Consider the following 181,138-nt stretch of genomic DNA (forward strand, 5'->3'; position numbering starts at 1 on the left):
TTCGTTTGTTGCATCGATGATAATATGCGCAACTTCGCGATATAGCGCATCGCGTTCTTCCAGCACTTCCTGAACTTCTTCGCTCAGCGGTTTCCCCGTTAAGGTTGGCCGTAAATCTTCTTCCGGTGCAGCTTGCAGTCGGTTAACCAGGACTGATACTGGCGCACACAAATAAACCACGATCCCGTTATTTTGCATAAAGTGACGATTAAATTCCGTCAGGATAATGCCGCCGCCCGTGGCGATAACGGTGGATGGCGCAGTTACCGCTTCCAACGCCGCCGTTTCTCTCGCGCGGAATCCCGCCCACTCTTCCCTTTCGACGATCTCCGCGACCGTCATATTGAGCTGTGATTGCAACCACTGGTCGGTATCGACAAATCGACGGTTAAGCGAATCGGCAAGGGCCATTCCGACCGTTGTTTTACCACAGCCCCGAGGCCCGATCAGAAAAAGAGGTTGTGTCATCGTGGGTTTTCCCCAATAGGTCGCAATGCGGCGAAAGCCGGTGTCATGAGAATAGCGATCATACCATCAAACTAGTACAATTTCGATTGTAAAGAAAAAATTCCACTTAAAGTGAAAATTTTAATACATCCCTTACTATACCAATAAATTTTCAAGAATGAAGTGTAAATAATAAATTACATTCAGCCACGACTACGTTGCACTTCCAGCCACCACTTCTCCAGCTCCGCGGCAAAGGCCTGGCGGTCACGTTGTGAAAGGCTATCTGGTCCCCCGGTCTGGATCCCACTGGCGCGTAAGGTATCCATAAAATCACGCATCGTCAGGCGCTCACGAATGGTCGCTGGTGTGTAACGTTCGCCGCGTGGATTAAGCGCCGCAGCGCCTTTCTCGATGGCTTCAGCAGCCAAAGGAATATCTGCGGTGATCACCAAATCGCCAGCTTCACACTGCCGGACAATTTCGTTATCGGCAACGTCGAAACCTGCCGCGACGCGCAGCGTTCGAATAAATCGCGAAGGCGGTACGCGTAAACTCTGGTTTGCTACCAGTACCAGCGGCATCTGCATACGTTCAGCCGCGCGATACAAAATCTCTTTAATTACATTGGGACACGCGTCGGCATCCACCCAAATTGTCATAAAGTCATCCTTTGTTGGGTAATTCTCTATTGTGTCGCGCTTTTGCCTTCCGGCATAGTTCTGTTTATGCTTCTGCCAGCGATTATCAAAACAATGAATTTCACGGCAGGAGTGAGGCAATGGAAAAGAAAATCGGTTTTATTGGCTGCGGCAATATGGGAAAAGCCATTCTCGGCGGTCTGATTGCCAGCGGTCAGGTGCTTCCAGGGCAAATCTGGGTATATACCCCCTCCCCGGATAAAGTCGCCGCCCTGCATGACCAGTTCGGCATCAACGCCGCAGAATCGGCGCAGGAAGTGGCGCAAATCGCCGACATCATTTTCGCCGCCGTTAAACCGGGCATCATGATTAAAGTGCTTAGCGAAATCACCTCCAGCCTGAATAAAGACTCTCTGGTCGTTTCTATTGCTGCGGGTGTCACGCTCGACCAGCTTGCCCGCGCGCTGGGCCATGACCGGAAAATTATCCGCGCCATGCCGAACACTCCCGCACTGGTTAATGCCGGGATGACCTCCATAACGCCAAACGCGCTGGTGACCCCAGAAGATACTGCTGATGTGCTGAATATTTTCCGCTGCTTTGGCGAAGCGGAAGTGATTGCAGAGCCGATGATCCACCCGGTGGTCGGTGTGAGCGGTTCTTCGCCAGCCTACGTCTTTATGTTTATCGAAGCGATGGCCGACGCCGCCGTGCTGGGCGGGATGCCACGCGCCCAGGCGTATAAATTTGCCGCTCAGGCGGTAATGGGTTCCGCAAAAATGGTGCTGGAAACGGGAGAACATCCGGGGGCACTGAAAGATATGGTCTGCTCACCGGGAGGCACCACCATTGAGGCGGTACGCGTACTGGAAGAGAAAGGCTTCCGTGCCGCAGTAATCGAAGCGATGACGAAGTGTATGGAAAAATCAGAAAAACTCAGCAAATCCTGATGACTTTCGCCGGACGTCAGGCCGCCACTTCGGTGCGGTTACGTCCGGCTTTCTTTGCTTTGTAGAGCGCCAAATCTGCCGATTTCAACCACTCCCGATAGTGACTCATTTGTGGATTCAGCGGCGCGACACCCACACTAATCCGTAACATCACCTGCGGTGTATTCGGCAAACGTAACGTATTTAGCCCTTCATGTACCCGTAACATGGCGGTAATGGCGCTCTCAGCTGGCGTACCGGACATGATCACCGCAAACTCATCGCCACCAAACCGACCAATCACATCGCTACCGCGCAGGGTAATTTGTAATTGTCGGGTAAGCGCAACAATGGCTTCATCGCCCACATCATGGCCCCAGGTATCGTTGATGCTCTTGAAATGGTCGATATCGATAATCAGTAATGTCGCATCGCGGTTATGCCGCCGACAGTTATCAAATTCATTGCGTAACATAGTTTCCCAATGACGTCGGTTATACACGCCCGTCATACCGTCACGGGTACTCATGACCTGCAATCGGCGTTTATGTTCCGCCAGTTTAGTCGCCGTCTGGTAGCTGACCCAGCCAAACAGCAGAGGATAAATGACGATAATGGGAAGGGAGAGCCACCATTCCAGCGGCGCACTATTGAACGACACGGTGATACCCGTCAGTTCGAGGGTGACAAGGCAGGAAACCACCATCAACACCAGACCCGCGACAAACAGACGGGGGCCGCCTGCCCCCATCAAATTCAGACACATAATCATCAACATCGCGGTGGAAGGCAGCACGTTTACGCCCATTACGCCTACCCACATTCCCGCTAATACTGCATCGGTTTTTAAGTTATAAATTTCCCGGCTAAGCGGATCGACAGCCCTACTCGCAATCTGCCAGGCTAAATGCGGCCAGACGAACGCCCAGCCGACCAACACCAGCCACCACCAGCCCGGCGGCGGGTGCGAAACCAGCGTTGAAGCAATCGGTAAGAACATGCCAGCCAGGCCAACCGCGCGGGGTAGTCTGACGCGACGGGCGAAGCGCAGCCCGGACCGCTGATGTTCGTTTTGAGGAGTTAAAGGAGGTTCCTCCCCATGCGCCGCCGCTTTTTTGAAAAAGTTTTCATCATTCATTATTTTTGGGAACATTCAGAAACAATTTTCCCAAATTATAGAGACGGGGCTAAAGGCAGAAGTATGAAATTTCGGGTGAGCCATTTTCGTAGCTCACCCGTTAGCACTATCAGGTATCAGGCGGCTTTCTTGAGGCAGGCGCTCATAAACTTATTACGATCATCACCTTTCAGAGATTGTTGCGTTGCTTGATTATTACATTCGCGCATCTTTTGCTGCTGTGGCGTCAAACTTTTTTCACCTGGCGCAGACTTGCTGTTCTTCAGGCAATCACTCATGTAGGTCTTACGAGCATCCCCTTTCAACGCCTGCGCCGTCGCCTGCTGATTACAGGAGGTCATACGCTGTTGTTGCGGGGTTAAGGTTCTCTCGGCAGCGCCGACGGTGGTTAAAAAAACCAGTCCGAAAAGCAAGGTAACCAGTAATGTTATTTTCATAGCACCATCCCTCTTCATGTTTTAACCATGAGCGTTTGCGCCCGTGATCTGCCATTAAGTCTGGTTGCTAACAGCAAAAAAACCACCCGACAGCGAAAATTCACCGCCGGGCGCGGTTTTATTTCAGCCCCAGGGCGGCTTTCATGGTGTAGAAGAGATCGGTCTGGTCGGTCAGTCCAACGACATTGGCGGCATGTGGGCCATACGCCGCAATACGCAGCTGACTACCGGTATGTTCTTGTGAATCCTCTTCGGAGTTCCCGTAACTCATCACCATCACTGCGCCATCTTTGGTATTTAGCGCCTGGGTGAGGCCCGGCGCTTTGGTGTCCGGCGCGACAATCTGGCTGGCGTGGGCGTGATCAGCGGTGACTATGACCAGCGTGTTGCCATCCTTTTTAGCGAATTCCAGCGCCCGTTGTACGGCTTCGTCGAGATCGACCGTCTCGCCAATTTGCCCACAAGGATTCGCCGCGTGATCCTGTTTATCGATTGATGCACCTTCAACTTGCAGGAAAAAGCCTTTCTCATTTTTACTCAACAATTCAATGGCTTTATCAGTCATCTGCGCCAGGGTCGGTACGCTGTCATTACGTTGCGGATTAGGCGTACAGGTAACTGCGGGCTTGTCGATATTGCCGTGGTACGTTGCTTTTGGTCCTTGCCAGCGCACTGGCATATTGCCGTCAGCAAACAGGCCAAGCAGGGGTTTTTGCTGGTTCGCTTCCGTCACCGCGTTCAGCGAGGCAGCATCGTTCACTAACTGATAACCACGCACCTGCGCCTGTTCACGCAGCGTTTTTCCCTGCCATTCACCAGCGGTTGCCGTTTCCGCAAAGGTTTTTGCGCCGCCGCCAAGCGTAACATCGGCACGGGCGTTAAGCAGCTGTTCGGTAATCGATCCTTTTCCGCCTTTTTCCAGCGCGTTACCCGGACATTTTTCACTGGTCGCGCTCGGACCGTAGCATTTGCGCGAAGTCACATGCGCCACCAACGCGGCGGGAGTGGCATCCTGCAACTCTGCGGTAGAAACGTTACCGGTCGCCAGCCCTGCGGCTTTTGCCATTTCCAGAATCGTTGGGTGATCTTTTTCATGAATATCGACACCCAATGCGCCATTATAGGTTTTGACACCGGTTGACCAGGCAGTTGCTGATGCAGCCGAGTCGGTAACGTAGTCCGGTTTGCCGGTTTTTTTATTCAGCGCATAGTGAGTGTATTGCCCGGTAAGCGGTAAGGCATCAATACCTTTAAAAAAGCCGCCCGCACCTTCGGCATAATTACGTGCGGCAGTAATTTCCGAATCCCCCATCCCATCGCCAATCAGCAAAATAATATTTTTTGCAGGCTTATCGCTAAGAGAATCACGCAGAGCGGCGCTCTGATCACCCGTTAAGCGGCGAGCACCGCCGGGTGCAGTAATATCGCCCTGAGCAGCCCGGTTTTCCAGAATAGGCATTTCTGGTGTCCGGGCTTTTGTCACAGGGGTAAACAGTAACGGTAAGAGTGCCAGTGCAATAGTGCTTTGTTTCACTTTATTTTCTCCATGTACAAATACATTAAAAAATAAAAACAAAGCGACTATAAGTCTCAGCCGTGACAGCTTTATGACAGCTGTTGAAAAGATTACCTTTTTACTGACGAGGATGCTTCAATAACTTCTTTACATAATCGCGCAGCAGCTCCGTATCGTCGTCAGGAATGCTGGCATCGGGCTTTACCTCGTAAAGTGCCCCCTCTACCTGATCAATCAACCGCTGTTGGTCATTTTGCGCCATATTACGAAGCATTGCAGTGACGATAATCTCCAGTGCTTCTACCTGCGCGCACAGTTCTTTCGACTCTTCTTCTTTTTGGGCAAGCTTAAATAACAACTCAGCAATGAGATTTTTCATGTCTGTATTTCCTTATCCAAAGTATGGAGAAGTTAACATTATGCTTCACAACTTCATAGTGTCTGGAGGTAGTATTTTTATGACGAATGAAATACTTTGCGCAAATATTTTTTCCATATTTATCAGCGAAACGTTTCTCTTATTTAAATAAGTAACCATACAAAGTATAGGTTTTTAATTATCAACCTTTATTATAAGTAAAAGTTATGAAATATATTCTCTTTGCCAACTTATAATTAAGAGAAAAAAACTCACTGCATGGCCATTTAAACCAGGAATAAATTAGCTTCCCGTTCATCATTTTTGTGATCTTGCGCACATCTTTGAGATAACGCACTTTCTTCACCAGTACGTTGCACACTTTGTCAGTAGAAGATTGCAACATTCTGTCAGAAGGCCGCGAATCCCCCGTTTTGTCGTGGTAATGTATGCACTTTGTGTTAGACGGGATAGGTTTTCAAGATGGAAAAACTGCGGGTAGGAATCGTTTTTGGTGGTAAATCAGCGGAACATGAAGTGTCTTTGCAATCGGCAAAAAACATTGTCGATGCCATTGATAAAAGTCGCTTCGACGTTGTGCTGCTGGGCATTGATAAACAAGGGCAATGGCACGTCAGCGATGCCAACAATTATCTGCTAAATGCAGACGATCCTGCCCATATTGCGTTGCGCCCTTCGGCGACCAGTCTTGCGCAGGTGCCTGGTAAACATGAGCATCAGCTTATCGACGCGCAAAACGGTCAGCCATTGCCGACGGTGGATGTCATTTTCCCGATTGTTCACGGTACGCTAGGCGAAGATGGTTCCTTGCAGGGAATGCTGCGGGTCGCCAATTTACCGTTTGTGGGTTCTGATGTTCTGGCGTCAGCAGCCTGTATGGATAAAGATGTCACCAAACGTCTGCTACGCGATGCCGGGCTGAACATTGCGCCATTTATTACCCTGACACGCACCAATCGTCAAAACATCAGTTTTGCCGAAGTGAAGTCAAAACTGGGGTTACCGCTGTTTGTAAAACCCGCTAACCAAGGCTCTTCTGTTGGTGTCAGCAAAGTAACCAGTGAAGAAGAGTACGCAATTGCCGTCGATCTGGCGTTCGAGTTCGATCATAAAGTGATCGTTGAGCAAGGGATCAAAGGTCGTGAGATCGAATGCGCGGTTCTGGGCAACGACAATCCGCAAGCCAGTACCTGTGGCGAGATCGTACTAACCAGCGATTTCTATGCCTACGACACCAAGTACATTGACGAAGATGGCGCGAAAGTGGTGGTTCCAGCAGCCATTACGCCTGAAATTAACGATAAGATCCGGGCAATTGCCGTTCAGGCTTATCAAACGTTGGGTTGCGCAGGCATGGCGCGTGTAGACGTGTTTTTAACCCCAGAGAACGAAGTGGTAATCAACGAGATCAACACACTGCCAGGCTTCACCAACATCAGTATGTATCCGAAGCTGTGGCAAGCCAGCGGTTTGGGTTACACCGACCTGATCACACGTCTGATCGAGTTGGCGCTGGAGCGTCACGCTGCGGATAACGCATTGAAAACCACAATGTAATTTTTAAATGCCCAATAACTGTTATTGGGCATTTAAGACTGTAAGATTGCCTGATGCGCTTTGCTTATCAGGCCTACAAGATAATTGCAATATACTGATTTTGTAGGCAGGATAAGGCGTTCGCGCCGCATCCGGCAAAAACAACGAGCACTTTGTCAGCCCCCAGAACGCCCAATCCTCTGTTATTGGGCGTTTTCAGTTTCTTCATCGCGACGACGAATAATCAGCCCCGCGAGCCAGAAACTAATCACCCACGTCACCAGACCAACGGCATAGGTCTGCCAACCTTTTGCTTCAAATCCCAGTAACCCCACCACGCCATTAAGAATGAATATCAGGCCAATGGCGAACGCATAGTAGTGCCAGTCACGGCGAATTTTTACAGGCAGACTCATGGCAGCTCCGTTAACGAAAAATAACATCTTCGCATAATCGATAACTTACGTCTGTGGGGTAGACAGCATTTCCCGTATCGTTAAAAAATTTAACTTAAAGTTACCGTTTTGTGACTCGTGACAAATATTCCCGCTTCGGGAATATTCCCAACATCAATTTACCATGATTCTGATATTGACAATCTTAATGACCTGTCAGACTTGCCATAAGCCGCTGGTATGACACCAGAAGAGAAGCAGATGACTTCCGGAGGTTTTTATGGCTGATTTCACCCTGTCAAAATCGCTGTTTAGCGGAAAATATCGCAATGCCTCTTCTACGCCTGGCAACATTGCCTATGCGTTGTTTGTGCTGTTTTGCTTTTGGGCTGGGGCGCAATTGCTGAACCTGTTAGTGCATGCGCCCGGCGTCTATGAGCGTTTAATGCAGGCTCAGGAAACAGGCCGCCCACGGGTGGAAATTGGTTTAGGTGTCGGTACCATTTTCGGGCTGATCCCATTTTTAATTGGCTGCTTCATTTTTGCAGTGGTGGCGCTATGGCTGCACTGGCGACATCGCCGCCAGTAAGAGTAGGTTGCCAGATGCGGCCTAAAATGCCTTATCTGGCCTGGCGTTGCCTTTTGCTTACTGTTTCATACAACGCGCCCGCCGTTCGTCTACGCGCTTCGCAAACCAGGCCGTAGTCAGATTGCGGGTAATTTTCGGGCTTTCCAGTTGGATGCCGGGCAACATTTCGCGGGGTAGTGATCTACCCGTTTTCGCTTCGGCAAGTTGATAAACTTTCTTGTACAGCGCCGTCTCCTCAAAAGAGAAGCTGTCCCCTTTCTCTAACTGACGGCGAATTTCGCTGTCGCTCATCCCCAGTTTGCCTGCCAGTTTGCGCGTTGCCAGCTCTGTTTTCCCAGGTTCTTTACTGTCGTAACGAATTAAATCACCGTCCAGCGCCAGCTTTATGCCAGTGGCCTTACTGACCGCGTTCTGAAAAGCGGCATTACGGCTGGCGTACCAGCCAGCGTTAAAATCGGCAAAACGGTATATCGGCGCGCTATAACTGGCGGGATAATTCAGTAAATGGTAAGTACCGAACCACAATCCGCCGCGGCGACTGAAGACTTCCTGACGGACTGTACCGTCCATTTTCCACGGATACCCTTTGGTATGCTGTTCGGCAAACGCAATGCTGACCTGCATCGGTCCACCGGTACGTACCGGATTAAGCGAACCAAACAGCGTCTGCCCCATTGGCACCATGCTGATCAAATCGTCAAAAATCGCGCTTAATTGCTTTTCTGTACGCACAGAATCTAACCGCTCACTATAACTTTTACCGTTTGGCGATTTGATTTTTAGCGCGGTATGAACCAGAAAAGCAGGGATGTGCATCCGTTCGGCACGACGGTCAATCTCTTGCCATGCTATCTTGCTTAAGCCCGGAACGGGCGGATCTGCCTGATAATTTGACTCCTGCTGCGCCACCGCCAGCACCGAGCAGACATTTTCCAGCGTCGGTGCCAGCCCCTGACTTTCAAACGTGGTGGCGAGATCTTTCGCCCAGGCATCGCGGTCTTTCACGCTCGCGGGCATCTTCTGCCGCACGACGCTCGCCACATCTATCGCTTTTTCGCCCTTTTTCAACGGTTGCGGAGCCTGACTACTACACCCTGCTAAAACCAGAACCGCCAACAACGAAAGCGAAGATAGATGATTGACGCGCGACATTACTTCTCCTTTTTAACTCAAGGTATGGGTTACTTCCTGAATTTTGTCACCATCCAGCTCATGTTCAAAGCTGCGCAGACGTTTGTAGATAGACATCAACTCAACCAGCGTGGTCCATGAGTTAATCAGGTACTGAAAAGCACCGCGAACCTGACCAAAAACGTTGGTAATCTGCGTCATCAGGCCGAGCGTAATCGTACCGGCAACAATCGACGGAAACAGCAAGAACAAACCGAAAACGTTATCGACCTGCAAATAGAGAATGCGGGCGATGTTGAAATACATATAGTGAAAATAGAGGCGGAAATAGTTTTTCCGCACGGCGCTAAACAGCTCGCGTACCGTAGGCGGCGTCGCGCGCGATGCATCGTCTTCACCATAAACCAACTCTTTACGGTAGGCAGCCTCTACACGCTGATTTTTAAACTCCAGTCCCGGCAGTTTGATCCCTACCACTGCCAGCAATCCGGTCCCCATCAACGACCATACGATAGCAGCAATCACCAGACCATACGGAATATGCCCGACAATCGGCAGCTCCGGCACATGCGCAGAGAGCGTTACCAGTACCGGCAGGAAGGCGATCAACGTCATGATAGCGTTGATAAAACTGACGCCCATATTCTCAAGCGTTGAAGCAAAACGCATGGTGTCTTCCTGCACACGCTGGGCGGCACCTTCGATATGACGCAGTTGTTGCCAGTTCGCCATGTAATATTCGTTCATCGCCGTACGCCAGCGGAACACGTAGTGACTGACAAAGAAGTTGTTCAGCACACTGATCACCACCGCGATCAGCGCAATCCCCAGAAAGACGCCCACTTCGCGGTAAAATTGTTCGATAGTGACTTTATGCGGCGAACTTAGCGCAGTTTGAATCAGATCATAAAACGGCGCATACCAGGCGTTGACGGCAACTCCAACTTCCACCAAAAACCAAGTGACGAAGATTATCAACGCAGTACCGAGTATTGACCAGTATTGCCAACGATGCGGGCTATAAATAAACCAGAACAGTGCAAAAAGCCCTACGCAAACAATGTAGTAAGCGTAAAAAATCAGGAAATCTAACGACCAGAAACGCGCGGCGCTAATTGGGATCTGCCCGGAAGCTCCGGTGATGCGCGCCACCCAGTCCCCCCCACCGGCTTGCCAGAAGATAACGGCAATCAATGCCCAAACAAAGGCCGAGAGAAAAAACGTTCCCGGCTTTGGGAAAAAAGACTTAAACATATGCACTCCTGCTAACTTCTTATCGTTTTAACAACTGCTGTGTATTAACCGCATGACCGCTACATAGAATCAGCCAAATGAAACCGCCCATTGTGACCCATAGCAAGGCGCATAGTTCGCCAGCCTGACCATAAGAATTGTTTCGACGGATTTCACAAACCAAAGATTATTTACATTAGCGGATTAACACGCGCAGGATCACAAATGCAGGCATTGGTGAGCAGGAAAAAGATCGTGTTTACGCGCCGTTACGTTTTTAACACTATTATTGCACTAATTCGCCCTTTGCAATCCATCAATGAGTAGTATAAATACGCTCAGTTACCTTCATTCAATCTATGGACACCACCGTTGAAACGTAGTCTGCTTTTTTCTGCCGTGCTTTGTGCGGCGTTATTGACCCCCGTCCATGCGGCGCAGCCGATCACTGAACCGGAGTTCGCCTCTGATATTGTCGATCGTTATGCCGATCATATTTTTTATGGCAGTGGTGCCACGGGGATGGCGCTGGTTGTTATCGACGGTAACCAGCGCGTCTTTCGCAGTTATGGCGAAACGCGCCCGGGTAATAACGTTCGCCCGCAGCTGGATTCGGTCGTGCGTATTGCTTCGCTTACCAAGCTAATGACCAGTGAGTTGCTGGTGAAATTGCTCGACCAGGGGACCGTGAAGTTAAACGATCCGCTAAGTAAATATGCTCCACCAGGCGCACGCGTGCCGACTTACAATGGCACGCCTATTACCCTGGTGAATCTGGCAACCCATACCAGTGCCCTGCCCCGTGAACAGCCGGGAGGTGCGGCACATCGTCCAGTGTTTGTCTGGCCAACGCGCGAGCAACGCTGGAAATACCTTTCTACGGCGAAGCTGAAAGCCGCGCCAGGCAGTCAGGCGGCATACTCTAACCTTGCGTTCGACCTGCTGGCAGATGCACTGGCGAATGCTTCCGGCAAGCCTTATACCCAGTTGTTTGAAGAGCAGATTACCCGTCCGTTGGGGATGAAAGACACGACCTACACTCCATCGCCGGATCAGTGCCGACGTTTAATGGTTGCTGAGCGCGGTGCCAGTCCATGCAATAACACGCTGGCGGCAATTGGCAGCGGCGGAGTCTATTCCACGCCTGGCGATATGATGCGCTGGATGCAGCAGTATTTGTCATCTGATTTTTATCAGCGCAGTAACCAGGCAGATCGCATGCAGACGTTGATTTATCAGCGAGCGCAGTTTACAAAAGTGATTGGCATGGATGTCCCCGGCAAAGCGGATGCGCTTGGTTTAGGCTGGGTATATATGGCCCCGAAAGAGGGTCGTCCAGGGATTATTCAGAAGACAGGTGGTGGTGGCGGTTTCATTACCTATATGGCGATGATCCCGCAGAAGAATATTGGCGCGTTTGTGGTGGTTACTCGTTCGCCGTTGACGCGCTTTAAAAATATGAGCGATGGCATCAATGACCTGGTGACCGAACTGAGCGGGAATAAACCGTTGGTCATCCCCGCGTCCTGATTAATACTCTGAAGGCAAACGGTTGATAGCAACCAGTTTGCCTTTATTCATTTCGATATAGCCGCCTTTACGTAAAGCAGCGAGAACTTCTGCGACGACAGAACGCGATATGCGTGTACGTTGATGGATATAATTCATCACGCCAATACGTGAGCGCAATTCTTCATTCCAGTCAATCATTGATAATAACGTGGCGCGGATTTGTTCGTAGGAATTATGTCCAATGAGCTGCACATCGCGTAATTCCAGAATTCTATTTTGCCAGGCTAACCAGTAAAAAGCGTCTCGCCAGAGTTGATTTTGTTCAATAAGCGTAATGGTTTGTTTGGCTGGCAGATGATATCCCGTACAATTTCCTTCTGATATTAATTTGTATGGTATATCGTTTTTCATCAATCCATCAGCCAGTCCCATAATATAAGGAGCCTGGGTAATACCGATAAGTACGTTTTCTTCTCTACGCAAAGAGATAACGCCCTCTAAAATAACGAAAGTATCTTCGCTATTGACATCACTTGAAAATATAACTTGCTTTTCATTATTAAACTCGAAGCGCGTGCCGTATCTGGACAAACATTTATCGAGCTTACCAAATTCCTGAAGAGGTTTAACTACAGATAACATTTGCGCGTCCTTTGCAGTAATGCCCGTCAAATCCTTGACGGGCATTATTTAGATTAAATTACCTATTTCTTCGGAGTGAAGAATATTACCAGGTATATTTAACACCCACATTCGCGGACCAATCTTGATCTACGTCACCACCACCGAGGTAGTTAGCATCGGTATAGGCGCTGAAGTTCTTGGTGAAGCTGAACTGAGTACCCAGACCAACACGTACCGCAGACCCTTCAGTACCGTTATCGATGGAATCACCGTTCACATCGTTATCGTTGTTAGAGTCGTCGTAGACGTAAGCCAGTTTGAAGTACGGAGTCAGAGCCTGGTCTTCGCTGTAGGTGAAGGTATAACCTGCATCTACACCCAGTTCATAACGCATGCTGTCGTAAGACTGACCGTCAACTTTCATGTCGTTGCTCAGCTGGTAGTCATCACCAGACTGGAACAGACCAGAAATGCTGCCGTAAGGAGTCACGTAACCAGCATCACCCAGTTTGAAGTCGTAACCGGCTTTCAAACCGAAGCCCCAAGCGTCAGAGTTGGTGCTACCGTCAACGTAAGTACCGTTGCTCATGGTTGCAGACAGGTCGTTGTTGAAGTGAGAGTAGCTCAAGCTACCATCAACAAAGACGTTGTTCGCGAAGTGAGCAGAAGAGTAGATGTAGGCAGTCTGGCTGTCTTGATCCACCTGACCAGAACGGTCATTCATATCACCTTTAGCGAAGCCTGCAGCCGCACCGACGATCCACTTAGCGTTGTTACCGTCAACTTTGGTATCAACACCGACCATGATGCCGTTTACATCCTGATCATAGTTAATGGTGCCGTTGTCGCCGTTGAAGTTACCACCGAAGTAGCTTACCCATGCGCCGCCGTTATCAGCCAGGCCATGACGAGAGTTGGTCAGACGAGTACCAACGGTGTCTTGTTCCAGGTTCCAGATATTGGTGTTTGCAGACGGGATGCTCAGCGCCATGTTAGCGTAGTCGGTCAGCTCCATCTGTTGCAGAACAACGGTGTTACCACGCTGCTCAGCCTGATAGGTGTATGCACCCAGGTCAGCTTTGTTAGCAGCAGAGAAGGTCGCGTTGCTGTTTTTGTCGTTAACATAGATCAGCTCGTTGCCGTTGTAGTCAGCAATAGAACCAGCACCAGTAGCGTTGTCGATACGAACTTTGTAGTTACCAGTTGCCGCTGCAACATGGTCACCGTTGTTATCAACTTCGTTCTGACCAGCTTCGATAGAAGCAGTGTTGTCGTTATCGCCGTTACCGTTAATGGTCAGGTGACCATCAGAGTTCATTGCGATTAAACCATAACCGTAGTTTGACTTGGTAGTATCGTTGGTACGGTCGTTGGTCAGGTCGGCATCAAGTACGAAGCGGTTGCTTTCGATGTTGAACACACCAGCGTGAATGTTACCACTGGTATCAGTAGTGCTGGTCAGGTTCAGAGTATCAACCTGCAGAGCATTCGCAGCAGTGTTACCTACATCCAGGATACCGTCGTTAGTCACTTTGATGTTGTTGGCATACAGAGCAGCATCACCTACAGCCCAGCCAGCAGAAACTTCATCAGAAATGGTTACGGTACTGTTGTCGATAGTCAGTGAATCAGTTGCAACATGACCATCTTCATTGATGTTCAGCGCAGAAAGACCAGTCAGAGAGATAGAGTCAGAAATCAGCGTTGAATCAGCAACATTAACAGTTGAACCACTGTTGATGCTCAGGGTGTCGATCAGAGAAGTTTTGGTGGTATCCCACTGTGAACCGGTGTTCAGGGTCACATTGAACAGACCGCTCTGGTAAACTTCGTTACCGATGATGTGATCAAATTCGCTGTATTCAGAGTCGCTGTTTTCTACACCAACAGTTGATAAAGGCCACAGGCTGTTCGCTGCGATGTCGATCAGAGTTGCAGTTGCGTCGGACCCCATCGCATAAGCATCGTAAATGCCATCCAGCGGGCTGTTTTTATCGATCTTACCATCAAGGGTATCGTTATCAACATCACCGTCGCCATCGGTATCTGTCCCCAGATCAACCTGATGCGCAGACATTGCCGCACCAACCCACTTGCTGCCATTGTTCAGGGTCAGATCCAGGCGATCAGTACCATCCCAACCGTTAGTATCTACATCACCGTCAGCATCACGATAGCTATCACGACCTTGTGGGAAGAAGTTCTCATCAAAATTACTTGAGAAGAATACATCGCCCATCAGTGTGGAATTATCGAATGTGGCAGTGGTTTGCATAGCGTTATCAGCAGCAGGATGTGCAATAACAGCTAATGCAACATCATCAGCATTCCACCCATCACCATTGTAATCACTAGCATTACCAGTATTACCAAACCAACCAGTAGTACCTTCATCAGTCCATGAACCAGAGGTCACGGTAGAATCTTTAACAGTGATGGTGTTATTAAATACTTCGCTGCTGTTTACACCAGTGCTGACAGTGTTGTCGTCGATATCTTCCCACTCATAACCCTGAGTCAGCGTAATACCAGCTACATGAGAGTTATTAGAGATGGACAGATCAACTTCCTGATCCAGAGTGATGGCAGTACCAATGTTAAATACATTTACAACATGAGTGTCAGCGGCATTATTGTAAGTGCCGTTATATGTGTAGTGTTCGTAGTTGTCATCGATCGTTGAATTATCAACGGTCAGCGCCAGACGATCATGGTAGTAGTCATCCGCACGATCAGCACAATCAGTTGTCATGCACTCGGAATAAATCATGCCGTGAATAGTGCTGTTTTTGATTGTCAGGCTATTGGCGTTGGTATTAGTAGAAATACCATCGTCCAGATAGTAGGTAGAAATCACGCCGTTAACGGTAGCGTTATTAATGACCGGATAGATATCGCCGTTGTAATAACTATCAGCGGCATAGTTATTCCAGCCTACATAACCATCATAGTAAACGTCATCAGCATAGGTGGCGTCGTTGTAGTGATGGAAAGTATTGTAAGTTTGACCAGAAATATCGTTGGTCGCTGCATTAGCCTGAGAGGTGATAGCCAGAGTGCAAGCCAATGCTAATTGTGATACTACAAGTTTCTTTTTCCAGGAGTGCATTTGTCATCCCTCCTCAGGGACGTAATAAGTTGATCCATCAATTATCAATGCATAGAAAACATATTATGTTTCGCGTTTACGATTATGCGGCGTTATAGAGGAATGGTTCAATTATTCTTTCCCCTAAGTCCGATTGCGGACATATATAAAGCACGTGAACACACATAAAGAAATAAATAACAAAAATACATTATTTCAATAGGTTAATGAAAGCGCCAATTTTAAAGCATAGACCATAAAAATATAAAACAACCAAACTAGACAAATAATGTATCAATACGCAATGAACTTTACGCTATTCACTTTTTGAAAACGTCACCAAATCCCCAAAAACAATAACCTATAGCTATAAATAAAAATTAAAAATATTTTCAATGAATATAAATTTATTGCTATTTCTATTACAAAGATGTCCTGACCTCTCATTCATTCTCTTCTTGTCAACATCGCGACAACTTTCGTAAAACATCCCCACCCTGCTTCAGGTATACTATGCCCCTCGATTCCACAAACATCAGGCAGACCATGACAGATTTAATCCAACGCCCTCGTCGCCTGCGCAAATCTCCTGCGCTGCGCGCTATGTTTGAAGAGACAACACTTAGCCTTAACGACCTGGTGTTGCCGATCTTTGTTGAAGAAGAAATTGACGACTACAAAGCCGTTGAAGCCATGCCAGGCGTGATGCGCATTCCAGAGAAACATCTGGCACGCGAAATTGAACGCATCGCCAACGCCGGTATTCGTTCCGTGATGACTTTCGGCATCTCTCACCATACCGATGAAACCGGCAGCGATGCCTGGCGGGAAGATGGTCTGGTGGCGCGTATGTCGCGCATCTGCAAGCAGACCGTGCCAGAAATGATCGTTATGTCAGACACCTGCTTCTGTGAATACACATCTCACGGTCACTGCGGTGTGCTGTGCGAGCATGGCGTGGACAACGACGCGACCCTGGAAAATTTAGGCAAGCAGGCCGTGGTTGCAGCTGCTGCAGGTGCAGACTTCATCGCCCCTTCCGCCGCAATGGATGGCCAGGTACAAGCGATTCGCCAGGCGCTGGACGCTGCGGGCTTTAAAGATACGGCGATCATGTCGTATTCGACCAAGTTCGCCTCTTCCTTTTATGGTCCGTTCCGTGAAGCTGCCGGAAGCGCATTAAAAGGCGACCGCAAAAGTTATCAGATGAACCCAATGAACCGTCGCGAGGCGATTCGTGAGTCACTGCTGGATGAAGCCCAGGGCGCAGACTGCCTGATGGTTAAACCAGCCGGAGCGTACCTCGACATCGTGCGTGAGCTGCGTGAGCGTACTGAATTGCCGATTGGTGCGTATCAGGTGAGCGGTGAGTACGCGATGATTAAGTTCGCCGCGCTGGCGGGTGCTATAGATGAAGAGAAAGTCGTGCTCGAAAGCTTAGGTTCAATTAAGCGTGCGGGTGCGGATCTGATTTTCAGCTACTTTGCGCTGGATCTGGCTGAGAAGAAGATTCTGCGTTAATGATCATTATGCCGGGTTATCCAACCCGGCATTTCCCCTTTACCCCGCCCGATAAAACGGAATCTCCCCAAGAATCGTCGCCCGATGCATAATCCGCCGCTGTGGCAGGTAATCCGCATTGGCATAGTGCTGAGTCACTCGGTTATCCCAAATCGCAATATCATTCGGTTGCCAGCGCCAACGTACCTGAAACTCCGGTTTAGTGATATGGGCAAACAAAAAACCTAACAAGGCTTCGCTCTCTTTCTCGCTGACGTCAACAATTCGCGTAGTAAAGCCTTCGTTCACAAACAGCGCCTGTTTACCGGTCACCGGATGCGTTCGCACAACCGGATGGAGTAACGGTGGATTTTTCGCGACCGCCTCGTGCCAGCGTTGATGCTCCTCCTCGGTTTTGCGGTACTTGTATTCCGGGAACGATTTACGGAAATCATGCTCCGCACGTAACCCGCTCAATAGTTGACGGAAGGGAACTGAGAGCGCCTCATAGGCCGCAATACCGCTGCTCCATAGCGTATCGCCGCCGGTCGAGGGTAACTCTTTCGCCGCCAGAATCGCCCCTGCGGGTGGCGTTTCAATAAATGTCACATCGGTGTGCCAGTTATCGTTATCCGGCGGATTATCGTTATGAGTATCCAGTACGATAATCTCGTCAACCCCTTCGGCATGAGGGTAAACAGGATGAATATGCAGTTCGCCAAAACGTTGGGCCAGCGCGCGTTGCTGCTGCGGCGTAATGGCCTGTTCACGCAGAAACACCACCTGATGACGCAGTACCGCATGGTAAAGCTGTTCAAACTGGTTATCACTTAACGGGCGCGTCAGGTCGACACCCGTAATTTGTGCGCCAATATACGGCCCCAGCGGGGTAATGCTCAGACGTTCACTCATTGTACTTCTCCATGCCAGGGCGTCAGGCGGCGCTGTAACGCGCGCAGACCCAGTTCTAAAAGAAAGGCGATAATCGCAATCACCGCGATCCCCGCCAGCACCACGTCAGTCGCGAGAAATTCACCCGCTGACTGGACCATAAAACCCAAACCGCGCGTCGCGGCAATCAACTCCGCCGCCACCAGGGTAGACCAGCCCACACCCAGACCAATGCGTAATCCGGTGAGAATTTCCGGCAGCGCGCCGGGCAAAATAACAAACCACAGCACCTGCGCACGGCTGGCACCCAGCGACTGGGCGGCACGAATGCGAACCTGCTGCGCGCTTTTCACCCCCGCCAGCGCCGACATCGCCACCGGCGCAAAAATCGCTAAATAGATCAGTAAGATCTTTGAGGTTTCACCAATACCAAACCAGATCACCATCAACGGCAAATAAGCCAGCGGCGGCACCGGACGATAAAGCTCGATTATCGGATCCAGAATGCCCCGCACCGTCGGACTTAGCCCCATGGCGATCCCAACCGGAATGCCGATTAACACTGCCGCAAGTAACGCGAACATAATGCGCGTCAGGCTGGCTGCCAGATGCTGCCACAAGGTGGCGTCCATAAATCCCTGCGGTCCTGCAATGGTGAGTAGTTTTGCCAGTACCTGTTGCGGCGGCGGCAAAAACAGCGGGCTAATCAGTTGCAGCGCCGCCACCGCCCACCATACCGTGAGTAAAACCGCTAACGTGCCAATGCTTAAGGTCACCTGACGCGAGAGCGGCCAGCGCCATTTCAGCCGATGCGAATGCAGTTTTTCATTAATGAGCACACTCATGAGAACGCCTCCCGTTGCTCAAATACGCGGCTTAAAACATATTCGCGCATGGCGATGAATTGTGGATCGGACTTGATGCTGCGGCTCGGTTCCCCGGCAACAAAGCGGCGGGCGAAGTTGAGCGGCAGCCGTTCCAACACACGGCCAGGGCCGGGTGAAAGCAGTACCAGCTCAGTCGCCATAAACACCGCTTCTTCTATATCGTGGGTAATCAACAGCACCTGCTTGCCCGTCTCCTGCCAGAGTTTCAGCAGCAGGGTTTGCATTTGGTCGCGGGTGAAGGCATCCAGCGCGCCAAATGGTTCGTCGAGTAATAACAGCTGAGGATTCGCCGCCAACGCGCGGGCAATCCCCACCCGCTGACGTTGACCGCCGGAAAGCTGCCAAATGTAGCGTTTTTCTGCGCCTTCTAGCCCCACTTTTTTCAGCATCTGGTGCGCGATTTCCAGGCGCTGTACTTTCTCTACACCTGCCAGTTGCAGGCCGAATGCCACGTTGTCTACCACATTACGCCACGGCAACAGCCCTTCATTCTGAAAAACCACGCCCCGCTCTGCGCCCGGTCCCTCAATGCACTTACCCGCCAGTTGAATGCTGCCATGCTGATAAGGCACAAAACCGGCAATCAGATTCAGCAAGGTGGTTTTGCCGCAGCCAGACGGTCCCAGAACCACCAGAAGCTCGCCGCTTTCCAGCGTCAGGTTGATATCTTCCAACGCCGGTTTGCCGCCATAATCGGCGTAAAGATGAGAGATTTGCAGCATCTGCGCCTCCTTTTATTGCACAAAGCGCGAGGTCACGTACTGGCTGTAATCATTCGCCACGGCAGGGACTTTGCCCTGATCTTTCAAAAACTGCGCGGTATCGATGATCGCTTTGTTCACCGGTCCAGTCAGTTCTGCCGTTTGTTGCTGCGGCGTCAGATAGGTATTCCCCTTCACCAGCCCCGGAACGTCACCTTCCGGCACGCCGCTTAAACGCGCCAGTTTGCTGATGTTTTCCGGCTGTTTCAGCCACGCGTCTGGGTTAGCAATGTACGGTTGCTGAGCATCGATGGCGCTTTTAGCGAACGCTTTCACTACCTCAGGATGTTTCTCGGCAAAATCTTTGCGCACCACCCAGACGTCCAGTGTCGGCGCGCCCCACTGCCCGACCTGTTCAGAATCGGTCAGCACCTTGCCGTCTTTTTCCAGGGCGTTAACCGCCGGTGCCCAGACATAAGCACCATCAATGTCTCCCCTCTGCCAGGCGGCGATAATCGCGGGCGGCTGCAGGTTCACAATCTCCACTTGTCCGGGTTTTATGCCCCAGTGTTTCAGCGCCGCCAGCAAGCTGTAATGCGTGGTGGAGATAAACGGTACGGCAATGCGTTTGCCAATGAGATCTTCGGGTTTGCTGATGGTTTTCTTCACCACCAGCGCTTCGGAGTTACCCAGTTTTGACGCCAGTAAGAAGACTTCAATCGGCACCTGTTGGCTGGCTGCCACCGCTAATGGGCTGGAACCGAGGTTACCGATTTGGACATCGCCTGAAGCCAGCGCCCGCACGATGCTGGCTCCGCTGTCAAACTTGCGCCAGTCCACCGTCGCCCCGCTCTCTTTAGCAAAGGTGTTATCAGCCTGAGCCACTTTCGCCGGTTCAGCGGAGGTTTGATAGGCCACGGTGACGTTCACCGCCTGTGCCTGAAAAGCGATGAATGCCAGTGCGGCAAGAAGTGTGTTACGCGATGAAATTGCCATGATTGTCTGCTCCCCTGTCTTGTTATGGGAGCAGTATTTCGTTGCGGGTCAGTTTGATAAAGGAATTAAAACGTCTTGTTAAGAACAAAGCGTTTTTAGAAAAAAACTGGCAATGGTTAGCGAGTTTACGCATTTTGCAGCTTGGGCGAATGTAGCATGCCGATTCACAAACCAGATCAGATGTTCGCTCTCCGGCAAATTATTGCCATTTTGTTACATCCATTCCATATCTGTCGCTGGTTGATTGCCAGCGACGCGCCGTGATGCATGATAGGAGAATGAGATAATAAGAGAAGAAAAGTATGATTAGGGTTGTGCTGGTGGATGACCATGTGGTGGTGCGCTCTGGCTTCGCACAGTTACTATCTCTGGAAGACGATCTGGAGGTCATTGGTCAGTACAGTTGTGCCGCGCAGGCATGGTCGGCATTAACTCATAATGACGTTAATGTTGCCGTCATTGATATTGCCATGCCGGACGAAAACGGCCTCAGTCTGCTTAAGCGTCTACGTGCACAAAAACCGCAATTCCGCGCCATTATTCTTAGCATTTATGACACGCCAACCTTTGTACAAAGCGCTTTGGATGCTGGTGCCAGCGGCTATTTGACCAAACGCTGTGGGCCGGAAGAGTTAGTGCAGGCGGTGCGCTCGGTCGGGATGGGCGGGCATTATCTCTGCGCCGATGCAATTCGGGCTTTACGCGGCGGCGGGCAACCCGCCCAGGCGCTGGAAATTCTCACCCCACGAGAACGTGAAGTGTTTGATTTATTAGTCAAAGGCGACAGTGTAAAAGAGATCGCCTTTAAGCTCGAACTCAGCCATAAAACGGTACATGTACATCGCGCCAACGTGCTGGGAAAACTGAACTGTCATAGCACCATTGAGCTGGTGCATTTTGCACTCAATCACCATCTGCTGGCGGGGCATTAATGTCGCGTAACCTTCGTCATTGGGTGATTTCGCTGTTTATTGTGCTGGCATGGGGAAGCGGCTGGCTGATGTTGTGGACGCTCAGCTTTTATCTGACCAATAACGGTCAACAGGCAGTGTTATTTCTGCCGCACGGAGTTTACCTCGCTCTTCTTATTTTGCTCTCTCGCCGTTACTGGCCTGCGTTGGTGCTCCCCCCTTTGCTGATGATGTTCTGGCTGCACAGCGAGCAACTGTTGAACGGCTATCTCATGCTGGCAACGCCGGTTATTAGCCTGCTTCCTGCCATCCTTGCACAAAACGTCTGGCACCGTTTTCCACTTTACTGGCAGCGTCTGACGTTGCTGTTAGCCTCAGTAACAGCAGCTTCATTGCTGAATACAGCCATGCTAACCCCTTTTATGTCAGGCCCAATAATGCTGCCCGGTCTGACCTCATTTACCGGCGGCGTATTGTTGACGCCGTTTGTCTATCTCATCTTTGAGTTTCTGCGCCAGCAGCATCGCTATCAGCTTCTGAGACTCGATACGCATAATCCCCCCTTGCGAACCTCTTTAATCATCTGGTGTAGCCTATTTTTTATTATTGGTATCGGCACCCAGATGGTGTTGTCGCCTGAAATCGAACGCCTGCTGCTGATCGTGGTATTTCTACCCAATGTGGTCATGGCCTGGAAATTTGGCTGGCAAGGTGGCGTACTCTCGGGGCTTTTGGGCAGCATGATGATCACTATTGCCCGCCAGATTGGCGTGGGCTTTAGTAACCTGGTGGAACTGGAGATTTTTCTCGCAACCCAGGCATTGCTGGGAATTGGCCTGGGCATTGCCATCAGTCGCCAGCAACATCTGGCGCTAAACCTGCATCATTACCGTCAGCGACTGGAGGCAGAACTGGCAGCACGGCGGGCATTGGCTGAAAAGCTGATCCACACCGAGGAAGACACGCGTAAAAGCCTGGCTCGCGAGCTGCACGACGAAATCGGTCAGAACATTACCGCCATTCAGATCCAGTCGCAACTGGTGACGCGGGCACGCGATCCGGCGCAAGTTCATTCCGCAGCTAGCCAAATCAACGAACTCGCCCGCCGCATTCATCTCTCCACCCGCCAGTTGCTGCGCCAGTTGCGGCCACCCGCGCTTGATGAACTGACATTCCGCGAAGCATTACTTCATCTGATTAATGAATTTGCCTTTAGTGAACGCGGCATTCATTGCCAGTTTACCTATCAACTAACCACCACGCCAGAAAACGAAACGGTTCGCTTTACACTGTATCGGTTATTGCAGGAGTTACTCAATAACGTCTGTAAACACGCCGAAGCCAGCGAAGTGACGATTATTCTGCGCCAGCAGGGAGAGATATTGCACCTGGAGGTCAGCGACAACGGTATAGGAATCGCCAGCGGGAAAATGACCGGATTTGGCATTCAGGGGATGCGTGAACGCGTCAGTGCCCTGGGCGGCGACTTAACGCTCGAAAAACATAACGGTACGCGAGTAATTGTTAACCTGCCCACATTTTTGCAACAAATCGCCGGATAACCAGGAAAAAGTCTTAGGCATCCCGGATTTTCTCTCATCCTCTTTCACTTTCATTTTCATATAGTCAGCAACATGGAGACGACCATGCACGCGCGTTCAGCGAGAGAGATTAATCAATGCTACCGGACATTACGTCCGCGATTGCTGATGTGCATGATTATTGGCTACGCCGCATTTTATCTGACGCGAAAAAGCGTGAATTACGTCCTTCCGGCGCTGCAAACCGACCTCGGACTGGATAAAGGCGACATTGGCCTGCTGGGTTCGCTGTTTTATCTCAGCTACGGATTGTCGAAATTTACCGCCGGACTGTGGCATGACAGCCACGGACAACGCGGTTTTATGGGCGTCGGCTTGTTCGCCACTGGGCTATTGAACATGGTGTTTGCCTTTGGCGAATCACTTACGCTTCTGCTTGTGGTCTGGACACTGAACGGATTTTTTCAAGGCTGGGGGTGGCCACCGTGTGCCCGCTTACTGACCCATTGGTACTCCCGTAATGAACGTGGTTTCTGGTGGGGCTGCTGGAATATGTCGATCAACATTGGCGGAGCGATTATTCCGCTGATTAGCGCCTTTGCCGCCCACTGGTGGGGCTGGCAGGCCGCGATGCTGACACCGGGGATTATCAGCATGGCATTAGGGATCTGGTTAACGCTACAACTCAAAGGCACGCCCCAGGAAGAGGGATTACCGACGGTGGGTCACTGGCGTCACGATCCGCTGGAGTTACGTCAGGAACAACAAAGTCCGCCGATGGGTCTGTGGCAAATGTTGCGCACCACAATGCTGCAAAATCCGATGATCTGGCTGCTGGGTGTCTCTTATGTACTGGTTTATGTGATCCGGATTGCGTTAAACGACTGGGGCAATATCTGGCTGACGGAAAGCCACGGCGTCAACCTAGTCAGCGCCAACGCCACGGTAATGCTGTTTGAAGTGGGCGGCTTACTCGGCGCGTTATTTGCCGGATGGGGTTCGGATTTGCTGTTTAGCGGGCAGCGAGCCCCCATGATTTTGCTGTTTACCCTTGGGTTGATGGTTTCGGTCGCTGCACTCTGGTTGGCACCGGTTCATCACTATGCCCTTCTGGCTGTGTGCTTTTTTACTGTGGGCTTTTTTGTCTTTGGCCCGCAAATGCTGATTGGACTTGCGGCAGTGGAATGTGGACACAAAGCTGCGGCGGGTTCAATTACCGGATTTCTCGGCCTGTTCGCCTATCTCGGTGCGGCGCTGGCAGGCTGGCCGTTGTCGCTGGTTATCGAACGCTACGGCTGGTCAGGAATGTTCAGTTTACTCTCGGTCGCCGCAGTACTTATGGGTTTACTGCTGATGCCGTTACTGATGGCGGGCATCACCACCACTCACGCTCGAAGGATAAAACAATGAAAATGCCCCTTACCTCTACTCTGATTGCTTCTGCCGTTGCGCTGGCAACCTTAACGGGTGCCGCACAAGCGAAAGGTCGACTGGTGGTCTATTGCAGCGCCACTAATGAAATGTGTGAGACCGAAACCAAAGCGTTTGGCGAGAAATATGATGTGAAAACCTCGTTTATCCGCAACGGCTCCGGTAGCACCCTGGCAAAAGTCGATGCTGAAAAGAAAAACCCACAGGCTGACGTCTGGTACGGCGGCACCTTAGACCCGCAGTCGCAGGCCGGCGAGATGGGCCTGTTACAGGCATATAAATCGCCTAACCTTGAACAGATCATGGAAAAATTCCGCGATCCGGCAAAAGTGAAAGGAAACCTTTCCTCCGCCGTTTATGTGGGGATCCTCGGGTTTGGCGTCAACACAGAGCGTCTGAAAGAGAAAAACCTGCCTGTGCCGAAGTGCTGGAAAGATCTCACCAAACCTGAATATAAAGGCGAAATTCAGATTGCCGATCCACAAAGTTCCGGTACCGCCTACACCGCGCTGGCTACCTTTGCGCAGCTGTGGGGGGAAGATCAGGCCTTTGATTATCTAAAACAACTTAACACCAACGTCTCCCAGTACACCAAATCAGGCATTGCCCCGGCACGTAACGCCGCCCGCGGCGAAACGGCGATTGGTATTGGTTTCCTGCATGACTACTCGCTGGAAAAAGAACAGGGCGCACCACTGGAGTTGATTTCCCCGTGTGAAGGTACGGGCTACGAAATAGGCGGCGTCAGCATTCTGAAAGGTGCGCGCAACCTCGACAACGCCAAACTGTTCGTGGACTGGGTATTATCAAAAGAAGCTCAGGAACTGGCGTGGAAGAAAGGGAAGTCTTATCAGATCCTGACCAATACCACCGCCGAAACGTCGCCAAACTCGCTGAAGCTCGACGACCTGAAATTAATCAACTACGACATGGATAAATACGGTTCAACTGATGTTCGTAAGGCATTAATTAATAAATGGGTCAGCGAAGTGAAGATGGGTAAATAAACCCGCATTGCGTGCACTTGCCGGGTGCAGCACAGACTCCTGCCCCGGCCAACCATACCGGAACTGCTATGTCACAGACACTTGCACTCCATCCCGCGAAAAAGCGGGATGCGATTTTCCTTTGGGTTTTGCTGGGCTGGCTGGCATTTATCCTGTTGCCGAGCTGGAGCCTCGATTATGGTCTGCTGGAGTCCACGAGTGATGAGATCCTCGAGGCGTACAGCTGGTCGCATTTTAATATCAGCTGGCTGTGGTATTTACTCCCGAGTTTGCTGCTGGTTCGCCCGTTTAATGAGGCCAAACGCGAGCAGCGCAGCCGTCATTATTTTGATGCCGGCTGGGCATTGCTTTGTTTAGCGTTTATGGTCATCAGTGCCACCATCGTTGGCCGCGGTCTAGGCTACGCCGCCATCGTGCTGTTTATCGAATTAAGCGCGATAATGACGCTGGCCTTAACCCGCCTCGAATGGCTGGGTGGCGACCGCTTTGTGATCGGCTCGCTGATTGCGATTGTGGCGCTGATTGGCATTTTTATCGTCTGGCCGAGCATCGCCATTTTTATCCCGATGTTCACCAACGACGCGGGAGAGTTCGCCCCACTGGCGTTTATGAATGTGCTCTCGCAGGCACATATTGTTCAGGTAATCGTCAACTCCATCGTCTTATCGATAGCGGTGGGTATTGGCTGTACTTTCTTCGGTCTGGTGCTGGCGATATATACCACGCGCATCGCTAAACGCAGCGCCGTAATCGGCCGCATCTTTTCCATTCTGCCAATTGTCACGCCACCGTTTGTGGTCGGCTTAGGCGTTACGCTCATGATGGGGCGCTCCGGCTACATAACGGAATTTATGGTGGAGTTGTTTGGGCTGACCAACACCAACTGGCTGTATGGTTTTACCGGGATCTGGCTGGCACAGGTCCTGGCATTTACGCCAATGGCTTTTATGATCCTCGATGGGGCCATTAAAACCATTCATCCCTCGCTGGAAGAAGCCTCCTATACCCTGCGCGCCAGTCGCTGGCAAACCTTTAACGGTGTGTTTGTGCCGTTGTTAAAGCCCGCGCTTGCCAATGCCTTTTTAATCGTCGTGGTGCAGTCACTGGCTGACTTCAGTAACCCGCTGGTGCTTGGCGGCAACTTCGACGTACTGGCGACGCAAATTTACTTCTACATTACCGGCTCGCAGCTGGATTATCAGGCCGCCAGCACCCTTGGCGCTTTCCTGCTGCTGTTCTCGCTACTGGTGTTCTGCGTCCAGTATATGTGGATTGGTAAACGCTCTTACGTCACGGTTTCCGGAAAGTCCTACCGCGGCGATGTCCAGCCACTACCGGTCACCCTGGTGTGGAGCGTGGTCGCCATACTTGCGATATGGATTGCCTTTAACGCCCTGCTCTATGGCAGCATTTTCTACGGCAGCTTCACCGTGAACTGGGGCGTTGACTACACCCTGACGCTGGATAACTTTATCAAGTTATTTGGTCATGGGATGAGCGACGGCGCGTGGCCTTCACTGTTGGATACCCTGCTCTACGCCGGGATTGCCGCCCCCATTACCGCTATCTTTGGCCTGCTCATCGCCTGGGTGGTGGTGCGCCAACAATTCAAAGGCAAAAAGACCATCGAGTTCACCACCATGTTGTGCTTTGCCGTACCGGGTACAGTGGCGGGTGTCTCGTATATTCTTGCCTTTAATAGCGCCCCAGTCTATCTCACCGGAACGGCGGCAATAGTGATTATCTCGATGGTGATGCGTAACGTTCCGGTGGGTATTCGCGCCGGGATTGCAGGTCTGGGGCAGATCGACAAATCGCTGGATGAAGCCTCACTCAGCCTGCGCGCGGGTTCACTGCGAACCATAACCCACATTTTACTGCCGCTGTTACGCCCAGCCATTCTCTCGGCCCTGATTTACAGTTTTGTGCGGGCTATCACGACAGTCAGCGCCATCGTCTTTCTCGTCACGCCGGACACACGCGTGGCAACCGCCTACATCCTTAACCGCGTAGAAGACGGCGAATATGGCGTAGCCATCGCCTACGGTTCGATTCTGATCGTGGTGATGCTGGCGATTATTTTCCTCTTTGACTGGCTGATCGGTGAAGCACGTATTTCCCGTTCTAAAGCCAAAAACCAGGCGTAATGGAGCGCACTATGAGTCAGAAAAATTTTGTGGAACTGCGCAACGTCACTAAACGATTCGGCAGTAATACGGTTATCGACAATATCAATCTCACCATCCCACAAGGGCAAATGGTGACGCTGCTCGGTCCTTCCGGATGCGGCAAAACCACCATTCTGCGTCTGGTTGCCGGGCTGGAAAAACCGAGCGAAGGGCAAATTTTTATAGATGGCGAAGATGTCACGCATCGTTCCATTCAGCAACGCGATATCTGCATGGTGTTTCAGTCATACGCTCTGTTCCCACATATGTCGCTGGGCGAAAACGTTGGCTATGGGTTGAAAATGCTTGGCGTGTCGCGTAGTGAAGTGAAGCAGCGGGTGAAAGATGCGCTAGCAATGGTGGATCTGGAAGGATTCGAAGACCGCTATGTCGACCAGATTTCCGGTGGTCAGCAACAGCGTGTGGCTCTGGCCCGTGCGTTGATCCTTAAGCCTAAAGTGCTGCTGTTTGATGAGCCGTTAAGTAACCTCGATGCCAACCTGCGTCGCAGCATGCGCGATAAAATCCGCGAGCTGCAAAAGCAATTTAACATCACTTCGCTCTATGTGACTCACGATCAAAGTGAAGCTTTCGCGGTGTCCGACACCGTGTTGGTGATGAATAAAGGTCACATCATGCAGATTGGTTCACCGCAGGATCTCTATCGTCAGCCCGCCTCCCGCTTTATGGCAAGTTTTATGGGCGACGCCAACCTGTTCCCGGCGAACTTTAGCGAAGAGTATGTCGATATCTACGGTTATCGCCTGCCGCGCGCGGCGCATTTCCCGGCGCAAGGTAGCGGCACCGTCGGCGTTCGCCCGGAAGCCATCACCTTAAGCAATCACGGCGAAGAGAGTCAGCGTTGTGTTATTCGCCATGTCGCCTACATGGGGCCGCAGTACGAAGTGACCGTAGAATGGCATGGTCAGGAGATTTTATTGCAAGTCAACGCCACCCGTTTACAGCCCGATATTGGTGAGCACTATTACCTCGAAATCCATCCTTACGGGATGTTTGTTTTAGCGGATGCGGCATAAAAATAGCACATAAACGGTCCCAACCTGTCTTGAGAGACCGTTCACCTGTTTAAACGTCGGACAACAATTATTCTCCGGCGTTATATACTATAGGGGGGTATGCATTGACATATGGCATACCCCCCTATAGTATATTGCGTGCAGATGATGAGGTGCGAAATGCCCAGTACTCCGGAAGAGAAGAAAAAGGTCCTTACTCGAGTTCGTCGTATTCGGGGGCAAATTGATGCTCTGGAACGGTCGCTGGAGGGTGATGCCGAATGCCGTGCCATACTCCAACAGATCGCTGCCGTTCGGGGCGCGGCTAACGGGCTGATGGCAGAAGTGCTTGAAAGCCATATCCGGGAAACGTTTGACCGAAATGACTGCTACAGCCGCGAAGTCAGCCAATCCGTTGACGACACTATTGAACTGGTTCGTGCCTATCTTAAATAGCTGAATCTATTACCATATTGAGGAAGAGCGAGAGATGAAATCACGTGCTGCCGTTGCATTTGCTCCCGGTAAACCGCTGGAAATCGTTGAAATTGACGTTGCACCACCTAAAAAAGGTGAAGTGCTGATTAAAGTCACCCATACCGGCGTTTGCCATACCGACGCATTTACCCTCTCTGGCGATGATCCGGAAGGCGTATTCCCGGTTGTTCTCGGTCACGAAGGGGCTGGTGTTGTAGTTGAAGTCGGTGAAGGTGTAACCAGCGTCAAACCTGGCGACCATGTGATCCCGCTTTACACCGCAGAGTGCGGCGAGTGTGAGTTCTGTCGTTCCGGCAAAACTAACCTCTGTGTCGCAGTTCGCGAGACTCAGGGCAAAGGCCTGATGCCAGACGGCACCACCCGTTTTTCTTACAACGGGCAGCCGCTGTATCACTACATGGGATGCTCTACATTCAGTGAATACACCGTGGTTGCGGAAGTGTCTCTGGCCAAAATTAATCCAGAAGCAAACCATGAACACGTCTGCCTGCTGGGCTGTGGCGTAACCACTGGCATTGGCGCGGTACACAACACGGCTAAAGTCCAGCCAGGTGATTCTGTTGCCGTGTTTGGTCTTGGCGCGATTGGTCTGGCAGTGGTTCAGGGGGCTCGTCAGGCGAAGGCGGGACGGATTATCGCTATCGACACTAACCCGAAGAAATTCGATCTGGCGCGTCGTTTCGGTGCTACCGACTGCATTAACCCGAATGACTACGACAAACCGATTAAAGATGTCCTGCTGGATATCAACAAATGGGGTATCGACCATACCTTTGAGTGCATCGGTAACGTCAACGTGATGCGTGCGGCGCTGGAAAGTGCTCACCGCGGCTGGGGTCAGTCGGTGATCATCGGGGTCGCGGGTTCCGGTCAGGAAATCTCCACCCGTCCATTCCAGTTGGTCACTGGTCGCGTATGGAAAGGTTCCGCGTTTGGCGGCGTGAAAGGTCGTTCCCAGTTACCGGGTATGGTTGAAGATGCGATGAAAGGTGATATCGATCTGGAACCGTTTGTGACGCATACCATGAGCCTGGATGAAATTAATGACGCCTTCGACCTGATGCATGAAGGCAAATCCATTCGAACCGTAATTCGTTACTGATTTCCCGCTGATTTCGCCCCGTCCAGTTCAGACGGGGTTCTCAATACCGTCCCCGGGCAGCCGTCCGGGGATTAACCATGAGATAATGACTGATGGAACTCATTGAAAAACATGCCAGCTTTGGCGGCTGGCAAAATGTGTATCGGCATTATTCCCAATCACTGAAATGTGAAATGAATGTCGGCGTCTATCTCCCACCAAAAGCCGGGAATGAAAAATTGCCGGTACTGTACTGGCTTTCGGGCCTGACCTGTAACGAGCAGAATTTCATTACTAAATCGGGGATGCAACGTTACGCGGCTGAGCACAACATTATTGTTGTTGCGCCAGACACCAGTCCGCGAGGCAGTCATGTCGCAGATGCCGACCGTTACGATCTCGGGCAAGGTGCCGGGTTTTACCTGAACGCAACGCAAGCGCCGTGGAATGAACATTACAAAATGTATGATTATATCCACAACGAGTTGCCGGATTTAGTGATGCAACATTTTCCGGCAACGACCAGAAAGTCTATCTCAGGTCATTCTATGGGCGGGCTGGGCGCGCTGGTGCTGGCGTTACGTAACCCAGATGAATATGTCAGCGTCTCGGCGTTTTCGCCCATTGTCTCCCCATCGCAAGTACCGTGGGGACAGCAAGCCTTTGCCGCATATCTTGGTGAAAATAAAGATGCCTGGTTGGATTACGATCCGGTGAGCCTTATTTCACAAGGTCAACGCGTTGCGGAAATCATGGTTGATCAAGGATTGAGTGATGATTTTTACGCAGAACAGCTGCGGACTCCAAATCTTGAAAAGATCTGCCAGGAGATGAATATCAAAACGTTAATCCGTTATCACGAGGGTTATGATCACAGCTATTATTTTGTCTCCAGTTTTATTGGCGAGCATATTGCCTACCACGCCAATAAATTGAATATGGGTTGATCATCTGCGCACAGCTGCCGGATGCGGCGTGAACGCCTTATCCGCCTACATTTCGCCCATAAACCGTAGGCATGATAAGACGCGCATAGCGTCGCATCAGGCATCTGCGCACAACTGCCGGATGTGGCGTGAACGCCTTATCCGGCCTACATTTCGCCCATGAGCCGTAGGTATGATAAGACGCGTCAGCGTCGCATCAGGCATCTGCGCACGACTTATCTATGTTTACCACATCAAATCATCAGGCACTTTAAAGTCGGCATACGGATCGTCTTCATCCTGCTCTTCGGCGCTGAGCGCGCTGTGCAACACAATACTGCTGGCGTCACGCTGAGCAATTTTATCGGCAACGCTGGCGGGAATAATGGCGTATTCACCTTCGCTATTGTTATCGATCTGCAAACGTGCAATCGCCAGACGACCATTAATCAACTGCGTTTGCGTGAGCTTATCGACAAAAATCTTCTTAATCAGATTGCCATCGGTAAAGTTAAAACCGATATCGCCATTGGCAATGGTGATCCGGTTCATTTCAATAAGCTGCTTCACCTGAGCTTTATATTCTTTCGCCAGTGCCGCTTGTTTTTGCTGCTCGCTAAGCTGTTTATCACGCTCAAGCTGTGCCTTTTTATTTTCTTCTACCGCCGCCCGAGCCTCACGCGCCTGAACGCGCGATTTTTTCGCCGTTCTCTCGACCTTCGCCGCTTTTTTGCTGGTGACTAATCCTGCTTTGAGCAACTGCTCTTGTAAGGTAAGTTTTGCCATCTTTGTTTCCAAACCCGCTGAATAATTTTTAGCGAGTATACCTGTAAACGCCGTAGGTGTATTGGGGGCAAGTCCCTTTCGCCCCTACCTAATAAGGCGCGTCAGGCATCGGCGCACGGCTGCATTCGTGATCTCCGGCTCATCAAAATAAACACTGCCAGGCCAGCAACAAAAATACCCGGCGCTGAAGCGGCCATTACGCCAACCGTGCCAGTACCTAATGCCAGCATTTTCCCGGCCAGTAACGGACCGCTCATAGCCCCCAGACGCCCTACCGCCACGGCGGTTCCCACGCCGGTTGCGCGGATCTGCGAACTGTAAAACAACGGAGCCAATGCATACAAAACGCTTTGCCCACCTGTTGCAAACAACCCTGCGACAAATCCCGCCAGCAACATACCGTTAAATGATGACACTGTTCCCAGCGCTAACAGCGAAGCTAACATACCGCTATAAATCAGTAGCGACATGATCATTGGACGCAGTTTATCCATCAGTGCGCCCAATATTAACGTCCCGCTTGCCGCCCCCATTTGTAGTGCAAACATCACCCCTGCCGCCTGCGATGGCTGGAATCCTTGTTCCACTAAAAGCAGCGGTAGCCAGTTGATCAACATGTAGACCACCAGCAAAGTGAAGAAATAACACAACCACAGCAGCAGCGTTGCGGTTGCCGTGTCGGGCGCAAATAACGCACGCAGCGGCGGCGCAGCCTGTTTTTCTCCAGCGAACACCATCGACTCCGGCAGCCAGCGCATTAATAGCGGCACCAGAATCAACGGCACCACACCACCTACCCAAAACACCGTTTGCCAGGCTAAGTTTGCCCCTGCAAAACCCAGTGTCGCCGCCAGCGCCGCGCCAATGGGAACCCCGCAATACATCAGGCTCACCGCCGTTCCACGAAAACGTGGCCCCGCCGCTTCAGACGTCAGGGCGATAAGATTCGGCAACGCCGCCCCCAGCCCGACACCGGTCATTAGCCGCGCAAAGACCAGTGAGGGGAAATCCCAGGCAATAGCCGTTGCCAGCGAGAACAAACCAAACAGCGCAACTGAACCAATCAAAATGCGTTTACGACCATAACGGTCCGCCAGCATTCCGCCAACCAGCGCGCCGGGTAGCAAACCGAGTATTCCGGCACTGAATATCCAGCCCATTTGCATTTTATCGAGTGCAAAAGCCTGGGCGATGCCACCCGCCGCAATGCCAGCCGCCTGAAGATCCAGTCCTTCCATCAGAGCGACTAAAAAACAAAGCCCGATGGTCAGCGTCAGGCGGGATGAAGATGATGAAGGGGTACGAGTCGACATAAGATGAACCTCGTTGCGAATGCAGGTGAATCGCGGCTGATACATTGCCAGCCGCGTAATCAAAACCATTTAATGACTGCCTACGGACGAAAGTAGGCCGGATAAGGCGTTTATGCCGCATCCGGCTGTCGTGCGCCATTGCCTGATTCGACGCTGACGCGTCTTATCATGCCTACAAATTCCCGCGCCATCCGTAGGCCGGATAAGGCGTTTATGCCGCATCCGGCAGTCGTGCACCATTGCCTGATGCGACGCTGACGCGTCTTATCAGGCCTGGGATGGGTATACAAAATGCACGTTGTCAGCAGTCAACATTATTTTTTGTTACGCAGATCCAACGCCACGTCGACGATCATATCCTCCTGACCGCCAACCATCCGGCGTTTGCCCAACTCAACGAGAATATCCACCGCGCTTAAGCCATAACGCGCCGCCGCCGTTTCACAGTGACGCAGGAAGCTCGAGTAAACACCGGCGTATCCCAGCGCCAGCGTTTCGCGGTCGACACGTACCGGACGATCCTGCAACGGACGCACCAGGTCGTCAGCGGCATCCATTAACGCATAGAGATCGGTCCCATGCTGCCAGCCCAGTTTATCCGCGGCGGCAATAAACACTTCCAGCGGTGCGTTACCTGCACCCGCGCCCATCCCCGCGAGGCTAGCGTCGATGCGGTCACAGCCCTCTTCCACCGCCGCGATAGAGTTCGCCACACCAAGACTCAGGTTATGGTGAGCATGCATGCCAGTTTGCGTTTCCGGTTTCAGCACCGCTTTCAGGGCGCGGAAACGGTCGCGGATATCGCTCATGTTCATCGCACCGCCAGAATCCACCACATAAATACAGGTCGCACCGTAGCCTTCCATCAGCTTTGCCTGCTTTGCGAGATTCTCTGGCGTGGTCATGTGGCTCATCATCAGAAAGCCAACGGTATCCATTCCGAGTTCGCGGGCATACTGAATATGCTGAGCGGAAACATCAGCTTCGGTGCAGTGCGTAGCCACACGAACCACCCGCGCGCCAGCCTGCCAGGCATTTTTCAGATCGTGAATAGTGCCAATTCCTGGCAGCAATAACGTCGCGATTTTGGCGTGCTTCACCACATCCGCCGCAGCTTCAATCCATTCAAGGTCGCTATGCGCACCGAAACCATAGTTAAAGCTGGAACCCTGCAAACCATCGCCGTGGGCCACTTCAATCGAATCCACGCGGGCATCATCCAGTGCTTTGGCAATCTGGCGGACATTTTCAAGTGAATACTGATGACGAATGGCGTGCATACCGTCACGCAACGTGACGTCTGAAATATAAAGTTTTTTACCGTTCATGCCGCTTCTCCTGCCTTGCGCGCCAGTGACTGGGCCATTTTTTCTGCTGTCGCCAGCGCACTGGAAGTCATAATGTCGAGGTTGCCTGCGTAGGCAGGCAGATAATGCGCTGCGCCTTCGACCTCCAGCCAGACCGCCGTTTTCAGCCCAGAGAACTGACCAATGCCCGGTAAATTAACCGGTTTATCCTGCGGGATAACTTCAAACTGCACGCGCTGTTTCAGGCGATATCCCGGTACGTAAGCCTGCACCGCCTCAGCCATTTCATTGATTGAGGCTTCGATATCATCTTGTGAAGCTTCATCGCTCAATACATACACCGTGTCGCGCATCATCAACGGCGGCTCTGCCGGATTAAGCACAATAATCGCCTTCCCTTTTGCCGCGCCGCCTACGACTTCAATGGCTCGCGAGGTGGTTTCCGTAAATTCATCGATATTGGCACGCGTGCCAGGGCCAGCAGATTTACTGGCGATAGAAGCGATGATTTCGGCGTAATGAACACGCGCCACGCGTGAAACCGCCGCTACCATCGGAATGGTGGCCTGGCCGCCGCAGGTGACCATGTTGACGTTCAATTGATCGACGTTTGCGTCGAGATTAACGACCGGCACGCAGTAAGGGCCGATGGCAGCTGGCGTCAGGTCGATTAAGCGAATATCCGGTTTCGCTTCGCGCAAAGCGGCATCGTTTTTCACATGTGCGCCCGCGCTGGTCGCATCAAACACTATATCGATATCAGCAAATTCAGGCATGTTCATCAGCCCAATCACCCCTTCATGGGTGGTAGCGACGCCCATACGTCTGGCACGCGCCAGACCGTCGGACTGAGGATCAATGCCGACCATCACCGCCATCTCCAGATGCTGACCGTGACGCAAAATTTTAATCATCAGGTCGGTGCCAATGTTGCCAGAACCGATAATGGCGACTTTACGCTTACTCATGACAGACTTCCTTTTAGGGCTGCGTTTGAAAATGTCGCAGCAACTGAACCTATGCCTTCAATATGGGCTTCAAAACGATCGCCCGCATTCACCGCCACCATCGGACCTAATGCCCCGGTAAGAATGATATCTCCGGCGCGCAGCGGTTCACCCAGGCTGGCCATTTTGCGTGCCAGCCAGACGGCGGCATTAAGTGGATGCCCCAGACATTCGCTGCCGCGCCCGCTGGAAACCTCTTCGTTATTACGCGTCATCGTCATAGTGCAGTTTTTCAGATCTAACCCTGCCGGACGTTGCGCCGGACCACCGATGACATATACCCCACAGGAGGCGTTATCTGCCACGGTATCGACAAACTGAATCGACCAGTCGCGAATACGGCTGCCCACCACTTCCAGCGCCGGAAGCACCCATTCAATGGCGTTATACAGTTCGTCGAAGGTAATATCCGTTGCGGGTAAATCGCGGTTTAGCACCAGTGCGATCTCTGCTTCAATACGAGGTTGCAGAACACGGGAAAAAGGAATGGTTTCGTTATCGCCATAACACATGTCGGCAAATAATGTTCCGAAATCCGGTTGATCAACCCCCAGTTGTTGCTGCACTTTCGGATGCGTCAGTCCCACTTTACGCCCCACAACGCGACGCCCCAGCGCGACGTCATGTTGCACATTTATGTGCTGAATGCTGTAGGCCGCTTCAGCGTTATCGATACCAATCAGATCGCGTAGCGGTGCAATCGCTTCGCCCTGTTCTGCGGCGCGGCGTAAATCCGCCGCCAGTTGCTCAAGAGTATGCTTCGTCATGACCGTTCCTTAAGGACGTGCGAGGAAATTCAGCACCAGTTGATTGAAAGCGTCGGCATGTTCCCACTGAGCCCAGTGACCACAGTCGCGGAAGATATGCAGCTCAGAACCGGCGATGCCAGAAAGCAGACGCAGCCCTGCATCCATCGGCACAAAACGGTCGTTACGCCCCCAGACAATCAGAGTTTGCGCTTTGATTTCCGTCAGACGTGGGCCAAAATCCGGGAACTGTTTCGGATTGGCTTCCAGGCTCTTAACGAAGTTTTCCAGGTGATCGCGGCGCGACAGCATATTATTCAGGCGCGCTTCAAACAGGGCGTCGGTCAAATCGCTGGTATCGAAAACGAAGATATCCATCATCAGCTTCAGATTTTCGATAGTCGGCTGGCGATAAAGCTGATTCAGTCGCTTAATGCCTTCAGTTGGCATCGGCGTAAACAAACTCATGCCACCTGTACCGCCGCCCATCAGCACCAGTTTGCCGACGCGCTCCGGCCAGTTAAGGGTGAACGCCACAGAACTGTGGCCGCCCATCGAGTTGCCCAGCAGGTGGATTTTGGCGATATCCAGTTGATCCACCACGCTTTTCAGGATGCGCGCATTGAGATCCGATCGCGAACCACTGTTAACGATCGAATCGCTCTTACCCCAACCAGGACAATCCAGCAGGATCACCCGATAACCAGCTTCTACCAGCGGATCGATATTGCGGCTGAAGTTCGCCCAGCCCGTAGCCCCCGGGCCGGAGCCGTGCAGCAGGACAACGGTTTCGTCGCCTTGACCGCAGTCATTAAAATGGATGCGCAGCGTTTTACCCGCTTCTTCTACATTCAGAAAACGGCTGGTGGCGGCTTCGGTTTGTGGCTGATAACTCATCATCTTCTCCTGCATATTCAGTTCTCTGTTCTGGCGCTTAACGAGCCAAATCCGGCAATCCACTCCGGGATCGGGCGGTAATAACGCCCTTCGCTACGCCAGTTGCCAAACGCAGAAATAGCGGCAAAAGCAGCGACCCAGGTTTTGATTTCATGTGTCGACTTTCCTGCAATGGCGGAAAGCTCTTCGTTACTGACGGCATCCAGTTCCTGTATGCGTCCCTGCTCCAGCAAAGACATGAACTGGTTATCCCAAATCGGGTTGAGCGGATGCAGAGTTCTCTGATCCTCAACAAACCTCTCAGCGGCGCTAATCACCCGTTGCTGGCGCATTTCGCGCTCATTGGCGGGCAAATCTTTCCCGCTACCCAACAGACGATCGCGCATATGGGCATCCGCTTTCGCCAGTTCTGGCACCGGCGGCTGATGGGAAAGCCCACCGGAACCCAGGAACAGCACGCGCTTATTCAGCGTGCTGGTGAAACGTCCAATGGCTTCACCCAACATGCGGGTACGCTGAAAACCAGGTAGCGGCGTGGCGACACCGTTGATGAATACAGGCAGGACCGGCACCTTATCCAGCCCACCGAGCAAGAACTCCAGCGGCTGGGCGAACCCATGATCCACCTGCATACAGTAAGAAACGGCAAGATCAATCCCGCTCTTCATGACGGCATGCGCACAAGCCTCCGCCAACTCCACAGGCACAGGAAGCTCTCCTGCCGCACTGCCGAAATCGCCAATTGCCGTCGCCCCAACGCCTAAACAGAAGGGTGGCATCACGTCATAGAAAAAACCGTTGTAATGATCTGGCGCAAACAGCACCACCAGTTCAGGGGAGAAGGCCGCAATACGCTCGCGGGCACTGGCAATCACGCCATTGACCTCATCGAGTATCTCTTGCGCCGGGTCGACATACCCTACCAGCGGCGAGTGGGAAAGACAGTGAAGATAAGCGTGCATATCAGGCTACCTTTTCGACAGAAACGTCGACATCAGGGCGGTTGAGTGTCATCACGGACGCCAGTTTATTCAGCGTATTACCCAGAGTTTGCGGAATGGCGATGGCGGCAACAAAGCGATCCGGGCGCATCACCACTAGCGAAGCATTATGTTGTGCGAACCAACTACGCAGGCGACCTTGCGTATCGCCCACGCGCAGCACGCCGTCGTAGTTATCCTGCGCGGTATGAATTTGCACATCCGGCACCACCTGAATGAAGCGAGTACCCAGCGCGCGCCATTGCTGGATTTGCTCATCGCTCATCCCCCACAGTGGATTGCATCCCCAGCCAATTACCGCGAAGTTCGCACCGATCGCGTTATCGAGCAGCGTCACGTCGCCGTTTTCCAGCGTGACTTTCGGCTGAATAAACATCTTGCCGACCGGAGAGTGCTTCGCTTCGCCTTCACGCACCAGCGCACCGGCGTAATATTGCGGCATCGGCTTGAAGCGCATTTCGAGAAAGTAGCGTTTTACTGGCGGCAGATAATTCAGCAGCCAGGAAACACCGTCACGTAACGTACCCTGCCAGCGTTTCGGCGGAGCCAGTACGTTGCCCGCCGTCACCGACAGATCAATCATCGCTTTGGCGTGATCGCGACGTTCTTGTTGATAGGTATCGAGCAGCGCATCGCGAGCTTTCCCCTGGATAACCAACGCCAGTTTCCAGGCGAGGTTAAAGGCGTCGCGCATACCACTGTTATAGCCCTGCCCCTGCCACACCGGCATGATATGTGCGGCATCGCCCGCCAGCAGTACGCGGTCAATACGAAAACGTTGTGCCAGTCGCGCGTTGTGGGTGTAGACACGCTGGCGAATCAACTCGACGTTGTCCGGATTAGGCAGCACTTTGCTTAACAGCTTGCGCATATTTTGCGGCTCGCGGAGCTGTTCTTCGGTTTCGCCCGGCATCACCATAAATTCAAAGCGACGTACCGCATGAGGCAGAGCCGCAGAAACATACGGGCGCACCGGATCGCAACACAAATAGATATGCGGCGTACTTAACGGATCGTTGGCGATATCCACCACAATCCACTGATTTGGTGCGGTTTTACCTTCAAACGGCACATTCAGGGTGCGCCGGACAAAACTTGATCCACCGTCACAGGCTACCAGCCACTGGGCTTTGACCGTTTCCCGCTGCCCTTCTGCCGTTTTCAGATACAAGGTCACTTCGTCATCTTGCTGGCTGAAGGCCTCCAGCTCGCGGGAAAACAGGCAGCGCACATTCGGAAACCGCGACAACCCTTCCAGCATCACCGCATCGACCTGCGGCTGAATAAAGGCGTTACGACGCGGCCAGCCAAATTCATCGGTCATTGGCTGAATATCAGCAAAACAGCGGCCTTTTGGGGTAAGAAAACGCATCGCATGCCACGGCGTAGTGTGCGGCAGAACATTATCGACAAGGTCAACCGACTGCATGGTGCGCAGCGCCTCGTCATCAATTCCAATCGCGCGTGGATAGTCGATCAACTTATCGAGTTTCTCCACCACCAGCACGTCAATGCCCATCTGGCCGAGATAGTTCGCCATCATCAGCCCGACCGGACCGGCACCAGCGATCGCCACCTGAACGCAATGGTTAACAGCAGGCTGGATGTCAGGGTGTTGTATTGCCATTTCAGTACCTCACGACTCGGACAAAATGCCGTTGCGCGCACAGTTCAACGCAACTTATTTTGTTAAAAACATGTAAATGATTTTTTATTGTGCGCTCAGTATAGGAAGGGTGTTTTCGGCTACAATCAAAACATGCCTGAGTGTGCACCAAGTGCACAACGTTGTTTTAACTATAGAAATGTCAATTAATATGCAGAAAGATGTGCAGACGGAATACAAAACCGTGCGCGGCTTAACCCGCGGTCTAATGTTATTAAATATGTTAAATAAACTCGATGGCGGTGCCAGCGTCGGGCTGCTGGCGGAGCTCAGCGGCCTGCATCGCACCACTGTGCGGCGACTGCTGGAAACGCTGCAGGAAGAGGGATATGTCCGGCGCAGTACCTCCGATGACAGTTTTCGTCTGACCATCAAAGTGCGGCAATTAAGCGAAGGATTTCGTGACGAACAATGGATTTCTGCACTGGCAGCCCCGCTACTGGGCGATCTGTTGCGCGAAGTGGTATGGCCGACAGATGTGTCCACGCTGGATGTTGATGCAATGGTGGTACGCGAAACCACCCACCGTTTCAGCCGTTTATCTTTTCACCGGGCAATGGTCGGACGGCGTTTACCGCTCCTGAAAACCGCCTCGGGACTGACCTGGCTGGCCTTTTGCCCGGAACAAGAACGCAAGGAGTTAATCGAAATGTTAGCCGCCCGCCCCGGTGATGACTATCAACTGGCACGGGAACCGTTAAAGCTGGAAGCCATTCTGGCGCGCGCACGCAAAGAGGGTTACGGACAGAACTACCGTGGCTGGGATCAGGAAGAGAAGATCGCCTCCATTGCCGTGCCCCTACGCAGTGAACAACGGGTGATTGGCTGTCTGAATCTGGTGTATATGGCAAGCGCAATGACCATCGAACAGGCAGCGGAAAAGCATCTTCCGGCGCTACAACGGGTAGCAAAACAGATCGAAGAAGGGGTTGAATCGCAGGCTATTCTGGTGGCCGGACGGCGAAGCGGCGTGCATTTACGCTAGTTGCGCCAATGTGTAATTTGGCCCATTTTCATCGTTATTCGCCCATTTGCCCACATGCACAGTACGGGCTGCACGCTACGCTAATGCCATCAATACTGTGATGTGGAGCAAATCATGAAAATTACTCAAATTCGTAATGCCACCCAAATTATCCAATACGCTGGCAAAACATTTCTTATTGACCCGTTACTCGCGCCTAAAGGAAGTTATCCGGGTTTTGCCGGAACGGCACGCGCAGAAATCCGCAATCCAACGGTAGAATTACCGTGTGATTTAACAACGTTACTCAACGTTGACGCCCTAATAGTGACCCATTTGCATGAAGATCACTGGGACGAAACAGCCTCCCGCGTCGTCCCCAAAGATAAACAGATTTATGTGCAAAATGAGCAAGATGCTGAATCACTGCATAAACAAGGATTTACGCATCTTACCGTACTTGCCGACGAGACTAAATTTGGCGATATTACTCTGCATAAAACGACAGGGCAGCACGGCTCCGATCGCACCTATGCAGACCCGGCTATGGCGAAGCGTTTAGGCGCAGCCTGCGGCGTTGTTTTCCAGCACCCGACAGAGAAAACGCTCTATCTGGCTGGCGATACCCTCTGGCGTGATGACGTCGAGGCTACAATGCTAACTTTCCAACCAGAAGTGGTGGTGTTGAATGCCGGATTTGCGCATGTTCTGGGGCATGGCGCGATAATTATGGGAGCTGAAGATATTCTCAAAACACATTTTACCCTGCCAGAAGCGCAAATTGTCGCGACACATATGGAGGCCGTAAACCACTGTTTGCTGACGCGTGATGCTCTCAAGGAATACGCCAGAGATAATCAAATTATCGAATTTGTGAACGTACCAGAAGATGGTGAAACGTTGACATTCTAATTCGGAGATAAAGAGTGTTATGCGCCCGCTAACTGTTGCCATTATCGCCGTTGCCGGTTTTAGTCCTTTTCACCTTTCCGTACCGTTTATCGTGTTTAGCGAAAAAATGGCGGAGAAAAAACGCTTTCATGTAATTATCTGCGCTGAAAAGCCGGGAAATGTGGACTCTGCCGATGGGTTTTCCGTAACCGCCACCCATGACTATACGGCAGTCATCCAGGCGGATATTGTGATAATTCCTTACTGGGGAACAATTACACAAAAACCGCCACAAAAACTGCTGGAAGCCTTAACGACCGCACGAGATAACGGGGCACAGATTGTCGGGCTTTGCCTGGGCACGTTTGTGCTCGGCTATGCAGGTTTACTGAACAATAAGCGTGCTGCCACGCACTGGGAGTTCGAGCGTGAATTTCAGGCACGTTTTCCACAAACACATCTGGATATTAACGCGTTGTATGTAGACGATGATGGCATTATTACCTCTGCCGGTACTGCCGCGGCGCTGGATTGCTGTTTGTATATTGTTCGGCAACATTTTGGCAGCGACTATGCTAACCATATTGCCCGACGGATGGTCGTACCGCCATATCGCACCGGCGGTCAGGCGCAGTTTATAGAGCAACCGGTGCCGAAAAATACCCATGATGAACGCATTAACCTCCTGCTGGATTACCTGCGGCAAAACATTGCGCAACAGCATGATCTCGACTCGCTGGCTCAGCGAGTAATGATGAGTCGCCGCACACTAACCCGTCATTTTATGAAAGCGACCGGTTCGAGTATCGCCGAATGGCTCATCACTGAACGCTTACGCCGTAGCCAGGAACTGTTGGGATCCAGTCAGTTGCCCGTTGAGCGGATAGCGGCTGAGGTGGGTTTTCTCTCACCTGTGACCTGGCGTCAGCATTTTAAATCTCACTTCGGCGTCAGCCCCGCAGAATGGCGCAAAACCTTTCGTGGTATGGCATGATAGCGCCCGGAAGAAAGTCAATTCAGGGTGGTGAATGTGAAACCAGTAACGCTATACGATGTCGCGGAGTATGCCGGTGTCTCTTATCAGACCGTTTCCCGCGTGGTGAATCAGGCCAGCCACGTTTCAGCGAAAACGCGGGAAAAAGTGGAAGCGGCGATGGCGGAGCTAAATTACATTCCCAACCGCGTAGCACAACAGTTAGCGGGCAAACAGTCGTTGCTGATTGGCGTTGCCACCTCCAGTCTGGCCCTGCACGCACCGTCGCAAATTGTCGCGGCGATTAAATCTCGCGCCGATCAACTGGGTGCCAGCGTGGTGGTGTCTATGGTAGAAAGAAGCGGTGTCGAAGCCTGTAAAGCGGCAGTACACAATCTTCTCGCGCAACGCGTAAGTGGTCTGATCATCAACTATCCGCTGGATGACCAGGATGCCATTGCTGTGGAGGCAGCCTGCGCTAATGTTCCGGCGCTATTTCTTGATGTCTCTGACCAGACTCCCATCAACAGTATTATTTTTTCCCATGAAGACGGTACGCGGCTGGGCGTAGAGCATTTGGTCGCATTGGGTCACCAGCAAATCGCGCTGTTAGCGGGCCCATTAAGTTCTGTCTCGGCGCGTCTGCGTCTGGCGGGCTGGTATAAATATCTTAAACACAATCAAATTCAACCGATAGCGGAACGGGAAGGCGACTGGAGCGCCATGTCCGGTTTTCATCAAACCATGCAGATGCTGAATGAGGGCATCATTCCTACTGCGATGCTGGTTGCCAACGATCAGATGGCGCTGGGTGCAATGCGCGCCATTACCGAGTTCGGGCTGCGCGTCGGCGCGGATATCTCGGTAGTGGGATACGACGATACCGAAGACAGCTCGTGTTATATCCCGCCATTAACGACCATCAAACAGGATTTTCGCCTGCTTGGGCAAACCAGCGTGGACCGCTTGCTGCAACTCTCTCAGGGCCAGGCGGTGAAGGGCAATCAGCTGTTGCCCGTCTCACTGGTGAAACGAAAAACCACCCTGCCACCCAATACGCAAACCGCTTCTCCCCAGGCGTTGGCTGATTCCTTAATGCAGCTGGCGCGACAAATTTCCCGACTGGAAAGCGAGCAGTGAGCGCAACGCAATTAATGTGAGTCAGCTCACTCATTAGGCACCCCAGGCTTTACACCTGATGTGTCCGACTCGTATGTTGTATGAAATTGTGAGCGGATAACAATTTCACACAGGATACAGCTATGACCATGATTACGGATTCACTGGCCGTCGTATTACAACGTCGTGACTGGGAAAACCCTGGCGTTACCCAACTCAACCGCCTTGCGGCGCATCCTCCTTTCGCCAGCTGGCGAAATAGTGAAGAGGCCCGCAATAATCGCCCTTCCCGGCAGTTACGCAGCCTGAATGGTGAGTGGCAATTTGCCTGGTTCCCGTCCCCAGAAGCGGTGCCGGAAAGTTGGCTGGAGCGCGATCTTCCTGACGCCGATACTGTCGTCGTCCCCTCAAACTGGCAGATGCTCGGTTACGATGCGCCTATCTACACCAATGTGACCTATCCCATTGCAGTCAATCCACCGTTTGTTCCCACGGAGAATCCGACAGGTTGTTACTCGCTCACATTTAATGTTGATGAAAGCTGGTTACAGGAAGGCCAGACGCGAATTATTTTTGATAGCATTAACTCGGCGTTTCATTTGTGGTGCAACGGGCGCTGGGTCGGTTACGGACAGGACAGCCGTTTGCCGTCTGAATTTGACCTCAGCGCATTTTTACGCGCCGGAGATAACCGCCTCGCGGTGATGGTGCTGCGCTGGAGTGACGGTAGCTATCTGGAAGATCAGGATATGTGGCGAATGAGCGGCATTTTCCGTGACGTCTCGTTGCTGCATAAACCGACCACACAAATCAGCGATTTCCATGTTGTTACTCACTTTAATGATGATTTCAGCCGCGCTGTTCTGGAAACAGAAATTCAGATGTGCGGTGAACTGCGCGATGCGTTGAGGGTGACGGTTTCTTTGTGGCAGGGTGAAATGCAGGTCGCCAGCGGTACCGCGCCTTTCGGCGGCGAAATTATCGATGAACGTGGTGGTTATGCCGATCGCGTCACGCTACGCCTGAACGTTGAAAACCCGGCGCTGTGGAGCGCCGAACTCCCGAATCTCTATCGTGCAGTTATTGAACTGCACACCGCCGACGGCACGCTAATTGAAGCGGAAGCCTGTGATGTCGGTTTCCGCGAGGTGCGGATTGAAAATGGTCTGCTGCTGTTGAACGGCAAGCCGTTGCTGATTCGCGGCGTTAACCGTCACGAGCATCATCCTCTGCATGGTCAGGTCATGGATGAGCAAACGATGGTGCAGGATATCCTGCTGATGAAGCAGAACAACTTTAACGCCGTGCGCTGTTCGCATTATCCGAACCACCCGCTGTGGTACACGCTGTGCGACCGCTACGGCCTGTATGTGGTGGATGAAGCCAATATTGAAACCCACGGCATGGTGCCAATGAATCGACTGACCGATGATCCACGCTGGCTACCGGCCATGAGTGAACGCGTAACGCGGATGGTGCAGCGCGATCGAAATCACCCGAGCGTAATTATCTGGTCGCTGGGTAATGAATCGGGCCACGGTGCCAATCACGACGCACTCTATCGCTGGATTAAATCTGTCGATCCTTCCCGCCCGGTGCAGTATGAAGGCGGCGGAGCCGACACTTCTGCAACCGATATTATTTGCCCGATGTACGCGCGCGTGGATGAAGACCAGCCCTTCCCGGCTGTGCCGAAATGGTCCATTAAAAAATGGCTTTCGCTGCCTGGAGAGACGCGCCCGCTGATCCTTTGCGAATACGCCCACGCAATGGGTAACAGTCTTGGCGGCTTCGCGAAATACTGGCAGGCGTTTCGTCAGTACCCCCGTTTACAGGGTGGATTCGTCTGGGACTGGGTGGATCAGTCGCTGATTAAATATGATGAAAACGGCAACCCATGGTCGGCTTACGGTGGTGACTTTGGCGATACGCCGAACGATCGCCAGTTCTGCATGAACGGTCTGGTCTTTGCCGACCGCACGCCACATCCGGCAATGACAGAAGCAAAACACCAACAGCAGTTTTTCCAGTTCCGTTTATCCGGGCGAACCATCGAAGTGACCAGCGAATACCTGTTTCGTCATAGCGATAACGAGCTCCTGCACTGGTCGGTGGCGCTGGATGGCAAGCCGCTGGCAAGCGGTGAAGTGCCTCTGACTGTCGCTCCACAAGGTAAACAGTTGATTGAACTGCCTGAACTGCCGCGGCCGGAGAGCGCCGGACAACTCTGGCTTACGGTACACGTAGTGCAACCTAACGCGACCGCCTGGTCAGAAGCCGGACACATCAGCGCCTGGCAACAATGGCGACTGGCGGAAAACCTCAGTGTGGCACTCCCCTCCACGTCCCATGCCATCCCGCAACTGACCACCAGCGAAACGGATTTTTGCATCGCGCTGGGTAATAAGCGTTGGCAATTTAACCGCCAGTCAGGCTTTCTTTCACAGATGTGGATTGGCGATGAAAAACAACTGCTGACGCCGCTGCGCGATCAGTTCACCCGTGCCCCGCTGGATAACGACATTGGCGTCAGTGAAGCGACCCGCATTGACCCGAATGCCTGGGTAGAACGCTGGAAGGCGGCGGGCCATTACCAGGCCGAAGCCGCGTTGTTGCAGTGCACGGCAGATACGCTTGCCGACGCGGTGCTGATTACCACTGTCCACGCCTGGCAGCATCAGGGGAAAACCTTATTTATCAGCCGGAAAACCTACCGTATCGATGGGCGCGGTGAGATGGTCGTCAGTGTGGGTGTTGAAGTAGCGAGCGACACACCGCATCCAGCGCGGATTGGCCTGACCTGCGAGCTCGCACATGTCGCAGAGCGGGTAAACTGGCTCGGATTAGGGCCGCAAGAAAACTATCCCGACCGTCTGACTGCGGCCTGTTTTGACCGCTGGGACTTGCCATTGTCAGACATGTATACCCCGTACGTCTTCCCGAGCGAAAACGGTCTGCGCTGCGGGACGCGCGAATTGAATTATGGACCACACCAGTGGCGCGGCGACTTCCAGTTCAACATCAGCCGCTACAGCCAACAACAACTGATGGAAACCAGCCATCGCCATCTGCTGCGCGCGGAAGAAGGCACATGGCTAAATATCGACGGTTTCCATATGGGAATTGGTGGCGACGACTCCTGGAGCCCGTCAGTGTCGGCGGAATTCCAGCTGAGCGCCGGTCGCTACCATTACCAGTTGGTCTGGTGTCAAAAATAATAATAACCGGGCAGGCCATGTCTGCCCGTATTTCGCGTAAGGAAATCCATTATGTACTATTTAAAAAACACAAACTTTTGGATGTTCGGTTTTTTCTTTTTCTTTTATTTTTTTATCATGGGAGCCTACTTCCCGTTTTTCCCCATTTGGCTACATGACATCAACCATATCAGCAAAAGTGATACGGGTATTATTTTTGCCGCTATTTCTCTGTTCTCGCTATTATTCCAACCGCTGTTTGGTCTGCTTTCTGACAAACTCGGGCTGCGCAAATACCTGCTGTGGATGATTACCGGCATGTTAGTAATGTTTGCGCCGTTCTTTATTTTTATCTTCGGGCCACTGTTACAATACAACATTCTTGTAGGCTCGATTGTTGGTGGCATTTATCTTGGCTTTTGTTTTAACGCCGGAGCGCCAGCAGTAGAAGCATTTATCGAGAAAGTCAGCCGTCGCAGTAATTTCGAATTTGGTCGCGCGCGGATGTTTGGCTGTGTTGGCTGGGCGCTGTGTGCCTCGATTGTCGGCATCATGTTCACCATCAATAATCAGTTTGTTTTCTGGCTGGGTTCTGGCTGTGCACTCATCCTCGCCGTTTTGCTCTTTTTCGCCAAAACGGATGCGCCCTCTTCCGCCACAGTTGCCAATGCGGTAGGTGCCAACCATTCGGCATTTAGCCTTAAGCTGGCGCTGGAACTGTTCAGACAGCCAAAACTGTGGTTTTTGTCACTGTATGTTATTGGCGTTTCCTGCACCTACGATGTTTTTGACCAACAGTTTGCTAATTTCTTTACTTCGTTCTTTGCCACCGGTGAACAGGGTACGCGGGTATTTGGCTACGTAACGACAATGGGCGAATTACTTAACGCCTCGATTATGTTCTTTGCGCCACTGATCATTAATCGCATCGGTGGGAAAAACGCCCTGCTGCTGGCTGGCACTATTATGTCTGTACGTATTATTGGCTCATCATTCGCCACCTCAGCGCTGGAAGTGGTTATTCTGAAAACGCTGCATATGTTTGAAGTACCGTTCCTGCTGGTGGGCTGCTTTAAATATATTACCAGCCAGTTTGAAGTGCGTTTTTCAGCGACGATTTATCTGGTCTGTTTCTGCTTCTTTAAGCAACTGGCGATGATTTTTATGTCTGTACTGGCGGGCAATATGTATGAAAGCATCGGTTTCCAGGGCGCTTATCTGGTGCTGGGTCTGGTGGCGCTGGGCTTCACCTTAATTTCCGTGTTCACGCTTAGCGGCCCCGGCCCGCTTTCCCTGCTGCGTCGTCAGGTGAATGAAGTCGCTTAAGTAATCAATGTCGGATGCGGCGCGAGCGCCTTATCCGACCAACATATCAGGACGGAATGATCGCAATGAACATGCCAATGACAGAAAGAATAAAAGCAGGCAAGCTATTTACCGATATGTGCGAAGGCTTACCGGAAAAAAGACTTCGTGGGAAAACGTTAATGTATGAGTTTAATCACTCGCATCCATCAGAAGTTGAAAAAAGGGAAAGCCTGCTTAAAGAAATGTTTGCCACGGTAGGGGAAAACGCCTGGGTAGAACCACCCGTCTATTTCTCTTACGGCTCCAACATCCATATAGGCCGCAATTTTTATGCAAATTTCAATTTAACCATTGTCGATGACTACACGGTAACGATCGGTGATAACGTACTGATTGCCCCCAACGTTACCATTTCCGTTACGGGACACCCTGTACACCATGAATTAAGAAAAAACGGAGAGATGTACTCTTTTGCGATAACGATTGGTAATAACGTCTGGATCGGCAGCCATGTGGTTATTAATCCAGGCGTCACCATCGGGGATAATTCTGTTATTGGCGCGGGTAGTGTCGTCACAAAAGACATTCCACCAAACGTCGTGGCGGCTGGCGTTCCTTGTCGGGTTATTCGCGAAATAAACGACCGGGATAAGCAATATTATTTCAGAGATTATAAAGTTGAGTCTTCAGTTTAAATTAGCAAAATTGCCTGATGCGCTTCGCTTATCAGGCATACAAATTCAGTGATCTACGTAGGCCGCATCCGGCATGAACAAAGCGCAGGAACAAGCGTCGCATCATGCCTCTTTGACCCACAGCTGCGGAAAACGTGCTGGTGCAAAACGCAGGGTTATGATCATCAGCCCAACGACGCACAGCGCATGAAACGCCCAGTCCATCAGGTAATTGCCACTGATACTACGCAGCACACCAGAAAACCACGGAGCAAGCCCGGCAATGATAAAACCGATCCCCTGCATAAACGCCACCAGTTTGCCAGCAATAGCCGGTTGCGCAGAGTGATCGAGCGCCAGCAGCAAACAGAGCGGAAATGCGCCACCCAGACCTAACCCACACACCATTGCCCACAATACCGGCAATTGCAGCGGCAGCCAGATAAAGCCGCAGAAACCCACCAGTTGTAACGCCAGTGCCAGCATTAATAGTTTGCGCCGATCCTGATGGCGAGCCATAGCTGGCATCAGCAAAGCTCCTGCGGCTTGCCCAAGCGTCATCAATGCCAGCAAGGAACCGCTGTACTGCGCGCTGGCACCAATCTCAATATAGAAGGCGGGTAACCAGGCAATCAGACTGGCGTAACCCCCGTTAATCAGACCGAAGTAAACACCCAGCGTCCAGGCGCGGGGAGTGAAGACTACGCGAACCGGAGTGGTTGTTGTCTTGTGGGAAGATACGACCTCGCGGGAGCTTTGCCACCACCAGGCAAAGAGCGCAATAATGGCAGGCAGCGCCCACCAGGCGAGAGTCTGGAACCAAATCTCGCTGTGTTGAACTAACCAGGGCGTCAGGGCGGCACCAAGTCCACCGCCGCCCATCAGAGCCGCAGACCACAGCCCCATCACCAGTGGCGTGCGCTGCTGAAACCGACGTTTAATCACCGAAGGCATCACCGCCTGAATGATGCCGATCCCCACTCCACCGAGCAGTGCGCTGCTAAGCAGCAGCACACTTTGAGGGTAAAGCTCACGCATCAATGCACCGACGGCAATCAGCAACAAACTGATGGCGACGCTGCGACGTTCGCTGACATGCTGATGAAGCCAGCTTCCGGCCAGCGCCAGCCCGCCCATGGTGACCACCGGCAGAGCCGTCAACAGGGCAGCCACGCTAAAGCTCATTCCGCTCGCCTGGCGCAATTGCGGTAGCAGTGGCCCGACGGAGGTGAGCAGTGGTCGCATATTAAGACCAATCAGCACCAGAACCAGCAGTATCGTGAACGTCTTTTGATGGTCGCGCATGGTTGTCAGAACGGTTTGGTCGGCAGATATTTGCCATCTAAGGTGATGACCGCGCGTTCGCCACCTTCCGGATCCGCCACTTTCTTAACGTCGAGTTTGAAGTTAATCGCGCTGATAATGCCATCGCCAAACTTCTCATGAACCAACGCTTTCAGGGTTGTGCCGTACACCTGCAACATTTCATAGAAACGGTACATCGTTGGGTCGGTTGGAACACGGTCATCAATGCAGCCACGCAGTGGAATCATCTGCAACAGTAAAATGGCGTCTTCGTCGAGCTCCAGCTTCTCCCCGACCAGGCGGGCAGCGTCGGCAGGAAGCGCCTGCTGCCCCAGCAAAGCCGCGGTCACAAAGGCTTCTGCCAGACCGGTGCCGTCGGCAATCTCGGCAAATGAGAGATCTTTTTTAGCTTTGCTGAGCAAAATGGCATCGGCAAGATCAAGACGAATATTGCGGTTAATTTGCGACTGAATCATGGTGAATCTCCTGATGGTTTAAAAATAAGGTTACGCTGCGGTCGGCTGGCGTAGCGGTATGGCACAAACGCAAGGATTAGCTGCCAGTGACACAAACTGGCGGGTTGCGCCGTCAAAGGCTGCGATACTGCCGCTTTCAATGTCGTAGACCCAGCCGTGCAGGGCGATCCGCCCCTCTTCGAGCGCCAGGCGCACCGATGGATGAGTTTGCAAATTAGCCAACTGAGCAATGACGTTTTCACGTACCATCGCCGCAGCTTTTGACGCTAAATCGGAATGCGGGCGCGCCTCATTAACGACGCGGGCTGAATCGGCATAACGCAGCCAGTGGGAAACAGCAGGCATATGGTCCATGCACTGACAGCTGGCAATGGCAGTCATCGCGCCACAGTTGGAATGACCGCAAATCACAATGTCAGATACCCGAAGCGCAGCGACGGCATACTCCACCGAAGCAGAAACGCCACCAGGTTCCGGTCCGTAGGAAGGGACGATATTGCCCGCGTTGCGAATCACGAACAGATCGCCAGGTTCGCGTTGCGTCACCAGCTCAGGGACCAGACGGCTGTCGGAGCAGGAGATAAAAAGTGTGCGCGGGCTTTGCTGTGTCGCCAGCTGTTTAAACAAGGCTTCCCGCTCAGGAAATGCCTCGCGCTGGAATTTAAGGAATCCATCAATAATCTCTTTCACCGTTAACCTCTGTCTGTCTCTGGAATGAGAGGCAGACTACTCGCCGATTGCCATAAGGTTAAAGACTCATTTATGATGAGTTCTATTGGATTTACTTATAGGTTGGCGAATGCTCTCTCGACATATCAATTACTTTCTTGCCGTGGCTGAACATGGCAGCTTCACCCGTGCCGCCAGTGCGTTGCATATCTCCCAACCTGCGCTTTCCCAGCAGATTCGCCAGTTAGAAGAGAGTTTGGGCGTACCGCTGTTTGACCGTAGCGGGCGAACGATTCGTCTCACCGATGCGGGAGAAGTCTGGCGACAGTACGCCAGCCGTGCGTTACAGGAACTGGGGGCGGGTAAACGGGCGATTCATGATGTTGCCGATTTGACGCGAGGATCGCTGCGCATCGCCGTCACCCCCACCTTCACGAGCTACTTTATCGGCCCTTTAATGGCGGATTTCTATGCGCGTTATCCCGGCATCACGCTCCAGCTACAGGAAATGTCACAGGAGAAAATCGAAGATCTGCTTTGCCGCGACGAGCTGGATGTTGGGATTGCCTTCGCGCCGGTGCATTCGCCGGAACTGGAGGCAATACCTTTACTGACAGAAAGTTTAGCGTTAGTCGTGGCGCAACATCATCCACTGGTAGCCCATGAACAGGTGGCGTTGAGTCGCTTGCATGATGAAAAACTGGTACTGCTCAGCGCGGAATTTGCCACCAGAGAGCAAATTGACCACTACTGCGAGAAAGCGGGGCTACATCCACAGGTGGTGATAGAGGCGAACTCAATTAGCGCAGTTCTGGCACTGATTCGCCGCACTTCCCTTTCCACATTGTTGCCAGCAGCGATTGCCACACAACATGACGGGCTTAAAGCTATATCCCTTGCCCCACAGTTACTGGAGAGAACGGCGGTTTTGTTGCGGCGGAAAAATAGCGGGCAGACAGCCGCCGCAAAGGCATTTTTGCAAATGGCGTTGGATGAATGTGCGGTTGTTGGCGGGAATGAATCACGGTAGCCGCTGACACAGGTCAGCGGCTGGAATTGCCTGATGCGCGACGCTTATCAGGCCTACGAGTTCAGTGCAAGGCGTTCACGCCGCATCCGGCATAAACTACGCTCGCTGCAACCCAGCCGATTACCGTTTGTAATCGATGGCTTCCGGCTGCTCCAGATACACGGTGGTTTGTGCCGGTTGCGTGGTGGCAATCACCTTGCCGCCACGTACCGAATAACGTACCGGAACCTGACGGCGCAGCGCATCAAATCCATTTTCAGCCGGCAGGATAATCAGGTTGGCGCTGTTTCCGGCGGCAATGCCGTAATCCTGCAAATTCAACGTCCTGGCGCTATGGTGGGTGATTAAATTCAGGCCGTCGTTAATCTGCCCGTAGCCCATCAACTGACAAACATGCAGCCCCATATGCAGCACTTGCAGCATATTCGCCGTTCCCAGCGGATACCACGGATCGAAGACATCATCGTGACCAAAACAGACGTTAATGCCGGACTCCAGCATCTCTTTAACACGCGTAATACCGCGACGTTTTGGATACGTATCGAAACGCCCTTGTAGATGAATATTGACCAGCGGGTTGGCGACAAAGTTAATACCGGACATTTTCAGCAAACGGAACAGGCGCGAGGTATACGCCCCGTTATAGGAGTGCATTGCCGTGGTGTGGCTGGCGGTGACTCGCGCGCCCATGCCTTCACGGTGAGCCAGGGCGGCAACGGTTTCGACAAAGCGCGACTGTTCGTCATCGATCTCATCACAGTGAACATCGATGAGACGGTCGTATTTTTGCGCCAGGGCGAAGGTTTTATGCAGCGACTCCACGCCATATTCACGGGTAAATTCAAAATGCGGAATCGCCCCCACTACGTCAGCCCCTAAGCGTAACGCCTCTTCCAGTAACGCTTCACCGTTGGGATACGACAAAATCCCTTCCTGCGGGAAGGCGACGATTTGCAGATCAATCCACGGTGCGACTTCCTGCTTCACTTCCAGCATCGCTTTTAGCGCAGTCAGGGTTGCATCCGAAACATCGACATGGGTACGCACATGCTGAATACCGTTGGCAATCTGCCATTTCAGCGTTTGCCAGGCGCGTTGTTTCACATCGTCATGGGTTAATAACGCTTTGCGTTCGGCCCAGCGTTCAATGCCTTCAAACAGCGTGCCGGACTGATTCCAGTTCGGTTGCCCGGCGGTTTGCGTGGTATCCAGGTGAATATGCGGCTCCACAAACGGCGGTAAAACTAAACCTTGCTCGGCATCCAGGCTGTTTTCTGTTACGGGCATCACGCCGGATTGCGCATCAATGGCGCTGATTTTTCCGTCCTGCAGATGAATCTGCCATAGCCCCTCTTTGCCGGGTAACCGGGCGTTAATAATTGTCTGTAAAGCGTTATTCGACACTGTTAGCCTCCACATGCGTCATTGCAGCTGTCGTTTTGCGATTCAAAATCGGGTTAAGGATCAGATAGCTCAGCGCGCCACCTAATACCGCGTTGACCGGAACAATACCCGGTAACCAGTGGCCTGCGGCAATCCCCAGTGCGACCGCCAGAATCGCCACCCAATTGACACTCATCATACGCGTGGTCGCAAAGTGCTCATAGCGGCGACGGTTCATCAGATAGTCGGCGATGATCACGCCACCCACCGGAGGAATAGCAGCCGAAAGGAAGGTTAGCCAGCCGACAAAATTGTTATACAGCCATAGTGCGCAGACCGTGCCGATAACACCGTTGATTACTGAAAGAGTTTTGCTCGACATACCGGTAATATTGGCGAAACCTAAACCCGACGCATAGAGCGCGTTATCGTTGGTGGTCCAGATATTCAACCCCAGCACCACAATCGCGGGCAGCAGCAGGCCCTGAGCAATCATCACATCAGAGATATCCGCCATCCCCAGTGCCGCCGCGCCCGCTGCACCGAAAATAAACATCAACGAGTTGCCGAGGAAAAAGGCCACCATCGCCACCAGCACCGCCAGTTTGGCATTACGACCAAACCGGACAAAGTCAGCGGTGAGCGTGCCCGCACTGATAAATGACCCCACAACCAGCGCCAGTGCGACATTGAAATCTAGCGGTTGTGCGGGAACGACCGCTTTTAATGCCTCCAGGCCGCCCATGCCGTTAACGGCCAGCCATACGGAATAACCGCCAAGGCAGGCAATCGCCGGAACCGCAATCACCGAAAGTACCGTCAGCGCCGAAATGCCAAAGAAGACGGTGACGGTCATCAGTAAACCGGAAACGGCAATCAGCAAATTAATATCCAGCCCGGTTGCCTTGCCCACCGGAATAGCAAACATCGCCACGCCAACACCGAACCAGCCGACCTGAGTGCCGCCCAGCAGCAGTGAAGGCAGCCATGAGCCTTTAACACCAAACGAGAAGCGAGCAAGAAGATGGGTGGTCAGGCCGGTTTTTGCGCCAATGTAACCAAGAAATGAAGTGTAAATACCGAGGAGAAGATTACCGATGAGGACTGCGAGGAAGAAATCATGATAGCTAAGACCGGTTCCGAGAGTGCCGCCGGTCCACATACTGGCGGAAAAGAAGGTTAATCCCAGCATGACGAACGTCAATGCCAATACCCCTTTCCGCGCCGACTGCGGGACTGGCCCCTGGCTAAAGTTGTTATCTTGCGACACGAAATTCCCCCTTTTTGCTGTTTGAAACCCAAAAAATCCGCCGCATTCTATTCATCTGAAGATAAAAAGCAATCGTTTTCGTGGAGGGGATATATTTTTTATATGGATGAATGCGGAAAAGTGGATAAAAACTTATTTGAGAAAAAATGGGTACGCATGATAAGACACGCCTGCCTCGCATCAGGCATCTGCGCACAGTGTCGGATGCGGCGCGTGCGCCTTATCCGACCTACGGTTCAGGCCTGTAGGCATGATAAGACGCGTCAGCGTCGCATCAGGCATCTGCGCACGGTGTCGGATGCGCCGCGTGCGCCTTATCCGACCTACGGTTCAGGCCTGTAGGCATGATAAGACGCGCCTGCGTTGCATCAGGCATCTACGCATAGCTGTCGGATGCGCCGCGTGCGCCTTATCCGACCTGCGGTTCAGGCCTGTAGGCATGATAAGACGCGTCAGCGTCGCATCAGGCATCTGCGCACGGTGTCGGACGCGCCACACGACACATCCGACAATACCTTACTCTTCCATCGCCTGGCGGATCTGATCCAACGACGCAGGATCATCAATGGTCGTCAGATCTCCCGGATCGCGTCCTTCACAAATCGCCTGGATCGTGCGGCGCAGCATTTTTCCGGATCGCGTTTTTGGCAATTGCGAGACAAACCAGACGTGCGCCGGGCGGCCAAAGTTGCCAATCTGGCTGTCCACCAGCGCCATAATCGCCTTCTCTTGCGAATGCGCCACATCACGATCTTCCAGACTGTCGCTCTCTTTCGGAATGACAAACGCCACTGCCACCTGCCCTTTCAGCGCATCTTTCACCCCAACCACCGCCACTTCAGCAACGCCCGGATGACTGGAGATACTCTCTTCAATCTCGCGTGTGCCAAGCCGATGCCCGGCAACATTAATCACATCGTCAGTGCGCCCGAGAATAAAGTGATAACCGTCAGCATCGCGGATGCCCCAGTCAAAGGTGGCGTACACCGGACGGGAAAACAGCGACCAGTACGTCTTCACAAAACGGTCGTCGTCGCCCCAGATGGTTTGAATACACCCCGGCGGCAATGGCCCTTCCACCACCAGCATCCCTTTCTCGTTGACGCCGCACGGTTCGCCGGTGACTTCATTGAGCAACTGCACGTTGTAGCCATACATCGGCACGCCGGGGCTTCCCAGACGTGTCGGCCTGTCGTCCAGACCACGAGCAATCGCCATAATCGGCCAGCCGGATTCAGTCTGCCAGTAGTTGTCGATGACCGGCACATCCAGCGTATTGCTCACCCAACTGGCAGTCGGCTCATCCAGCGGTTCTCCCGCCAGATAGAGCACTTCCAGCGACGAGAGATCGTGTTTGCGAATTTCAGCGGTAGGGAATTTTTTCAGCACGCGAATGGCGGTTGGCGCTGAGAACATCCGGCTAACCTGATATTTCTCGACGATTTTCCACCACACACCGCAGTCAGGATAAGTCGGCAATCCTTCGTAAACGATAGTCGCCATCCCCGCCAGCAGCGGCGCGTAGACGATATACGAATGCCCAACTACCCAGCCGATATCCGACGCACAGAAGAACACACCGCCCGCTTTGCCACCAAAAATGGTGTCCATTGAGGTCGCCAGCGCCACCGCATAACCGCCGACGTCACGCTGTACACCTTTTGGTTTGCCGGTCGTGCCGGAGGTGTAGAGAATGCAGGAGGTTTCGTTGGATTCCAGCCACGCCACCGGCACCCGCGCGCCGATGTGCTGATGGCGCAATGACGCGAAATCGACATCCCGTCCGGTAACGCGCGCCATTTTCGCCAGCCCGCGATCCACCAGCAAAACGTGGCGCGGCTGATGCTGCGCCTGACTTATCGCATCGTCGAGCAATTTTTTATAAGGAATGATTTTGCCACCGCGCGCTCCGGCATCTGCCGAGACAACCAGCACCGGTTTAGCGTCATCAATCCGCGCAGCCACGCTGTGCGAGGCAAATCCACCAAACACTACCGAGTGAATAGCGCCAATGCGCGCGCAGGCCAGCAGGGTAATATGCGCTTCGGCAATCATCGGCATATACACCAGCACCCGATCGCCACGCCGTACGCCCAGCGAGCGCAGCATTGACGCCACCGCGTTCACTTCGTCATGCAACTGGCGAAAGGTAAAGGTGCGCTCTTCTTCTGTTTCCGAAGAGACGGCAATTAATGCCAGCGCCTCTGGCTGTTTCTCCAGCCAGCGGTCGATGGCGTTATGACACAAATTGGTTCGGCCTTCACAAAACCAACGGGCAAACGGCGGATTGCTGTGATCGAGCGTTTGCGTAAAGGGCGTCTGCCAGTCAATACGCCGGGCCTGCTCGGCCCAGAATTGCTCCGGTTCGTTAATCGAACGCTGATAAAATTCGCTAAAAGACATAATGCTCTCCTGTTGAACTTACGCCTTACCGCCGTTTACTTAAATGACGTACAGGTCGAGATACTCATTGACCGGCATCTGTTCCAGGCGAGCTCTGTCGAGAGAAACGTCCAGAATGCGCTGCTGCTGTCGAGTCGGGAACTGGCGCGCGAGATTGATTTTGAATTTATCCACCAGCTTCGGAATGCCATCCTGACGGCGGCGAGCATGACCAATTGGGTACTCCACCACCACTTCTTCAAATCGCGTACCGTCGGTAAACTCAAGGGTAATGGCATTGGCGATGGCGCGTTTTTCCGGGTCGTGGTAGTCAGCGGTAAATGCCGGATCTTCAAAGCAATTGATCTTCTCGCGCAGGGCGTCGATGCGTTTATCTTGCGCGACGTTGTCTTCGTAATCTGCTGCCGTTAAGCGCCCGAACAGCAGTGGGATCGCCACCATATACTGAATGCAGTGGTCGCGGTCAGCCGGGTTATTGAGCGGCCCTTTTTTGTCGATGATGCGAATACAGGCTTCGTGGGTGCGAATGGTCACTTTTTCGATATCTGCCGCCGTTTTGCCTGCTGCCTGCATCTGTTCATAGAGCGTCATCGCCGCTTCAACTGCCGTCTGGGAGTGGAACTCCGCCGGGAAGGAGATTTTGAACAGCACATTCTCCATGACGTAAGAACCGTACGGACGCTGGAAGCGGAACGATTCACCTTTAAAGGAGACGTCGTAGAAGCCCCATACCGGCGCGGTCAGGGCTGACGGGTAACCCATTTCGCCCGTTTTCGCCATCAGTGCCAGACGTACCGCGCGGGAAGTGGCATCGCCCGCCGCCCAGGATTTACGCGTGCCGGTGTTCGGCGCATGGCGATAGGTGCGCAGCGACTGTCCGTCTACCCATGCCAGCGAAATGGCGTTGAGAATTTCCTCGCGGGTCAGGCCAAGCATTTCGGCGACCACGGCGGTGGAAGCCACTTTCACTAACAGAACGTGGTCAAGGCCGACGCGATTAAAGGAGTTTTCCAGCGCGATGCAGCCCTGAATTTCATGGGCTTTAATCATTGCGGTCAGCACCTGTTTCATGGTCAACGGCGCTTTGCCGCTGGCGACCGCGTTGCGTGAAAGCCAGTCTGCCGTTGCCAGAATGCCGCCGAGGTTGTCGGAAGGATGGCCCCACTCCGCCGCCAGCCAGGTATCGTTGAAATCGAGCCAGCGAATCATCGCGCCGATGTTAAATGCCGCCTGGACGGGATCGAGCTGGAACTGGGTTCCGGGGACGCGTACGCCGTTAGGTACGACGGTGCCGGGGACAATTGGCCCCAGCAGTTTTTTACAGGCCGGGTATTCGAGAGCTTCCAGACCGCAGCCAAGGGTGTCGAGCAGGCAGTAATGGGCGGTGTCGTAGGCCACTCTGGAGCTGATTTCGTAGTTCATGACGTAATCGACAATATCAATAATTTCGCGGTCGAATTCCGGGCGGATGTTGTTGATTTGAGCTGACATTGGGTACGTTTCCTTCTTGTTATTCGTAGAGGTTTACTGGCGCTTATCCAGCGCGACAAACTGGCGGTCTTCAGGGCCAACATAATTGGCGGAAGGACGGATAATTTTGTTGTCCTGACGTTGTTCGATAATGTGCGCCGCCCAGCCGGTGACGCGGGCGATAACAAACAGTGGCGTGAACATCTCGGTGGGAACGCCCATCATGTTGTAGGAAACAGCGGAGAACCAGTCGAGATTGGGGAACATCTTTTTGCTCTCCCACATCACCGTTTCCAGACGATCGGCGATGTTGTACATCTTCAGCGAGCCGCCTTCCTGCGAGAGCTGCTTCGCCACACGTTTGATCACCTGATGACGCGGGTCGGCGATGGTATAAACCGGATGCCCAAAACCAATGACCACTTCTTTGTTTTCAACCCGCTTGCGGATATCGGCTTCGGCTTCGTCCGGCGTTTCGTAGCGTTGCTGGATCTCCAGCGACACTTCATTCGCCCCGCCGTGTTTCGGCCCGCGCAGTGCGCCAATCGCGCCGATAATCGCTGAATACATGTCAGAGCCGGTGCCCGCAATCACCCGGCTGGTAAAGGTGGAGGCGTTAAACTCGTGTTCGGCGTACAGCACCAGCGAAATATGCATCGCCTTTTCCCAGCTTTGCGACGGCTTTTCGCCGTGCAGCAAATGCAGGAAGTGACCGCCGATGGAATCGTCATCGGTTTCCGGCTGGATGCGTTCGCCGTTGTGGCTGTAGTGATACCAGTAGAGAAGAATCGAGCTCAGCGACGCTAATAATTTGTCGGCAATATCCCGCGCGCCAGAGACGGTATGCCCCTCTTTTTCTGGCAGCGTGCAGCCGAGCGCGGAAACGCCGGTGCGCATAACATCCATCGGGTGTGACGCCGCCGGTAAGGCTTCCAGCACGGTACGCACGTTAGCCGGTAAACCGCGCAGGGCTTTCAGTTTTGTTTTGTAGGCGGCGAGTTCGTCACGGGTCGGCAGTTTGCCGTGGATCAGCAGATGCGCCACTTCTTCAAATTCGCAATGTTCCGCCAGATCAAGAATATCGTAGCCACGGTAATGCAGGTCATTGCCACTTTTACCCACGGTGCAGAGCGCCGTATTGCCCGCAGGAACGCCAGAAAGTGCCACAGATTTTTTCGGTTTAATGACATGGGTACTGTTTTGCAGGATCGTTGTGTCGCTCATGTTGTCCTCGTCATTGTTATCATTTGTAGGGTCGAGAATGTTGTCGGATGCGACGCTATGCGTCTTATCCGACCTACAGTTCAGTTCATCCCGTAGGCCTGATAAGCCGCGTCAGCGACGCATCAGGCATCGGTTGTCGGATGCGACGTCATGCGTCTTATCCGACCTACAGTTCAGTGCACCCCGTAGGCCTGATAAGTCGCGTCAGCGGCGCATCAGGCATCGGTTGTCGAATACAACCAAAGGGCGTTTTTTATTTCGTCTGGCTACGGGCAAACAGGTCGTCGAGCTTTTCTTCGTACTGGTAGTAGTTAATGCTTTCATACAGCTCGTTGCGGGTCTGCATGGTGTCGATGACGCTTTTCTGCGTGCCTTCCTGGCGCAGGACGTTGTAGACATGTTCAGCGGCGCGGTTCATTGCGCGGAAAGCAGAAAGGGGATACAGCGCCATTGCGACATGGGCGCTGCGTAATTCGTCGGTGGTAAACAGCGGCGTGGCACCAAATTCAGTAATGTTGGCAAGGATCGGCACCTGCACCGCATCGGCAAACTGGCGGTACATGGCGAGTTCGGTAATTGCTTCCGGGAACAACATCTCGGCACCCGCTTCAACATAGGCCTGCGCACGCTCGATCGCCGCATCCAGCCCTTCAACCGCCAGCGCATCGGTGCGCGCCATGATCACAAAATCAGGATCGGTTTTCGCATCCACCGCCGCGCGGATCCGATCCACCATTTCTTCTTTTGAAACGATCGCTTTGTTCGGACGATGTCCGCAGCGTTTTGCTCCAACCTGATCTTCAATATGTAAGCCCGCCGCACCGGCTTTAATCATCGATTTCACGGTGCGGGCAACGTTAAAGGCCGAAGAGCCAAAACCGATATCCGCATCCACCAGCAGCGGCAGCGAGCAGACGTCAGTGATACGACGAATATCAGTCAGCACATCATCAAGAGTAGAAATACCGAGATCCGGCAACCCCAGCGAACCTGCCGCCACACCACCGCCGGAGAGATAAATCGCCTGATATCCGGCACGCTGCGCCAGCAGCGCATGGTTGGCGTTAATGGTGCCGACAATCTGCAATGGATTTTCTTTAGACAGTGCAGCGCGAAACGCTTTACCTGGAGAGTGTAGAGACATAGCCCATCCTTTGTTATCAACTTGTTATCTGCGTTGATAAACACAAAGCAAGGGGTGTGCCACAATTACTTGGATGAAATTAAATGTTTTATTTCAATTTGTTATAGATAAAGCCATGAAGTAATCCGCAAATATGCGTTTCAGTTAACGTTTCAGGCAATGTTTCACTGCGTTTCATTGCAACAATTATGAAACAAGACTAAACCCAATATTCGGTTTCTTAACTTTGCGGTGCGCTATGGCACATCCACCACGGCTGAATGACGACAAACCGGTTATCTGGACGGTATCTGTAACGCGGCTGTTCGAGCTATTTCGCGATATCAGCCTCGAGTTTGATCACCTGGCAAACATTACTCCTATCCAGCTTGGCTTTGAAAAAGCAGTGACCTACATCCGCAAAAAACTGGCCAGCGAACGCTGCGACGCCATCATTGCCGCTGGCTCTAACGGTGCGTACCTGAAAAGCCGCCTGTCGGTACCGGTGATTCTGATAAAACCGAGTGGCTACGATGTGTTACAGGCACTGGCAAAAGCCGGAAAACTCACCTCTTCTATCGGCGTTATCACCTATCAGGAAACCATTCCGGCACTGATAGCGTTTCAAAAAACCTTTAATTTGCGCCTCGACCAACGTAGCTACATTACCGAAGAAGACGCACGTGGGCAGATTAACGAGCTAAAAGCCAACGGCACCGAAGCGGTGGTCGGCGCGGGGCTGATTACCGATCTGGCGGAAGAAGCCGGAATGACCGGAATTTTTATCTATTCTGCCGCCACCGTGCGCCAGGCATTTAGCGATGCGCTGGATATGACGCGCATGTCGTTACGCCATAATACTCACGATGCCACCCGCAACGCCCTGCGTACTCGTTACGTGCTGGGCGATATGCTCGGTCAATCACCACAGATGGAACAGGTACGGCAGACTATTTTGCTGTATGCCCGCTCCAGTGCGGCGGTGTTGATTGAAGGGGAAACGGGGACGGGCAAAGAGCTGGCGGCCCAGGCGATTCATCGGGAATACTTTGCCCGCCACGATGCACGACGGGGCAAAAAGTCACATCCGTTTGTTGCCGTCAACTGTGGGGCGATTGCCGAATCGCTGCTGGAGGCGGAACTGTTTGGCTATGAGGAAGGGGCGTTTACCGGCTCGCGACGCGGAGGCCGCGCCGGGCTGTTCGAAATTGCCCACGGCGGTACGCTGTTTCTGGACGAGATTGGTGAAATGCCGCTGCCGTTGCAGACCCGGCTACTGCGGGTGCTGGAAGAAAAAGAGGTCACCCGCGTCGGCGGGCATCAGCCTGTTCCGGTGGATGTGCGGGTTATTAGCGCCACTCACTGCAATCTGGAAGAAGATATGCGGCAAGGGCAGTTTCGCCGTGACCTGTTTTATCGGCTGAGCATTTTACGCCTGCAACTGCCACCACTGCGTGAGCGGGTGGCAGATATTCTGCCGCTGGCGGAAAGCTTTTTGAAAGTGTCACTGGCGGCACTTACTGCGCCGTTTTCTTCCGTGTTACGTCAGGGATTACAGGCAAGTGAAACTGTGCTGTTGCGCTACGACTGGCCGGGAAATATTCGTGAACTGCGCAATATGATGGAACGACTGGCGCTATTTTTAAGTGTGGAACCGACGCCGGATTTAACGCCGCAATTTTTGCAGTTGCTACTGCCGGAACTGGCGCGCGAGTCGGCGGAAACTCCCGCTCCACGCTTACTGACGCCACAACAGGCACTGGAGAAATTTAATGGCGATAAAACTGCCGCGGCCAATTATTTAGGTATCAGCCGAACGACATTCTGGCGGCGGCTGAAAAACTGAAATGCCGAATGCAGCGCTAACGCTTTATCCGGCATAAATTTCAATAGATGATCACCGATATACTTACGCATCGGGCATGTTTACATGGGGTGCAGAATTATTTCTTCTTATAAATATTTGCCGTGCCGTGGATCTTATTGTCAGTTTGACCAGAGGTCAGCACCAACACATCTGCCCCTTTTTCATCCGCTTTTTTGATCAGATCTTCTTTCGCATCTGCAGTCGACATTTCATTACTGGTTGAAATATCACCTATTTTTTCATATTGCGATGCAACTTTTTCAAATTCCGCTTTGGTCATTAATTCTGCGGCATAAACGTTGGTAACGGCAAACGCTAACGCACCGATTAACATTTTAGAGATTATTTTCATATTACGGCTCCAGAGTTGTTATCAAACTATCACCCACCCATATTATTGGGTTGATTAATAATTAGTTCAGTCAGGGCATAAACGCCAGTAACCGGAAATAAGACACTTTGTGATCTCTCTCGCATCCGATTACTTTTTGTAGAAATATGATGAAGTTACTTCACTTATTTATGGATGAAATCACATGGATCCCTTGCACGCCGTTTACCTGACCGTAGGACTGTTCGTGATGACTTTTTTTAATCCGGGAGCCAATCTTTTTGTGGTGGTGCAAACCAGCCTGGCTTCCGGTCGACGCGCAGGAGTGCTGACCGGGTTGGGCGTGGCGCTGGGCGATGCGTTTTATTCCGGGTTGGGTTTGTATGGTCTTGCGACACTCATTACGCAGTGTGAGGAGATTTTTTCGCTTATTAGAATCGTCGGCGGCGCTTATCTCTTATGGTTTGCGTGGTGCAGCATGCGCCGCCAGTCAACACCGCAAATAAGCACACTACAACAACCGATTAGCGCCCCCTGGTATGTCTTTTTTCGCCGTGGATTAATTACCGATCTCTCTAATCCACAGACCGTTTTATTTTTTATCAGTATTTTCTCAGTAACGTTAAATGCTGAAACACCAACTTGGGCACGTTTAATGGCCTGGGCGGGAATTGTGTTCGCATCAATTATCTGGCGAGTCTTTCTTAGTCAGGCGTTTTCTTTGCCCGCTGTGCGTCGTGCTTATGGGCGTATGCAACGCGTTGCCAGTCGGGTTATTGGTGCAATTATTGGTGTATTCGCGCTACGCCTGATTTACGAAGGAGTAACGCAGCGGTGAGCAGATAATTTACTCTCTACGTAATCAACCTGATTTGCCGAATCCCGCTCATCGGCGATGATATCCCCCGTAATGCGTGGTCCTTATTTCCGATAAGTTTACTTGAGTCTTTAGCTTCCCATTTCAGCCCACTCTCCCCTGTGTGGGCTTTTTTCATTTGTCTGCTTCAGTGAGTAGCTGGCAATGCTCCATCCACTCTGCAAGGATGATAATAAGAGGATCTGATTCAGAAGAGTTTTGAAAAATTGGACCGCCATCGAGGCCTCGAACCCCGTACCATACAACAATCCTGGTTGTCGTCTGCTCTTCCTGATGAGCTAATGGCGGTTTGTGATATAAGCCTTACAGCATATTGTCTGTCAGGCTTGAGTGCGATGCGTAAGATACAGAAAAGACCCCACACAAACATGATGGAATTATGATTTTTTTCATATGAATGTCAACCAACACATTCATAAAACACTCGCACAAGTTCACTTTTTAAGCAACATGACGCCGATCACAACAAAATATCGGCGAAAAAGGAGGGTAAATGCCATTTGACGTAGAGATAAGCAGATGAAATGATTACCCGCTTTGCGATTCACTCTCTGATGGAATAACAAATTGGAGATGGAAAAGTTTCTAAACTAAAGAGTGTAGCGTATTTTAACGTGCTTATTTACAGGATAATATTTGTCACCTAATTCCTGCACTCTATTAGATACCCATTGATTTAATCGTGCATCATCTCTGTATGTTTTCACGTTCAGAACGGAGAGCAATAACATCACTAGCGATTCAGGAAAAACAGGGTAAATATTTTTTAAGTGCAATAATAATTCATACGCAAGCGCCTGCTTAATAGGTGCGTCTGCATCCGGAATGCGCGACATTTCGCGAAGCCATTTTTCTACATGCTCACATTCTTTCCCTTCACGGAAAAGTCTCAACAAAGGCATATGGTGCTCAAGAAGAATGCATTTGCAATCTGTTCGTACTGAATCGATAAACTGCACTAATTTCTTAAGTCCGGTGAAGCGTCCGGCATGGATATTCTCTTTAATATCAAGAAACACGTCATCCTGATCATATACCCAAACGGTCCCTTTTTGATTTTCAAGTATCCGAAAAACAAACTTAATCGGGTAATCAGGGTAATCCACCCAGTCATAAACTCCAGGGAAATCATTAAACTGCACATTTATGGTAAGCGCATTGTCGGCTGCCCACTCGCAATCTCGTACGGCAGCCATGAGATAAATGAGTTTATCATCATCGACTAAATCATCACGACAATCATAAGGATAATCATAGTATTGTTTAATCAAAACCTTGAATATATCGACACAAGAAACCAGTGTACTTCTGATATCTTCAGGTAACTGATTGTTTTTAAACGTATTGTGTACGCTTTGTTTCGTATATAGCAACAAATTATTGTGCGGCGCTTTTAATGGTATCATTGCGATCTCTCTTAAATAAAAATAAACGTCGCAGATAATAAAGCCCTGATTAAACCAGGCACTATCAGAAATCGCTCATAACTAATATATGCAGCATTGTGTACTGGAGGGAATTAATTTAACAATTTGAATTTACGTTATAGATTTTACTGCTACTTTGATAGTATTTCGCCCTTCTTAACTAAAAAGTTAAGTGGAGGGCGAAATTAATATGTTAAATCATAGAGCATTTATTAATTTTTTCAGTCTGTTAGTGTGCGATTATCGATAACAAAACGATATTTCACATCACCACGTAGCATTCGCTCATAGGCTTCATTAATTTGATCGGCCCGAATCATCTCTATATCAGCCACGATGCCATGTTCGGCGCAAAAATCGAGCATCTCCTGAGTTTCTGGAATGCCGCCAATCATAGAACCGGCTATCGCACGGCGTTTCATGATCAGGTTGAAAACTTCCGGCGATTTATGCGGTGTCGCAGGCGCACCAACCAGGGTCATGGTGCCATCGCGCTTCAGCAAGGTGGTAAAATCATCGAGATTATGTGGCGCAGCTACGGTATTCAAAATGAAATCGAAACTCTTCACATGAGCCGCCATCTCATCGGCATTGCGCGAGTTAACAACTTCATCGGCCCCAAGGGCTTTTGCCGCTTCGCGTTTTGACTCAGACGTGGTAAACGCCACTACATGCGCCCCCATCGCGTGGGCCAGCTTTATCCCCATATGCCCCAGACCGCCAATGCCGACCACTCCCACTTTTTTACCCGGCCCGGCCTGCCAGTGACGCAGCGGCGAGTACGTGGTGATCCCTGCACACAATAAAGGCGCCACCGCCGCCAGTTGCGCTTGCGGGTGACGAATACGCAGAACATATCGCTCGTGAACGACAATCTGTTGTGAGTAGCCGCCCAGCGTATGGCCCGGTTCATCCGGCGTCGGCGAGTTATAGGTGCCGGTCATGTGATCACAGTAGTTTTCCAGCCCGTCTTCACACTCTTCGCAATGTTTACAACTGTCGACAATGCAGCCGACACCGACCAGATCGCCCGGCGCATATTTTTCTACCTGTTCACCAACGGCTACCACGCGCCCCACAATTTCATGACCCGGCACGCAGGGGTAAACCGTCCCCGCCCACTCGGAACGCACCTGGTGAATATCGGAATGGCACACGCCACAGTAAGCGATTTCAATTTTGACATCATGCGGTCCCGGTTCACGCCGGGTAATATCCATCGGTTCCAGCGGTTGTTTAGCGGAATATGCACCAACAGCTTTGATCTTCATTGTGTTTACTCCTGATTAGCTATGTGTATTTGGCGATGCCTGATATGTCATCGCGGCAAAACGCGTCCATTGAATATAGCCAATATTTAAACCACCCGATCCAGCCCCAACATGCCGCGAGCCTGAATGAAACAGAGCAGCAACGTTCCCCATAAGGCCATCGTCAGGTAGGGGCTTATACCGAGAATATTGAAACCGCTTTCAATAATTTGCAGAAGAAATAGTGCCAGCACCATGCCGATTATCCGCCCGCTGCCACCGTCCGGATTAACCCCGCCGAGTACTGCCGCGAGGATTGACACCAGCAAGTATGATTCGCCATAAGAGGCCTTAGCCGAGTTGAGTTTCGACATCATCAAAAATGCCGCTACCGCACAAAGCAAGGCGGAAATGACATACACCCATATCAGCACCCGACGCGTGTTAATACCGGAGTAAAGTGTTGCTCGTTCGTTAGAACCAATCAGATAAATGGATTTACCGAGCGGCGTTTTCTCCAGCAATATCCACAGCCCCAGCGCCACTGCGGTAAACAACCACATCGGTAGCGGAATACCGAACCACTGTGCATGATTCAACCACAGCACCCATGAGGGATAATTGGCAATGGCGCTACCGCCTGTCACCAGAATATTTACCCCTTTGAGCAACGTCATCATCCCAAGCGTTGCAAGAATTGGCGACACTCGAATACCAGCAATCAATACGCCGTTACATAAACCGATTATCACCGCCGCGCCAGCGCCCGCCAGCAGCGTAGCGACAACCGTAGCAATACCCGGTGGATACTGAGTCGCCACCCACGCCATCACCAGTGAACAGGCGTTAGCAGTGGCAATAATTGACAAGTTAATGCCACCGCAAAGCATGGTCACCGCCATAGCCAACGCCAGAATGCCCAGCACGGGCATTTGCGAAGCGACGGACTGGAAATTACTTATCGACCAGAAAATCTCCGGCATAGTAATGCTGAAGGCGGCAACAGTTAGCACCAGCAGGCCGATCAAGTAAAGCTCAACGTTATTACGCCACGATTTTTTCATAGCAGACTCCGGTTCTGATGCTGACTCCACGCCGTGGCGCTAATGCTGGCAACGATGATGATGCCTGTGATCAATGTTTGCCAGTAAGACGAGACTCCCAATAAATTTAGCCCGTTTTGCATCACTGCCAACAACACCACGCCGAGCAAAGTACCGGTTAACGTACCGCGCCCGCCGAGCAAACTAGTGCCGCCAAGCACCACCGCAGCCAGTACTGTCAGCTCATAACCCAGAAGAGAATCGGGGGCGACAGTCATCACCGTCCACGACTGCACTACACCCGCAGCACCAGACATCAATCCCATATAGCCGTAAACGAAAAGTTGCAGTTTCAGCACGCTAAAGCCGATGCGACTGGCTGATTCACGGTTCCCACCAAGGGCATAGATTTTGCGCCCCACACTGGTGAAATTCATGATAAACGCTGTCAGCAGCACCACCGTAATCATGGCGATCAGCGGCAGACCAAGGCCATAGTCATAGCCGTCAACATCGGTGTACTTGAACAACATTACCCCCTGCTCAAACCACGGCGGAAAGTCGTACAGCCACACACCTTTACTCAACCATAACAGCAGGCCATAGAAAATATTCAGCGTCGAAATGGTGATGATGATAGAAGGCACCCGTAGGCGATTAACCAGTAAGGCGTTTATTAAGCCAAGTAAAATGCCGATGCCGCCCGCCAGGGCAAACGCGACAGCAAAGTTGCCACCCATTTTTTGTAGCAACAGCACCATGCCGTATTGCGCAATGATGGTCATTGCTGGAAACGAAATATCAATTCCACCGGAAATTAACACCACAAACAAACCACAGGCGAGAATAGTCAACATGGCATAGTTATTGGCGAGATCGTACAAATTACCGAATGTCAGAAACTCGTCGCTGCGCCAGGCAAGGCCAACAAACAGCACTATAATCAGTAATGCCAGCCAGAATTCATGGCGTTTTTTCAGTTCAGCCATTTACCACCTCCGCAATCCTGGCCTGAGAACTGCTGTCAGGCAGGAAGCTATGGGTGAGCTGACCTTTTTGCATTACCAAAATCCGGTGGCTTTGATACCACGCTTCTTCAATTTCATCGCAGATCATCAATACCGCAATGCCATGAGCCGCCAGATCGCTGATAATGCCGTATATTCCTGCTTTGTTGGCGATATCAACACCGACAGTCGGGCTATCGAGAATCAACAGTCGTGGCCCAATCGCCAGCCATTTGGCGATCGATACTCGCTGCGCGTTACCCCCGGAAAGCGTATTCACCGGGAGATGTGGGTCAGAGACTTTGATGGTCAATGCCTTAATTAGCCTGTCCACCAGGTCACGCACTTTAGCTTCACTCAGAAAGCCGAAGCGATCTTTTACCTTGTGAAAAACAGTGCTAATGATGTTGTCTTCAATAGATTGCGCCATCACCAAACCGCGCGACATGCGATCTTCCGAAACATAACCAATACCGTGGCGGATGGCGTCCTGGTTACTATGCAGTGTAACCGGCTGACCGTTGATGAGGATCTCACCAGCATCCGGTCGGGTCATACCAAACAGACTCAGACATAATTCCGTGCGCCCCGCACCAAGCAGGCCAACAATCGACACCACTTCGCCCGCTTCCACCCGCAAGTTAATATTTTGATATTCCCCATGACGACTTAAATTACGCACCTCCAGCACTGGGGTGCTGGATTTTCCCTGCCACAACTCTCGCACCTGATATTCAAACTCCTGGCCGGTCATCAGGAAACCGAGTTGTTTTGTGGTCATCTCTGCAGCCGGAAAGGTCCCGACCAGCTCACCATCTTTCAACACTGAAATACGGTCGGAAACTTCCATCACCTCTTCCAGACGATGACTGACGAAGACCACGCAGATCCCGCGTTCCCGCAATTGATGCACCACCTGTAATAACCCTTGCACTTCCTGATGGGTCAGCGAAGCGGTTGGTTCATCCATCACGATTAAACGTGCATCCTGCGCCAGTGCACGGCAAATTGCCACCAGCTGACAGCGGGCAATTGAAAGCTCAGAAACGAGCGTATCCAGTGGCAATGTGACGTTAATACTGGTCATTGCCGCCTGCGCCACCTCACGCAGACGACGTCGGTTAACAAACAGTCCGTGGTGATAGTGATTCACGGCGATATTCTCCCAGACACTCAGGTTAGGAAATAAAGAGAGGTCCTGATAAATCACCTGAATCCCCTGCGCCACCGAAGCGGCGGGTGTCAGCTTTGACCAGTTTTTCCCACCAAGCGTAATTTCCGCCCCCTCATCCGGGCGATAAACACCGGACATAATTTTAATCAACGTCGATTTACCACAGCCGTTTTGCCCGGCAAGGCAGTGCACCTCACCCGACATAAAGTCGAGAGAAACATCGCGCAGCGCTCGCGTGGCATGAAACGTTTTGTTGATATGACGAAGGGAAAGGAAGGTTTCCATAGCATCCCCTGGCAATAAGAATCGGGGCTTTCGCCCCGAAGAAATGGATTAATAAAGTGAGTCAATATTGTCTTTGTTGACCAGTAATACCTTATGGAAACGGATAATTCGCTTATCCATATCTACGTCGGCCTTACCGAGATTCTCCATTTCTAATCCAGGTTTGATCTCTTCACCCTTCAGCAACGTGCTGGCGACGGCCGCGAGTGCGTAACCTGCAGAGGCCGGATCGTAAGTAATCCCTTCGGTGATATCACCACTTTTAATCAGTGATGCCGCCTGTGAAGGGATCATCATGCCATAGACTGCGACTTTATTTTTCGCCCGTTTCTCTTTCACCGCACGTCCCGCGCCAATCGGACCGTTTGAACCAAAGGAGACAACCGCTTTCAAGTCAGGATAGGTTTTCATCAGGTCCAGTGTGGTACGACGTGAGTCATCCACACTCTCGGCAACCGGCATGCGGCGGGTAACTTCATGCATATCCGGGTAATGCTCTTTCTGGTATTTCACCAGCAAGTCAGCCCATAAGTTATGCTGCGGCACGGTCAAACTACCCACGTAAATCACATAGCCGCCCTTGCCACCCATGCGTTTCGCCATATGTTCAACATATTCAGCGGCAAATTTTTCGTTATCAATGATTTCGATATCCCAGTTAGCACTTGGCTGACCGGGGGATTCGTTGGTCAGAACCACAATTCCGGCATCTCGCGCTTTTTTGAATACCGGTTCCAGCACGTTGGCATCGTTTGGCACGATAGTAATTGCGTTAACCTTACGGGCGATTAAATCCTCAATGATTTTAACCTGTTGCGGAGCATCAGTACTTGAAGGCCCCACCTGTGACGCATTAACACCAAAGGCTTTACCCGCCTCGACCACACCTTCGCCCATGCGATTAAACCACGGCATACCATCGACTTTAGAGATATTCACCACGACTTTTTCCGCGGCCTGGAGCGGCGCAGAAATTAGCGCAGCGCCTAATAACAGCGAAGACACCATATTGATAACAAAACGTTTATTCATCATTTCAGCCTCATTGCAGGGTAGTCAGGAAGTGTTCGCCCAAATTAGCGCGCTGGAGAGAATAAGAATTTTCGAATATTTTTATGCAGAATAAACAGCCCTATTTCAGGCAGCTATTAAAAATTTGGTTATAAATATGGACAAAACGGGCAGTAACAATAAGTGTGACAATCATCACGTAAAAAATAGCAAAATAAACAAAATTAGCGATACTTTATGTTTGTGAGCTTATTTCGCGTAGAAAAATAGTTATCTACACAATGTCAATAAGGGCATATTCTTCAAAGATAACATCCATTTCGGGTGAATAGCATCCTTCTGCCTGGAAAAAACGACGGTGTTCATTGCGCCAATATTCAAGACTGAGGTCACCTTCACCTTCCTTACGGGCAAGCTCCGCGGTGACATCAGAAAAGCGCAGTAAATGCAGGCCAATAACTCTGATAACACATACAGGCTCACCACGGCTATTTTCTACAATCTTATACTCACCAATCATCGGAAATGCGTTGTCTTCAATACATCCCGCCAGCGAACCACAGGAAGCTGTTTTAACACCAGTCGCAATCAACGTTGCGAGGTGATCGGCCAACGCTGCTGAATCGCCAAAAGTACAAAAGGAAGCATGGGGATATTTTTGTGAGATTTTTTCTTTTATGGTCATGAGAATATTTTCGCGATTACGGAAAAAAATCACATCTTAATTACTGTTGATAACCATCAGCAAGAGGATCATTGGTTTTTCTATGTTTAATCTTTTTTATCCGAAGCAGGTCACATTTATGGCTTGATAAATACCTTTGTTAAAACTCACTTTTGTGTATTTCTCTCAAATAATCCCCTGGAAATTATGCCGGGAGATTATAAAGTTCAGGATCATTCATTAACAAACCATTCCCGCCCCACTCCCTGGGGCTTAAATCTCTTACTATTCACCGTTGCAGGCGTTTCAAATTCGTATCAACCTGCCACACTCCCCCACACCAGTTGCCCTTTATGGAACGTTGCGGTTCTCGGCGAGATACGCGCCACCGCCTCGGCGGAACAGGAGGCGTCCACCAGCACAAAGCTGGCGTCATCCTGCGCTTTAGGCCAGACGCGCTCGCCTTTTTCGTTGAGCGGCAATACATCACCAGTGGCTAAAAACAGCGAGCGGGACAAATTCTGTTCGTTAGGACGAATATAGAGCTGCGCGTACAGATTGGCTTTTTCCAGCATGTCGCCCAGGCCGTAAGGCGACCAGTGGTCGATAACGCTGTCGGTGCCGGTCATCACTTTTACGCCTTTGTCGTGCAGCTGTTTGAGCGGCATATGCAACGTGCCAATCGGCACCGTCGAGGCGATCGAGATTTGCTGCGCCGCCATCCGGTTCGCCAGTTCATCTACTTGTTGCTCGTTGAGGGTAGCCAGCGCAAAGGCGTGGCTGATGGTCAGCTTGCCTTTTAGCTGCGGCGTTTTCTCCACTGTTTCAACCATATAATTGATGGCTGCCACGCCCGCCGGAGTGGTTTCGTGCAGATGAATATCGACGCCTTTGTCGTAGTCCAGCGCAATCTGGAACATGGTGTCGAGGGATTTTTCCATCGCGCCATCAACACTGGTCGGGTCCAGCCCGCCGACGTAATGCGCGCCTGCCTGCATTGCTTCACGCATCAAGGGTTCCGATTTCGACAGCAGCAAACCGTGCTGCGGGAAGGCGACGATTTCACACTCGAAGCCCGCCTGACGTCGCGCCAGCACCGCCTGCAAATTTTGCAGATTTTTCAGGCCGGAAACCGGTTCGATATTGCAGTGGCTGCGGGCAATGGTGGTGCCTTTCGACTGCAATAAATCGATCAGTTTTTCTGCCCGCTCCTGAGTGTACGGTTGTAACTCCGGCAGCATTTTCTGCTCGAGTTTGATCATGTCCTGGATGGTGGTGCCTGCCGGGCGATTGAGCGAGCGCCACGGTCCGCCGTAAAAGGTTTTGTCGAGATGAATATGCATGTCGCGAGTAGTGGGCAGCATCAGCTTACCGCCAGCGTCATATTGCGGCAGCGTGGCGTCCGGATGCTGCTTGTTCTCATGTAGCGCAACAATTTTACCGTCCTGAATCTCCACGGTCTGGCGCGCCGTGCGGGTCTGCACCGCCACACCGTTTTCGTAGTCAAAACCGGTTTCCAGCAGCACGTTATCAAGATAGTAATGCGGGTCAGTGATTTTCATGGTGTTATTCGCGTCGCAGTGGGTTGTGCCAGAGACCTCCGCATGGGCGAATGGCACAGAGGTACCAAACAGCGCGGCGGCGGTGACCATCTTACCGCTCTGGCTCAGAAATTCACGGCGGCTATTGTTTTTTTTCATCTTACGTCCTTACGTTTTAATAATATGAGTGCCCGTTTCGCCACGCAGCGCCGCGGGCAGGCATTCCGGCGTGGTGATAATCACTTCTTTACCGCCCTGTTCCAGGAACGTCAGGCTGGCGATGATTTTTGGCAACATGCTGCCTGGCGGGAAATGCCCTTCCTGCATATAGCGGGTCATGGTGGCAATATCCACCCGATCCAGCGCCTGCTGCTGCGGTTTGCCAAAATGAATACACACTTTTTCGACGCCAGTGGTGATCACCAGAATGTCGGCGTGAATTTCACGGGCCAATAGCGCGGTAGAGAGATCTTTGTCGATAACCGCGTCCACGCTTTGGTAATCCCCCGCTTCACTGCACACCACCGGAATTCCACCGCCGCCCGCGCCAATTACCACAAAGCCTTGTTGGATCAGCGCCTTAATGGCAGGTGCTTCGACAATACGTTTCGGTTCCGGCGAGGCGACCACGCGGCGATAGCCGCGTCCGGCATCTTCAACAAAACGCCAGTCAGGGTTAGTCTTTTGTAATTCGTCACGCTGGCTGTCACTAAAGAATGCGCCGATGGGCTTGGTGGGATGGGCAAACCCCGGATCGTTTTTATCCACTTCCACCTGAGTCACCACAGTGACGGCTTTTTTCTCGCCGTGGCGCGCCAGCCGATTGTTCAGCGCCTGTTGGATCAAGTAGCCAATGCCGCCTTGCGTATCTGCCACACAGTTCGCCAGCGGCGTTAAGGGCAGCCCTTCGCGCTCGTGGGCAATCTCCGCACGGCGTAGATCCAGCCCAACCTGCGGCCCGTTGCCGTGGGTCAGCACAATGTCGTAATCGGAAGCCAGCATTTCCAGCACCGTATCGGCGACGGCCTTCACCGCCTCCGCCTGATGCTCAATCGACTGGCTGGTGTTATCTTTGATAATGCTGTTGCCACCAATGGCAACGACCACAAGCTCTTTCATATTGTTATGTCCGCTACAGAGGGTGATGAGGTTATGACCAACGCCAAATTGCCTGATGCGCTACGCTTATCAGGCCTACAGATTCTTGCGCCACTCGTAGGCCGGATAAGGCGTTCACGCCGCATCCGGCAGAGACAACGCGCACTTTGCAGGTCAGACGCCGTAACGTTCGCACCAGCCAAGAATGGCTTTTTCGAAGCAGGCGAATGGTGGATGCACAATGCCCGCGCCAATCATGCCGACGCCTGCATCTTTATGGGCAATGGCGGTGTTGATCACCGGCAGAATGCCACTGCTACCCACGCGGGTGATGTCGATTGCCGTCGGCACACCCATAAAACCGAGCAGCGGAATGGTCACGTTGGGGTTTTCGCCGAGAGTGATTTCGCACATCTGACGGGAGAAATCGATAGCCTCTTCCACCGTACCGCCCACCAGCGCGACGATTGCAGGCGCGGTCGCCATAGCAAATCCACCAATGCCGTAGGTTTCGGTGATGGCGCTGTCGCCAATATCCAACCCAGAATCTTCCGGCTTATAACCGGCAAACATCGGGCCGATGACCTGCTGCGCCGGGCCGGTAAACCACTGCCCCGGTAATCCGCTGACTCGCAGGCCGAACTCGACACCGTTACGCGCCATGGTGGTCACCACGGTGCTGTATTCAATGCCGTGCGCCGCATCCATCGCTGCTTTACACATTGCCATCCACGTCGGGCCGGAGAAGTAATCGCTGCTGGCGACAAACTCAAACACTTCGCGCTGTTGCTCGACAGAATAGCCCGCCTGAATAATCCCCGGCGTCAGCGCCTGAATCAGCAGCGTCGTCCCGGCGTTATTGCGGTTATGACACTCATCGCCCATATGCAGCGCCTGCGCCAGCATCAAACGCAGATCAATCTCACCGAGAATTTTCATCGCGTCACGCAGCATTGGCCCCTGCACATCGCGCATCCAGTTCAGGCGGTCAATCACGCTCTGATCGTTGGCACCCATACGCAAAATCTTCGCCATCTGCTCGCTCATATTGGTGTAAGCGATGTTGCCGTAGGTTTTGTTTTTCACGATGTGCATAAACATCGAGGCAGAGGTAACACCCGCCATCGAACCCACGCAGTCATGCTCGTGGCAAGGCGAGAAGGTGATCTCCCCGGAAGCCGCCAGTTCGGCCGCCTCGTCGAGATCTTTCGCCAGCCCTTCGAACACCAGCGCCCCGGTGACCGCGCCTTTCATAGCGCCGCACATTTTTTCCCAGGTCACTGGTGGCCCGGCGTGAAGAATGGTTTTCGCCGTCATGCCTGGCACCACGTTAATCGCCTGATCAAAACCAATCAGCACCGGATGCGACTGGATAATGCGTTCCAGCGCCTGCTGGTTAGCGGCGGCGATTTTGTCTGCCAGCGGCGAATCGGCAATGTTGTCCAGCGCCTGCACCACCTGCATATTGCCCTGCCCCGGCGGCGTCCAGTCGAGTTGGGTCACTTCTACATGCTGCTTTTTCAGGTCATCGCTAAACATGGCGATGCCGACGTTAATAACGTTCAACGGTTGGCTAAACAGTGACGGACTCATCAGGCTTCCTCCCCTTTGCAAATAAATTCACGCGCCAGCAATCCGGTATTGGTGCTGCTGCTGGCCAGAATCACCCCGGCATCAAGCAGCATCTGGCTTTGTTGTGCTAACGATGGCGTATCGAGATCGGTACCCAGCACATAGGCGAGAATGATCAACTCGCGGCCTTCGGCAGCGGCGATCGCTTTCGCCTCTTTGATCGCCTCGATGGTGGAACCGACCGGATCTTCATGCGATCCAAATCCGAGCACAAAATCCATCACGATCACCGCCACTTCTGGATCACGCGCTTCTTCGATCAACCGGCTGATGCGATTGGTGGGGTCAATCATTGGATGCGGCTTGCCGTTGGTGAAGTCGTCATCACCAAAGTCGAGGAAGGTGTGTTTGATGCTGCGGTTGATATCTTGCAGGCGGAATTCAGGATCGGGCTGGATGTTGCTGTAGACATCGCCGTGTTTTTCCATCACCGCGAACATGGTTTCGTCACACAGCGTGCCGCCGCAGAACAGGCCACGAATGTATTTCTGCTGCGGTTGCAGGCGAGCGCGCACGTCAGCAATCAACGGCTGGTTCAGCGTATGCAGCTCGAGATGTTCCTGTTTCACGCCGGAGAGCATCACCGCTTTCAATGCCGCCTCTTTACTGCCGCGGGCAAACTGTAGCCCCTGCTCATCCACTGGCGTTTCGCCACGACCGAGGAAGCAGACTACCACCGGCTTGCGGCAGGCACGTGCGCGTTCCAGCACTTTGCGGGCCACCGCAGGCGCAGGCGGTTTGGAGATAAGCACAATGATTTCAGTTTGCGGATCGTTTTCCAGCATCCCGATGGCGTCGAGCATCATCAGGCCGCCGATTTTCTCGCTCAGGTCGCGCCCGCCGGTACCAATCAGTTGCGAAACGCCGCCGCCAAATTCATGAATACGGACGCTCAGTTCCTGGCTACCGGTGCCGGATGCGCCAACAATACCGATGTTGCCGCGACGCACAGCGTTACCAAAGCAGAGCGCCGCGCCGTTGATAATCGCCGTGCCGCAGTCTGGCCCCATCATCAGCAGCCCTTTTTCGTGGGCCAGTTGCTTGAGCGCCAGTTCATCTTCAACTGAGACATTATCGGAAAACAGCATCACGTTAAGATCGTTTTGCAGCGCCTGACGCGCTTCGCGAGCGGCAAACAGACCGTTAACCGAAATCACTGCCAGGTTACTTTCCGGGATATGCTTTTTGGCGCTGGCAATAGTGGCGTAACGCGCTTCATGCGAGCCGCTTTGCGCTTTGCTGTTGAACAGTTCTTCAATCTCCACCAGCAACTGCTCGTTGTCTGCGCCCGCTTTGCCGTTGATGACAATCATCAGGTCGCCGTTTTTCGCCTGCTCCAGCTCCGGCGTCAGCAGCCCTAAATTCTTCAGAACGCCTTTGTTCATTTCGGTCGCCATCGCCACAAATGCCTGCTCGACGCCGTCGAGTTTATTTGCACGCGTGGAGATAGACATCAGCGAGACAGAATCAAAATAGGTATTCGGTTTAATGACTATTTTAACTGACATAATTCCCTCCGTAGGTTTGGCTCAGCACACAACCATCGGCCATGCCATACAGCATGTCGCAGCCGGAACTGGAGCCAATATGTTTAATTTTTTCTATTGCCTGAGTTGCGTTCCCAGGTATGTCATAAATAATGTTATGAATAAAACGATGAATATTTTCCCGGCAGCGTTGTTGTAATGCGGCTTCCAGCGTTATGGCACTTAATAACGTGGTATTATTTCTGCCGCGTTGCAGACCGAGATAAAATTCCTCTTTGTATTTTTCCGCCGGATGCCCGGGAATAAATAAAATAAGCGCCAGACCTGTTAAATAATCGTCGGCTGATGGCGTAAGGCCAATCCCTAACCCCATCATATTAGCAATCGCCAAAGCGATATTTTCTTTATCGTTTACTGCCTGAATAACTGCCCGTCGTTTAATATGTAATTCTTTATTTAACGCCTGATAAAACGGATTATCGCCGCGATAATTAAACAGGGTTTCATTTTCCCCCAGGTGCTGATGAATAATGTCATGCCACTGTTGCCAGGCGATAAGGTGAAAATTCACAGCGGTCATTTGCAAGGTTGGGGACAGCCAACGCTGGCAATGACTCATCTCTATATGAAGATGTTGACCAACCGTAATACCTTGATCATCAAACTGAACCTTATCACCATGACGGAACAGACCATCAAAGTGAGTGAGTGCCAACCGACAACTGTTTGGCGCATTGTCGTACTCTTCACAAAGCAGTGTCAGCAACTGCTGGCGAGCCGGGATTGCGATATTTACCGCTCTGGCAAAGACCTGTTCAACTTGTCCTTGCCCCCGCTGCGCCAGAAAATCAGCATCCGCAGTTAGCGCCCACACACACCGTCTTTCTGGTGTGTTGATAGCAAACCTCCCGGTTTATGCGCCTGCGGCAATCAGCAACTGAGCAATCTCTTCAAAGCCCCGTTCCCGCGCCAGTTCCAGCGGCGTTTTGCCATATTTGTCGGTCAGATGCGGGCTGGCACCGTGCTCCAGCAATAACTGGACAATCGCCTGCTGTTTAATCCCGCCATCGTTAAGCACAATCGCTTCCAGTAGCGGCGTCCAGCCAACATGGTTGGTCTGGTTAACGTTAATATCCGTATGCGCCAAAAGCTCTTTTACAATACTTAAATGGCCTTTTTCACAGGCAGGCGTCAGGCCGACACCGCCGAAACGGGTTACACAATTAAGGTCTGGTTTAGCCGGTAAAATAATTCGTAGTAGCGTTAAATCACCGTTCAGGCAGCTCATTAAAAAAGGATTTAAACAGGTCTGGTCTTGTTTATTAATATCCGCACCGGCATCAATTAACGCCTGAACGCAAGCATATTGCTGATATAAACTTGCCAGCGTAATTGCCGTTTTCCCCTGGCGATCGCAGGTATTTATATCTACCCCCAGAGCAAGGCAGGTTTTTACTTTATCGATATCACCCTGTTGTGCAGCCAATAAATAATCGGCAGGTAGATTTTTTATACTCATTAACATTCCCCTGTTTTTTGTGGCTGTTTTCGATGAATTGAGAATAGCAACGATAATCTGATAAAAGAACCCGCTTAAATTTAATTCGCCGTATTTCGCCTTTTTGTTGAATGATGTTCAACAATCTTTTCGCAGTGTGCGGTAGTGCAATATTTGTTTCTTTGACCCGATACCCTTTCACTCAATCAGGTTTTATTTCTCTATAGTCTGCACATGTAAGAGTAGCTTTCGTCCATGTCTAACCAGAGGGGAACAAGATGAACGGACTCACGGCAACGGGTATAACCGTCGGTATTTGTGCAGGGCTTTGGCAGTTAGTGTCTTCACATGTCGGGCTCTCTCAGGGATGGGAATTATTAGGAACCATTGGCTTCGTCGCCTTTTGCAGTTTTTATGCCGCAGGCGGCGGTAAATCGGGGTTTATCAGAAGCCTGGCGGTTAATTATTCCGGGATGGTGTGGGCGTTTTTCGCCGCGCTGGCTTCCGGTTGGCTGGCCTCGGTGAGTGGGCTTTCCGTGTTCTGGGCAAGCGTGATGACTACCGTGCCTTTCTCAGCTGTAGTGGTCTGGCAAGGGCGTTTCTGGTTACTGTCATTCATTCCCGGAGGCTTTCTCGGCATGACGCTGTTTTTTGCCAGCGGGATGAACTGGACGGTGACATTACTGGGTTTTCTGGCGGGTAACTGCGTGGGAATAATTTCAGAATATGGCGGACAAAAATTAAGCGAAGCGACGACTAAACGCGACGGGTATTAAAAGTTATTCAAAAATGATTATCTATCTTTAACCGATACCTCTACAGTCATAGCTGGAGAAATTCATAGTAGATAATGGCGGGAATGGTTTAATGAACTCAATTTTTACCGAAGAGAATCTGTTGGCATTTACTACCGCTGCGCGTTTTAGCAGCTTCAGTAAAGCGGCAGACGAGTTGGGTTTAACCACTTCCGCCATTAGCTACACCATCAAGCGAATGGAAACAGGGCTGGATGTGGTGCTGTTCACTCGCAGTACCCGCAGCATTGAGTTAACGGAGTCCGGGCGTTATTTTTTCCGCAAAGCTACCGACCTGCTGAATGATTTTCACGCCATCAAACGCAGCATCGATACTATTTCGCAGGGCATAGAAGCGCGTGTGCGTATTTGTATTAATCAGCTGCTTTATACGCCCAAACACACCGCACGCTTATTACAGGTACTGAAAAAGCAATTTCCAACCTGCCAGATTACCGTCACCACCGAAGTGTATAATGGCGTCTGGGATGCGATTATTAATAATCAGGCGAATATCGCTATCGGCGCACCCGACACGCTGCTGGACGGCGGCGGCATTGATTACACGGAGATTGGCGCGATTCGCTGGGCTTTTGCTATCGCCCCGGATCACCCGTTAGCCTTTGTGCCGGAACCCATCGCCGAAAGCCAACTGCGTCTCTATCCTAATATCATGGTGGAAGACACCGCGCATACGATTAATAAAAAAGTGGGCTGGTTGCTGCATGGGCAGGAGTCGATTCTGGTGCCAGATTTCAACACCAAATGTCAGTGCCAGATTTTAGGCGAAGGAATTGGTTTTTTGCCGGATTACATGGTCCGTGAGGCGATGGCGCAATCCCTGCTGGTTACCCGACAAATCCATAATCCGCGCCAGGATTCACGCATGTTACTGGCGACCCAGCACTCTGCCACCGGTCAGGTGACGCAGTGGATTAAAAAACAATTTTCGCCAAATGGCATATTAACGGGGATCTATCAGGATTTACTGCATCGGGAGAATTAATCGCTGCCAACCTCCCGATGCGCTGTGAATAGCGGTTTACATCAACCACCTGCTTTCATTACCCATTCAGAGATAAATTTATTACCCGGTACTGGCGGAGAGTACAAATAGCCCTGCAAAAAGTGAACGCCTTTGCCGATCATTAAATCCGCCTGCTCCTGGGTTTCTACCCCTTCCGCCACGATACTCAGACCAGGCTTACGCGCCAGTTCGACAATATTGTCCACAATATGACCGGAGATTTCGTCGACACTCGCCATTTGCACAAACGACTTGTCAATTTTAATAAAATCGACCGGAAACGCCTGCAAATAACGATAGGTCGCATAACCCGTACCAAAGTCATCCAGCGCAAAGGTAATGTTATGCTGATGAAGGCTGTCAAATATCGCTCTGGCTTCTGGCGTTACCGGAATGGGGTTGCGTTCCGTTAGCTCAAGAACCAGCTTGATTTTATCGTTACCTAATTTCTTGACCAGGTTCAGACACTCTTTTTCAAATCCTGCGGCCAAAAAACATCCTGCCGAGACGTTGATTCCAATATGGAAATTATCCGGCAGCAAATGTTTTACTGGCATCAGAATATCCGCAGTCTGTTTCATCAGCTGGCGAGTCATTATGACAATAAGACCGGATGACTCCGCCAGAGGAATAAACTGATCCGGTGGGATAATTCCCGTTTGCGGATGTTCCCAGCGAACAAGCACTTCACAGCCCGTCAGTACCCCTGTCTGCGCGCAGAAAACCGGTTGGATCCACGGTTTGAATTCGTGATTTTCCAACGCCAGACTGATGGCTTCAGGCGTGACGATATGGTGATAGTGATTATCATTAATATATTTGTGACTATTATTACCCGTGGCGGATATGATCTCCGGATTGTACTGAAAGAAAATATCCCTCCAGAAAGTAATATCGCTCTGAATCCCCAGTTTCTCAAAGAGCTGTTTCTTTTGATGTGAAATGGTCTTTGCACTGCGATTTCTGTACTGTGATATTTCTGTTACAGACATTCCCTGCATCAGCAGCTTGAGTAGCAGTCGTTCTTTCTCGGATACGCTACCAGGCAATGACAAATGAACCGTTGTACCGAACTCTTGCAGAAAAACACGAAAATCACATGAATTCATGAACACACCTTTTATCTTTTATCGCTGTTCAGTATGAGTGATTACCTGTGGATTCCTGAGCACACATAAGGGGTAACCATAAACATTAGCGATGCCATACGTATAACATCCCACATCACTATCAAGAAGATTATCTTTACCTCTGATGCTCGCTCAAAAACAGTTACGCTAAATACCTTAAAAAGGTAATCACAAGTCAAACTCAGGAGATAATCACGCAAGAATGCAATATTAAAATTCAGATACTCATTTTTGGTAATAAAGAAGTAGTTGGACTATTTCGATATTTATAATTTCCCACTACGTATTGACGCCCATTCATGAGTAAAGGCGCATTATATGAATTTAACAATCCAGATCAACTGAAAATACCTCAACCTCATAAACACATAGCGTCAACATTCAATGACATATTGAGTAAAGATGTTGGTTATGCATACACGTCATTACTCTATGCCAATCCCTTAACAACCTGCCTTTTAAGACTGAATCCATTCAGCAATAGATAGCCAACATTATAACAATGACAATAAAAACAATATTTAAAACAATCAATAAAATATCAGACACAGACAATTAAACCTTAAACAACAAACAGTTACATTGATTTTAGTTGATTTGCGCTACGCGTTCCCCATGAATAAAGCGTCATTTCAAATTAGCACCAATATTTACATTAAATAAGACTAAGCTTATTGAACATTCACAACAGTCCAAACGTAGTGTTTGGGCTTCAATAGTTCTTTTCTTTTTTATTATCTGTTGCCTGGCAATCATCAATCGATACTAAGGGCTTAACTGTACAGATATAACGTATCAAGAGGTAAGAGAAACCGCGCCATATGCAGACATGGCGCGGTTTTATGCAATAACAATCACGCGTCCGGGAACATCACGCTATGGCCCGGCGCTTCACGATGGAGATGGATAAAGTTAAGGTGCCGCTCGTACTGATCGAGAATATCGGTGATCACCTGCTCTTTGCTGTAGTCCATCAGGTCGTTGCCCTGGCTGCCTTCTAACAGGAAGGTTTCCAGCCGGTAGTAGGTCGATTTACCGCTACGTGCGCGGTAGGTAAAGCCCGGCACCGAATATTGCTGCGGCCAAATCTGATAGACAAAGTTTTGCTCTTCGCCCATATGCACCAACAAATCCAGATGCCCCAACTGTTGTCCCTCTTCCGGCGGCAGGCTTTTTAGCTCCACGTACGCGCCGCGCAACCGCAGCTCCTGCGCCACTTCTTCCATTGCCGGATAACAGACGGTTTCCATCATCTGTTTGGTGTAACGCGTTCCTGGGTAGTTCATCAGGCGCGAGAGACGCTTTTTCCAGCTCAGGCGATCCTGAAGCCCCAGCGGTCGCGGTGCGGTATCACGGTTGGCACTTTCACGGCGGTAATCTTCTACCTTCAGAGATTTATACAATCCCGCCATCACGAAGAAAATCACAAAGCTGAACGGCAGCCCCATGATTACCGTGGTGTTTTGCAGCGCGGATATCCCGTTGGTCATCAGCATGCCAAGCGTCAGCAGACCAATCGCCACCGACCAGAAGACGCGCAGCCAGCCGGGGGCGTCGCTGTTGATATCTTTAAGCTGCGAGGTGAAATTCCCCAGCACCAGCGCGCCGGAGTCCGCCGAGGTCACATAAAACAGCAGGCCAGTAATGGTGGCGACGGAGGCGCTAAAGGTAAACGCCGGATACTGCGCCAGCAGGCTGTAGAAGCCGCGCTCCGGATGGACCATCGCTTCCTCGGCAAATGCCGCGCCGCCGTGGATGATTTCATACAGCGCGCTATTGCCGAATACCGAGAGCCATAACAGCGTGAAGGTAAACGGAATAATCAACGTGCCCAGCACGAACTGGCGAATGGTACGCCCGCGCGAGATACGCGCCAGGAACAGGCCGACAAACGGCGACCAGGCTACCCACCATGCCCAGAAAAAGAGCGTCCAGTTATTCATCCACTCAACCGGGCGGTCAAAGGCGAAACTGTTGAGCGTCATGCCCATAAAGCGATTCACATAGTCGCCGACGTTCAGCACCAGCGCATTGAGCAGGAACGAGGTGTCGCCCATAAACAGCACGAACAGAATCAGCCCCAGCGCCAGTGCGACGTTGAGTTCAGACAATACGCGAATGCCTTTGTCGACACCGGATGTCACCGAGATAGTCGCGATGATTACCGACAGCGCGATCAGCGCCGCTTTCGCCGCCATTGAATCCGGGATATCAAACAGTACGCTCAGGCCATAGTTAAGCTGCACCACGCCAATGCCGAGCGTGGTGGCAATACCGAAGATGGTGCCGATCACCGCTGCAATATCCACCGAGTGACCAATCGGCCCGTTAATCCGTTTACCGAAGATCGGGTACAGCGCCGAGCGGATGGTGAGCGGCAAATTATAACGATAGCTAAAGTATCCGAGCGCCATGCCCATCAGCGCATACATCGACCAGCCGGTTAAGCCGTAGTGAAACAGCGTCCAGACCATCGCCTGACGCGCGGCCTCAATTGTCTGTCCCGCGCCTTCCGGCGGCTGCATATACTGCGTGACCGGCTCAGCAACGGAGAAGAACATCAGATCAATACCAATCCCGGCAGCGAACAGCATCGCCGCCCAGCTCAGTAGACTGAATTCCGGTTTGGATTGTTCAGGCCCGAGCTTCACCGAACCAAAACGCGAACAAGCGATGCAGACCACAAAGACAATATAGAGCGTTGCCGCCAGCAGATAGTACCAACCGAAGGTTTTAGAAACCCAGTCCAGCGTGCGGCCAATCCACAGGGCCGAGAAGTCGCGAAACAGGATCGTTGTCAGGGAAAACAACAAAATCAGTCCGGCGGAAGTATAAAACACCACCGGATTGATTTTGTCCTTTTCCCTGCTGTGCGAAAGGTCTGTCATCCAGTATCCCCACTGTTATTGTTACCATTTAAAATCAAATTAGTAACAATTAAGACACATTTTATATTGAACGTCCAATCAATAACGGCTTTAATAGATTAACAACGCTGATGAATGGAGTGGCAAAAATGCCCAAATTGGGGATGCAGTCGATCCGGCGCAGACAACTGATCGACGCCACGCTGGAAGCAATAAATGAAGTAGGTATGCACGATGCGACGATCGCACAGATCGCCCGCCGGGCGGGCGTTTCCACCGGGATCATTAGCCACTATTTCAAAGACAAAAATGGTCTGCTGGAAGCAACCATGCGTGATATCACCAGCCAGCTGCGTGACGCGGTCTTGAACCGCTTACACGCGCTACCGGATGGCAGCCCTGAGCAGCGATTACAGGCGATTGTTGACGGGAATTTCGATGAGACGCAGGTCAGTAATGCTGCGATGAAAGCCTGGTTGGCGTTTTGGGCCAGCAGTATGCATCAGCCGATGCTTTACCGTTTGCAGCAGGTGAGCAGCCGCCGCTTGTTGTCGAATCTGGTGAGCGAATTTCACCGCGAGTTACCGCGCCAACAGGCGCAGGAAGCGGGCTACGGACTTGCCGCGCTGATTGACGGATTATGGCTGCGCGCGGCACTGAGCGGCAAACCGCTGGATAAACCTCTCGCACACTCGCTGACCCGTCACTTTATTACTCAGCATTTACCCACCGATTAACCGAGGAGACGTGATGTCCCGAATGGCAGAACAGCAGCTTTATATACATGGTGGTTATACCTCCGCCACCAGCGGTCGCACCTTCGAGACCATTAACCCGGCCAACGGTAACGTGCTGGCAACCGTGCAGGCCGCCGGGCGCGAAGATGTCGATCGCGCCGTGAAGAGTGCCCAACAAGGGCAAAAAATCTGGGCGGCGATGACCGCCATGGAACGCTCGCGCATTCTGCGTCGGGCCGTTGATATTCTGCGCGAACGCAATGACGAACTCGCTAAACTGGAAACCCTCGACACCGGAAAAGCGTATTCGGAAACATCAACCGTCGATATCGTTACCGGCGCGGACGTGCTCGAGTACTACGCCGGGCTGATCCCGTCGCTGGAAGGCAGCCAGATCCCATTGCGTGAGACGTCATTTGTTTATACCCGCCGCGAACCGCTGGGCGTAGTGGCAGGGATTGGCGCATGGAACTACCCGATTCAGATTGCTTTGTGGAAATCCGCTCCGGCACTGGCCGCAGGCAACGCGATGATTTTCAAACCGAGCGAAGTCACCCCGCTTACCGCGTTAAAGCTGGCCGAAATTTACAGCGAAGCGGGCCTGCCGGACGGCGTATTTAACGTGCTGCCGGGCGTAGGTGCGGAAACCGGGCAGTATCTGACCGAGCATCCGGGCATTGCCAAAGTGTCATTTACCGGCGGTGTCGCCAGCGGCAAAAAAGTGATGGCTAACTCGGCGGCTTCCTCCCTGAAAGAAGTGACCATGGAGCTGGGCGGTAAATCACCGCTGATCGTTTTCGACGATGCGGATCTCGATCTCGCTGCCGATATCGCCATGATGGCGAACTTCTTTAGCTCCGGTCAGGTGTGTACCAATGGCACCCGTGTGTTTATTCCGGCGAAATGCAAAGCCGCATTTGAACAAAAGATTCTGGCGCGCGTTGAGCGCATTCGCGCGGGCGACGTTTTCGATCCGCAAACCAATTTTGGCCCGCTGGTCAGCTTCCCGCATCGCGATAACGTGCTGCGTTACATCGCCAAAGGCAAAGAGGAAGGCGCGCGCGTACTGTGCGGCGGCGATGTATTGAAAGGCGATGGCTTCGATAACGGCGCATGGGTTGCACCAACCGTGTTCACCGATTGCCGCGACGAAATGAGCATCGTGCGCGAAGAGATCTTCGGTCCGGTGATGTCGCTTCTCACTTATGAATCTGAGGACGAAGTGATTCGCCGCGCCAATGATACCGACTACGGTCTGGCGGCGGGTATCGTCACGGCGGATCTGAACCGCGCGCATCGCGTCATTCATCAGCTAGAAGCCGGCATTTGCTGGATCAACACCTGGGGAGAATCCCCGGCGGAGATGCCCGTTGGCGGTTACAAACACTCCGGCATTGGCCGCGAGAACGGCGTGATGACGCTCCAGAGTTATACCCAGGTGAAGTCCATCCAGGTTGAGATGGCTAAATTCCAGTCCATATTCTAACCAGGAGGTTTATTTGCAATTTGACTACATCATTATTGGTGCCGGCTCTGCCGGCAACGTCCTCGCGACACGTCTGACTGAAGATCCGAACACTACCGTGCTGCTGCTTGAAGCGGGCGGCCCGGACTATCGCTTTGACTTCCGTACCCAAATGCCCGCTGCGCTGGCGTTCCCGCTACAGGGTAAACGCTATAACTGGGCCTATGAGACGGAACCCGAACCGTTTATGAACAACCGTCGCATGGAGTGCGGACGCGGCAAAGGGCTTGGTGGATCATCACTGATCAACGGCATGTGTTACATCCGTGGTAACGCACTGGATCTCGATAACTGGGCGAAAGAACCCGGTCTGGAGAACTGGAGCTACCTCGACTGCCTGCCCTACTACCGCAAGGCCGAGACGCGCGATGTGGGCGAGAACGACTACCACGGCGGTGATGGCCCGGTAAGCGTGACCACCTCAAAACCTGGTGTCAATCCGCTGTTTGAAGCAATGATTGAGGCGGGCGTGCAGGCCGGTTATCCGCGCACGGACGACCTTAACGGGTATCAGCAGGAAGGTTTCGGCCCGATGGACCGCACCGTCACGCCACAGGGCCGTCGCGCCAGCACCGCGCGGGGTTATCTCGATCAGGCCAAATCGCGCCCGAACCTGACTATTCGAACTCACGCCATGACCGATCACATCATTTTTGACGGCAAACGCGCGGTGGGCGTCGAGTGGCTGGAAGGCGACAGCACCATTCCGACCCGCGCGGCGGCGAAAAAAGAAGTGCTGTTATGTGCAGGCGCGATTGCTTCACCGCAGATCCTGCAACGCTCCGGCGTCGGCAACGCTGGACTGCTGGCGGAGTTTGATATTCCGCTGGTGCATGAATTACCTGGCGTCGGCGAAAATCTTCAGGATCACCTGGAGATGTATCTGCAATATGAGTGCAAAGAACCGGTTTCCCTCTACCCTGCCCTGCAGTGGTGGAATCAGCCGAAAATCGGTGCGGAGTGGCTGTTTGGCGGCACCGGCGTGGGTGCCAGCAACCACTTTGAAGCAGGCGGATTTATTCGCAGCCGTGAGGAATTTGCGTGGCCGAATATTCAGTACCATTTCCTGCCAGTGGCGATTAACTATAACGGCTCGAATGCAGTGAAAGAGCACGGCTTCCAGTGCCACGTCGGATCGATGCGCTCGCCAAGCCGTGGGCATGTGCGGATTAAATCCCGCGACCCGCACCAGCATCCGGCGATTTTGTTTAACTACATGTCGCACGAACAGGACTGGCAGGAGTTCCGCGACGCGATTCGCATCACCCGCGAGATCATGCATCAACCGGCGCTGGATCAATACCGTGGCCGCGAAATTAGCCCCGGCGCGGAATGTCAGACAGATGAGCAGCTCGATGAGTTCGTGCGTAATCACGCCGAAACCGCCTTCCACCCATGCGGTACGTGCAAAATGGGGTACGACGAGATGTCCGTTGTGGATGGCGAAGGCCGCGTGCACGGGCTGGAAGGATTACGCGTAGTCGATGCGTCAATTATGCCGCAGATTATCACCGGCAATCTGAACGCCACGACCATTATGATTGGCGAGAAAATGGCGGATATGATTCGCGGACGAGAAGCGTTGCCGAGGAGCACGGCAAGATATTTTGTGGCAAATGGGATGCCGGTGAGAGCGAAAAAAATGAGTCGTGATTTGAACTAACGCAGGAACTTACAAGATTGAGAGTTACCGTTCTACGATGAGGACCGAATCCTTATATAAAAAACATAGGTAACTCTCATGCTTCATATCCAGTATTCATGATGCTGGTTTTTTGCTGATGTTTTTACCAGAATATTCCTGATACAGACTATTAATTCAAGCTTATCTGCGACAGATTTCATTTTCCGGATATATTATGAGTGACAAATCAAACAGGATATCGATCTGATTGAAATTTTATTTTATCTGAAGAAAAAGATTCGTGTTATTCTGTTTATTATAGCTGTTTGTATGACAATGGTGCTATTATTTCTGTACATCAATAAAGACAATATAAAGCTGAGTTACAGCCTAAAAATAAACCACACAACATTAGGCATACTTGTAAGCTGTGATAGCAATAATAACTTTGCCTGTCAGACCACAATGACTGAAGATGTTATTCAGCGAATTACGAGTTTTTTAGACCAGTACTAATGCTAAAAATTGCCTTGTCAAAAAAATGGTAGATGAATACCAACAAAACTCTGGGCAGTAATAAACAGCATTCTGATAGAGAGTGCCTGTATAAAGCTGAAGTGACAATGACCGGGAAGGGAGCCCGTCTTCAGGAATGGATTCCTGTCTTTTTCACTGTAAATATCCTGGCATTATTAATGTCAGGATATTTACAGAAGAGCAGCATAACCATGACGGAACGGGGTTAAGTCAGGTTGTCCTTAACGCTATTCACAACCTCGTATACCGCCTTCAGGTTTATGTCCAGACTTCATATCTCTCTCAGCAATCCTCAATAATCAGATACACCGCTTTCACCGGACCATGAACCCCGACGACTTTGATAAGCTCAATGTCCGCCGTTGAACTAGGACCACTGATGATGTTAATACATGACGGCATTCGTTCACCGGCCTGCGCTTTCTGATGCAATTTTTCTGCGAGTTGCGCTACACGCGGCAGGATTGTGCTTTTACGCAGGATAAAAAGAGAAGATTCCGGGAGCAGGCTCAATGAACGCCCGCGCCCGGCGGCGGAAAAAAGAACCACGCCACCCGATTCGGTTAAACCATATTCAGCATATACGACGCCCACTTTAGCCTGCTCTGCTTGTGATATGTTCTCAATACCTTTCGCCGGATCCCAAACAACGGCATTGCATTCCTGCTGCAAACGTTCGCTAATCCCCAATTCCTCCAGTCTCGCGTCACCGCTAATCACGACCGACTGCTCTCCCAGCTCTTTACACAGACATATTGCAGCTTCTGCGGCCTGCGCCTCGCTGGTCAGTTCACAGCGCGTCAACATAACATCGCGGGCAAACTGGATAAACGCGTCACAGCGCTGCTGTTGGTTAAGTTCGGTAAGCCGCTCGTTAGCATAGTTGTTAAGCGGCGCATCTTCTGCTTGCGGTTCAAGTCGCTGCGGGCGACCCAGTGCCTGAGCAACGTTATTCAAAAATTCGCTCCGATTATCCATTCTTTTTCTCCTGCGCCTGATGTTTCTTAAACCAACTACGGAAACTCTCTCCGTCAGCTTCAGGAAGATCGCGTGCTTCCATCCAGTCGCTAATCGCGCCAAATTTGAGTGGTGTTTTGCCGCCATTGATAAACCAGCTTGCCGCATGAGCACCAGCCATCATCCCGACTTTCCACAATCCTGGATGACTATTGGCATAAGCGAACATTTTTATCGCCCGTTGCTCTGCTTTTGCGGTGATCCCTTTTTCAGCCATCACCCGACGATGACGCAAAATCAGTTTTGACAGCGGAATACGCACCGGACACACGCTGTCACAAGCTGTGCATAAAGAGCAGGCGTAGGGTAAATCTTTAAAATCTTTATAGCCGCCAAGTAACGGGGAAATCACCGCACCAATTGGCCCTGGATAAATAGAGCCATATCCATGACCGCCAATATGGCGATATGCCGGACAAGTATTCATACAAGCCCCGCAGCGAATACAGCGCAGCACATCCCGAAATTCAGAAGCCAGCACCTCAGAACGCCCGTTATCGACAATAACCAGATGAAACTCTTCAGGACCATCAACGTGCCCCGCTTCGCGCGGTCCTGTCAGCCAGGTGTTGTATCCCGTCAAACGTGCACCAACGGCACTGCGCGCCAGCATGGTGATCAATACATCTACCTCGGCAAACGTGGGGGCAATACGCTCCATTCCCATCACTGCAATATGCGTTTTAGGCAGCGTGGTACACATTCGCGCATTACCTTCATTGGTCACCAGGCATACCGAACCGGTCTCTGCCACCGCGAAATTACAGCCGGTAATACCTATTTCAGCACTGAGGAAATCTTCGCGGATTTTTTGCCGAATGAATAAGGTCATCGCTTCAGGCGTTTCCGGCCCCTCATAACCCAGACGTTCGTGTAGCACTCGACGGATCTGATGGCGATCTTTATGAATTGCCGGGACCACAACATGAGAGGGCGGATCTTGATCCAGCTGGAGAATGTATTCACCCAGATCGGTTTCAATCACCTGAATACCAGCATCCTGCAACACATGATTGACACCAATCTCTTCGGTCACCATCGATTTAGATTTCACCACCTTCCGGGCATTTTTGCGTTGGGCGACCTGTAAAATGTAGCGGGTGGCGTCTTCTTTGGTTTTTGCAAAATAGACGTGACCGCCGTTTTGCGTCACTTTTTCAGAGAGCTGGTACAGATAAGCGTCGAGATTACTCAGAACATGATCACGTATCTGGGCGGCCCGGTCGCGCCACTCCTCCCAGTGCCCTAATTCATCGACCATTTTTTGCCGATTTGCCCCAATACGCTGCTGCGCGTTTGCCACCGCTTTGCGCATGATCGGATCTTCAATTTGCTGACGGATGCGTGTCTTAAAATCTGTATTACTGGTTTTGATCGACATCTTTATATCCTCAGCGGCTCATCAGCACTTCAGCAATATGCATCACTTTGACTTTCTGCCCTTCCCGTTGTAATCGTCCACTGATGTTCAGCAGGCAACTCACGTCAGCACCAATTAAATACTCAGGGCGGACTTCCATCAGGTGCACAACCTTTTCTTTCACCATCTCGCCGGATATTTCGGCCATTTTGACCGAGAACGTGCCGCCAAATCCGCAGCAGGTATCCTGTTCAGCAAAGGTCAACAGCTCCAGTCCACGCACATTTTTCAGCAGCGTAAGTGGCTCGTCCTTCACCCCCAGCTTACGGGCCAGGCTACAAGATGGGTGATACACCGCTCTCCCTTGCAAACTGGCACCTACATCGACTACCCCTAATGTATTAACAATAAAAGAGGTGAGATCCTGCATACGCGCGGCAACCTTTTCGGCACGTGATGCCCATTCAGGCTCATCCGCCAGATACGTTGGGTAACTTTTTACGGCATAGGTACAGGAGCCAGCCGGTGAAATAATGGGATCGTCGTTATCCTCCAGTGCGGCGATCAGATTTTTCATCCCTGGAATCGCTTCTTTGATATAACCACTATTGATCGCAGGCTGACCGCAGCATCCCTGTTTCTCCGGGAAATTTACGCGACAGCCGAGTTTTTCCAGTAGCAGCACGGAGTCTCGTGCCATTCTTGATTTCAGGGCGTCACCAATACAGGTGACAAAGAAATTGACATTCACAACTAATACTCCATTACTTCATGCCCATTTATGCCCGATGGTTCCCCCCACCAGAGGATCAATCATCAATAAATATGGCGTTCTTTTTTAATTGGCTAGCAACATACCACCCCTCATTTGTATGACAAATGATAATCTTTCATCCAAACGTCAAATGCAATAACTAATTTTATTTCTTTCGGCATCGCTCACATTTTATAGGGAAATCGACGATCATTTTTGGCATAAGAAATTCATTTAAAAAGGCCACATCCCTTATACCTATTCAGAGCTACTTATTCAGGGGTTGTTGAGATATACAATGATGGTGTACTAACAAAATCACCGGCAATAATCAGGTATCAAGTAATAGTCGGCATTTTATTTAATTAAAGCAATTTAGTTTGCGTTTTTATTTACATACTGGGCCAGCATTCTTCAAAAAAACATATAAAACACAGTTGGAAATATAAATAGCTGAAAGGCTCACAACTCCCGGAATGCGGATTATCTTTGCCCTGATTTCTGGCTGTTTTATTCAGGGTGCAAGCTGTCTCACCCTTTCCCGATATTCTCCCGGAGTACAACCAAACTCGCGGACAAACGCCTTGTGAAAAGATGATTCGCTGGCATAGCCTACTGACTCAGCGATCACCACAACAGGGAGCATTTCCCGGGAAAACATCTGGGCCGCTATTTGTAGACGCAACTTTGTTAATACAGCCAGCGGCGTGGTTCCGGAAACATCACGGAAAAGCTGGGCAAAACTTGCCCGGGACATGTGGGCGATGCTGGCCAGCGATTCGACGGTCCAGGCGTGTCCTGGCATTTCCAGCATTTGCTGTATTACCGCACCAAGACGTGGATGCAGAAGCAAACTGAGAATGTTTTTCTCAGTATTAACCTGTGCAATCCACTCACGCACCGCGAGGGTAAAGAATGTAGCGCAGATCTGGCTACACAGTGCATCCACTCCCGGCATTGCCGATTTGGACTCCTGTTGTAAAAACGGGATCGCCTCCCTCAGCCAGTTATATTCCACGCTGTGGTTAACCGGTGCTAAAAACAGCGTTTCCGGCAAAGACGTTAAAAAATAACGCGCCGAATGTTGCAGTCGAAGAGTGCCGCAGACAATACAGGTCGATTCATTATCGACATGACTCAGGCGATGAGCTGAATTTTGTGGTAGCAGGACCACATTTCCCGGGCGTAATGTAAAAATCTCCCCCGTCGGCATTTCCAGCTTCGCCGCTCCTTGCGTTAACGCATGCCAACGAATAACCGATAATTCCCCGGCACCATGTGGAAGCTGCCAGTCACTTCCTAACACGCAATTCTTATCGATCGTTCCTTGTGGAGCGTTAAGCATCAACAAACGGCTAAGGGCATCCATATCAGACTCCTGAGTGGTTTTTGATTACAAACACCAACAATCTTAGACAATAATTAATCTAATACCATCAAATGGTTAATCATGATTTTTGTTTTGTGATTCTGATTAAGAAAAAGAAAATACCAGACGATAAGACAAAATATCAAGCGTTGTGAAGAAATGTTATTTACTCTTTTGCGTCTATAGTCATGATGTCAAATGAACGCGTTTCGACAGGAAATCATCATGAATAAATATCAGGCAGTTATTATTGGTTTTGGCAAGGCTGGAAAAACATTAGCCGTCACGCTGGCAAAAGCAGGTTGGCGTGTGGCTCTCATCGAACAATCAAATGCAATGTATGGCGGGACCTGTATTAATATCGGCTGTATCCCAACCAAAACATTGGTTCATGACGCACAGCAGCACACAGATTTTGTCCATGCCATACAGCGTAAAAATGAAGTGGTTAATTTTTTACGTAATAAGAATTTTCATAATCTTGCGGATATGCCCAATATCGACGTGATCGACGGCCAGGCGGAGTTTATCAATAATCATAGCCTGCGTGTTCATCGGCCTGGGGGAAATCTGGAGATTCATGGCGAGAAAATTTTTATTAATACCGGTGCACAAGCCGTAGTTCCGCCAATTCCTGGAATTACCACCACGCCTGGTGTATATGACAGCACTGGATTACTTAATCTAAAAGAATTACCAGGGCATTTAGGTATTTTGGGCGGCGGATATATTGGCGTTGAGTTCGCCTCTATGTTCGCTAATTTTGGCAGCAAAGTAACCATTTTAGAGGCAGCTTCGCTGTTTTTGCCTCGGGAAGATCGGGATATTGCTGATAATATCGCGACGATTTTACGCGATCAGGGCGTCGATATAATCCTCAATGCCCATGTGGAGCGAATCAGTCACCATGAAAATCAAGTGCAAGTGCATAGCGAGCACGCCCAACTGGCGGTGGATGCACTGTTAATAGCTTCCGGTCGTCAACCGGCTACCGCTTCGTTACATCCAGAAAATGCCGGTATCGCAGTAAACGAGCGCGGGGCAATTGTCGTTGACAAGCGATTACATACCACCGCAGACAATATTTGGGCGATGGGAGATGTTACCGGCGGGCTGCAATTTACTTACATTTCACTGGATGATTACCGCATTGTGCGTGATGAGTTACTGGGTGAAGGCAGACGTAGTACTGATGATCGGAAAAATGTGCCTTATTCCGTATTTATGACACCGCCCCTGTCCAGGGTTGGTATGACAGAAGAGCAAGCCAGAGAGAGTGGTGCTGATATTCAGGTGGTGACATTGCCTGTAGCTGCAATTCCGCGCGCCAGAGTGATGAACGATACCCGTGGGGTATTAAAAGCGATTGTTGATAATAAAACCCAACGTATATTAGGGGCATCACTGCTGTGTGTTGACTCCCACGAGATGATTAATATAGTGAAAATGGTGATGGATGCCGGGCTGCCTTATAGCATATTACGCGATCAGATATTTACTCATCCGTCGATGAGCGAATCACTCAATGATCTATTTTCATTAGTCAAATAAACTCAAAATCAGACGCCAGGACAAATATTCTGGCGTCTCAGAGAAAAGAATCTTATTAATTCCTTGTTATTATATAACTTCTTAATCACTTCATTGATGGTATTTTATATGTTTAAAAAACCTGTTTTATTTGCAACACTATTATCTGGCGTTATGGCATTTTCCACCAATGCAGATGATAAAATAATTCTGAAACATATCAGCGTCTCGTCAGTATCAGCATCACCGACAGTTCTGGAGGATGCCATTGCTGATATAGCCAGAAAATATAATGCTTCATCCTGGAAAGTCACATCGATGCGAATTGATAATAATTCAACCGCAACAGCAGTATTGTATAAATAAGGATGTTCACAATGGAAAAATACCTGCACCTGTTAAGTCGGGGAGATAAAATTGGCCTGACATTGATTCGTCTGAGTATTGCGATTGTTTTTATGTGGATTGGGTTATTAAAGTTTGTCCCTTACGAGGCAGACAGCATTACACCATTCGTCGCAAACAGTCCACTAATGTCGTTCTTTTATGAACACCCGGAAGACTATAAACAGTATCTGACTCACGAAGGCGAATACAAACCAGAAGCAAGAGCATGGCAATCGGCCAATAATACCTATGGTTTTTCCAACGGTCTTGGCGTCGTGGAGGTGATTATTGCTCTGCTGGTTTTGGCTAATCCTGTCAATCGCTGGTTAGGTTTATTGGGAGGGCTGATGGCATTTACCACACCGTTGGTAACACTCTCATTTTTAATCACCACCCCGGAGGCATGGGTACCCGCATTGGGTGACGCTCATCATGGTTTCCCTTATTTATCTGGTGCTGGTCGCCTGGTATTGAAAGATACTCTGATGCTGGCAGGTGCTGTCATGATAATGGCAGATTCGGCGCGGGATATTCTTAAACAACGCAGTAATGAATCCAGTTCAACGTTAAAAACTGAATATTGATAATCCGAACACTGTCTGTTGTTCACTTTTTCAGGCGTCAGGCTCCCTTTCTGATGATGAAGCCTGACGCCATATTACCGGAGATATGACAGAGTGAAGATCAATATCACTCCCCTGTTAAAAGATTCTTGTCGTCTCAGGTAAAATAAGTGATTAATATCAATCATGTATTTTTACAGCAAGACAACCACGAACAAACTCAGGATTAAAATGTTTTACCGATTCCCCAACATAACCCAAATCAAGCGAACTAATTTGCGCCATTTCTTTCTCTGTCAGTGAGAAATCCCAGATAGCAAAATTTTCTTCGATACGCTGTTGATGTGTCGATTTCGGAATAACGACCACTCCTCGTTGAATATTCCAACGCAGAATGACCTGAGAAATCGATTTTTGATGGGCATCTGCAATATTCTGAAGCAGACTATTTTCAAAGGGTTTATGTCTTCCACCGCCTAACGGAGCCCATGCTTCAGGCTGCACGTTATAATACTTCATGGTTGCCAGCGCCTCTGGTTGGGCAAAATAGGGATGCAACTCGACCTGGTTGACCATCGGTTTAACTCTTACCGTTTCACAAAAGTTCGCCAGAACATGAGGGTAGAAATTGGAAACCCCAATCGCTTTTAATTTGCCCTCTTCATAGGCATCTTCGAGTGCACGCCACGCACTAAAATAATCGCGCATGGCCTGGTGCAATAAATAGAGATCGAAGTATTCTAGTCCCGATTTTTTTAATGATGCTTCAATACCTGCTGCTGCTGCAATATCCTGATTCAACATATCCTGCACCCACAATTTAGACGTTATAAATAACTCTTCTCGGGTACATAAACCTTCAGATATGGCTTCACGAACGGCTTCACCGACGGCATCTTCATTACCGTATACCGCTGCAGTGTCGATGAGTCGATAACCCGTGCGGATAGCATTCAACACTGACTGTTTGCACACGTCTTTATCGGTAACCTGAAAAACACCAAATCCCATCATCGGCATTTTCAGATTGTTACTTAATACGGAAAATTCCACTGTCAGTCCCTCCATTAGGTATGAACAATGAGTCTACGTTAAAACGTAACCTCAAATTAGTATGTGGATTTTGATATCACTTATGCAAAAAATTCATTAATAATGTAGGACTGAAACCTCTCTATTTTCGGGGACAACGAAGCAGACGCTACCAGTGCTTTTGCCTTCGCCCTTGCTGTTTTTGATACACTTAGGGCCCAGGGCATAACGAAAATGTGCGATATGACAAAGAATTAACGGAGAATGTGATGATCAGGCAGAAGATTCTACAGCAGCTCCTGGAGTGGATTGAGTGCAATCTTGAGCACCCTATTTCAATCGAAGATATCGCACAGAAATCTGGCTACAGCAGGCGCAACATCCAGCTTCTGTTCCGAAATTTCATGCATGTGCCTTTAGGAGAATACATTCGCAAACGAAGGCTTTGTCGTGCCGCCATTCTTGTCCGACTCACCGCGAAATCTATGCTTGATATTGCACTATCTTTGCATTTTGATTCACAGCAGTCATTCAGCCGCGAATTTAAAAAGTTATTCGGCTGCTCTCCCCGTGAATACCGCCACCGTGATTATTGGGATCTCGCAAATATCTTCCCTTCTTTTTTAATACGTCAACAGCAAAAGACGGAGTGTAGATTAGTCAACTTTCCTGAGACACCTATTTTTGGCAATTCATTTAAATATGATATTGAAGTGTCGAATAAATCACCGGATGAAGAAGTCAAACTGCGACGTCATCATTTAGCCAGATGTATGAAGAATTTTAAGACGAATATCTATTTCGTCTCCACGTTAGAACCGTCAACAAAATCGGTCGATTTGCTCACAGTTGAAACTTTTGCCGGTACGGTATGCAAACAAACCGATTCAGAGATGTCGAAAGAGTGGACAATTAACCGAGGACTGTATGCCTCTTTCCGCTATGAAGGTGAGTGGGAGCACTACCCTGAATGGGCGCGAAACCTCTATCTGATGGAATTACCTGCCAGGGGGTTAGCCAGAGTGAACGGCAGTGATATTGAGCGGTTTTATTACAATGAAAACTTCGTCGAAATCGATAGCAATAACATTGTTTGCGAAATATTTATCCCTGTTCGTCCGGTTTAGTTATCGCTATGTCTAAATGAATTTATAACAAGACTACTGTCAGGCAATTCAATAAATAATGGCGTTGAAGATGTCAACGCCATTATTGTTTATTAGAATGTTACTTTCATACTCTTAATATTATTTCATCGCCTCCTCGCCCGTTGCCGTATTGGCATCCACCGCGGTAATGGTCACCGTCACTGGCTTCATTTCGTACCCGCCATAGGTCAGGGCGTTAAATGTGAACGTATAGACACCAGGCTTGCTGGTACTAAATGTACGCGTGATTTTTCCGCTCACGAAATGGTCATTTTTCGACGGCAGGAACTGATAATCCTTCTCCGTCACCCCTTCCGGCGTCTGAATGTCAACCCACATATTCCCCCCAACAGGGTTGTTTGCCGACATCAGGGTAACCTTCAGCGTTGCGGTCGATTCCCCATCTGCCACCAGAGATTCCATATCAGATGATGCGGTGAGTACCGCATTTTTATCATCCGCCACGAAACTGGATTCAGCCGTTTTCGTTGATACCTGACCGTTGTCCTGACTCACTTGCGCCGTAAGTGTATATTTCGCTGCAACAGTCGTGGTGGCGGTGAAAATAGCCTGCCCTTGCTCATTCGTTGTCGCTGTGCCATTCGGTTCCAGGTTTAACGAAGCCGGGCTGGCGGTCAGCGTCACTTCGCTATCTTTCAACAAATTGTTATTGGCATCAGTCACCGTAACTTTATACGTCTGTTTGGCTTTGCCATCCGCCACTGCACGGTTGCCAATCACCTCAATACTGGAGATGGTCGCCGTAGTCTTATCCGCCACAAACGTAATGCTCTTCGCGTCTGAAGGCTGGTTATTTCCTGCTGAAGCCGTGATCTCATACGTTCCGGCAGTCACTGAAACCACCTGCAACTCTGCTTTCCCTTCATCGTTGGCTTTCACCCAGACATTATCACCTGTAAGTGGCTTGACGCCCCGAGGCAGATTAAAGGTCACCAGAGTTCCTGGAACAGGGTTACCGTTTTTATCCTCAACGGTCGCCGTCAGCGTAAAGGCATCTTTGCCGTTTGCCACTTTTTGAGCGGCAGTGTCAACCTGCAGGTTTGCCTGACCGGTGCTGGCGTCTGCGTTGAATTTCACCGTGACCGTCTTCTGAGCATTATTCACTGAGGCCGTGATACTGTGTTCCCCAGCAACGGTTGCTATCAACTCAATGTCCGCTTTACCTGCGGCATTGGTTGTTATTGTATTCCCCGTCTTGCTGGTCACACCCTGCGGTAAAGTCAGCGTAACTTCTTGCCCCTGCAACGGGTTACCATAGCTGTCCACGACGGTCAGGGTTACCTGGTTAGCAGACTGTCCATTTGCCAGTTGGTTATTCACCTTCACCGCCATATCATTGATCACTGCCCGGGAAGCGTCGCCTGCAACATTCAGCACCAGTGGCTGAGCAACGGCATTTTGGCCGTTCACGCGTGGCATGACAGACAACTGACCTGCAGCCGATCCCAGCGTTAAGGTCGCCACGTAGACCCCATTACTTTGCTCTGTCCAGCTTCCAACTGAAGGTCGCTCTGATCCCGTGCTGGCGGCACCGCTAAACACTGGTGCATCTGGCTTCAGCCCGGTGACCGGGTTCCCGTACGCATCCTTCACGGTGAAGGTGAGTTCCGTCGTCGTTTTAACCGTTGGAGTCTTATTGTCCGCAACAAGCGTAGAGTTCGCTGATGACATCTCCCCGGCGATGACCGTCAACTGCGCGGCTTCGGTGGCTGCTGGCTGGCCGTTGAAGAGCGGCATGACACGAAGCTCGCCCGTCTTTCCGCCTGTGGTCAACGTAGCAACATAGGAACCGTCACCTTTTTCGGTCCAACTGGAAATAGTCGCCCCTTCAGAGGCGGTCCCCGTCAAACTTGCCGACAACGAAAGACCACTGATAGCGTTGCCATGCGCATCTTTCGCCACCAGCGTCACGGTTGTGCTTTCGCCTGCTTTTACGTGATCTGCGGCTACAGACACTGTCGACTGGCCTGAAGATAACGCATCAGCCACCACGGTTACTTTTGCCGCGTTTGCTGCCGCATCCTGTCCATTTAGCTTCGGCATAACTTCTAATTCACCCGCCGTAGAGCCGAGAGTAATCTGCGCAGTCCACGTCCCATCACCATTATTTGTCCAGCCAGATGCCGTAGAACCAGCAGCTGCTGCGCCCGATAATGACGGTGCATCCGGATTGAGGCCTGTTACAGGGTTGTCATTGGCATCTTTTGCCGTCCAGATTGCCGTAAGCGTACCGCCGACCACCGGTTTATCCGGATTCAGGGTGATGGACGAATGTGCTGCATCAAGCGGCCCGGCAACGAACTTCAGCGTTTGTTGTAATGTGCCCAGCTGATACTGCTCGCTGAAGGCACGCACAACAACGTTTCCGGCACGGGTCGAAGAAACCGTGGCGCTGTAAACCCCTGGTTTTATTTCCGAAATGGCACCAACGGTAACACCATTAGTGTCTTGCGGAACAAGTCGCAGGCGGCTGGCTTCTCCCGTCACCGGATTACCCTCGGAGTCCACCGCAGTCAGCGTCAGCGTGTAGGCTTGCTGACCATCAGCAACCACGTCACCTGACGGCTCGTTAGCGCTCAGGGTGGAGTTTGCCACATCCATCATCGTGGCCCGCAGTTCTGCAGTGACGGTTTTGCTCATGCCATCAACGCTAACAGTAATCGTTGCCTCACCTGACTGCGTTCCGGTCGTAAAGACAGACTGGTACACCCCTGCTTCAGTTTCGGTGAACTCACCCAGTGTTGGCTTTGCCTGTGATTTAGTGGCCTTCAGGGTACGAGTCACAATATTTCCAGCCGGTTTGAAGGTTAGTTCAGTCTTGATCTGATCTTTCATGCCCGTGACTGGCTGGCCCTCGGCGTCGCGCAGAGACAGCACCAGCGGCTTTTGCTCATTACCGTTAGCAAGCATTTGAATACGGCTCTGACCGTCAAGCGTTAACGCCGTACGATCGGCGCTCATACCAGCTCCGCTAATAACCACTTCTGTCTGCACACGTTTCGAGGCATTGCCTTTGTTATCGTAGGCAACTGCTGAAATCGCATAATAATTGTCTTTGCCTGGACGATAAGCCGGGAGCGTTACTTGCCACTGACTACCCTGACCGGTAATTTTGCCACCTTCAGCCAGTAATGACGGCGCTTCCCACTGCACATTTTTCAGTCCGTGAGTTGCTTTGCTGACCACAAGCCCCAGGGAAACCGTCTGACCGCCCTTGCCTTCAATACGCTCAGGCAGAGCAATACGGATCACTTCAGATTTGCGGTACTCAAGAACGATGTTGTTATTACGCTCAACCAGGTCATAGCGGCTGCCTGCCAGCATTCGACGCTCGCGAATGCTGTCTGTATCGAGTTGTTTTTGCAGAGGTTCGCCAATCCGATAATTAACTTCCAGGCCAAAGCGAGTGTCATTCTCACCACTCTTGCCCTGCTTATGCCCGGCACTCAGGGTCAGAAGAGGCACTGGCGTGTAATTCACTTCAGCGGTAATCGCATGTGGATCTTTCTGGCGTTTATCTTTGCCAAACAGCCCGACTTCATCGCCATAATACTGCTCATACATCAGGCTTGCGCCAAGCTGCGGCCAGGCGGGTAAATAGCCCTCAGCACGAATATCCCAGCCATTCGCCGGGCGTTCCTGATAATCCTCAACATCCGGCGATTTTTTCCAGCCAGAAGCCCGGATATAACCATTGGCGCTCAATTTCAAATAATCACGCCAGTATTCCGCACCAACACCAATGCGGGTATGACTACGGGATAAATCATGATCGATAAAAGTATTCACCCCCGCCATCCAGTCATTTCCTGAAAAATGACGCCAGCCAAAACCAATATTTGACTGAGTACGATCGTCGGTACGATGTATTGCCCCCTGAGTGAACAACATATTTGTCGGCGTGTCATAAATCGGATAAAGCATTTCCAGCGAAGAGTCCTTCAGCGAGAAATCTTTATCGACATTCAGTTTGACGCGCGCAGTACCATATTTCCCGAGCCACTCCTGTATTTCCTGGTTAGCTTTAGCGGTGGCCATTCCGGTAATAAAATTACGTGTCGCATCGCTATCTGGCTGACTGCTTAAAAATGTCCCGGCATTTGCGGCAAACGACGCGACATTTTTCTCCACGTTATTATCAGCAGTTACCGTAGTATTTCCCATGCTCAACCGTGGCTGAACCGCATGCTGCGCACGTGCCGCCATTACTGGGGTAAAGGTGACAGCGAGTGGGAAAAGAACCTGAACAGAGATATTTGCCCACGCCACGCAGCGGGCCAGAACTGAATAACGAAATCGTGGTTGTTTATGACCTGTTTTATAACGTGACATTGAGATAATTTCCTGATGAACGAATTAACGAACATAGGCAGACACAAATAATGGCGTCTGCTTGTCAGAAAAACCGGGATTTCCCGGTTTCCTTTTCCGCAGAAAAGGAAATACCTTTATGTAAGAAAGTACACCGCCACCTAATATATCCAGTGCCTGTAGCCACTCATCAGGTGGTTGGGCGCGGGATTATATTTTTATTTATGGGTGAGAATTTAGCTTTTTGTGCAAACCATTAAATAGATACCTAAGTTATCTTTCTTACTCTGCGGATAGTGAATAATTCATTATTCAGAGTGAATAATAATGACCTGCTTTTAATTTACCACGATTGGAAATACGTCGAAGTAGGTATATACGCCAGGATAAACCGATATATTTTTTATGGATATTCATTTTCCTTCATCGGGCTGTAAATTGCGGGGATATCGAACTTGCACTACTCAGCGCAACCCTCAAACAGATTTATGAATTTTGTTCATAACCCCTGACAAATCCTGCCGTCTAATCGAGCTCTTCCCTTTACGTTATGCTTCTCATGAACGATAACGGAAGGATAACACCATGCAAAAAGTAAAACTGTACAACGGTATTGAAATGCCCCTGTTGGGCTTTGGTGTATTTCAGATGACCGATGCCGCCGAATGCGAAAGAGCGGTCATTGACGCTATTAACAGCGGTTATCGACTGATTGACACCGCCGCCTCGTATCAGAATGAAACCCAGGTCGGGAACGCACTGAAACAAAGCGGTATCGCCCGTAACGAACTCTTTGTCACCACGAAACTCTGGTTGCAGGATACCAGTTACGAAGGGGCCAAAGCCCAGTTCGAACGCTCTCTGAATCGACTGCAACTTGATTACGTTGACCTGTACTTGATTCACCAGCCATATGGCGATGTCCACGGAGCCTGGCGTGCCATGGAAGAGCTGCAACAGGCCGGTAAAATTCGCGCTAATGGCGTCAGTAACTTCCATACTGACCGACTGGCAGACCTTATCGCTTTTAATAACGTCGTTCCGGCGGTAAACCAGGTTGAAGTTAACCCTTTCAATCAGCAGCTGCAGGCCGTTCCCTGGATGCAAAGTCGTGGCATTCAGCCAGAAGCCTGGGCACCGTTTGCGGTTACAGGGCGGTAAGCGATTATGCATCTACCTATTTACGTCGGTCACTCAGTCAGAGTCTTGCCCATATTCAATGAGGTTCAACACCGCAGCCAATGAAAAGTAGGCCATGCGGGGATTAATAGCATTACTCATTAACCAATCGCTCTTTTCATTTACGTGCTCTTTATGTAACGTATTGCTTTTATTGATCTTCCTGGAGTTTGCATGAATAAGAATCTCATCCTCGCATTTGCATTATTTTCCTTACCTGTATTTGCAGAAGAAGATCTGGGGCCAGGCAAATATGTTTGTGACATTAGGATTTCCAGCCTGGATACCGCTACTCAAATTCTGTCAAAATCCGCAACAGTTCTCGATAATGGAAACAATTTCATCGTTCAAATGCCAAATGGAGATCAATTGTACTCTCCAGATCTGGAAAATGTTGATGATGGTATAAAACAAAAAGCAACAATAGGTGGAGTGACATTTATTCGTCGTCCAACTTTTAACGATCGCTTCATCGTGGAAGATGGAAATACAGGATTCTTCTATAAGATGCGAAACTGCGAGAAGAAATAAAGGAAGTTTGATAGCGATATCCTCCTGATTTTCAGGCTTTGTACCTGTTCAAGACTTACAACTACAAGCCGCTACGTGTTAACGCCTCCCAAAATAACCACCGTTAACCGTAGCGGCCATAGATACTATTATTTTAGCCACATTACTGGTGATAATGATAATTGATATTATGGCCGTATAGAAAATAAGTATTAATTATCAGAAAGTTTATTATGTAAACGCGTCCTAATGATTACGTTATTCCTCTTACCGATATTCGCCCAGAGCAACCATCAATTACACATATCATCAATTTTCGAGTTTTACTCTTTTCTCCACCATAAAATCAATAAAAGCACGAACTTTAGAGGGCATTCTCACCCGTGATGAAACATAAATATAAAATCCAGGAAATGAAACAGCCCAATCCTCAAGAATCGGCTGTAACTTGCCCGCATTGATATGTTCAGCGATTGCAAAATCCAGATGTTGAATGATACCCGTTCCATTCAGCGCCATTCGTATCATGCTTTCGTCATCATTAGAAATATACTTACCTGAAACCTCTATTTCGAACTCTTCATTCCCCCCCACAACATTAGAAAACTCCCATGCAGAGAGTGCACCGCTACTTTTATGCCGCAACCGAAGGCAATTATGGTTACTCAGTTCCTGAGGCGTTTCAGGAATACCGTGTTCTTTTAAATAATCTGGCGATGCCACAGTAACCAGTTTAATAAGCGGAGAAACAGGAACGGCAGTCATATGCTCATCCAGTCCTTGCTCAAGACGTATGCCCACATCACAGCCGTCCGCAATAATGTTAGATAAACCGTCATCCATAATGAGTTCTATCTTTGTTTTGGGGTAACGAGTAAGAAACTCGCCAATATGAGGCTCAACAAGCATCCGTGCTGCAACACGGGAGGAATTTATTCTCAACAGGCCTGTAGGTTCAAGTTGGGTATCACCAACATCTTTCAAAGCATCATCAATTTGCCCCAAAGCCGACACCAGCACTTCATACAGACGCTGTCCTTCCTCAGTAAGCGACATATTGCGGGTCGTACGGTATATCAGCTTGGTGTTAAGACGTTCCTCAAGAGATTTTAAATTCTGGGACAATGCGGCCCGTGTAATACCCATTTCAGAAGCGGCTCTGGAAAAACTGCCGGCACGAACAATCAGCGCAAACCAGGCAAGAGAAGGCAAAATTGAAGGCTCTATTTTCATCATTGTAAACCTTAACTTAACACTGTGATAGATATTAGACCATTGATGATAACCAATACAAGTCATACTATTACGCCGTTCTCGATATGAACACAAATGCCAGTTGCGGATAATAGAAATGATATTTAAATCTGTTTAGGCAAATCCCCGGAGCTTGAAATGAAAACTGTTTCGATAAAACACACTTACTGGGATATAGCTGCTGATATCTATTTCCCTGACGATTTTAATAGTGAAAAAAAGTATCCTGCCATTATCAGTGCCCATCCAATTGGAAGCTGCAAAGAACAGACATCGGGTAGTGTGTATGGTGCCGCCCTGGCAAAAGCTGGCTTTATCGTCATTGCTTTTGATGCCAGTTTTCAGGGAAGCAGCGGTGGAGAACCGCGTTATCTGGAAGATCCAACAATGCGAGTAAAAGACTTCAGCATTGTCGTTGATTACCTTACCACCTTACCTTACGTTGATGCCGGGCGTATTGGTGTACTGGGTATTTGTGGTGGAGGTGGATATGCCATTAATGCCGCAATGACAGAACGTCGGATTAAAGCCATTGGTACTGTCACGGGTGCTAACTACGGGCGTCTTATGCGTGAGGGATTTACAGCGTTTAATCCTATCGGAGCACTCGAAGCAATGGCGCAACAAAGAACAGACGAAGCTAACGGCGCAAAACTTCGCGTAGATGATTTGCTCCCTTCTTCTCCGGAAGCAGCTCTTGAAGCGGGATTAACAGAAATAGACCTTTTTGAAGCAACAGAATATTATCGTTCGCCACGAGGCTGTGCGCCTAATGGGGTAAATCGTTCGCTATTTTCACATCAGACTGTTGCCGTGGGCTGGGATGCTTTTCATCTTGCAGAAGTCCTGTTAACTCAACCACTAATGGTTGTAGTGGGCGATAGAGTGGGCGCTTTTGGTGCCTATCGTGACGGCTGCGAAATTATTGGTCGTGCAGCCTCAAAACATAAAGAGTTGGTCGTGGTTGAAGGTTATTCACATTACGACCTGTATGATAAGCCAGAACCTGTGAAACAGGCGCTCGATAAATTAATTCCTTTTTACAAAACACATTTGTAATAACCTTGCAGGGAGATTCATTATCTCCCTGACATTTATCCTTTATTGACTACACAACAATAATGAAATTACTCAAAAAGAAATTTCATTAAAGAAACAAAAAAGCAGTAACTCAATCATTAAGATTATTAGAAACCCTTTGAAGGGATTATAAATAAAGCCAGAAATCTTGGTTCCAAAGCTGGCAACAACTAACCAGTTAAAACATACGCATCAAAATCAGATAAACATTTGAGGTATTGTTATGACAAATAAACACCCATCATTGTTTTCTCCTTTTATGCTGACAGAAAAAATAAAGCTACGTAATCGTATCGTTATGGCTCCTATGACAACCTGGTCAGCTAATCCTGATGGAACCATCTCTGAGCAAGAACTCGAATTTTATAAACGTCGCTCACAAAATGTTGGTTTAGTAATAACAGGATGCACCTATGTCACGCCAAGCGGCATTGGGTTTACTCATGAATTTGCCGCGTATGACGACCGTTTCATTAACAGCCTTGAAAAGTTAGCTGCTGCAGCCAAAAGTGGCGGTGCTCCGGCTATTTTGCAGATTTTCCACGCCGGTAATAAAGCCATCCCGGAGCTTGTGCCAAATTACGATGTTATTAGTGCCAGCGCATCAAGCGTAAAATCTGGTGACTTTATGAAGAGAGTGGTACAAAGCAGGGAAATGACTGAAAACGAAATTCAGGAAACCATTAGAGCATTCGGAGATGTCACAAAAAGGGCGATTAAAGCAGGTTTTGATGGCGTTGAACTTCATGGTGCGCACGGATTCCTTCTGCAGAATTTCTTCTCCCCTCTATTTAACCAGCGTAATGACCGATGGGGAGGAGATCTTGAAGGACGTATGCGCTTCCCGCTGGCCGTATTACAGGAAGTAAAAAATGTAGTCTATGAATATGCGACAAAGCCCTTTGCCATCGGTTACAGAATATCTCCTGAAGAATCTGCAACAGGGGGGCTGCGGATAGAGGATACTTATAAACTCCTTGATCGGCTCATTTCATCCGGTATTTCGTATATACATACCTCGCTGGTCAGTATTAACGATAGCTACCCTGTTGAGTCGCCAAATGGCCCCCGAACTATTGAATTGATTTTAAATCATATTGCAGGCAGAGTGCCGGTAATCGCTGCAGGTAAAATACGCACACCGTCTCAGGCTCAAGAAGCAATTTCCGCTGGCCTGCCACTTGTTGCGATCGGTAAAGGGCTGGTGATAAATCCAGAATGGGTGACTTTAGCTGAATCAGGTAGAAGTCATGAAATTCAAACAGCCCTTAATCCACAACGCGTTCCTGAATTAACCATTCCGGATAAACTATGGGATCAAATTCAGGCATCGAAAGGAACTGGCTGGTTTCCGTTAATGGATTAAATATCTATTACTCTCCCGAGAGTAAAACTATCAAACCAATGAGTATCCGATACAGCCTCGCAAATTCTTTCAGATAATTAACCCGTCACTGCGGCACGTTCTCTCATAAAGCGTGCCTGCTGTGTAATCCAGTATGTATCCGGCATACTTGACGGTTTAATAGAACTCAATTCCTTTCCCAGGTTACCAACAACGATATCTTATATAACACCCCAGGAGATACGACATTATGATGAGATGAGGTATGCTCCTCAGCGCCAATCAACGCCAGGGCTGGGCCAGTTTTGAGATCAGACTCATTCCCGGACTGACTTCAGGCGACATATATCAATGACTTTGGGGCAATAAAAGATAGCCGATGTAATACATCCATTCAAATTTGTGATACATGTCAAAAAATTGGTTGACCAAACTCGTTATTTATATAAGGGCACTTACGAAGTGCACTCTTTTTTAAAGCGAGGAAGTACCAATGAAAGAGAATAAAGTACAGCAAATCAGTCATAAACTGATTAATATCGTTGTTTTGGTAGCAATTGTAGAATACGCCTATTTATTCCTCCATTTCTATTAATAACGGCAATAAACTGTTCATTTCAGCAATATTCAAAAGATGCATCCTCTCCCTTTTTTTTAAGTAATTATTATATCCGTGGGAGAGGAATACACGCTGTCAGGTAATCAATCAAACTGCGATAAATCATCGGCCAGTAAAGTGGAGATAGCCTCCATTCTCGAAAAATTCATACTCTCAGCGAAACCATCATCAATCACTCATCCAGGCGTTTATGGGAGCGTCGCCAATGGCTGCTAACAATGCCAGACTTCCCCGTTGCCGAAATTCCACATACCACAAATGGTCACAGGGATTGGGTGTTGAAATGATCCGGATGAGCATGTATCTTTATGGTTATGTTATAACATAACAGGTAAAAATGATGAAACCCAATATCCATCCTGAGTATCGTACTGTGGTATTCCATGACACCAGTGTTGATGAGTACTTTAAAATCGGCTCGACTATCAAAACAGACCGTGAGATTGAGCTGGATGGCGTAACGTATCCGTACGTGACAATTGATGTCTCTTCGAAATCGCACCCGTTCTATACAGGGAAGCTGAGAACAGTGGCATCAGAAGGAAATGTTGCACGGTTCACCCAACGTTTTGGTCGTTTTGTTAGCTCGAAAAAGGGGGCGTGATGAAAGTTCTTAACTCTCTGCGTACCGCAAAAGAACGCCATCCAGACTGTCAGATTGTGAAGCGAAAAGGACGGCTGTATGTGATTTGTAAATCTAATCCACGTTTTAAGGCCGTTCAGGGGCGTAAGAAAAAGCGTTGATTCAAAATCCGACGGATTAACGATATTTGTCTGATTAATAATCAGACCGGATTAATGTTGGTGTATTGATTACACCAACATTAATTTTCCTGGAAATATATTCTTTAAGTTCATTTAAGGCCAACTGCCTGACGTTTCTCTCTGAATATTCCATTATATTCATGTTGATTTGTTGACCAACTTCTCCCCTGTATGCTGGTATCAACTCTCTTTTAGACTGAACAAGCCACTCCGCCCCCTCCCTTTGCGGAGCAGCCTGCATTTACACTCAAACTGTTAAGATGATAAATGTGGTAAATCTGTTGGTACTAACATAAAAACGTTTACGCCACAGGAACAGCCTGATCCACCAGTAACCCCATCGCCGACGTTCGAGTGCCAGTTAGAGTAACGCGCACAGATGACTGCACGCAGTGCCCTGTCAAAGAGGCCATCGTTCCTGTGACAGCTGGCAGCCTTCGTTTAACTTCACTTAATTTGGCTCTTGGGGGGCTTACCGAACAGATGACGTACTTACACCCGTTCAATTTTCCATCACTTATTGGAATGAACACTTATAACCATTTTGTGCGGCATGTTAATCCATTAAAATATCTTACTGATTGGCAAATCTTCTTTAATGATGGCCAATAATAGTTTTATGTTCTATTTATTATCATTAAAACTTGTTTTTTTACTAGTCGAGCACAAAACGCATTAAGACTATTCCTAACACCTCAGGGCAAAGTTCCTGGCTAATATAAAATGCAAGTAAGAATTGAACGTTATATTGCCAATAACCTTATGAAACTGAATGTCTTTTTCTTCTTATCAAAAAAGCAATATTTTCATTTTTAGTAAATATTGACTTAACCATGGAATTCCTTTTCTGTTCACATATTGACACTCATCAGGAAAAAAACATAAATTTAAGCCCAATCGAAAATAATTAAAACTTAATCTCGTATAACCTATATTGATATGTGCTACGTATCTTATTTACTTCCGATTTACTAACAACACTGAATGTACCTGTAAAAATTACAGGTTTGGAAAGTAGTGACATGGCAAAATGATTACAGCAGGGACTATGAGGTTAAAAACCATATGGAATATCAAAACCGTTCTGATAAATACATCTGGTCTCCCCATGACGCCTACTTCTATAAAGGACTCTCTGAACTGATTGTGGATATCGACAGATTAATTTATCTATCGCTGGAGAAAATTAGAAAAGATTTCGTGTTTATCAATCTCAATACGGATTCTTTAACTGAGTTTATAAACCGTGATAACGAATGGTTATCCGCGGTAAAGGGGAAACAGGTCGTATTGATTGCGGCCAGAAAGTCAGAAGCCTTAGCAAATTATTGGTATTACAACAGCAATATTAGGGGCGTGGTATACGCTGGGCTGAGTCATGATATTAGAAACGAATTGGCCTATGTGATTAATGGCAGGTTTCTCAAAAAAGATATTAAGAAAGATAAAATCACTGACCGGGAAATGGAAATTATCCGCATGACGGCCCAGGGAATGCTGCCTAAATCGATTGCCAGAATTGAAAATTGTAGTGTGAAGACAGTGTATACCCATCGGCGTAATGCTGAGGCCAAGCTGTACTCAAAAATATATAAGTTGGTTCCGTAAACTCCAGGCAAGTTAGTTTTAAAAAATGACTCACAGGGACATCATGTCCTCAATTTAACTCGGGAAGAAAAGCAATGAAAAAAAAGGTTCTGGCAATAGCTCTGGTAACGGCGTTTACCGGCATGGGTGTAGTGCAGGCTGCTGACGTAACAGCTCAGGCTGTAGCGACCTGGTCGGCAACAGCCAAAAAAGACACAACCAGTAAGCTGGTTGTGACGCCGCTCGGTAGTCTGGCGTTCCAGTATGCCGAAGGCATTAAAGGTTTTAACTCACAGAAAGGTCTATTTGACGTGGCTATTGAGGGTGACTCAACGGCTACCGCCTTTAAACTGACCTCACGTCTTATCACCAACACCTTAACCCAGTTGGATACCTCAGGTTCCACACTGAATGTGGGCGTGGATTATAACGGCGCGGCAGTCGAAAAAACTGGCGATACCGTGATGATCGATACCGCTAACGGCGTACTGGGAGGCAACCTTAGCCCGCTGGCTAACGGCTACAATGCCAGCAATCGTACCACCGCACAGGATGGTTTCACCTTCTCCATCATCAGCGGTACCACCAATGGTACCACCGCAGTAACCGATTACAGCACTCTACCGGAAGGCATCTGGAGCGGCGACGTTAGCGTACAGTTCGACGCTACCTGGACCAGTTGATCTCTTTGATGTACCAGCAGGGGTAGCCCCCTGCTTTATTCCTGGACGGAATTGTTATGAAAAAGCACCTTCTGCCTCTCGCTCTGCTGTTTGCCGGAATATCTCCGGCCCAGGCGCTGGATGTCGGCGATATATCATCGTTTATGAACAGTGACAGCAGCACGCTGAGCAAAACAATCAAAAACAGTACCGACAGTGGTCGCCTCATCAATATCCGTCTCGAACGGCTCTCTTCACCGCTTGACGACGGGCAGGTTATCGCAATGGACAAGCCGGATGAGTTGCTACTCACTCCCGCCAGCTTGCTGCTACCCGCCCAAGCCAGCGAAGTGATCCGCTTCTTCTATAAGGGACCAGTAGATGAAAAAGAGCGCTACTACCGCATTGTCTGGTTTGATCAGGCCCTCAGTGATGCGCAGCGCGATAATGCCAACCGCAGCGCTGTAGCCACTGCTTCCGCCCGCATCGGCACCATTCTGGTCGTCGCCCCCCGCCAGGCGAACTACCGCTTTCAGTACGCCAACGGCTCCCTGACAAATACAGGAAATGCGACGCTGCGGATCCTCGCCTATGGCCCCTGCCTGAAAGCCGCCAATGGTAAGGAGTGTAAAGAGAACTACTACCTGATGCCGGGCAAGTCGCGTCGTTTTACCCGCGTGGACACGGCGGATAACAAAGGACGGGTTGCACTTTGGCAGGGTGATAAGTTCATTCCCGTGAAATAGATAGCTGTGCAGATGGATAACGACAATGCCTTTACGACGGTTCTCCCCAGGACTGAAAGCCCAGTTTGCCTTCGGCATGGTCTTTTTGTTCGTTCAACCCGATGCCAGCGCTGCTGACATAAGCGCGCAGCAAATAGGTGGGGTGATTATTCCGCAGGCCTTCAGTCAGGCGCTTCAGGACGGCATGAGCGTCCCGCTCTATATTCATCTTGCCGGTAGCCAGGGTCGCCAGGACGATCAGCGAATCGGCAGCGCTTTTATCTGGTTGGATGATGGACAGTTACGCATCCGGAAAATACAGCTGGAAGAGAGTGAAGATAACGCCAGTGTCAGCGAACAAACTCGACAGCAGCTGATGGCTCTGGCGAACACCCCGTTCAATGAGGCCCTTACCATCCCCCTGACTGACAACGCGCAGTTGGATCTCAGCTTGCGCCAACTGCTGCTGCAGCTGGTGGTCAAGCGCGAAGCACTGGGCACCGTACTACGCTCACGTAGCGAAGACATCGGGCAATCCAGTGTTAACACCCTCAGCAGTAACCTGAGCTATAACTTCGGCATCTATAACAACCAGTTGCGTAACGGCGGGAACAATACATCCAGCTATCTGTCGCTAAATAACGTGACAGCACTGCGCGAACATCATGTGGTACTCGACGGCTCGCTGTATGGGATCGGTAGCGGTCAACAGGACAGTGAATTATATAAAGCGATGTATGAACGCGATTTTGCTGGTCACCGATTTGCCGGTGGAATGCTCGACACCTGGAACTTGCAGTCCTTAGGGCCGATGACCGCCATTTCAGCAGGGAAGATTTACGGCCTTTCCTGGGGAAACCAGGCCAGCTCCACCATCTTCGACAGCAGCCAGTCGGCCACGCCAGTGATCGCCTTTTTACCTGCAGCGGGCGAAGTACATCTCACCCGTGATGGGCGGTTACTGAGCGTTCAGAACTTCACCATGGGCAATCATGAAGTGGATACCCGGGGTCTACCGTACGGTATTTACGATGTGGAAGTTGAGGTCATCGTTAACGGTCGCGTGATTAGCAAACGCACCCAGCGGGTCAATAAGCTGTTTAGCCGGGGGCGCGGCGTCGGTGCGCCACTGGCGTGGCAAATATGGGGCGGTAACTTTCATATGGATCGCTGGTCGGAAAACGGGAAAAAGACGCGACCAGCTAAAGATAGCTGGCTAGCAGGTGCCTCGAGCTCCGGCTCACTGAGTACGCTTAGCTGGGCGGCAACGGGATATGGGTACGATAATCAGGCAGTGGGTGAAACCCGTCTGACGCTGCCGCTTGGGGGAGCAATCAACGTTAACCTGCAAAACATGCTGGCCAGTGACAGCTCATGGAGCAATATCGGCAGCATCAGCGCCACACTACCGGGAGGCTTCAGTTCGCTGTGGGTTAACCAGGAGAAAACCCGCATTGGCAATCAATTGCGGCGTAGCGATGCCGACAACCGTGCAATCGGCGGCACACTCAACCTGAACTCACTGTGGTCGAAGCTGGGCACATTCAGCATCAGCTACAATGATGACCGCCGCTACAACAGCCATTATTACACGGCAGATTACTATCAAAGTGTTTACAGCGGTACCTTTGGTTCGCTTGGCCTGCGAGCCGGTATTCAGCGCTATAACAACGGCGACAGCAGCGCCAATACAGGGAAATATATCGCTCTCGATCTCTCGCTACCTCTGGGCAACTGGTTTAGCGCAGGGATGACCCATCAAAACGGCTACACCATGGCAAACCTGTCAGCACGCAAACAGTTTGATGAAGGGACCATTCGCACTGTTGGTGCCAATCTGTCACGAGCCATCTCCGGCGATACCGGTGATGACAAAACCCTCAGCGGTGGGGCGTATGCACAGTTCGACGCTCGTTACGCCAGCGGAACGCTGAACGTCAATAGCGCGGCGGACGGCTACGTCAATACCAACTTGACCGCCAATGGCAGCGTCGGCTGGCAGGGTAAAAACATCGCTGCCAGCGGGCGGACTGATGGCAACGCTGGGGTGATATTCAACACCGGGCTGGAGGACGACGGTCAGATCAGCGCCAAAATCAACGGGCGGATTTTCCCGCTTAACGGCAAGCGTAACTATCTCCCGCTCTCTCCCTATGGAAGATATGAGGTGGAGTTACAGAACAGCAAAAACTCACTCGACAGCTACGATATCGTCAGCGGCCGCAAAAGCCATCTGACCCTCTATCCAGGCAATGTCGCCGTCATTGAGCCAGAGGTGAAGCAGATGGTTACCGTCTCCGGTCGTATCCGTGCAGAAGACGGCACACTGCTGGCTAACGCACGGATTAACAACCATATCGGCCGAACCCGAACCGATGAAAACGGCGAGTTTGTCATGGACGTGGATAAGAAATACCCCACTATCGATTTTCGCTACAGTGGCAATAAAACCTGCGAAGTGGCACTGGAACTCAACCAGGCGCGCGGTGCCGTCTGGGTCGGTGATGTGGTCTGCAGCGGCCTCTCATCGTGGGCGGCGGTGACGCAGACAGGAGAAGAGAATGAGAGTTAACCTACTGATAGCGATGATAATCTTTGCGCTATTCTGGCCAGCAACCGCGCTCAGAGCTGCAGTGAGCAAAACAATCTGGGCGGATGCACCGGCACGCGAGTTTGTGTTTGTCGAAAACAACTCAGACGACAACTTTTTCGTCACGCCTGGCGGGGCGCTGGATCCGCGCCTGACCGGTGCCAACCGCTGGACCGGTTTAAAATACACTGGCTCAGGAACCATCTATCAACAAAGCCTCGGCTACATTGATAACGGTTACAACACCGGACTTTATACCAACTGGAAGTTTGATATGTGGCTGGATAATTCGCCGGTTTCATCTCCTTTAACTGGCTTGCACTGCATCAACTGGTACACAGGGTGTAATATGACCACCAGTCTTATCCTGCCGCAAACCACCGACGCCAGTGGATTTTATGGCGCGACGGTGACCAGCGGCGGCTCGAAGTGGATGCACGGCATGTTGTCAGACGCGTTTTACCAGTATCTGCAACAAATGCCCGTTGGCAGCAGCTTTACGATGACCATCAATGCCTGCCAAACCTCAGTGAACTATGACGCCAGCAGCGGCGCGCGCTGTAAGGATCAGGCCTCCGGCAACTGGTATGTTCGCAACGTCACCCATACGAAAGCAGCAAATTTGCGGTTGATAAATACCCATTCGCTGGCGGAGGTATTTATCAACAGCGACGGAGTACCGACTCTGGGCGAAGGGAACGCCGACTGCCGGACGCAAACCATCGGCAGCCGTTCAGGATTAAGTTGTAAGATGGTTAACTATACCCTGCAAACAAACGGGCTCAGCAACACCTCAATCCATATATTCCCGGCGATCGCCAACTCGTCGTTAGCCTCGGCCGTCGGGGCGTACGATATGCAGTTCAGTCTGAATGGCAGTTCATGGAAACCGGTGAGCAATACCGCCTATTACTACACCTTCAACGAGATGAAGAGCGCAGACTCGATCTATGTTTTCTTCTCGAGCAACTTCTTTAAGCAGATGGTGAACCTGGGGATCAGCGATATCAACACCAAAGATCTATTCAACTTTCGCTTTCAGAACACCACATCACCGGAGTCTGGCTGGTATGAATTTTCTACCTCCAACACGCTGATTATCAAACCCCGTGATTTCAGCATCAGTATTATCTCCGATGAATATACTCAGACACCGTCGCGAGAGGGATATGTCGGCATCGGCGAACCGGCACTCGATTTCGGCTATATCGTAACCACCAGCGGTAAAACAGCTGCCGACGAAGTGCTGATCAAGGTGACCGGACCCGCGCAGGTGATTGGCGGGCGCTCCTATTGTGTCTTCAGCTCCGATGACGGTAAGGCGAAAGTACCGTTCCCGGCGACGCTTTCCTTTATTACCCGCAACGGAGCTACAAAAACCTACGATGCCGGGTGCGATGATAGCTGGCGGGATATGACCGATGCGCTGTGGCTAACCACACCGTGGACTGATATCTCTGGCGAAGTGGGGCAGATGGATAAGACCACAGTCAAATTTTCGATTCCAATGGATAACGCCATTTCGCTGCGTACGGTAGATGATAACGGCTGGTTTGGCGAAGTCAGCGCTTCAGGAGAGATTCATGTTCAGGCGACGTGGCGTAACATTAACTAAGACCCTGCTGACAGTGGTCTGTATGCTGGCGACACCTTTGACACAGGCGATTTCGGTCGGCAATCTGACTTTTTCACTGCCGTCCGAGACTGACTTTGTCAGCAAACGTGTAGTGAATAACAACAAAAGCGCGCGGATATACCGTATTGCCATCAGTGCCATCGATAGTCCAGGCAGCAGTGAATTGCGCACTCGACCGGTGGATGGTGAACTGCTTTTCGCTCCCCGCCAGCTGGCGTTGCAGGCTGGTGAGAGTGAGTATTTTAAATTTTACTATCATGGTCCACAGGATAACCGCGAGCGCTACTACCGGGTCTCATTTCGCGAGGTCCCCACTCGCAACCAGACAAGACGCAGCCCAACCGGCGGCGAGGTCAGCACGGAGCCGGTGGTGGTGATGGATACCATTCTGGTAGTACGACCTCGTCAGGTTCAGTTTAAATGGTCCTTCGACCAGGTGACAGGAACGGTAAGTAACACCGGCAACACGTGGTTTAAGCTACTGATTAAACCAGGATGTGATTCGACCGAAGAGGAAGGCGACGCCTGGTACCTACGTCCGGGAGACGTAGTTCATCAGCCTGCGTTACGTCAGCCGGGGAATCATTATCTGGTCTATAACGACAAATTCATTAAGATTAGCGATTCCTGTCCTGCTAAGCCCCCTTCGGCGGACTAAGACTTATCCATCGGACGAGGGAAGAATTCCACCTCAGAGACTCAAATAATCGTTTAAATGATGTGGAAGCGATCGTCAATGTCACCTGTAATGATGGGCTTTCTCATATGTACACCATAGTGTTCAGGAGACACGGAAAGGTGCCAGGCAGCCTGCTAACGAGTGGTTTCTTCACGAATTAGTACGTAAAATCGGTAACGGCTGGAAATCATTCAATACTCACACTATCGAAAGTTCCCCAGCCAACCGCGGTACGTTCTTACATACGATGTAACGCTGTTCTCTTTACGATTTATAGCTGTACTGGTGAATTATGAGCAATCTGAATCCATGCATGACGTGTGGTGCCTGTTGTGCATTTTTCCGCGTCTCTTTTTACTGGGCCGAAGCCGACGATGCTGGCGGTACCATTCCCGCCAGGCTCACTGAACAAATATCCCCTTTTCACCGATGCATGAGCGGTACCAATCAGAAAAACCCCCGATGTATTGCCCTTGCAGGAACACCGGGCAAAAATGCCTGCTGCACGATATATAAAAATCGATCGTCCACGTGCAGAGAATTCGCCATGTCTGGTGAGAACGGAGAAGTCAATGAGGCTTGCAATCGTGCAAGAGCTAAATACGGGCTGACACCGTTATAAATATGCAATAATTAATTGCACTGCCCCGCCAGCTATAATCGCGGGGCTTCGTTTTTCAGGGATAACAAAACCCGAAACTTCTTCCATCTGCCAGCAACAATGCCTCTTCCTCTATAGTGTTCTCCGGATCTACAGCATCCTGAAGTAGCGCGATGTACTCACTGGCTATCTGCATCAGAAAGTTAAAAACAATGTTTTTAACCTATAAAAATGGCGCTGTATTTGCGCCATTTTTATCATTCAATGCATTATCTGTTTGAGCCTAAAGGGATCTCAGGGTCTGGCTCATGAGTAATTCTGTTTCGTAAATCTCTGCGAATAATTTCAATGGACCAGAACCAGACTAAATGTCCAAAAATTTCAGAAACATTCTCATACCACGGGAGATCAAACAGAGGTGGCGTCAGTCCCATGAGAGGGAATGAAATCATATGAACAAAAAGTTGGGCTAAAGCACCTGCCAGTAAGCCCTGCCAGAGTTTAATTTTTGGAAATACTTCAGCGACCACACAATAACCGACAGCAAACACTATCGAAAAGATAATGTGCGTAACACCAACCCAGTTAAAGACATGCCCGGCAAAGGTATAAACAGCCGAATTTGGATCTGTCAGCCCCAGCCAGTCTCGAAGAAAAATATACGGAGGATTGAGAAAATTACGGGAGCAATCAATTTGCCCAGCAGCCCTGATTAATGATTCCGGGCCACACGCTGCATTAAACATATCCACCGGGCTACGTGGCGGCAATGGAACTTCAGCCCCCCACTTCACAAATGCGGAAACAACGCCAGCAATCAGCCCAATGAATGCAGCAAGACCATAACGTCTGCGGTTCGGTGGTGTTTGTTCAAATATATTCATATTTACCCTGTTTGTTTAATTATGTTGTACACCTCTTCAGGAGTATTCATAAAACAAGATAAATGTAAAGAACTGTATTGTTTTGTATAACCACATGGTTACCTAATCGCCAATTAATATAAGCACCATCATTTCTCCCTATTTTTATGTTAGAAGTGACAACGATTTACAGGGTGATGCAGAGCTGACAATCACAGGTTTCCTTATCGGTTTTTGCATCGCACAACTAAAGCAATAAACTAGCTCCCGTCATCGGCGAATATGAATTAATTAGCCGGGCTCATAGCTGCACTCGCGTTTTAAGAATAATCCTCCTGCTCTCACCGACTATGCTTAACGTTTAAAAAAGCATCAACACTCTCGCAACGCACTCTTATTTTCCCCTTTAGAATACCGGAGGCCTGGTATGAGCAACCAAGGCGAATACCCCGAAGATAATCGGGTTGGGAAGCACGAGCCGCACGATTTTAGTTTGACCCGTCGCGATCTGATTAAAGTGAGCGCCGCAACGGCGGCGACCGCCGTGGTTTATCCTCATTCTACGCTTGCGGCAAGCGTTCCGGCAGCTACACCCGCGCCAGAGATAATGCCCCTGACACTTAAGGTGAACGGCAAAACCGAGCAGCTTGAGGTGGATACCCGAACCACGCTACTGGACGCTTTGCGTGAAAATCTGCATCTGATCGGTACCAAGAAAGGTTGCGATCACGGACAGTGCGGAGCCTGTACCGTGCTGGTCAATGGTCGCAGGCTTAATGCCTGCCTGACGCTGGCAGTCATGCATCAGGGGGCCGAGATCACCACCATTGAAGGCCTGGGTTCACCAGAGAATCTTCACCCCATGCAGGCGGCCTTTATCAAGCATGATGGCTTCCAGTGCGGCTACTGCACCTCCGGGCAAATTTGCTCATCAGTAGCGGTGCTAAAAGAGATTCAGGACGGCATTCCCAGTCACGTCACGGTCGATTTGGTTTCCCCTCCAGAAAGAACTGCCGATGAGATCCGTGAACGTATGAGCGGCAACATCTGTCGCTGTGGTGCATACGCTAACATCCTTGCCGCCATTGAAGACGCTGCGGGGGAGATAAAATCATGAAGGCGTTTACCTATGAACGTGTGAACACCCCTGCCGAGGCGGCACTTAGCGCTCAGCGCGTACCCGGCGCAAAATTTATCGCTGGCGGGACCAATCTGCTGGACCTGATGAAGCTGGAAATTGAAACGCCAACCCACCTTATCGATGTGAACGGGCTCGGGCTCGATAAGATTGAAGTGACCGACGCGGGTGGGCTGCGCATCGGCGCACTGGTACGGAACACCGACCTGGCGGCTCACGAGCGCGTGCGTCGTGATTACGCGGTACTCTCCCGCGCTCTGCTCGCTGGCGCGTCTGGTCAGTTACGTAATCAGGCAACCACCGCAGGTAATCTGCTCCAGCGCACGCGCTGCCCCTATTTTTACGACACCAATCAGCCCTGCAATAAGCGCCTGCCCGGGAGCGGCTGCGCGGCACTTGAAGGCTTTAGCCGTCAGCACGCGGTGGTAGGCGTAAGCGAAGCCTGCATTGCCACCCATCCGAGCGATATGGCGGTCGCAATGCGGTTGCTGGATGCGGTGGTGGAAACCATCACGCCGGAGGGAAAAACTCGCAGTATCACACTGGCTGATTTTTATCACCCACCGGGGAAAACGCCGCACATTGAAACCGCCCTGCTTCCCGGTGAGCTTATCGTTGCGGTGACGTTACCTCCGCCGCTCGGCGGAAAACATATCTACCGCAAGGTGCGCGATCGCGCCTCCTACGCCTTTGCCCTGGTATCGGTCGCGGCGATTATTCAGCCTGACGGCAGCGGGCGCGTCGCGCTGGGCGGAGTAGCACATAAGCCCTGGCGCATTGAGGCTGCGGATGCTCAGCTATCCCAGGGGGCGCAGGCCGTGTATGACGCGCTGTTCGCCAGCGCCCATCCCACCGCTGAAAATACCTTTAAACTCCTGTTGGCGAAGCGAACGCTTGCCTCCGTACTGGCTGAAGCGAGGGCACAGGCATGAAATTTGATAAACCCGCAGGGGAAAACCCGATCGATCAGCTGAAGGTTGTCGGTCGTCCCCATGACCGCATCGACGGACCGCTGAAAACTACCGGCACGGCACGCTACGCCTACGAATGGCATGAAGAAGCCCCCAACGCCGCCTATGGCTATATCGTCGGTTCCGCCATTGCCAAAGGACGCCTCACCGCCCTTGATACGGACGCCGCGCAAAAAGCGCCGGGCGTACTGGCTGTCATTACCGCCAGTAACGCTGGGGCACTCGGCAAAGGCGACAAAAACACCGCCAGGCTGTTAGGCGGCCCCACTATTGAGCACTATCATCAGGCCATTGCGCTGGTAGTGGCCGAGACCTTCGAACAGGCGCGAGCGGCGGCCTCGCTGGTGCAGGCGCACTATCGCCGTAATAAAGGAGCTTACTCCCTGGCGGACGAGAAACAGGCCGTCAGTCAGCCGCCGGAAGACACGCCCGATAAAAACGTTGGTGACTTTGACGGGGCTTTCACCTCCGCTGCGGTGAAAATTGATGCTACATACACGACCCCGGACCAGAGCCATATGGCGATGGAGCCGCATGCCTCGATGGCCGTCTGGGATGGAAATAAGCTTACCCTCTGGACCTCAAATCAGATGATTGACTGGTGCCGCACCGATCTGGCAAAAACGCTGAAAGTGCCCGTGGAGAATGTGCGTATTATCTCCCCGTATATCGGCGGAGGGTTTGGCGGCAAGCTATTCCTGAGAAGCGATGCGCTGCTGGCGGCCCTCGCCGCCCGTGCGGTGAAACGTCCGGTTAAAGTGATGCTCCCCCGCCCCACTATTCCCAATAACACCACGCACCGCCCCGCCACCCTTCAGCACCTGCGTATCGGTGCCGACCAGAGCGGGAAAATCACCGCTATCTCACATGAAAGCTGGTCCGGAAACCTGCCCGGCGGCACGCCGGAAACGGCGGTACAGCAAAGCGAATTACTCTACGCAGGGGCAAACCGTCATACCGGCCTGCGGCTCGCCGCGCTTGATTTGCCAGAAGGGAACGCCATGCGTGCGCCCGGCGAAGCCCCCGGTCTGATGGCGCTCGAAATCGCGATCGACGAACTGGCGGAAAAAGCGGGCATCGATCCCGTCGAGTTTCGCATCCTGAATGACACTCAGGTTGACCCCGCCGACCCGACGCGCCGCTTCTCTCGCCGTCAGCTTATCGAGTGCTTGCGCACCGGAGCGGATAAATTTGGCTGGAAGCAGCGCAACGCCACACCCGGACAGGTGCGCGACGGGGAGTGGCTAGTCGGCCACGGTGTTGCGGCGGGCTTTCGCAATAATCTGCTGGAAAAATCGGGTGCTCGGGTTCACCTCGAACAAAATGGCACCGTTACCGTAGAAACGGACATGACCGACATTGGCACCGGCAGCTACACCATTCTGGCCCAGACGGCAGCGGAAATGCTTGGCGTACCGCTGGAGCAGGTTGCGGTTCACCTCGGCGATTCCAGTTTCCCGGTTTCTGCGGGTTCTGGTGGACAATGGGGCGCGAATACCTCCACCTCCGGCGTTTACGCCGCCTGTGTGAAACTTCGCGAAATGATTGCCTCGGCGGTCGGGTTTGATCCTGAGCAGTCGCGGTTTGCCGACGGCAAGATTACCAACGGTACCCGAAGCGCCACGCTACATGAGGCCACCGCAGGCGGCAGACTGACAGCGGAAGAGAGCATTGAGTTCGGCACTCTCAGCAAGGAGTACCAGCAATCGACCTTTACCGGGCATTTTGTGGAGGTCGGCGTGCATAGCGCGACGGGAGAAGTTCGGGTCCGGCGTATGCTCGCCGTGTGCGCAGCGGGGCGCATTCTGAATCCGAAAACTGCACGCAGCCAGGTCATTGGCGCGATGACTATGGGCATGGGCGCGGCACTTATGGAGGAGCTGGCGGTAGATGACCGTTTGGGCTACTTCGTTAATCACGATATGGCGGGGTATGAGGTGCCGGTTCATGCGGATATCCCAAAACAGGAGGTGATTTTCCTGGATGATACCGACCCCATCTCCTCCCCGATGAAGGCCAAAGGTGTCGGTGAGCTGGGCCTGTGCGGCGTGAGCGCGGCTATCGCCAACGCGGTGTATAACGCCACCGGTATTCGGGTACGGGATTATCCCATCACTCTGGATAAGCTGCTCGATAAACTGCCGGATGTGGTTTAAGGAGGAACAATGTCATACTCGCTTTTTGACAAAGACGAGCACTGGCATAAGCCAGAGCAGGCGTTTCTCACCGATGACCACCGGACCATTCTGCGCTTCGCCGTAGAGGCGCTAATGTCCGGTAAAGGAGCGGTGCTGGTGACGCTGGTGGAGATACGCGGCGGCGCGGCGCGCCCGCTCGGAGCACAGATGGTGGTGCGCGAAGATGGTCGTTACTGCGGTTTTGTCTCTGGCGGCTGCGTGGAGGCCGCTGCCGCTTTTGAAGCGCTGGAGGTGATGGGCTCAGGCTGCGATCGCGAAATTCGCTATGGCGAAGGTTCGCCGTGGTTTGACATCGTTCTGCCCTGCGGCGGTGGGATCACGCTGACGCTCCATAAACTACGCTCGGCACAGCCTCTGCTCGCCGTGCTGAACCGCCTGGAACAGAGAAAACCGGCGGGTCTGCACTACGATCCGCAAGCTCAATCGCTGGTGTGCCTGCCCACGCAAACCCGAACGGGCTGGAATCTCAATGACTTTGAGGTGGGGTTCAGGCCATGCGTCAGGCTGATGATTTACGGACGTTCTCTTGAGGCGCAGGCAACCGCGAGTCTTGCAGCAGCCACAGGCTATGACAGCCATATCTTCGATCTTTTTCCGGCCTCAGCCAGCGCTCAGATCGATACCGATACGGCGGTCATTTTGCTGTGCCATGATCTCAACCGGGAGCTGCCAGTGTTGCAGGCCGCGCGAGAGGCAAAACCCTTTTATCTCGGCGCATTGGGCAGCTATCGAACCCACACGTTACGTCTGCAAAAGCTCCACGAGCTAGGATGGTCCAGGGAGGAGACAGCGCAAATCCGGGCACCCATCGGGATATTCCCCAAAGCCCGGGATGCGCATACTCTGGCACTCTCCGTGCTGGCAGAAGTCGCTTCTGTACGTCTCCATCAGGAGGAGGATTCATGCCTGCCCCCGTCGTCGTGATCCTTGCGGCCGGGCGTGGAGAGCGCTTTCTCGCCTCCGGGGGAAATACCATAAATTAAGAGAAAAATCTGCAGTAGCCGTTTTAGAAAATCACCTAAATCGTTTAAAAGAGCGCCCAACCCATAGTGGGCGCTCATCGCCTTGTGTAACTTATTCAGCAACGCGCGCCCTCGCCGGACTAAAGCGCACCGGCCTTCTGGCGTGCGGTAACAAAGGTCAGTACGCCAGCGCAAAGGAGCAGCACGCAACTCATAGCAAACGTGCTCTGCCAGCCAAGGCGGTCAAACACAATGCCTCCTGCCGTTGATCCAAGGGCGATGGCGAGCTGAATCACCGCGACCATGAGCCCGCCTCCGGCTTCGGCGTTGTCAGGCAACGTACGCGCAATCCATGTCCACCATCCGGTTGGCGCGGCGGTGGCCAGCATGCCCCAGAGTCCTAACAGCAACGAAACCGTCCAGACCAGATGCCCGGTCAGCATCAGGCCGATGGCAATGACGGCCATCAACCCAGGTATGGCCATCAGCGTAGGGTAGAATTTTCTGTTGAGGAATGTCGAAACAACCAGCGTGCCGATAAAACCGGCTACTCCGATAATCAGCAAAATCAACGACAAGCCTGAGGAATCAACCAGCGTCACGGTCTCCAGGAACGGGCGCACATAGGTAAATAGCGCAAACTGCCCCATAAAAAACAGGCCGCAGGCCAGCATGCCAACCGCAACCACGCGGCGGCTAAGTATGCGGAATACATCGCCAGGTGACGTGCGGCTTTTATTCGCATCCATACTGGGCAGGCTGATGCACTGCCAGATAAAGGCGACCACCGCGATGGGCACCAGGCACAAGAAAGCGCCTCGCCATCCGACCGTGGCACCCAGATAGCTTCCCAGCGGCGCGGCCACGACCGTCGCCAGCGCATTACCGGCATTGAAAATCGCCAGCGCACGCGTGACCTGTTGCTGCGGCACCAGACGAATCGCCGTTGCCGCAGACATCGACCAGAATCCGCCAATCGCCACACCAATCATCGCGCGACCGATCATATACATCAGATAACTGGAAGCCAGCGCAATAATAAGCCCCGATACGGCCATCAGAACCGTCATCCCCAGCAGCAGGAATTTACGATTCATCTTTCCTGCTAGCGTTGAAAGCGTCAGGCTGGTCAGAACCGCCAGTGCGCCGGAGATAGCAATCCCCTGCCCAGCCAACCCCTCCGTCACGCCTAAATCGCGGGCAATCGGCGTGAGCAGGCTGACGGGCATAAATTCAGAAGCAATCAGCACAAACACGCACAGGGTCATGGCAAAAATACCGCCCCAGTATGCGCGCTGATGATGAGGTGATGGTGTTTGGTTTAGCGTCGACATAGTGAAATTTCACGAAGGCCAGGATAAAAGCCACCAGCCTATGGCCGGTGGCTTTGCATCAATTCAGGAGAGGTTTTATTTCAGTTTGGTCTGGAAAAATTGTTCGAACTTCGCGAAAGGTATTTTTCCGGCCACGTTATCGTACAGATCCACGTGATTTGCCCCAGGCACCACCACCAGCTCTTTGTCTTTACTACCGACCGCCTTGTAAGCATCTTCAGCAAAATAGCGTGAATGCGCTTTTTCACCAGTCACAATCAGCGTCGGGATGGTGATTTCACTGGCGTAGCTCAGCAGCAGCATATTCATAAATGATATCGGCATCGTTGCCGTCCACGCCCCGGTCGAGTTAACGGAACGTTCGTGGAAGCCGCGCGGCATGCGATAGTAGTCAAAGAACTCTTTCAGTACCGGATGTGGATTTGCCGGCAGCGTTTCTGGCAGAACGCGCTCGCCCGCGCTGACCTTGCCGTTGCTATCGACGTTAATATCATGACCACCGTGAGCGAACGTTCCGCTCTGCGCATCCTTCCAGCGCTGTTCATTCAGATATTGCAGAACAGCACGACGGTCGGCGGTAGAATAACGGTCTTTGCCATCCCCCACACCATGGCCCATCGCCCGGCTCATGTCATACATCACGCTGGTAGCTACCGCTTTAACGCGGGTATCCATCGCCGCGTCGTTCAGCGCCATGCCGCCCCAGCCACAAATACCGAGCAGCCCGATACGGTTGCGATCTACTTCTTTTTGCAGCCCTAAGAAATCCACCGCCGCGCTGAAATCTTCAGTGTTGATATCCGGTGAGGCGACGTTTCGCGGATAGCCGCCGCTTTCCCCGGTGTAAGAAGGATCGAACGCCAGGGTAACAAACCCTCGTTCCGCCAGCGTCTGCGCATACAAGCCGCTGGATTGCTCTTTCACCGCGCCAAATGGCCCACTGACCGCAATCGCCGCCAGCTTGCGATCGCCACGGTCTTTAGGCAGGTAAAGATCGCCCACTAAGGTGATGCCATATCGGTTCGGGAACGAGACTTTACGGTGATCGACTTTCTGGCTCTCGGCGAACGTTTTATCCCATTTATCTGTCATGGACACAGGGGCATTAGGATTGGTTGAATCAGCATAACTCATTGTCGTGACTCCACTTAATGATGCGAAAAGCAGCATGGTCGGCATCGCGGTTTTTAGCGTTCGGGTGAAGGCTTTCATAAAAATCCCCATAAAAAACAACAGAGAGATACAGGTTTCCGACGGACAACACTGCGGTGCTTTACTTTGATGGGGTCATTATAGTGAGCAGAATTAGTGCTGATTAGGGGGCGATTAATGCTAAGATTAATACCATATTGTTATAAATTAATGCGGAGATTGCCGGCATGAAGGGGGGATGTTTCAATGGCGAAAAGGGAGAACTACAACGAGCTGTACCTGTTTATGCAGGTGGTGCGGGAAGGCAGCTTTACCGCAGCGGCTCAGCGGCTGGGTCTTGCTCAGTCAGGAGTCAGCCGTTCTGTTCGCGAGCTTGAAGAAAGGCTCGGCGTCCAGCTGCTAGTGCGCACCACGCGTAAACTGTCGCTGACGCAAGCAGGCGAGCAGCTCTACCAGAAGACGGCATCTGGATTTGAAATGTTAGATCTTGGGCTTGCCACACTGGCGCACTATCGAGAGACGCCCTCCGGCACGGTGCGTATCAATGCCAGCCAGCACGCGATTGATAAATGCCTGCTGCCAAAGCTGGCGGTATTTAAACAGCGATATCCTGATATCCGGCTTGAACTGATAAATGAGAGCCGGTTCGTCGATATCATCGAGGAAAGATTCGATGCTGGTGTCCGCCTGGGGCCTGAAGTCGGCCAGGGTATGGTCGCGGTACGCATCACGCCCGATATGGAGATGGCAATTGTGGGGACTCCGGAACATTTTCGTCGCTATGGTTTTCCGCAAACCCCGGCGGATTTAAAGGCGCATCCCTGTATCGCCTATCAGTTTGCCGATGGCAGCGTATACCAGTGGGAACTCAATCAGGATGATAAAAAAATCACTCATCGCCCTGAAGGGCAATGGGCCCTATCCGACAGCTATATGGAAGCAGAAGCCGCACGGCTGGGCCTCGGATTGGCCTATGTCCCTGTTGAATTGGTCGCTGATGATTTAGAACACGGTAAGCTTATCAGAGTGTTGCAGCGTTACAGCCTGCGAATGGAGGGATTGTTTCTCTATTACCCTCATCGCAACGTCTCCCCCGCTCTGCGGATGGTCATTGATACATTGAAAATCTGAACGTTAACAACGACCGACTCTTCACTGTGCAATATTGTGTCAGGTAGTCATTCTGCGTTCAATTCCAGGGGCCGCTTTGAGCGAAGAGCGGACTTATCTGTACAAGGGGACTATCCAGTAATGGAGATCACCCAAAAGAAAAAAGTACCTGGCTCCCTCGACAACCTTCATCCGGGAATTTAGCCTCAATCAACATTTTTATATCTGTCAGGTTACTTCATTATGAAAACCGATCAATATCGTTGTTTTTTTTGCAATAGTAGAATACGCCTATTTATTCCTCCATCTCTATTAATAACGGCAATAAACTATTTACTTCACTGATATTTAAAATATATATCCTTTTCAAGCTGTTCAGCGGCGTAAGAAAAAGTATTAATTATGAATTCGACGATTTAACCATTTCTGTCTGATTGGTAATCATCCGTGATTAATGCTGGTCTATTGATTACGCCAGCATTAACCGCTTAGGGATGTATTCTTCCTGATCATATACATCCCTCGAAAAAGAGAGAAAATAAAACTGTGTCCAATATTACTCTACCACTCCAGACCGAAGCATCGGTAGAATTAGCAGAACGACTGGTAAAATAGATTGGGATAGCGTCATTTGTCAGGTATTCCATTGCCTGACAAATGACAATTTTGAGTCAATAGACGTGCTTCTTGATCATGTCTTACAAATTATACCATGAGCCTTATGAAGCATCATTTTTACTGACTGGTGTTAACTTTGCTATCATATAAACTCTGTTCTTAAAAAACGCGCCCAGAATTTTATATGATTTCCCTTGTTTTTCTGCCTGTAAAGAAATTTCTTTTTCAGTGCTGTTAATGGTTGAACCGACGGCAGTAATCGTTTTGGCGACGCTACTGAATGATAATAAAGACAGTGTAACCACAACAATTAAAGAACAGATAGTATTCACGTTAATTCTCCTGACAATTGAGAGGGTGAGTTTTATATACATAGGTATTAAACATGAGTCATATTTACTCCAAGAGAAAACACTCCTTCTGTAATTAAACCTTCATCTCCTTCGGGGTGAGCAATACATAATGCATCTTGCTATGCAAAACAGGTGGATATAAATTTTCCTCCCGACCTATTTAATAAAACGTGAATATAAAAGTTATTCTTCAGTTTGCAGATGCAGTAGGTCTGATGGTAATTTCGGTTGTATCAACGCTTTCGGGAGATTCAATAATATGCCTTACAGCACGGGCAATATCCGCGGGTTGAAGTGCAACAGAACGGTAGGCGTTCATTGACTTCATGGTTTCCACATGGGTAATGGTTGAAGCCAGTTCACTTTCTACAACCCCAGGATTTACGCAGGTCACACGGATTTTCGAGCTTTCCTGCCGTAAGCCATCAGAAATAGCCCGTACTGCAAATTTTGATGCGCAATAGACTGCGCCTGTGGGCACAACAGAAAGGGCACCAATAGAACCAAGATTGATTATCTGACCGGAACCCTGTGCTTCCATCACCGGAAGTACAGCGCCAATTCCCCAAAGTACGCCTTTGATATTCACGTCAATAGTGAGCTCCCATTCATTTTGTTTTCCTGCTGCAAGCGGTGAAAGCGGCATAACGCCCGCATTATTGATAAGAACATCAACTCGCCCCCAGCTATCCAGCGCTGCTTGCACGAAATCTGCCATGGACTGTCGGTCTGTGACATCCAACTCCCGCGCTTTAGCAATTCCTCCTGCGCGGCAGATTTCTTTTGCAATGGCTTCGATACGCTCAAGTCTGCGTGCTCCCAGTAAAACCTTTGCACCTGTCGTTCCCAGCTCTCTGGCAATACCTTCCCCAATACCACTTGATGCGCCGGTGATTAATATGACCTTATCCATTACGTTCTCCTTCAAATGTGTTCGGAGAGATAATAGAACTTTATGATTGGTTCCAGTATCCTGCTTTCAATGTACTCAATGGTTAGCGGCATTAAACAATGAAAATCGATCTTAATCTTTTACCCATTTTTATCGCGGTAGCAGAAGAGAGTAATTTCAGTAAAGCCGCCGCACGACTGGGCGTTACCCGTTCAGCGGTCAGTCAGGGAATAAGACGTCTTGAAGATGCATTCGGGACAATGCTTGTAATGCGGACCACGCGCTCAGTTAATTTGACGGAAACGGGAGAACGGCTGCATAAATCGTTGTCATTACCTTTATCCGGTATTGAGGCAGCGTTCGAAGAGATGGTCTCTGACCATGTACCACGTGGACATCTCAGAATCGCGGTGACGTCGATAGCAGAAGAATTTCTTTCAGGTCCGCTAATCGCTTCGTTTGCAGCTGCCAATCCAGCCGTTACGCTTGATATTGTTGTCACGGATGAGGAATTCGATATCGTTGCCGCAGGTTACGATGCTGGCGTAAGGCTCGGAGAGGTCATTGAAAAAGACATGATTGCTGTTCCCCTTACCGGTAAGCAGCGTGAAATGGTCGTTGCCTCTCCCTCCTATCTCGCAGCCAACAGCACACCTGTTCATCCGCGCGAACTTGTGAATCATAAGTGTATCGGCTGGCGTCAGTCCCCGGAGGTTGCGCCTTATCGCTGGCCATTTGAAGAAAACGGTAGAGCTTTCGACCTTGCGATTGAACCGCAGATTACGACGAATGATCTGCGTCTGATGTTGAGGCTGGCTCTTGCCGGCGGAGGAATAACAATTGCCACTCAGGAAACGTTCAGGCCATATATTGAAAGCGGTAAGCTTGTATCGCTGCTTGATGACTTTCTTCCACAATTTCCGGGCTTCTATCTGTATTTCCCACAGCGTCGCAATATTGCACCAAAGCTCCGCGCCCTGATTGACCACGTCAAGGAATGGCGGCAGCAATTGGCTTAAATGTCTGCACCTGCACTGCCTGATGTCAGAACAGTATTTTGAGAAATTGCCAGGGTTACAATGGCAGAAATATGGCACAGGAGAAAGGCGTGGTGTAATTGAATGTGAGGTAACTTATTGATTTTAATGGTGCGATAATAGGAACAAAACAAACAATAAAAATACATTGATATATAAAGATATTTTCCAATTACACCTTTGAAGATACCCCCAAAAGTACCCCCAAACAATTTTCTCTCACCACCATTTGCACATAAAGCAGCCATGTACAACTGGTAGTTGAACAGGCGGGTAGACCGTTCGTTCAGTAAATACCTGATATTTCCGCCAACGAGAAATTGCGTTGGCTGTCAGAGTGCAAATTTGCACGATGACCTAACCCATTGATTCTTTCGAAAACCTGCAATGCAGGAAATGGGGGAGGTAAGCCTAACCCATTGATTATTTCGCCCCCACCCATTGGGGGATGTCGGGAAAGTAAGCCTAAACCATGAGTAGACCTACGAAATTTTCGTAACCCCCTACGAAATTTTCGCAGTTTAATTACTCGCCAGATTAATCGCTAACCCGCTGATATTTTCGGAAACCTCAATTTGAGGAAGCCGGATAACACCATTTTTATAGCTCCGATCCCTTCAAAGTGAGGGGTAATTTGCCAAAACAGAGAGAGCATTACTGTCTCTGGCAATCTTTATCGCGATAACGCCTGAAGTACCCTCTCGCTTCCTCATCCATACCAAGAGCCGAATGAGTTCGCTTAACTGCCTGTCTTAAATCTCCGAATCTGTCTGTAGTTGCTGGTTGGCGTGCCGCCTTACGGATACATTCAGAGCGTCTGTTTGCTGCATGTTCACGTTCTTTATCGCCATCTGCCAGCATCATGATTTCTGCCCATCGTGCGGCAGCTCTCCGGTATAGCCCTTTTGACTCCAGATCTTCAGCTTTCCTGTCCCTTATCATTTCTGCCTCTCAGACTATATAGATAAGCAAAAAGGTGTTGGTTCAGTTGGTTCAGTTGGTTCAATTTGTAAAGAGTATTGTTTTTAAAAGAATTATTCGCAAAAAGTGAACCAACACACCCCATTTTTGAACCAACAAAAAGAGGCCGTGAACCAACACGCTGTTTAAAAACCGCTAATTATGAGGGACATCCACCAGCACAGGGCTTGTCTAGTGCTGGTTAGGTGCTGCTCACCGCGCACGGAGCGGCGCTGGTTTGCTCCAGCGATATGCGGGGCTGGTCATCATTTCGCGGTACCGCCTGGCTATTACAGGGCCCTCTGCCAGCTGGCGCCTTAATTCCCGCAGTTCTGCCGGGCTGAGCTGGTGGCCGTCATGCTCCAGCTTGGCAATGGTCAGCAGCTCGATTTCTCGTGGTGTCATGGATCCCCCTCTGATGGTGATCGGCATTATATTGCCAGCCAGGGTGATTCTTCACTGGCCGGAGCCGTTGTGCGTGAAGTCTATGCGTGAACTCCATATGCTATGTGTTAAGTTACAGCTCAAAATGTCCTGTTCCGGTGGTAACTTTTTTGGTAAACAGCGTTTTGGTGGATACCAACATGGATACCTCGCTTTTGGATACCGCCAAAGCCAGATTGTCACTATGCTTAATCTAAAGCAGAGGAGCCTCTATGCGCCTTATCAAATTAAGCGAAGTTATGCTCAGAACGGGCTTCAAGAAAACGGCAATCTACTCATGGGTTAAGACGGGCACGTTTCCACAGCCAGTTAAAATTGGTAGATCAGCTAGATGGTCGCTTGAGGAGGTTGAAGCTTGGATCCAGAACAAACTTGATTCGCGGGCTGGCAACCAATGATTAGCTTTAATATCGAGTGGTGGATAGTCCATGGACAAGCTGATGGGCGCACTCGACGAAAACGATGCGCCAGGCGGACTGTGTCGCTCATAAACCGGGAGTTGGCCAGAGGACTTAGTTGTCCTTTGCAATTCTGCAGGTTCGCACGTGAAAGTAGCCAAAACCCTGCGAACCTGAGTGCAAACCTGCAACTGCGAACCACTGAGGTGGCCTCTCATAGCTGGTGGTCATACTGGATATTAATCAGGCCTGCCACAACCATAACAATCCATAACAGGCGCATCGCACTAACAATTACTAATAGGTCCGCTCGCAACACTAATTTTGACTAAGCCTGAACGCAATGCTCAGAAAGAACGAAGAATGGAATGAATCGTACCATCATGTTGCTCCATGATTTTTACGTTCAAGACAGTTGCTTAATCTCGCCTCGCAATTCAGCCCCCTTGCCGCGATCTTGCCGTTATCGAGAAGTCTTTCTCCTTACGGTTAATGCTATCGGTCTTCATATTACCAGCAGCATACGCCATCCGATTATTTCGATGCTACGCGCGCGTACTTGTCGCAAAATACCAGGCAAAGGCCAGATTCAGAACGTCGTGATAACCACCAGCACAACATGAGAGGTCATGTAACGCGATTTATCACACCAGATACATGGGATTGGTGTACCCGCATAAAACATCGTCATAGCGCGTCCTGTGCGCATATACGCCGATAATCAACACATCACCACCACTCTGTCTCATGTAGAGAACAGTTTTATGGTATCCCTCCGCCATCGTGTGCATACTGGTCGGACGTAGTTGCAAAATTTTTTGCAACTGATACCCCTCGCGCGCGTACTTGTCTCGAAATTGGTGTTTTGCTGTGGCAGTGATATCAGAAAAATCTTCCTGTTTCACATAAAGCGGATATGCGCGTACTGTAACGGCCCCATCAACGGGGATCGGATTTGAAATCCCGACCCAAGCTATGTACCAAATGCCATGTCTTGGATATATGATGATTGCCATTCTAAACAACGCTAAAGGGAGGGTTGGTGTGAATGCTCAGGCTGTCATCATGGTTTTCCTTGGTCTGATTGTCGCAAAACTATATCCAGATTGGTGGAAAGGGGCATTAGCAACTGTCGCCATCTATTTGCTTTTATCCGTCGTTAAGCGATCATTCGCTAAGACCGTAAATCAAGCAAAACATTTCTCATTTAAGAATTTAATAAACTATATTACTGGGCTTATTTTTTGCCTTTCAATTTTGATCGCTTCAGCTTTTTTGCCCGTATCAATAGCTAATTTTTTTGGCGCACCATATGAGGTAGGTTATCTATTCTCTGTTTTTTGTCTTGTTCTTGCCCTTCTTTACCTGTGGATGAGAGCAAAGAACAAAAATTAGCCATCCGTGGCTAACCAGTTATTGAGCTTCTTTTTGTGATGCCTGTGCGACTCTGGTGAGCGATTGTGTGACCGTACTGATCGCTCTGTCATATGCTGTGCTACCTTTTGGCGTATTTGCCAGACGTAACAAGGCATTTCGTATAACAGGGCTTTCGTATGCCTTCGCTGCTCCGCCTACGGCACCAGCAGCAGGAACAACAAACGCAGCCGTTTTTAGCATCCCCGCCAATACTGCTGCGTTTATGATGCCACCACCAACTAACAATCCATAAAGTTGCTGACCATTTAAGTTTTGAACGTTCGCTTTTGCCGCGTGTCTTGTATCGTTGAGGTATTTAATAACGCCGTCCAGTTCCTTTCCATGTACGCCTTTAAAGAAAGTTGCTGATTGCTTCCTGTTCCGGTGTAACGCATTAATAAACTTCTCAACACTGATATTTCCAGACGGATCAGTCGCCTTATCTACAGCATTCTGAACTATGGCTGCTCGTGCGTTTTGCCTACCATTGTCATCCAGAAGCCTGTAAAGCTGAGAACGTTCTGATGGGCTTTGGCTAAAAACGAGTTTTGTTACATCCTCAGGCGTGGACTTGCCGCTGGCTATTGCCTTTTGAACGCGTGTTCTTCCCATCATGTCATTGAATTTAGACCATGAGCGATCAACCCTTGCCATATTAATGGCTTCGTCTGCTCCAAGATTTTTGGCTACGGCTTTTTTCATATCCGCCGTATATGCCTTGTAGATAATATCGCTGGCTTTCTGTAGCGTATCTTTATCAACAGTGTCAGATGACGCTATAAATCGCTTTCGAAGATCGGTTCTGTTTTCCCTCGCCAGACGCAGGTCATTTGGTCCGCTGGTGATATCGTCTTTAAATTGCTGCAAGACTTTTACCGCGGCTCTATCCTGAGATTTGCCAGGGCGGCTTAACACGGCAATCTGATTGTCGATAGTTTTTACCGTGTTTGAGAGATCGACAGGGGTATCCCCCATAGCGTCAATTATGCGGTTATATCGCTTTCCTGCTGCCTCAATGAATTTTTGTTGCCCTTTAGTCGCAGATTCATAAAGCTGTTTATCAGAAATGCTACCCAGACCATCGCTAAATGTTCTGACTAAATTTTCTCGTGCTTGTTGTTGATTCAGTCGATTCTTACCGGTTCCAAAAAAAGGAACTCTTTCGCCTAATGTCTGAGCCTGACTCTGCATAAAGGTTTTATCTTTCAGCATGTCACTGGTCATTAACGGCAGATTTCTTTCCGATGCAAAGTCGACAGCAGCCTTTGCTTCAGGAGACATATCACCACGAACAGCCCTCGAAACCGCACTCGCTGTATTTTCCAGCCCCTTACCAATACCACCAATGCCAGCAGAAATTACCGTTTGTAACGGATCAATATCTTCTCCACCAGCAAGGCTGGTGGCTCCCTGTAGTGCTAAATCTGTAGCTGCTGATTTTCCTATGGCACCAAGCACCGTTCCAGCCCTGCCCGCTGGTGTAAACGCCAACGCATTAGCAAGAAACGAAGTCAGGTCTTGCGGTGATAAACCCGGCTTGTTCAGGGCATAATCACCTGATGGAAGAGAAACGATAGTATTCCCCTTCTCATCCTGCCTTAATGTCGCCCCCATTCCCTGAAGAATCTTTTCCTGAGACGCGTCAGAGCCGAAAAGTTGAGACCATCCAGCCTTCAGGGCATCCATGCTTAGTGAGTTCAATTCTGGGGCAGAGGCGACATTTTGCAGTCTCTCCATCTCTGGAGTCATTCGGCTTTCGCCTGTTATAGCATCGCGCATCGCAGCCCCAAGACTGGCTCCCTGTTCTGCTGAACGCTCAAGCCCCTCTCTTTGCTGAGTAGCTAACTTTGCATACCCTGACGCAAGAGAATTATCAGATGATGTATGTTGAATATTTTGAGTTGCTGATTGGGATCTGTCTATTTCATTCGTTGATGGTAGTGGATAGGCAGCATAAAAAGCCTGCTTAGCCTGCTCTACACTTTCTCCGGCTTGTGGGGCCACGACTTCATTGAAGTATTGCTCCTGAGCCTGCACTTTTTGTTCTGGTGCTAACGCCTGATACTGTGGAGAGGCGATAACATCTTTCCATGCTTTAGCCATTAATCACCCCATAGTGAAGAAAAATTACTGCTGGCTGCTGGCTGTGATACCTGCTCAGATTGCGGCAATGTCTGCGACGAAGAAGAAGTTCCTCTGTCAACTGCTGAAATAACACGCAAAGCATCATAAGCTCGACCAGAAGCAGCTTTCAGCGAATTGAACTGGTTTTCCATCTTCCGGCGCTTGGTATCAATGGTTTTTGTGGAGTCGCCAGGCTGAGGGAAATACATTTGATAATATTTTGACATTTCAGCAGGTACGATTGCTGCCCCTGTTTCCTGACGGAGTATTGCCATTATTGCGTCATTAGCATTAACAACGTATTGCTGCTCTGTTGGGCTGAGCGTTAAGTTAGCCAGCGTCCCATTACCCAAAGCATTATTAATGATCGCCACTCGCTGTGGGCTAAGCTGGCCTTTCAGTGTATCCATTGAATCAAGAGCATCCCTAACTCTGTATGCAAATCCAGCAACTTTTTTAGCCCCTTCTGGCGACTTTTCCATGATCTTTTGAGCTGTTGGCAAAGCTATTGGACGAAACCCATCTCCAGATATTGGCTGGTTTAGTTTTCCCTGCTCTTCACTTCCGTCTGTGTAGTATTTTGTGACAGTGCCATCATCGTTTTCCCTAACACTCATTAATTTTTTGGCGTTTGTATTAATTCCAGCCGCTGCCGCAAATGCCGCTGCCCCCTCTGGATCCGCCTTTAACATTTGCGCGTACTGATTGTAATTCTGCATTGCGGCTGTTGGTGCATATGCTGACGTTAACGCATTTGCTCGGCTAATATCCTGCCCTCTCGCCTGAAGCGCCTCTCCAGCCTGATTGCTGCGGATTGTCTCTGCCAACTTGCCACGCTCAATATCCCGACCTTCCATTCGATCTTTGATATCGAAGTACTTCTCATGACCGAGAGAAAACAGTGCCATACTACCAGCAAGCCGCTGGAATTCCTGTGGATCATTAACATGCATTTCGGCAACAGACTCAGGAGAAATTCCCAAGCGACGCATTTCATCTTCGTTATCTGCTATGAATTTTCCAAATGCCCCAGTTCCGAGCGAAGATGCGATTTGAGCACTAGTCGCAAGATGACCAATAGAATTTCTCTGGTCGTCATCAATAAAGCCCATCCCTTTCTGAACGCTTTCAAATTCTTCTGGATACTCAGAAATAAGACTGCGCATTTTGTTTCTGTCTCCAGACTCAAAAGCCCCGGCATATGCTTTCTGAAACTCTGCTTTACGCTGTTGTTGACGTGCCTGCTGATTAATCTCAGCAACGCCTCTTAGCCCCTGTAGCGCCATTAAACCTACGTTTGGCTGCTGCTGATACTGCACAGGCTGAGGAACGGAAGAACGAGGAGCATTATCATTTTGCGGTGCCATGCCAGGCAGCCCGCCAAGTTGCCATGTCGCCATTAGAATCCAAGCCCCCCAACAAGACCAATAAGCCCACCACCAATAGCCCCGGCGACATTACCTATACCCGGAACAACGGAACCAAGTTGCGCACCCGCTAAAGCGCCTGATGCCGCCCCACCAATACCACGCGCAAGACTGGATGGCTGCTGCGCCTGACCTGCACGAATAGCGCCAAGCCCCTGCAAGAGTTGTCCGGTATTATTGGCGTAGTTTTGCCCTGCTGTTGCCTGCCCTGATGCCGCATTCATCCCGACATTTAGCAGGTTTCCATAATTTTGCATTTGCCCACTGAGCCAATTGTTATAAAGCATGGGCGCAATGGAAGATAACTGGTTACTGGTAGCTGTTGAGCCAAGCCCCCCGGTAGCTTCTGCTGAGACAAGGTTCTGATAACGGGCCTGATCTGCCTGTGTTTTATATAAACCAGAACCAAAGAAATCATTCGCGGCTTTATTCTGCCCTTCCAGAGTCATCAGTCCTTGTAGTTGTTGTAAAGCAGGCAATCCGACTTCTGCATACGGCTTGAGATTATTCATCACCGTATTCCACTGCTCGCGCTGCAAATCAATTGCCTGCTGCTGGGCTTTCGCCTGGGCTTTAGAGGCACCACCATCACCGCCTTTTTCGTATACGGCACGATTGAGATGTTTATGAGCTATATGGGTAATTAACATTCGCTGAGTTCCTTATATTGTTGCCGCGTTAACTGATAAAGCGTTACGCCGACTGGCTTACCACATCTGATATATGCATCGGCCAGGTGACCAACACGGGTAGCGCCAAGCAAACGGATAATTGACCGTCCGTATTTCGTTGTGTCAGGAACCATGGTGACGCTGTTAAGGAATGGTGAGTTTTCGAGAAGCCATTTGCAGAATAATCGATGACCTTGCAGTGCATATTCACCACGGAATCCGGGGTCGTACACCGCATGGCATTCAACAACGCTATGCCAGAAGTTACGCACTTCATGAACGCCGGCCAGCACTAATCCTTCGTAGATGCCGAGATATACCGCATCAGGCTTGATGTAGTACGTGTGCCCCGGCTCAACAATATTTTCGGTATTGCCAGGCTCGTTAAGAAAGGCCTGTAATCGCACAGGGTTATCAATAAATTTTAGTTCCATGCGATGCCATCCATTTTCACATACAGCCTGCCAGCGCCTTATCTATTAACCCTCGTGCAATTTCATGCAGAGTTGGCGCTACTCCAATTCCTGATTTTTTACGCTGCTCTTCCTGAATTTTCTTTATCGCTTCCATTTGCTTCTCACTTATCAATACCGGCTTTACTGAAACAGCCATAACGCCCCCTTAGAACTGTATAAAACAACAGTTATTATAGTTTCACAAATCGCAATATTCATCATCGTAATTGCAAAATATGAAACAAATAGCACAAAAAAATGCCACCGATCAGTAGCTGGTGGCATCGTTCTGTGTGTCAGGTTTTGACAGGTTTTTTATGGACTCTAAAAACTATATTTATGGTGTCGCATTACTCTTCACGGCAGGCGCTTTTCAGTTCTGCCCTTACTTCTGGCTCCATTGGTAATTTGATTCGCGATCAGCTATGCGGATGGTTTGCTGAACAGGCATAACAACTTCTCAGGGCCTGTTTTCTGAACTACGAAAATTTCGTAGTGCTCACTTTCAAAAACGTCACGCCCTTGTACACAGGATTTTACGAAAGTCTCGTAAAACACTCTCTGATGCCAGCCAGGTGTTGTGCGCATCAATTCAGTCACATTGTGTTGGTTCAAAATACCGTATTGTTGGTTCAGTGTTGGTTCAATAAAAAGAATAAAATCCTTATAAAACAATACTCTTTACAAATTGAACCAACTGAACCAACTGAACCAACACCTTTTCTACGCACATGAAGAAGCTCATTCTTCAGATGAGTTATAATCTCCCGGCTGGTAATTGAGTACATAAACGTTTATTTGTCGTCCCTGAATACGTGGTGATTTTCTTTGGTATCCACGACCGCTGTTTGGTGGGGTTAGCATCCCGGCTTTTTTCAACACTTCAGCAAACTGTTTTGCGTTGAAACCACATGCGATCTCCTTTTCAAATGTGGCCGGGAATGTGTAGAAAATCATTGGGCTTTCGTCATGTTCTCCACGCTGACGGTATCCGGCTAAATCTTTGATGGGCAAATCTGCCGGGCTGTATGGAAATGGTGCAAAACGGCTAAGCCCATAGGCATTAAGAAATGCCTCCGTTTGTTCAATAATCTGCTGATGTTCTTTGTTACCTGTGCCGAACTCGCGCAACCATGCGTTATAGCTGTGCTGTATCGCATCACGGCATATCTGAGCATCCCAGCCTGTTACAACCTCGCCTAACAGCAATGCGCCCTCCAGAATGGCAAATCGCGCGGCTACACGGTGAACCTGCTCACCATAATCGGATGGGATCAGACTTCTCCATCTGCTTTCGCAGTCACGAACAGTTTTAATTGCCTGTTGCTGGTGGTCTGCCAGCCATTTAATCCACTCACGCCCGGCTGCGCCATGGTGATGCTGGTAAGCGTCTTTCAGTGCGTCTGCGTGCTGTTTTCCGTTCTGATAATCGTGAAAGCGTACTGCTTTACTCAACGGAATATTCAGCAGTCGCACCAGTTGCCCGGCTTTAGTTTTTCGCCCGGAAGTAGCGATAAATGTTTCTAAATCCATTTCTCCGGTGCTGATTGCCACTGTACGCCAGCGTTTTAGATCCCGGTTTCCACCGTCTTTAGCGCCTTGCAGTTTCCCTACACCGTTAAATAACGCATAGGCAGACTGTGAAACGCTGACAGGATCAGCGCCCTGACCAACTTCATCAAGCGGCATTAATCCATCATTGTGGGCGGCGGCCTCATTTGCCAGCCCCAGCGCGGTTCCGTACCACGTCAGCCGCAGTAAATCAGGGTTGCCGTATAAGCTGCTCGCCACGTTTGCCGTGGTGGTCTTACCTGCGCTCGACTGCTCATAGAAATGAATGCCGAACCCGTCAGCGCCCACCAGCCCAATCAATGGCGCTGCCAGTGCTGCGCCGATCCCGGTCATCATTGAATAGTTACCAAAGGCCAGACGCGCCACGTTATCACGCCAGCTTTTCGCGCTCCCTGAGACGGTATATCCGGCTGCGGCTGAGCTTCTCCCGCTGAACAGCACAGGATTTTCAGGTGTTCCGATGATTTCCCCATCAGGCATGATGTACGCTCCGCATTGCCAGCCAGTGGCATGAGCAACACGCCACAATTCACGAGAGCCACTGCGTTGTAGCCAGTCTGCCAGTATTGCTCTGAGGCTGCTTTTGGTCGTGACATTTACCCCACCAGCTTTAAGTGTGCGCCATCCTTCACGTTCACCAATATCAGCCAGTGGAATGGCAGCGGTTGTCGGCGTTTCAGAACCAAACGACAGCCAGCGCAGAATGAGATACTGGTCTTTATCGTCTCTGCCAGTACCGATAACGCTTAACGGAGAACATAACCAGCTTTCGTTATTGATGATTTCTCCACTCTGGCTGTCAGCTCTCGGAGATACCCAATAAATACCATCCTCGCGGCTTTCTATTCTTGGTTTCAGTGGGTCGGTATCCATAACCTTAAAATCGCTTCCTTCAATGGTCTGTGGCTCCTGTTTCACGCCATTACCCTGTGGTTGGTACATTGATTTATTGAACGCTTCTGTGGCGCATTTAATGCCGTGTTTTTGGTGGTAATCATTCCAGTCTGCTTTGTGATCTGTCGGGGGTAATGCCACCCATCCAGAAACAGATAAAGCTGCTTTTTCTGCTGCTATTCTCCCCGTGTTTTGTCTTCCTTCGCTGTGGTCGTTATCCGCAGCAATGATGATTTGTGCTGAAGGAAATTTATCCCGCAGTACCTGGGCGACATATAACAGGTTCCCGGCATCAATCGCCGCCACTGTCAGCGCCTCTGGACGAATTAAATGGGCAGATAATGCCGTTGCCAGCCCTTCTGCGATTAAGATGCTCTGTGTTGTTTCTGGTGCGTTTATGGCGTGATATGCCCCCCGCTTTGCTGAACCTGTCAGGAGTCTTTTTTCACCATGTGAGGTAATTGTCTGTGCTGCTGTGACTGCGCCGGATTTATCCACCAGCGCCAGCAACAGAGATCCATCGGGCAACACGGGGAATGTAAAATCACCTACCCCTTTCGCAACCAGATAATCAGATTTGCCGTTTACAGCCTTTCTGCGCATGTCATCAAACTGACGGGAAAACGTATCCCGTCTTTGTTGTTCGTCCTTCTCTGCCCTTTTCAGGCGCTCCTGTTCGCGTCGCTGGCGCTCGGTTTCCAGTTGTTCCCGTTTCTGGCTGGTGGCTTCTGGTGTTTCCGTTGTCCGGTAATCAATACCCAGAACATCAGCGGCAAGAAGCGCCGCCTCTGTTGTGTCGCAGTTATTTACGCGTTTAATTAAATCCAGCCCATCACCAGCGCCGCACTGATTACAGATGAAGCTACCGCGCCCGTTGTCATCGAACCGGAATCGATCTTTGCCCCCACATGCAGGGCAGGGAGCATGACGGCGCGGAGAGTCAGGGACATTTATGTTCAGGCAGCCCAGCACATGAGGCCAGTTGTTTTCAGACGCACTGATAACCTGACGGATAAGATCAATGTTTCGCATCACCGTACCCCACGTGGTCTATAGCGTTTGCGATATGGCTAACCAGCATCTGCCACTTGGTTATTCCGTAATCAGTCAGCATGCCATCATTGTTTAGCCACATATCAAATTCAGCGGTTGTCGCAAGTTTCCACTTATCGCCGTGGGCAGTCCTCATTGCTGGGTACATGAATGCGCAAATCAGATCACAAACATCTGACGGCTTCAGAGATGTAGTAATGGTGCGTCCCTCTGGCGTCTGAATTGCCATTTTCTCTTCACCAGTAGAATGAAGGTTATGAATCCACACAGCACCAGCAATCTTTGCCACCTGCTCTCCGATTGCGGAGCTAAGCGCCATTTCTGCATTTTCACGCATGAGAACCTCCCGCTACAGTTGCGCCCATGTCATTAACCATGCTTTGCCATATCTCACGCCCGACGTCAGTCAATCCGTCCTTAGTGACGCAACGATCAAGAAGCTCGATCCCCACGGTTTCCCACTGCGGGTAGAACACTTTCATGGCTGCTAGTGTGTAGCTATCGATCAGGCTGCGAACGCCTTTTACTCCATTGACGATTTCCACACGGACGGCCTCGCCGTCCGCATCAACCATGAAATAGTCCCCGCCGCTGGTGGAGGTAATGTGGTTATACAGTGCCGACGCATACTTATTTGCCAGCGCATTCAGTCGGAAATTTTTAGTAATCATGGTTCCATCCTCAGTGCGTCACTGGTTCCGCTGGCATGCCGTTTTCATTCAGTTCAGCTATAAAGCTGTTGTGAAGTTCAGCAAGCGTTTCACGACCAAATGGAGTCAGTGCTCCTTGTTCCACATCCATCATGGCTCTGTAGAAAATGATGGCGCGTTCTGTGCCAGACTCGATGCCAAAACGTTCTATCATCGCGCCCTCAATGTTGTTTGCCATAGCGAGGCGCTCTGCTACTGGATACAGCGGCATGGCGACGATGCCGTTGGAATAAACAGCCACTTCGGAAGGATTGCCAGTATCATCAATGATGCTGACAGTGCCGTTTTCCTCTCTCATTTCCAGCATGAATACTGTTGCGATCAGCCATCTCCACATAATGACGTTATGCTGTGATGTGTAATCGAAATATCCCTGGTTGCCGCCATCGGCTATAGCGAGATGTATTGACATACCTTCATCTGGTTTATCGTCATAATCCCCGGCATCCAGACGATTTACGGCATCAATATATGAGACGGCCTCAACGCGTTCTGTCATTCCATCGTTGCTGCGGTACATGATGTTTACGCCGTCAGGCGTTGCTTCTGCATGGAAAGTTAAGAAATTATTCATGTTTCGCCTCGCCTGAATGATTCTGTAACTCATATTTGCCCAACAATTCGTCTGCTTCCTGAATAGCTTCTGGTACGCCATTGAGCAGTGACATAACCGCGCCAATCATTAACTTGTCTCTGTTGCTGGGGCTGGCCCCTTCAAGCCAGAACCCTAAAACAGTCTGAACCTGTTCGATGCGACATTGTGCTTCAATGAGCTGGATGTTGGTCATTTCGCACTCTCCGCATCGATTAAACTGATATCTATCAGAGAGGTAACTTTTTGTAGCCAGCTAGTGATTACTGCCGCCTGTTCCCCTCCCACCGATGGAAGAATCTCATTCATCACATGAACCAGACCTGTGCGCGCTCTGGTAAGCCGTTCAGTCGTGCGATCTGCAAGAGTGAATGTGTCTGGATATGGCTCTTCACGGCTCAGCAATGATTCAATTTCCAGCTCACACGGATGACGATAAATTAAGTTGATATTCATTTTTCACCCCCAAGAATTACCAGCTCTGCACGAGCATCGTTAACCAAAGATGAGCACGCTTTAATCGCATCCACGACATCAGCAGCGTCCATTTCTTCAGCCGAAAGACTGACAGCAACCAGGACAGCCGCTGCTTGCTCGATTAATTGAAGTGCGGACGTAAGTCGAGGGGCATTAATTGAGTTATTCATTGGTTGCCCCCGTTTTTCCTGGCATTTCGCCACCTTCCAGCAGGAAATGAACGTCACGAACGGCGAGATCCAATATCGCGAGTAACGCCTTCAGTTTTTCGTCTCGTGAGGGAGAGTTGCTCACCAGAATGTCATTAATCACTTCTGTCAGTGTGATGATCTGGCTTGTGCGTTCGAGGGGATCCATATGCACATCGTAGGTTTTAATCATGTGCCACCTCCATGCGGATACGACCAGCAAAAAAGCAGACGTGATCGCGCACCAGAGAACGGCGAGCATCGCGTTCAGACTCGGCAGCAATATGATGAATTTTGGCGGTAATTGTCGGGCAATCGCGGCGAACTGCGGCGATAATCCAGATAAATTGCGGTTTTTGGGTAGGGGTAGTAGCCAGCATGTGGCAGCCTCCTTGTACTGGGAATTCTTCCCACCACCGGAGCTGCGAAACTCGCTGGTGGTGGACTGAACAGAGTTCGCAGTACCGGCGTACAAGGAAACCGGCCAGCCTTTCGGCTGCCCTGTCCAGCCCACCATAATTTTGCAAGCGACGCGGATTATAACCGCATCACTGAAAAAAGTGTGAGTCTGGCTAACGGCACAAAAAAAGACGCTCGGCGCGTCATGTGTCGCCTCGTACATTTCCGGGCTGCGAAACCCGGCACCCGTTTTATGAGGTGCCTTATAACCATAAACCGTGTTGCCGCATAACGGCAAGCTCTTTTTTATGGACTCCGAAAACTCACTATTGGAAGCACCAGATGCACAATACATCGCGCTCATTTCGTTAACGTCGCGCGTGTGGACGAAGGTTTTTGTGGAGTCACTACGCGAGCAGAGAAAGCCATCTACGACCAGAAATTCTCTGGCACAGCTGCTGACCTTCTCAACGCTAACACCATCGACCGTGATTTCTGACATAGTTAAGGCATCCGCTCCTACCACCAGCAAATGATAAACTTTGCTTGTATCTGCTGTATTAATGCCTGATTTTGCCGTCATATTGCTGGATTTTGGCGACATGCCAGCCAGTGAAAATATCTTCTTCTGAGCGGTTAGCATTTGTTAACCTCCGCGAACTCCTTCATGAAACGTGCCAGCGGTTGTACGCATGGCGATTGATACCCGTCGCGATAAAACGTCACTTGGTTGTGAGACACGCTTTCGACAGTAACGAGTGCTCCGTGGGCATCTTTGTAGCGTTTTTGAGGTTGTGATGTTCCTGTCGGCTTAAACATGGACCGCCTCCAGACGCTTAGCGAGCCAGCGTTGCGACAGGCGGGTGAGTTCTCCTTTGCGCTGCTCATATTCCATGCCCATATCAATTAACGTGATATTGGTGCTTTCGAGATATGAGAGGTGCTCAAGCTGTTCTGCGTTCATATGGTCGCGAGGTTCGCCAGAATAGCCATTTATCCGCGCCCACTGCTTAGCAGTTAGCCCACCAAGAACGATACGAGAAATCATATTGCTCTCGTTTGTGTAGTGGTGTTGCTGCGTCGTTTTCCCCTGCTCGGCACGGGCCATATTCAGCGCATCGCACATTGGCTTAAAGTTGTTTGCGGCACTGATACGGGCTTTTAGCTGGCGACGATAGCGGGCGGCGATTTCAGGAACGCTACGCTGTAATTCTTCCTCGCACTGGATGAAATAACGGCGGATAGCGCGACCCTGATCATTGCGTTCGATCATTGCCAGTTCTTTCGCCATTCCGACACTTAACAGATAGTCTTTGCCGGGTCTGCCAGACTGCTTAATCTTGCTGTAAGCCGCGCCATTCGGGCTTTTCCCCAAATTTGGGGAAATAGTTTTATGGACTGAGTAATCGTGCCCAATGGTGAAGTCATATTCAGAGATGCGATCAGTGATCCATGTAGAGAAGTCTTTTCCCACGCCCAACGCTTTGTGTAACGCTTTTGCGCTAACAATATTGGTTTCACGCCCACCGATATGACCAGGAATAACCGGGACAATTGCGGCAAATTCATTACCGTTAATTGTGCTCAGAGAGGCGTTCAGATGAGGGGCGGCCTCAGAAATTAATCTGCTTTTTTCGATGTTCATTTTCAGTCTCCGTTAAGCGGCGTTAAACGCGTCCGGGTAGAGTTTCAGAATGTCGGCAATTTCCTGCTGAGAAAGTCCGTTGTGATCATTTATGTTCGCAAGATGGTTAATATGAGTGATCACTTTCAGAACATCACCACGGCAGGAGAAACGGTAGCGAAGGTGTGTTCCGATACCATCAGGATTCTTTTCGTCGATACGCTCCAGAGTGATTCCAAGCTGGCGTTCTAACTCTGTTGCATAGTTACGACCAGAAGACAGACGGCAGTAGCGAAGAATGTCGTTTTCTGTCCATCCCTCTATACCAGTACGCAGCATATAGACTCGGGCACGATGCTTTTTCGGTGTGCGCTTTGGTGCTTGAAGGGATTTTGTAAGGGGCGTAATATCAGATACGCGAATATCTGAATTAGCCGCCTGTAATGGGCGGTTTTTCTTTTCCATCAGGCCACCTCGTCTCTAGATTCTAATATACACTTCTCAATCCATTCATCTATTTCAGACTCAACAAAAGCAATAGCCCGACTTCCAATTTTTACCTGTTTAGGGAATCTCCCCTGACTAATAAGACGATAAATCCATGCTTTGCTATAACCAGTTCGCCTTTGAACTTCAGAGAGACGAATTAATGAATTGTAATTAGCCATTTATTAATATCCTGTACTAATGACGCAATAACCCCCTCCTGCAACGAATGGCGAGAGTTTTATTTGCGTCAAATGTCGAATACGCCAAAGACCACAATATGAAAAACATATTGCGGTCTTTTATAAAAGATAGTCAGATTGTTTTGGTTTGTTTGCTCCACAAGGGTAGAGCTACCCTGCATTTCGGCAGGATCACGCTATTAGGCGTGACATCCAGTAGTTTTAAAGAACAATTGCGCTTTGTCAGCGCCAAAGCCTGTTAAAGAACATTCCGCTTTTCAGCAGCGTAGAAGGCTCAATACACCTTCGTTTATAAAAGAGCGATTGCCCTTCTCCAGGGCTAACTGTTAAATAGCAATCCTCTGTGAGTTTTTATCAATCTACTCCCCTATACTTTAGTAAACCTCTGTACACTTGTCCAGTTGTTTCATGCGTGTTTTTCAAACACCATATGCACCACATTTCCGCCATGCTCGAGAGAATCCATATAGTCGGCATACCATTGAAGCATCTCCCGCCTTCCATCCAGATATTGCGCATGGTTGTATGTGCCACGAATTGAGTTCTTATCAACGTGAGCGAGCTGTGTTTCTATCCACGCAGTGTTATAGCCCTGCTCATGCAAAATCGTACTCATAGTGTGCCGGAACCCATGACCAGTTACACGTCCAGCGTAGCCAATGCGCTTAAACACTTGGTTTATGCTGGCCTCACTCATTGTTTTCCTTGGATCATTGCGCCCGGGAAACATAAGAGGGTAATTGCCTGTTATTTCTCTAATCTTCCCAATAAGCGAAAGAGCCTGCTCAGACAATGGCACAATATGAGGCCGCCGCATTTTCATACGTGAAGCGGGTATCTCCCAGATAGCCTTGTTGAAATCAATTTCATCCCATAATGCGCCACGTAGTTCGCCAGTTCGCAAGCCGGTGATAATCAGTAGACGAGCCGCCATAACAACCAATGCGCTTCCTGAGTAACTGGACAATGCCTTGAAAAAATCAGGTAATTCTTTGGCTGTAAGGAAAGGGTAATGATTAGATTCATGGCCTTGCATCGCGCTAGTAAGGTCTGGTGCAGGGTTATACTCTGCGCGACCAGTGACTATTGCATAGCGGAAAACTTCCCCGCACCGCTGCCTCACTTTTTTGGCTTTTTCTGTAGCACCTCGCCCCTCGATGCGCCGCAGCACATTCAGAAGTTCAAGTGGTTTGATTTCGGCGATTGGTTTTTTGCCAATGTAAGGGAACACATCTTTGTTGAAGGCTTCGAGGATGTCTGAAGCATAACCAGCAGACCATTTTTTTAATTTGCTGCTGTGCCACTCAAGGGCAATATCTTTGAAGGTGTTGTTTAACTGCGTTTCCCGGGCAATCTTTTCCTCTCGTTTCGCTTCCATCGGATCGATACCACCAGCGATACCTCTTTTCGCATCTTCACGTTTTGCCCGAGCATCGGCTAGAGTAACCTCAGGATACACACCTAGTGCCAATAGCTTCTCTTTACCAGCTACACGATATTTAAGTCGCCAGTATTTACCTCCATTAGGTTTTACCAAGAGATACAAACCGCCACCATCGGCCAGCTTGTAAGCCTTCTCTTTTGGCTTGGCTGTGTCTATTTGACGGGCATTGAGTTTCACTTGGGGGTACCTCCACTAAACCGAACAGCAAATACCCCCATAAGTACCCCCATCTGGCCGTAGATTTTGAGGGACTTTAGTAGACGTCAAAAGACGAACGGGGCTTTAATACGCGGATTATAAGGGGTTTTGAAAGACTTTAGTAGACTTGGGGAGATGTTTGAATGGTGCCGATAATAGGAGTCGAACCTACGACCTTCGCATTACGAATGCGCTGCTCTACCAACTGAGCTATATCGGCCCTGAAAGGACATGTTCACGAACGTGAATCACGGTGGACAAGGTTAAAACTAACCGGGCGATGCGTCAATGGCCTTGTGAATCAAATGGCTACTTTTGCATCACCCGGTTTTATTTATGCACGAATGGTGTAATCACCAATGCCGATCCACTTGTAGGTGGTCAGAGCTTCCAGCCCCATTGGGCCGCGCGCGTGGAGTTTTTGTGTGCTTACCGCAACTTCCGCCCCCAGACCAAACTGGCCGCCGTCGGTAAAACGCGTAGAGGCGTTAACGTAAACAGCGGAGGAATCCACTTCGTTGACAAAACGCTGGGCATTGCGCATATCGCGGGTCAGGATCGCATCGGAATGTTGCGTGCCGTGTTCACGAATATGGGCGATGGCATCGTCAAGATCGCTGACGATTTTGACGTTCAAGTCTAATGACAGGAACTCATCGTCATACTCTTCGGCTTTAACAGCCACCACCTTCGCGGGGCCTGCCTGCAACTGCGCCAGCGCAGTTGCGTCAGCGTGTAATGTCACGCCGCTTTCCGCCATTTGCTTGCTTAATGCGGGCAGGAAGCTATCTGCGATGTTTTTATTTACCAGCAACGTTTCTACCGTATTACACGTGCTCGGGCGCTGAGTTTTCGCGTTGACAATCACTTTCAATGCTTCAGCGATCTCTGCACTTTCATCAACGTAAATATGGCATACGCCTATACCACCTGTGATTACCGGAATCGTCGACTGCTCGCGGCACAGTTTATGCAACCCAGCCCCGCCGCGTGGGATCAGCATGTCGATGTATTTATCCATACGCAGCAGTTCACTGACCAGCGCACGGTCAGGATTATCAATCGCCTGCACGGCACCCGCCGGTAAACCGCAGGATTTCAGGGCGTCCTGAATCACCGCCACCGTTGCCGCGTTAGTGCGACACGTTTCTTTGCCGCCGCGCAGGATCACCGCGTTACCTGTTTTCAGGCACAGCGAAGCGACATCTACCGTCACGTTCGGGCGCGCTTCATAAATCACGCCAATTACCCCCAGCGGTACGCGACGACGCTCCAGACGCAGGCCGCTGTCCAGCACCCCGCCATCAATTACCTGCCCCACTGGATCGGCGAGGTTACATACCTGGCGCACATCATCGGCAATGCTTTTCAGCCGTGCGGGCGTCAGTGCCAGGCGGTCAAGCATCGCTTCGCTAAGGCCATTGGCACGCGCGTCAGCAACATCCTGGGCGTTAGCATTGAGGATGCTTTCGCTTTGTGCTTCCAGTTCATCGGCGATTTTTTCCAGCACGCGATTTTTTTCGCGGCTGGAGAGTTGCGCTAATTTATACGAGGCTTGCTTCGCGGCAATGCCCATTTTTTCCAGCATCGGCCTGCTCCTTAACGGGTAATCATGTCATCACGGTGAACGGCAACCGGGCCGTATTCATATCCCAGTATTGCATCAATTTCTTGCGAGTGGTGTCCGGCAATACGGCGTAATGCATCGCTGTTGTAACGACTGACGCCGTGGGCGATATCGCGACCTTCGAGGTTGCAAATGCGAATGACTTCACCACGCGAGAAGTTGCCGGTTACGCTTTTAATGCCTTTCGGCAACAGGGAGCTGCCGCGTTCAAGAATGGCGGCGGTTGCCCCTTCATCTACCGTGATTTCACCCGCAGGCGGCGCACCGAAAATCCAACGTTTGCGGTTTTCAAGCGGAGTCGCCTGAGCATGGAACAGCGTACCGACGGAAATACCTTCCATCACATCACCAATGACACCCGGCTTACTGCCCGCGGCAATAATGGTGTCGATACCCGCACGGCAAGCCACGTCAGCGGCCTGCAATTTAGTGCTCATGCCGCCGGTTCCAAGACCTGAAACGCTGTCACCAGCAATCGCGCGCAGTGCGTCATCAATGCCGTACACATCTTTAATCAGTTCTGCCTGCGGATTGCTACGCGGGTCAGCGGTATACAAACCTTTTTGATCGGTCAGCAACAACAGTTTATCGGCACCTGCCAGAATCGCCGCCAGAGCCGAAAGGTTATCGTTATCGCCGACTTTAATCTCTGCAGTTGCGACAGCATCGTTCTCATTGATTACCGGAACGATGTTGTTATCGAGCAGTGCACGCAAGGTGTCGCGGGCGTTCAGGAAGCGTTCACGGTCCTCCATATCAGCACGAGTTAGCAGCATCTGTCCGACGTGAATACCATAAATCGAAAACAGCTGTTCCCACAGTTGAATCAGTCGACTCTGCCCTACCGCCGCCAGAAGTTGTTTCGAGGCGATAGTCGCTGGCAGTTCCGGGTAACCCAGGTGCTCACGTCCGGCGGCAATCGCCCCCGACGTCACAATTACAATCCGATGCCCGGCGGCATGTAGCTGCGCACACTGGCGAACAAGTTCAACGATATGGGCACGGTTCAGGCGGCGCGATCCGCCTGTTAGCACACTGGTGCCGAGTTTTACCACCAGCGTCTGGCTGTCACTCATGATTCTCTGCCATTCAATTTTAGGGAAAATGATATCAAACGAACGTTTTAGCAGGACTGTCGCCGGTTGCCAACCATCTGCAAGCAAAGCATGGCGTTTTGTTGCGCGGGATCAGCAAGCGTAGCGGCAGTTGTTTACGCTTTTATTACAGATTTAATAAATTACCACATTTTAAGAATATCATTAATCTGTAATATATCTTTAACAATCTCAGGTTAAAAACTTTCCTGTTTTCAACGGGGCTCTCCCGCTGAATATTCGCGCGTTAATTAAAATCAGGAATGAAAATGAAAAAGAGCACTCTGGCATTAGTGGTGATGGGCATTGTGGCATCGGCATCCGTACAGGCCGCAGAAATATATAACAAAGACGGTAATAAACTGGATATCTATGGCAAAGTTAAAGCCATGCATTATATGAGCGATAATGACAGTAAAGATGGCGACCAAAGTTATATCCGTTTTGGTTTTAAAGGCGAAACACAAATTAACGATCAACTGACCGGTTATGGTCGCTGGGAAGCAGAGTTTGCCGGAAATAAAGCAGAGAGTGATACTGCTCAGCAAAAAACGCGTCTTGCCTTTGCCGGGTTGAAATATAAAGATTTGGGTTCTTTCGACTATGGTCGTAACCTGGGGGCGCTGTATGACGTGGAAGCCTGGACCGATATGTTCCCGGAATTCGGCGGCGATTCCTCCGCGCAGACCGACAACTTTATGACCAAACGCGCCAGCGGTCTGGCAACGTATCGGAACACCGACTTCTTCGGCGTTATCGATGGTCTGAACTTAACCCTGCAATATCAAGGAAAAAACGAAAACCGCGACGTTAAAAAGCAAAACGGTGATGGCTTCGGCACGTCATTGACATATGACTTTGGCGGCAGCGATTTTGCCATTAGTGGGGCCTATACCAACTCCGATCGCACCAACGAGCAGAACCTGCAAAGCCGTGGCACGGGCAAGCGTGCAGAAGCATGGGCAACAGGCCTGAAATACGATGCCAATAATATTTACCTGGCAACTTTCTATTCTGAAACGCGTAAAATGACGCCAATCTCTGGCGGCTTTGCCAATAAGACGCAGAACTTTGAAGCAGTCGCTCAATACCAATTCGACTTTGGCCTGCGTCCATCGCTGGGTTATGTCTTATCGAAAGGGAAAGATATTGAGGGCATCGGTGATGAGGATCTGGTCAATTATATTGATGTCGGTGCTACATATTATTTCAACAAAAATATGTCAGCGTTTGTTGATTATAAAATCAACCAACTGGACAGCGATAACAAATTAAATATTAATAATGATGATATTGTCGCGGTTGGGATGACCTATCAGTTTTAATGGAGATTGCCGGATGCGGCGCATCCGGCACTTTTCACTCACGCGGTTAACTTCACCGGTTCATCACGAAAATCATCCGCCGGTTCCAGCTTCAGATTCAGTGTCGTCAGCAGTTCACGCAGCTTCTCATGAAACTCACGCAGGGTATGTTCCAGTCGCTCAACCACTTCGGCATCTTTTACCGGAACGTTCTTCCAGTCGCCTGCTTTATCGAACAGACCAAACTGGTAGCTGTAAGTAAAACGGGATTCCTGCGCTTCAAGCTCCATCCACCAACCCCAGAACTCACGCACTTCCGGCGCTGGTTTCACGTTGACGCATACAGCCAGACAATCGAAAAAGAATCGATTATCTTCGCACTTACCTTCACGAATATAGGGGCCTAGTGCGGTAAATTTTTTGATCAATCTGCTCTTCGGGTGTCCACTCGGTAACGTCATTGCGATCTCCTGTTGTGATGCACCTGTTTTACCAAACTGGTAAAATTTAGCAAATTTTTAACACAATCGTTTTTCGATCCAGCTCGTGATTTCCTGAAGACCTTTGTCAAAATTCCGATACACCGGATTAAATGGAATCTCTAACAATTTACCATCAGCAGATGATGAGGTGATTAAGCGTGAGTCCTCTTCCGGGCTGAACGGATCGTTCTTCCAGTAGCCTGATAACATTGGCGTTGGGCAGCGACGGCCCAGCAATCCTTGCACTTTTAATGAATAACGATTCAGTTCCACACGCAACGCTTCATCGGAAGCATCATGCATCCCCAAACGACTCGCCAGAACGTCAAGATACATTTCCGGCACCTGTTGCTGGCACTTAAAATCACTCAACAGGGTATGAACTACCGGACCAAGACAGGCAACCGCTTTCAGACGCGGCGATTCAAGATATGCCAGACGCACAGCAACGTTAGCGCCAAAACGGAAACCAAAGGCCGCGACACGGGTGTGATCCACCCACGGGACGTTAGGCAGCGCCTTTAAGACGTGCTGATGCAACAGGCTGGAGTCCTGGGTGAGCTTCCATTTTGAAGAAAAGCCCACCGACGGCATATCAATAGTCAGCATCGCAATGCCGCGCGGGGCAAAATAACGTTCATACAGACTGTAATAATCCGTCTGCATCGCATCCAGACCACCACACATTAATACCGTCGGGAACGGGCCATCGCCTTTCGGCATATGCAAAAAGCCGGTGATGGGCGCACCGCCTGGTACGGTAAACTCCATCTGCCGCATCGTGCCCGGCAGACGTTGGGCGGCCTCTTCATAGGCACGGTTTGACAAAGCCTGCGCTTGCTCGGCCAGGTCATCCCCTTTCAGATGAGGATAGGCGGCAATGTTGTATAACGTGGCCGCATGCAGCCAGTGACGACCACTGAGTTGTGGATCTTCTTCCGCACAGGCTTTTTGTTGCCACACCATCGCCTGGGTGGCCCACTCATAAATCCAGTTGCCGCCGCGGTAGCCAATCACCGTATCGTATAAATCATCGTCGGTACGTTCAGCATCGCTCATCACAATACGCGCCTGAACGTCGAGGATTTCACGTGGGTCAATGCCGCGCCAGATCCACATCAGACGGTTTATCATGCGATACCAGTGGGGGATGGTTTTACCATCAAGGGCCGACTGCACAGGCGGTTGTGCGCCGTGATTAAAGCGGCGGACTAGCGTCGAGGTTTCAGGATGTTTAAAGCGGGGTTTGAACAGGGTTTCGCTCAGGTTTGCCTGTGTCATGGATGCAGCCTCCAGAATACTTACTGGAAACTATTGTAACCTGCCTGAAGTTAAAAAGAACAACGCCCGGCAGTGCCAGGCGTTGAAAAGATTAGCGACCGGAGATTGGCGGGACGAATACGACGCCCATATCCCACGGTTGTTCAATCCAGGTATCTTGTGGGATATCAACAACATAATCATCAACCAGCGGACGACCTGCCGGTTTAGCGAAGATGGTGACAAAGTGCGCTTTTGGATACATTTCACGAATCGCAACCGCAGTACCGCCGGTATCCACCAGATCATCAATAACGATGAAGCCTTCGCCATCGCCTTCTGCGCGTTTCAGCACTTTAAGCTCGCGCTGGTTGTCGTGATCGTAGCTGGAAATACAAACGGTATCGACATGACGAATACCCAGTTCACGCGCCAGTAACGCACCCGGTACCAGACCGCCACGGCTTACGGCAATAATGCCTTTCCATTGTTCAGAAGGCATCAGTCGGCTTGCGAGTTTACGTGCATGGATCTGCAACATGTCCCAGGTGACGATGTATTTTTCGCTCATGTGAAGTGTCCCAGCCTGTTTATCTACGGCTTAAAAAGTGTTCGAGGGGAAAATAGGTTGCGCGAGATTATAGAGATCTGACGCACTAAAAACCAGTATTTCACATGAGTCCGCGTCTTTTTACGCACAGCCTCTCCCTGACGCGGGATAAAGTGGTATTCTCAAACATATCTCGCAAGCCTGTCTTGTGTTGACAACATTTTCTGCTAACCCTGTGACCTGCAATACTGTTTTGCGGGTGATCGACAAGGAGACTTAACGTGTCTGAACTGTCTCAATTATCTCCACAGCCGCTGTGGGATATTTTTGCCAAAATCTGTTCTATTCCTCACCCGTCCTATCATGAAGAGCAACTCGCTGAATACATTGTTGGTTGGGCAAAAGAGAAAGGTTTCCATGTCGAACGCGATCAGGTGGGTAATATCCTGATTCGTAAACCTGCTACCGCAGGTATGGAAAATCGTAAACCAGTCGTCTTGCAGGCCCACCTCGATATGGTGCCGCAGAAAAATAACGATACCGTGCACGATTTCACTAAAGATCCTATCCAGCCTTATATTGATGGCGAATGGGTTAAAGCGCGCGGTACCACGCTGGGCGCGGATAACGGCATTGGTATGGCCTCTGCACTGGCGGTTCTGGCTGACGAAAACGTGGTTCACGGCCCGCTGGAAGTGCTGCTAACCATGACCGAAGAAGCCGGTATGGACGGGGCGTTCGGCTTACAGAGCAACTGGTTGCAGGCTGACATTCTGATTAACACCGACTCCGAAGAAGAAGGTGAAATCTACATGGGTTGTGCGGGGGGTATCGACTTCACCTCCAACCTGCATTTAGATCGTGAAGCGGTTCCAGCTGGTTTTGAAACCTTCAAGTTAACCTTAAAAGGTCTGAAAGGCGGTCACTCCGGCGGTGAAATCCACGTTGGCCTGGGTAATGCCAACAAACTGCTGGTGCGCTTCCTGGCGGGACATGCAGAAGAACTGGACCTGCGTCTTATCGATTTCAACGGCGGCACACTGCGTAACGCCATCCCGCGTGAAGCCTTTGCGACCATTGCTGTCGCAGCTGATAAAGTCGACGCCCTGAAAACGCTGGTGAATACCTATCAGGACATCCTGAAAAACGAGCTGGCAGAGAAAGAGAAAAATCTGGCCTTGTTGCTGGACTCTGTTGCGAACGATAAAGCTGCCCTGATTGCGAAATCTCGCGATACCTTTATTCGTCTGCTGAACGCCACCCCGAATGGTGTGATCCGCAACTCCGACGTGGCAAAAGGTGTGGTCGAAACCTCCCTGAACGTCGGTGTAGTGACCATGACTGACAATAACGTAGAAATTCACTGTCTGATCCGTTCTCTGATCGACAGCGGTAAAGACTACGTGGTGAGCATGCTGGATTCGCTGGGTAAACTGGCTGGCGCGAAAACCGAAGCGAAAGGCGCATATCCTGGCTGGCAGCCGGACGCTAATTCTCCGGTGATGCATCTGGTACGTGAAACCTATCAGCGCCTGTTCAACAAGACGCCGAACATCCAGATTATTCACGCGGGCCTGGAATGTGGTCTGTTCAAAAAACCGTATCCGGAAATGGACATGGTTTCTATCGGGCCAACCATCACCGGTCCGCACTCTCCGGATGAGCAGGTTCACATCGAAAGCGTAGGTCATTACTGGACACTACTGACTGAACTGCTGAAAGAAATTCCGGCGAAGTAATTACAATAATGTCCACGCCTGCGGGCGTGGACTACTGTTTGAAGCCAATGGCTATCTATATCGAAATAACAAAACATTATGAAACTCATGAAAAGGTCGCATATTTATATAGCTGCGACCATATTTCATGGGGAGAATTTCTGATCACCAAAGAAAGTTTTGCGCTGGAATCCGTGAAAGAACTTAAGGGTGAAAAGCAGAATTTTTATATGTTCAGAGCCTGGGGCAAAGTCAGGAAAACATACTTAGCCACGGGAGAATTTCCCCAGGAAACATGTTACGCCGCTTAAAGTCAGAATCATTTTTTCACGCGTTTTACATTTACCATTTTAGCATTACGCCTGCACCACATGGCAATGGCGGCAGCTACTAATGCCAGTTCCAGTAAAAAAGACCAGTGTAATAAAAAATTGAGCCACCACGGATGATGTACCGCTGTAATATGAAAGAATGCAAATGGCTGGTTAACGAAAGGCATCAACCACCAGATATCACCGACCAGCGTATCGAGTAATAAATGCGCGATACTATTCAGGCAAAACACCACGCCCAACCACGCCGGAAGTTTATTCTTCGCAATTGCGGCCCAGACTAATGTCGCCGCCAGCAGAGCAAACCATAATAATGGCCAATGAGACGGGTAAAGATGATGATGTCGTTGCCCGTTATCCACCAGATAACACCAGAAGAGATCAAAATCGGGTGCAACGGCCCCGACTAAGCCAATAACCATCGCCCACCGCGCATGACGAGAAATCAGCGGTAGGCGTTTCACTAAAGTACAAGTTATTAAATATCCAGCCGGAAGATGACCGATAAACATGACGAATCCTTTCATTTTTGCCCGCCGCTTTCACGAAGAAAACGGCGGGTGACATTCCTCAATTACACAGCGATAAAAGCCATCCCTGTAAACGTCCGTCGCGGGTTGCCACGTTCAATCTGGTGATGGAACATTCGCCGCTGCGATTTCAGCGCCGCACTATTTTCCTGTTGCTGTTGTTCCAGCTTCCAGGCAATCAGTAATCGCGCCAGTCGCTTGTTAGCATGCTGACTGCGCTCTGACTGAACCTTCACACTAATACCGGATGCCAGATGCGTGGCGCGCACAGCCGAGTCGGTTTTATTGACATGTTGACCGCCCGGCCCCGACGAACGCAGCGTCTCATAATGGATCGCATCGGATTGCTCCTGCTCATCTGCAGTAAAACGCCCAATGCCCAGAAACCAGTTTTTGCGCCCATGATGAGGGCGATACGGACTCGGACAAATCCACTGGATAGTGCCACACCAGCTTTCGCTTAGTGCCCATGCGTTGTCGCCATCAAGTGAAACCAACGCCGAACGCAGTGTGTCAGAGTAGCGACCCGTTTCTGTTTCCAGCACCGTTACCGCGACGTCTTGTCGGGCAGCTTCTTTAATCAGCCTGTCCAGTGCCTTTTTCACTGCGAGACAACATTCTTCCGGCCCCTGAGCTGAGGAGAGTTGCAGCAAGATCATCCTTTTTTCCCTCCACTGTTTTTGAGCGTTAGCACCGGACGCAGTCGCGCGACAGGAATAATTAACCCAGCCTGCACCAGACATTGCACCACGCTTTCAGCCGATTTATAAGCTTGTGGCGCTTCTTCAAAGATGAGTTGTTTATCGCGACAAATTACCCGGCTGCCAAGTTCAGTACGTGAGAGCTGCGTCGCTGTGTATTTCGCTGCCAGACGCCCTTTACACTCGGTGCGCCCCCATTTACGCCCAGCCCCATGCGCCAGCGAATGCAATGTTTCCTCACTCCTGACGGGCTGAACCAGCCAGGAGTAATCACCGCGTGAACCGGGAATAATCACCAGACCGTTGTCATCCGGCGTAGCCCCTTTACGGTGTAACCATCCTTGTTGATCGCCGATTCGACATGCGCTAACAAAGTTATGCGCCACATCCAGAACCGAATTTCCGTTGGCCTTAACTTGTTGCATTATGCGCAAAGCGATCAGCTGGCGATTAATACGCGCAAACGCCAGCGCATCATCATGTTCCGCAATATAACTTAGCGCGTCGTCACTGCCTTCAGGCAAACCATGATGCGAAAACGAGGCAATATGCCGCTGTAAAATAGACTGCCCTAAACCACGCGAGCCGCTATGGACCAGCAGTTGCAGATGCTGCGCATCCAGACCTGACAGTGCAAACAGTTCCGCGTCGATGATTTGATCAATCTGTTGCAGTTCTGCAAAGTGGTTACCGCCACCGATAGAGCCAAGCGCGCAGCGCCACGGATGCTGTGCAAACGCTGACGGCAGGTTTTCCTCCAGCCAGCTTTCTTCAGCAACGTCATCCAGCGCAGATAATCGCTTTTCAAACTTATCGGCGTTGTATTTACGCGCGAGAATATCTGTTTGCCATAGCGCCATGCCGCAGCCGATATCATTGCCGACCAGTGCCGGGTAAAAACGGCCTACGGAGAAGAACGCTGCGCCAATCGGATAGCCGCGTCCGGGGTGTAAATCTGGCATCCCTACTACGCGTTGCATGTCGGGTAAATTTGCCGAGGTGTGTAATTGTTGGATCGCTGAACTCTCGATCCACAGGTCATCAGATGCGATGGTAAATACCGCATCGGATAAGGGACGAATATATTTGCCCATGTATCATTCCATTTATACTCGTCATACTTCAAGTTGCATGTACTGCGACTGCGTTCGTTCACCCCAGTCACTTACTTTAGTAAGCTCCTGGGGATTCACTCGCTTGTCGCCTTCCTGCAACTCGAATTATTTAGAGTATATAAATATAAAAATCAGGAAATGGCAGACGAATCCAGGGCAAGAAAAAAAGAATTAATCCTGGAAAGGTCTGCAAAGAGTCATTGATAAAGGATTTTTCATGATTTACCTCCTTGCAGTTTGTGGAATAAGAAAACGCGCACATATTAGGCGGGCGTTATTTTCATTGCAAGCTGGATTTAGTGTTGCGGTTTATATCGCATATGAAAATTAGTAAACCACGCTCCCCGGCATTCAACGCGCTGCTGCTTAACTGTCTGAAAACCATAACGTTCAAAAAAGGGTTTTGCGGTTATGCTGGCATCTACCGTTAGTTCGGATTCAGACTTAATCAATGGTTTTAACAAAGCGCTGGCAACCCCACGGCGGGTATATTCAGGGTCAACAAATAACATATCGATATAATGTTCAATGCGGGAAATAAAACCAACCGATTGTGCATTAATGACTGCAACCCGCACTTGTGATTTCGCGAGTTTATCTTTCCAGCGAGATTCGTCAATCTGCGCCCAGGCGGCAATTTGTTGTGGTAAATAATGCTGACTGGCGGTCATCGTAACCGCTCTAATGAAAATAGCGCATAGTTGCTGAAAATCGCAAGGCTGATAGTTTCTTATTTGTATGTTATTCATAATCCCAGCACCAGTTGTCTTTCCATTTGCGGATCCAGCAACGTCACATGCAGCCCCACCAGCCGCACACCGCGCCCGCCACGGCGTTCATCCCAGGTTTTACGCGCAGTGGCGATCAAGTCAGCTTTATTCAGCCGCGGCCAGACGTGTTCCTGAGTGGTTTGCTGAAAATCGTCGAACTTTAATTTCACCCCCTGGCGGGCAATCAGCAAATCAGGTTTTACCTTTGCCAGACGGCGTTCAAGTTCCGGATACAACCGCTCGATAATCGCTTCACATTCAGACCAATGATGAATATCTTCCGCCATCGTGCGTTCTACACCGACGGATTTTCGCAACCTTTCGCTGTTAACGTCGCGCTCGTCAATGCCCTGACTACGCTCCCATAAAATGCGGCCAAATTTGCCAAAGCGTTTAAGCAACGTCACCAGATCACACTTTTGTACATCGCCGCAGGTCCGCAGCCCCATCGCTTCCAGTTTTGCCGCCGAGACTTTGCCGACACCGGGAATTTTTGCCAGCGGTAAGGTTTGCAGAAATGCCGGGACGTCCGCCGGCGTAATCACAAACTGTCCGTTGGGTTTATTCATATCAGAGGCGATTTTGGCAAGAAACTTTACCGGCGCAATGCCCGCAGAGGCGGTAAGTTGCAGCTCGTTGAAAATCGTCTGACGGATTTCCTGAGCAATAAGGGTCGCAGAACCGTGGCAATGTACGCTGTCGGTGACGTCGAGATAAGCTTCATCCAGCGACAGCGGCTCAATACGCGATGTGTAGCGAGAGAAGATTTCGCGGATATGATTTGACGCTTCTTTGTAGGCGTCAAAGCGCCCTGGAAGCAAGGTGAGATGCGGACACAGTTTGAGCGCCATGCCGGTTGGCATGGCGCTACGCACGCCAAATTTACGCGCGGGATAATTGGCGGTGCTGATCACCCCCCGGCGTTCGCGGCTGCCGCCAATAGCAATAGGGATATCGCGCAGGGCGGGATTGTCGCGCATCTCCACCGCGGCGAAAAAGCAGTCCATATCCACATGAATGATTTTACGCATTGCTCACCTCTCAACACTGGTAAAGTATACAGTGATTTCAGGGTTTGAGAAATGCGTAAAGATTCAGCATTTAACGCGTTCGTTGCGAAAGCACCTGCTGCTTATCCAGCTTTTGCACCAGCGGCTGCACCACTTTATCGCCATGCTGACCAAAATATTGATACAACGTATCGGACGCGCTTTTGGTCAGCACCATAATCTCAATGCGCCGATTGCCCGCGCTTTGCGGATTTTTGGCGTCCAGCAGCATCTGGTCCGCCATCGCGCTTACCTGCATCACTTTATCTTCCGGCATTCCGGCGTCTTCCAGCACCCGACGGGCCGAGAGCGCGCGGTCACCCGAAAGGTTCCAGTTGTTGTAGATATTGCTTTTATAGGCCATCGCATCGGTATGCCCGGTAATAATAATTTTGTTATCGAGCGAGTCGAATACCGGCGCGAGCTCCACCAGCAGCGTTTTAAAGAACGGCATAATCTTCGCGCTGCCGCGTTCAAACATATTGCGGTTCTGGTCGTCTTTAATTAGCACGCGCAATCCCTGCGGGACAATCTCCATCTCCAGATTCGCTTCCATATGCGCATCACGGGCGATGGTGTTGATACTGGTCGCCAGCTCGCCAAGCTCAGTGGCGGACTTCTTCTTCAGTAGCGCCGTTTTCTCGTTGACGTCACGCGCTTTTTTCTCCGTCTCTTCCGGCACCGCCACGGTGGCAGGTTTCAGCGGATGCGTCGGGCTGATTTTATTTAACGGCGACAGCCCGCCGCCATTGAAAATCGACTGCCCGTGCAGCGCGGCGATAATGCTTTCACGCTCGGATTTACTGACGCTGTTCACTATCAACTTTATCGTCGTCACCAAAGGGGCCGAGCGTATTTCTGAGGTTTCTGCCCGCTTTACCCTGGACGCGATGCCCGGCAAACAGATGGCGATTGACGCCGATCTTAACGCCGGGTTGATCAACCAGGCGCAGGCGCAAACCCGCCGCAAAGATGTTGCCAGCGAGGCCGATTTCTACGGCGCGATGGACGGGGCATCGAAGTTTGTGCGCGGGGATGCCATCGCCGGGATGATGATTCTGGCGATCAACCTGATTGGCGGCGTTTGTATCGGGATCTTCAAATACAACCTGAGCGCCGATGCCGCCTTCCAGCAGTATGTGCTGATGACCATCGGTGACGGCCTGGTGGCGCAGATCCCTTCCCTGCTGCTCTCCACCGCGGCGGCGATTATCGTCACCCGCGTCAGCGACAACGGCGATATCGCCCATGATGTGCGCCACCAGCTGCTGGCAAGCCCGTCGGTGCTCTACACCGCCACCGGGATTATGTTCGTGCTGGCGGTGGTGCCGGGAATGCCGCACTTCCCGTTCCTGATGTTCAGCGCCTTGCTTGGCTTTACCGGCTGGCGAATGAGCAAACGCCCGCAGGCGGCGGAGGCGGAAGAGAAAAGCCTCGAAACGCTGACCCGCACAATCACTGAAACCAGCGAGCAACAGGTCAGTTGGGAAACCATTCCGCTGATCGAGCCCATTAGTTTAAGCCTCGGTTACAAACTGGTGGCGCTGGTGGATAAAGCGCAGGGCAACCCGCTCACCCAGCGTATTCGCGGCGTGCGGCAGGTGATTTCCGACGGCAACGGCGTGCTGCTGCCGGAGATCCGCATTCGGGAAAACTTCCGCCTCAAGCCCAGCCAGTACGCCATTTTCATCAACGGCATTAAGGCTGATGAAGCGGATATTCCGGCGGATAAACTGATGGCCCTGCCCTCCAGTGAAACCTACGGTGAGATTGACGGCGTGCTGGGGAACGACCCGGCGTACGGGATGCCGGTAACCTGGATCCAGCCCGCGCAGAAAGCGAAGGCGCTGAATATGGGGTATCAGGTGATCGACAGCGCCAGCGTAATTGCCACGCATGTGAATAAGATTGTGCGCAGCTATATTCCTGATTTGTTTAACTATGACGATATTACTCAGCTGCATAACCGTTTGTCGTCGATGGCACCGCGCCTGGCGGAGGATTTGAGCGCGGCGCTGAATTACAGCCAGTTGCTGAAAGTGTACCGGGCACTGCTGACTGAAGGCGTTTCCCTGCGCGATATCGTCACCATCGCCACCGTGCTGGTCGCCAGTAGCACCGTCACCAAAGATCATATTCTGCTGGCGGCCGATGTGCGCCTGGCACTGCGGCGGAGCATTACCCATCCGTTCGTTCGCAAGCAGGAGCTGGCGGTGTATACGCTGAATAATGAGCTGGAAAATCTGCTGACCAATGTGGTGAATCAGGCGCAACAGGCCGGCAAAGTGATGCTCGATAGCGTGCCGGTGGACCCGAATATGCTCAACCAGTTCCAGAACACGATGCCGCAGGTGAAGGAGCAGATGAAAGCCGCAGGTAAAGACCCGGTGCTGCTGGTGCCGCCGCAGCTGCGCCCGTTGCTGGCGCGCTATGCAAGGTTGTTTGCGCCGGGGCTGCATGTGCTGTCGTATAACGAAGTGCCGGACGAGCTGGAGTTGAAGATTATGGGGGCGTTGATGTAGGTATCCGGCACCGGCGCACAACCGCCGGATGCGGCGTGAACGCCTTATCCGGCCTACTGTTAAAGCACAGAGTTGTAGGCCGGATAAGCGTAAACGCATCCGGCACCAGCGCACCGTTATAAAATGATACGCTCCCCGGCACTAAAATCCGCTACGTCTCCCGCCCAATCGATGGGATATAGCCCTCGCGCGACATCACGATGGAACGTTGAGAATGGCCAATCACTCACCTGCTTTACCCAGCCATGTTTTACTGGATTTATATAAATATAATCAACATGATGGCGATAATCTTTGGTGTTGCGGATGGCATGCTCCCAAAAACGCGGTTGCCAGATATTTTTCAATCCGCACGCATGGGTGAATTGCTTTTTAATCTCCCGCCAGCGCGAGGAAAAATCATCATCGCTTTCGGGTAATGTCCAGATACAGTGCATATGCTCCGGCAAAACGACCCAGGCGTTAATTTCAAAAGGCCTGTCTCGCTTAACGTTAATAATGGCGTTACGGAGCATCTGTAACTGAGCGGTCAAAAGTTGGCTTCGACGATTCCGTAAATTTACCGTGAAAAACCATGTTCCCCCCTTTATATAAAAACGACGATATTCAGACATAGCGACTCCTTTTTCTCAACGGTAAGAAGAAAAGGAAAAGTCGACAATGAGGGTGTGTTATATCGGGAAAGCGGCTCGCAAAATATTCGCAAACTCGTAGGCATGATAAGACGCGCCAGCGTCGCATCAGGCATCGGCGCATAACCGCCGGATGCGGCGTACACGCCTTATCCGCCCTACAAAATCGTCTCTTCCGTCAAAATCCGCCGCGCGCCTAAAAAATGATCCTGCCAGAAAGGTTCAGCTAACCGGCTTATCCGAATGGTTTCGCCGGTACGTGGTGACTCGATAAACTGACCGTCTCCCAGATACACCCCCATATGATCGGCTATCTCGCGGCTGTGAATATGGAAAAACAGCAAATCTCCCCGGCGCAGGTCGTTATTCGCCACAATCGTTGCCCGATGGTAGTGATACATCTCATTAGCCGTGCGCGGGAGTTTCGCCTCGAGGATCTTGTTGTAGGCATAAAAAACCAAACCGCTACAGTCGAAGCCTTTATCAGGCCGCGTGCCGCCCCAGACGTAAGGCTTACCAAGCTGCTGCTCCAGACGGTGAATCGCTACTTCGGTGATGTTATGCAGATGGTCGCTGCTTAAGAAATGGTTGTTTTCCGCCAGCGCCTGCCAATGTTTATCGCTCAACTTCAACGGTGCAGGGAACCATTCAGGATGCTGTTTTATCTGTTCGCGGTTGTGTTGCCGCAGTGCCCTTCTGCTTTCGGCATTGCCTTCCACAATATAGCTGGCCTGCTTTTTCAGATGAATTTGGTACTGTTTTAATAAACGCGCACGGTTTTGCATCCGCTGGCGGGCGGCGTAGCTGAAAGAGATATGTGATGTGGTGGCGCTGGCGAGTAAAGGGAGCAAAACGCATAACGAAAACACGCCTGGATGCAGAAATCTGCCGAGCAAGAACGAAGACATGAAGGACATAAACCGGCTGAATGAAGGTGAGAATTTTAAAAGACCGGAGGAGTAAACGGGATTATTAATTGCTTATTTGCATATTACTATTGAGGTTTCATAATCTTAGGAAATAAATGATACATGCGCTTTTCGGACTAATGAAAACTGCCCTTGTGCTAAATTTGTAAACCCTGCGCCGACAGGCTTGCGTAAAACTCTTTTGGTGATAATGTGAGCCTTCCAAATCCAGACTATTCCGATTTGGGATCCATTTTGCCGTCCTGGCGTGTGTAACCGTTTTATCAAGGAATAAGCAGTATGCGTAAAATCGCATTAATTCTTGCGATGTTGTTGATCCCGTGCGTTTCGTTTGCCGGTTTGCTGGGCAGCAGTAGCTCGACCACGCCAGTGAGCAAAGAGTATAAGCAGCAGTTGATGGGCTCCCCTGTCTACATCCAGATCTTCAAGGAAGAGCGCACCCTCGATCTCTACGTCAAAATGGGTGAGCAATATCAACTGCTCGATAGTTATAAAATCTGTAAATATTCCGGCGGCTTAGGGCCTAAACAGCGTCAGGGCGATTTCAAAAGCCCGGAAGGGTTTTATAGCGTCCAGCGTAATCAGTTAAAACCAGACAGCCGTTACTACAAAGCGATTAATATTGGTTTCCCCAATGCCTATGATCGTGCGCATGGTTATGAAGGGAAATACCTGATGATCCACGGCGATTGTGTTTCCATCGGCTGCTACGCAATGACCAATCAGGGTATTGATGAGATCTTCCAGTTCGTTACTGGTGCGCTGGTATTTGGTCAGCCAAGCGTGCAAGTGAGTATTTACCCGTTCCGCATGACCGACGCCAACATGCAGCGCCATAAATATTCCAACTTTAAGGACTTCTGGGAGCAACTGAAGCCGGGCTACGACTACTTTGAACAGACCCGTAAGCCACCGACCGTTTCTGTGGTCAATGGCCGTTACGTCGTCAGCAAGCCGTTGAGCCATGAAGTGGTGCAACCACAGCTGGCATCAAACTACACGCTCCCCGAGGCAAAATAAGCGCCATTCGCCTGGCATAATCTTTTGCCAGGTTTCATTGCCCGTCAGCGGCTGTGTTGCAATCACCGTGACCACATCATTCGGTGTGGTCTGCGAGCTGAAGTCGATTTCCACATCCTGATCCAGCAACGTTGCCACGCCAAACGGCGCGCGGCGGGTGATCCAGTGTAAATTAGTCGAGCAATACGCCATTACATAGCGCCCATCCGAAAGCAGCATGTTGAAAACGCCCTTCTGCCGCAGTTCATCCGCCAGTGAGGCGATATATTTAAATACCGCCGCCATGTTACCCGGTGTGCGCGGGTAACGCTGCGTTAATTTATGTAGGAGCCAGCAGAAGGCTTTTTCGCTGTCGGTTTCGCCTACCGGGCGGAAGTTGCCGGTTTCCAGTGATTTGTAGCCCGTCAGTTGTCCGTTATGGGCATAAGTCCAGTTACGCCCCCATAACTCGCGGGTAAATGGGTGAGTATTTTCCAGCGCCACCTCGCCCCGATTAGCCTGGCGAATATGAGCAATTACCGAGCAGGATTTGATTGGATAGTCCTGGACCAGTTTGGCGATAGGGGAATTAAAGCTGGGTTGCGGATCTTTAAATGTGCGACAGCCTTTACCTTCGTAAAAGGTAATGCCCCAGCCATCTTTATGTGGCCCGGTTCCACCACCACGCTGCACCAGACCGGTGAAACTAAAGCAGATATCGGTAGGGACGTTAGCGCTCATCCCGAGCAATTCGCACATCGGTAACCTCCACAACAGCGGGAGCGCATGGCCCCCGGCGAAGATTGATTAAAAAGTAATAAGGTGCAGGCTATTACCCTCACCCCGGCCCTCTCCCTGAAAGGGAGAGGGAGAAAAGCCCTTACTTAGCCATCTCTTTTTCAATTAACTGGATCAGGATATGGATCACTTTAATGTGAATCTCCTGAATGCGGTCGGCATAACCAAAGTGCGGAACGCGAATTTCGATATCCGCCGTGCCAGCCATTTTGCCGCCGTCTTTACCGGTCAGGGTGATCACTTTCATCCCCTTCTCACGCGCCGCTGCGATCGCTTTGATCACGTTTGCAGAGTTACCAGAGGTGGAGATCCCCAGCAGTACATCGCCTTCGCGACCTACCGCTTCAACGTAACGGGAGAAAATATCATTGAAACCGAAATCGTTACCGACGCAGGAAATATGACTAACGTCAGAAATGGCAATCGCCGGATAGCCCGGACGGTTTTCACGGTAGCGCCCCGTCAACTCTTCGGCAAAGTGCATGGCGTCGCAATGGGAACCGCCATTACCGCAGGAAAGCACCTTACCACCGGCTTTAAAGCTATCTGCTAACAGGACCGCCGCGCGCTGAATGGCGTGAATATTGGCGTCATCTTTTAAAAAGTTAGCCAGCGTTTCCGCCGCTTCGTTCAGTTCGTTACGAATAAGATCCTGGTACATGAGGATATCCTTCAGCATAAATGTAATAGACAAAATGCAGTGTACCGGATACCGCCAAAAGCGAGAAGTACGGGCAGGTGCGATGACCAGGACTTTTTGACCTGAAGTGCGGATAAAAACAGCAACAATGTGAGCTTTGTTGTAATTATATTGTAAACACATTGCTAAATGTTTTTACATCCACTACAACCATATCATCACAAGTGGTCAGACCTCCTACAAGTAAGGGCTTTTCGTTATGATGATTTTGAGTATTCTCGCTACGGTTGTCCTGCTCGGCGCGTTGTTCTATCACCGCGTGAGCTTATTTATCAGCAGTCTGATTTTGCTCGCCTGGACAGCCGCCCTCGGCGTCGCTGGTCTGTGGTCGGCGTGGGTACTGGTGCCTCTGGCCATTATCCTCGTACCGTTTAACTTTGCGCCTATGCGTAAGTCGATGATTTCTGCGCCGGTATTTCGTGGATTCCGTAAGGTGATGCCACCGATGTCACGCACTGAAAAAGAAGCGATTGATGCAGGCACTACCTGGTGGGAAGGCGACTTGTTCCAGGGTAAGCCGGACTGGAAAAAGCTGCATAACTATCCGCAGCCGCGCCTGACCGCAGAAGAGCAAGCGTTTCTCGACGGCCCGGTAGAAGAAGCCTGCCGGATGGCGAATGATTTCCAGATTACTCATGAGCTGGCTGATTTGCCGCCGGAGCTGTGGGCGTACCTTAAAGAGCATCGCTTCTTCGCGATGATCATCAAAAAAGAGTACGGCGGGCTGGAGTTCTCGGCTTATGCCCAATCTCGTGTGCTGCAAAAACTCTCCGGCGTGAGCGGGATCCTGGCGATTACCGTCGGCGTGCCGAACTCATTAGGCCCGGGCGAGTTGCTGCAACATTACGGCACTGACGAGCAGAAAAATCACTATCTGCCGCGTCTGGCGCGTGGTCAGGAGATCCCTTGCTTTGCACTGACCAGCCCGGAAGCTGGTTCCGATGCGGGCGCGATTCCGGATACCGGGATTGTCTGCATGGGCGAGTGGCAGGGCCAGCAGGTGCTGGGGATGCGACTGACCTGGAACAAACGCTACATTACGCTCGCGCCAATTGCGACCGTGCTTGGGCTGGCGTTTAAACTTTCCGACCCGGAAAAACTGCTGGGTGGCGCAGAAGATTTAGGCATTACCTGTGCACTTATCCCGACCACCACGCCAGGCGTGGAAATTGGTCGTCGCCACTTCCCGCTGAACGTACCGTTCCAGAACGGGCCGACGCGCGGCAAAGATGTCTTCGTACCGATCGACTACATTATCGGCGGACCAAAAATGGCCGGGCAAGGCTGGCGGATGCTGGTGGAGTGTCTCTCCGTGGGCCGCGGCATCACCCTACCTTCCAACTCAACCGGCGGCGTGAAGTCGGTGGCGCTGGCAACGGGCGCGTATGCGCACATTCGCCGTCAGTTCAAAATCTCTATCGGTAAGATGGAAGGGATTGAAGAGCCGCTGGCACGTATTGCCGGTAATGCCTACGTGATGGATGCTGCGGCATCGCTGATTACCTACGGCATTATGCTCGGCGAAAAACCTGCCGTGCTGTCGGCTATCGTCAAATATCACTGCACCCACCGTGGGCAGCAGTCGATTATTGATGCGATGGATATCACTGGGGGTAAAGGCATTATGCTCGGTCAGAGCAACTTCCTGGCACGAGCTTACCAGGGCGCACCGATTGCCATCACCGTTGAAGGGGCCAACATTCTGACCCGTAGCATGATGATCTTCGGTCAGGGGGCGATTCGTTGCCATCCGTACGTGCTGGAAGAGATGGAAGCGGCGAAGAACAATGACGTAAACGCGTTCGATAAACTGCTGTTCAAACATATCGGTCACGTCGGTAGCAACAAAGTTCGCAGCTTCTGGCTGGGCCTGACGCGCGGTTTAACCAGCAGCACGCCAACCGGCGATGCCACTAAACGCTACTATCAGCACCTGAACCGCCTGAGCGCCAACCTCGCCCTGCTTTCTGATGTCTCGATGGCTGTGCTGGGCGGCAGCCTGAAACGTCGCGAACGCATCTCGGCACGTCTGGGGGATATTTTAAGCCAGCTTTACCTCGCCTCTGCCGTTCTGAAGCGTTATGACGACGAAGGCCGTAATGAAGCCGACTTGCCGCTGGTGCACTGGGGCGTACAGGATGCGCTGTATCAGGCAGAGCAGGCGATGGACGATTTACTGCAAAACTTCCCGAACCGCGTGGTTGCCGGGCTGCTGAATGTGGTGATCTTCCCGACCGGACGTCATTATCTGGCACCGTCTGACAAGCTGGATCATAAGGTGGCGAAGATTTTACAAGTGCCGAACGCCACCCGTTCACGTATTGGTCGCGGTCAGTACCTGACCCCGAGCGAGCATAACCCGGTTGGTTTACTGGAAGAGGCGCTGGTGGATGTGATTGCCGCCGACCCAATTCATCAGCGGATCTGTAAAGAGCTGGGTAAAAACCTGCCATTTACCCGTCTGGATGAACTGGCGCACAACGCACTGGCGAAGGGGCTGATTGATAAAGATGAAGCTGCTATTCTGGTGAAAGCTGAAGAAAGCCGTCTGCGCAGCATTAACGTTGATGACTTTGATCCGGAAGAGCTGGCGACGAAGCCGGTAAAGTTGCCGGAGAAAGTGCGGAAAGTTGAAGCCGCGTAATTGAATAACGGAGCCGAAAGGCTCCGTTTCTTTATCCGCTAATTATTTAAAATTAAAGCCATCCGGATGGTTTTCCAGGCTGCCGGTCAACGCCGCGAATAGCACCGTTTTACCATCAATCGAAAGCGCATCATTCACATTCAACCAGGTGAGTTTCTCTTGCGAGGTTTTCTCATCAATGGTCGAGAACAGCCCCGTCATCTGATTAGATTTCTCGGACCACATCACAGCGATACGTTGCGAGCCACAGTCATGCGGTTTGCACGCGCTCATCACCTGATACGTCTCATCCCCCAATGTCACGGTTTGTGCGGGGGTATAAGTACCGCCTTTCATCACCCAGGCTGGCAGCTTATGCCCTTGTACCATCTGATTAAATGCAGCTTTGGTGGTTTCGCCCTTTGCCAGGCTGCTAATGGTTAAATCATCCTGCGCCATTGCACTGGTGGCGATGACCAGTGCGGCGACTGTCGTTATTGCCTTAAACATCATTCCTCCCGAGCTTATCCTGCCCATGTTATTAACCTCCTAAAGCCTGGCGATAACACGATAATTTGCAAATCAGATATTTCCAATATCAGCATTTGTTATCAATTTATTCTGCGCTAAGGCAACTGCCTGATAAGGTGTTAAAGTTATAAAACCCTTCGCATAAAGGAGTTGTACACCGTGCCTGGTTTGAAGATTACGCTTTTGCAGCAACCACTGGTGTGGATGGATGGTCTTGCCAACCTGCGCCATTTTGATCGTCAACTGGAAGGTATTACCGGGCGCGATGTGATCGTTCTACCGGAGATGTTTACCAGCGGCTTTGCCATGGAAGCGGCAGCTTCGTCGCTAGCACAAGATGACGTAGTGAACTGGATGACAGCTAAAGCGCAGCAGTGCAATGCGCTGATTGCAGGCAGTGTTGCATTACAAACGGAGTCTGGTACGGTTAACCGCTTTTTGCTGGTTGAGCCGGGCGGCACGGTACATTTTTATGATAAGCGTCATCTGTTCCGAATGGCAGATGAGCATCTGCATTATAAAGCGGGCAATGCGCGAGTGATTGTGGAATGGCGCGGCTGGCGTATTTTGCCGCTGGTGTGCTACGACCTGCGTTTTCCGGTGTGGTCGCGCAATCTCAACGATTATGACCTCGCCATCTACGTTGCCAACTGGCCTGCACCGCGCTCTCTGCACTGGCAGGCATTGCTGACAGCCCGTGCCATTGAAAACCAGGCGTATGTGGCGGGATGTAATCGCGTCGGCAGCGATGGCAACGGCTGCCATTATCGCGGTGACAGCCGGGTGATTAATCCACAGGGCGAGATTATCGCCACCGCCGACGCGCATCAGGCAACGCGCATTGATGCGGAGCTGTCGATGGCGGTGTTAAGGGAATATCGCGAAAAGTTTCCGGCATGGCGGGATGCGGATGAGTTTAGGTTGTGGTGAGTGGGGGTTGTGTTTAGGGCCGGGGAGAGTTGGGGTAAGACTACGAAAGCCCGCTCTCCTGCGACCGCTTTTATCATAGGAGTGTGGAAGCGCTTTTCCATCAATTACGATGACGTCTTTATCATTTGATGAATGGCAATCTCGCATCCAGTTAATAAAGCATTCGTGAAATTATACTGAACGGATACAAGACATAACTCTAATTATGGTGCCGTGAACAGGATTACCATTTTCAAAATTACGATATTATTTGCAGTAATTATGTTATTAATCATTGTGATATTTCCATCTCTGTGATTAATACCGGATAAGCATTTAATTGCAGAGTTTGCACGAAATTATCGCAGATAACTGGCAATAACAATAACCCATCAGCCCGCTGCTGTAATACCTCCATTCGTTCTACTGATTCAACATTAACAACCAAACCAAGGGCATTTAGCGATTTAAGGATCTCCAGATGTTCACTCATCCAGCGCAGAGAAAAAGGATCATCACCAATTATAAAAACAGGCCCCCAGCCGGTTAATAACTGGCGTTTCATTACGGAACCAGGATGAAGTCGAGTACATATTACAGGAAATACCCCCTGTTGCGATGGTTCCGATGATGTGGATAATTCAGAAATATTTTCTATTGTTAGTGAAGAATTAACATCCATTAATAATGGTGAAACAACCTCACTTTCCTTGCTAGTAATGGCTGCACTAATCTGAAAGGAAAATAACAATATTATTACGTATAAACTCATTTTTAACATAACACATTCAATCCGTTTATTCATGTTATAGAATAATGATGCTACAAATCATCATTAATGTTCAATTATTTAATCATAAAATTTAAAAAATCATTGACCAATGTGAATTGGCAATGTACCACTCAAGTTAAAATCACTGAATATTTTATCAATTTCTCTTGCAGTTTCTATATATTTAACCTCTTTCGTACTTGCATTATAAATAGCCCAAACCTCGGGATGGGATGTTCCACCAAACCTTACAAAAAAACTTGATTTCATATTATTATATAAATTAACATCAGGAAAAGGATCTTCTCCAAAATTAGTAGTATTGAATAATGAAAGTTCGTATTGCTTAGAAAATTCTGTTGGTAGGATAGCTTCACTGCCATCAATAGCATTCATCCAGAGTTTGTTACCATTATATTCCAACAATAATCTCTGTTTTGCATGTGTCTTATCTCGTTCTTTAACGACAGCGAATACCTTTTTAACAACTTGCTGTGCGGATGGTCCTATTGTATTACCAAAAGCTGGCAACCCGATTTTGCCATAAATACTCTCCTGAATGAAATAAATATCCGTTTTATCGGCCTCGACAATATCTACCATTTATCCCTCCAAACAAGACCTGACTCCAGGACAAGAGCATAGTGTGTAGTAAACACTTCATGCTCTTGCCCTGACTATTGAAATAACAACTTTCGTTTGTTTACTGTACGCTGTCTAAATAGCTGCGTGGAATAAAGTTGCACTTTTTATCATCCCTTGCAGAGCAAGATTACGAAAACCCGTCTCCGCAAGGACTGACGCGAGGTAGTCTCTGTCCGTAGCAGCTTTCACATCTTACATCTTGCCCCTGCCTTGAGTATCTTATCTTTCTTTGAAATATTAATAGCGATGTTCCGTATCCCTGAAAATAATTCTGCTGCATTTCCTCTTCTTATTTTGAAGTCGTCTTTATTCATTACCACGTCCAGATGCTAGTGCAATTTATTCTCCACTTGCCAGTGATTTCGGTTCGCTGTGGCGAACTTCTCTGCGGTTAAATCAGCAGAAATGCTAAAATATCTGACCGTCATTTCGGGATTTTTCTTTTGTTCTGCTATTATTGAGCGAAATGAGACTGCCATGCATAATTTCTTCAGCCCTTTCCATTCAAACGTAAAATAAATAAATTCATCAGGGACATCGCAAATAATATGAAGACGGATTTTAATGACATAAATCGCTCCCTTGCGGCGACTCTTGTCATAAGAGTGCCGAAGCGTTTTTCCATCAATTGCAATGACATCTTTATCATCTGAGGAATGGCAGTCACGCATCCAGTTAATAAAGCACTCATGAAATTTTGCAGGACTGATACAGGATACAACTCTGGCAATGATATCGTGAACAGGAATACCATTTTCAAAATCACCATATCACTTCAAAAAATCGGGATGTGTTTCCCCAAATCCTCTATATCTTCCCAGCCTTATGCACCAGAAATAACGGCGCAAATAGTTAACAGATAGAATATCTGGCAATTTATGTTCCACTTTCCAGGCTTGCCTGTAATCGGGGATAATAGAAATATGTTCCATCAATTTTTTAAGTTCCATTTTGTCCCCCTTAATTATGCAATGAGTATTTGATCATGTATAAGCAATGAAAAACAGCTTTAGGTAATAAGGAACACCTCAATTATTGAACATAAAATGCGAATTATTTAGTACAAAAAAAGCAGCATTACGTGATTTTTCCCTGGGAGTACAGTGTGAAGTTTCCGGCATGGCGGGATGCGGATGGGTTTGAACTGGGGTGATTAGGCACTACATGTCTACATTTGCCCGGTCTCCAACCCATCAATCTTATAAACTTAACCTCGGCTCACCGTTTTCGATTCCATCCAATAAATGACCCGGTTGGATGTGGGCTGATCGCCAACAACTTTGCCATCTGCAGAGATTAGCTTCAGCTCTTTATTAGCCTCATCACCGAAGTAAATCATGCGGTAGCGAAAATAACCGCCCCAGGGTTCGCGTCCACCCAGCGAACTTTGCATAAACCAGGCGCGGGAGTCGTGAACCTGGTCATCATAGAGAGCCAGTAATTCAGCACAGGGCTGAGTACGCGTTCCCGTTCCCAGTGAATCAATAAAAAATTGTGGATAGAGTCCGTCTCCCATAGCCTTAATTTGCTGATATTCTTTTGCTTCATCATCGCCATTAATCAGATACACCGGATATTTATGAATGACATCCACAAGAATCTGAATGGCTCTCTCCGTGACGCTGCCGTTAATATCGCGCGTCCATCCTTTATAATCGCTCTGAAATTCTCGGGCTGCCTCTCGCAACTGGTACTGAGCGTTCGTCGGGTCAAGGATAGGTATGCCCTGATTACTTTCATCAAGTGTGCCATTGCCTTTCTGCTTGTTCGCCCGCTCTTTTTCGATATTTTCCATTTGTTCTTCGCGCGCTTGGGCCTCTTTATCAAGTCCATCTTTATCCAGCTGTGGCGCCTTAATATAAAAAGGTTGCACAAGAAGGCTGTTGTTCGCATAGCGACCAATACGCCAGGCGGTGATCCAGCCGATCTGATCGCTAATTGCGCTTTCAAGAACCTGGGCAAGTTGATAGGGGTGATAACCTTCCCTCGTATCAATCATTTCTTCTGTACCCTGCAAGGTGGTGTTCAGCAGCGTTTGTCGCCAGATGTTGAAGCGTTTTGTTAATGAATTAGCAATCGTAAATTCCTTTACGCTAGAAGGACTCATAATTCGCAGAGGCGACACACCTTTTATTAATGGAGTAACAAATTTAGAATAAACAGAAAGTGGTGCTCCTGAATCAAATGCAGCAAGATACATATCATGCAGGGCTATCTGAGAAAGAATTTCGCCTGAGTCACCACAGGACTTCCCCTGATCGCGAACGGGATAGCCACCACCGACATCAGAGTGCATCCCCGGATAGATAACTTCCTCTGCATATAAAGGATAATTGCCTTCAGGACGACGGATTGAATCCAGCGGAAAGCACAACCGCTGTTCATGCGCAGCGACGAAGTGGCGGCAGCATTTAATCAGGCCGGGAAACTGCGTCTCATCAGGGAGTTGCTGAGTACTATCGGCCCATCCCATATGACCGGCTGCGCCCGGTAAAACATGCGCCGCCCCCACAGAAGCTACGGTATCCAGCAGCCCCAAAAACTCAATACTGACAGGTAACCCGGCCAGCATCACCTGTTGCCTCTGCGGGCAAGCTAACTGAGTCAACCAGTTAACAAAAGTTCGTGCTTCCGCTGCGCCACGGGAAAATCCGTAGATAAACAGCTTTACGTTTAGCAGGCGCGGACTGGCTTGCTCTAACAGTCCCTGTAATTTTTCCAGGTAGGGGTTAATCACATTGCGACGATTCACTTCACCAGTCATAGGCCAGGGAGCGCGCATAAGAGGAATGTGCTCTTTTGCCACATTATCATCCAGTCGCTTATGGGAAGGGTCAATGGAATAGCTCAGGGCATCCACGAGGCGTAATAATGCCCAATTAATTCGATCTTCACCACCAGTAGCGAACTCCAGCCCGCTGTTGCTGTAATCCATTTCACCTATCTTGGGAAATGGTGTGCCTACACCCGGTATATAGTAGTTAAAATATCCCTGTTCTTCTGCGTTCTGATAGGTCGTATGAAACAGTTTGGCAATATTGGTTGGGTGTCCAGGAGTGTCATTATATTCATTATTATTTGTACCATCAAAAAACAGACTAATATGCAGACTTTGATTACACGTAAAGCCAATTCTAAATCCAGCCTGTTTACTACAGTTGGTTTTGTGCTCTTCTGTTTTATTGATTTGTTTTAGGTAGTTCGCGTTTACCTGCGCTTCAGATAATATTAATCGCCCATCTTCAGGGAACACCGGGGGGGCATAACACGGAAAAGCCAGACCACTTATTTTGCTGGACATGTTGCAGGTTCCTTCATCTCGCGGGGTTCTTTGATAGGATAATTCGGTGTGCCATAGCCCTCGCAGACGGTTGTCACTTTAATCTGATTACACGGCAGAAAATGAACGGTCAGGCCACAACGTTCAGCGCCGTATTCCGGGATATCAACAATTACTTTATATTTTTGATAATTTGCAGCATGTTTAGCATAAGCATCTTCTTCATAGCCAAAACCTTCTTTTTTCATTGCAATAGGTTCAAGGGGGTTCGGGTCTACTTCCCACTCGATCCGGGCTTTTAATCCAGAATGCCACTTCTCTGGTAACATTATGCAGCAATATCCACCGCCCAAACCATGGACCCGATAACCATTTACGGTGAACCAATTAATACTGATACCTTTAATATGATTTATTGCCCGGAGATCACCTGCAGTATAATCGTCGTAATTAGCTGCTGAACAACCCGAAATCACCATCAAAATTAATACCAGACAGCCTTTAACTACTTTTGTTATATTCATTCCATTTCTTATTTTGCTGGACATGTTGCTGGTTCCTTCATCTCACGGGGTTCTTTGATGGGATAATTCGGTGTACCATACCCCTGGCAGACGGTTGTCACTTTTATCTGATTGCATGGCAGAAAATGAACGGTCATGCCACAACGCTCAGCACCGTATTCCGGGATATCAACAATTGCGGTATGCTTTTGATAATTAGCTTTATGTTCTACATATGCTGCCCTATACTCATCAGTTCCCAAAGGGGGTAAGATTGCATATGGTTCAGGGTCCACCTCCCACTCAATCCGGGCTTTTAATCCAGAATGCCACTTATCTGGCAACATAACACAACAATATCCTCCACCGTCCCCGAATGGAGAAATATTTGGCCCACCATAACCATTGATGTGTAAATAATTTATAGCCTTATTCGTATGGTTTATCCCGTTAATATCTCCAGCAGTGTAATCACCGCTATTTCTCGCCATTGAACAGCCTGATACTGCAAATAAAATCATTAGAGAATAACATTTGAAAATCGCTCTCATACTTATACTTTTCCTTATTTTGATGGACATGTTGCTGGTTCCTTCATCTCGCGGGGTTCTTTGATGGGATAATTTGGTGTACCATATTTCTGGCAGACGGTTGTCACTTTAATCTGATTACACGTTAGAAAATGAATCGTCAGGCCACAAAGCTCAGCATCATATTCCGGGATATCAACAATTGTTGAATATTTTCTAAAACTGTTTAGCGCAACTTTCTTCCATGCTTCAAATTTCTCCCTGTCCTTATAGCCTGGAGGCAGAGGAGCTGTATTTGGATCAACCTCCCACTCGACCCGGGCTTTTAATCCAGAATGCCACTTATCTGGCAGCATAACGCAACAATATCCTCCACCGTCCCCGAATGGACCAATATTTGGTCCGCCGTAACCATTGATGTGTATATAATTTATAGCCTTATCCGTATGATTTATCCCGTTAATATCCACAGCAGTGTAATCACCGCTATTTTTCGCCATTGAACAGCCTGATACAACAAATAAAACAATTAGAGAATAACATTTGAAAATCGCTCTCATACTTATACTTTTTCTTATTTTTCTGGACATGTTGCAGGTTCCTTCATCTCGCGGGGTTCTTTGATGGGATAATTTGGTGTACCATACCCCTGGCAGACGGTTGTCACTTTTATCTGATTGCATGGCAGAAAATGAACGGTCATGCCACAACGTTCAGCACCGTATTCCGGGATGTCAACAATTACTTTATATTTTTGATAATTTGCAGCATGTTTAGCATAAGCATCTTCTTCATAGCCAAAACCTTCTTTTTTCATTGCAATAGGTTCAAGGGGGTTCGGGTCTACTTCCCACTCAATCCGGGCCATTAATCCCACACGCCACTTATCTGGCAGCATAATGCAACAATACCCCCCCCCGCTCCCCGAACGGAACTATATTTGGCCCGCCATAGCCATTGATACTGAAATAATTAATAGCAACATCGGTATGGTTCATACCTTTAATATCTCCAGCAGTGTAATCACCGCTATTTTTCGCCATTGAACAGCCTGATAGCACAAATAAAATCATTAGAGAATAACATTTGAAAATCGCTCTCATACTTATACTTTTCCTTATTTTGATGGACATGTTGCTGGTTCCTTCATCTCGCGGGGTTCTTTGATGGGATAATTCGGTGTGCCATAACCCTCGCAGACGGTTGGCATGGCAGAAAATGAACGGTCATGCCACAACGTTCAGCGCCGTATTCCGGGATATCAACAATTGTTGAATATTTTCTAAAACTGTTTAGCGCAACTTTCTTCCATTCTTCAAATTTCTCCCTGTCCACATAACCTGGAGGCAGAGGAGCTGTATTTGGATCAACCTCCCACTCAACCCGGGCTTTTAATCCAGAATGCCACTTATCTGGCAACATAACACAACAATATCCTCCACCGTCCCCGAATGGAGCAATATTTGGACCACCGTAACCATTGATGTGTAAATAATTTATAGCCTTATTCGTATGGTTTATCCCGTTAATATCTCCAGCAGTGTAATCACCGCTATTTCTCGCCATTGAACAGCCTGATACTGCAAATAAAATCATTAGAGAATAACATTTGAAAATCGCTCTCATACTGATACTTTTCCTTATTTTGCTGGACATGTTGCTGGTTCTTTTACTTTGAGAGATTTTAATTGATGGGTGTTATTTCTACGACAACAAAGTTTTGACAAAGAAGCAAATAAAATGCATATCTTTTGATTGTCACACATTGGAATATCGACAGAGCATTGATGATATTACGCAAAATATATTGCAGCCAAGTGAACTGACATTACGATCGAACACAAATGCAACATGATGGATACTACCATTACATGTCGGGCTTGATTTTCCGCTTATTTTACGATTATCTCTTGATATTAACAGCTACGGACTTTTAAAAAGATAAATATACACATCATCCTTCAAGCTGCCTCTGCGTTGGCTACGTTCATTCCCCCAGTCACGTACTTATGTACGTTCCTGGGGATTCGCTTGCTTGCCGCCTTGATGCAACTTGAATGATTTTATGTATACCCCTGTACATCACCACAATATTATCCCTCGAAGTCCCGCAAAGCCCCGAAATATCCCGCGTCATTGGCCCTGATAGCAATATCAAGACAGTGCGAAAAATAGCTTTCCTGACTGATTTCAATGACTGCTTTCTCCTTCATCAGGGCTTCAGCGTCGCAGATACATCCCATCAATCCCACCTGTACATCATCCACCCGATTCATCTCCGGGTTGTCAGTAAGCCTGCGTTCTGGTGAAAAACTTCCTGATTTCCAGTTAATCTCTCCATCACGGTCTAACCAGCTCCAGAACAACGCAATATCAGTAAATGTCGCCTGCTGCTCGTTGTTCAAAACATGTGTGAACAGTAAAGGGAACACCCGATTATCATAGTAACGCAGCAATCCGGTCTGTTCTTCCCACTGAACCTGTGACAATACCTGAAGATGCCGACCCAGCAGGTCGAATGTAAGAGGGGATATCAACAAAGTAAGACGAGGCGTATCAGCAAATGACGCCATCAGTTGTGCCAGACATTTGCGATGGCTACTGAGCGCAAAGTACAGGCGTAACACTACAGGGGAATACTCCATCGTCTCTGCTTCAGGCGTTCCTTCAAAGAGGGCATACCAGTGAATAGCTGGCGACAAATGAAGCATCTCATTTTGCAAAGGTTGGTCGGTTCCAGCCTGGTCAACAAGCACATCTATGTAATCCATACCAGCGGCAGAACAGAATGATTCAGCCTGCTTCAGCCAGATAATATATTTGTCTTGATCGCTAGCGTGTGGCGATACTGTTATCATTGTCATTCTCCCTTATCCACGAGGCGCAAAAGCGGCGGCGGCTTCTTGCGCCCTTTTCAGGCACTCCTTACACACCGATTTTTCTGGCGCTTCCTCACCCTCATCGTTGTTATCATTCTGATCGGACGATGCATTACTATCATTTTTCTCAGCCGCTAAACTTTTATCATCTGCCAGCGCTTTCAGAACCGCCGGTTGCAGCGCCGGCACCGGCGCTCCCGGACTACCGCCGCTATTGAGATTGATTTTCGGCCCGACGATGTCCACGCCCCCTGAATGGATGACCACAAACGAACCACCCACTTTCATGGTGATTTTACCGCCACTCTCCAGTACAATTTCATCCCGGACCTTCATTCCCAGCGCACCGCTAATCTTCCTCGCCAGGTCCCCCTTCACCACCAGGCTGTGTTTCCCCTCCACCAGACTGACATGGTTCCCCGTCGTCTTATGCTCCTGCTTCCCTTCCACCGTCACTTTACGGTCGTTTCTGACGTACAGACC

The 181,138-nt window shown here is 50.2% G+C and carries 170 protein-coding genes, 1 tRNA gene and 7 pseudogenes (1 of these 178 running past the window's edge); 65 read left to right on the forward strand and 113 right to left on the reverse strand.

The genetic code is table 11. The features are described from left to right. Together aroL and FQ015_RS13140 are read right to left on the reverse strand one after the other, a co-directional pair. Window positions 1–468, reverse strand: the 5' portion of a protein-coding gene (gene aroL, locus FQ015_RS13135; protein WP_000193393.1) for a shikimate kinase AroL. Its footprint begins 57 nt before the window's first position; only the first 468 of its 525 coding nucleotides appear in the window; it begins with the start codon at window positions 466–468; the stop codon falls past the left edge of the window. A 182-nt stretch (window positions 469–650) separates the two neighbouring features. Continuing rightward, window positions 651–1,109, reverse strand: a complete 459-nt coding sequence (locus FQ015_RS13140) for a YaiI/YqxD family protein (protein WP_000158159.1) — start codon at window positions 1,107–1,109, stop codon at window positions 651–653. 119 nt (window positions 1,110–1,228) lie between these two features. Between FQ015_RS13140 and proC the strand changes: the two genes are divergently transcribed. Then, window positions 1,229–2,038 carry a pyrroline-5-carboxylate reductase gene (proC, locus tag FQ015_RS13145; protein WP_001695422.1) on the forward strand — a complete coding sequence of 270 codons (810 nt, stop codon included), beginning with the start codon at window positions 1,229–1,231 and terminating at the stop codon, window positions 2,036–2,038. A gap of 16 nt (window positions 2,039–2,054) precedes the next feature. On the opposite strand, the gene adrA is transcribed toward proC, so the two are convergent. The 5 genes from adrA to FQ015_RS13170 form a co-directional block, all read right to left on the reverse strand. Continuing rightward, window positions 2,055–3,170 carry a diguanylate cyclase AdrA gene (gene adrA, locus FQ015_RS13150; RefSeq protein WP_000484041.1) on the reverse strand — a complete coding sequence of 372 codons (1,116 nt, stop codon included), beginning with the start codon at window positions 3,168–3,170 and terminating at the stop codon, window positions 2,055–2,057. Window positions 3,171–3,271: 101 nt separating this feature from the next. Beyond that, on the reverse strand, window positions 3,272–3,592 hold the full coding sequence (gene psiF, locus FQ015_RS13155) for a phosphate starvation-inducible protein PsiF (protein WP_001295332.1): 321 nt from the start codon (window positions 3,590–3,592) through the stop codon (window positions 3,272–3,274). Window positions 3,593–3,710: 118 nt separating this feature from the next. Beyond that, entirely contained in the window at window positions 3,711–5,126 is a 1,416-nt protein-coding gene (phoA, locus tag FQ015_RS13160) for an alkaline phosphatase (protein ID WP_001355162.1), read from the reverse strand. A 100-nt stretch (window positions 5,127–5,226) separates the two neighbouring features. After that, the gene (gene iraP / locus FQ015_RS13165; RefSeq protein ID WP_000792970.1) at window positions 5,227–5,487 is read right to left on the reverse strand and encodes an anti-adapter protein IraP; all 261 of its coding nucleotides are present in this window, start codon (window positions 5,485–5,487) and stop codon (window positions 5,227–5,229) included. Window positions 5,488–5,668: 181 nt separating this feature from the next. Then, on the reverse strand, window positions 5,669–5,872 hold the full coding sequence (locus FQ015_RS13170) for a hypothetical protein (RefSeq protein ID WP_001353412.1): 204 nt from the start codon (window positions 5,870–5,872) through the stop codon (window positions 5,669–5,671). A gap of 77 nt (window positions 5,873–5,949) precedes the next feature. On the opposite strand from FQ015_RS13170, the gene ddlA reads away from it, so the two are divergent. Then, entirely contained in the window at window positions 5,950–7,044 is a 1,095-nt protein-coding gene (gene ddlA, locus FQ015_RS13175; RefSeq protein ID WP_000413662.1) for a D-alanine--D-alanine ligase, read from the forward strand. 182 nt (window positions 7,045–7,226) lie between these two features. Here the strand turns inward: ddlA and FQ015_RS13180 are convergent, their stop codons facing one another. Continuing rightward, window positions 7,227–7,439, reverse strand: a complete 213-nt coding sequence (locus tag FQ015_RS13180; RefSeq protein WP_000056900.1) for a DUF2754 domain-containing protein — start codon at window positions 7,437–7,439, stop codon at window positions 7,227–7,229. Between the two features lie 259 nt (window positions 7,440–7,698). Between FQ015_RS13180 and FQ015_RS13185 the strand changes: the two genes are divergently transcribed. Then, the gene (locus FQ015_RS13185; RefSeq protein WP_000763146.1) at window positions 7,699–8,007 is read left to right on the forward strand and encodes a YaiY family protein; all 309 of its coding nucleotides are present in this window, start codon (window positions 7,699–7,701) and stop codon (window positions 8,005–8,007) included. A 57-nt stretch (window positions 8,008–8,064) separates the two neighbouring features. Here FQ015_RS13185 and yaiW read toward each other — a convergent pair whose 3' ends face one another. Next, window positions 8,065–9,159 (reverse strand): surface-exposed outer membrane lipoprotein YaiW, encoded by a 1,095-nt coding sequence (gene yaiW, locus FQ015_RS13190; protein WP_000092052.1) that lies wholly within the window; start codon window positions 9,157–9,159, stop codon window positions 8,065–8,067. 12 nt (window positions 9,160–9,171) lie between these two features. After that, a complete protein-coding gene (gene sbmA / locus FQ015_RS13195) occupies window positions 9,172–10,392 on the reverse strand; it encodes a peptide antibiotic transporter SbmA (protein WP_001353414.1) in 1,221 nt (406 codons plus the stop codon). A 351-nt stretch (window positions 10,393–10,743) separates the two neighbouring features. Here sbmA and ampH point away from each other — a divergent pair, with 351 nt between their 5' ends. Then, window positions 10,744–11,901, forward strand: a complete 1,158-nt coding sequence (gene ampH, locus FQ015_RS13200; protein WP_000830728.1) for a D-alanyl-D-alanine-carboxypeptidase/endopeptidase AmpH — start codon at window positions 10,744–10,746, stop codon at window positions 11,899–11,901. Here ampH and iprA read toward each other — a convergent pair whose 3' ends face one another. Together iprA and ehaB are read right to left on the reverse strand one after the other, a co-directional pair. After that, a complete protein-coding gene (gene iprA / locus FQ015_RS13205; protein ID WP_001295817.1) occupies window positions 11,902–12,525 on the reverse strand; it encodes a hydrogen peroxide resistance inhibitor IprA in 624 nt (207 codons plus the stop codon). 85 nt (window positions 12,526–12,610) lie between these two features. Then, on the reverse strand, window positions 12,611–15,616 hold the full coding sequence (ehaB, locus tag FQ015_RS13210; protein WP_160524140.1) for an autotransporter adhesin EhaB: 3,006 nt from the start codon (window positions 15,614–15,616) through the stop codon (window positions 12,611–12,613). 525 nt (window positions 15,617–16,141) lie between these two features. Here ehaB and hemB point away from each other — a divergent pair. Next, the gene (gene hemB, locus FQ015_RS13215) at window positions 16,142–17,116 is read left to right on the forward strand and encodes a porphobilinogen synthase (RefSeq protein ID WP_001295337.1); all 975 of its coding nucleotides are present in this window, start codon (window positions 16,142–16,144) and stop codon (window positions 17,114–17,116) included. Window positions 17,117–17,155: 39 nt separating this feature from the next. Here the strand turns inward: hemB and tauD are convergent, their stop codons facing one another. From tauD to tauA, 4 genes are read right to left on the reverse strand one after another with little or no spacing between them, the layout of a single operon-like run. Next, a complete protein-coding gene (gene tauD / locus FQ015_RS13220; RefSeq protein ID WP_039021000.1) occupies window positions 17,156–18,007 on the reverse strand; it encodes a taurine dioxygenase in 852 nt (283 codons plus the stop codon). Beyond that, window positions 18,004–18,831 carry a taurine ABC transporter permease TauC gene (tauC, locus tag FQ015_RS13225; RefSeq protein ID WP_039021001.1) on the reverse strand — a complete coding sequence of 276 codons (828 nt, stop codon included), beginning with the start codon at window positions 18,829–18,831 and terminating at the stop codon, window positions 18,004–18,006. The genes tauD and tauC overlap by 4 nt, the downstream gene beginning before the upstream one ends. Then, on the reverse strand, window positions 18,828–19,595 hold the full coding sequence (tauB, locus tag FQ015_RS13230; RefSeq protein WP_039021002.1) for a taurine ABC transporter ATP-binding subunit: 768 nt from the start codon (window positions 19,593–19,595) through the stop codon (window positions 18,828–18,830). Before tauB ends, tauC begins: the two co-directional genes overlap by 4 nt. A 12-nt stretch (window positions 19,596–19,607) precedes the next feature. Further along, window positions 19,608–20,570: a taurine ABC transporter substrate-binding protein gene (gene tauA, locus FQ015_RS13235; protein WP_001018415.1), complete on the reverse strand. Its 963-nt coding sequence runs from the start codon at window positions 20,568–20,570 to the stop codon at window positions 19,608–19,610. Between the two features lie 302 nt (window positions 20,571–20,872). On the opposite strand from tauA, the gene FQ015_RS13240 reads away from it, so the two are divergent. The 9 genes from FQ015_RS13240 (at window position 20,873) to fghA (ending at window position 31,170) form a co-directional block, all read left to right on the forward strand. Beyond that, entirely contained in the window at window positions 20,873–21,502 is a 630-nt protein-coding gene (locus tag FQ015_RS13240; protein WP_032183432.1) for a response regulator transcription factor, read from the forward strand. Further along, window positions 21,502–23,043 carry an MASE1 domain-containing sensor histidine kinase gene (locus tag FQ015_RS13245; protein WP_000089295.1) on the forward strand — a complete coding sequence of 514 codons (1,542 nt, stop codon included), beginning with the start codon at window positions 21,502–21,504 and terminating at the stop codon, window positions 23,041–23,043. Before FQ015_RS13240 ends, FQ015_RS13245 begins: the two co-directional genes overlap by 1 nt. Before the next feature lie 72 nt (window positions 23,044–23,115). Then, the gene (gene uhpC / locus FQ015_RS13250) at window positions 23,116–24,432 is read left to right on the forward strand and encodes an MFS transporter family glucose-6-phosphate receptor UhpC (RefSeq protein WP_077782390.1); all 1,317 of its coding nucleotides are present in this window, start codon (window positions 23,116–23,118) and stop codon (window positions 24,430–24,432) included. Continuing rightward, window positions 24,429–25,460, forward strand: coding sequence for an ABC transporter substrate-binding protein (locus tag FQ015_RS13255; RefSeq protein ID WP_000783756.1), 1,032 nt, complete (start codon window positions 24,429–24,431; stop codon window positions 25,458–25,460). Before uhpC ends, FQ015_RS13255 begins: the two co-directional genes overlap by 4 nt. 68 nt (window positions 25,461–25,528) lie before the next feature. Then, window positions 25,529–27,607 (forward strand): ABC transporter permease, encoded by a 2,079-nt coding sequence (locus FQ015_RS13260; protein ID WP_160524141.1) that lies wholly within the window; start codon window positions 25,529–25,531, stop codon window positions 27,605–27,607. A gap of 11 nt (window positions 27,608–27,618) precedes the next feature. Then, the gene (gene fbpC, locus FQ015_RS13265; protein WP_000078830.1) at window positions 27,619–28,665 is read left to right on the forward strand and encodes a ferric ABC transporter ATP-binding protein; all 1,047 of its coding nucleotides are present in this window, start codon (window positions 27,619–27,621) and stop codon (window positions 28,663–28,665) included. 159 nt (window positions 28,666–28,824) lie between these two features. Then, a complete protein-coding gene (frmR, locus tag FQ015_RS13270) occupies window positions 28,825–29,100 on the forward strand; it encodes a formaldehyde-responsive transcriptional repressor FrmR (protein ID WP_001141271.1) in 276 nt (91 codons plus the stop codon). Window positions 29,101–29,134: 34 nt separating this feature from the next. After that, a complete protein-coding gene (frmA, locus tag FQ015_RS13275) occupies window positions 29,135–30,244 on the forward strand; it encodes an S-(hydroxymethyl)glutathione dehydrogenase (protein WP_000842102.1) in 1,110 nt (369 codons plus the stop codon). Window positions 30,245–30,336: 92 nt separating this feature from the next. Further along, entirely contained in the window at window positions 30,337–31,170 is an 834-nt protein-coding gene (fghA, locus tag FQ015_RS13280; protein ID WP_160524142.1) for an S-formylglutathione hydrolase, read from the forward strand. Window positions 31,171–31,395: 225 nt separating this feature from the next. On the opposite strand, the gene FQ015_RS13285 is transcribed toward fghA, so the two are convergent. The 8 genes from FQ015_RS13285 to FQ015_RS13320 all read right to left on the reverse strand — a co-directional run bounded on the left by FQ015_RS13285 (window position 31,396) and on the right by FQ015_RS13320 (window position 39,833). Next, window positions 31,396–31,935 carry a DUF2058 domain-containing protein gene (locus tag FQ015_RS13285; protein WP_001096712.1) on the reverse strand — a complete coding sequence of 180 codons (540 nt, stop codon included), beginning with the start codon at window positions 31,933–31,935 and terminating at the stop codon, window positions 31,396–31,398. Window positions 31,936–32,036: 101 nt separating this feature from the next. After that, the gene (gene mhpT, locus FQ015_RS13290; protein WP_160524143.1) at window positions 32,037–33,248 is read right to left on the reverse strand and encodes a 3-(3-hydroxy-phenyl)propionate transporter MhpT; all 1,212 of its coding nucleotides are present in this window, start codon (window positions 33,246–33,248) and stop codon (window positions 32,037–32,039) included. A gap of 314 nt (window positions 33,249–33,562) precedes the next feature. Further along, complete coding sequence (mhpE, locus tag FQ015_RS13295; protein WP_160524144.1) at window positions 33,563–34,576, reverse strand: 4-hydroxy-2-oxovalerate aldolase; 1,014 nt, start codon at window positions 34,574–34,576, stop codon at window positions 33,563–33,565. After that, window positions 34,573–35,523 carry an acetaldehyde dehydrogenase gene (gene mhpF / locus FQ015_RS13300; RefSeq protein WP_000044306.1) on the reverse strand — a complete coding sequence of 317 codons (951 nt, stop codon included), beginning with the start codon at window positions 35,521–35,523 and terminating at the stop codon, window positions 34,573–34,575. The genes mhpE and mhpF overlap by 4 nt, the downstream gene beginning before the upstream one ends. Beyond that, complete coding sequence (gene mhpD, locus FQ015_RS13305) at window positions 35,520–36,329, reverse strand: 2-keto-4-pentenoate hydratase (RefSeq protein ID WP_000160739.1); 810 nt, start codon at window positions 36,327–36,329, stop codon at window positions 35,520–35,522. The genes mhpF and mhpD overlap by 4 nt, the downstream gene beginning before the upstream one ends. A 9-nt stretch (window positions 36,330–36,338) precedes the next feature. After that, a complete protein-coding gene (gene mhpC / locus FQ015_RS13310) occupies window positions 36,339–37,205 on the reverse strand; it encodes a 2-hydroxy-6-oxonona-2,4-dienedioate hydrolase (protein WP_000121900.1) in 867 nt (288 codons plus the stop codon). Between the two features lie 17 nt (window positions 37,206–37,222). Beyond that, window positions 37,223–38,167 (reverse strand): 2,3-dihydroxyphenylpropionate/2,3-dihydroxicinnamic acid 1,2-dioxygenase, encoded by a 945-nt coding sequence (gene mhpB, locus FQ015_RS13315; protein WP_000543449.1) that lies wholly within the window; start codon window positions 38,165–38,167, stop codon window positions 37,223–37,225. 1 nt (window position 38,168) lies between these two features. Then, complete coding sequence (locus tag FQ015_RS13320) at window positions 38,169–39,833, reverse strand: bifunctional 3-(3-hydroxy-phenyl)propionate/3-hydroxycinnamic acid hydroxylase (RefSeq protein ID WP_160524145.1); 1,665 nt, start codon at window positions 39,831–39,833, stop codon at window positions 38,169–38,171. Window positions 39,834–40,023: 190 nt separating this feature from the next. On the opposite strand from FQ015_RS13320, the gene FQ015_RS13325 reads away from it, so the two are divergent. From FQ015_RS13325 to lacA, 7 genes are all read left to right on the forward strand, one after another. Beyond that, window positions 40,024–40,857, forward strand: coding sequence for a DNA-binding transcriptional regulator (locus FQ015_RS13325; RefSeq protein ID WP_001168180.1), 834 nt, complete (start codon window positions 40,024–40,026; stop codon window positions 40,855–40,857). 114 nt (window positions 40,858–40,971) lie between these two features. Continuing rightward, window positions 40,972–41,748: an MBL fold metallo-hydrolase gene (locus FQ015_RS13330; RefSeq protein WP_000705458.1), complete on the forward strand. Its 777-nt coding sequence runs from the start codon at window positions 40,972–40,974 to the stop codon at window positions 41,746–41,748. Between the two features lie 19 nt (window positions 41,749–41,767). Then, window positions 41,768–42,721: a GlxA family transcriptional regulator gene (locus FQ015_RS13335; RefSeq protein ID WP_001247700.1), complete on the forward strand. Its 954-nt coding sequence runs from the start codon at window positions 41,768–41,770 to the stop codon at window positions 42,719–42,721. A 36-nt stretch (window positions 42,722–42,757) separates the two neighbouring features. Next, window positions 42,758–43,840 carry a DNA-binding transcriptional repressor LacI gene (lacI, locus tag FQ015_RS13340; RefSeq protein ID WP_160524146.1) on the forward strand — a complete coding sequence of 361 codons (1,083 nt, stop codon included), beginning with the start codon at window positions 42,758–42,760 and terminating at the stop codon, window positions 43,838–43,840. A gap of 122 nt (window positions 43,841–43,962) precedes the next feature. Continuing rightward, on the forward strand, window positions 43,963–47,037 hold the full coding sequence (gene lacZ, locus FQ015_RS13345) for a beta-galactosidase (protein WP_160524147.1): 3,075 nt from the start codon (window positions 43,963–43,965) through the stop codon (window positions 47,035–47,037). Between the two features lie 51 nt (window positions 47,038–47,088). Further along, window positions 47,089–48,342 (forward strand): lactose permease, encoded by a 1,254-nt coding sequence (gene lacY, locus FQ015_RS13350; RefSeq protein WP_000291532.1) that lies wholly within the window; start codon window positions 47,089–47,091, stop codon window positions 48,340–48,342. Between the two features lie 65 nt (window positions 48,343–48,407). Next, window positions 48,408–49,019 carry a galactoside O-acetyltransferase gene (lacA, locus tag FQ015_RS13355; protein ID WP_039021961.1) on the forward strand — a complete coding sequence of 204 codons (612 nt, stop codon included), beginning with the start codon at window positions 48,408–48,410 and terminating at the stop codon, window positions 49,017–49,019. A 102-nt stretch (window positions 49,020–49,121) separates the two neighbouring features. Here the strand turns inward: lacA and cynX are convergent, their stop codons facing one another. Genes cynX through cynT form a run of 3 tightly spaced genes read right to left on the reverse strand, consistent with a single transcriptional unit; the run spans window position 49,122 to window position 51,469 of the window. Beyond that, window positions 49,122–50,303: a cyanate transporter CynX gene (cynX, locus tag FQ015_RS13360; protein ID WP_160524148.1), complete on the reverse strand. Its 1,182-nt coding sequence runs from the start codon at window positions 50,301–50,303 to the stop codon at window positions 49,122–49,124. 5 nt (window positions 50,304–50,308) lie between these two features. Further along, on the reverse strand, window positions 50,309–50,779 hold the full coding sequence (gene cynS / locus FQ015_RS13365; RefSeq protein ID WP_160524149.1) for a cyanase: 471 nt from the start codon (window positions 50,777–50,779) through the stop codon (window positions 50,309–50,311). 30 nt (window positions 50,780–50,809) lie between these two features. Next, window positions 50,810–51,469: a carbonic anhydrase CynT gene (gene cynT, locus FQ015_RS13370; protein WP_160524150.1), complete on the reverse strand. Its 660-nt coding sequence runs from the start codon at window positions 51,467–51,469 to the stop codon at window positions 50,810–50,812. A 109-nt stretch (window positions 51,470–51,578) separates the two neighbouring features. On the opposite strand from cynT, the gene cynR reads away from it, so the two are divergent. Next, complete coding sequence (cynR, locus tag FQ015_RS13375; protein WP_160524187.1) at window positions 51,579–52,478, forward strand: transcriptional regulator CynR; 900 nt, start codon at window positions 51,579–51,581, stop codon at window positions 52,476–52,478. A gap of 120 nt (window positions 52,479–52,598) precedes the next feature. On the opposite strand, the gene codA is transcribed toward cynR, so the two are convergent. The 6 genes from codA to prpB form a co-directional block, all read right to left on the reverse strand. After that, entirely contained in the window at window positions 52,599–53,882 is a 1,284-nt protein-coding gene (gene codA / locus FQ015_RS13380) for a cytosine/isoguanine deaminase (protein WP_160524151.1), read from the reverse strand. Then, entirely contained in the window at window positions 53,872–55,131 is a 1,260-nt protein-coding gene (codB, locus tag FQ015_RS13385; RefSeq protein WP_032183393.1) for a cytosine permease, read from the reverse strand. Before codB ends, codA begins: the two co-directional genes overlap by 11 nt. A 516-nt stretch (window positions 55,132–55,647) precedes the next feature. Next, window positions 55,648–57,534, reverse strand: a complete 1,887-nt coding sequence (gene prpE / locus FQ015_RS13390; protein WP_160524152.1) for a propionate--CoA ligase — start codon at window positions 57,532–57,534, stop codon at window positions 55,648–55,650. Between the two features lie 39 nt (window positions 57,535–57,573). Further along, window positions 57,574–59,025, reverse strand: a complete 1,452-nt coding sequence (prpD, locus tag FQ015_RS13395) for a 2-methylcitrate dehydratase (protein WP_160524153.1) — start codon at window positions 59,023–59,025, stop codon at window positions 57,574–57,576. A 33-nt stretch (window positions 59,026–59,058) separates the two neighbouring features. Continuing rightward, a complete protein-coding gene (gene prpC, locus FQ015_RS13400; RefSeq protein ID WP_001285909.1) occupies window positions 59,059–60,228 on the reverse strand; it encodes a bifunctional 2-methylcitrate synthase/citrate synthase in 1,170 nt (389 codons plus the stop codon). Window positions 60,229–60,481: 253 nt separating this feature from the next. After that, entirely contained in the window at window positions 60,482–61,372 is an 891-nt protein-coding gene (prpB, locus tag FQ015_RS13405; protein ID WP_032302517.1) for a methylisocitrate lyase, read from the reverse strand. A 238-nt stretch (window positions 61,373–61,610) separates the two neighbouring features. Here prpB and prpR point away from each other — a divergent pair, with 238 nt between their 5' ends. Continuing rightward, entirely contained in the window at window positions 61,611–63,197 is a 1,587-nt protein-coding gene (gene prpR / locus FQ015_RS13410; protein ID WP_160524154.1) for a propionate catabolism operon regulatory protein PrpR, read from the forward strand. A gap of 97 nt (window positions 63,198–63,294) precedes the next feature. Here the strand turns inward: prpR and yahO are convergent, their stop codons facing one another. Then, the gene (gene yahO, locus FQ015_RS13415; RefSeq protein ID WP_000691948.1) at window positions 63,295–63,570 is read right to left on the reverse strand and encodes a DUF1471 family periplasmic protein YahO; all 276 of its coding nucleotides are present in this window, start codon (window positions 63,568–63,570) and stop codon (window positions 63,295–63,297) included. Between the two features lie 184 nt (window positions 63,571–63,754). Here yahO and FQ015_RS13420 point away from each other — a divergent pair, with 184 nt between their 5' ends. Continuing rightward, complete coding sequence (locus FQ015_RS13420; RefSeq protein ID WP_000371335.1) at window positions 63,755–64,387, forward strand: LysE family transporter; 633 nt, start codon at window positions 63,755–63,757, stop codon at window positions 64,385–64,387. A gap of 16 nt (window positions 64,388–64,403) precedes the next feature. Here the strand turns inward: FQ015_RS13420 and FQ015_RS23975 are convergent. The 15 genes and pseudogenes from FQ015_RS23975 to FQ015_RS13485 all read right to left on the reverse strand — a co-directional run bounded on the left by FQ015_RS23975 (window position 64,404) and on the right by FQ015_RS13485 (window position 79,564). Then, window positions 64,404–64,644: pseudogene (locus FQ015_RS23975) on the reverse strand (hypothetical protein). Continuing rightward, window positions 64,614–64,796 (reverse strand): hypothetical protein, encoded by a 183-nt coding sequence (locus FQ015_RS24715; protein ID WP_439218385.1) that lies wholly within the window; start codon window positions 64,794–64,796, stop codon window positions 64,614–64,616. Before FQ015_RS24715 ends, FQ015_RS23975 begins: the two are co-directional and overlap by 31 nt. Window positions 64,797–65,016: 220 nt before the next feature. Then, window positions 65,017–65,832, reverse strand: coding sequence for a hypothetical protein (locus tag FQ015_RS13425; protein ID WP_001353421.1), 816 nt, complete (start codon window positions 65,830–65,832; stop codon window positions 65,017–65,019). Window positions 65,833–66,074: 242 nt separating this feature from the next. After that, on the reverse strand, window positions 66,075–67,124 hold the full coding sequence (gene yahK / locus FQ015_RS13430) for an NADPH-dependent aldehyde reductase YahK (RefSeq protein ID WP_160524155.1): 1,050 nt from the start codon (window positions 67,122–67,124) through the stop codon (window positions 66,075–66,077). Window positions 67,125–67,210: 86 nt separating this feature from the next. Further along, entirely contained in the window at window positions 67,211–68,167 is a 957-nt protein-coding gene (locus FQ015_RS13435; RefSeq protein WP_160524156.1) for an ABC transporter permease, read from the reverse strand. Continuing rightward, window positions 68,164–69,135 carry an ABC transporter permease gene (locus FQ015_RS13440; protein WP_032183379.1) on the reverse strand — a complete coding sequence of 324 codons (972 nt, stop codon included), beginning with the start codon at window positions 69,133–69,135 and terminating at the stop codon, window positions 68,164–68,166. The genes FQ015_RS13435 and FQ015_RS13440 overlap by 4 nt, the downstream gene beginning before the upstream one ends. After that, window positions 69,128–70,612 carry a sugar ABC transporter ATP-binding protein gene (locus FQ015_RS13445; RefSeq protein WP_160524157.1) on the reverse strand — a complete coding sequence of 495 codons (1,485 nt, stop codon included), beginning with the start codon at window positions 70,610–70,612 and terminating at the stop codon, window positions 69,128–69,130. The genes FQ015_RS13440 and FQ015_RS13445 overlap by 8 nt, the downstream gene beginning before the upstream one ends. 48 nt (window positions 70,613–70,660) lie before the next feature. After that, complete coding sequence (locus FQ015_RS13450) at window positions 70,661–71,644, reverse strand: autoinducer 2 ABC transporter substrate-binding protein (protein ID WP_001042105.1); 984 nt, start codon at window positions 71,642–71,644, stop codon at window positions 70,661–70,663. A 253-nt stretch (window positions 71,645–71,897) separates the two neighbouring features. Further along, window positions 71,898–72,308: an ASCH domain-containing protein gene (locus tag FQ015_RS13455; RefSeq protein WP_032183414.1), complete on the reverse strand. Its 411-nt coding sequence runs from the start codon at window positions 72,306–72,308 to the stop codon at window positions 71,898–71,900. Window positions 72,309–72,604: 296 nt separating this feature from the next. Continuing rightward, window positions 72,605–73,987, reverse strand: coding sequence for an amidohydrolase family protein (locus FQ015_RS13460; RefSeq protein WP_105277174.1), 1,383 nt, complete (start codon window positions 73,985–73,987; stop codon window positions 72,605–72,607). Window positions 73,988–73,996: 9 nt separating this feature from the next. Next, window positions 73,997–74,947, reverse strand: a complete 951-nt coding sequence (locus tag FQ015_RS13465; RefSeq protein WP_160524158.1) for a carbamate kinase family protein — start codon at window positions 74,945–74,947, stop codon at window positions 73,997–73,999. A 153-nt stretch (window positions 74,948–75,100) separates the two neighbouring features. Further along, on the reverse strand, window positions 75,101–76,519 hold the full coding sequence (locus FQ015_RS13470) for a DUF1116 domain-containing protein (RefSeq protein WP_160524159.1): 1,419 nt from the start codon (window positions 76,517–76,519) through the stop codon (window positions 75,101–75,103). Further along, window positions 76,519–78,066, reverse strand: a complete 1,548-nt coding sequence (gene fdrA / locus FQ015_RS13475) for an acyl-CoA synthetase FdrA (protein WP_160524160.1) — start codon at window positions 78,064–78,066, stop codon at window positions 76,519–76,521. The genes FQ015_RS13470 and fdrA overlap by 1 nt, the downstream gene beginning before the upstream one ends. After that, complete coding sequence (locus tag FQ015_RS13480) at window positions 78,056–78,919, reverse strand: oxamate carbamoyltransferase subunit AllH family protein (protein WP_160524161.1); 864 nt, start codon at window positions 78,917–78,919, stop codon at window positions 78,056–78,058. The genes fdrA and FQ015_RS13480 overlap by 11 nt, the downstream gene beginning before the upstream one ends. Window positions 78,920–78,958: 39 nt before the next feature. Next, window positions 78,959–79,564, reverse strand: coding sequence for an ankyrin repeat domain-containing protein (locus tag FQ015_RS13485; protein ID WP_000023646.1), 606 nt, complete (start codon window positions 79,562–79,564; stop codon window positions 78,959–78,961). Window positions 79,565–79,821: 257 nt separating this feature from the next. Between FQ015_RS13485 and FQ015_RS13490 the strand changes: the two genes are divergently transcribed. Together FQ015_RS13490 and FQ015_RS13495 are read left to right on the forward strand one after the other, a co-directional pair. Further along, window positions 79,822–80,319 (forward strand): DUF1097 domain-containing protein, encoded by a 498-nt coding sequence (locus FQ015_RS13490; RefSeq protein ID WP_032302504.1) that lies wholly within the window; start codon window positions 79,822–79,824, stop codon window positions 80,317–80,319. A 91-nt stretch (window positions 80,320–80,410) separates the two neighbouring features. Beyond that, complete coding sequence (locus FQ015_RS13495) at window positions 80,411–81,343, forward strand: LysR substrate-binding domain-containing protein (RefSeq protein ID WP_032302503.1); 933 nt, start codon at window positions 80,411–80,413, stop codon at window positions 81,341–81,343. Between the two features lie 41 nt (window positions 81,344–81,384). Here FQ015_RS13495 and pdeL read toward each other — a convergent pair whose 3' ends face one another. Then, window positions 81,385–82,473 carry a DNA-binding transcriptional activator/c-di-GMP phosphodiesterase PdeL gene (gene pdeL, locus FQ015_RS13500; protein ID WP_001305451.1) on the reverse strand — a complete coding sequence of 363 codons (1,089 nt, stop codon included), beginning with the start codon at window positions 82,471–82,473 and terminating at the stop codon, window positions 81,385–81,387. A gap of 875 nt (window positions 82,474–83,348) precedes the next feature. Further along, a complete protein-coding gene (betT, locus tag FQ015_RS13505; protein ID WP_000131044.1) occupies window positions 83,349–85,382 on the reverse strand; it encodes a choline BCCT transporter BetT in 2,034 nt (677 codons plus the stop codon). 128 nt (window positions 85,383–85,510) lie between these two features. On the opposite strand from betT, the gene betI reads away from it, so the two are divergent. From betI to FQ015_RS13525, 4 genes and pseudogenes are all read left to right on the forward strand, one after another. Beyond that, entirely contained in the window at window positions 85,511–86,098 is a 588-nt protein-coding gene (gene betI, locus FQ015_RS13510; RefSeq protein WP_032302501.1) for a transcriptional regulator BetI, read from the forward strand. A 13-nt stretch (window positions 86,099–86,111) separates the two neighbouring features. Next, window positions 86,112–87,584 carry a betaine-aldehyde dehydrogenase gene (gene betB / locus FQ015_RS13515; RefSeq protein ID WP_160524162.1) on the forward strand — a complete coding sequence of 491 codons (1,473 nt, stop codon included), beginning with the start codon at window positions 86,112–86,114 and terminating at the stop codon, window positions 87,582–87,584. A 13-nt stretch (window positions 87,585–87,597) separates the two neighbouring features. Continuing rightward, entirely contained in the window at window positions 87,598–89,286 is a 1,689-nt protein-coding gene (gene betA, locus FQ015_RS13520; protein WP_160524163.1) for a choline dehydrogenase, read from the forward strand. A 207-nt stretch (window positions 89,287–89,493) separates the two neighbouring features. Next, a pseudogene (locus tag FQ015_RS13525) lies at window positions 89,494–89,748 on the forward strand (hypothetical protein); the annotation flags it as partial. Between the two features lie 318 nt (window positions 89,749–90,066). On the opposite strand, the gene FQ015_RS13530 reads toward FQ015_RS13525, so the two are convergent. The 4 genes from FQ015_RS13530 to rclR all read right to left on the reverse strand — a co-directional run bounded on the left by FQ015_RS13530 (window position 90,067) and on the right by rclR (window position 94,284). Then, window positions 90,067–90,762 carry a LutC/YkgG family protein gene (locus FQ015_RS13530; RefSeq protein WP_160524164.1) on the reverse strand — a complete coding sequence of 232 codons (696 nt, stop codon included), beginning with the start codon at window positions 90,760–90,762 and terminating at the stop codon, window positions 90,067–90,069. Continuing rightward, window positions 90,755–92,182, reverse strand: coding sequence for a LutB/LldF family L-lactate oxidation iron-sulfur protein (locus tag FQ015_RS13535; protein ID WP_000023919.1), 1,428 nt, complete (start codon window positions 92,180–92,182; stop codon window positions 90,755–90,757). Before FQ015_RS13535 ends, FQ015_RS13530 begins: the two co-directional genes overlap by 8 nt. Before the next feature lie 10 nt (window positions 92,183–92,192). Continuing rightward, window positions 92,193–92,912: a (Fe-S)-binding protein gene (locus FQ015_RS13540; protein ID WP_001102126.1), complete on the reverse strand. Its 720-nt coding sequence runs from the start codon at window positions 92,910–92,912 to the stop codon at window positions 92,193–92,195. A 517-nt stretch (window positions 92,913–93,429) separates the two neighbouring features. Next, the gene (rclR, locus tag FQ015_RS13545) at window positions 93,430–94,284 is read right to left on the reverse strand and encodes a reactive chlorine-specific transcriptional regulator RclR (protein ID WP_160524165.1); all 855 of its coding nucleotides are present in this window, start codon (window positions 94,282–94,284) and stop codon (window positions 93,430–93,432) included. A gap of 225 nt (window positions 94,285–94,509) precedes the next feature. Between rclR and rclA the strand changes: the two genes are divergently transcribed. The 3 genes from rclA (at window position 94,510) to rclC (ending at window position 96,785) form a co-directional block, all read left to right on the forward strand. Further along, window positions 94,510–95,835: a reactive chlorine resistance oxidoreductase RclA gene (gene rclA, locus FQ015_RS13550; protein WP_039021033.1), complete on the forward strand. Its 1,326-nt coding sequence runs from the start codon at window positions 94,510–94,512 to the stop codon at window positions 95,833–95,835. 108 nt (window positions 95,836–95,943) lie between these two features. Then, window positions 95,944–96,180, forward strand: a complete 237-nt coding sequence (gene rclB, locus FQ015_RS13555) for a reactive chlorine resistance periplasmic protein RclB (protein ID WP_000474001.1) — start codon at window positions 95,944–95,946, stop codon at window positions 96,178–96,180. Window positions 96,181–96,191: 11 nt separating this feature from the next. Beyond that, window positions 96,192–96,785, forward strand: a complete 594-nt coding sequence (rclC, locus tag FQ015_RS13560; RefSeq protein ID WP_001355150.1) for a reactive chlorine species resistance protein RclC — start codon at window positions 96,192–96,194, stop codon at window positions 96,783–96,785. A 159-nt stretch (window positions 96,786–96,944) separates the two neighbouring features. Here the strand turns inward: rclC and FQ015_RS13565 are convergent, their stop codons facing one another. Beyond that, window positions 96,945–97,817 (reverse strand): aldo/keto reductase, encoded by an 873-nt coding sequence (locus tag FQ015_RS13565; protein ID WP_160524166.1) that lies wholly within the window; start codon window positions 97,815–97,817, stop codon window positions 96,945–96,947. 248 nt (window positions 97,818–98,065) lie between these two features. Here FQ015_RS13565 and FQ015_RS13570 point away from each other — a divergent pair, with 248 nt between their 5' ends. Next, entirely contained in the window at window positions 98,066–98,923 is an 858-nt protein-coding gene (locus FQ015_RS13570; RefSeq protein ID WP_160524167.1) for a helix-turn-helix domain-containing protein, read from the forward strand. A 120-nt stretch (window positions 98,924–99,043) separates the two neighbouring features. Here the strand turns inward: FQ015_RS13570 and fdeC are convergent, their stop codons facing one another. Next, a complete protein-coding gene (gene fdeC / locus FQ015_RS13575; protein WP_160524168.1) occupies window positions 99,044–103,297 on the reverse strand; it encodes an inverse autotransporter adhesin FdeC in 4,254 nt (1,417 codons plus the stop codon). 564 nt (window positions 103,298–103,861) lie between these two features. Between fdeC and FQ015_RS13580 the strand changes: the two are divergent. Together FQ015_RS13580 and FQ015_RS13585 are read left to right on the forward strand one after the other, a co-directional pair. Continuing rightward, window positions 103,862–104,422 (forward strand): annotated as a pseudogene (locus FQ015_RS13580) (aldo/keto reductase); the annotation flags it as partial. A 207-nt stretch (window positions 104,423–104,629) separates the two neighbouring features. Continuing rightward, on the forward strand, window positions 104,630–104,986 hold the full coding sequence (locus FQ015_RS13585; RefSeq protein WP_001038968.1) for a hypothetical protein: 357 nt from the start codon (window positions 104,630–104,632) through the stop codon (window positions 104,984–104,986). Between the two features lie 288 nt (window positions 104,987–105,274). Here FQ015_RS13585 and FQ015_RS13590 read toward each other — a convergent pair whose 3' ends face one another. After that, window positions 105,275–106,201: a LysR family transcriptional regulator gene (locus FQ015_RS13590; protein WP_001307603.1), complete on the reverse strand. Its 927-nt coding sequence runs from the start codon at window positions 106,199–106,201 to the stop codon at window positions 105,275–105,277. Window positions 106,202–106,357: 156 nt separating this feature from the next. Between FQ015_RS13590 and FQ015_RS13595 the strand changes: the two genes are divergently transcribed. The 5 genes from FQ015_RS13595 (at window position 106,358) to ykgO (ending at window position 110,007) form a co-directional block, all read left to right on the forward strand. Next, window positions 106,358–107,278 carry an alpha/beta hydrolase gene (locus FQ015_RS13595; RefSeq protein WP_000860032.1) on the forward strand — a complete coding sequence of 307 codons (921 nt, stop codon included), beginning with the start codon at window positions 106,358–106,360 and terminating at the stop codon, window positions 107,276–107,278. Window positions 107,279–107,522: 244 nt separating this feature from the next. Next, window positions 107,523–108,665 (forward strand): NADH-dependent flavin oxidoreductase, encoded by a 1,143-nt coding sequence (locus FQ015_RS13600; RefSeq protein WP_160524169.1) that lies wholly within the window; start codon window positions 107,523–107,525, stop codon window positions 108,663–108,665. Between the two features lie 472 nt (window positions 108,666–109,137). Then, window positions 109,138–109,239: a small membrane protein YkgR gene (gene ykgR, locus FQ015_RS13605; RefSeq protein ID WP_032183332.1), complete on the forward strand. Its 102-nt coding sequence runs from the start codon at window positions 109,138–109,140 to the stop codon at window positions 109,237–109,239. 364 nt (window positions 109,240–109,603) lie between these two features. Further along, on the forward strand, window positions 109,604–109,867 hold the full coding sequence (locus tag FQ015_RS13610) for a type B 50S ribosomal protein L31 (protein WP_160524188.1): 264 nt from the start codon (window positions 109,604–109,606) through the stop codon (window positions 109,865–109,867). Beyond that, window positions 109,867–110,007, forward strand: coding sequence for a type B 50S ribosomal protein L36 (gene ykgO / locus FQ015_RS13615; protein ID WP_000866436.1), 141 nt, complete (start codon window positions 109,867–109,869; stop codon window positions 110,005–110,007). Before FQ015_RS13610 ends, ykgO begins: the two co-directional genes overlap by 1 nt. 34 nt (window positions 110,008–110,041) lie before the next feature. Here ykgO and ykgL read toward each other — a convergent pair whose 3' ends face one another. Beyond that, window positions 110,042–110,269, reverse strand: coding sequence for a protein YkgL (gene ykgL, locus FQ015_RS13620; RefSeq protein ID WP_160524170.1), 228 nt, complete (start codon window positions 110,267–110,269; stop codon window positions 110,042–110,044). Between the two features lie 824 nt (window positions 110,270–111,093). Here ykgL and ecpR point away from each other — a divergent pair. The 7 genes from ecpR (at window position 111,094) to FQ015_RS13655 (ending at window position 118,529) form a co-directional block, all read left to right on the forward strand. Continuing rightward, window positions 111,094–111,636, forward strand: a complete 543-nt coding sequence (gene ecpR / locus FQ015_RS13625; protein ID WP_160524189.1) for an ECP biosynthesis operon DNA-binding transcriptional regulator EcpR — start codon at window positions 111,094–111,096, stop codon at window positions 111,634–111,636. 74 nt (window positions 111,637–111,710) lie between these two features. Further along, entirely contained in the window at window positions 111,711–112,298 is a 588-nt protein-coding gene (gene ecpA / locus FQ015_RS13630; RefSeq protein WP_160524171.1) for a common pilus major fimbrillin subunit EcpA, read from the forward strand. Between the two features lie 56 nt (window positions 112,299–112,354). Continuing rightward, window positions 112,355–113,023 carry a fimbrial chaperone EcpB gene (gene ecpB, locus FQ015_RS13635; RefSeq protein ID WP_000716391.1) on the forward strand — a complete coding sequence of 223 codons (669 nt, stop codon included), beginning with the start codon at window positions 112,355–112,357 and terminating at the stop codon, window positions 113,021–113,023. 25 nt (window positions 113,024–113,048) lie between these two features. Then, a complete protein-coding gene (gene ecpC / locus FQ015_RS13640; protein WP_160524172.1) occupies window positions 113,049–115,574 on the forward strand; it encodes a fimbrial usher EcpC in 2,526 nt (841 codons plus the stop codon). Then, window positions 115,564–117,207: a fimbrial adhesin EcpD gene (ecpD, locus tag FQ015_RS13645; protein ID WP_160524173.1), complete on the forward strand. Its 1,644-nt coding sequence runs from the start codon at window positions 115,564–115,566 to the stop codon at window positions 117,205–117,207. The genes ecpC and ecpD overlap by 11 nt, the downstream gene beginning before the upstream one ends. Then, window positions 117,176–117,886 (forward strand): fimbrial chaperone EcpE, encoded by a 711-nt coding sequence (ecpE, locus tag FQ015_RS13650; RefSeq protein ID WP_160524174.1) that lies wholly within the window; start codon window positions 117,176–117,178, stop codon window positions 117,884–117,886. The genes ecpD and ecpE overlap by 32 nt, the downstream gene beginning before the upstream one ends. A 313-nt stretch (window positions 117,887–118,199) precedes the next feature. Next, window positions 118,200–118,529 carry a YkgJ family cysteine cluster protein gene (locus FQ015_RS13655; RefSeq protein WP_001307600.1) on the forward strand — a complete coding sequence of 110 codons (330 nt, stop codon included), beginning with the start codon at window positions 118,200–118,202 and terminating at the stop codon, window positions 118,527–118,529. Window positions 118,530–118,777: 248 nt separating this feature from the next. Here the strand turns inward: FQ015_RS13655 and FQ015_RS13660 are convergent, their stop codons facing one another. Beyond that, window positions 118,778–119,392, reverse strand: coding sequence for a YagU family protein (locus FQ015_RS13660; protein ID WP_001019923.1), 615 nt, complete (start codon window positions 119,390–119,392; stop codon window positions 118,778–118,780). A 406-nt stretch (window positions 119,393–119,798) separates the two neighbouring features. On the opposite strand from FQ015_RS13660, the gene paoA reads away from it, so the two are divergent. Genes paoA through paoD form a run of 4 tightly spaced genes read left to right on the forward strand, consistent with a single transcriptional unit; the run spans window position 119,799 to window position 124,602 of the window. Continuing rightward, on the forward strand, window positions 119,799–120,488 hold the full coding sequence (paoA, locus tag FQ015_RS13665; protein ID WP_000070682.1) for an aldehyde dehydrogenase iron-sulfur subunit PaoA: 690 nt from the start codon (window positions 119,799–119,801) through the stop codon (window positions 120,486–120,488). Then, a complete protein-coding gene (gene paoB / locus FQ015_RS13670) occupies window positions 120,485–121,441 on the forward strand; it encodes an aldehyde oxidoreductase FAD-binding subunit PaoB (RefSeq protein ID WP_000643332.1) in 957 nt (318 codons plus the stop codon). Before paoA ends, paoB begins: the two co-directional genes overlap by 4 nt. Next, the gene (paoC, locus tag FQ015_RS13675) at window positions 121,438–123,636 is read left to right on the forward strand and encodes an aldehyde oxidoreductase molybdenum-binding subunit PaoC (RefSeq protein WP_160524175.1); all 2,199 of its coding nucleotides are present in this window, start codon (window positions 121,438–121,440) and stop codon (window positions 123,634–123,636) included. Before paoB ends, paoC begins: the two co-directional genes overlap by 4 nt. Before the next feature lie 9 nt (window positions 123,637–123,645). Beyond that, a complete protein-coding gene (gene paoD / locus FQ015_RS13680; protein WP_032183324.1) occupies window positions 123,646–124,602 on the forward strand; it encodes a molybdenum cofactor insertion chaperone PaoD in 957 nt (318 codons plus the stop codon). Between the two features lie 178 nt (window positions 124,603–124,780). Here the strand turns inward: paoD and FQ015_RS13685 are convergent, their stop codons facing one another. Both FQ015_RS13685 and FQ015_RS13690 read right to left on the reverse strand, forming a co-directional pair. After that, the gene (locus FQ015_RS13685; RefSeq protein WP_160524190.1) at window positions 124,781–125,908 is read right to left on the reverse strand and encodes an MFS transporter; all 1,128 of its coding nucleotides are present in this window, start codon (window positions 125,906–125,908) and stop codon (window positions 124,781–124,783) included. A 141-nt stretch (window positions 125,909–126,049) separates the two neighbouring features. Next, window positions 126,050–127,108, reverse strand: a complete 1,059-nt coding sequence (locus FQ015_RS13690) for an alpha/beta hydrolase (RefSeq protein ID WP_160524191.1) — start codon at window positions 127,106–127,108, stop codon at window positions 126,050–126,052. Between the two features lie 264 nt (window positions 127,109–127,372). Here FQ015_RS13690 and FQ015_RS13695 point away from each other — a divergent pair, with 264 nt between their 5' ends. Then, window positions 127,373–128,257, forward strand: a complete 885-nt coding sequence (locus tag FQ015_RS13695; protein WP_001119037.1) for a LysR family transcriptional regulator — start codon at window positions 127,373–127,375, stop codon at window positions 128,255–128,257. A 226-nt stretch (window positions 128,258–128,483) separates the two neighbouring features. Next, window positions 128,484–128,552, forward strand: a pseudogene (gene ykgR / locus FQ015_RS24620) (small membrane protein YkgR); the annotation flags it as partial. A 403-nt stretch (window positions 128,553–128,955) separates the two neighbouring features. Here the strand turns inward: ykgR (FQ015_RS24620) and FQ015_RS13700 are convergent. Beyond that, window positions 128,956–129,234: a hypothetical protein gene (locus tag FQ015_RS13700; RefSeq protein WP_024166197.1), complete on the reverse strand. Its 279-nt coding sequence runs from the start codon at window positions 129,232–129,234 to the stop codon at window positions 128,956–128,958. A gap of 163 nt (window positions 129,235–129,397) precedes the next feature. Beyond that, window positions 129,398–130,120, reverse strand: a complete 723-nt coding sequence (locus FQ015_RS13705) for an SDR family oxidoreductase (protein ID WP_160524176.1) — start codon at window positions 130,118–130,120, stop codon at window positions 129,398–129,400. A 98-nt stretch (window positions 130,121–130,218) separates the two neighbouring features. Between FQ015_RS13705 and FQ015_RS13710 the strand changes: the two genes are divergently transcribed. Next, window positions 130,219–131,118, forward strand: coding sequence for a LysR family transcriptional regulator (locus tag FQ015_RS13710; RefSeq protein WP_039021680.1), 900 nt, complete (start codon window positions 130,219–130,221; stop codon window positions 131,116–131,118). 672 nt (window positions 131,119–131,790) lie between these two features. Here FQ015_RS13710 and FQ015_RS13715 read toward each other — a convergent pair. Then, the gene (locus tag FQ015_RS13715) at window positions 131,791–132,078 is read right to left on the reverse strand and encodes a PerC family transcriptional regulator (RefSeq protein ID WP_000617436.1); all 288 of its coding nucleotides are present in this window, start codon (window positions 132,076–132,078) and stop codon (window positions 131,791–131,793) included. A 375-nt stretch (window positions 132,079–132,453) separates the two neighbouring features. Between FQ015_RS13715 and FQ015_RS13720 the strand changes: the two genes are divergently transcribed. The 3 genes from FQ015_RS13720 (at window position 132,454) to FQ015_RS13730 (ending at window position 134,333) form a co-directional block, all read left to right on the forward strand. Beyond that, on the forward strand, window positions 132,454–132,591 hold the full coding sequence (locus tag FQ015_RS13720; protein ID WP_154670367.1) for a hypothetical protein: 138 nt from the start codon (window positions 132,454–132,456) through the stop codon (window positions 132,589–132,591). A 188-nt stretch (window positions 132,592–132,779) separates the two neighbouring features. Beyond that, window positions 132,780–132,938, forward strand: coding sequence for a helix-turn-helix transcriptional regulator (locus FQ015_RS13725; protein ID WP_049066248.1), 159 nt, complete (start codon window positions 132,780–132,782; stop codon window positions 132,936–132,938). A 1,005-nt stretch (window positions 132,939–133,943) separates the two neighbouring features. Further along, window positions 133,944–134,333: a hypothetical protein gene (locus tag FQ015_RS13730; RefSeq protein ID WP_000560497.1), complete on the forward strand. Its 390-nt coding sequence runs from the start codon at window positions 133,944–133,946 to the stop codon at window positions 134,331–134,333. An 18-nt stretch (window positions 134,334–134,351) separates the two neighbouring features. On the opposite strand, the gene FQ015_RS13735 is transcribed toward FQ015_RS13730, so the two are convergent. From FQ015_RS13735 to proB, 21 genes are all read right to left on the reverse strand, one after another. Then, the gene (locus FQ015_RS13735; RefSeq protein WP_001029853.1) at window positions 134,352–136,457 is read right to left on the reverse strand and encodes a hypothetical protein; all 2,106 of its coding nucleotides are present in this window, start codon (window positions 136,455–136,457) and stop codon (window positions 134,352–134,354) included. Continuing rightward, entirely contained in the window at window positions 136,457–137,878 is a 1,422-nt protein-coding gene (locus FQ015_RS13740; protein WP_000246954.1) for a phage DNA ejection protein, read from the reverse strand. The genes FQ015_RS13735 and FQ015_RS13740 overlap by 1 nt, the downstream gene beginning before the upstream one ends. Continuing rightward, window positions 137,878–138,555, reverse strand: a complete 678-nt coding sequence (locus tag FQ015_RS13745) for a hypothetical protein (protein WP_000909175.1) — start codon at window positions 138,553–138,555, stop codon at window positions 137,878–137,880. Before FQ015_RS13745 ends, FQ015_RS13740 begins: the two co-directional genes overlap by 1 nt. Continuing rightward, window positions 138,549–139,010 (reverse strand): DUF2824 family protein, encoded by a 462-nt coding sequence (locus FQ015_RS13750; RefSeq protein ID WP_000420675.1) that lies wholly within the window; start codon window positions 139,008–139,010, stop codon window positions 138,549–138,551. The genes FQ015_RS13745 and FQ015_RS13750 overlap by 7 nt, the downstream gene beginning before the upstream one ends. 16 nt (window positions 139,011–139,026) lie before the next feature. Then, window positions 139,027–139,188 (reverse strand): hypothetical protein, encoded by a 162-nt coding sequence (locus FQ015_RS23980; protein WP_000301365.1) that lies wholly within the window; start codon window positions 139,186–139,188, stop codon window positions 139,027–139,029. 584 nt (window positions 139,189–139,772) lie between these two features. After that, the gene (locus tag FQ015_RS13755) at window positions 139,773–142,529 is read right to left on the reverse strand and encodes a TOPRIM and DUF927 domain-containing protein (protein ID WP_001244107.1); all 2,757 of its coding nucleotides are present in this window, start codon (window positions 142,527–142,529) and stop codon (window positions 139,773–139,775) included. After that, complete coding sequence (locus tag FQ015_RS13760) at window positions 142,516–142,887, reverse strand: hypothetical protein (protein ID WP_001208877.1); 372 nt, start codon at window positions 142,885–142,887, stop codon at window positions 142,516–142,518. The genes FQ015_RS13755 and FQ015_RS13760 overlap by 14 nt, the downstream gene beginning before the upstream one ends. After that, entirely contained in the window at window positions 142,880–143,221 is a 342-nt protein-coding gene (locus FQ015_RS13765; protein WP_000628966.1) for a hypothetical protein, read from the reverse strand. The genes FQ015_RS13760 and FQ015_RS13765 overlap by 8 nt, the downstream gene beginning before the upstream one ends. 10 nt (window positions 143,222–143,231) lie before the next feature. Beyond that, window positions 143,232–143,834: a hypothetical protein gene (locus tag FQ015_RS13770; RefSeq protein ID WP_001058743.1), complete on the reverse strand. Its 603-nt coding sequence runs from the start codon at window positions 143,832–143,834 to the stop codon at window positions 143,232–143,234. Beyond that, the gene (locus FQ015_RS13775; protein WP_000181940.1) at window positions 143,827–144,048 is read right to left on the reverse strand and encodes a hypothetical protein; all 222 of its coding nucleotides are present in this window, start codon (window positions 144,046–144,048) and stop codon (window positions 143,827–143,829) included. Before FQ015_RS13775 ends, FQ015_RS13770 begins: the two co-directional genes overlap by 8 nt. Further along, entirely contained in the window at window positions 144,045–144,308 is a 264-nt protein-coding gene (locus FQ015_RS13780) for a nicotinic acetylcholine receptor subunit beta (RefSeq protein WP_160524177.1), read from the reverse strand. The genes FQ015_RS13775 and FQ015_RS13780 overlap by 4 nt, the downstream gene beginning before the upstream one ends. Further along, the gene (locus FQ015_RS13785; RefSeq protein ID WP_001065661.1) at window positions 144,305–144,499 is read right to left on the reverse strand and encodes a hypothetical protein; all 195 of its coding nucleotides are present in this window, start codon (window positions 144,497–144,499) and stop codon (window positions 144,305–144,307) included. Before FQ015_RS13785 ends, FQ015_RS13780 begins: the two co-directional genes overlap by 4 nt. After that, window positions 144,492–145,559 carry an ash family protein gene (locus tag FQ015_RS24720; protein WP_025670700.1) on the reverse strand — a complete coding sequence of 356 codons (1,068 nt, stop codon included), beginning with the start codon at window positions 145,557–145,559 and terminating at the stop codon, window positions 144,492–144,494. The genes FQ015_RS13785 and FQ015_RS24720 overlap by 8 nt, the downstream gene beginning before the upstream one ends. Beyond that, window positions 145,553–145,735 carry a DUF4222 domain-containing protein gene (locus tag FQ015_RS13795; protein WP_000476152.1) on the reverse strand — a complete coding sequence of 61 codons (183 nt, stop codon included), beginning with the start codon at window positions 145,733–145,735 and terminating at the stop codon, window positions 145,553–145,555. Before FQ015_RS13795 ends, FQ015_RS24720 begins: the two co-directional genes overlap by 7 nt. Continuing rightward, window positions 145,728–146,561 carry an antA/AntB antirepressor family protein gene (locus FQ015_RS13800; protein WP_001019378.1) on the reverse strand — a complete coding sequence of 278 codons (834 nt, stop codon included), beginning with the start codon at window positions 146,559–146,561 and terminating at the stop codon, window positions 145,728–145,730. The genes FQ015_RS13795 and FQ015_RS13800 overlap by 8 nt, the downstream gene beginning before the upstream one ends. 12 nt (window positions 146,562–146,573) lie before the next feature. Beyond that, a complete protein-coding gene (locus FQ015_RS13805) occupies window positions 146,574–147,005 on the reverse strand; it encodes a hypothetical protein (RefSeq protein ID WP_000412531.1) in 432 nt (143 codons plus the stop codon). Continuing rightward, window positions 147,005–147,208, reverse strand: coding sequence for a helix-turn-helix transcriptional regulator (locus FQ015_RS13810; protein ID WP_000035054.1), 204 nt, complete (start codon window positions 147,206–147,208; stop codon window positions 147,005–147,007). Before FQ015_RS13810 ends, FQ015_RS13805 begins: the two co-directional genes overlap by 1 nt. 427 nt (window positions 147,209–147,635) lie before the next feature. Beyond that, the gene (locus FQ015_RS13815; protein ID WP_000772643.1) at window positions 147,636–148,850 is read right to left on the reverse strand and encodes a tyrosine-type recombinase/integrase; all 1,215 of its coding nucleotides are present in this window, start codon (window positions 148,848–148,850) and stop codon (window positions 147,636–147,638) included. Window positions 148,851–149,015: 165 nt separating this feature from the next. Next, window positions 149,016–149,091 (reverse strand) — tRNA-Thr (locus FQ015_RS13820). A gap of 114 nt (window positions 149,092–149,205) precedes the next feature. Then, window positions 149,206–150,459, reverse strand: a complete 1,254-nt coding sequence (proA, locus tag FQ015_RS13825; protein ID WP_160524178.1) for a glutamate-5-semialdehyde dehydrogenase — start codon at window positions 150,457–150,459, stop codon at window positions 149,206–149,208. An 11-nt stretch (window positions 150,460–150,470) separates the two neighbouring features. Further along, a complete protein-coding gene (gene proB / locus FQ015_RS13830; RefSeq protein WP_001285288.1) occupies window positions 150,471–151,574 on the reverse strand; it encodes a glutamate 5-kinase in 1,104 nt (367 codons plus the stop codon). A gap of 287 nt (window positions 151,575–151,861) precedes the next feature. Here proB and phoE point away from each other — a divergent pair, with 287 nt between their 5' ends. Continuing rightward, entirely contained in the window at window positions 151,862–152,917 is a 1,056-nt protein-coding gene (phoE, locus tag FQ015_RS13835; protein ID WP_000749856.1) for a phosphoporin PhoE, read from the forward strand. A gap of 38 nt (window positions 152,918–152,955) precedes the next feature. On the opposite strand, the gene crl is transcribed toward phoE, so the two are convergent. From crl to gpt, 3 genes are all read right to left on the reverse strand, one after another. After that, window positions 152,956–153,357 carry a sigma factor-binding protein Crl gene (gene crl / locus FQ015_RS13840; protein ID WP_000174675.1) on the reverse strand — a complete coding sequence of 134 codons (402 nt, stop codon included), beginning with the start codon at window positions 153,355–153,357 and terminating at the stop codon, window positions 152,956–152,958. Between the two features lie 57 nt (window positions 153,358–153,414). Next, on the reverse strand, window positions 153,415–154,659 hold the full coding sequence (gene frsA, locus FQ015_RS13845) for an esterase FrsA (RefSeq protein WP_000189544.1): 1,245 nt from the start codon (window positions 154,657–154,659) through the stop codon (window positions 153,415–153,417). A 91-nt stretch (window positions 154,660–154,750) separates the two neighbouring features. Further along, window positions 154,751–155,209, reverse strand: a complete 459-nt coding sequence (gene gpt, locus FQ015_RS13850; RefSeq protein ID WP_001291990.1) for a xanthine phosphoribosyltransferase — start codon at window positions 155,207–155,209, stop codon at window positions 154,751–154,753. A gap of 260 nt (window positions 155,210–155,469) precedes the next feature. Between gpt and pepD the strand changes: the two genes are divergently transcribed. After that, the gene (pepD, locus tag FQ015_RS13855) at window positions 155,470–156,927 is read left to right on the forward strand and encodes a cytosol nonspecific dipeptidase (RefSeq protein WP_001293012.1); all 1,458 of its coding nucleotides are present in this window, start codon (window positions 155,470–155,472) and stop codon (window positions 156,925–156,927) included. Window positions 156,928–156,935: 8 nt separating this feature from the next. Further along, the gene (locus tag FQ015_RS13860; protein ID WP_000106440.1) at window positions 156,936–157,217 is read left to right on the forward strand and encodes a hypothetical protein; all 282 of its coding nucleotides are present in this window, start codon (window positions 156,936–156,938) and stop codon (window positions 157,215–157,217) included. A gap of 8 nt (window positions 157,218–157,225) precedes the next feature. Here FQ015_RS13860 and FQ015_RS13865 read toward each other — a convergent pair whose 3' ends face one another. From FQ015_RS13865 to lafU, 6 genes are all read right to left on the reverse strand, one after another. Further along, window positions 157,226–157,750 carry a metal-dependent hydrolase gene (locus FQ015_RS13865; protein ID WP_000469798.1) on the reverse strand — a complete coding sequence of 175 codons (525 nt, stop codon included), beginning with the start codon at window positions 157,748–157,750 and terminating at the stop codon, window positions 157,226–157,228. A 62-nt stretch (window positions 157,751–157,812) separates the two neighbouring features. Then, the gene (prfH, locus tag FQ015_RS13870) at window positions 157,813–158,427 is read right to left on the reverse strand and encodes a peptide chain release factor H (protein ID WP_039021149.1); all 615 of its coding nucleotides are present in this window, start codon (window positions 158,425–158,427) and stop codon (window positions 157,813–157,815) included. Continuing rightward, window positions 158,424–159,563, reverse strand: coding sequence for an RNA ligase RtcB family protein (locus tag FQ015_RS13875; protein ID WP_039021148.1), 1,140 nt, complete (start codon window positions 159,561–159,563; stop codon window positions 158,424–158,426). The genes prfH and FQ015_RS13875 overlap by 4 nt, the downstream gene beginning before the upstream one ends. Before the next feature lie 317 nt (window positions 159,564–159,880). Further along, complete coding sequence (locus tag FQ015_RS13880; protein WP_072039613.1) at window positions 159,881–160,333, reverse strand: GNAT family N-acetyltransferase; 453 nt, start codon at window positions 160,331–160,333, stop codon at window positions 159,881–159,883. Then, the gene (gene dinB / locus FQ015_RS13885; RefSeq protein ID WP_001226156.1) at window positions 160,330–161,385 is read right to left on the reverse strand and encodes a DNA polymerase IV; all 1,056 of its coding nucleotides are present in this window, start codon (window positions 161,383–161,385) and stop codon (window positions 160,330–160,332) included. Before dinB ends, FQ015_RS13880 begins: the two co-directional genes overlap by 4 nt. A gap of 70 nt (window positions 161,386–161,455) precedes the next feature. Beyond that, the gene (gene lafU, locus FQ015_RS13890; RefSeq protein WP_160524179.1) at window positions 161,456–162,241 is read right to left on the reverse strand and encodes a putative lateral flagellar export/assembly protein LafU; all 786 of its coding nucleotides are present in this window, start codon (window positions 162,239–162,241) and stop codon (window positions 161,456–161,458) included. On the opposite strand from lafU, the pseudogene FQ015_RS13895 reads away from it, so the two are divergent. Continuing rightward, a pseudogene (locus FQ015_RS13895) lies at window positions 162,207–163,925 on the forward strand (flagellar biosynthesis protein FlhA); the annotation flags it as partial. The gene lafU and the pseudogene FQ015_RS13895 sit on opposite strands and share 35 nt — an antisense overlap. 116 nt (window positions 163,926–164,041) lie before the next feature. On the opposite strand, the gene rayT reads toward FQ015_RS13895, so the two are convergent. Next, complete coding sequence (rayT, locus tag FQ015_RS13900) at window positions 164,042–164,539, reverse strand: REP-associated tyrosine transposase RayT (RefSeq protein ID WP_039021146.1); 498 nt, start codon at window positions 164,537–164,539, stop codon at window positions 164,042–164,044. 176 nt (window positions 164,540–164,715) lie between these two features. Then, window positions 164,716–165,465: a C40 family peptidase gene (locus FQ015_RS13905; protein WP_039021145.1), complete on the reverse strand. Its 750-nt coding sequence runs from the start codon at window positions 165,463–165,465 to the stop codon at window positions 164,716–164,718. 300 nt (window positions 165,466–165,765) lie between these two features. Between FQ015_RS13905 and dpaA the strand changes: the two genes are divergently transcribed. Next, window positions 165,766–166,506 carry a peptidoglycan meso-diaminopimelic acid protein amidase gene (gene dpaA / locus FQ015_RS13910; RefSeq protein ID WP_001225681.1) on the forward strand — a complete coding sequence of 247 codons (741 nt, stop codon included), beginning with the start codon at window positions 165,766–165,768 and terminating at the stop codon, window positions 166,504–166,506. Here the strand turns inward: dpaA and FQ015_RS13915 are convergent. Next, window positions 166,477–167,244 carry a class II glutamine amidotransferase gene (locus FQ015_RS13915; protein WP_001355142.1) on the reverse strand — a complete coding sequence of 256 codons (768 nt, stop codon included), beginning with the start codon at window positions 167,242–167,244 and terminating at the stop codon, window positions 166,477–166,479. The two genes, dpaA and FQ015_RS13915, sit on opposite strands and share 30 nt — an antisense overlap. 121 nt (window positions 167,245–167,365) lie before the next feature. Next, window positions 167,366–167,944: a D-sedoheptulose 7-phosphate isomerase gene (lpcA, locus tag FQ015_RS13920; RefSeq protein WP_001353440.1), complete on the reverse strand. Its 579-nt coding sequence runs from the start codon at window positions 167,942–167,944 to the stop codon at window positions 167,366–167,368. Between the two features lie 238 nt (window positions 167,945–168,182). On the opposite strand from lpcA, the gene fadE reads away from it, so the two are divergent. Next, window positions 168,183–170,627 (forward strand): acyl-CoA dehydrogenase FadE, encoded by a 2,445-nt coding sequence (gene fadE, locus FQ015_RS13925; RefSeq protein ID WP_000973094.1) that lies wholly within the window; start codon window positions 168,183–168,185, stop codon window positions 170,625–170,627. A 42-nt stretch (window positions 170,628–170,669) separates the two neighbouring features. Here the strand turns inward: fadE and ivy are convergent, their stop codons facing one another. After that, window positions 170,670–171,116, reverse strand: coding sequence for an Ivy family C-type lysozyme inhibitor (gene ivy / locus FQ015_RS13930; RefSeq protein WP_001308392.1), 447 nt, complete (start codon window positions 171,114–171,116; stop codon window positions 170,670–170,672). Window positions 171,117–171,296: 180 nt separating this feature from the next. Between ivy and yafV the strand changes: the two genes are divergently transcribed. Then, window positions 171,297–172,067, forward strand: coding sequence for a 2-oxoglutaramate amidase (gene yafV, locus FQ015_RS13935; RefSeq protein ID WP_160524181.1), 771 nt, complete (start codon window positions 171,297–171,299; stop codon window positions 172,065–172,067). Window positions 172,068–172,118: 51 nt separating this feature from the next. Here yafV and FQ015_RS24235 read toward each other — a convergent pair. From FQ015_RS24235 to FQ015_RS13990, 13 genes and pseudogenes are all read right to left on the reverse strand, one after another. After that, window positions 172,119–172,313, reverse strand: a pseudogene (locus FQ015_RS24235) (ISAs1 family transposase); the annotation flags it as partial. Between the two features lie 25 nt (window positions 172,314–172,338). Continuing rightward, a complete protein-coding gene (locus FQ015_RS13940; RefSeq protein WP_160524182.1) occupies window positions 172,339–172,827 on the reverse strand; it encodes an integrating conjugative element protein in 489 nt (162 codons plus the stop codon). A 90-nt stretch (window positions 172,828–172,917) separates the two neighbouring features. After that, on the reverse strand, window positions 172,918–173,421 hold the full coding sequence (locus FQ015_RS13945) for a hypothetical protein (RefSeq protein WP_160524183.1): 504 nt from the start codon (window positions 173,419–173,421) through the stop codon (window positions 172,918–172,920). A 114-nt stretch (window positions 173,422–173,535) separates the two neighbouring features. After that, window positions 173,536–174,413, reverse strand: a pseudogene (locus tag FQ015_RS13950) (ISAs1 family transposase). A 257-nt stretch (window positions 174,414–174,670) separates the two neighbouring features. Beyond that, a complete protein-coding gene (locus FQ015_RS13955) occupies window positions 174,671–176,764 on the reverse strand; it encodes a T6SS phospholipase effector Tle1-like catalytic domain-containing protein (protein ID WP_160524184.1) in 2,094 nt (697 codons plus the stop codon). Continuing rightward, entirely contained in the window at window positions 176,749–177,291 is a 543-nt protein-coding gene (locus FQ015_RS13960; RefSeq protein WP_039021140.1) for a DUF3304 domain-containing protein, read from the reverse strand. Before FQ015_RS13960 ends, FQ015_RS13955 begins: the two co-directional genes overlap by 16 nt. Continuing rightward, entirely contained in the window at window positions 177,276–177,827 is a 552-nt protein-coding gene (locus tag FQ015_RS13965; protein ID WP_237427039.1) for a DUF3304 domain-containing protein, read from the reverse strand. Before FQ015_RS13965 ends, FQ015_RS13960 begins: the two co-directional genes overlap by 16 nt. Continuing rightward, complete coding sequence (locus tag FQ015_RS13970; RefSeq protein WP_100733943.1) at window positions 177,812–178,336, reverse strand: DUF3304 domain-containing protein; 525 nt, start codon at window positions 178,334–178,336, stop codon at window positions 177,812–177,814. The genes FQ015_RS13965 and FQ015_RS13970 overlap by 16 nt, the downstream gene beginning before the upstream one ends. A 14-nt stretch (window positions 178,337–178,350) precedes the next feature. Beyond that, entirely contained in the window at window positions 178,351–178,674 is a 324-nt protein-coding gene (locus FQ015_RS24240) for a DUF3304 domain-containing protein (RefSeq protein ID WP_237427040.1), read from the reverse strand. Then, window positions 178,661–178,909, reverse strand: a complete 249-nt coding sequence (locus FQ015_RS24245; protein WP_237427041.1) for a DUF3304 domain-containing protein — start codon at window positions 178,907–178,909, stop codon at window positions 178,661–178,663. Before FQ015_RS24245 ends, FQ015_RS24240 begins: the two co-directional genes overlap by 14 nt. 13 nt (window positions 178,910–178,922) lie before the next feature. Next, entirely contained in the window at window positions 178,923–179,432 is a 510-nt protein-coding gene (locus tag FQ015_RS13980) for a DUF3304 domain-containing protein (protein WP_237427042.1), read from the reverse strand. A 437-nt stretch (window positions 179,433–179,869) separates the two neighbouring features. Next, window positions 179,870–180,634, reverse strand: a complete 765-nt coding sequence (locus FQ015_RS13985; RefSeq protein WP_160524185.1) for a DUF4123 domain-containing protein — start codon at window positions 180,632–180,634, stop codon at window positions 179,870–179,872. A 12-nt stretch (window positions 180,635–180,646) separates the two neighbouring features. After that, a partial coding sequence (locus tag FQ015_RS13990; protein WP_160524186.1) for a type IV secretion protein Rhs occupies window positions 180,647–181,138 on the reverse strand: 492 nt, incomplete at its 5' end.

Source organism: Escherichia sp. HH26CH (assembly GCF_009820205.1).
Lineage (GTDB): Bacteria > Pseudomonadota > Gammaproteobacteria > Enterobacterales > Enterobacteriaceae > Escherichia > Escherichia coli_F.

Excerpts from the sequence above, each read along its gene's own strand:
- FQ015_RS13140 (WP_000158159.1), bottom strand. The coding sequence starts at position 1,109 with ATGACAATTTGGGTGGATGCCGACGCGTGTCCCAATGTAATTAAAGAG.
- proC (WP_001695422.1), top strand. The coding sequence starts at position 1,229 with ATGGAAAAGAAAATCGGTTTTATTGGCTGCGGCAATATGGGAAAAGCC.
- adrA (WP_000484041.1), bottom strand. The coding sequence starts at position 3,170 with ATGTTCCCAAAAATAATGAATGATGAAAACTTTTTCAAAAAAGCGGCG.
- psiF (WP_001295332.1), bottom strand. The coding sequence starts at position 3,592 with ATGAAAATAACATTACTGGTTACCTTGCTTTTCGGACTGGTTTTTTTA.
- iraP (WP_000792970.1), bottom strand. The coding sequence starts at position 5,487 with ATGAAAAATCTCATTGCTGAGTTGTTATTTAAGCTTGCCCAAAAAGAA.
- FQ015_RS13170 (WP_001353412.1), bottom strand. The coding sequence starts at position 5,872 with ATGTTGCAATCTTCTACTGACAAAGTGTGCAACGTACTGGTGAAGAAA.
- ddlA (WP_000413662.1), top strand. The coding sequence starts at position 5,950 with ATGGAAAAACTGCGGGTAGGAATCGTTTTTGGTGGTAAATCAGCGGAA.
- FQ015_RS13180 (WP_000056900.1), bottom strand. The coding sequence starts at position 7,439 with ATGAGTCTGCCTGTAAAAATTCGCCGTGACTGGCACTACTATGCGTTC.
- FQ015_RS13185 (WP_000763146.1), top strand. The coding sequence starts at position 7,699 with ATGGCTGATTTCACCCTGTCAAAATCGCTGTTTAGCGGAAAATATCGC.
- yaiW (WP_000092052.1), bottom strand. The coding sequence starts at position 9,159 with ATGTCGCGCGTCAATCATCTATCTTCGCTTTCGTTGTTGGCGGTTCTG.
- sbmA (WP_001353414.1), bottom strand. The coding sequence starts at position 10,392 with ATGTTTAAGTCTTTTTTCCCAAAGCCGGGAACGTTTTTTCTCTCGGCC.
- iprA (WP_001295817.1), bottom strand. The coding sequence starts at position 12,525 with ATGTTATCTGTAGTTAAACCTCTTCAGGAATTTGGTAAGCTCGATAAA.
- ehaB (WP_160524140.1), bottom strand. The coding sequence starts at position 15,616 with ATGCACTCCTGGAAAAAGAAACTTGTAGTATCACAATTAGCATTGGCT.
- hemB (WP_001295337.1), top strand. The coding sequence starts at position 16,142 with ATGACAGATTTAATCCAACGCCCTCGTCGCCTGCGCAAATCTCCTGCG.
- tauD (WP_039021000.1), bottom strand. The coding sequence starts at position 18,007 with ATGAGTGAACGTCTGAGCATTACCCCGCTGGGGCCGTATATTGGCGCA.
- tauC (WP_039021001.1), bottom strand. The coding sequence starts at position 18,831 with ATGAGTGTGCTCATTAATGAAAAACTGCATTCGCATCGGCTGAAATGG.
- tauB (WP_039021002.1), bottom strand. The coding sequence starts at position 19,595 with ATGCTGCAAATCTCTCATCTTTACGCCGATTATGGCGGCAAACCGGCG.
- tauA (WP_001018415.1), bottom strand. The coding sequence starts at position 20,570 with ATGGCAATTTCATCGCGTAACACACTTCTTGCCGCACTGGCATTCATC.
- FQ015_RS13240 (WP_032183432.1), top strand. The coding sequence starts at position 20,873 with ATGATTAGGGTTGTGCTGGTGGATGACCATGTGGTGGTGCGCTCTGGC.
- FQ015_RS13245 (WP_000089295.1), top strand. The coding sequence starts at position 21,502 with ATGTCGCGTAACCTTCGTCATTGGGTGATTTCGCTGTTTATTGTGCTG.
- uhpC (WP_077782390.1), top strand. The coding sequence starts at position 23,116 with ATGGAGACGACCATGCACGCGCGTTCAGCGAGAGAGATTAATCAATGC.
- FQ015_RS13255 (WP_000783756.1), top strand. The coding sequence starts at position 24,429 with ATGAAAATGCCCCTTACCTCTACTCTGATTGCTTCTGCCGTTGCGCTG.
- FQ015_RS13260 (WP_160524141.1), top strand. The coding sequence starts at position 25,529 with ATGTCACAGACACTTGCACTCCATCCCGCGAAAAAGCGGGATGCGATT.
- fbpC (WP_000078830.1), top strand. The coding sequence starts at position 27,619 with ATGAGTCAGAAAAATTTTGTGGAACTGCGCAACGTCACTAAACGATTC.
- frmR (WP_001141271.1), top strand. The coding sequence starts at position 28,825 with ATGCCCAGTACTCCGGAAGAGAAGAAAAAGGTCCTTACTCGAGTTCGT.
- frmA (WP_000842102.1), top strand. The coding sequence starts at position 29,135 with ATGAAATCACGTGCTGCCGTTGCATTTGCTCCCGGTAAACCGCTGGAA.
- fghA (WP_160524142.1), top strand. The coding sequence starts at position 30,337 with ATGGAACTCATTGAAAAACATGCCAGCTTTGGCGGCTGGCAAAATGTG.
- FQ015_RS13285 (WP_001096712.1), bottom strand. The coding sequence starts at position 31,935 with ATGGCAAAACTTACCTTACAAGAGCAGTTGCTCAAAGCAGGATTAGTC.
- mhpT (WP_160524143.1), bottom strand. The coding sequence starts at position 33,248 with ATGTCGACTCGTACCCCTTCATCATCTTCATCCCGCCTGACGCTGACC.
- mhpE (WP_160524144.1), bottom strand. The coding sequence starts at position 34,576 with ATGAACGGTAAAAAACTTTATATTTCAGACGTCACGTTGCGTGACGGT.
- mhpF (WP_000044306.1), bottom strand. The coding sequence starts at position 35,523 with ATGAGTAAGCGTAAAGTCGCCATTATCGGTTCTGGCAACATTGGCACC.
- mhpD (WP_000160739.1), bottom strand. The coding sequence starts at position 36,329 with ATGACGAAGCATACTCTTGAGCAACTGGCGGCGGATTTACGCCGCGCC.
- mhpC (WP_000121900.1), bottom strand. The coding sequence starts at position 37,205 with ATGAGTTATCAGCCACAAACCGAAGCCGCCACCAGCCGTTTTCTGAAT.
- mhpB (WP_000543449.1), bottom strand. The coding sequence starts at position 38,167 with ATGCACGCTTATCTTCACTGTCTTTCCCACTCGCCGCTGGTAGGGTAT.
- FQ015_RS13320 (WP_160524145.1), bottom strand. The coding sequence starts at position 39,833 with ATGGCAATACAACACCCTGACATCCAGCCTGCTGTTAACCATTGCGTT.
- FQ015_RS13325 (WP_001168180.1), top strand. The coding sequence starts at position 40,024 with ATGCAGAAAGATGTGCAGACGGAATACAAAACCGTGCGCGGCTTAACC.
- FQ015_RS13330 (WP_000705458.1), top strand. The coding sequence starts at position 40,972 with ATGAAAATTACTCAAATTCGTAATGCCACCCAAATTATCCAATACGCT.
- FQ015_RS13335 (WP_001247700.1), top strand. The coding sequence starts at position 41,768 with ATGCGCCCGCTAACTGTTGCCATTATCGCCGTTGCCGGTTTTAGTCCT.
- lacZ (WP_160524147.1), top strand. The coding sequence starts at position 43,963 with ATGACCATGATTACGGATTCACTGGCCGTCGTATTACAACGTCGTGAC.
- lacY (WP_000291532.1), top strand. The coding sequence starts at position 47,089 with ATGTACTATTTAAAAAACACAAACTTTTGGATGTTCGGTTTTTTCTTT.
- lacA (WP_039021961.1), top strand. The coding sequence starts at position 48,408 with ATGAACATGCCAATGACAGAAAGAATAAAAGCAGGCAAGCTATTTACC.
- cynX (WP_160524148.1), bottom strand. The coding sequence starts at position 50,303 with ATGCGCGACCATCAAAAGACGTTCACGATACTGCTGGTTCTGGTGCTG.
- cynS (WP_160524149.1), bottom strand. The coding sequence starts at position 50,779 with ATGATTCAGTCGCAAATTAACCGCAATATTCGTCTTGATCTTGCCGAT.
- cynR (WP_160524187.1), top strand. The coding sequence starts at position 51,579 with ATGCTCTCTCGACATATCAATTACTTTCTTGCCGTGGCTGAACATGGC.
- prpE (WP_160524152.1), bottom strand. The coding sequence starts at position 57,534 with ATGTCTTTTAGCGAATTTTATCAGCGTTCGATTAACGAACCGGAGCAA.
- prpD (WP_160524153.1), bottom strand. The coding sequence starts at position 59,025 with ATGTCAGCTCAAATCAACAACATCCGCCCGGAATTCGACCGCGAAATT.
- prpC (WP_001285909.1), bottom strand. The coding sequence starts at position 60,228 with ATGAGCGACACAACGATCCTGCAAAACAGTACCCATGTCATTAAACCG.
- prpB (WP_032302517.1), bottom strand. The coding sequence starts at position 61,372 with ATGTCTCTACACTCTCCAGGTAAAGCGTTTCGCGCTGCACTGTCTAAA.
- prpR (WP_160524154.1), top strand. The coding sequence starts at position 61,611 with ATGGCACATCCACCACGGCTGAATGACGACAAACCGGTTATCTGGACG.
- yahO (WP_000691948.1), bottom strand. The coding sequence starts at position 63,570 with ATGAAAATAATCTCTAAAATGTTAATCGGTGCGTTAGCGTTTGCCGTT.
- FQ015_RS13420 (WP_000371335.1), top strand. The coding sequence starts at position 63,755 with ATGGATCCCTTGCACGCCGTTTACCTGACCGTAGGACTGTTCGTGATG.
- FQ015_RS24715 (WP_439218385.1), bottom strand. The coding sequence starts at position 64,796 with ATGTTTGTGTGGGGTCTTTTCTGTATCTTACGCATCGCACTCAAGCCT.
- FQ015_RS13425 (WP_001353421.1), bottom strand. The coding sequence starts at position 65,832 with ATGATACCATTAAAAGCGCCGCACAATAATTTGTTGCTATATACGAAA.
- yahK (WP_160524155.1), bottom strand. The coding sequence starts at position 67,124 with ATGAAGATCAAAGCTGTTGGTGCATATTCCGCTAAACAACCGCTGGAA.
- FQ015_RS13435 (WP_160524156.1), bottom strand. The coding sequence starts at position 68,167 with ATGAAAAAATCGTGGCGTAATAACGTTGAGCTTTACTTGATCGGCCTG.
- FQ015_RS13440 (WP_032183379.1), bottom strand. The coding sequence starts at position 69,135 with ATGGCTGAACTGAAAAAACGCCATGAATTCTGGCTGGCATTACTGATT.
- FQ015_RS13445 (WP_160524157.1), bottom strand. The coding sequence starts at position 70,612 with ATGGAAACCTTCCTTTCCCTTCGTCATATCAACAAAACGTTTCATGCC.
- FQ015_RS13450 (WP_001042105.1), bottom strand. The coding sequence starts at position 71,644 with ATGAATAAACGTTTTGTTATCAATATGGTGTCTTCGCTGTTATTAGGC.
- FQ015_RS13455 (WP_032183414.1), bottom strand. The coding sequence starts at position 72,308 with ATGACCATAAAAGAAAAAATCTCACAAAAATATCCCCATGCTTCCTTT.
- FQ015_RS13460 (WP_105277174.1), bottom strand. The coding sequence starts at position 73,987 with ATGAAAAAAAACAATAGCCGCCGTGAATTTCTGAGCCAGAGCGGTAAG.
- FQ015_RS13465 (WP_160524158.1), bottom strand. The coding sequence starts at position 74,947 with ATGAAAGAGCTTGTGGTCGTTGCCATTGGTGGCAACAGCATTATCAAA.
- FQ015_RS13470 (WP_160524159.1), bottom strand. The coding sequence starts at position 76,519 with ATGAGTCCGTCACTGTTTAGCCAACCGTTGAACGTTATTAACGTCGGC.
- fdrA (WP_160524160.1), bottom strand. The coding sequence starts at position 78,066 with ATGTCAGTTAAAATAGTCATTAAACCGAATACCTATTTTGATTCTGTC.
- FQ015_RS13485 (WP_000023646.1), bottom strand. The coding sequence starts at position 79,564 with ATGAGTATAAAAAATCTACCTGCCGATTATTTATTGGCTGCACAACAG.
- FQ015_RS13490 (WP_032302504.1), top strand. The coding sequence starts at position 79,822 with ATGAACGGACTCACGGCAACGGGTATAACCGTCGGTATTTGTGCAGGG.
- FQ015_RS13495 (WP_032302503.1), top strand. The coding sequence starts at position 80,411 with ATGAACTCAATTTTTACCGAAGAGAATCTGTTGGCATTTACTACCGCT.
- pdeL (WP_001305451.1), bottom strand. The coding sequence starts at position 82,473 with ATGAATTCATGTGATTTTCGTGTTTTTCTGCAAGAGTTCGGTACAACG.
- betT (WP_000131044.1), bottom strand. The coding sequence starts at position 85,382 with ATGACAGACCTTTCGCACAGCAGGGAAAAGGACAAAATCAATCCGGTG.
- betI (WP_032302501.1), top strand. The coding sequence starts at position 85,511 with ATGCCCAAATTGGGGATGCAGTCGATCCGGCGCAGACAACTGATCGAC.
- betB (WP_160524162.1), top strand. The coding sequence starts at position 86,112 with ATGTCCCGAATGGCAGAACAGCAGCTTTATATACATGGTGGTTATACC.
- FQ015_RS13530 (WP_160524164.1), bottom strand. The coding sequence starts at position 90,762 with ATGGATAATCGGAGCGAATTTTTGAATAACGTTGCTCAGGCACTGGGT.
- FQ015_RS13535 (WP_000023919.1), bottom strand. The coding sequence starts at position 92,182 with ATGTCGATCAAAACCAGTAATACAGATTTTAAGACACGCATCCGTCAG.
- rclR (WP_160524165.1), bottom strand. The coding sequence starts at position 94,284 with ATGGATGCCCTTAGCCGTTTGTTGATGCTTAACGCTCCACAAGGAACG.
- rclA (WP_039021033.1), top strand. The coding sequence starts at position 94,510 with ATGAATAAATATCAGGCAGTTATTATTGGTTTTGGCAAGGCTGGAAAA.
- rclB (WP_000474001.1), top strand. The coding sequence starts at position 95,944 with ATGTTTAAAAAACCTGTTTTATTTGCAACACTATTATCTGGCGTTATG.
- rclC (WP_001355150.1), top strand. The coding sequence starts at position 96,192 with ATGGAAAAATACCTGCACCTGTTAAGTCGGGGAGATAAAATTGGCCTG.
- FQ015_RS13570 (WP_160524167.1), top strand. The coding sequence starts at position 98,066 with ATGATCAGGCAGAAGATTCTACAGCAGCTCCTGGAGTGGATTGAGTGC.
- fdeC (WP_160524168.1), bottom strand. The coding sequence starts at position 103,297 with ATGTCACGTTATAAAACAGGTCATAAACAACCACGATTTCGTTATTCA.
- FQ015_RS13585 (WP_001038968.1), top strand. The coding sequence starts at position 104,630 with ATGAATAAGAATCTCATCCTCGCATTTGCATTATTTTCCTTACCTGTA.
- FQ015_RS13590 (WP_001307603.1), bottom strand. The coding sequence starts at position 106,201 with ATGATGAAAATAGAGCCTTCAATTTTGCCTTCTCTTGCCTGGTTTGCG.
- FQ015_RS13595 (WP_000860032.1), top strand. The coding sequence starts at position 106,358 with ATGAAAACTGTTTCGATAAAACACACTTACTGGGATATAGCTGCTGAT.
- FQ015_RS13600 (WP_160524169.1), top strand. The coding sequence starts at position 107,523 with ATGACAAATAAACACCCATCATTGTTTTCTCCTTTTATGCTGACAGAA.
- ykgR (WP_032183332.1), top strand. The coding sequence starts at position 109,138 with ATGAAAGAGAATAAAGTACAGCAAATCAGTCATAAACTGATTAATATC.
- FQ015_RS13610 (WP_160524188.1), top strand. The coding sequence starts at position 109,604 with ATGAAACCCAATATCCATCCTGAGTATCGTACTGTGGTATTCCATGAC.
- ykgO (WP_000866436.1), top strand. The coding sequence starts at position 109,867 with ATGAAAGTTCTTAACTCTCTGCGTACCGCAAAAGAACGCCATCCAGAC.
- ykgL (WP_160524170.1), bottom strand. The coding sequence starts at position 110,269 with ATGCAGGCTGCTCCGCAAAGGGAGGGGGCGGAGTGGCTTGTTCAGTCT.
- ecpR (WP_160524189.1), top strand. The coding sequence starts at position 111,094 with ATGGAATATCAAAACCGTTCTGATAAATACATCTGGTCTCCCCATGAC.
- ecpA (WP_160524171.1), top strand. The coding sequence starts at position 111,711 with ATGAAAAAAAAGGTTCTGGCAATAGCTCTGGTAACGGCGTTTACCGGC.
- ecpB (WP_000716391.1), top strand. The coding sequence starts at position 112,355 with ATGAAAAAGCACCTTCTGCCTCTCGCTCTGCTGTTTGCCGGAATATCT.
- ecpC (WP_160524172.1), top strand. The coding sequence starts at position 113,049 with ATGCCTTTACGACGGTTCTCCCCAGGACTGAAAGCCCAGTTTGCCTTC.
- ecpD (WP_160524173.1), top strand. The coding sequence starts at position 115,564 with ATGAGAGTTAACCTACTGATAGCGATGATAATCTTTGCGCTATTCTGG.
- ecpE (WP_160524174.1), top strand. The coding sequence starts at position 117,176 with ATGTTCAGGCGACGTGGCGTAACATTAACTAAGACCCTGCTGACAGTG.
- FQ015_RS13655 (WP_001307600.1), top strand. The coding sequence starts at position 118,200 with ATGAGCAATCTGAATCCATGCATGACGTGTGGTGCCTGTTGTGCATTT.
- FQ015_RS13660 (WP_001019923.1), bottom strand. The coding sequence starts at position 119,392 with ATGAATATATTTGAACAAACACCACCGAACCGCAGACGTTATGGTCTT.
- paoA (WP_000070682.1), top strand. The coding sequence starts at position 119,799 with ATGAGCAACCAAGGCGAATACCCCGAAGATAATCGGGTTGGGAAGCAC.
- paoB (WP_000643332.1), top strand. The coding sequence starts at position 120,485 with ATGAAGGCGTTTACCTATGAACGTGTGAACACCCCTGCCGAGGCGGCA.
- paoC (WP_160524175.1), top strand. The coding sequence starts at position 121,438 with ATGAAATTTGATAAACCCGCAGGGGAAAACCCGATCGATCAGCTGAAG.
- paoD (WP_032183324.1), top strand. The coding sequence starts at position 123,646 with ATGTCATACTCGCTTTTTGACAAAGACGAGCACTGGCATAAGCCAGAG.
- FQ015_RS13685 (WP_160524190.1), bottom strand. The coding sequence starts at position 125,908 with ATGACCCTGTGCGTGTTTGTGCTGATTGCTTCTGAATTTATGCCCGTC.
- FQ015_RS13690 (WP_160524191.1), bottom strand. The coding sequence starts at position 127,108 with ATGAGTTATGCTGATTCAACCAATCCTAATGCCCCTGTGTCCATGACA.
- FQ015_RS13695 (WP_001119037.1), top strand. The coding sequence starts at position 127,373 with ATGGCGAAAAGGGAGAACTACAACGAGCTGTACCTGTTTATGCAGGTG.
- FQ015_RS13705 (WP_160524176.1), bottom strand. The coding sequence starts at position 130,120 with ATGGATAAGGTCATATTAATCACCGGCGCATCAAGTGGTATTGGGGAA.
- FQ015_RS13710 (WP_039021680.1), top strand. The coding sequence starts at position 130,219 with ATGAAAATCGATCTTAATCTTTTACCCATTTTTATCGCGGTAGCAGAA.
- FQ015_RS13715 (WP_000617436.1), bottom strand. The coding sequence starts at position 132,078 with ATGATAAGGGACAGGAAAGCTGAAGATCTGGAGTCAAAAGGGCTATAC.
- FQ015_RS13720 (WP_154670367.1), top strand. The coding sequence starts at position 132,454 with ATGCTCCAGCTTGGCAATGGTCAGCAGCTCGATTTCTCGTGGTGTCAT.
- FQ015_RS13725 (WP_049066248.1), top strand. The coding sequence starts at position 132,780 with ATGCTCAGAACGGGCTTCAAGAAAACGGCAATCTACTCATGGGTTAAG.
- FQ015_RS13730 (WP_000560497.1), top strand. The coding sequence starts at position 133,944 with ATGATTGCCATTCTAAACAACGCTAAAGGGAGGGTTGGTGTGAATGCT.
- FQ015_RS13735 (WP_001029853.1), bottom strand. The coding sequence starts at position 136,457 with ATGGCTAAAGCATGGAAAGATGTTATCGCCTCTCCACAGTATCAGGCG.
- FQ015_RS13740 (WP_000246954.1), bottom strand. The coding sequence starts at position 137,878 with ATGGCGACATGGCAACTTGGCGGGCTGCCTGGCATGGCACCGCAAAAT.
- FQ015_RS13745 (WP_000909175.1), bottom strand. The coding sequence starts at position 138,555 with ATGTTAATTACCCATATAGCTCATAAACATCTCAATCGTGCCGTATAC.
- FQ015_RS13750 (WP_000420675.1), bottom strand. The coding sequence starts at position 139,010 with ATGGAACTAAAATTTATTGATAACCCTGTGCGATTACAGGCCTTTCTT.
- FQ015_RS23980 (WP_000301365.1), bottom strand. The coding sequence starts at position 139,188 with ATGGCTGTTTCAGTAAAGCCGGTATTGATAAGTGAGAAGCAAATGGAA.
- FQ015_RS13755 (WP_001244107.1), bottom strand. The coding sequence starts at position 142,529 with ATGCGAAACATTGATCTTATCCGTCAGGTTATCAGTGCGTCTGAAAAC.
- FQ015_RS13760 (WP_001208877.1), bottom strand. The coding sequence starts at position 142,887 with ATGCGTGAAAATGCAGAAATGGCGCTTAGCTCCGCAATCGGAGAGCAG.
- FQ015_RS13765 (WP_000628966.1), bottom strand. The coding sequence starts at position 143,221 with ATGATTACTAAAAATTTCCGACTGAATGCGCTGGCAAATAAGTATGCG.
- FQ015_RS13770 (WP_001058743.1), bottom strand. The coding sequence starts at position 143,834 with ATGAATAATTTCTTAACTTTCCATGCAGAAGCAACGCCTGACGGCGTA.
- FQ015_RS13775 (WP_000181940.1), bottom strand. The coding sequence starts at position 144,048 with ATGACCAACATCCAGCTCATTGAAGCACAATGTCGCATCGAACAGGTT.
- FQ015_RS13780 (WP_160524177.1), bottom strand. The coding sequence starts at position 144,308 with ATGAATATCAACTTAATTTATCGTCATCCGTGTGAGCTGGAAATTGAA.
- FQ015_RS13785 (WP_001065661.1), bottom strand. The coding sequence starts at position 144,499 with ATGAATAACTCAATTAATGCCCCTCGACTTACGTCCGCACTTCAATTA.
- FQ015_RS24720 (WP_025670700.1), bottom strand. The coding sequence starts at position 145,559 with ATGCTAACCGCTCAGAAGAAGATATTTTCACTGGCTGGCATGTCGCCA.
- FQ015_RS13795 (WP_000476152.1), bottom strand. The coding sequence starts at position 145,735 with ATGTTTAAGCCGACAGGAACATCACAACCTCAAAAACGCTACAAAGAT.
- FQ015_RS13800 (WP_001019378.1), bottom strand. The coding sequence starts at position 146,561 with ATGAACATCGAAAAAAGCAGATTAATTTCTGAGGCCGCCCCTCATCTG.
- FQ015_RS13805 (WP_000412531.1), bottom strand. The coding sequence starts at position 147,005 with ATGGAAAAGAAAAACCGCCCATTACAGGCGGCTAATTCAGATATTCGC.
- FQ015_RS13810 (WP_000035054.1), bottom strand. The coding sequence starts at position 147,208 with ATGGCTAATTACAATTCATTAATTCGTCTCTCTGAAGTTCAAAGGCGA.
- proA (WP_160524178.1), bottom strand. The coding sequence starts at position 150,459 with ATGCTGGAAAAAATGGGCATTGCCGCGAAGCAAGCCTCGTATAAATTA.
- proB (WP_001285288.1), bottom strand. The coding sequence starts at position 151,574 with ATGAGTGACAGCCAGACGCTGGTGGTAAAACTCGGCACCAGTGTGCTA.
- phoE (WP_000749856.1), top strand. The coding sequence starts at position 151,862 with ATGAAAAAGAGCACTCTGGCATTAGTGGTGATGGGCATTGTGGCATCG.
- crl (WP_000174675.1), bottom strand. The coding sequence starts at position 153,357 with ATGACGTTACCGAGTGGACACCCGAAGAGCAGATTGATCAAAAAATTT.
- frsA (WP_000189544.1), bottom strand. The coding sequence starts at position 154,659 with ATGACACAGGCAAACCTGAGCGAAACCCTGTTCAAACCCCGCTTTAAA.
- gpt (WP_001291990.1), bottom strand. The coding sequence starts at position 155,209 with ATGAGCGAAAAATACATCGTCACCTGGGACATGTTGCAGATCCATGCA.
- FQ015_RS13860 (WP_000106440.1), top strand. The coding sequence starts at position 156,936 with ATGTCCACGCCTGCGGGCGTGGACTACTGTTTGAAGCCAATGGCTATC.
- FQ015_RS13865 (WP_000469798.1), bottom strand. The coding sequence starts at position 157,750 with ATGTTTATCGGTCATCTTCCGGCTGGATATTTAATAACTTGTACTTTA.
- prfH (WP_039021149.1), bottom strand. The coding sequence starts at position 158,427 with ATGATCTTGCTGCAACTCTCCTCAGCTCAGGGGCCGGAAGAATGTTGT.
- FQ015_RS13875 (WP_039021148.1), bottom strand. The coding sequence starts at position 159,563 with ATGGGCAAATATATTCGTCCCTTATCCGATGCGGTATTTACCATCGCA.
- FQ015_RS13880 (WP_072039613.1), bottom strand. The coding sequence starts at position 160,333 with ATGAATAACATACAAATAAGAAACTATCAGCCTTGCGATTTTCAGCAA.
- dinB (WP_001226156.1), bottom strand. The coding sequence starts at position 161,385 with ATGCGTAAAATCATTCATGTGGATATGGACTGCTTTTTCGCCGCGGTG.
- rayT (WP_039021146.1), bottom strand. The coding sequence starts at position 164,539 with ATGTCTGAATATCGTCGTTTTTATATAAAGGGGGGAACATGGTTTTTC.
- FQ015_RS13905 (WP_039021145.1), bottom strand. The coding sequence starts at position 165,465 with ATGTCTTCGTTCTTGCTCGGCAGATTTCTGCATCCAGGCGTGTTTTCG.
- dpaA (WP_001225681.1), top strand. The coding sequence starts at position 165,766 with ATGCGTAAAATCGCATTAATTCTTGCGATGTTGTTGATCCCGTGCGTT.
- FQ015_RS13915 (WP_001355142.1), bottom strand. The coding sequence starts at position 167,244 with ATGTGCGAATTGCTCGGGATGAGCGCTAACGTCCCTACCGATATCTGC.
- lpcA (WP_001353440.1), bottom strand. The coding sequence starts at position 167,944 with ATGTACCAGGATCTTATTCGTAACGAACTGAACGAAGCGGCGGAAACG.
- fadE (WP_000973094.1), top strand. The coding sequence starts at position 168,183 with ATGATGATTTTGAGTATTCTCGCTACGGTTGTCCTGCTCGGCGCGTTG.
- ivy (WP_001308392.1), bottom strand. The coding sequence starts at position 171,116 with ATGTTTAAGGCAATAACGACAGTCGCCGCACTGGTCATCGCCACCAGT.
- FQ015_RS13940 (WP_160524182.1), bottom strand. The coding sequence starts at position 172,827 with ATGTTAAAAATGAGTTTATACGTAATAATATTGTTATTTTCCTTTCAG.
- FQ015_RS13945 (WP_160524183.1), bottom strand. The coding sequence starts at position 173,421 with ATGGTAGATATTGTCGAGGCCGATAAAACGGATATTTATTTCATTCAG.
- FQ015_RS13955 (WP_160524184.1), bottom strand. The coding sequence starts at position 176,764 with ATGTCCAGCAAAATAAGTGGTCTGGCTTTTCCGTGTTATGCCCCCCCG.
- FQ015_RS13960 (WP_039021140.1), bottom strand. The coding sequence starts at position 177,291 with ATGTCCAGCAAAATAAGAAATGGAATGAATATAACAAAAGTAGTTAAA.
- FQ015_RS13965 (WP_237427039.1), bottom strand. The coding sequence starts at position 177,827 with ATGTCCATCAAAATAAGGAAAAGTATAAGTATGAGAGCGATTTTCAAA.
- FQ015_RS13970 (WP_100733943.1), bottom strand. The coding sequence starts at position 178,336 with ATGAGAGCGATTTTCAAATGTTATTCTCTAATTGTTTTATTTGTTGTA.
- FQ015_RS24240 (WP_237427040.1), bottom strand. The coding sequence starts at position 178,674 with ATGCTGCCAGATAAGTGGCGTGTGGGATTAATGGCCCGGATTGAGTGG.
- FQ015_RS24245 (WP_237427041.1), bottom strand. The coding sequence starts at position 178,909 with ATGTCCATCAAAATAAGGAAAAGTATAAGTATGAGAGCGATTTTCAAA.
- FQ015_RS13980 (WP_237427042.1), bottom strand. The coding sequence starts at position 179,432 with ATGTCCAGCAAAATAAGGAAAAGTATCAGTATGAGAGCGATTTTCAAA.
- FQ015_RS13985 (WP_160524185.1), bottom strand. The coding sequence starts at position 180,634 with ATGATAACAGTATCGCCACACGCTAGCGATCAAGACAAATATATTATC.